A 230,686-nucleotide genomic window follows, 5' to 3' on the forward strand; every position below is an offset into this window, starting at 1 on the left:
GGTGTCCTCGGGATCGCTGGCTTTCCGCCAGGCAATGCAGGCCGTTACCAATATACTGGTTACCTGAACCAGGCTCCACGTGCGGTGTTTGGCAGCGATCAGCAATCATACCCCGGAGCAACACAAACAAGACTGGTATATGAAAATCTTAAATGGGAAGAAAAAAAGACTGCTAATATCGGCGTGGATATAGCACTTCTCGATAATACAATTGTTGCAACCGTCGAAGCGTTTCGTTCAAGGACCGACGATGTTTTGATAGAGCAACCGTTGCCCCGATATCTTGGAAACATCGGTGCAAATCCTATCGTCAATCTTGGAGAGATCGAAAACCGGGGCATCGAGGTTGAACTTGGGTACCGGCCAAGGGCTGCTGGTGACTGGCGATGGAACGTAAGTGCGAACGTTAGTTTTATAAGGAATGAAATTATTGAGTTAGGAAATCTTGGAATCGATCCGGAAACAGGTAATCCAAGAGAATATATTCAATCAGGCAATACGCGCTCCCAGGTGGGAAGATCAATAGGGGAATATTATGTTCTCCGAACCAACGGGCTGTTTCAAACACAAAAAGAAATTGATGATCACAAAGCCCAGGCTTCATATGCAAAGCCAGGCGACATCAGGTACCTGAACCTGGTAGATGGTGGAACAAATGACGACATCAATGATAAGGACCGCCAGTTTGCAGGCTCACCCTGGCCGAAAGTGACAACTGGTGTCCAATTTAATTTGTCGTATAAGTCTTTTGCTTTGAACGTCCAGTTGTATGGTGCCTTCGGTCATAAAATATACAACGATGTGATCAGGGACTTTGATGCGATGGGTTACAGCAATTATCGCAGCGGGCTTGAATACTGGACAGCTTCCAATCCAAACACAGGAACACCAAGACTGGGAGTATCTTACTCTACGGGTCAACCCGGCGATCCGCAGGTTGACAGGGGAGTTGTCTCCAATGCAAGAGCAAATTCCGACAGGTGGATAGAAGACGGTTCATACCTCAGGATAAGAAACCTTGAACTCGGTTATACTTTCCCGTCAGGTCTCTTAGGAAAAATACATGCAACAGAATCACGAATCTATATCAGCGGTCAGAATCTTTTGACAATAACGCGTTACCAGGGACTTGATCCCGATATTGTCGGCGCAAATGCTAATCTTGAACCGGGAGTTGACAATGGAAACTACCCCGCGTCAAGAGTGTTGACTATCGGTCTGACCATCGGTTTTTGATTTCTAATGCTTAAAAAAATTGTCATGCGAAAATATCTTTTTATCATAGCCGCAATAAGTTTATCGGCGTCATGTACGCGCAACTTTGACGAAACAAATCCTAACCAACCCACTATAGTTACCTTCTGGAAATCCGGCGATGATGCTATCAAAGGCCTCAATGCTGTTTATAGTATTTTTCACAGGGGCTACGCGGGTTATTCGAGAGCAATGTATTTTCATGGCATGTTGAAAGGCGACGAGGGTTTTGGTTCCGGTGGAGATGGCGGATTGAACACGCTGATGAGTTTTTCAATGAATGATAACAATTTTGGACTCACTGCTGATACCTGGAAGAATATGTATGAAGGTATCAACAGGGCTAACCAGGTAATTAGTTACGTACCTGCCATTCAAATGGATCCTGCGTTACAGGCAAGAATAATTGCTGAAGCAAAATTCCTGAGGGGATTGTTCTATTTTAATCTTACGCTTTATTTTGGCAGGCCACCGTTAATACTGGAAGTGTCCAATATCAGCCTTCAACCACCAAACGCAAGCCCTGAACAAGCCTGGGCACAGGTTGCAAAAGATTTTACTGAAGCCGCAGCGGTGCTGCCGGTCAGTTACGGTAGTACTGATCTTGGAAGGGCAACAAAAGGTGCCGCCTATGCGATGCTTGGCAAAACATACTTACAGCAAAAGCAATATCAACCAGCTGCTGATGCTTTCGCCTGGCTGGTTACGGGCCCTGGCGCATCAAATTATTCTTTGATGACCAACTACGCAGATAATTTTATCATCTCCAAAGAAAATAATCTTGAGTCTGTTTTTGAAATACAATTTGCGTTAAGGGACGATGAGAACAGCGATAATGACGCCGATGAAGCAGCCCGACCAAACCCCGGTGCGTCTATTGCAAAATTTTACGCTCCCGGCGGTGGCCCGGGATTCCAGGATGGTGCGGCAAGACGTTGGGTGATCGATACCTTCAACCTGGAAAAAACGGCTTTGGGTCAGCGTGATCCAAGAGTGGCGGCAACATTTCTTTTCGACTCAACCGATGTAAGGGGGCCGCAGTTTACACAGATCTATGGAGTATCTCATGCCAGCCGCTATGGTACGGGTGGTGACTCCAAAAAAGTCTGGTACAGGAAGCTGCTGAATGACCATTGGCGCGATTTCGAAAGTTTCAATTCGCCGAATAACTACCGGATGGTGAGATATGCAGATGTACTATTAATGTATGCAGAAGCGCTGAACGGACTTAATCAAACAGCTGCAGCCTATACTTATGTAGATCGTGTGCGTGTCAGGGCCGGTTTGCTGCCCCTGAGCGTGGTAAGACCCGGATTGAATCAACAGCAATTTCTGAATCAGTTAAAACATGAACGTATTACTGAGCTTTCAGGCGAAGGATGGAGATTTGCTGACCTCGCACGTTGGGGAGATCTCAGTCCTGCACTCGCAGTAAGAGATCCGGAATTCACTAACTTCCGGGTTGGAAAACATGAGTGGTACCCGATCCCGCAATCTGACATTGACCTGAATCCAAACCTGACCCAGAACCCGGGTTACTAAGGACAGTAATGACTTGAGAAGGGGTCTCACATTTTTTGATATAATCTGGCGATGACGATAGCTTATTTGCGTAAATACTTTTTACTGGGGCTACTGGTTTCGGCACTGGGATGCGACAAAGGTTCCGGTAGCGGTAATCCTTCTGTACCGCCGACCCCGGTACCGGTTAACACCTTTACTAATCCGTTGCTTGGTTCGGGTCCCGATCCCTGGGTGATCCGGAAAGGAGATTCATATTACTACACCCATACGCAAGGAAATAAGATTTCATTGTGGAAGACTTCAAGAATGTCGGATCTCAAAAACGCACCGGTCCAAACAGTGTGGTCCACACCTTCGGGCGCAGCAAATTCATTTAATGTCTGGGCACCAGAACTGCACTTTATTGAAAATAAATGGTACCTCTATTACACCGCAGGTGCTTCACAGGATTTGGCCACTCAACGGATATTTGTCCTTGAAAATCCGAGTGAAGATCCAAGAACGGGTACGTGGATCGATAAAGGAAAAATCTCTGATCCCGGCGCCGACTTCTTTGCCATTGATGGTACCATATTCACGCATAATAGTAAGCACTATCTTATCTGGAGTGGACAAGCCTCCCCAACCGACAGGAACCAGCGTTTATACGTCGCCGTTATGAGTGATCCGTGGACTCTTTCAGGCGGGCGCAAACTCATTTCATCACCAGAGTTGTCCTGGGAATTGAATGGTGCACCACCTGCTGTAAATGAAGCCCCGGAAATCCTGAAGGGTCCATCAGGCAGGATCTTTCTGATCTATTCTGCAAGCGGTTGCTGGACGGATGACTATGCACTCGGAATGCTTTCACTAAAAGAGGGGGGTGATCCACTAAATGCGTCGGACTGGACAAAATCACCCCAGCCCGTATTCATAAAAAACACCTCAAACGGAGCTTATGGACCTGGCCACAACAGTTTTTTCAAATCCGCTGACGGTAGTGAAGATTGGATCCTGTATCATGCTAATCCTGCAAGTGGACTGGGCTGCGCCGATATGAGAAATCCGCGCATGCAAAAATTTGCGTGGAAGGCTGATGGCACACCCGATTTTGGACAGCCGGCAAAGATTAATACAGCTATTACTAAACCTGCCGGAGAATAACTGCAACTTTGGAGAATAACCGCAACTTTGTGTACCAATAATTCAAACCAATGCGAACGATATCAACGTTTTTATGTAGCATGATCTCATCAGTTCTTTTCAGCCAGCAACTGGTAATGCGAGGTGATCATCCGGATCCATCTGTTGTAAAAATAGGTGATACTTACTGGGCCAGTGCCACAACCTCGAACTGGCTTCCCGCTTACCCGCTGTTATATTCAAAGGATCTGGTCAATTGGTCAGGCAAAGGTTATGCATTCACAGAAAAGCCTGATTGGGCCGATTTCTACTTTTGGGCCCCTGAAATTTCATATGATAACGGGAAGGTATACATCTATTATGCAGCACATAAAAAGAACGGCAATCTTTGCCTTAGCGTTGCCAGCGCTGATAAACCTGAAGGACCATATAAGGATCATGGTCCACTGATGTGTGAAGCCGCCGGATCAATTGATGCTTTCCCTATGCGGGATGAACAAGGGAAATTGTTTATGATCTGGAAAGAAGACGGAAACAGTGTAAAACAACCGACACCGATTTGGATCCAGGAAATGAACGAGGAAAGAACCGCATTGATTGGTGACAAGAAAGAATTATTCCGTAACTCATTGGATTGGGAGGGCAATCTTGTTGAAGGCGTTTCCATGATGAAAATCGGGGAATACTATTATGCTTTTTATGCGGCTGCAGGATGTTGCGGCGCAGGATGTAATTACCAGTCTGGTATTGCCCGGTCAAAGAATTTACAGGGGCCGTGGGAAAAATATGCAAAGAATCCTGTATTAAAAGATTCAGAAAAATGGAAATGTCCCGGTCACGGAACCCCGATTGAAAAAGATGGGAGGTTTTATTTTCTGTATCATGCGTACGACAAAGAATCCAACATATTCACCGGGAGGCAGGGTTTATTGCAGGAATTCAGATTGACAAATGATAAATGGATTGAATTTATTAGTTCAGATGAAACGATGTCCGGTATACCCCGGGCTCCATCTTTTTCGGACCCTTTCGACGAAAAAAAACTGAATGAGCGTTGGCAATGGAGCGTATTCCAGTCTCCGTCGGTCGTGTTGAGTGATGGCAATCTGAGTTTGAAGGCAGATAGTCAGTATCTCTCAGGATCCTACCTCGGTACAAAGGTGTTGAGTCGCGACTATGAAGCGGTGGCTGCTATTGATCCACGAACCACTGCTGCGGCTGGCATCGGAGCTATTGGCGATGATAAAAACACGATCAGTTTACTGAGTGATAAGGGCAAATTGAAAATTGTGATACAGCGCGAAGGCAAGGAAACACAATTACTGGCAACCACTTTGCCCCGCGCGAAAACTTTGCATTTAAAAATGTCCGTAAGAGATAACAGCAATTTTAGTTTCTCTTATAGTGTAAATGGTAAAAATTTCATCTTATTAAACAAAAAGCCTGTAGACGGCACTTACCTGCCTCCGTGGGACAGGGCCCTGAGGATTGGTCTGATCAGCAAGGGCAGCCCGGATAAAGTGGCAGTGTTCAGGGAATTCAGATTAGACAACAAGCCTGGTGCGAATTAGATACCAATTATGCTGACATCTGAAATACCTGCCCATTCTGATGACTCCACATGGACTTAAAAACATCACTATTGGAAAGTAACTGATCAAAACTACCCTGGTCAATTATCTTTCCCTTATCCATGATATAGATATAATCAAAGTTCTCGAGCAGGTGCAGGCGGTGAATTGAAGAGATAACGACTTTATCGCTGAAAGCTTTAAACAAGCGCTCGTAGATATGGTATTCCGTTTTAGGATCTATACTGCTTGTCGGTTCATCCAGCAAAATGATATTGCTGTCTTTCGCTGCTAAAACACCCCTCGCCAATGCGAGTCTCTGTTTTTGTCCACCTGAAAGGTTCACGCCTTTTTCGCGGATGTCAGTCATCAGTCCTTCCGGCATCTGGTTGATCACTTCATTTAAATGTGCGATCTCACAAACGCGTTTGATCTCTTCATCCTTACACGGCAGACCAAGTGTGATATTATACCTGATCGTATTTTCAAAGATCTCCGGCTCCTGTGGAAAGAGGGTAGTTGATTCATTAATTGAATCCATAAAAAATGGCAAACCGTCTATCATCACCGTTGCTTCCTGACCGGGATCATACAACCCCCGAAGGACTGACATCAGCGTACTTTTGCCGCTGCCACTTTCACCAATAAGCGCTATTTTCTGACCCTTCTTCAACTCAAGTTTTAATTTATGGAGACTTTGAGGTTTGAACTCTTCGGCATAAGCGGCCCTATGTGAAAAGCTCAGGTGATCTATTTGTATCGAAGACCAGGTGCCTGGCAGGGCGACGGGGTGATCGGGACGATGCTGCGTGGTATATGCGGCGGTGATCTCTTCCGCACCTTCCATATTGGTTTGATGCTGCAGCAACTGGCTATACTGGCTTGCCACATTCTGGAACACACTGGTAAACTGGTTAACATAGCCAAGTAAGGTTACCAGACCTGCAATATAAAATACACCACCAGGCGTCCAGTTCTGGTACACGTAGCCCAAAACTATTACGCAATAAATAAGTGTGATCATCATCTCAGCAGTAAACCATTTCCATTCATTGATCACTGCATTTTTCCGGAAAGGCCGCGCAACTTTTTTCAATTTATTAAGGAGTCCTTTCTCCATGCTATTCTCTAAACGAAGCGTGATTACTGAGCGAATGTTTGAGAGACTGTCGAACAGGTTAGAAGTAACCTTGTTCTCTTTAGCATTCACTTCCCGCAGCGACTTAATAAAAGGTTTATCAAACTTTGCGATGATCATCACGGTAATGATTCCGATTGCAATTGCTATTGATCCAAATAAAGGTGAAAAAATGATGATCGCAATAACCGAAAATACAAACTTTGTTAAGGTATGAATGTAAGTGAAACCTCCATCGAAAAAACCCCTTAGTGCTTCGTATGCCTTTTTGATCCGGCTAATGGTTTCACCGCTGTGATTATCCTGGTGCCATTTAACGGGAAGATGTAGGGTCTGATGATATTTTTCCCGCATGAAATTACGGCTCAACGAAAATGCAAGATTTCGTTCCATCACTCGTGCCGGTCCGTGAAAGCACCATTCAACAAATTTTAGCAAGAAATAACTGGCAACAAAAAACATGGTGTACTCCAACATCCTGGATGTATCTTTTTGGGCTTTGCCAACAAACCAGCCTAATAACAAAGGTCCGAGAGAGTAGATGGTGTTCGAAACAAGAAACATCACATAAATCAGGACAAACTTTCTGCGGTCTCTGGCCGCATACTTCCATGAAGATTTCAGGAGGGCGGAATAGGGGTTTTTCATTCTCCGGGGGTTTAGGATACTCAGCTCTAACGAAGCGTTTCTACTACTTATTTGAATACTTTAAATTATTCTGTAAAATTATAATCAGCTGAATTACGGTAATAATCGTCCTTTAAACAATTGCATAGATTTCGTAATTCTGCTCAGGGTTTTTATGTATTGGAGAAAATTTTGTGATAAAAAGTTTTCGCCCGGGGTGACAAGGAAAAGCCGCGATCAGGAAATCATTCGGGTGTCAGATAAAAATAGGTGTCACCGGAAAATAATTAAGATGTGACCAGAAAATAAATAAGGTATGATGAGGAAATCTCCTACAATATTTATGTTGGGATAGAAAGTATAAATGATAAATTGCAGTTGTCACCTGCTTCAATACTTCATCCAAATAAGCTATAAATATGAAAGGTCAATGGTCAAGGAGAAAATTTATCGCATCCGCAGTATCACTCACCGGTGCGACACTCGCATCGGGCTATGTATCAGGTTTTCCGGCTATAATCAGGAACCTTGGCAAACCAAATTCATTATTTAACGGGGTACAGGTTGGAGTAATAAGTTATTCATGGCGTAGCATGCCATCATCGGTTGAGCAAATCCTTAAATACTGTGTAGACTGTAATATCAGCGCAATCGAGCTGATGGGTAATGCTGTCGAAGAGTTTGCCGGTGCACCGGTGGGTCCAAAGTTTGTTCCCGGTCAGAAGCCGACACCCGAACAAGAAGCTGAGCGGGCGGCCCATGCTGCTTCCATGAAGGATTGGCGGGGTGCGGTGCCAATGAAGAAATTCGAACAGGTGCGTAAAATGTATAAAGATGCAGGCGTAGGTATTTACGCATACAAACCGTCTGCACTCGGCGTTAAAAACAGCGACCAGGAAATTGATTATGCATTAAGGGCGGCAAAAGCACTTGGATCTAACCAGGTTACTGTAGAGCTGCCTCGGAATGCGGAACAAACCAAAAGGCTTGGGGACATGGCCACGAGACACAAAATTTATGTGGGTTATCACGGTCACTTGCAACAGACCATTACGGCCTGGGACGAAGCGTTGGGCCAGTCAGCTTACAATGCCCTGAATTTCGACATGGGTCATTATGTTGCTGCCGGATTTGATCCGATTGACCTGATCACAAAAAAACACCGGAACATAGTGAGCATGCACGTAAAGGATCGTAAATCAAAAGAGAATGGCGGAGCGAATGTTTCATGGGGTGAAGGAGACACCCCGATAGTCCAGGCGCTTCAGCTGATGCGAAAAAACAAATATCGTTTTCCCGCAACCATCGAGCTGGAATACCCGATTCCGGAAGGTTCGGATGCGGTCAGGGAGACTGCCAAATGTGTGGAATTCGCCCGGAAAGCATTAGTGTAAACCCTGTAATTGTAGAATCCAAAATGATGATCCGTGTTGGCACAGTTTTTTATTATGTGTGGAACATCCAAAATCACCCATAATCTTTTCATTGTATGCCCGCGACTAAACTCCAGAAAACAAAGCCCAAGAAAGTATTGCTAGTAGAAGATGAAGCGGACATGTGTTTGCTTCTGAATATCATGCTTACCGGTGACGAAATGGAAGTGGACCATGTAAAGTCCATTACTGCTGCCCGGGAATATCTTGATGTGGAAAAGCCGGCCGTGGTCCTGTTAGACAACCGCTTGCCTGATGGACTGGGAATCGACTTCATTAGTACAATTAAGAAAACCCATCCCGAAACAAGAGTCATCATGATATCAGGCACGGATGGTGCCGCTAAAGACCTGGCGATTGAAAACGGGGCCGACGCCTTCCTGGTCAAACCCTTCACCCGCGTTCATTTGTATGAATCCGTAAAAAGTCAATTGCAGTAAAACACAAATAGAGCAAACAACATGTCCCGGCCTGATCCGGGACGTGTTGTTTTACGCTTTACCTGCTTCCCAGCCAGCAGACAGATTTTTTCTCCAATTATTATTACATCGTTAATAGTCCGGATCATACTTAGCTCTGATTGATGGACACTACCCGCTCTGAAGGATGGATACTACTGTTTTAGGATGTATATTTGCGTCCCATATTATTTTGTCATTTAATAAGACAGGATAACGATCAATATAAATTAATCCAACAGACAAACAGTATAAACTTCATGACAAATAATAACAAGCCGGTTAGAATACTCGTAGTAGGATGTGGTAACATGGGCGCTTCACACGCGACCGCATATGCAAACATCGAAGGTTTTGAAATTTGCGGACTCGTTTCTACCGGGAAAAGCAAACAAGTGTTAAATGATAAACTTGGAGGTGGATACGCGCTCTTTAGTGATTATGAAGAGGCTTTGTCATCTACCAAACCTGATGCAGTTTGTATTTCAACGTATCCAGATACGCATGAGTCATTCGCTATCACGGCCTTTAAAAACGGCTGTCATGTATTTATTGAAAAACCATTGGCAGATACTATTGAAGGAGCAGAGCGGGTGGCAAAAGCTGCAGCGGACGCTGGTAAGAAACTGGTGATCGGGTATATTCTCCGTTATCATCCCTCATGGATGCGGTTCATAGAACTTACACAACAAATGGGTAAGCCACTGGTAATGCGAATGAATCTTAACCAGCAATCTCATGGTAACATGTGGACCGTTCACAAGAACCTGATGAATAGTCTCAGCCCGATTGTCGACTGCGGCGTGCATTATATAGATGTTATGTGCCAGATGACAAGGTCTAAACCTGTAAAAGTTCATGCAATCGGTGCCAGGTTGTCCAACGAGATCCCTGAAAGCAATTACAATTATGGACAACTTCAATTAAAGTTTGAAGATGGATCTGTTGGCTGGTATGAAGCGGGATGGGGACCAATGGTTAGTGAGACGGCTTTTTTTGTGAAAGATGTTTTCGGGCCAAAAGGTTCCGTTTCTATCGTTGCTCAAAACGCTGGTGGCACAGGTAAGTCTGATAATGTCGAATCACATACAAAAACAGAATCCATCCGTGTTCATCATGCTGATATAGACGGTAGCCAGGAGTTTACCAAAAAAGATGAGTGGATAAATCTTCTTGACGAACCGGACCACCAGGAACTCTGTAACCGGGAGCAGGCTTTCTTTTTGAAAGCTATCCGGGAGGATCTGGATCTTACGGACTCAATCGAAGACGGGATCAACAGCCTGCGTATTGCTGTTGCCTGTGACGAATCTGTAAGAACAGGGGAGATAGTTACGCTGAAATAGCCACGCAACTGTTATAAAACCGCTCCAGCATTATTATCAGCTTGCTGAGTAGTTAGTGACATTGTCTTTGTTTACACCGTCGGAGTTAGCTTTTGTCTTTGTTAACCACTCGTCGTAACACAGGATGGTTCATCAGCCTGTGTTAATCCCGTTTTAGTAAAGTAATCTTTGTTAACCAGTATCTGTTAACCATTCCTTGTTGCACAGTGTTTGCTCACACAGTTTTTGTTCACACTTCTGTATTATTAGCACCCAGGTTAAAAAGCCGGTGCTCTGACATCCCGGCATCGAATTGGGTGATCGCGAAAAAGTTCGCAGCTGTTCAATCTAAAAATATATATTTGCCGCCAGTTATTGGTTTCCGTGTTTCGCGGAATTAAAAGGGAATCCGGTTCAAAACCGGAGCTGTTCCCGCAGCTGTAAGAAGCCAAATAGCGATCTCATCTACTGCCACTGTTGTCTCATCAGGAAACGGGAAGGCCGCCAGATCGCGCTTCAAGCCAGAAGACCTGCCATAACTATCATCAGTCACATGCTTTCGTGGAAAAGGCGGTGAGGATAAGCAGTTATTAATAATGTTCATTTTTTGTAAAAGAGGATTTTTTGTTGTATATCGCTATGCATGGGTATCATTAGTCGCTGTGATGAACTCAGTATTATGCTATATACCTGTTTCAGGAATTGCGCAGGATAAAGACTCAGCCGCAATTCTCCGTACCGTCACGGTGAGCGCAGCAGGCAAGCCACAGTTATTCAAATCAATCACCCCGGTCCAGGCTTTTGATAGAAAGCAGCTTGACAATATCAATGCTTACTCAATAGGAGATGCGGCACGCTATTTTTCCGGAGTGTTAATAAAGGACTATGGTGGTACCGGTGGCCTCAAGACAATTTCAGTAAGAAGCCTTGGAGCCGCACATACAGGTATCCTATATGATGGCATCCCTGTTTCGGACCTGCAGACAGGACAAATAGATCTCAGTCGCTTCTCAACAACTTTTGTTCAGTCTTTACAGCTGCACCAGGCTGGAATACAGGAAACTTTGGTTCCGGCAAGGGCGGCCGCGGCAGGAACAACCGTTGCCATCGAATCCAACACATATGACCTGGCAGGTGTTGGAACTGTTCGCTGGCAGACAGGCATAAAAGCAGGTTCATTTGAACACCTTCAGCCGTTCGCCGGTTTGTACCTTCCTTTGAACGACAAACTTGTCCTAAGCGGAAATGTGGAGGCTACTTATTCGACCGGCAATTACCCGGTCACGATTGAAAACGGGAATCTGTCATACAAATCAGAAAGAAACAACTCGATCGTGCGTGCCGTGCAATCCGAAGCGAATCTTACCTATGTTTTCAACGACAGTGCAAACTGGCAAACAAAGATCGGATCCTATGTTTCTGAACGGGGATTGCCGGGCCCTATCGTTTTCTTCAATGATCGCTCCGTTCAGCAATTATCTAACAGCGACCTATATGCGCAGACGAGATTCAGGACAAAAATACGGACGCGCACAAGCCTGGTTATTTCAGCAAAATATCAATACAACCGTACCAGGTACACCGATCCGGATTTTCCTAACAACCAGGGGGGACTTAGTCAGGACTACAGGCAACAGGAGATCTATCTTAGTGCGGCCGCCAGTCATAAAGCCGGGAACAAACTGGTTATTGCGGCATCATCAGATCTCGCATATACTTCACTAAAAGCCAACACTACCAATTACAGTTCGCCGGAGAGAATAGCGACCTGGAACAATTTGTCCTTAAATTATAACACCGGCGCGTGGCAGTTTAAGACATCGGTATTACACAACTATGTTGCTGATCACACAAACAATGGTGCTCCTTCCTTTCGTAATGAGTTTACTCCAACGATAGCTTTGAGTGTAAAGCCGGGTAACAATGGACCTTTACTTGTCAGGGGATTTTATAAGAAATTATTTCGAATGCCCACTTTTAATGACCTCTTTTATACCCTGATTGGTAACAGGTCACTGAAGCCCGAGTTCGCAGATCATTACAATATCGGTATAAGTTTTACCAAAGCCTATGATCGTGCTATAAAAAAATGGGGGGCAAGCCTTGATGCTTATCATCTGAAGGTGAAAGATAAAATCGTTGCCGTGCCAAACAGGAACCTGTTTGTGTGGACAATGCTCAACCTCGGTATTGTTGATATTAACGGCGTAGATCTGACGACGGAACTTGATGGGAAGCTTTCCCCTGAGATAAACTGGTTCACGAGAATAGCATATACCTGGCAGCGCGCATCAGACAAAACCGATGCCAACTCAACCACCTATAATAACAGGATCCCATATACTCCTAATCATTCAGGTTCAGCCCTGGTTTCATTTTCTTACCGTAAATGGACCGCCGGTCCCGGGCTGTTGTTTTCTGGCAAACGGTTTACACTGGGAGAAAATAATGCTTTCAACAAATTGGATGGATGGATCACCTGTGATGTTTTTGTGGCAAGGCAATTCAGGCTTTCAAAATCGCTGTTGACAGCTAAAGCTGAAATAAATAATATCAACAATGAACGGTATGACGTGGTGAGTTATTACCCGATGCCGGGAAGGTCTTACAAAATAATTTTAACTTTTAATAATTTATAACTCAAGATGAAAAAGTCAAGCGTTTTTTTAATGGCTGGTATGATTGCAATGTTCGCTGCTTCCTGTAGTAAAGATGATGTGGGTGGACAGGAGCAACCAAAGATCACAAAGGGCCTGTATGTACTTAACGAAGGATTATTCAGTCAGAACAACACCACTCTTACTTTTTACAATGCAGCTAATAATACGACCAGCACTGACGTATTTGCAACTGCTAATGGAAGTGGACTCGGCGATACCGGCAATGACCTGATTATTTATGGGGCAAAGATCTATATAGTAATGAACGGTTCAAGCTATGTACAGGTTTCAGAGGCTGCAACTGCAAAAAGCCTCCGGAAGATTGAACTGAAGACGACTTCAGGTGCCCCAAGATTGCCACGGTATGCACTCCCTTATAAAAACAAGGTGCTTGTTTCATCCTATGACGGTACCGTAGCGGTGATAGATACGAATTCACTGCAGGTTGAGAAATTCATAACGGTTGGTGCGAACCCGGAAATGATGGCCATTGCGGGTGATAGATTATTTGTGTCTAATTCGGGCGGTTTTAATCCAATTCCTGATTCAACTGTTTCAGTGGTTGATCTTACAACAATGACGGAAATCAGGAAGATAACAGTAGGTGTAAATCCTGGTGGAATTGCTGCAGATGAGGCTGGAAATGTTTATGTGGCCTGTACAGGCAACTATGGAAGCATCAAGCCCTCCCTGGTCAAATTTAATGCTGCCACCGGATCGATCATTAAAAAAGCCGATACAACGGTCGGAAAGATGCGTTTCTATGAAGGTCAGCTATTGGTTACCGGCGGGTATCTTGGGGTGAATACAGTAAGACTGTTGAATACAAATGATTTCAAACAGGCTTCTCCGAATTTTGTAACTGATGGTACTGCAATTGTGTCGCCTTACGGTCTCACCATCGACAACGCCACAGGTGAAGTGTTCGTGACTGACGCAAAAAACTATACCATCTCGGGTGAAGTGTTTTGCTTTGATAAGACCGGTAAGAAAAAATATTCCTTTTCAGTAAGTCCCGGTGTAAATCCTAATAGCGTAGGTATCTGGAAAGAATAGGAAATTGCAATGGTGTCACTGCGTCCGGATGTTAGGATTTTCGTAATAATATGATTTATCAAGAAAGGCAGACACGGAATCCTTGCTGCTGAAATCTAGCTCAATGATATCCTTGATGGCCTGTTTCTTATCTGTAGCCCGGTTGTAAAATGCCCGGCAGATCGTATAGCCCATAAAATAACCTAAATCCGGGTGGTCTGATTTTTCGCCATTGTACAGCCAGTTTGAAATCGATCTCCGCCACATTTCATTTCGAAAACGGAGTTTCAGGCTTGTTTCATTATTCTGGCCGTAAATCATATAATCGTTGAGGTTCTTTTGACGCGTAACCAACTCGGCAATGAAGTCAGCGGATCCTTCCTGGAGGCATTGGGCAAGCAGGGAGGATCCTTTCTTTTTTTGTTGCGTATGCACATACTCATGAATATTCAACCCGACAATATTCCCATTGATCTGGCTACTGAACACTGAGCGGAGCCAGTTACTGAGCTCCGAAGCATCAGTACCGGTGTCTGCGGCAGCCATCTCTGCGCCGATCAGCACCATATTATCTGTTGTTGTACCACCTGATTTCAGCCCGCCGATAGTAAAATAAATTCCTGCAGGTCTGATCGATGGATATAATAACCTGAAACGGTCGACACTTTTTTCAATCTGGTCGACCTGCGACTTAATCGCAAGCGTATTTTTCCGAACGCTCTTCCAGAATGCAGGATAGTCATTGATCAACCTGATATAATTTTCCGCTGAATAATTCCTCGCATTGATAAACGCTTTTAATCCTTCTGTGCCAACATCGATATATAAGGTCTGCATGAAGTTTATTTGCTTCCCGCGGTCGTCTGTTGAAATAACGCTATCGTATGCTTTCCAGAAATTATCAATGTCTGATGTATATACAACGTTTGTTTTTGCAGGCTGACCCCGTCCTGTATGCGGTAACAATGCCAATACGTGTCCGAAGGCCACAGCCAATATCAAAACAGGTTTATGTATCGTCTTGAGCATTCAGATTTTTATTTACTATTAAGATACGAACCTACTTCCCCGGAGGTTTTCTCAGCCTCGTTGAATGTAGCATTTTCACTTTCCAGGTATCATTCTCTTTGACCACCACTGCACTTTCCAGCCAGTTTATGTCCCTTTTCTGTCCGTTGAACTGAACATGTGCGGTGTTGTAATAAGCAATCCAGCCTGTGACACCGGTCAGTTGCTGGCTCAAAAAACGGAATTCATTTGTTCTTTTAAAATCCTGGTTTTTCATGGGTTTAATCGCCTTGACCAGTGAATCCATATTCCAAACCAGGCCATCTTCCAGGAGAAGAAAATCTTTTGTTACATTGGCTACGATCTTGGCTGAATCGATTTCTGCTATGCCATCAAATAATCGGACTACCGACTGTTGAGCACTCAGCGAATCTGCGCTGCCTTGGTTCTGGCAAAATGAGTCTGCCACGAACCCGGTCAGCAATGAAAAGATGAACAATATCTTCATTAGTACATATTTGTTTTATTTCCTGTAATAAGTTACGATGAAAATTATTAAAATCGGCAGGCTCTACCAACCTTATCCGAACCATCGATGTTTGAAAAAAAATAACCAGGCAGAGCCTGGCTATCATGATAAACATACATTTCCTATTTTGAATTTACTGCCTTACTTCCATGGATCCAGTACCACCTTAACGCAATCCTCGTCCTTATCTTTAAAAATCTTATAGGCATGGGCGATTTCCGAAAGTGGCAGACGGTGGGTAATGATATCTTCAAGCACTACCTGACCGCTTACAACATACTCCAGCAGTTTGTCAATGTGCTTATGTGCAGGCGCCTGGCCACCTCTTAACGTAATCCCTTTATCGAAAAACTGCCCTATAGGGAAATTATCATAGCTAGTCGGATAAACGCCGAGCACCGGTACTATGCCTCCACGTCTCACGGCACTCATACAGGCCTCAAGCACCTTTGGCGAGCCCTTCTCGAAATTGATCACTGCCTTTGCTTTGTCAAGAATAGTTCTTTCGGGCTCAAATCCAACTGCTTCCACACAAACATCTGCACCCCTGCCCTCAGTCATTGAACGAATTTCCTCAACCACATCCTTCGCATCGTCCTTCCACAATATTGTTTCACAACCCGCAGCGGCCTTTGCCTTTGCTAATCGGTATTCAAGCGTATCTACAATAATGACTCTTGCCGCTCCGCGTAGCCAGGCACTCTTTGCAGCCATAATCCCAACCGGGCCCGCACCGAAGATTGCCACTGTCTCTCCGCCCTTTACTTCGCCCCAATCAATGCCAGTATAACCTGTGGGAAAAATATCAGTCAAAAACAACACCTGTTCATCAGTCAGGTTATCAGGCACTATGCGCGGCCCATAATCTGCATAAGGAACACGCACATATTCTGCCTGGCCACCGTCGTAACCACCATACAGATCTGTATATCCAAACAAGGCGCCCCCTTTCTCTGTGAGCAAACCACCTTCAGGTCCATAATTTTCGGGATTGCTGTTTTCACAGTGTCCGGGCAAATGGTGATTACAAAAAAAGCAGGTGCCGCACGCTATCGGAAATGGGACCACTACACGATCACCCCTTTTCAGGTTCTTAACGGCTTTACCCGTTTCTTCAACAATGCCCATGAACTCATGCCCAAGGACCATTGGCCGGGGCTGGGGCAAACCTCCTGAATAAATGTGTAAATCAGAACCGCATATAGCCGTCGCCGTCACCTTCAATATGACATCGCGGTCTTCCTGTATGATGGGATCATCGACTGTATCATAAGTGACACTACGTGGTCCGTGAATCCGTGCTGCTTTCATGTAATTTTAATTTAAATCTGTAATAAGCCATTGCGATTACAAAGGTCATAAAACACATGCCAGTCGGATAGCCAAACTGTTAGTCAGCTGGCACGGAAACTTTCCCGTTGATTCGGCTAAGTCCCGTTTATAATAAGCAATAAAATACCCAGTTACCTGTTCCCGGTAAGAGGAGAGAGCTGCGCCGGCTCGTAATTCGCGCTTTGCAAGAATCAGTACATAGTTGCCATTAATCATAGTGAGTAATGACTGTCATCTGTTCTGGATGATTGGCTATCTGACTTTTAGTGATAACCGGTGATAACGGCCATTATTCCGACCTCAGGCTTTTGATCGGGTTCGCTACGGCTGCCCGTATTGCCTGGAAACTTATCGTAATTAATGCAATCAGGAAAGCAAGAATACCGGCAATAGCAAAAACTGTCCAGGTGATACTGCTACGATAAGAGAAGTCTTCCAGCCATTTATACATAAAGTACCAGGCAACCGGTGTTGCAATAAGGAATGATAATGCAACTAATTTTAAAAAGTCAAAAGACAGAAGATTAACTATGTTGGTTACTGAAGCTCCCATCACTTTTCTGATCCCGATCTCACGTGTTCGCTGGATGGTACTATAGGATGCAAGACCTAACAGACCAAGACAGGAAATGAACACGGCAAGTATAGCAAAGTTCACAAACAGCTTACCAAACCTCTCTTCGCTCCTGTATTGGTTATCAAAAAACTCGTCGAGGAAAAAATAACTGAAAGGGCGGTTTGGGATCAATGTTTTCCACTTGCTCTCTATGGCAGCTATGGTAGCTGGTAGATTAGCTGCGGGAACCTTCACGGAAAGGAGGTTAGCGCCATCCGGTTCAATACGCATAGTGAGCGGTTTTATCTCCTGTTGCAAAGAACGGAAATTGAAATTTTTCACAACTCCAATGATCTGGCCCTCGCGACCCCACTGCCTGAAACGACGCCCCACTGCCTCCTGCGGTGTTTTATAGCCAAACAGCTTTGCTGCAGCCTCATTGATCACCATGGCTTTGGTGGTGTCAGTACCAAACTCCTTCGAGAAGGAACGACCGGCAACCATCTTCATTTTATAATTCGGTACATAGTCATAGTCAACAAAATATAAATCCAGGTTCGCGATCTGAAGATCGCCTTTACTGTTTTCAATTTCAGAATAAGCACCGGGGTTCCCGCCGCCCGGAACGCTGGAAGACATTGCGGTACTTACAACGCCTGGTATGTCACGGACCGCAAGGTTAAATGCGAATTTAGCATCTTCGCCCTTTGTATCTATAACCAGTACCTGGTCCTTATTGAAACCAAGATCCTGTTTGCGCATATGGTCCATCTGGTTGTAAACGATGATGGTAGCAATGATAAGTGCTATCGAGATAGTAAACTGCGCCACAACTAAACCTTTGCGAAGGATTATGCCACGTGTGCTTGTGGAAAATTTGCCCTTCAACACAGTTATTGGTTTAAAAGAGGAGAGTACCCATGCAGGATAAAGTCCGGCCAGCAAACCGATCACCACTGATGCAACAAAAAGTGTAACTATGTCCGAAGGGTTACTGAATATACCCGGGCTGATTTCCTTTCCGGCCAGCGTATTAAACGCAGGTAACAGCAATGCGGCCAGTAAGACAGATACAAAAAACGCAATGATACAAAGCAAAACGGATTCGGCTATGAACTGCCGGGCTAATTGAAACTGTAAAGCACCCACAACCTTTCGTATCCCAACTTCTTTTGCACGTTCAACAGATCTGGCAGTAGTCAGATTAATAAAATTGATACAAGCGATGACCAATATAAAAATGGCAATGATAGAAAATACATAAACATTTGAAATGTTTCCACCCTTGGGACCGAAGCGGGTAGAGTACAGGTAGACTTCGCGTAGCGGCTCAAGCAACAACGTCGGATACATCTGGCTTTCTTTCATCTCCGAGCCGTTACGTTTCTCGAGGAAAGCCGGAAACTTCTTAACCAATGTCGCAGCATCAGTATTTGGTTTCAGCAATATATAAGTTGAAGAACCATAGTTTCCCCACTGGTCATCGAGGCCCGGATTGAACTTTTGAGTCAGGGTACTCATCGAAACAACCACATCCTCCTTTATCAGCGAGTTCTCCGGCATATCCTTCATAATTCCGGTTACTGTAACTGCCTGGGCACGACCGGTGATCAGCAGCGTTTTCCCCATGGGATCGGAATTGCCAAAATATTTCTTTGCGGCGGCTTCTGTAAGAACGATACTGAATGGTTCCTGCAACGCCTTTTGCCGGCTTCCTTTTACCAGTTCGAAGTCAAACACCTCAAAAAAAGCAGAGTCCGCAAACACCGCGTTGGGTTCTTCGAATTTGATATCGTCTTTCCTGATCAGCATATTGTCCGCTCCGGAAACCCGGACAGCCTGCTCAATTTCCGGAAAGTCTGCCCGCAAATGAGGTGCTACTGCCCAGGACGGACCGCTTGCATTAATCGTTTCAGATGGTGTCTTAATATCACTTACCATCCTGTAAATGCGCGCACTCCTGGAATGGAAAGCATCATAACTCAATTCAAACTTCACATATAAAAAAATGAGGAAACAAGCGGTCATTCCCACAGTAAGTCCCAGCACATTAATGGCTGAGAAAACCCGGTGGCGCCACAAATTTCTGAAGGCGATCTTAAAATAATTCTTGATCATATCGTGAGTTGGTTGTTATTGATTATATATCCGTCGGCTAAGTGTGATACTGATCATGATTTAAGCCAGTTTGACAAAACCTTGAAAACCAATATGTAAAAAAGATTTTTTCGTGGCAGAATGTACGAAACCGTACACTGGGCTGTCCGGAAAAAAGCAATTACGATCCTCTTAAGAGCGGGGATGCCATATGTATGTGCTGTGGCACACAGATATCAGCATCGAGATTTATGCAACAATGTTGCAATTAATAGAATCTTCGTATTATATTTGCATAGCAAATCCAATCCGGCCATCATTGCCGGTACAGGTCACCTTACATAATAGAAGAAAAAAATCGAAAATGGCAGTGCAAGAAGCAGATGTAGTAATCATCGGAGGAAGTTATGCGGGTTTGTCAGCGGCTATGGCGCTGGGCAGATCAATGAGGCATACAGTGATAGTGGATAGCGGGCAACCATGTAACAAGCAAACTCCGCGGGCTCATAATCTGCTGGGCCATGATGGCAGGAACCCGGCCGAGATTGCAGCGATCGGTAAACAGGAGGTGTTGAAATATCCCACTGTTCAATTCATGAATGATAACGTTGAAAGCGTGGAAAAAGATCATGATGAATTTGAACTGACTACCACAAAAGGATTGGTACTAAGGGCGAAAAAGCTGCTTTTTACATCAGGTATACATGATGTGATGCCGGAGATTCCAGGTTTCGAAGCATGCTGGGGTATCTCCGTATTACATTGTCCGTATTGCCATGGATATGAATTCAGGGGCCGCCCTACAGCGATCATTGCTTCAGGCAAGGCCGCGTTTGAAATCGCCGAACTTATCGAAAACTGGACAAACGACTTATTTGTGGCAACTGACGGGGACAGCGGTTTAGAACCAGATCAGGAACTGGCACTGTCCGAAAAAGGTATTATGGTTATCGAAACGAAGATCAGAGAGCTGAAGCATAATGATGGTTGGCTTGAAAGCATTCATTTTGAAGATGGCTCAAGTTTGCAGGTTCAGGCCGCATATGCAAGGCCATTTATGGAGCAACGTTGTAAATTGCCGGAAATGCTTGGCTGTGAATTTCATAAAATTCATATTAAGGTTAACGAATACCAACAGACTTCAGTTCCAGGGGTATTTGCAGCAGGTGATAATTGCTCGCCGCTTCGTTCACTTGCCAACGCAATCGCGGCAGGAGGGGTGGCCGGCGGGTGCATCAACAAAGAACTGATACACGAAAAGATTTTCAGCAACATAGCATTCGCCGGATGATGTATAACTTCCGTCGTGGTGCCTTAGGCTGTACGACGTCCCTGAACTAACGATACCTGCGATCCACAGTTGCTGCAATTCACAAGGTCGGGGATTCACCATTTCCGCGACTAATAAATTCAGCTGGTAGCTTTCTTCCGGAATCGCTGGCTGAAAAAATTGACATAAATGGTAATCAACACCACTAAAAGGAAACTGAGAGCTGTTGCATTAAGAATAAACGGTTCAGGAACATGTGCACCAAGTAAATTGTTGACGAGATAAGTAATAAATGAATCCGGTAAATTGCTTTCACCCAATTTCGTTTTAACGCTCCATTGCCAATCGGTGACAGGGCAGTATCCGAATCCATACCAGATGCCTGCTACAAGCCAGCAGAAACAGGTTATTGCAATCAACACCAGATGCCATTTTCTCGTCCTGGAAAATATCCATCCGGTGAGATTAAAGATGATAATAATAATATGCACAATGGTGTACATTACGTCAAGAAACATCAACATATATAAATATTTCTGTGGATTTGATCAAAGATAAGCAACAGCAACCTGGTCCCGGAGAGGGGAAGGGATTTGCAAAAAGTATCAATGCGTTTTTTTATAAACTCACCCATTGGGAAACCTGGCATTATCACTTGAAATATATCCCGCTTTATCCTGCCTGGATGTGGTATTGTTTAAGAGCCCGGTCGTTATGGTTTTTTACGCCATCAAATCCTACGCTTACCTTTGGTGGATTCGAGGGTGAAAGCAAACACGAAATGTATGAACAGCTTCCACCGGGTTCTTATCCGCGAAGCGTGTTAATTCACAAAGGCGAACCTGTTGACCAATTAATTAGAAAGATGCAGGAATCGGGACTATCTTTTCCCGTAGCCGTTAAGCCTGATGTGGGTATGATGGGATTTTTGTTTAGGAGAATTGAGTCAATGGAATCATTGAAAGCCTATCACCAAAAAATGCCGGTTGATTACATAATACAAACTCTTATTCATTACCCCGTTGAAGTGAGCGTCTTTTATTACCGGCTGCCCGGTAATGCGAAGGGAACAATTACGGGGTTCATCCGCAAAGAATATCTGCAGGTAACAGGTGACGGCAAATCCACCCTGGAAGAACTGATTGCGAACTATCCCAGGGTGAGGTTCCGGCAGGAAGAAATGCGCACCAAACATTCAGATAAGTTATCTGTAATAATCCCGGAAGGCGAAATATACTATTTGTCACTCGCGCTTAACCTGAGTCGTGGTGGAAAACTCGTTAGCCTGGAAAATGAGAAAGATGAAAAGTTACTGGGGGTTTTTGATAAGCTCAGTCATTATGCAGGTCATTTTTACTATGGACGATATGACATAAAATGTGCGTCTGTTAATGATCTCAAAGAGGGCAGGAATTTTTCAATACTTGAGTATAATGGGAGCGGGGCAGAGCCACATCATGTATATGGTAATGGCAACAATATCTTCCAGGCATACCGTATACTATTACATCACTGGAAAGTTCTTTACCGGATATCCAGTTACAATAATAAGAACGGACATCCCTACTGGTCTTTCAGGAGAGGCCTTATGTTTCTTAAAGAAGCAAAAAAACATTTCAGATTATTAAAGCAACTGGATAATGAAATGCCTGTGTTTCACTAACTATTTCTTATAGCATGCAAGCTGCACAACAATCATCTGACACGGTAACGGCTAAAGGATCGCCACGGGCGGCATTGCTGAATTTTATCAACAGTCAGTCATACCCATGTATAGCCGCGCGTTCTGCGGCCAAAAATCAAAACATTTCCATCTATGAGGCGTCTCATCTTGCCTGTCCTTTTGACGATAAACTCATCCTGCAGTTCCTGTATGATTTTGTAGATAACTATCGTAACAACCAGGATTTATTTACATCGGCAGCCATCATATTTCGTGGTCCGGAAACGATTTCCGAAAATGAATTCGAAAATCTTTTTTGGTCGAGGCTTCAGGCTTTGCATAATATGGATTGCCGGCTTTACAACTATGATCAACGTGTTGACAGCGACCCTTCGTCCGGGAATTTTAGTTTTAGTCTGAAAGAAGAAGCGTTTTTTATTATCGGACTGTATCCCGGAAGTTTGCGCCCTGCAAGGAACTTCAGCTATCCCGTAATTGTATTTAATCCACATCAGCAGTTTGAAAGATTACGGCAGGAAAAGCGGTTTGAAAAAATGAAAACGGTGATCCGCAAACGCGATCTTGATGCTACCGGTAGCATCAATCCAATGCTAAGTGATTTTGGTGAGCTTTCAGAGGCTTTTCAATATAGTGGCAAAATGTACGACGCCGCGTGGACCTGTCCCTTAAAAATCAATCATGAGTGAATTTAAAACTATTCCCCCCAGAACCGGAGTGGCCTTCATCCTTAGGAAAAATCAACTGCTTAAGATTACGGATATTGAGGGCGAACAGGTAGCGGACCTGATTTGTTTCAATCTGCACGATAAGCATGAATATCTCTCATCGGGCCGCACCATTGATTATGCGGAGACGATATTTTTGTCTAAGGGAGATCCTTTCTATTCAAACAGGAGTAATGTGATGTTTACAATGGTTGAAGACCAGGTCGGGCGACATGATTTCCTGCTGACACCCTGCAGTGCGGAGATGTTCAGGAAAATTTATGGACATACCGATCCGCATCGTGGATGTTTTGGCAATCTCTGCCACGTTCTCGAACCGTACGGTATCGGACCAGACCAGATCCCTGTTACATTTAATGTTTTTATGAATGTTTCTGTGGATGGTGAGACGGGGAAAATCGCAGTATTACCTCCTTTGAGCAAGGCAGGAGATTCTATGACTATCGTTGCGGAGATGGATCTCATTGTTGGCCTTACAGCCTGTTCCGCCGGAATGTCGAATAACTTCGCCTTTAAGCCAATTGGCTATGAAATAATTTAGTTACGTGAAATTTTGAATTTAATTAAGTGAAGTTCTTGAAAGTTATGAAGTGAAGTTCCTGAATGGTAACAAAGTGAAGTCTTTGAATGGTAACCAAGTGAAATCTTTGAATGTTAACGAAGTGAAATCCCTGAATGGTAACCAAGTGAAGTACCTGAATGTAATGAGCTGGATTCCTTGAATGTAATGAGCCCGAGTTCTTGCAACTCCGGATCAGTCAAGTTCTTTCATTTCTGATTTTCGCATAGGCATCGCGTCTATCAGGGCGAATAATTCATTGGTGTTAATCAACCGGTTCCATGTTGCTTTTACGCCACCATCTTTGCCAATCAAAAGCACATTGAATTTGCTACCCGCCTTAATATAATCGCGATATTTTTTATTGCAATCTCCTTCATCACAGATAGTGGTCTTCAGATGGCGCTCAACGAATCCGGCAGAATCTTTTGCAAACACTGATTGCTGCTTGCTGATCAGCTCTGTTTGATCTGCGGAAATGATTATTACTTCACGATAGTCCCTGAATTGCATATCGTTATTGATCAGATTGACCAGGCTTATAATAAGGAAATTCCAGACACTCATCAAAAACTAACAAACGATCTTAAAGATTGTTTGCCTTAACGCAAAATCCCGCGGCTAGGCTCGCGGGATTCATTTATTCCTGGAGTATGATTGTGTTCAATTTTGTTCAGGAATACGGGATTTGTTTGTTTTCAAATGTCTGGATTTCAACTAGGAATTTCCTTATCAGCATCGGTAGTTGGAATGCCGCAGGAGTTAGGTTTAAACAGATCTGACCTGGAATTTCACTTTGAATTACAAACAAGGATGTAGTTCGCAGCATTGTCGTACGAGTGTTGGTTGGTTGTTTCAGGACCTGCATTTGTGCAGGCTCTACAGGATCTGGATTGTCTGGCCTGGCTTTTTGGACGGAAATTGATCAACTTTTCAAACGGCTAGATTGGATTGGTTTGGTTTTTCTAAAGGATTCGGTTCAGGTTTTCTACAGGATCAGGATTGGTTTGGTTCTTCTAAAGGATTCGGTTCAGCTTTTCTACAGGATCAGGATTTGTTTGAATTGGTTCTTTTCCTGGATTCGGATCAGGTTTTCTACAGGATTTGGATTGGTTTGGTTTTTCAGAATGGTTGAATTCGGTTTTTCCAGGATTTGGATTTGTTTGGTTTTTGGTAGGATCTGGATTTTTTTTCTCGTATTGACCACACAAAGATGCAATCAATCAACCTTTCAAAAATCACGGGTAGTCATCCAAAATTGAATTATGAACAATGATCTTAGGCATTTTAATTGGATATACTTATTCCTCGTTTTACTACGATCCTGGAATCTAGTAAACTTACTAAGGTTTTAGAGCCTTGTAGGAAGCCTAGCAATGCAATTCAACGGTACAACACATGAGAGATCATATCGCGGGGCACAGGCTTTGATGACCGTATGGCAATAATCATCATTAAAAACTGAACAATGCAAACTACAAATACGCCAGGCTACGCGCTTATTACCGGGGCCACAAGTGGGATAGGATACGAAATTGCAAAGAGATTTGCCAAAGACGGGCACAACCTTGTCCTTGTGGCCCGCTCTAAAGATGGATTGCTGGAAACTGCGTCCATGCTTCATGAGCAATTTGCCGTTTCTGTCTATACCATATCCAAAGATCTTTTTGTGCCAGGGGCCGCAAAAGAAATTTATACAGAAACCAGTCAGCAAGGATTTGAGATCAGGTACCTCGTGAATGATGCCGGCCAGGGTCTGTGGGGGAAATTTTTAGAGACTGATCTTGACCGCGAGATTGACCTGGTTCACCTCAATATCATTGCGTTGATGAGCCTGACCAAATATTATCTGAAGGATATGGTCGAGAGAAAACAAGGACGAATTTTGCAGGTATCTTCTTCGTTAGCGAAGGCACCGACTCCATACATGAGCGTCTATGCCGCTTCTAAAGCCTTTGTTTTATCATTTTCGGAAGCCCTGATATCTGAGATAAAAGGCACCGATGTCACTATGACCGCATTACTACCCAATGCTACAGATACCGACTTTTTCCACAAAGCCGGGTCCGAACATACAGTTACCTATCGCGAAACCTCTCTTTACACCCCCGCAGAGGTCGCTGAAGCCGGCTACCAGGGGATGATGTTAGGTGAGGCAAAGGTGATACCAGGTATTAAAAACAAAGTCCAGGGGGCAATGTCAGCTATGATGTCAGATGAAGCAGTAGCTGAAATGATGAGCAAGCAAATGCAGCCTTCAGAAAAAGAAAAAGGAAAGGTCAGGATAAATCATGATGCCTCACAGCGGGAAAGACAACGAATAAATAAAGCTAACGGTGATTACGAAAGTCATAAGGATCATGTTCATGAAGATTCCCACGTGCATCATCCGGGTCGTTAACACAACCGCGAATTGATTGATAAGACAGTGGTCGTATAGCGGCTATAGCTAATAAAAAAACCTCATCGTTCGATGAGGCTTTTTTTTATCCCTGGAATTTTCTTTAATCAGATAATAGGGATAGCGGATCAATAGGTCAGTAGGGTACGGGTTTACGGGCCTTCATAGTTTGGATTGTTCTGGTATGTCAGGGATATTGGATTAGTTGGTTTGACAAATCAAAGATGCAATCAAAATTCCACTTGCAATAATCTTCAAACACTTCTCTTTAACAAATGAAGATTGCGTGTATAAATAATAAATGATTTTACTTACTCATGTGGTAATTCCATGAAGTTTATTAGTAATTATACCACACTATCTGCTACACAATCACGTGTTTAATTCGATTGCCCTTCAGATAATTTGACTTAAATTGAAAACATTACGAGTGATTATTATTCAGTTTTAATTCTTCAGCCTCATTAAATTTTCAACATGATTGCGAGTTTGCCTCCAGCTATGATCAGCAGGATTTCTAATACGGTAATTAAATATCTCACTGTATCTGCACTATTGCTCCAGCCTTTTTTCATTGCTGCGCAAGGCACGGCGGTATTACCGGATTGGGCTTTCGGTCCTTTCATAAGGCCGGCAAATGCAAACCCGGTGATCTCCCCCGACAGTGTATCCCGATTCTTTTGTCCCATGCGGAATGATTCAGTCGACTGGGAATCGAATGATACATTTAACCCGGCGGCGGTTATGAAAGATAAAAAGATTCATGTTTTGTATCGCGCGGAAGACAAGTCGGGAATAGGGATTGGTTTTCGGACTTCAAGAATCGGACTGGCGACCAGTTCAGACGGCATAAAGATGAACCGTCGCAAAGCACCGGTCATGTTTCCTGCAGAAGACTCGCAAAAGGAAGTTGAGTGGAGGGGGGGATGCGAAGATCCAAGGGTCGCGATGACGGAAGATGGGAGATATGTGATGTTGTATACTCAATGGAACAATAAGGTTCCAAGAATTGGAGTGGCAATATCAAAGGACCTGATCAGGTGGCAGAAGCATGGATCTATTTTCAAAACCGCGCACGGCGGAAGATTTTATGACATGGCTTCCAAATCTGCCTCTATAATCACCAAAATGGTTAAAGGGAAAGTCGTGATTGCGAAAATAGATGGGAAATACTGGATCTATTGGGGAGAACATGCGGTGCATGCCGCTACATCTACCGACCTGGTTAACTGGGAGCCACTGCTTGATGAAAACGGTGAATTGAAAAAACTGATCACGACACGTAAAGGATTTTTTGACAGCGATCTTACCGAGTGTGGTCCACCGGCGATTATGACAGATAATGGCATACTCCTGTTGTATAACGGCAAAAACAGAAGTGATGCAGACCGCGACTCGAACTATACGGCTAACTCTTATTGTGCAGGACAGGTAATGTTTGACCTTAAGGATCCCACCAGGGCGATTGGCCGGTTGGACAAACCTTTCTTCATACCTGAGGCACCTTTTGAAAAATCTGGTCAGTACCCGGCGGGGACCGTATTTGTTGAAGGATTGGTCTTTCACCAGAATAAGTGGTTCCTGTACTACGGCTGCGCTGACTCCAGGGTAGCCGTGGCAATATTTACCCCAACCCGCAAGTAAAATAAGACATAAGCCACATAGATAACGCTGTATCAACCAACTACATCCTTATCTTGTAACTTGCCCGACAAGTTTTTCGCTGGGATTTCCAGCCGGATTCACAGGGAGCGTAGCTGGTGGTCGTTGTGCCTGGGTCGGTTGGTTCCGCTGACCATCGTCATCCTCATCAGCATGAATCCCCTGCAAAACGCTTTCTTTTTTTGTTGGCCTGATAATCAACCTGAGGGTAGGATCATTGGTAACGAAAGACCAGAACCAGTTGTATGCAAGCTTTACTTTATTACGATAACCGGCGATTGGTATGATGTGGATGAAAAGCCAGATGATCCACGCAAAGAAGCCTGAGAAAAAACCTTTCCTCGGTAAATCCACGACAGCTTCAAATTTGGCAATGATCGCCATTGAGCCTTTGTCAAAGTAATTAAATGCTTCAAGTGGTTTTCCCAATCGCATCCGTTCAAGATTGTGTGCCAATAATTTACCCTGCTGAATAGCAACCTGTGCTACCTGGGGGTGGCCATTCGGAAAGTCCTTATCAGTGGTCTGATAACACTGATCACCGATAGCAAATACGCCATCGATGCCCACAACTTTATTGAATTCATCAACAATGATACGACGCCCCCTCCCTATACTGGTTGCAGGAATTCCGGGCGCTTCACGCGCGATAACGCCGGATGCCCAGATTAGCGTGTTGGAGCAAATCTTCTCACCAGTAGACAAAATCACCTCTCCATCCACATAATCCTTAACCGCAGTGTTTAACTTAATATGCACGCCGAGTTTTTCAAGGACGGTATAAGCCTCATGTTGCGACTTTTTACTCATTGGTCCGAGTAGCGCTTCGCCTGCGTCGATGAGATATATGGCTCCTTTTGGTGATGTTAATTCAGGGTAATCTTTTGCGAGGATGTTTTTACTCATCTCTGCTATCATTCCTGCAAGTTCCACTCCTGTAGGCCCTCCGCCGGCAATTACAATCACCCTGCGCTTTTGCCGCTCTTCTTCAATATTGGTGCGGATCAGGGTTTCCATGTTTAACAACAGGTGGTTCCTGATATTGAGCGCATCATCGATAGTCTTCATGGGCAATGAAGACTTCCTGACATTCTCCATCCCGAAATAATTGGTTTCGGTACCCATCGACAGGACCAGGTAATCATAAGTTAGCTGGCCGTTATCCGTTTCAATAGTTTTCGCCTGGTGGTTTATATTTAGCAAGGAGCCATAATAAAAGCGGAGATTTTCTTTATGCTGAAACATCTTCCGGAAAGGGTAGCTGATGTTGGAAGCTTCAATAAAAGATGTTGAGACCTGGTATAACAGCGGAGGAAAAAAGTTGTAATTGTTCCGGTCAACGAGTGTTACCTGGATTGATTTATAGCGGGCGAGTTTTTTCGCGAGATTCATCCCCGCAAACCCACCACCGATAATGATGACTTTCATAATTTCTGCTTTAATTCTATAATCTGTTCCGTAATAAGGAAGTCTTGGTCAGATCATTTGGCAGCAAAGTCGATTAGCAAAAATACGCCGAATTTGCCCCGGATTTATTTAATTAACCAGGCTTTGGCTGTATATGCAATAATTCGACCATGCTTTGTATCGAAAGCGCGCAAATTCAACCGGTTTAACCGCTAATTTCCAACTCTTCGGGTTCTTAACGTTAGTTCTCTTGGTGCGCCCGGTCAAAAAATTTCAGCGGTCAAAAATTCTACATTTCCGCTACTGACTCATGAGTTCTTACCTGTTACCAAACCTGATTGCGATATGAACTTAGTAAAAATTATTGCACGCAAATCAGGCCAGCTACTCACCGGGGAAGCCAACCACTAGATAGTCATTCTGACCGCGGTGGCACATGTATAATTTTGGATTGATATCAGGCAATCATTTATTTCTAATAGAAGAAGGCAAACGCCGTTTATGAAGACATTTAGAAAATCCGTTTTATTGTTTATCATCGCAGCCGTGATTGCTATTGTACTGCAGGCAAAGTTGAGACACAATCAAACTTCGAAAAATTCTTGCTTCCAACTGAACGGTGCCCACTGTTCGAAGAAGTTCTAACCCACGTGACCGGGGCCGAACCTTCAACACTCCCTTCGACCCGGAACCATCAATAGTCCTTGGTGACGGCAGAAGAGACCAAACAATCCATGCATATCAGCGTTTCACATTTCAAACAATCGTGGAATGCACATTCTAATTACCGGGGCAAACGGCTATATCGGTAAACGGATCATCGAGCCTTGCGTTAAAGCCGGTCATGACGTTTACTGCGCCGTTCGCAGCGCCAGACGTTTTCATTCCGAACTGATCACCCCGGCTATCCGCGTTGTTGAAGCTGACCTTGAAAAGCAGGACGATATAGTATTTCCCCCGGAAATTGAGGTTGCTTTTTACCTGGTACATTCGATGAGAGATGGGAAAGATTTCGATAAAACAGAGCTAAGTACGGCGGGTAATTTCTTAAAAGCAGTCAGCAAAACAAATTGCAGGCAGATTATTTACCTCAGTGGTATTGTAAACGAAGAGGACCTGTCCAAACATCTGAGTTCACGCCTTGCAGTTGAGAACTGTTTACGGGCTGGTCAGATTCCGGTTACAGTCCTGCGCGCTGGTATCATTGTAGGATCGGGCAGTTCATCTTTCGAGATCATCAGGGACCTGGTAGAGAAGCTTCCTTTTATGATAACCCCCAAATGGGTGAGTACCCGCTGCCAGCCAATAGGCATCCGCAACGTGATCGAATTTCTCACCCGGGTTATAGGTTATGAACCTGCATATAACAAAGATTTTGATATCGGGGGACCTGAGATCCTGACCTATAAGCAAATGCTTCTGCAGTTCGCAGAACTAAGGCAGTTGAAACGAAAGATTATCACAGTCCCCGTGATGACTCCACGGCTGTCGAGTTATTGGTTATACTTTGTAACCTCTACTTCGTATTCACTGGCGGTTAATCTTGTGGACAGTATGAAAGTGAACGTGATCTGCCGTCCCAACGATTTGCATGAAAAGCTGGGCATCACCTTACTAACCTATAAAAGCTCCGTAGCGCTTGCCTTTCAAAAAATTGAACAAAATGAAATTGTCAGCAGCTGGAAAAATTCGTTCAGCGCCTTTCATACTGATAATGATATGTTGTCCAAGATAGAAGTGCCGGCATTCGGCTGTTTTTCTGATAAGCAATCGCAGGAAATCGAAGCGGATGACCTGGACAGGGTATTTAATAATGTCTGGACAATAGGCGACAGGAACGGTTGGTACTATGGAAACTTACTATGGCGGACCAGGGGAATGATCGATAAATTTTTTGGCGGTGTCGGTCTTAGAAGGGGAAGAACCCATCCAACCAACACTTTTCCCGGTGATTCCGTGGACTTTTGGCGCGTTTTGATTGCTGACCGCAAGGAGCGTAGATTATTGTTATTTGCAGAAATGAAATTACCCGGAGAAGCATGGCTGGAGTTCAGCATATGTGAATCTGAAGGGAGGTACCTCCTTAAGCAGACTGCCACGTTCCGGCCTAAAGGTATTTCAGGACGACTATACTGGTATTCGATGTTACCTTTTCACCTTTTCCTTTTTAAAGGAATGATACGAAACATAGTGAAAGCAAATAAATCTCCAAATCAATTATCAGGAAAAGCTATCTGATACATATAAACATTTAGCGAGTCGTCATAAAATACCAGTTTTCAAAAAGAGCTGGCTTATTTCAGTAAAGAGCTGATGAGGAATTATACTTTTGTTAGGGCCCATCACACATGAAACAAACAACCCAGATAACCGTAGCATTGGTCGATGACCATAAGATCTTCCGGCAAGGCCTGATTGAGGTCCTCAATCATCTCGGTTATGCGGTTTCGATAGAAGCTTCAAATGGCAATGAACTCCTACAAAAACTCGAGGGCAATGTTTTGCCGGAGATATGTATACTTGATATCCATATGCCTGTAATGGATGGGTTTGAAACTACCCGCCAACTCAGGGCAAAATATCCCAACATAAAAATTCTCGCATTCAGCACAGATAACACCGATGTTAGTGTTTCCAAAGTTATTTCGTGCGGCGCTCATGGATTTCTCGAGAAAGGAGGAAGCCTTGAAGAAATCAGTGGTTCCCTGAATTCAATTTTAGAACTCCCCTCTAACTGATCAAATTTCAGCTGAATACTCGTGACAGCTTCTGCAGTTTGTCGCTCTTCACCTTTAGTCATAGCATAATAACCAATAAATTTGAGTTCGCATGGCTCAGTATCAAGTTCTGTATTGTTTAAGGAAGGGATCTCATAGAGATTAATCGCTTAAACAGATATGTTAAGGTTTTCTAAATACTATTTAGACGGTAAGGGTTATGAACAGATGGGGTGTCATCTTTGCAAACAAAAAAATATGCTTCTAAGGAGATTCGCCGCCCCGGCATTTCTGATCACCCTAATATTCTTCAGTTTTCGTGTTAATTCACAACAAGCAAAAATATTCGTAATAAGTGGCTATGTAAAAGATGAACAATCAGGTGAAGCGCTGATCAATGCAACAGTAAATATTCCCAGTGCAAACGTCAATGTTCAATCTAATGCTTATGGCTTTTATTCCGTTTCACTTCCCGGGGGTAATTATGAACTGGTAGCTAGTTATGCCGGATATGGTACACTTACAAAACAGGTAAACCTGGTTGCAAATGTGACGATAGATCTTATTCTTGACTCCAGGGCGGTGGAAATGCAGGAGGTGGTAATTACCGGGGAAAGGAAGTTGAAAAGAACCAATACTGTCGGCCTTGGAATTCAACAGCTGAGTGCGGCCCAGATCAAAAAGATTCCCGCATTCATGGGGGAGCCCGATATACTTAAAGCGTTATTGACGCTCCCTGGAATCACCTCTGTGGGGGAAGGCGCGGCAGGCTTCAATGTCAGGGGTGGAAATGTGGATGAGAATCTTATTATAATGGATGAAGCCCCGGTTTTTAATTCCTCGCACCTTTTGGGTTTTTTCTCCGTTTTCAATCCTGATGCAGTTAAAAATGTGACATTATATAAGGGCGCTTTCCCGGCAGAATTTGGAGGAAGGACTTCATCGGTTCTGGATATCAGGATGAAAGACGGTAACAATCAGAAACTTGCTGTCACCGGTGGTATTGGCAATATCTTCAGCCGGCTTGCCATCGAAGCACCTATTCAGAAAGATAAATCATCTTTTATCGTCGCAGGCCGGAGATCTTATATAGACGTTTTGGCCAAACCCTTCTTAAAGAAAGAGGACCGCGACAATACACTTTATTTTTATGATTTTACAGCAAAGGCAAATTACCAGATCAACGACAAAAATACTCTTTACCTGAGCGGATACCTTGGCAGGGATGTTTTTGGTGTTGGTGAAGAAGCAAGTTTTAAATGGGGTAATACAACGGGCACCTTAAGATGGAACCATTTGTTTCACCCCAAGCTGTTTTTGAATACCAGTGTTTATTATTCCAAATATGATTATAGCCTTGGCTTCAGCTCTTCAGAAGAAAATAAAGATGAGAGCTACAAATGGAAGTCAGATATCCAGACCTATGGTCTTAAACCTACGTTGACCTGGTTCGTCAATAACAAACACCAGCTTAAAACAGGATTCAGTCTCATTTATTATAACTTTTATCCGGGACAGGGTGTAAGCACAAGCAACGGATCAAAAAGCGACATCACGCTCAAAAACCGGTACGGGTCCGAAGCAGGTGCCTTTATTGAAGATACCTGGAAGGTTTCCTCTAAATGGAATATACAGGCCGGTGCTCGTGTGAGCCAGTATGCATATCTAGGGGGCACCACGGTGTATTATTTCCGCGACACAACGCCGAATGTCCGCAAGCCATTGGATAAGGAAGTGGACGTGAAAAGTAAAAAACCGGTTAATAACTGGACCTATCTCGAACCCCGGTTATCTGTCCGTTATACCATCCAGAAAAATACTTACGCGAAAGCTGCCTATGGCCGCAGCTCGCAGTATATTCATCTTCTCTCGAATACAGCATCACCAACCCCGGTAGATCTGTATTTCCCAAGTACCAACAACATCAGGCCGTCCGTTACTGATCAGTTTTCAGCCGGTGTAGTTACCATACCTGAGCGATTACCGCTGGAGTTTTCAGCCGAAGTGTTTTATAAGTCGATGCAAAATGTTCTGGACTATATCGACAATGCAAATCTGGAACTGAATGAGCTGGTGGAAGCGGACCTTCTTACAGGTAAGGGTAAAGCTTATGGGCTTGAACTTGAAGTCAAAAAAGAAACCGGCAAATGGCAGGGTTGGATAAATTATACTTTGTCAAAATCGTTGCGTCAGACTGATGGAATCAGCAAAAATGAATGGTACCTGAGCCGGTACGACCGCACGCATGTTGTAAATGTATCGGTGGTACATACGTTATCACCGCGCTGGGACATATCCGGTAGTTTCAACTATGGTACCGGTGCACCCGCCACTTTCCCTGATATCAGGCTTGACATCCAGGGGCAACCAATTCCATTCAACAGCACTTCCAAAAGAAACAATTTCCGCCTGCCTGCCTATCACAGGATGGACATATCTGCGACCTGGAAAGGAAAGCAAACAAAAAAACTAAAATCGGAATTGGTCTTTGGCTTATATAATGTTTATGGCCGCCAGAATGCGTACACAATATACTTCCAGCAAAACGAAGACAATCCTCAGGAAAAAGAAGCGGTTCGCTTATCCATCATCGGATCCATCATTCCTTCAATAACCTGGAACTTCAAATTTTAAATTTCGCTCAATGAAATACTTACTTTCCTCTTTTTCACTGTTAGTCACCCTCCTGGTCATGAGTTCCTGCGAAAAAGTAATCGAGCTTGATCTGCCTGAAGGGTCGAAACTGATCTACATGGACGCGTGGATCACAGACAAGCCCGGTGTACAAACAATCAAATTGCTCCAGGCAGTTAACTACCAGGACCAGTCGCAACCAGCTGCAATAAGTAATGCTGTAATCAGGCTTACGGACATTACTGCGGCAAAAACATACAATTTTACTTTTAGTAATGGCGCCTATACCTTCAATCCCGGTAACGGCCAATCCATCGGTGTCATCGGACATCAGTATAAACTGGTTGTTACACTAAACGGTGAAACTTTTGAGTCAACAGACTATATCACCAGAGTCACAACATTTGATTCTCTTTCATTGGAGTACAAGGAAGGGACGGATGACTTTGAAAAGCAGGGTTACTATGCAGAGTTTCACGCAAAAGATCTTCCTGGTGGAACCGATTATTACTGGATCCAGACCTACAGAAATGGTACAAGAAATACTTATCTGAATGATATGGTCAGTATAGACGGGTCATTTTATGAGGGAATCTCGGACGGTTATGAATTCATTCCTCCTTTTACGGAAGGCGTTACTTCCGGTGAAAATCCGTACCAGAAAGGTGATGAAGTAAAAGTTGTGATGCGATCGCTCAGCAAAAACTCGTACTCGTTCTGGGAACAGGCCATCAATCAACAACAAAACGGTGGGCTATTTTCAGAAGTATTGCAGAATGTACCTTCGAATATTATAAACACCAATAAGCAGTCAAAATCACAAATCTTTGGTTGGTTTGGTACCGTCGCAGAAACCTCGATCAGTCGCAAAGTCGAATAACAGAGCTGTTACGATCTCAGAGCTGTTACGAACAGCGGGGCTTTCCCGTGTAACAAAGCTGTTACGTGTAACAAAACTGTTGATTACTTATGAACCAGGTTTGGAAAAGTTATTCTCTTTCGGAATCCAAAGCAGTTTCATCAGTTTGCGGTGGCAATGAAGTGATTGGCCTTACAGCGAGTTCTATTGGTGTGGCCGCAATCAGTTGTTTCTTTATATAGGCCTGGCTCATTTGCTGGATGCGACGGCCCTGGGGAAGAAAACTTCCTTCAAGACTGCCAACCGCTTTGTTGAAATGATTGATAGTTCCGTTAAGACCCTTACCGATATTTACCATATGCTCCATAAGGATCGCACTTCTTTCATACAGTTCAACTGCGGCGTCACGAATGGATTCTATGTTTTCCATCGTTTTCAATTGATTCCAGCTGTATCCGATGCTTCTCAGGATGGTAATAAGCGTAGTTGGCGTAGCAACTATTATCCTGTTATTAAGGGCCTCTTCAATTAATTCCGGCCATTCCTGCAATGCGGCACCAAATGATGATTCTATTTGCATAAACAGTACCACGAAGTCAGGTGCATCCGGAAACTGGTCCCAGTAGGCTTTTGCGCTTAATTGCTTCAGGTGTATCCGTATGGCAGCGGCATGTTGCTGCAACAACCGTTTTTGCGATTCTCCATCATCAGTTTCAAAAATCTGGAGATAAGCACTCAGCGGCACTTTACTATCAACCACGACGCTCCGGTTGCCCGGCAAACGGATTATCATATCGGGCCGCAGTTTGCCGGCCTCGCTCTCTGTAGTAACCTGTTCCTGGAAATCACATTGATCCATCATACCAGCGAATTCAACCAGTCGTCTTAATGCGATCTCTCCATAACGGCCACGGGTATGGCTTGTTTTCAGTGCGGTCACCAGGTTCCTCGTTTCTTTGTCCAGGGTAGCTGTACTTAATTTCATCTGGTCCAGCAGGGTGCTTATATTACCGTAGGCTCCCTCTCGTTTGATCTCAAGGGTATTGATCTTTTCATCCATCCTGGTCAATGATTCTCCGAGTGGTTTGACAAGAATATCTATTGCCTGCTGACGTTTTTCGAGATCCGAATGTGCATGACTGATATGAGTTTTGAGTTCCGTTTTTGCCAGGTCCAGGAACGACTGATTATTTTTATCAAGCGCTGCTGCTGAGAGCGAATCAAACGATGTTTTTAAGGCATGTTGTGCTTCTGCTATGAATTGTTTTTGTTCGGTTATTGCTTTAAGTGATTCATTGTATTTGGCAGACAAACTGTGGTTTTGTCCCACAAGCTCCGTATTGGCGGCCTGTAAAACCTGGATGGTCCTTGAGAAATCTGTCTTTTCCCGGGCCGCTGCTTCGAGGTTCCTGCGCATTTCTTCAGTGCGCGCAGACAGATCGGCAATGTCTTTATGAAATTGCTGCTCCTTCACACGATACTCCTCCAGTTGTCCCTTCGTTCTGCTCTTTTCATTGTTAACAGCAATGTTTGCCAATAACAATTCATCGTACTTTGTTTTTACCGAGGTGTAGATTTCTCTCAACTGGTCCCTGTCATTAACGAGATTGTTTTTTACGATGATCTCTTTCTCCAGTGCCTCTCTCAACAAGGTTTCATTGATGAGTTGTTGCTCTAACCGTGATTCAAGCCTTGAAATTGTCTGAAGACCCAGCTGGCCGGATTGTCTTTGTTCTTCAAGCGACCTGTTACTGCTTTCAAGCTGCTGCTCCGTTCTGAGTAGTTGTTCTTCAACAGATGACCTGGAAGCATTCAAGAGATCAATCTTATTATGGAGCCTGTAGTTATTTATGATCAATCCAATGATGACTCCAACAATAACAACGATCGCGACAATAATAATGTATAATGACTGAGACATAAAAATCCTGCAACAATTTTCCGGAACCCGATAGTTCGCTGGTACAAAAAACCCACAAATATATTGTGGGTATGTTTTCTAATAAAGGAATTAATGTAAAAAATGATCAGGAACCTCTTTGGGAGCGGCCGGTAATCCTCGTGTTTTTCGCAGCGGCTTTGCTGTTTGTATTGCTTTTGCCTTTCGCACCGGGAAATCCAGGTTTGCCGGCATTCTGATTACCTTTCTTTTTGTCTTTGTCTTTGTTTGTATTGAGGATCGACATATGTAATGGATTTTGTTGCGTAAATATAATAAAAAATCTGGTTGGCTCAGGCCCACGGGGAATTCATTCCTTTATTCTCACATAATCTGGTCACTTTTAACAGTACTGAAATAAATGGAACTTCCCGCAGCGGTGGCAACATTACCCACATAGCCGGCCGCTACCATGAAACTACTGATCTTCCAGTTATCTGTTGACCCAATAGCTGACGCCTGCACTATGTTAGTTCCATCGAGACATCGTACTGCCGGCAGATCATCACTTATACCTTTACCCGTAGCCTTGAGCAATGATTCTTTCCTGCTCCATAACATGTAAAAAGTAAAGAGGGGAGACGATGACGCTGAAATACTGGACATCTCATCTTCATTACAGGCAAACTTCGCAACTTCCGGGTAGTTGAAATCCGGATCGATGTACTCAAGATCCGCTCCAACAGGTGAATCAGAAATAGCAATCAGGATATATTCACCTGCATGGGCGAGATTGAATTCAACTGTTGCTATTGCAGGTTCAGCAAGAAAAGGCTTTTTATTCGTTCCAATTGCAAATACAAGTGTTGATGGATGCACCGATAGCTTCCGGGCAAGCAACAGTCGTAAAACTGCACGGCTGATTACAAAACGGTCACGATCTTTTTGATAATTGTAACGTTCTGCCTTTGCAGTTTCTTCATCACATAAGAGCATATCATACTGACCAAGGTTAACCAGGTGGTCATTAATGGATATCCTGTATAGCCGAACTGCCTGCGAATCATCAGTTGATTTATCATCCCAGGTTATACCGGGATAATATGCACAGGCAACATTTACCGTATCCATTGTTCCCATAAGCTCCATGGTTCAAATGTTTTCAGACGTTCTTATCCGGCGGATTGTTCAGTCCTGTTACACAGCTTCCATCATGCGCTTACGATAAAATACAGGTATTTCCCGGATCTGCTTCTGCATCGCATTGTCAAGGCAAAACTGCAGCTTTCTTGCAAGTTCGTCAACATTTGGTGGAAGGAAAATTTTATTATGCTCTCCGGGAACCTCATGAATACGCACTCCGCCCTTTGCATACGGTTTCCAGCCGAGGTACAAGTGATCATCCTGGTAGTAAGTCCGTTCAGTCGCCCGGAAAAGATCTATCGTACCATCATATTCCTGCATCAGGTATTTTGATTTCGCCCTCAGATTTGTTTCCTCGATCTTGTATTTATAATAAAACAGGTCTTTTTCTTTTCCTTCGATCCATCCTTTCAGACGCCTGTAAGGCTTATGCAGCCTGGTTTTCAGTTCTTGCTGTTCATAACGTAATTTCCCATACGGATTCTTAATTAGTGCAACCATATCATAGGCCACACGCATAACGGCTATCCGTGTGCGTTGAAATGCTGCCATCGGCCTTGAGTGTTTTGCATTAGCCGCGTCGGCATAGGTATCAAAAATGATCAGTGCCTTGACGTCTTTGTTCATGGCCTTAAGCTGCCGGCCCATTTCAAATGCCACGAGTCCGCCAAAGGAATATCCGGCAAGAGCATAAGGACCGTCCGGATTGTTTTCCAGGATTTCTTTGATATAATTAGATGCAAGCTCCTCGATGGTCTCAACTATCGGTGCATTACCATCGAGTCCCCTTGCCTGCAAGCCATAGATTGGCTGGTCCGGATGAAGATGCTCTATGGTGCGGTTGAAGATTGGAACGGTGCCCCTGGCACCGTGCACGATATATAACGGCATCTTATTCCCCCCTTTTTTCATCGATACGAGGCTTTCAAATTGTTTAGCGGGCTGCCTGATTTCCAATCTTGAGGCGAGGGATGAAATAGTGGGACACTCAAACAGCACGGAAACCGGTAGTTGGATCCCTGTTTCTTTTTCAAGCATAGACATCATCCTGATCGCAATCAGCGAATGACCACCAAGCTCGAAAAAATCATCGTTTCGTCCGGGGTTGTTCATTCCAAGGATTTTTGACCAGATGACTGTTAGTATCGATTCGAACCGGCTCAACGGACCTTGATTTTCCGCAGATGATTCTTTTGCAACCGCTGGTCTTGGTAAAGCTTTGCGATCCACCTTTCCATTAGGTGTCAATGGCAGCTCGTCCATGATCACGAAATCATTCGGGCACATATAAGATGGCAGGAAGTCTTTGACGGTTTGTTTCCATTGACCAATCAGGTGGTTGAGATCCTCCCTGACTGGTTTTACAGGCACAACATAAGCAACGAGCTTTTTGTTTCCCGGTTGATCCTCTCTTGAGACAACAACAGATTTTGTAACACTGGCATGGCGGGACAAACAATATTCAATTTCTCCCGGCTCAATCCGGTAACCACGAATTTTTATTTGTTGATCAATACGGCCAAGACATTGAATATCGCCGCCGGCAAGATACTTTCCAAGGTCGCCGGTACGATACATGATTCCCTGCTTATCGGTTGTAAAAGGATCAGGGAGGAATCTGTCCGCGGTTAATTCAGGTTGATTATGATATCCCGCCCCGACACCGTCACCGGCGATATAAATTTCGCCAGCTTCGTTTTCATCGACAGGTGTTCCATCTGCGGCCAGTATATAAAACCTGGTGTTTGCGATGGGTTTACCAATCGTAATAACGGTGTCGGCTTCCGTGATCCGTTTAGCGGAACTCCAGATTGTTGTTTCTGTAGGTCCATAAAGATTGTATAGGGATTTGCACCTTTCTAACAGTTCACGGGAAAGATCAGCAGGAAGACTTTCACCGCCGCAACAGATTGTTGAGATAGCGTCCGTTTTTTTCCAGCCCGCTTCAAGAAGCATCTGCCATGTTGCCGGCGTAGCCTGCATGAGGGTTGGTTTTGTAGTGCGAATCTTTTCTAAAAGAGCAAACCCATCCTTAACGAGTTCGGAACCTGCAATGTCTACACATGCCCCTGACACCAATGGGAGATAAAACTCCATCCCTGAAATGTCAAAACATACAGTGGTAATAGCAAGGATGCGGTCGGAAGTTTTTATTCCCAGGATTTGCCGGAAACTCAGCAGCATATTCACCAGGTTATAATGCATGATCCTCACACCTTTCGGTTTACCGGTAGATCCAGATGTGTATAGTATATAAGCCAGGTTGCCGGAATTGATGACTGCGGGTGATTGCGCGCCGGAAAATACAGGAACATTTTTCATGAGGTCCTCTATTAACATTTCTCGCCGGGAGAACTCATTGCTGCCTGCATATTTTTGTGACGTGAGCAACAAACTTGCGGACGAATCGCCCAACATATAGCTGATCCTGTCCTTTGGATATTCGGGATCAATCGGAACATAAGCTGCACCTGTTTTCATGATGGCGAGCATTGCGATAATAATCAGCGGGGATCTTTCCAACATCAACCCTATAACGTCTCCATCCTTTGCACCCGCTGCAATCAGCTGAACAGCAAAATTGTCTGATAGTGTACGCACCTGTTCATAGGTATACGATGAAGCGTTAAAAGTAATAGCTGTTGAGTGAGGGTTAGTGACAGTTTGGTGGTTTACAAGATCCATCAATGTAGCCTGCCTCGGATATTCGGTCGTGGTGCTATTTCCCGGGTACACGAAGCGCTTGTTTAATGCAAAGCCGGAGGAGAGATCCCCGATCTTCAACATCGGCCTGGCAACTACTGACCGCAGAATGGCTTCATACTTCGTCATGAACTTCCTGATGGTCGCCTGAGTGAAGAGCGAGCTGTTATAAGACCATTGTAATATCACGCCATCCCGGGTGGTGACAGTATTTACAAAGATCTCAAAGGTTTCGAAAGAACGTGGATTATTTACTACCGTATGCTGCAAGCCATGGAATGAAACGCCCTTGTTGAGACTCCTGTCAAAATTAAAAACTACCGGCACAATAGGTACCCGTGAATTATCCCGTGTCAGCGGTAGTTTTCTGATCAGGCTGCCAAACGTAAATTGCTGATGATCGTAAGCATCCAGGATGGACTTCTTCCGGGATTCCAGGTAATCATGAAATTTGATCTCATTCACCGGAAAACTTCTGAGTGGAAGGAGATTTGCGCAGTGACCCAACAAGTTTTCATTGCCGGTAGCCGACTGGCCGGAAGCAGGCATTCCTACCGTGATATCATCAAGGCCCGTGACCTGGTGCAATAATATTTCAAAACCGGCAAGCATGGTCACCACGAGACTGCAACCCGATTGGGCGCCAAGCTTTTTGAGGTCGTCAATCAATCCTTTATCCAGCGTATAATCATCCCGATGGCTTTTGAAGTTCCGCAGAGCCGGCCTTTCAAAATCTATTGGGAGATCCAATGTTGGAGGGAGGGGGAGAAACTGATCGACCCAGTACTTAACAGTGGAGGCATGTCCGGCAGTAAGCGATTGATTCAATTCGGCAACTGCATACTGGGAAAAGGCGGGAGCTGCAGGCAACAGCGGTATCTCATTTTTCACATATGCACTATACAATTTGCCGAGGTCATTTAAAATAACTCCCATTGACCAGCCATCACAAACGATATGATGTGCCGTCAGGCGAAGTTGATGCATCTCCCCGCTTAACTTAAAAAGTGCGGGCCGGAATAATGGTCCCTGGCTCAAAACAAATGAGGTATTTGCTTCACGAATACCAAAAGCCGCCAGGTGGGCGACCTGCTGGTCCTTATGGAGGTGGGAAATATCTTCGTAAAAAAGATTGATAGGATAATCTTTATAAATGAACATATGCTGCCCGTCCGCACTAAAACTTGCTCGCAATGACTCATGCCTTAAAACAAGCTGCTTCAATGCTGTTGCAACAGAGAAGCGGTTACAGGTACCAGCCAGGTCAATGGTTATCGATTCATTGTAAGAACGGCTGGCATCTTCTCCACTCATAATACAGGAGATCCAGATCTCTTTCTGAGGTTCGGTGGTGGGAACAGTGTAAAGTATTTCCGGTCCCTCGAAAGGATTATGATTGACAGGTATTGCTTCAAATATATTTTTTTCCATTGGGGGTACTTTATTTTTTCACGATTTGCAGGTAGCCGCCTGCTTTAGCAGGGTTCGAAATAAACCAGGCCGGGTTTCCATTACTATCCTTGCCAGGTTTTGCTCCGGGTACCGGTGGCTCATTGTTTATCCGGTATTGTTCAGTGATAATTTCTGAAGAATGTAAAAGTGGAACGTCCGTTGCTTTATGTTTATGCGGCAGGTTTATATCTGTACCCTGAACCACCGTATGATCGTCCCTGTTTTGGCTATGTTTTAAAAAAGATTCAACGGGCTGGAATTTCTCCTGGTTGGCCTGGAGGTCAGCGACTTGCCTGGTCAGCAATTGCAGATGCTGTAGTATTTCGTTTAATACGGGCTGGTCTGAAACCTGCAATGACACATTGCCAGGCGAAGACAAAGGTTGAACTACGCGGTGAGCGGCATATGACGAATCATGCGCAGATTTATTGTCCCCTGTTAAGCTGACTGCAGTTACCGGGTCTGCTGGCATCCTGTCGTCATAGTATTTCGCAAGTTTTTCTATGGTGTTGCACTCTTCATTTAACTGGCGGAAGGACACCTGTACCGGAAAACGCTTTTTTAAGGTCAGGGCTACCTGCGTCAGTAATAAGGAATCAAGGCCTGCTTCGATGAAACCGGCAGTTGCAGGGATATCTTTCATATCAAAGCCGGAAGCATCCTGGAGTATAGTCCTGATAGTATCAACAAATGCAGATTTCCTGCTATTTACAATTGGAGTTTTCGATGTTTCCTGTACCACCAGGGGTTTGGAAGGTTTTGGAACTTTTACACCGTTTACCCAGCATAACTTTTTATCGAAGGCATAGGAAGGAAGATCCAGGCGGCTGGCATTTGTTTTATTGGTAAGCTTCGAAAAATCCATTGAGATTCCGTTAACCCAAAGCTGGCCCACTGCGTGTAAGAGCTCGGCATAGGCATGATGTCCACCTGCTTCGGGCTGCTGGCTGGCAATGGCCAGCACCGGCCTGTCGCCAGCCTGTTGCTTAACCATAGTGGTGGTAACATTCCTGGGGCCAACTTCAAGAAATGCGGTTGAAGGACCGGATAATAACTCCTCCACTGCATCTGCAAAGCGAACCGTCGAAACGAGGTGATTGGACCAGTATGCGGGATCAATTGCTTCAGCATCTGATAACAGCTTACCCGTAACCGTTGAGTAAATTGGAATAAGTGGTTTGTTGATTTTTAAACCACTTACCAGCTTTTCAAAAGGTACCTGTACAGGTTTCATCATGTGGGAATGAAAGGCATGACTGGTAACAAGTTTCTTGTTGCCTATGTTGGCTGCGTTGAGTGAATCCGCAAATAACTGTATTTCATCACTGGTGCCGGCTACAACTGTCATCTTCCTGCTGTTGATGGCGGCCACCGACAATCCGGAAGGTAGAAGAGAACCAACCTGATCAACGTTTGCAAACACAGATAACATAGCGCCTCCGGGTAATTCCGCCATCAGACGCCCTCTTGCTTCAATCAGCATAATCGCATCTCCAAGAGTAAAAATGCCAGACAAATGAGCCGCCACGAATTCCCCAATACTATGGCCGATCATGGCAGCTGGCCTGATGCCCCAGCTCATCCAAAGTTTTGCAAGGGCAAATTCGAAGATAAACATCACTGGTTGTGTGTACCTGGTATTGTTGATGAGGTCCGGCGGATCAGTCTCATCAAATATAACCCTGCGGATATCTTCAGACATGTATTCGTACAGCAGGTATGCGCATTCGTCTACAGCTTCCCTGAATACTGCTTCATGATGATAAAGATCTTTACCCATGTTCAGGAACTGGGATCCCTGGCCCGGAAACACAAATGCGATACGTTCAATATGATTTTTGTTGACACTTTTTTCAGCAGGTAAAGCCGGAGACTGAAGTTTGCTGATCGCCGTGGCAACGTTGCCTGCCACCACGAACCGACGCTGGTTAAACTGCTGGCGGGTAGATCTGAGGCTATAAGCCAGGTCCTGGAGAGAGATTTGAGTTTTTTGCACGAGGAAGTCGCTCAGCCTGGCCGCATAGGCATCCAAGCTGTCGACGGTCTTCGCAGAAAGCTGTAACAACTGGGCAGGCTTAATGTCCGAAGATTGAAATTCAGTCTGCTCCGCTGATTCAACAAGGATATGAACGTTTGTACCGCCAACGCCAAACGAGCTAACCCCCGCAATTCTCTTTTCGGTTGCCCATGTACGTAAGAGTGTATTCACATAAAACGGACTATTCTGAAAATCGATCTGTGGATTCGGTGAGCTGAAATTGATAGAGGCAGGTATCTGTTTATTATAGATAGCAAGAACAGTTTTGATAAAACCCGCGACACCAGCGGCGGCAGTGAGATGACCCATATTACTTTTGACGGAACCGATAGCACAATACTGTGGTTTATCCTGGCGGCCAAATGCGATTTTCAGGCCTTCGATCTCAATTGGATCGCCCAGGGGAGTGGCAGTACCATGTGCTTCGATATAACCTATCTGAGATGCATCTACCGACGCTTCTTCTATTGCCTGTTTTATGGCAGCTGCCTGTCCTGCAGCACTTGGGGCCGTAAAACTGCTTTTTGCGGAACCGTCATTGTTTACACCAATTCCTTTTACAACAGCATAAACGGAATCCCCGTCAGCAATAGCCTCCTCAAGATTTTTTAACAACACCACACCGGCTCCGTCACTGAACACTGTACCACCGGCCATAGCATCAAAGGGCCTGCAGTGACCATCGCGGCTCAGCATGGCACCTTCTTCGTAAAGATGCCCGCTTTTTAATGGAACAGTTACAGCAACACCTCCGGCAATTGCCAGATCACATCTTCCACTTCTGATGTTTTCCACAGCCTGGCTGATGGCGAGCAGTGATGTAGAACAACCGGTATTCATACTCACGGCTGGCCCTTTTAAATCTAATTGAAAAGCGGTACGCGTGGCGAGATAGTCTTTTTCATTAGCTGTCATTACCTGGAACGAACCAACCTGTTCTACCAGGTCGGGGTTCGGATAAACGTTGTTAATATAGTAAGTGTTATTTCCCGATCCTGCAAATACCCCGATGGTGCCTTTATAATGTACGGGCAGGTATCCCGTTTTCTCCAGTAGTTCCCAGGAAATCTCCATGAACAATCGCTGCTGTGGATCCATCAGGGAGGCTATCTTTGGATTCAGACCAAAAAAAGGAGCATCAAACTTGTCAACATCAGTAAGTATACCTCTTGCTTTTACATAGGCAGCATTATTTCTTAGCTCTCCGGGCACAGATCCGTCAAGTTCTTCCGCGGTGAAAAAACTGGTTGTTTCCTTTCCCGCCACCAGGTTTGCCCAGAATTCTTCAACATTTGCAGCACCCGGGAAACGGCCCGCAAGGCCGATTACCGCTATATCTTGTGTAGACGCTTTCTTTTTTACAAACTCCTGGAACGTTGAATGTTCTCCATGGTCAAGGAAATCCGCAAGCGCTCTTATAGTGGGGTATGCGTAAAGTTTAGTCACTGGCAGCTCGAGGCCGTATTTCTCTCTCAGTTCAACAATTGTTTTGACGGCCAGCAGCGAATTGCCACCCAGTTCAAAAAAATTATCATCGCAGCCTGTACGATCCAGCTCTAACAGTGATGCCCAAACGTGGGCAATTTTTTTCTCAGTGTCGTTTGACGGGGCCACATATTTTGTGTCAAGGTCAGGTCGTTTAATGTCCAGATCAGGCAACGCTTTTTTGTCAATCTTGCCACTGGTTGTTTTCGGGAAATGTTCAACCAGCATGATAGCAGATGGCACCATATATTGCGGCAACCCTTGTTCAAGAAAGGTACGTACCGCATTCAGATCAATGGATGGTTTGACTGGTTTCAGGTATGCAAGCAGCCGTTTCTGTCCGGACTTGTTCTCACGGGCAACAACAACCGCTTGTTCAACATCCGGATATGTATTGAGAAAGACTTCTATCTCTCCGGGCTCAACACGATGTCCCCGGATCTTGACCTGGTCATCTTTTCTCCCCAGAAATTCTATGTTTCCGTCTGGCAGATAACGGGCAAGGTCACCCGATAAGTACACCCGCCTCAAGCCCGAATCAGGATGTTGCCATTCAATGAATTTTTCCTGTGTCAGTTTGGGTTGATTCAGATAACCTTCAGCCAGGCATACACCGGAAATAATTAACTCCCCGGTCTCGCCGTAACGTACAAGCTTTTTATTTTCATCGATCACAAATATGCTTGTATTGCTGATCGGGCTTCCAATGCCAGGCAGCGCCGGCCAGGTCATCGCATCACCATCAAGCACCAGTTGGGTAACAACATGTGCTTCAGTCGGTCCGTATTGATTAAAAAGCTTACATCCGGGTATCGCTGAAAAGAGTCTTATCAATTGAGGGGTAATTTTCAGTTGTTCCCCGGCAGTCATCACTTCCCGCAGGCAGGCGGGAAAACGTTTATTTGTCCCGGCAGATTCAGCAAGCTGCTGGAGCGCAACAAAAGGAAGGAAGATCCTGTGAATAGATTCGTCCTTAATCAAAGACAACAAGCGGAATGGATCAAGCCGTATGTCATCCTCCACAAGCACCAGCGTACCGCCGGTGGTAAGTGTTGAAAATATTTCCTGGAAAGAAACGTCAAAACTTAGCGGGGCGAATTGCAGGGTATTTGTGCCAGGCCCGGCTGTTGAAGCCTTAGCCTGCCATTGCAGGAGATTTACAAGTGGCCCGTGACCCATACTTACGCCCTTAGGTTTCCCGGTTGATCCTGATGTAAATAGTATGTAGGCAAGTGAAGTTATCTGCGAACTTGCAGTTTCCCCGCTTATGAAGCCGGCAGGAAGGGAGACATCCATCGCTGAAATAACTTTCAGACTTGTTTGTTGGAACCGGTCGACGTCAACCGTGGTTACCAGGCAGCTTTTTATGCCCGACTCCGATATGATCATAGAAAGCCTTTCCGGAGGGTAAGCAGGATCGAGTGGGAGATAAGCCCTTCCGGATCTCAGGATGGCAATCAGCCCAACTATTGTGTCTATAGAACGCGTTGTACTGGTCCCGATTATCTTTTCGCCGGCACACCTGGAATTGATCAGGGATGCCAGCCGGCCCGCTCTTTCATCGAGTTGTTGATAAGTAAGTTGTTCAGTACCGAAGCGGATTGCAATACCTGAAGATTGCCCGGCTATCGGGGTAGTCAACAGATTGTGTACCAGGTTAGAAGAACCGGCCAGGGCATTTGAAGGGGTCATTAGGGTACATTAAAGGGTTAAGCTAGCCCTGATTAAACTGAAATGAACTGGCTTTCCGTGTGAACGATTATGAATTCAGCCTTCGATGAAGGAATTCAGAGACATAATGATTTTGACCTGGGAAAGGAAAGTGACGGCCATATCAGTTAATCAGAGGACTTAGACGGGCCAAAATACCTTTAATTATTAATAAGTGCAATAGGGTAAACATTCCCGTATGCAATTTTCACCTGTTTATTAATTCACAAGGGCATTACCTTAATCATTTCACGTAAGTGTATTACTTAGTGTATTATTATTATTATGTTAGTGTATTATTATTATTATTATGTTATGCCTGGAGCATTTGTAGTTGATGCAAGTGGGTATTTTGAAATACAATCGCATTAAGTACTGATTATGAACACACCCTGAGCAGCGGTTTGCGACCTGACCCTTTAAATGTTTTTGCCCTTTTATTTCATTATCTCGGAAATATTATTACTTTTGAGCCTGATTTTAAATCATCTATACTACCTGTCCATCCTCTGGAAAACCCTGAAACTACACAACTACAAAAGCAATGAGTCGGTCGCACCAACATCCTATGCAATTACAGCTTACCTGACATCCTTTCGACTACCTCCTGGCGTTTCATTACTTGTTGTATGTCCTGATCGTAGAAACTGATATATCCGATATAGCAAGTTCAGGCATCATGTTATGCGTTGGTAAATGAACAACCGTAGATAAACTATATGCATATTAACTAGAAACCTATGAAAGTATAGTGGTTGTGGAAGATCTGAACAGATGATTAATTAATGAGTACCAATCAAAAATAAAATAAATAGGATAAGCACCTTATGGAACAAAAAGTTATCGGCGTTATTGGCCTTGGATATGTCGGATTGCCTTTGGCAATTGAGTTTTCAAAAAAATATCCTGTTATAGGATTTGATATCAATCAAAGAAGAGTCGCCGCTTTACTCTCAGGAAATGACTATACGCTCGAAGTCAGTAATGAAGATCTTAAATCGGTCCTGCGTACTTCCTCCCAAAAAGGTAACGGTATTTTGATCACCAGTGATCTCGAAGAATTACAATCTGCTAATATTTACATAATTACCGTACCCACCCCGGTTGACAAATATAACCGTCCCGATCTTACACCATTATATAAGGCCAGCGATACCGTCGGCAAGGTGTTGAAAAGAGGAGATATAGTTATATATGAGTCAACAGTTTACCCCGGTGTAACCGAAGACGAATGTGTTCCTGTACTTGAGAAAGTGTCCGGGCTGGTATTCAACACGGATTTTTATGTCGGATACTCCCCGGAAAGGATTAATCCGGGAGATAAAGAACATACCGTTACCAAGATCAAAAAAGTCACATCAGGCTCAACTCCTGAGTCCGCCAGGGAAATAAATGAATTATATGGCAGCATTATTGTAGCCGGTACGCATCTCGCCCCGTCTATTAAGGTAGCAGAAGCGGCTAAAGTTATTGAGAATGCGCAACGCGACATCAACATTGCCTTTATTAATGAACTTGCAAAGATATTTAACCACCTGGATATTGATACATCTGAAGTGCTGGCAGCAGCAGGAACGAAATGGAATTTTCTCAACTTTAAACCTGGTCTTGTAGGCGGTCACTGCATCGGGGTTGATCCTTATTATCTTGCGCAGAAAGCAATGGAAGTTGGATATCATCCTGAAATAATACTGGCGGGACGCAGACTTAACGACGGCATGGGTTCATACATAGCGGAAAACGTTGTGAAGCTGATGATCAGGAAAGGAATAGCAGTGGCAAACAGCAGGGCTCTTGTTCTTGGCATTGCATTCAAAGAAAATTGCCCGGATGTAAGAAACACAAAAGTGATCGACATCATTGACCAGCTGAAAAAGTACCAGGTGAATATAGATGTTTATGACCCCTGGGCAGATGCAGCCGAAGTGGAACACGAATATGGGATCAGTATGCTTAAATCTTTACCGGAAGACAAGACTTACGACACGGTGATCCTCGCGGTAGCACACCGGGAGTTCAGCTACCCGATGGTTAAAAAACTTTGCGGCGAATCATGTGTGCTTTTCGATGTTAAGGGTCTTCTTGATAAAAACCTGACCGACGCACGATTGTGATATCTGAAATACTGTAATATATAAATATGTACGAACAAAAATTTCATAACGGCGACATTTCAGAATCTTCGTTCCTGGTAACAGGGGGTGCCGGGTTTATTGGTTCGAATATCGTCGAATACCTGTTAAAGAATAATGCGGGAAAAGTTCGTGTGCTCGACAATTTCAGTACCGGCAGTCAGGAAAACATCCACCCTTTCCTGGACAACCCGGCTTTCGAATTGATAGAGGGTGATATCCGCGAACTGGAAACCTGCCGCAGGGCGGTCGAAGGAATTGACTACGTGTCCCACCAGGCAGCGCTCGGATCTGTGCCCAGGTCAATAAACGATCCCATCACAAGTAATGAAGTAAATGTGAGTGGCTTCCTTAATCTGTTGGTTTCCGCCCGGGATGTAAAGGTTAAAAAGATGGTTTATGCAGCCAGCAGCAGTACTTATGGTGATCATCCCGGTTTGCCGAAGTTCGAAGACAAAATAGGTAACCCGTTGTCGCCTTATGCTGTTACAAAATTCGTAAATGAATTGTACGCGAATGTTTTTTCGTCGACATACGATTTTCATGCGTTGGGACTCCGGTATTTTAATGTGTTCGGACCAAGGCAGAATCCAAAAGGCCCGTATGCTGCGGTAATACCATTGTTTATTGAGTCGGCACTGAAAGGTGAAGCCCCGTTTATTAACGGTGATGGCGAAACGAGCCGGGATTTCACATTTGTTGAAAATGCCGTTCAGGCCAACATTAAGGGTTTACTGGCAGAAGGCATCAATAAACATGAAGTAATAAATATTGCGTTTGGTGAACGAACCACACTTAATGAACTGTGGAATGAGATCAAAGTTTTGGCTGGCATAAGTCTGGTGCCGGTGTACCGGGAAAACCGGAAAGGAGATGTAAAACACAGCCTTGCGAATATTGACAAAGCCGCCGGCCTGATAGGCTATCACCCGGGGGTATCTGTAAAAAGGGGTTTAAGCCTTGCATTTGATTGGTATCGCCAGAATTTGATGGCGATTAGTAGATAAAAAAAATAATATTATTTTTGGCTAACCCTTAAAAACAAAAGCTGTATATGAAGATTCGTTTCCTGGCGGGTTTATCCCGAATTTCATTGACCATCCTGGTTATGGCTCTGTGTCTTACATCCTGTACAACTGCAAAAAAGCTGCGCTATTTCCAGGATCTCCCCGATAGTGATGTCGTGGATCTTCCGCCGGCGCCGCAAGAAGAACGTGCGATTGAATATGGTGATCAGCTTGATATTACATTTAGTGGGAAGGATCCTGAAGCAGCATTATTTTTTACAAGAAAGGGTGTGCAACCTACTTTAGGTGAACCTGGTCAGATAGTTGATCCCCAGGGCTTCATCGAATTTCCGATGTTAGGTAAAATAAAAGTTTACGGGTTAACTGCCCGTCAGTTAAAGAACAAACTGACAGAGCTTGCTTCCCCGTATATGAAGGAAGCAATGGTGGATGTCAGGTTCATTACTTTTCGCATTTCGGTGCTCGGGGAAGTGAGATCACCGGGAACCTTTATTTTGCCTCAGCAAAGAACATCAATACTTGATGGACTTGCTGCAGCGGGAGACCTTCCTATCACGGCTAAACGTTACGACATCCAGTTGTACCGCCAGAATAACGGTAAAAGAAGTATGACAAAGATTGATTTGCGTAAAAAAGACGTTTTGCTTGATAAGGAAACTTTCCAGTTGCAACATGGAGATGTACTGATTGTACCTCCACGTTCAAATACGGTTATTCAACAGGAGACAGTGCTGTTTAGCACATTACTCGGCCTTACGTTAAGTGTTGTTAGCCTGGTGCTGATAATACAGGACGGAAACAACTAAAACTTAAAAACGAAAAACATGGATCAGTCATTCATTGACGAAAAAGAATCCGGGGGTGGTTTTGATATCAAGACATACTTTTCCAAATTAGGAAAAAACTTTTATTGGTTCATCATAGCCCTGTTGGTTTTTGGTGCTGGCGCTGTGATGTATCTTAAATATACCCTGCCGTTGTATAAGTTGTCTACCTATGTATTGATCAAAAAACCGACGGATGCCAAGAACCTTATTGGAGGAACTCCTTTTGCCGGAGGTGGATCAGAAAGCGGTTCAACCGGGTTAAACATCAGTAGTGAAATATTCAAGTTAAAATCCGGGGCTATACTAGGGGAGGCAATCGACTCCTTAAACCTTCAGGTGTCAATTACCTCCAATGAACGGGTTAAAGGCCAACCAGTCAGCCTGGATTCAGTACCTTTTACGGTAACTGCAAAAATGGCTGACCCTAATGCCGACGGGTTCGTATATACAGCGACTTTTAATAATGACTCGTATAAATTATCAACTGAAACTTCAGGGATTACTGGTCGATATGATGTTCCACTCAAGGTAGGAGATGATACCATTATAATTTCGAAAAAAAGCGGGTTTAAAAGTGGGATGGAATACGATCTCCAGTTAGTGGGACGGGATAATATTATCGGGAAATATATGGATAGGATTGAGGTCGCACCTGTTCCAAAGGGTGGACCGGATATGTTAGAAGTCTCAGTTACAGACGAATTTACATCAAGAGCTGAAAAACTGATTAACGTACTCGTTTACCGCTATGATCTGGCAAACCTCGACTATAAAAATAAGGCTCTTCGTGTTGAGATGACTTTTCTTCAGAAACAGTTGGATGAAGTAACGGCGGAATTAAATCAGCAGGAGAGCATTGTCAGCGACTTTAAATCCACAAACCAGGTAAATGATGTTTCTGCATCGGCAACAGAGCTGCTTGGTGATATGAAGGTTATTGACAAGCAAAAGAGTGAGAATGAGCTCAAGTTGAATATGCTTTCAATGATGGAATCGAATGTGAAAGCCGGAACCAATAATGACGAGATAATCAGCACCACCGGCCTCCAGGACCCGGTATTAAATGATCTCATTACAAAATACAACGCGGCCATTATCCAAAAGAAGGACATCTTGGAAAAGGGGACGGCGCTTGACCCACGACTTGAAACGATTAATCAGACGTTGACAGACTATCGGGCCAATATCTTAAAAGGCAGTAGTAACTTAAGGCAGGAGTTGAGAGCCAATGAATCTTTTCTGGCGAATCAGGAGCGGGCCACCACCTCCCGGTTCCGTACCCTTCCCGGCAAAGAAAAAAGCTATGTCCAGGTCAACCGTGTACTCAACCTCAAACAGGCAGTTTATATGTTTCTAATGGAGAGAAAGTCTGAAAAAGAAATCGAACTTGCTTCAGCAGAGATCGCCGAGTCCCGGATCATTGATTCCAGAATGAATAAAAGCAGCCGTGAACCGGATCCTATGCTTATCTATCAAATCGCATTGGGATGTGGAATACTGATACCGGCAATCATTATTTTTCTTATAACGATTCTTAATAAAAAAGTTGAAACCAGGAAAGACATAGAGGCAGCGACAAAAATTAACATTGCCGGCGAAATCGAATATGTAAGAGGTGAATCGGAGATGGTAATGCTTGCTGAGGCTGTAACCCCGGCCGCAGAGCAGTTCAGAACACTTAGAACAAACATATCATACCTCAGTCAGGATAAGGTTGCAAAAGTTCTTCTCGTCACATCCTCAATAAGCCAGGAAGGCAAAAGTTACGTTAGTCTGAATTTAGCAAACAGCTATGCTATCAGAAACCAGCGGGTAGTGCTCCTCGAGTTTGACCTTCGTAGCCCTGGATTATCGGAGAAACTGAATGTTTCTGAAACAGAAGGGCTTGCTAATTTTCTTGCAGGCGAAGTTGACGTGACAGATATCGTAAGACCAACTGCAGAATATCCCAATCTTCATTTTATCAGTGCAGGTTTCCCCTTGCCTTCAAATCCCGGCGAAATAATTCTCGGTAACAGGATGAAGATTCTTTTCGAATACCTAAAGTCAAATTTCGACATTATTGTTATTGACACGCCACCGGTAGGGCTGGTTTCAGATGCACTGACACTTGGAAAATGGGCCGACATTTCCTTTTTTGTGGTCCGTCACCGATACTCTCTCCGCAACTCGCTGAAATTGGTCAATAAATTGAATGAAGAAAAAAGATTACCCTCTTTGTCTATTATCATCAACGGGATAAAAGGAAAATCTTTCAGCAGGGGGAGTCAGTACGGTGGCTACGGATACGGTGCCGCCTACGGAAAGAACAAAAATAAAAGAAAAAGATTGGGAGCTGGCGCTTAAATGCCAGTGGTTAAGGAACTAATTTAAGTAAAAAAAAGCAATGGATCTTACATATAAAAATTCGTTTTGGGGCTATTTCAGTTTTTATTATCGCATCGTCGGAAGCCGGTTCTTTGTTTACCTTGGCCTTAGCATCATCATCAGCCTAATGGACGGATTGGGACTCGCAATGTTTATTCCGCTGTTGCAATCAGTTTCAAATGAAGATTCGGCGGGTAAAGATGGCGCACTGGGACAGCTTCATGACTTTATCAGGCTTATGGAGGGAATGGGTTTAACAATGAACCTGACCACGGTACTTATGATTCTGATATCATTGTTTGTCCTTAAAGGAATTTTCAAGTACATACAACTAAATTATTATGCTTCCATCCGTCAGTTTTTTATTAAGAAAGTAAGGTACAAAATGGTATCGGATCTTGAACATTTGGCTTATGGAGCCTTTATCAAGCATGACGCTGGAAAAATACAGAATACTTTAACCGGGGAAGTAGCGAGGTTATTTAACACTATGACGCTGTATTTTACTGCCGCTCAGTTGTTCGTGATGCTGGTTACTTACATAGGGCTCGCTTTTATGGCAAATTACCAGTTCGCATTGCTGGTTGTTCTTGGGGCCGCGCTTTCAAATTCGATCTATCGAAAAATTTTCGCGATCACCAAAAAGGCCTCCGCTGATTTGTCTGAAAAGGGCAGCGACTTTAACGGGTTCCTGGTTCAATCTATTCACTATTTTAAGTACCTTAAATCCACCAATACCTTCTCTCAATATTCCAGCAAACTGCTGCGGGTGATCGACGAGACTGAAAATCTCAACAAAAAAATGGGTAATCTTAAGGCAATCGCCCTGAGTATTAAGGAGCCAATAATCATTACAATCGTCGTAACGGTGATAATGATCCAGGTAAGCTGGATGGGAACAAACCTGACTACAATACTCGCCAGCCTTTTATTTTTCTACCGGGCACTGACCTTTCTTGTTTCGTTGCAAAACGATTGGCATGGTTTTGTAGAGAACAGTGGTGGGATGGAAGCAGTCAGCAAACTCAGTGCAGAGTTCACGGAGTTCAGAGAACCTACAGGTAACCGTATTTTCCACAGACTTGAAAAAGAAGTGTTATTCAGAAATGTTGAATTTCGCTATGACAATAAAGTCGCTCTCGACAATATAACAGTGAGTGTACCAGCGAAGCAAACGATTGCTTTTATCGGAGAAAGTGGATCAGGAAAAACAACGCTTGCCAACATGGTTGCTGCGTTGTATAAGCCTCAATTGGGTGATATTTTAATCGATGACATCCCACTAAAGGAATATGATCTGGCAAGCTACAGGAATAAAATTGGATATATATCCCAGGAGTCAGTCATTTTTAATGATGACATTTTTAATAACATTACGTTTTGGGCGCCCAGGACTCCGGAAAATATGAAAAAATTCATCGAGGTTACTAGGATGGCATCCCTGTTTGACTTCATCGATACACTTCCGGAAAAGGAACTTACGAAATTAGGGGACAATGGAATGTTGATTTCAGGTGGACAGAAGCAACGTATTTCGATTGCGCGGGAACTTTACAAAAACTCAGAAATATTAATCTTTGATGAAGCAACTTCGGCATTGGATTCTGAGACAGAAATGATCATACAACAAAACATTGAGCAACTTCATGGTAGTTATACGATGATTGTTATCGCCCATCGGTTGTCAACTATAAAAAATGCAGACCTCATTTATTTATTGGAGGATGGAAAGATTTTGGCGTCAGGCACATTTGATGAAATGATATCCAAGTCGACCAGATTTAAAAAAATGGTCATGCTACAGGCCGTTTAGAATAATCGACAAATATGTACCGAGAACCGAATTCTAAAATCGTTATTAGATGATTTCAATCATAACACCCACATATAACCGGGCGCTCCTAGTTCAAACAACCATTAAAAGTATACAGGCTCAAACCTTTAAAGATTGGGAACTAATAATTGTTGACGATGGTTCAACTGATAACACTGAGGAGGCAATCCAGCATTTTTTGGAAGATTCGCGCATACGATACGTAAAGAAATCAAACTCCGGACAGGCTGCAAGCCTCAACGTCGGTGTTCAATATGCAAAATACGATTTTATCACCTTTTTGGATAGTGATGACGAAGCCTATCCAGAATGGCTGCAAACGGTAACGAGAGAGATGAATAACGAAACCGGCATCGCCTGTTCTTGTGCAATCAGAAAGTTCATAGATGGGTCCCGGGTTGAAGAAGGGTTAGGCATGTTCAATTTATTCGGTGAAAAAATGATGCTTAAATTCACCTGCGGTTCTTTATTCATCAGGAAAAGCCTCTTTCATGCAATCGGAGGTTATGATGTTGAACTCCGCGCAAATATCCAGACTGATCTGGGATACCGCCTTATAGATGAGATCCGCAAAACTGACTACAAAATCGTTACCGTTCGCAAATTCCTTATACAAATCAACATTCATGCAGGCGAACGGATCCGTACAAACTGGCAGCGGAAAAGTGATGGTGGCGCTCAATTTCTAAAAAAACATTTTGCTTTTTTGCAAACACATGATCCCAAAGAAATTTCAAACATCTGCGCTACTATCGCATTTTCAAATTATAAAATGAATGATAGAAAAAAGTCCATGGAATATCTGCTGAAAGCCATTAAACATAATCCGACAAGAATCCTCAATTACCTGCGGATCGTGAAATACCGGTTTATGTAATCACTCATTTCAAACACCCTTTATGAATAACACTGTTTGTGCCGTCATGGTCACATATAACAGGCTGGAAATTCTCAAATCCACGCTTTCCCATGCTCTCGACCAGGAATATCCGCCTACTAATATTATTATTGTTGATAATTGCAGTACGGATGGCACTAAAGAATATCTTCAGACCTTACTCATCGATCAGCGAATAAAAACAATTCACCTGGATACGAACATGGGTGCAGGGTATGCAATTTCCCAAGGGATGAAACTTGGATTGAAGTTGAAAGACTTCGATTATTTCTGGGTTCTTGATGATGATTCCTATTACAAGCCAAATGTCCTGAAAGACCTGGTAACCCATATTAGTAAATCAGATTTCGGACTGGTAGGGTTAAGTGGTTCTAACATTCGTTTCGGAACCAAAAGAAAAGTGATCACATCCCAACCCCTGACTGAAGTTGATTATGCCCTGGTTGATGGCGCAATTATCCGTGGTGATGTAGTCAGAAAAATTGGAACAACCTGTGAGCGTTTTTTCATGATGTGTGATGATGACGAATACATCATCCGTCTCAAAAAACATGGTTATAAAATTGGCTTGCTTGACCTGGGGCCTGTAAACCGTTTACATCTTGGTGGTCAGGGTTCCTTTACGAAAGCAACTTTATGGCGGGGGTATTATTCATCCCGTAACCAAATGCTTATTTTGAAGGAATATTTTTCTTTGAAACGTTTACTCGAATATACTTTTCTACAATCAAAGTTATTAATCGGCGCGGCTGTTTTTGCACCGGATCGCTTTCAACGTGTTAAGTTAAGACTTACCGGCATCTGGCATGGGGTAAGAGGAGTTGAAGGTAAAACCCTTGATCCGAAATCCCTGACATTTCAAAGCAAAAATTCCAACTAAGCGCGTCATTATGAACTATCCCGAAGGGACGAAGAAGATCCTTTTTGTAATCGATACCCTCCAGCTTGGCGGCGCTGAACAAAGCCTTTTGGCTAACAGCAGCCGATTTGTTAAGACTGAATCCGTCATTTGCCATCTCTATCCGGGCGAAGCATTAAAACCACGGTTTCAAGAATGCGGCTTGAAGGTTTATTCCTTAAACATCCGGCAGAAATACGGATTTATCCAGGCTTACCAGCGATTAAAAAAAATTGTGAGTGAAGAAAAGCCGGATCTGATTATTGCCTATTTAACCCGGTCTGAGATCGTAGCAAGGCTGGTAGCAAGGTCTTCCCGTGTACCGGTAATAGGCACTTTTGTAAACGACCTTTACACTGCATCTTATAACCAGCATTTAAGCTGGAAGGCCCGCAAACTGGTGAATGTATTTAAAGCCATTAATCGCTATACCAGCAAATACTGTGTGGGCTTTGTGGCAAATTCAAAGGCAATAAAAGACGCAAACGCTGTTCATCTTGCCATTAAACCGGACAAAATAGAGGTCATTAACAGGGGTCGGGACAGCTTCAAAATTAAACGAAGGCCTGCAGGAAATATTCCTCTGAACAGAACTATCAATTTTGTAAACGTCAGCCGTTTGTTTACCGTAAAGGGCCATCGGCAGCTGATCCAGGGGTTTGGCAAATTTCTAAGTCAGCATCCGGATGCAACCCTGACAATCGTCGGGGACGGGCCCCTGAAAGAAGAGTTGACCAGGTTAATTTCAACAGAGAAATTAGAAAAGAAGGTAATGTTGTTGGGAGCCAGGAAAGACGTACCGGAGATATTGGCAGACTATGATTGTTTCGTGTTTCCATCCATCATGGAAGGCTTTAGCGGAGCCCTCGTGGAGGCTTTATTTGCGGAATTGCCAATCCTTACCACCAATATTCCACAGAACCAGGAGATAGTTACGCATTTGCAAACAGGCTATGAGTTCGGGACTGAATCAGCGGATGAAATTTTTAAAGCAATGACCTGGTATAAAAATAATCTTCAAACAGCACATGAACTTGCTGCTAACGGTTATATCTATGCGAAAACTAACTTCGAGCTTAGTGATATTGTGAAACAGTTCGAAGATTACCTTCATCGTAAAATGGGAGTACGACCGTGAAAATCCTTCACCTTGTACAGAAACCGCAATTAAGAGGAGCAGAGATGTTTGCTTCCCAGTTGGCCACACACTTGAATCAGAGCGGACATGAAGCAATACTTGTGTTTGTATTTCCGGGCGAGGCGCCACTACCCTTTAATGGAAAAAAATTCTACCTTGGTGGTAATAATAAGAAACGTTTTGTTGACAAAACTGCATGGAAAAGGCTGGCGGAAATTATCACACAGGAAAAACCGGATCTGATACAAGCAAATGCCGGGGATACCCTGAAGTATGCAGTCTCTTCAAAATTACTATACAGATGGAAACCACCGATTGTCTTCAGAAATGCAAGTACCATCAGTCTTTACATCAAATCTGTTACAGCTAAAGTGTTCAACGGTTTCTTCTTTCGTTATACTGACCTGGTGGCATCAGTAAGTAAAACCTCCGCGAAAGATTTTTCGGAAACTTTCCCAAACTTTTCGAAACCCATCGTCACCATACCCATAGGAATCGAGGAACCGGATCTTTTTGAAATCCAAAAGCCGGCGAGGTTGCCAGGACAGCCTATTCGTATCATTCATGTCGGGGGTTTTAGTTTTGAAAAAAATCATCGGGGGCTGATCAGCATTTTCGAAAAAATCATAAAAGCCGGGCATCATGCGACCCTTGAATTGGTGGGCAACGGTATCCTTAAGGATGAAATAGAAAACCTGGTGAGGCAGAAGGAGCTGAATGAAAAAGTGATTTTTCACGGTTTCCGTAAAGATGCCATGCAACTGATAAAACAGGCAGATCTGCTGGTATTACCTAGCATTATTGAAGGTTTACCTGGTGTGATATTGGAAGCATTTTACTGCAAGACGCCCGTAGTAGCATATAATGTAGGAGGAATCGGGGAAATCCTGATCGCCGGGGAGACCGGATGTCCTGTGCAAAGTGGCGATGAAAACGCTTTTGTTGCGGCGGTAGTGAAAACTGTCAATAATCCGTCAGAACTGATGATTGAAAATGCTTACCGCCTGGTAAAATCTGAATATCTCAATACGGCAATCGCGGAAAAATTCGTTAGTGCATACCGGAATCTGGTAAATAACTGATAACAAGAAGTTTTTGAGCTCAATAAATGGAAAAAAGAGAAACGATACATATCCTGCATATCATCAAATCACTCGGCAGGGGCGGGGCGGAAACCTTATTGCCCGAGACCCTGGCCAAACATGATCAGTCAAAATACAAGTTTCATTATATTTATTTTATTCCCTGGAAAGATCAGATGGTTAGTGCTATCAGGGAGGCAGGCGGAGTCGTTACCTGTTATTCCGCGAAAAACAACCTCGCTATTATGGCGAAAATTCCATCAATTTTGTCATATGTTAAGGCGAACGGCATCAGGTTGATTCATTGTCATCTTCCCTGGGCCGGGATATCCGGCAGAATAGTAGGGAAGCTGGCTGGTGTGCCTGTCGTTTATACAGAACATAATTTATGGGAGCGCTACCACAAACTTACCTACCATTTAAACAAAATTACTTACTCAAGCCAGGAAAGAGTCATCGCCGTTTCTGCAGAGGTAGCTAATTCGATAAAAAGCCATCATAAAAACAGCAAGCCAATTGTTCAGGTAGTCTTAAACGGCATTAACACCGTAAAATTTTCTGATTCTTACCATGTTGGCCCCGATATCCGCAGACAATTCAAAATACCGGAAAATACCATCCTGATAGGCATAACCTGTGTGTTCCGCGCCCAGAAAAGATTAACTACGTGGCTGGAAATCGCTCACCGGATTCACGAAAAATTCCCGGAGGTGAGGTTCATCATTATCGGGGATGGGGTGTTAAAGGATGAAATTTTTGCAAAAGCTGCAGAATTGCAAACATCAGGATATGTTCATTTTGCAGGTTTGCAGACGGAAATCAGACCATATCTCCGGGCAATGGATATATTTATGATGAGTTCTGAATTTGAGGGATTACCCATAGCTTTATTAGAGGCTATGAGCATGGAAGTGATGCCGGCGTGTACTGAAGCGGGTGGGATCAGCGAATTGGTTAAAGATGGATTAAATGGGGTAGTGGTACCCGTTGCTGATCCAATGATGCTTGCAGAAAAACTCGAACCGTTTATCCGGGACCGGTTTAAGATTCGTGCTATGGGGGAAGCTGCCAGGAAAACAGTGATCAACAATTTCAGCATGGAAAAGATGGTTGGCGAACTTGAAGCGATTTATCTTGAAACAATAAAATAGGTCAGGTGATAGGAGCTATAATTTTAATCCTTGTGTTGTTTGGTATAACCTTGCCATTATTGAACTCGTTCAGGGTTGGTAAACCATGGTTTGATATAAACCTGATGAAGGGGTTATATTGGTACCACATTTTCTTTGCACTGGTTTATTATATTATGGTGATGGACTCCCGGTCTGACTCCGTAGGTTACTTCCAAAGATCCTTGTATTATCATTATGACTGGCTCGGCATTTATACTACGGGAACTCAATTTATTGATTTCATAGCCTACCCATTTGTCAAACACCTGGGTTTTAGCTATGAAATGATGATGGTGTTGTTTACATATATGGGATACTGGGGCTTTGTTTATTTTTATGTGTTCTTTAAGGAAAATATTACATATCCGCACCGATTACTACCAAATATATCCCTGGGTGGAAGAAAGAATGGCATTGACATGATCACTCTTTTTATCTTCCTGCCCAATATGCACTATTGGACTGCATCACTGGGTAAAGGTGCGATCATTTTCTGGGGGCTGGCGATGACGATGTACGGACTAAGCAAACTGAGCCACCGGAAAATGGCTTTGTTACTTGGAATGGTAATTGTTTATCATGTGCGGCCGCATGTATTTCTATTCATGCTGGTCGGTATTCTTGTGGGAATGTTTACAGGCAGGCAAAAGGTGCCTGCATATCAAAAGGCAATAGTTTTTGTCGGTTCAGCGATTACGCTTGCCATAATGTATAATACCATTATCGCATTTGTGGGACTGGACACCGAAAACCTGGTTGAAAGTTTTGACAAGTTTTCTACTACCCGCTCAGGTGAACTTGCAAAATCCAACACAGGAGTCGACATTTCAAATTATCCGGTGATATTAAAACTTTTTACATTCTGGTTCAGGCCACTTTTTTTTGATGCTCCCGGAGCGGCCGGACTGGTCGTATCATTTGAAAATGTTGTTTATATAATGTTGGCGGCAAATCTTTTCAAACCCGGTTTTTTTGGTTTTATTAAAAAAAGTTCAGCACTCGTAAAGACCTGTGCTGTAGCGTTTCTGGCAACGTCATTTGCTATGTCCGCTACTCTTTCAAATATGGGAATAATCATCAGACAAAAAAGCATGGTGATGTACTTTTTTCTGTTTATTATCATCGCCTTCCTTGACTATAAGCAAAACAAAGTTATGGCCAGGAGAAAGAAAAATATGAATGACCAGAAGTTGGAGGAAGAAGAATCTGAACGCCAATACCAGGCAGGGATAAATGGTTTATAACATGAACGGAATTTTTACAATAAGTCTTGATTTTGAGCTCCACTGGGGTGTATTCGATAAAAGGAACAGAGACGAAAGAAAACGCTGTTACGAAAATACCCTGCGGCTGATTCCAGATATGCTGGAACTTTTTGATAAACATGGAGTACATGTAACCTGGGCGTCCGTGGGATCTCTTTTTGCAAAAGATCAGCAGGAATGGCAGGAATTGAAACCTGCCAAGGAACCTGAGTATGAAAACAATGTTTATTCAGCGTATCGGTATGTACGTGAAAACGGGCTTGCCCCAAGTTACAATTGGGCACATTTTGCGCCGGAAATGATTGAGAAAATCTTATCATATCCAGGTCAGGAATTGGGCACTCATACATTCAGTCATTATTATTGTCTGGAAAAATTGCATGGTGAAGATGCATTTGATGCCGATTTACGATCGGTACAACTTGCCGCATCAAAGTTCAATACTACTACTGTGTCTCTTGTATTTCCAAGAAACCAGTTTAACCCTGATCATTTAAAAGTCTGTTACCAAAATGGTATCAGAACCATCAGGTCAAATCCTGAAGATTGGTTCTGGCGCCCGGTACCGGACAAAGGAGGTAACCTCGTCCGGAAAATCTTCCGTACCGGCGACGCTTATTTGCCAATGGCTTCTAAAAGAACATCTTTTTCAATCAGCTCAATAAAAGTTGTAGATGGGGAACCGATCCAGGTGCCGGCGAGCAGGTTCTTAAGACCATGGCATCCACGGTATAAGCTTGCAAACAGACTTGTGCTTGGCAGGTTGATGGGCGAAATGAAAACCGCAGCAACAAAAAAAGAGTGCTATCATCTGTGGTGGCATCCGGAAAACTTCGGTGACTACCCGGAAGAAAATCTGGCGAACCTTAAACAGGTATTGAGTTTTTATAGTGAATGCAAACAAAAATATGGAATGGCCAGCTGGAATATGGGCGAATATGCCAGCTATTTCGAGAAAAAGATTGGAATTAATAGAAGCTAAAAATTGTCTTTAAAACAATTCAAGATCTCCCATGCTATATGACCAGTTGTCAATGTTAAGTAGTTTATCAAATTCTCCGGTAGCGGTGAGATTCCGTAATGTGATGGTCGGGCCGGCATTACGAATGGGGATCGGACCCAAGCCAGGAAGGTAATCTCTATATGCAAGCAACTGCCGACCGGAAATTGTTAACAAATTTGCAGAAGTTTCCCTGGCCACCCGTTTTAGTTTGAAAGAAATGTCTGTTTTAATACCCGGTTCTTTGTTAAACAAATAAAAATCTGTTAGTCTTAGCTCAGAAAAACGGCTATGCTCTTTGATACGATAAATCAGGATATAGTTTTTATCATCAGTAATAAAACTATACGGAAACAATGGGTTGCGGGCATAACGCCATTGCATATACGAAGCTGACCATGGGGTATGAAGGCCGCTGATTTTCACAACCTGGAGATTAGTTAAGTTTTTCAATACCCTGTTCCACTCAACTTCGGTGTTATTGACTCTGACGGCAATTTTGTTTTTCAGCAGTAGCCTCGCTGCAGTTCTCAGGGGACTAAGCACTTTTATTTTCAATGGCATTTTGCCCTGCACTTTCCAATCCATCTTCAGGTAACCGGGCAGACTCTGACTGTTGGGCGTATTGAAAACAAAGCTGATATTTTCTTTGCGGCAGCGCTCCAGTTGATCAAGTGTGAGTTTCTTAAAGATCCCTTTCCCCTGGTGTGCGGGATGTGTGGCAGTATCTACGGCGCGGATGCTGCTAAAACTTTTATCATCCCATTGCCATTTCCATTGCATAAATGCACGAAGACCTATCAATTCTTCGTTCTCTTCTGCAAGAAGTACGTAGGAATTTCCAAACGGATTTTCTTCGTGTTTCCAGGCCCATAAGGCTTCTGATTTTGGTATCGTAGATTCACCAAGTGATTTTCGTAGCAATTCTATAATTGCAGGTTTATCTTTGGAGGTAGCAGGTCGGATGTGCATCAAATATTTTTTTTGAAAATAATACTTAAATCCAATTATCCCTCTAAAACAAAAAAAATTAAACAATGAAGATATTAGTCACCGGCGCGGCCGGCTTTATTGGATTTCATCTCGTGAAAAAATTGGTATCAGAAGGATATGAGGTTATCGGTCTGGACAATATCAATGACTATTACGACGTAAATCTGAAGTATGGCCGGTTGAATGAATTGGGAATTTCCAGGGAAAGTCTGGTACTCAACGAACTCACACCTAGCAGATCTATGCAAGCATTTTCATTTATGCTTGGGCATCTTGAAGATGATGAGAATATTGAAGGCCTTTTTGCGAGGCAGAAATTCGATATGGTTTGTCATCTCGCCGCGCAGGCAGGCGTTCGTTACAGCATCGAAAAGCCGCTGAAATATATTCACAGTAACGTGATCGGTTTCACAAACATTCTCGAGGCCTCGAAAAATCACTCAGTCAAACACCTGGTATATGCAAGCAGCTCCAGCGTTTATGGATTAAATGCAGAAATTCCTTTCAGGGTTGACCAGCATACTGATCACCCCGTATCGTTATATGCGGCCACAAAAAAGAGCAATGAACTAATGGCTCATGTGTACAGTCATCTATATAATTTACCGGTAACCGGCTTACGTTTCTTTACGGTTTACGGTGCCTGGGGCAGGCCAGATATGGCTTATTTTTCGTTCACTAACAATATACTTGAAGGCAAACCGATTCGTGTGTTCAATGGTGGCGAGATGCGGAGGGATTTTACCTATATAGATGATATCATTAACGGTATCGTCAGGGTTATTCCATCACCTGCCCGGCCTTCTACGGAATGGAACGACCACCAGCCCGACCCCTCGAGGTCAAGAACACCTTTCCGTATTTACAACATAGGCAACAACAAACCAGTCAACCTGCTGGACTTTATCGAAACGCTGGAAGAACAACTTGGCGTGAAAGCCAACAAGGTGATGACAGAGATGCAGCCCGGTGATGTGACTGTCACCTATGCTGACGTTTCTGAAATGATCAATGATTTCGACTACAGTCCGTCGACCCCTATCAGCGATGGAATCCGTGAGTTTATAAAGTGGTTCCGTGAATATTATAAAGTGCAGCCGGCTGCTATAGCGAAATAATTAAGAATGTCGACCCAGCACAAAATTATCAGGATCACTACAGTGCCTATCTCATTGAAGGTTTTGCTCAAAAAACAATTGCGGTTTATGAGTGCCTATTTCGAGGTTATTGGTGTTTCATCACCTGGAAAAACACTCGGGGAGGTTTCTGAACAGGAAGGCATCCGCACGGTGGGGGTAAATATGACGCGGGCCATTACACCAGTGCAGGACCTTAAAGCGATCTGGAAGCTTTATCGTTTATTTAAAAAAGAAAAACCGGCGATAGTTCATACGCATACCCCAAAAGCAGGACTATTGGGGATGTTGGCAGGGCGCCTTGCAGGTGTTCCAGTTCGCCTCCATACGGTGGCAGGTCTTCCCTTGGTGGAAGCCACAGGAAAAAAGAGGTTGTTACTTGAAAACGTTGAAAAGCTTACTTATGGGGCAGCCACGAAAGTGTATCCAAACTCAAGAAATCTCGCCAACTTCATCCTGAAACGCAAATTCTGTTCACCCGCCAAGATCAAGGTACTCGGCAACGGGAGCAGCAATGGTATTGATACTTCATTCTTTAGCAGGACGCCGGCACTTGATCAAACGGCAGCAGACCTGAAGCAGGCGTTGGGAATAGTAAGTACAGATTTTGTGTTTGTTTTCATCGGAAGGCTTGTGAGGGATAAAGGCATTGAAGAACTTGTTGAAGCTTTCAAAAAGCTGAAAGATAAATTTCCTGCGGTGAAATTATTGCTGGTCGGGCCTTTTGAACCCGAGCTGGACCCGATCTCGGAACAAATAACGGCTGCCATTTCACAAGACAATCGTATCACACTAGTAGGATTTCAGCAGGATGTGCGGCCGTATTACCTGGTGAGCAATGTGCTCGCTTTCCCATCTTACCGGGAAGGATTTCCTAATGTGCCCATGCAGGCAGGGTGCTTTGATCTGCCAAGCATTGTTACAGACATAAACGGATGCAATGAGATCATTGTTGAAGGCGAAAACGGGTTGATAATCTCCCCGAAAAGTGTTGAGCAGTTGGTCACTGCAATGACGAAATTACTGGAAGATACCGCATTGTACGCCCATATGAAATCAAAAGCAAGGGAAATGATTGTTAGCCGGTACGAACAGAAATACCTTTGGAACTTAATATTAAAGGAATACGAGGAACAAATACACCATGCAGTTTTATCGTGATTTTCTAAAAAGATTGCTTGATCTGGTAGTCAGCTTCGTGGCTTTATGCCTGTTATTTCCGCTTATCCTGGCAGTGGCTATTTTCCTGTTTATTGCTAACCAGGGAAAGCCATTCTTTTTCCAGCGCAGGCCAGGGAAAAACGGCCGGATCTTCATGCTGGTAAAATTCAAAACAATGAATGATCGCCGGGATGCTGACGGGAACCTTTTACCGGATGAAAAAAGACTGACCGCCATAGGTAAGTTCATCCGCAAGACTTCGCTCGATGAAATACCCCAGCTTATCAACGTGGTCAAAGGAGATATGAGTCTTGTAGGGCCGAGACCATTACTGGTGGAATACCTGCCGTTGTACTCACCGTTCCAGCATCGCCGGCATGAAGTGAGACCTGGCATAACCGGCTGGGCACAGGTAAACGGAAGAAACGCCATCAGCTGGGAGAAAAAATTCGAGCTCGACGTATGGTATGCCGATCATCTGAGTCCATCACTCGATGCCAGGATTCTCTGGCTCACCATAAAAAAAGTTTTTAAAACAGAGGGCATCAGCCAGGACGGCCATGCGACAATGCCTCATTTCAAAGGCAGTAAATCATGAACATATTAATTACTTCAGCCGGACAGCGGGTTTCTCTTGTGAGGGCTTTTCAAAAACAGCTAAAATCCGTGTTTCCCGATGGCAAAGTGTTTACAACCGATATGCAGCCGCAGCTGAGTGCTGCGTGTAATGTTTCCGACGGTTACTTCCAGGTAAAAAGGGTCACCGATCCCGGGTATATCCCGGAGCTCAAAACGTGTTGTGTTGAAAATGGAATCACGATGGTGGTACCCACCATCGATACCGAACTATTGGTACTTTCGTCTCATAAAGCCGACTTTTTTGCTGCCGGAATTCATTTAATCGTTTGCGACGAAGTATTCACTGCCAAATGCCGGGACAAAAGACGGATCAATAACTTTTTCACTGATTCAGGTATTGAGATTCCGAGGTCCATTGACAAAAACGCGCCGGAGTTTCCCCTTTTTATCAAGCCTTTTGACGGAAGCCTGAGCGCAGACACTTACCTGGTCAGGTCAAAAGATCAGCTCACCGCCGAACTCCTTCGCAATCCCAGGTTCATGTTTATGGAATATATGGACAAGGAGCACTATGACGAGTTCACCGTAGATATGTATTATGACCGGAAAAATCAGCTGAAATGTATAGTTCCCCGGAAAAGGATGCTCGTCAGGGCAGGGGAGATCAACAAGGGACTAACCTGCAAAAATGTGATCGTCCCGTACCTGAAACACAAACTGGCTTTTATTGAGGGTGCTATCGGTTGCCTCACACTACAGCTGTTTCTCCATAAAACGAACGAAAGAATAGTTGCCATCGAGATCAACCCGCGCTTCGGCGGTGGTTACCCTCTGAGCTACCAGGCAGGGGCAAACTATCCTTTATGGCTCATTAACGAATACTTTTTACACCAGGACATAAGCTATACCGATGGCTGGGAAGATCAGCTGCTCATGCTCCGGTATGACGATGAAGTTATCATTCATGGATATAAAAATTAACGCACGCACTTTTTTTGTTTTTGACCTTGATGATACGCTTTACCAGGAAATAGACTTTCTGAGTTCAGCTTATAAACACATTGCATCGGCCATTGAGCCTTCTATAAATTCGTATATCTATGAAGAGATGTTGGCGCGTTATCATCGTAACGAAAACGTTTTCGCATGGATAATTGACCAATACAAAGAGCAACTGGGTGAACTCAATCTTGCATGGTTGATCAGTACCTACCGGGAACATATACCCGAAATCAGGCTCAGCCTTGAAACGGCCGCCTTTATTCGCGAGGTTCGCTCACGAAAAATACCCACTGGCCTTATAACCGATGGCAGGAGCGTAACCCAGAGGAATAAGTTAAAAGCATTGGGAATCGAAGATTTATTTTCTGAGATCATTATCTCGGAAGAATTCGGATCAGAAAAACCTGATGAACGCAATTATCTTCATTTCGTGTTGAAATACCCTGACAGCGAATTTTATTATTTTGGTGATAATACAAGCAAAGATTTTATTACTCCTGCACGACTGGGATGGACCACGATCTGCGTAAAAGATAGTGGAAAAAATATCCACAAACAGCGTTTTGATGGCATAGAAATTCCCCAGTTTGTTGTCGCAGGTTTCGGTGATCTAACCCTGACCGATGAACGTAATTAAGCGTTTCCATGTAAATTATTAAATTGTGTAGAATTCTTGGTTTACAGCAGTTTATATTGAAATCATGGTTAGTGGGTAATTTATGAAGAGGTATGGAGGTAGTATTACCTGAATTAATTTTTTTTGGAGATTATACTTTGCGGATTCAATAATTCTTTAGATATTGTGCTTCCAATTATAATCTTTCAAATCCCTTCCATTTTCCTTAGAGATGCCTACCGTCGTCAAATAGCTTTTCTTAATCAAAAACGGTTTACCCTATAAAATGAATTCAAAAATTTGGCTTTCCTCTCCTCATATGGGAGGGCAGGAACTAAACTATATTAATGAGGCATTCGAATCGAACTGGATTGCTCCACTCGGTCCCAATGTGGACGGTTTCGAGCAGGATTTGAAGGAGTTTCTTGGTAATAAAATTCAGGTTGCAGCGCTTAGTTCAGGAACTGCAGCAATACATCTTGCATTAGTGATCCTGGGGGTGAAGCACGGAGATGAAGTGATTTGCCAGTCTATGACTTTTTCTGCATCAGCCAATCCAATCGTTTATCAGGGTGCAACCCCGGTTTTTGTGGATAGTGAAGAACAAACCTGGAACATTTCCCCGGAGTATCTTGAAACCTCGATCAGCGACCGAATTCAAAAAACAGGAAAGTTACCTAAAGCAATCTTAGTGGTTCATTTGTACGGGATGCCTGCACAAATGGATAAGATAATGTCTGTAGCCAGGAAATTTAATATCCCGGTGATAGAAGACGCTGCAGAGGCGCTGGGTTCAACGTTTAATGGTCAACCACTGGGAACATTTGGGGATATAGGGATACTTTCTTTCAATGGAAATAAGATCATCACCACGTCGGGTGGCGGTGCACTTGTATCAGCAAACGGAGAGTATGTAAAGAAGGCGAGGTTCCTTGCAACACAGGCCCAGGATCCAGCCCCGCATTACCAGCATTCGCAGATAGGGTACAACTACCGGATGAGTAATATTTGTGCTGGAATTGGTCGGGGACAAATGGAGGTGCTGAGGGACCGGATCAACAAGAGAAGGAGTAATTTTGAGTTCTATAAGTCAAATCTTGCTTCTCTTGCCGACGATATTACTTGTGTGGGAGTACCGGATGAAAACTATTTTTCAAACCATTGGCTCAGTATAATTAAAATTCATTCTGACAGATTTTCACGCGAGGATATTCGGTTAGCCCTCGTGAAAGAAAATATCGACAGCCGGCCCCCCTGGAAACCGATGCATTTACAACCCGTTTTCGAATCTGCCCCGTATTACGGAGACAAGGTTAGTGAAACGCTTTTTGAAACAGGTCTTTGTCTGCCGTCCGGATCAAATCTCACGAATGATGAATTAAATCGTGTATTGTCAGTAATACAAGATGTGAGTTCACGAGCTGGCCGGATAATTGATAGAAGGCAACTAGTCTAGTATTTGTAATACTATTTATCCAACATCCTCCCGTAATTCCTACATAATCTCTTTTCCTAAAAAGTCCACCAGAAGCCACACATCCTATAAAAATCCATGGCCGATATCCTTTTTCATTATCTAAACCCTTGTTAGAGGCCATGAAAAAGTTACTTTTAAATGCTACAGTATTACCCAGGTGGGTTATATTACTGGTCGATCTTGTTATCAGCGGTTCTTCGTTTGCGTTATCCTACTTCGTGGTGAAGCAATTTGACTTTCCGGCTATCCTTAGAGGACACTTTTTCTTCTATACAGGCTTGTATTGCCTTATATCCGGAATTGTATTCTATCTCATGCGTGTGCATACGGGCCTGATCCGTTATTCGAACATTAAGGACATGCTTCGGATATTTCTCTCAGTGTTCGTAACAAGCCTGGTCTATCCGATTGCTGTTCAGTTCATAATGGTGAATAACCTCAATATTGCTTCGCTTAGAATCAGTACGGTATTATTTATCAACTTCTTCATTGCCTCGACCCTTCTTGTAATGTTAAGGACCAGTGTTAAGGAACTTTATAACTATGTAAAGAGAAACACTACGCCAGACAAGGAAAACATCCTCATCTATGGTTCAGATAACAACTCCATACTGTTAAAACAGGCGATGGAGTCAGGAAATACGAACAAGTTTGTAATAGTAGGTTTTCTTGAGGCCAATAATCGCAAGATCAACACCTATATTCAGCAAAAGAAAGTGTATCACCTGCGAGAGCTGGCCTCTTTGAAAGAGAAGAAAAATATTGCCAAGCTTATTCTGATGAATGAGCAATTAACCAGCATTGATAAAAAACTGGTAATTGAAAAGTGTCTACAGTTAGGCATTAAGGTTCTTACCGTTCCGCCATCAGATCAGTGGACCTCTGGCAAGCTGAGCTCAAACCAGATCCAGGCACTTAAAATTGAGGATCTTCTTCAAAGGGAGCCTATCATTATCAATAACAGCATCGTTTCAAATGACCTCCAGGGCAAGCGAATCCTGGTTACCGGGGCAGCGGGCTCAATCGGCTCCGAAATAGTGAGACAAGTACTTTCCTACAACCCGGAGATGGTCATCTTATGCGATCAGGCTGAGTCTGATTTGCACGAAATGCAGCTTGAAGTTGAAGAAAAATTCCCAGGCATTAAGATCCGGGTCTTTATTGGGAATATTCGTGAGAATAAGAGAATGGAGATCATGTTTAACACTTATCGTCCACAAGTTGTATTTCACGCTGCGGCTTATAAACACGTTCCGATGATGGAACACCATCCTTCGGAGGCTATCCTGACTAACGTGATGGGGACCAAAAATCTTGCAGATCTTGCTGTCACATACAAAGCACAAAAATTCGTAATGATCTCCACAGACAAGGCGGTCAATCCAACGAACATCATGGGCACATCCAAGAGGCTCGCTGAAATGTATGTTCAATCTATGAGTGGGAGATCAAATGATAGTGAGTTACAAAATATCGACTATATTTCGAATACAAAATTTATTACGACAAGGTTTGGAAATGTTCTTGGCTCAAACGGGTCTGTGATACCGAGGTTTCGTGAGCAGATCCAAAAAGGTGGACCAGTTACCGTCACTGATCCCGAGATTACCCGTTTCTTCATGACCATTCCTGAGGCAGTGCAACTTGTTCTTGAGGCGGGCACAATGGGAGCCGGTGGGGAAATATTTATTTTCGATATGGGCAAACCTGTCCGTATCGTTGATCTCGCAAAAAAGATGATTCGCCTCGCGGGCCTTACACCGGATGAGGATATCAGGATCGTATATACGGGCCTGCGTCCGGGGGAGAAGTTATACGAAGAACTGCTGAATAAAGAAGAAAAGACCTTGCCTACTCATCATGAAAAGATCAAGATTGCCCGGGTAATCCCATGCTCAAGGCAAACCAGGAATGAGATTGAGAATTTAATTGATATGTGTACTGAGGATGATAATAACGATGAACTTGTCCGAAAAATGAAAAGACTTGTGCCTGAATTCAAAAGTAAGAACTCAAAGTATGAGCTGCTGGACACGAACAATAATGTTTATTCAGTCTACTCCGACATGGCTTCAAATGCCATATAGTTTATCAGTAATCTCCATATTAGAAATACGGTTACGTGTACGCTATCTTTCAATATTTTGTTCCCGATGTCACTTTCATAAAATAAGGTCCGTCAGCGAAATAGTTACGCTTGTATATCCTGGCGGACCATGCTTTTTGTAAATCGCACCCCACTACCTTAATTGCAGGATTTTATCAATTATCCTTAAATCAGGCAGGATTATTGGTATGTCCTGTTCACAAATTTTAAACTTCCACCAATAACAGGATGAATCCGATAGAATGTGAAATTGAGTTTTTCCCAAACTTCCACCTAATGCAGCTATACGCTGGTTTTTTTGAGTTAGAACGTAAAGGCATCATAAAGTTAAAACTGAAACTCCTTAAGCAAAATCAGCATGCATATTCCCTTATTAATGTGCTCGTCAACAATAAGTATAGGGTGATCTATGATACACTGGATGGTCTCACATGGATCCACGGTGACGAGCAGGCCAACCTGGCATATTTTAAAAAAACTTACGAAGTTGACTTCTACTTTAAGAGGAGTTTCAATAGCCTTTTGCATGAACACAGGCCGAAAGATTGTAAAGTCTTTCCTTTGGGACTCAATTACAATGTACAACCGAAGAAAAATCTTCTCCTATATAGTGGCTCACTGAAAAATAAGGTGAAATATGTTTTGAAGACAAACAAGCTTCTAAAACAAATTTCAGCAAAGAGATTTTACTATGAGGAGGATTTTGAATTTCTTCCCATTAAACCGAAAACAAACAATATTTTATTTCTGACCAGACTTTGGGATCCCAACGAGGCCAAATCCGAACGTTCAAAAGAATTCAGAATAAGAATAAATAAAACCCGGGTTGAATGTATTGAACGATGTCGTGACACTTATGGAGTTGATTTTACCGGCGGGTTGTATCGTGAAAAATTTGCATTGAAAAATTTCCCTGATCTCATCATGGATGATGCATTGACGAATAAATCTGGCTTTCTCAAGGCTGTAAAAGACCACGCTATTTGCATAGCAACTACGGGCCTTCATAAGTCCATTGGCTGGAAAATGGCAGAATATGTTGCAGCTTCCCGGGCAATTGTTTCCGAGCCGCTGAATTTTGACTTACCAGGGCAATTCTCCATAGACGAAAACTATTGTCAGTTTGACACTGCTGACCAACTGATTGAACAAATCGACAAATTGCGGGGCAGTCAGTCAGAGATGTTAAAGCTAATGATCAACAACTTCCATTATTACAATAATTTTGTGAAACCAGAGAGGTTGATATTGAATTCGCTGATAACTGTTCTTAATAATAGTTGAAAAGCCCGGGACTTTATATGAGCGGGTAATATAAAGTTCTGAGGGATAGTTCCTAATGGTTAAAATTATGGCGAAATCCGTGATTAGCCTTTGATTTTTTCATATGTTTTGCTATCTTGCTCTTTAAACCGAGGGTGATCGTAAAACACACTGAAAACGACTCAACGTGGCTTTTTCAGTAAGCATTATTCCTCTTTAACATGCAAATCCATTTACTGGATTTGCGTACATACAATCAAAGGTCCAAGTCCGTCTGGCCTGCATACATAACACTAGCTTCTGATTATTTTCACTACTATTCAAATCCATTCTATCCGAGTATGAAGAACAAGTTTCCGTCATTTTTAAGTGACGATCTAAAACCGCGGATAGCTGAGTTGGGTAACACTTTAATAGTCATTTGTTATCACTGCAAGCAGAACCCACATCTTCAGACATTAAAAGGAGATGTGTTAAAATCGGAATAGAATGAGTAGAAAAATTAATCTTTTTTGTTTTCCTTTTGCCGGAGGCAATAAATACTCATACCAGAAATTTATTGAAAATGCTCCATCCTTGTTGAATATCATTCCGCTTGAATATCCCGGAAGAGGAGCAAGGATAATGGAACCATTAATGTCTAGTATTCAAGATCTCGCAAACGATCTTTATGACCAGGTGTGGCCACTTGCAAAACGGGGTGATTATGCTATATATGGTCATAGCATGGGCGGGCTGCTTGGATACCTTGTAGCAAGAAGCATGGTAAGAAATAATCACCCGCCTCCTTTGCATATGTTTATTACTGGTAGTTCCGCGCCCGCGTCTTCCAGCCGTACATCTAAAAACAGACATTTACTTCCAACACCACAGTTCATACAGGAATTGAAACAACTGGACGGCATTTCGGATGAAATACTGAATAACACTGAGCTGTTGGCTTTTATTGAACCAATATTGAGAGCGGACTTTAAAAGCTGTGAAACCTATCAATATGGCAATTATACTCCGTTGAGTATCCCATTTACCGTCATCACCGGAACTCAGGAGGATCTCGAGCCGGAGGAGATCCAATTATGGCAAAACGAGACATCCTGTCCGGTAGAATTTAAAACTATCCCCGGAAAACATTTTTTTATATTAAAACACCCCCGGTTAATCGTTGATCTGATCGCAAAAAAATTATCTCTTTATAATAAAGCTTATCAAAATGAATGACAAAAAATTATATCTGAAACCAAATGTTGTACTGGAGCCTCTTGTTGATAACTGGTATGCCTGGAGTCATCTGGTATCCCCAGGCAGTGCAGCCATGAACATTGTGGGACGGCATTTGAGCATAATTGAGTCATACCTGGCTTCGCCGTCAATTCATGCGGAAGCGGTGCGGAATCCAAAAATGAAAGGAGGACCATTCATGGACTTCGGAGGAGGTCGGGTGGAGGAAGTGAAAGCACTTCAGCAACAGACTTTTCAAAAGCAGGACCGTATCATTCAATTCGCTAAAGCAATTAAGGATTTGGATAAACTCCTGGCAACGGAAGCAAAAGGGTTTGGTTTGGAAGCTGTTTATGAAAAAGTGCCGGATATCCTGAAAGGCTATGTGGAATTGTATTATGACAGACAAAATAATCCAGGATTCAGATTTTTTGAATCGCTGTTGTATAACAGCGAATACTACAAAAAAGACATGCAGAGTATAGCCATGTGGATTACCAATAATGATGAACGTCCATTTTGTTTAAGCACACCTCGTTTATCCGAACCCGATGTACTGGCTTTAGACATTCCATTTGATCACCCCGGAATTGATGAACTCGCTAAAATGAAAAGGGTACCCCAAACCCTCGGATTTATTAAAGCGATGCTTGGAATATCGGAATCCCAGTCAACTCTGTTCGAGACTTTTTTCACGGAGACTCCGCCGCCACCATATCAGAAATATACAGGAGATAAAATAAGGATGCGCTATTTTGGACACGCCTGTATTCTTATTGAAACCAAAGATATCAGTATTCTAGTTGACCCACTGATCAGTTATTACGGCTACCATTCTGATGTTCAGCATTTTTCTGACGTTGATCTTCCGGATTCACTTGACTACGTCTTAATTACGCATAATCACCAGGATCATATCCTCTTTGAAACGCTTTTGCCATTAAGACATAAAATTAAAAACCTGATTGTACCCCGCACTAACAGTGGGAAGCTCGAGGATCCGGACTTAAAGTTAATGTTCAATAATGTCGGTTTCAACAACGTTATATCCGTAGATGAAATGGAAACGATTCGTTTTGAAGATGCAACGATCACTGGCCTTCCATTCATGGGTGAACACAGCGATCTGAATATTCTTACCAAAGCTTGCTATTTCGTTCAGATCGGTGATTTCAAGTTAATTTTTCTGGCAGATTCGCGGATCAGCGAGGCCCAATTATACAAACATATTCACAAGCAAATAGGAAATGTGGACGTGTTGTTCATCGGAATGGAGTGTGACGGAGCACCTTTGACATGGTTGTACGGTCCCCTGCTCACTAAAAAATTGCCGAGAGATATGGACGGAAGCAGAAGGTTGGCTGGTTCAGACTGTGGAAAAGGTTTATCTCTTGTTGACATCTTTAAACCAAAGGAGCTGTACGTATATGCCATGGGTCAGGAGCCCTGGTTGGAATTTATAAGCAGCATTAAATACACCGATGAATCCAATCCGATTGTTCAGTCGAACAAGCTTGTAAATATCTGTCGGGACAGAGGAATGATTGCGGAGCGATTATTTGGTGAAAAAGAGATCTTATATACAAAACAAGCTATGGGTTCTGCCGTTATGCAGTAACAAAATCGTGCGTTTTAGAGTTGTCAGTTTAACCTATCCTTTCTCAATGAAATATTCGAAACAACCCTTACATCCCGCCCAGTGGGAAGTGTTTACTGATCAACTCATAAATCCCGACAGTCCGCACTATAACGTGGGTGGTTATATAAGATTAGAAGGTGAGTTGAATTTAGATTGCTTTCAGCTTGCGGTGCAGCTTGGGCCAACGCATTTCGACGTATTCAAAATGCGTTTCGATACAAATTTATCTGAACCCTGCTGTTACCTCCAGGAAGATTTCGAATCCATGGAAATGGATTTGCTTGATCTTAGTCAAATGGCAGATCCTGAGGCAGAGGGTTACCGGTGGATGCAGGAGGAATTTAATACGCCCTTTGTGATAGCAAGGGACAACCTGCTTTTTAAACAGACGCTGATAAAAATATCTGCCGGGGAGCACTGGTATTTTGCTAAATATCATCACCTGATCATTGACGGATATGGGTTTATTGTCTGGACGCAATATTTAGCACAAAAGTATCAATCACTACTACTTTCAAACGAAACCCAAATCAGTTATCCCCGGTATGCTGAGGAGGCAATAAAAGCGATTGAATATACCAGGTCGCAGGCTTACGAGGCAGAGGCCGTGTACTGGAAGGAGAAGATCACGGGGAAACCTGGAAAAATTCTTCAAAAACAATATTTAGTTGGTAATAGTACAGTCAAAGCAAGTTCAACCTATGTACTGAGTCTTGATCAATCCCAGAACGATCTTTTAAAGGATATCCAGGTAACAACAAAAACCGGGCTGCAACAACTGACGATAGCCGCACTTTTGATTTACCTGGGAAAGTCGTTAGGGGAAAAAGATTTTACATTTGGCGTGCCGATTCATAAACGTGGATCCCGGCAGCTACGCAATACGCTTGGGATGTTTGCTGGAATGATTCTATTCAGGGGTTCGTATCAGCAGGACGCGACATTGATGGAGTTCATTAAAGAGGTGACCCAGATTCAGAAAAAAGACTATAGGCATCAACATTACCTGATCGGAGACCTCAGCAGACATCTGAAAATTGATTCTACTGAGGGATACTTGTTTGAAATAAGTATCAATTACGAATTGTTCAACTTCGCTGTAAACTTCGGTGACCGTATTGATGCCAAAGTCCTCCATCTTTCAACGGAACACGAACCGATTCCACTTCAATTGTGCTGGCAGGATTATGGCCCTCAACAGCCGTTGGCACTACACTGTCATTATCGCCATGATTATTTTACCGGTGAAGAGGTGAAATTATTCGCTGAGCGCATTATCGGCATTCTGCAACAATTTCCCGAAGCACTCGGGAAAAAACTTTACGAGATCGATATCCTTCCTGAACGGGAAAAATTGTTGATCAGGGAATTCAACGGGATGCATGCCGCCAGTGTACCGGATAAAAGTATTATAGACTTATTTCAGGACCAGGTAAACCTGGCACCGGCAAAACTGGCATTGGTATTTGAGGGGATTGAGCTGACATTTGATGATCTTAACCGGCGCTCAAATCAACTTGCACACTACCTGCGTTCCCGTGGAATTAAGGAGGACGTACTGGTGCCGGTGTGTATTGAGCGCTCTATCGAAATGATTGTTGCAATAATTGGTATTTTAAAAGCTGGTGGTGCCTATGTGCCAGTGGATCCTTCTTACCCAGGCGATCGCATAAACTACCTGCTGCAAGATACCCGGAGCACCATAGTCATTAGCAGCAGAACCAGCAAACACAAACTTCCTGTAAACAATAATATCGAAATTATTGAATTGGGTGGTGATTCTTCCTTACTGGATACTCAGAGCGTGGCAAATCTGCACGTGCCTGTTAAGGAAGAGCAACTGGCTTATGTTATTTACACTTCCGGCTCAACCGGCAACCCAAAGGGAGTGATGATTGAGCACCGGACACTCAAAAATTATCTACTGAATAGTAAGACGAAATATGTAAACGAACGATCAATATATTCAGGAACCTTTATCCACCTGGCCTTCACTTTTGATGCATCCGTAACTGGTATCTTTCAGCCGTTATTGTTTGGAAAGTCAATAGTTATCTCATCTAAAGAGGGTGCAGATATTTTCACTGATCCCAATTTCCGGAAGTTTGCACCATATGACTTCATTAAATTGACGCCTTCGCATCTTTTATTACTGGAAGCCGCAACAATAGATTTTGAAGGGAACGCAATTGCGGAGAAACTTGTAGTGGGAGGTGAGGCACTGCATTTTAGTCATTGCGAATTTCTGAGTAAACGAAAGGCCGGGGTGGAGGTCATTAATGAATATGGGCCAACCGAAGCTACCGTTGGGTGCAGTACTTATAATTTCAGTCCCTCGGAAAAATTTGATAACAATAGCCACGGCATATCTATCGGTAAGCCTATCGATAATGTGCAGATGTATATTCTGAATGAGCATCTTGAAAGCTTGCCGGTTGGTACACCGGGTGAGATTTATATCGGTGGCAATGGGTTAGCAAGAGGTTATTTAAACCGGCCCGACCTGACTGCAGAAAAATTCATTTCGAATAGTTTTGATAAGATGAGTGGAGCCCGACTATACAAAACAGGGGATTTAGGCAGATGGGGCAGCGATGGTAACATCGAATATATGGGGAGATTGGATGACCAGGTAAAAATCCGGGGTTTCAGGGTTGAATTAGGCGAAATCGAAACTGTACTTGAACAATGTGATCTTGTTCGCCAGGCGGTGGTGATAGCAAAAAATGATAAGCAGTTTAACAAAGAAGTCGTAGCTTATATAGTGAGCGAGGAAGCTTTTAACCAGCAAGCGGTAAAGACATTTCTAAGGGAAAGATTACCTGAGTATATGATCCCGTCGGTATGGGTCGAGATGAACGACTTTCCACTAACCTTAAATGGCAAAATAGATAAGAAAGGGTTACCTGACCCGAACTTTAACCGTTCACAGAATAACGAATACACTGCACCCCGCAACGAACTTGAAACAACTTTAGCCAGTATCTGGCAAGAAATCCTGGGTGTTGAAAAAGTTGGAATCTATGATAATTTTTTTGAGTTGGGAGGGCACAGCCTGCGTGCAATGCAGCTGATTTCCAGGCTGCATAAACTTTTGAACGTTAAAACCACCATCTCGAAAGTTCTTTCTAATCCTACCATCAGCGAACTTGCTCAGACACTTGGGCCTGATTTGATGGAAAATTATAAAGAGATACCAAGATTGGAGGAGCAGGACCACTACGAATTAGCGCATACGCAAAGACGTATCTGGGTAGTCAGCTATTTCCAGAACGGATCCACCATGTACAATGTTCCCGGCGCTTATTCCATAAATGGTCAGCTTGAAGTTAATGCGTTTAAGAAGGCCGTTGATATCGTTATCCAAAGGCATGAGATTCTGAGAACAGTATTTATACAGATAGAAGATGAGCCCAGGCAAAAAGTTTTAACCCACCGGGAACTTCCGTTTCGTATTGGGGAAGTTGAAATGATAAGTGAAAAAGATAGCATGGCAGTGATACAAAAATGGCTGGATGATGATTTCAGTAAACCATTTGATCTATCCAACGGGCCATTGCTCAGGATGACTCTATTTAACACAGAACCCGGCCGGTATATTCTTGGATTCAATATTCATCACATAATCAGCGATGGATGGTCAAAGGGGATTTTGATTAAAGAAATTCTACATTGCTATCATAAACTCGTCAACAATTTGCCTGTTAATTTGCCTCCGCTTCCCATCCAATACAGGGACTACGCGGCATGGCACGCTAATTCTTTTGCTCCTCAGAAGGACTATTGGGTTTCTGTCTATGGTACAAATATTCCAGTATTAAATTTTCCTGTTGACTTTGAGCGCCCGAAAATATTATCGTTCGATGGAGCAATCGTACAACTTCGGGTAAAAGAAGATTTAACGGCTGGTTTACGAAAATTAGCGGTTGACCACGGCACTACTTTAAACAACTTAATGTTTGCGCTATACGGCATCCTCCTGGCAAAACACACAAGGCAGGATGATGTAGTAATAGGTTCTTTGGTTTCAGGTCGCAATCATGCTGATCTTGAAAACCTGGTTGGACTGTTTATTAATTTTCTTCCAATTCGTCTTTTCCCACGAAGCGGATATAGCTTAAGTGAATATTTAAAAAACAGTTACGAGTCGCTGGGCGAGGCCTATAATAACCAGGATTATCCTTTCGACCTGATGGTCGATAACCTTCTGAAGAAAAGAGATTTTTCCCGGAATCCTTTTTTTGATACCATGGTTAACTTTCATTCAGAAAATAACCGTGATGAAAACAAAATAGCCTCCGGTGATAATTCGCTGGAGCTGGTACCACTGGATTTATCCAGAAAAAACTTTTTTCAATCAGTTCTTGATTTCAAGTTGGATGTGGAATTAAATCAGGCTTCTCTTGTTTTGAATCTCAGCTACAATGCAGGGTTATTTACAAAAGCAAGAATGGAATCTTTCCTTAATGATTATCTTGATATTCTTTCTACAGCAGTTGTTGATCAGGATATTCAAATTAATGACCTTCTCAGTGTTCCTTTATCCAGTCAACCGGTGTCAGTTCCTGAACAAGCAGTTGCGCCTTCAACTGAGGTTGGAATGTCGGTGATTATCTGCTCTTCATTTGTTGCTGAACCGCTGCAGGAATATATCGATTACTGGTCCGAAGAGCTGGGGATAAAACTACAGTTAGCCTTTACACCATACAATCAGGTTTTTCAGCAATTACTTGATCCCCTTAGTGATTTGCGGAACAATGCAGGTTTAAACATACTTTTTGTGAGGGTAGAGGATTGGTTACATGACCATAAAAATAAGTCTGAGCAGGAGCAAATTGAAATAGTCCGCCGGACCTGTCAGGAATTCCTCAGAGCACTTGAACAGGCACAGGAAAGCAATGTAACCCCATATCTTATCGCTGTTGTTCCCCTGCAACCAGCCCATTCATTTTCAAAAGATGTTGCGAATGCTGTAAATGAGACAATATTAGAACTGGAAGCTTCCTTCAGGCAATTAGCCCGTATTTATTTAATCGATTTTAATAAAGTTTGTGCCCTTTATGAGGTAGAAGAAATATTTGATCCGAAATCTGATGAACTTGGTCATATTCCATTTACCCAGGAATTGTATGCTGCCCTTGGGACGTTTATTATGAGAAAAATCAGGGCTTACAAGGGTCCCGCATACAAAGTAATTGCACTCGACTGCGACAATACACTTTGGAAAGGGGTCTGTGGAGAAGTTGGTGCACTTAATGTAATCATTGATGAAAACTTCACTGACCTTCAGCAGTTCATTCTTCAGAAGTATAACGAAGGGTTCTTGATTGCTCTCTGCAGCAAAAATAATGAGCAGGACGTCTGGGAAGTTTTTGACAATCACCCGGGCATGAAATTAAAGCGGGAGCATATTGCTGCCTTCCAGGTTAACTGGAACCCAAAACCAACGAATCTTGCGGCGATTGCCAACGAACTGAACCTAGGTCTTAACAGTCTGATCTTTATTGATGACAGTGAGTTTGAAATTGAACAGACAACCCTGGGATGCCCCGATGTTCTATCGCTTCAGCTTCCCCAGGAAGAACCAGGGAGCTTTTTGAGTTTTCTCAATCATATCTGGGCACTTGATCATTTCCAGATAACAGACGAGGATACTAAAAGGAACAGCATGTATAGGGCTGAAAAGCAGAGAAAAGAAGAGCAGGTTAAATTTGTGTCGATTGATGAATTCCTCGAGTCGTTAAATATCAAGGTAGAGATCCGGGCCTTAGAAGAGAGAGATCTGGACAGGGCGGTTCAGCTTACGTTGCGAACAAATCAATTTAATTTAAATGGAATTCGAAAGACGCCGGAGGAAATAGTGGGACTATTGCGCCGGAAGGATACCTTAAACTGGATTATCCAGATAAAAGATCGTTTTGGTGATTATGGCACTGCGGGCCTTTTGCTGGCAACTAAGTCTCAAAACGGCCTCATTGTCGAAACCTTCCTGCTTAGTTGCCGGGTACTGGGACGAAAAGTGGAACAAACTATCATTAATGAGTTAAGATCTTATTGCTTAGCTAATGGGATCTTGAGCGTTTCGGCACGCTATGAACAGACTTCGAAAAACAAGCCAATAACAGATTTTTTGATGAGTTCAGATTGGGAAGCCGATCCAAAAACCAACATTTATAATCTTAGACTTAAAGTGTCTCAATCAAAACGGTTGCTGAATGAAACACAATCCTCTTAATAAGGGCCAGGGGGCCAAGACAGGTAAGGACATCTTGAACTTGTTCAAGTCAAAAGAAAAAAAATCTTTTGACTTGAATGGTAATGCTCCCAAAGATGAAATTGAAAAACAATTGTTTTCAATCTGGAGTAGTTTATTGGGTCATGAGAATTTTGGAGTCAACGATGATTTTTTTCAAATAGGTGGAAACAGCATCAAAGCTGTTCAACTGGTTTCGAGGGTCGCAAAACAGTTTTCAATCAACATTCAGTTAACAGATGTTTTTTTACGAAGTACGATTGCTCAGCTGGGCCTGCTGATTAATGAAGGTCAAAAGCCTGGCCCCCAGGCTTCAATGCAAATACTGCCGTCAACTGACAAATCTGTTTATATTCCACTATCCTTTAACCAGGAACGTTTGTGGTTTATCGATCATCTTGAAGGATCTCTTCAATATCACGTTCCTGCTGTGTTGCACATCAAAGGTACCTTAAATAAGGACGCTTTAGCGCAGAGCCTTAAACATGTTATTGAACGCCATCAGGTGCTCAGGACAGTTATTCTGCAGGAAGACGGGAAGCCTTACCAGTCAGTTAAAGAAGCAACTGGCTGGCAATTATTTACCGAAGATGGCACCAGGTTTCTTCAGAACCCGCAGGGGCTAGAAGAATATATAACCGATCTAATCGAACAACCGTTTAACCTGGAAGTTGACTACATGATGCGTGCTTCGCTGATTGAATCTGGTCACAATGACTATATTCTGGTAATAACGCTCCATCATATAGCTTCTGATGGCTGGTCAACATCTATCCTGGTTAGAGAAGTGACCGAATTTTACAGTGGAATTATAGCGGGACAACCTTCGAAGTTTGAACCTTTGCCACTTCAATATGCCGACTATGCTGTATGGCAACAAAATTACCTGCAAGGTGATGTGCTGGAAAAAAAACTAAGTTATTGGCAGACCAGGTTAAAAGGGGCAACAGCATTACAATTACCTACAGACTTTCCCCGACCTCCCATCAGGAGTAACCGGGGTGCCAGAGCCAGTTTCGTTATAAATAATGAACTGACCGAACAATTGCGGAATCTTGGACAGCAGGCCGGCGCCACATTGTTTATGACGCTGATGACTGCATTCAAAACATTGCTGCAGCGATATAGTAGCCAGGAAGATATTTGTGTGGGGAGCCCGGTGGCAAACCGCCCCCAGTTGGAAACAGAAGGGCTGATAGGTTTTTTTGTCAACACAATAACACTGCGAAACCAGGTAAATGCCAATACTTCATTCTATGATCTGTTGAAGCAGGTAAAAGTAAGTACCCTGGAAGCTTATGAATACCAGGATGTGCCGTTTGGGAAAGTAGTAGAAAGCGTAGTAAAGGAGCGGGACCTAAGCCGGACACCATTATTCCAGGTATTATTTGTTTTACAAAACAATACTGAGTTACCAGACCTGCGTTTGGGAGAAACGGTGCTGACTGTAAAAAAACACGGGCCGCAAACCACCCAATTTGATATATCTCTGGATCTCACAGAAACTTCTTCTGGTTTGCAAGGGTTCATAGAATACGCTACTGATCTTTACAATGATGCGACTATCGTCCGGATGGTGAAACATTTTGAAACGCTGCTCAATTCAATAGTCAAAGATCCCAATGAAAAAATTGGCAGGTTAGGCATATTAACGGAAGAAGAACAGCATCAATTGTTGGAAGAATTCAATAACACAACACAGGTTTTTCCATCAGGAAGAACTCTAATAAGCCTGTTTGAAACGCAGGCAGCGAAGACACCGGGGGCGCTGGCCTTCATTTTTGGTGATGAACAAATAAGTTACGGGCAACTTGATCAAAAGTCTAACCAGTTGGCTCATTACTTAAGAAGCAAGGGTGTAAAGGAAGAAGTTTTAGTACCTATCTGCATGGAGCGCGGTTTAAACATGATCGTTGGCATGTTGGCGATATTAAAAGCGGGAGGTGCCTATGTTCCCATCGATCTGGAATATCCTTTAGAACGCATCAGCTATATGGTGACAGACTCCCAGGCCAAAATAGTGATTACAAGCCCGGAAAGCCGTTCAAAAATCCCAACATCTATAAATGCAGACATTTTAGAAATAGACGATGATCATGAGGAGATTGGCAGGCAATCAACAGTAGCTCTGAACAGCCCCATTCAACCCAACCATCTTGCATATGTGATCTACACTTCCGGATCCACGGGACAACCTAAAGGTGTGATGATAGAGCACAAAAATGTCTACGAGTTTTTATGCTGGTCTATGCAGGAATTCAGCGACAGCCAGTTTGATATACTCTACGCAACCACTTCGATATGTTTTGACTTATCAGTATTTGAAATCTTTTTTCCATTATGCGTTGGCAAACCAGTGAGATTACTTGTTAACGGACTTCAGATCGGTACCTATCTTCATATCGACAAATCAGTATTTGTTAATACTGTGCCTGTTGTTATTGAGAATCTAATTAAAGAGGGGACGCCGCTGGGAAACATCACTCAGTTAAATCTTGCCGGAGAACCCATTTCTCAATTTGTACAACAGCGCCTTGATGTGAAGACCAGAGAAGTAAGAAATTTATATGGCCCTACTGAGGATACTGTTTATAGTATGGTTTTTCGTCTAAAACAAGGAGAACCTGTATTGATCGGAAAGCCGATCAGCAACACCTGTATTTACATTTTAAACGACAGTCAGCAGCTACAGCCAGTTGGTATAACCGGAGAAATCTGTATCGCCGGAGCCGGAATTTCCAGGGGATACCTGCACCGACCGGAATTGACTGACAGCAGATTTGTGTTAAACCCTTTCAGCAAAACTACCGGGTCCCGGATGTACAAAACAGGTGACCTGGGCAGGGTACTGCCCACGGGAGATATCGAATATCTTGGCCGGCTTGATAACCAGGTAAAGATCCGCGGATACAGAATTGAATTGGGAGAAATAGAGACTATACTTCAGCAAAGCAGCCTGGTAAGCCAGGCTGCCGTTCTCGCGAAATCCGATAGCAATGGCATCAAACATCTGGTGGGATACATAGTTCCCAACAACGGGTTTGATAAAGATGCTATCATGATGCATTTAAAGTCCCGGATGCCTGAATATATGGTACCCGCCATATGGGTAGAATTGCAGGAATTACCCCTTACTCCCAATGGTAAAATTGATAGAAAGTCCCTTCCTGAGCCTCGCACGACGGAGTTTTTAAACCGAAATTTCGTGGCTCCGCGGAATGAGATTGAAGATAAACTGTCAACTATATGGCAGCAATTACTGGGAAAAGAAAAAGTTAGTGTTTATGAGAATTTCTTTGAACTAGGCGGACATTCTTTACTGGCCATGAGGGTGGTATCGGCTATACGGAAACAACTAAATGTTGAACTTAACATAAAAGATCTGTTTACCGATAGCAGTATTGCACAGTTATCCACCCGGGTTGAACAGAATGTCCGGGCTTTGCAAACTGGCATCCGAAGGACTGAGCCCCGGCCTGATTTTATCCCCCTGTCATACAGCCAGGAAAGAGTATGGTTAATCGACCAGTTGGAAGGAAGTGAGCAGTACCACTTACCTGCCGTTATGGGCATAAACGGAAATCTTCATATACAGGCATTAGGCAACGCTTTTAAAAAAGTGGTAGAACGTCATGAAGTACTTCGTACAAGTTTTTTAGAAAGAGACGGGCAGGTTTACCAATCAATCCGTGACGTGTGGGATTGGCAACTCGAAGTCATTGATCTTTTAAGCCCGCGAGAACACCCGGAAAGTTTGGAACAATTAATTCATGACCTTGTTTCCCGGCCATTCGATCTTTCGAAAGATTATCCAATACGGGCTTCTTTGATAAGAGCTGTCGATGGCGGATACAAGCTTGTTGTGGTCATGCATCATATTGCATCAGATGGATGGTCTGTTTCCATACTTGTTCATGAGATCCTCGGGTTTTATCGTGATTTAATTTCAGGTAATCAAAGCACTCTGCAACCGCTAAGCATTCAATATTCCGACTATGCCATTTGGCAACGCAGTCCAACGCATGGTGAGATATTGAACAATAAGTTGCCTTACTGGATCAAAAAGCTGGATGGTGTTTTGCCTTTGCAATTACCCGTTGATTATCCAAGACCTTTAGTAAGAAGTAAACATGGAGCTGAATTAACTTTTCATATCGAAAAAGAACTTTCGCTGAAGATTCTGGATCTTGGCCAACAACAGGATGCTACGCTGTTTATGACCTTGCTGGCTGCACTAAAAGTTCTTTTATATAATTATAGTGGTCAGGAGGATATTTGCGTTGGCAGCCCTATAGCAAATCGGCCACAAACAGAAGTAGAAGGATTGATTGGCTTCTTTTTAAACACACTCGCATTAAGAAGTGATGTTCATGCTGGTTTATCCTTTGCAGATTTGTTACAACAGATTAAAGGTACAACCCTGGAGGCCTATGGGCATAGTGAAGTACCATTTGAAAAAGTGGTAGATGCCGTAGTTAAGGAAAGAGACCTGGGCAGAACTCCCTTATTCCAGGTCATGTTTATTTTAGAAAATAATCCCGTGGTGCAGAAACCACAAATATCAGACCTGGACTTTATAACTGAGGATTTCTCATATGATACCTCAAAGTTCGATATTACCTTTTCGATCGCTCAAAGTGCTACAGGCTTACAAGGATCTGTGAGGTATGCTACAGATTTGTATAATGAAGCTACCATTAGCAGAATGATCGGTCACTTCTGCGTGCTCCTAAATTCCATATCGGAAGCTCCGGATAAGCGAATTGCTGAACTGGAGATGTTGACTCCATCTGAACGTCAACAACTGGTCAGTGGGTTTAATGACCTGGTGGTCGATTATCCAAAAGATAAAACGATTGTTGACCTGTTTGAGTCTTACGCTGCTTTAACACCTTCAGCTACTGCTGTTGTGTTTAATGGCGTTGAGATGAGCTATAAAAATCTGGATGAAAAGGCCAATCAACTCGCTCATTATTTAAGAAGTAAGGGGGTGAGGGAAGATAGGCTTGTACCAATTTTTGTAGAGCGGAGTGTGGAAATGATTGTTGGTATTATAGGAATCATGAAAGCAGGAGGAGCTTATGTGCCCATAGAAACCGATTTCCCGGCAGAGAGAATAAATTATATGCTCCAGGATTGCGGAGCTGAGGTAATAGTAACTACGATGGCAGGTAGTCTCAAATTACCCCCGGCACCTGGTGTGGAAATTGTCCGGATCGATGATGGGTCATCGCTCATCAGCCAACAGCCCGTTCAGAAGCCGGAAACGTCCCTTCAACCTTCCCACCTGGCATATGTAATTTATACCTCCGGTTCTACCGGCAAGCCAAAAGGGGTGATGATTGAACATCGGAGTCTGGTTGATTATGTGTTTGGTTTGAAGCAGCAAATCTCTATAGATGAGTGCAGGTCATTTGCACTTGTATCAACCATAGCAACTGATCTCGGAAATACAGTAGTTTACAGCGCTCTCGTTTTTGGTGGTGAACTTCATCTGTTCTCGAAAGAAATGGTAAGTGATGTGGAAAATCTTCACAAATACTTTGGCAAACACTCAATAGATTGTTTAAAAATCGTTCCCTCCCATTGGAGAGCGCTGAGCAACGACGACCAGCCTCTATTCCCTAACCGGTTACTAATATTCGGAGGTGAGGCACTGCAATCAAATATGATTGCTGACATCTTAAAGTCCGGCACCACCTGCCAGGTTGTTAATCACTATGGCCCGACAGAAACTACGATTGGCAAGCTGATGCATGTTGTAAATGCAAACAATCGTTATGGCTCCACTATTCCAATAGGTAAACCATTCTCCAATTCACAGGTGTATGTACTAAATAAAGGACTATCACTATGTCCAATAGGTGTAGCGGGTCAATTGTACATCACCGGTGATGGTGTGGCAAGAGGCTACTTCAACAAACCTGATTTAACAAAAGAAAAATTCATAGAAAACCCGTTTCGGAAAGCTGGAATGTCCCTGATGTATGGAACGGGTGACCTTGTCAGGTATCTACCCGATGGCAACATTGAATTCATTGGCAGGGTAGATGATCAGTTAAAGATTCGTGGGTATCGCATTGAACTGGGAGAAATTGAAAGCGCGTTACAACAATGCGCGCTGGTAAGTGAAGGAGTGGTGCTGGCCCGTGCAGATAGCTTAGGTAATAAACGGCTGTTTGGCTATGTTGTACCATCAGGAAATTTTGACAGCGAAGCGATAATGGCATATTTGAAAGACAAATTGCCTGATTATATGCTGCCTTCCGCATTGATAGAATTGGAAAGTTTACCGTTAACGGCAAATGGTAAGGTAGACCGTAAGGCATTACCTGTGTTGGATATAAAAGAGATCGGGAAGGAAGGATTTGTTGTGCCGGGAAGTGAAGTGGAAAAACAGCTGGCATCGGTCTGGCAGGAGTTACTCGGTATCGAACGGGTAGGCCTCCAGGATAATTTTTTTGAATTGGGAGGCGACTCCATTCTTACCATACAGGCCGCAAGCCGGATAAAGCGTATGGGATATGAGGTATATGCGAAGGATATTTTTATACATCAGTCAATCGGAAAGCTCTCGAAAGTTATCCAACAAAGATTAGTGGAACAAAGCAACGCTGAGCAAGGCATTTTAACAGGTGTCAGTGGCTTATTGCCTATTCAAAAACAATATCTGGAAGATAATTCTTCGGACCTGAACTATTATAATCAAAGCATCTTATTAGCAATAAACAGGGCAATATCGTCAGAAGAATTATCTCATGCCGTTGATAGACTATTAGAGAGTCATGATGCACTGAGATTCAAATATTTTAAATTAAACCGGCAGTGGCAACAGGAATATGGATCCGCAAAAGCCAATGTGTATACAGAGGATTTAAGCAAAGTTGAAAAGGGAGATTATCAAATTCTTATTCCTGAAATCGCAAATAAGTACCAGCAGAGTTTAGACATTGCGACGGGCGAATTGATCAGGGTTGTATATATTAAAATGCCTGATTCAGAAATGAAAAACAGGCTTTTTATTGTTATCCACCACCTTGCCATTGACGGGGTATCCTGGAGAATTTTGCTTGGCGACCTGGAGGAAATGTTCAACGAGTTAAAAAACGGCCTTGAACGGGGCTCAAGGAAAAAGAGTGGTTCGTACCGTCAATGGTATCATGCATTGGAGCAATACATGAAATCAGAGAGACTGCTTTCGCAACTCCCTTTCTGGCAGAACATAGCAAAAAGCTACCAGGAGTTAGTTACGGACAAAGGATATGCCCAGGGGGTGACAGTTAGAGAGATCTCACAGTACAGCGAGAAGCTCAGTGCCGAACATACACGATTATTGTTGCATGAAGTTCCAAGAGTTTATCATACAGTTATAAATGACTTTTTGCTTTGCGCTCTCAGTCTAACCTTAGCCAAATGGTCTGGAAGGGAATCCATCACTATTGGATTGGAAGGTCACGGCAGGGAGGATATTGGACTTAGTGTAGACACTGATCGGACCGTCGGATGGTTTACCACCATCTATCCGGTCTTATTGGAAGTGAGTTCTAATAGCGGACCTGACGACTGGATAAAATCCGTCAAAGAGCAACTTCGCCAGATCCCCGATAAAGGAATTGGATTTGGCATACTTAAGCATATTGTTAAAGACGAGAGCTTACAAGGTAAAGATCCCTGGGACATAAAATTTAATTACCTGGGCCAATATGACAATCTGCAAAAAGAAAGTCAATGGCTTGAAAGTGCAAACGAACCTACGGGACAGGGTAGAAGCCTAAGTCATAACATTAATGAAAAGTTTGTCATAAACTGCCATGTTAAAGACAGCGAACTGGTGGTTAATTGGAATTACAGCACTAAACATTTTGATGAAAAAACTATTCTGACACTTTCAACCGATTATATTTCGACACTGATCGAACTAATCAACCACTGTATGACCCGGCAGCAATCGGGCGAAGCCATGTTTACGCCATCTGACTACGGACTTGGTTCAGATATTAGTTATAAGGAACTCGATCGCTTCCTGCACGGAAAAGATGAAAGTGATGGCAATAGTGTTATGAGTTTTTAAAAGAGATTTCATTATGGAGATTAAAGAATTTATAGAGAGTTTGAAGAAAAGAAACTTTTCATTGGAAAGAGAAAATGATACCCTTATTCTGAAAAGTGAAAAAAACGTTGGACAAGACGAAATACAAGCTATAAAAAAGAATGAGTTCGTCATAAATTACATTAAAGAAAACAAGAAGAGACTGATCGAATTCTTGTCTTCATCGACTGAGTTTTATCCTGATAAAAAGTCAAAAGACATTTCTTCTATTTATCGACTGAGCCCGTTGCAGGAAGGAATGATGTTTCACAGCCTTTATAATCGGGGATCAGGAGTATATATTGAACAATTCAGCTGCGACATTATCGGACTTGAATTGGACGTTATGCGTAAAAGCTGGAGCCATTTATTAAAATGGCATAGCATTCTTCGTAGCTCATTTTATTACGCAGAATTTAATGTGCCAGTGCAATGTGTACATAACGAAGCTTCATTACCAATACAAGAGATAGACTACCGACATTTGGATAGCACAGAACAAGAGGAAAAAATAAAGGCTCACCAGATATCTGACAGTCAGAAAGAATTTGACTTCAAAGTTGCGCCCTTGATGCGTATTGCGTTGTTTCGGTTAAGTGACAATAAACACCGGATGCTCTGGACCTATCACCATATTTTAGTTGACGGTTGGTCTATGCCCATCTTAATGGAAGAATTTTTGACAACCTACGATTCGCTCGCACATGGTAATGAGCCGAAAATCAGAGATGAAGATCGGTATGAAGAATACATCCGTTATATAGAACGCACTGACAAACAAGCTCAGGAAGCTTACTGGCAACATTATATGCACGGGGTACAAAACAGTACCCAGCTACCATTTATTAATCAAAAGCATGAAAGAAACAGGGCGGAGGGGGCTTTTCAGTCCCTGTCACTGAGATTAGATACGAATTTAACTTCGAAAGCCGAAAGATATGTTCAGAAATTTCGCCTGACGCTCAATACTCTGATGCAGGGTGTTTGGTCTTATCTGTTAAGTCGTTATACCGGCAATCCAACTGTTGTGTATGGCGTGGTTGTATCTGGTCGACCTGACGACCTACATGATATACATAACCGTGTTGGACTTTATATCAATACCCTACCGACGCGTATTAGGATAACAGATCAACAAACAATAGCTGAATGGTTGCAGGAAATTCAGTCTGAGCAAGTTTCTTCCCGGCAGTATGAACATACATCATTACAAGACATCCAGCGCATTATAGGAATTCCGGGTGATTTTTTTGATAGTTTATTGGTTTTCGAAAATTACCCCGTGAGTAAGCTCTTAACTAACAGCCAATGGACGCTCGAGGTCGGAAATATATCTATTAAAGATCAAACAAACTATCCTTTAAACCTTATTATCTCAACTGCGGAAGAGATAGACATCAGATTTCTTTACAACATTGATGTACTCCCGGAGGCGAACGTCAGAAGAATACGTGAACACTTCGAGTATGTATTTATGCAGATAGTTGATAGTGCCGAGGAAAGCGTCGTCAAAAATATTAAACTGCTTACATCGTTTGAGGAGGAACAACTTTTGTTAAAGTTTAATAACACCGTTGTAACCTATCCTGCTGAAAAGACCGTTCTCGATTTGTTTAGGGAACAAGTGGCAAAGAATCCTCAGGCAGCAGCCGTCAGATTTGAAGAGGAACAATTAACATACCTCCAGCTGAATGAAAAATCAAACCAGTTGGCTCACTATCTTCGAGCTAAGGGAGTGAAGGAAGAAACGCTTGTACCCATCTGCCTTGACCGGTCTTTAGATATGATAGTAGGCATCCTGGGAATCTTAAAAGCTGGTGGTGCCTATGTCCCTGTGGATCCGGAATATCCCAGGGAAAGGATCAAATATATGCTCGAAGACACTGGCGCTGCCCTGATACTTACCAATAAACAAAGTCTTCCCAAAATTCCTGGAAAAGATCTTGAGATCATTGATTTGGAAAGTAGATGGTTGGAGATAGATAAACAGCCAACAAGCGATCCCCAGATTAATCTGTCTTCACATAATCTGGCCTACGTAATTTACACATCGGGTTCCACGGGCAGGCCAAAGGGGGTATTGAACCAACACAGTGGTTTATTTAACCGCTTGTGTTGGGCTCAGGATTTTTTTAGTTTAACGAGCCAGGATTCGGTGCTACAAAAAACCACTTTCTGTTTTGACGTTTCAGTCTGGGAGTTGATTTGGCCTTTATTGGCAGGCGCGAGATTGGTGCTTGCTAAACCTGGTGGTCATTTAGACATTGGGTACCTGAAGTCTGTCATTGAAACACAACAAATCACTATGGTGCACTTTGTGCCTTCAATGCTAAGTATTTTCTTGTCTGAAATTAAACCTGGTGATTGTCAAAACCTTAAAAAAGTGTTGTGCAGCGGGGAAGCTCTGAAATCCTCCCAGGTAGTGATGTTTAATAAGATGCTTCCATCCACGGAATTACATAACTTATATGGGCCAACGGAGGCAGCAATAGATGTTACTTATTGGAGCCCATCTCAGGATCATCAGGAGTCTGATCTGGTGCCCATTGGCCGACCACTGGCAAACACCTCTATATATATACTTGACATGGAGGATAGATTAGTTCCATTGGGTTGTATAGGTGAAATTAATATTGGAGGTATCCAGGTTGCACGTGGCTATCTAAATAGAGAGGAGCTGTCTGCCCAGAAATTTGTAAAGGATGTTTTCAAAGAAGGGTCAGGTGATAAAATGTACAGAACCGGTGATCTCGGCCGTTGGTTGCCAGATGGAAATATCGAATACCTGGGCAGAATTGATGACCAGATTAAAATACGGGGTTTTCGTGTTGAGTTAGAAGAGATAGAAGCTGGTATCATCTCTCAACCAGGAGCGGGTAATGCGAAAATTATAGTAACAGGTGATGAGTCTTTAGTAGGAAAATCGCTGAATGCCTACATCGAAATAAACAAAGATAGATTACCATTGCTGAGCAATTATTTGCAGATCATAAGGAACAATCAGGCGAAGACGTCCGATCTTAAAATACTACCCAATGGACTACCGATTTTAGTCTCCAACTTTAATGAGGTGAATTTCCTGTATGAAGAGATTTTCAGGAATCTTTGTTATCTGCAAAATGGAATTTCGTTAAATGAGAACAGTTGTGTGATTGACATCGGGGCAAACGTCGGATTCTTTTCGGTCTTTCTAAACATCCTAAGTGAAAATATAACGGTTTATTCCTTCGAGCCTATCCCGGAGATCTATGATCAACTGGTTGCCAACCGAAATTTATATAAAGTTAACGGAAAGGCCTTTCCGCTAGCTCTTTTAGATAAAGAACAGGAACTGGAATTTGAGTATTACCCTGGCATGTCCATTTTATCAGGCATAGGGAACGATAGACATCTGGTTATGGATGTAGTACGCCGGTATATTGAAAAATCGAATTCAGATGATTTAGTGTCACAGGAAATTGATGCTTTGCTGGAAACAAAGTTGGTAAGTAAAAAAGTAACCTGCCAATCAAAGACATTGTCACAAATCATTTCCGAAGAAAATCTACAAAGAATTGATCTCGTAAAAATAGATGTTGAAAATTCCGAACACCTGGTTATAGCCGGAATTTCAGATACCGATTGGGATAAGATAGACAGTGTAATAATCGAAGTTCATGACGTTGACCGTCGTTTGGAATCGCTCACAAATGTTTTAACTTCAAAAGGTTTCGAATTGCATGTTGAAAAACAATCGATTCTTTCGGTAGGTGATATCTTATATAATATCTATGCCTTGAAGCCTGGTTTGAAAAAAGCTCTCACTTCTCTGGGCGATAATGAAAAGATCAGGAGTAATGGGTGGAAGCAACCCGGACAATTTGTCAACGCTATCAAAGAACATCTTCAGACCAATCTGCCTGAATATATGGTTCCATCAACTTTTACTTTGATGGATCACTTTCCGATAAACCAGAATGGAAAGCTGGATAAAAATAAATTTCCTGCTCCCAGCGTCGATGCCCTGCGTAATACTGAATATACAGGCCCACGCAATGACGTCGAGACCAAGCTAGTGGATATCTGGAAAGAGCTCTTAAAAAAGGAACAAATAGGAATCGGGGATGACTTCTTTGAACTTGGTGGACATTCGCTGCTGGCAATGAAAATGGTTTCATATATCGAACGAAGATTATTGTTATCGATACCAATAAAGCTCTTATTTCAGCTAAGAACTATTAATGATCTTGGGAAGTATATAGCCACGCAACAAAAGGGATTAAACGAGGACCAGACTTCCTCTGATTTCGAATTGATAGATGTTTAAAATATCAACCTTACACCGAACAGTATGGAACAATCACTAACGAAGATTATCGACTTAATATACCTGGCAAAACAGAACGGTATTGACTTTGTCGTGACCGGGGAAAGGCTTCAGCTTAAAGTTGCTGAAAACAAAAAGATTGATAAGACCCTGATTGATCAGATAAAAGATAACAAACAGGCAATTATAGACTTCCTCAATAACAAAGATTGGGCAACAACAAGCGTTGAGAATAACCACAATAAGATAAACAAATTCGACCGGGAAAGCGTCGGGCAGATCCCCCTTTCATTCAGCCAGGAAAGTATTTGGTTCGTTGACCAGTTAGAGGGAAGCGTTCAATATAATCTACCCACAGTAATACGACTAAAGGGAATTTTAAACCGGCAGGCACTGGAAGATGCAATGAGGACTATTGTGAGCCGGCATGAGGTACTGAGAACAGTCTTCCACGAAGAACACGGCAAGCCCTATCAGATCATTAAGCACGGTGATGACTGGGAACTGTCATTTCTCCATGGTATAAGCTACCACGAAGATGAAGAGGGGCTGAAAAACTACATTCAGGAATTGATTACTGAACCTTTCGATCTCTCAAGGGATTACATGGTGCGTGCAACCTTGATTAAGCTGAATGAGATGGACCATTTGCTGGTCGTGACTATGCACCACATTGCATCAGACGCCTGGTCTGTTCCCATTATGACCAGAGAATTGATGGAACTTTATGGCGCATATTCCCTTGGCCAGCCTTCAGCATTGGCACCTTTAGCAATTCAATATGCCGACTATGCTGCCTGGCAACGCAGCTATCTTACGCCTGAGGTCCTCGGGTCTAAGATAAACTACTGGAAAAAGAAACTTGAAAATGTTTTGCCTCTGCAATTGCCGACAGATTTTAGCAGACCCGTTCTCAGGAACATACGCGGAGCATCAATAGAATTTCAGATTAACAAAGAGGTGTCGGAAGGCATACAGAAATTGTCCCAGAAGCAGGGCGCTTCCTTATATATGACCTTGCTTGCGGCTTTCAAGGTGTTATTACACAAATACAGCACCCAGGAAGATATTTGTGTAGGTACGTCAATTGCCAATCGAAGCCAACTGGAAGTTCAGGAACTGGTCGGTTTTTTTGTAAACACTCTCGCCCTGCGCAGTGAAGTAACCGGGGTGAAATCCTTTATCGAATTTTTACAACAGGTAAAAAACACGATGATGGAAGCCTATGAAAACCAGGAGGTTCCTTTTGAGCAAGTTGTGCATACTGTAGTGAAAGAAAGGGATGCCAGCCGCAGCCCCCTATTCCAGGTTATGTTGGTCCTCATCAACACTCCAAAGAATCAACAGCTAAAGTTAGGAGAACTTGAAATTAGCCTGGAAGAAATTGAATCGAAACTATCAAAATTTGATATAACTGTCTTCATTTCCGAAAGCGAAGATGGATTAAAAGGTTTGGTCAGGTATGCTTCAGATTTATATACTGAGCCAACAATCCGGAGAATGATGGCTCACTTCCAGAATCTTCTTGCCACTATAATACAAGAACCCACTGAAAGGATCGGAAACATCTCGCTACTGACGGATCAGGAAGAAAAAGAATATTTACAGGAATTCAATGCCAGTAAAGTAGAGTATTCAAAGCAGAGCACTATTGTCGATTTATTTGAGGAACAGGCAGCCCGGACTCCCGATTCAACTGCGGTTGTTTTTGAAGAGCATTCCCTGTCATATAAGGCGCTGAATGAACGAGCCAACCAGTTAGCTCATTATTTGAGAACCAGGGGTATCAAAGAGGACTCCTTTGTGCCGTTATGCATAGAACGTTCACATCACATGTTAGTTGGCATCCTGGGCATTTTAAAAGCAGGTGCCGCTTATGTGCCTATTGAACCGGATTTCCCCGAAGACAGGAAATTATTCGTGCTTAATGATACAGGTGCAGCCCTGGTGGTAAGCAGCTCGGAAAGTGCTTATTATTTGCCTTCGTTATCTGACCTTGAAGTGATTGAAATCGATGATTACTTTTCTGGAGTAAGGCAGCAGCCCGTAACCAATCCGCAAACGGATTTAAAACCCCATAACCTCGCGTATCTTATATACACCTCAGGGTCAACGGGCAGACCTAAGGGCGTGATGATAGAACATAGAAGTCTGGTTGATTATGTAGCCGGTCTAAACCAGGCGATACAGATCAATGAATGCAAATCTTACGCGCTGGTTTCCTCTATTGCAACGGATCTCGGAAATACCGTGATTTTTCCTTCACTCATCTTTGGCGGTGAGTTACACATATTTTCAAAGAATTCGGTCAGCAACATAGAAGAACTTCACCGGTATTTTGAAGATCACAAAATAGATTGCCTGAAAATAGTTCCATCTCATTGGAAAGCATTAACAATGCAGGATACATTATTACTTCCTGCACGCATTCTTGTTTTCGGAGGAGAAGCGTTGTCCTCAGACGTAATTGAAAAGATTAAAAAGTCCGGATCCGGTTGTAAGGTGGTCAATCACTATGGCCCAACCGAGACGACGATAGGTAAGTTATTACACGTCGTAGACTTTGGACGCAGATATAGTAAAACAATACCAATCGGAAAACCATTTTCAAACAGCAAAGCATATATACTTTCTGTTGATGGGAGATTGTGTCCTCCGGGCGTACCAGGCGAACTGCATATTGCAGGGGACGGCGTAGCGCGGGGATATTTAAACAACAATGAACTGACGTCAGAAAAGTTCATAAGAAACCCGTTTGGCAATAACCATACACTGCTGATGTACCGGACGGGAGATCTTGTACGGTATCTGGCCGATGGCAACATCGAGTTCATTGGCAGAGTAGACGACCAGGTAAAGATCCGCGGTTACAGGGTGGAGCTTGGAGAGATTGAGAACAGGCTCTTGCAGGGGGGCATAGTTAATCAGGCGGTAGTTCTTGCTAAAGATGATAAGGATGGTAATAAACGTTTGGTAGGTTATGTTACGGGTGGCGGGGATTTTGACAAAGATGAGATGTTGTCAGATTTAAAGGAGAAACTTCCGGAATATATGATTCCAGCCATATGGGTGGTGATGGAAAGTTTCCCGATGCTTCCCAATGGGAAAATTGATAGAAAGTCCCTGCCAGATCCTGAATTGTCTGAACAATCCGGTGGTCAGCACGTTGCGCCCAGGAACGAAACGGAGGAGCGACTATCGGTTCTCTGGAAAGATGTACTTGAAGTTGAAGAGCTGGGTGTACACGATGATTTTTTTGAGCGCGGGGGACATTCACTTCTCGCAGTACGACTCATATCAATGATCCGCAGGGAATTCCAGGTCGAGATGCCGATCGGTCATATTTTTGATTTCCCGACTGTCGCAACCCTTGCCAGCCAGATAGCAGTACCCTCAGAAGCACAAGTGTTACCTTCTATCAAACCTTCCACAAAAAGGCCTGAACAGATCCCGTTATCGTTTAGCCAGGAACGTTTGTGGTTTATTGATCAGATGGAAGGCAGTGTACAGTATCATGTACCGGCCGTCCTTCGCTTGAAAGGCAAACTCAATCTGGAAGCGTTGTCTTATTCGCTCGAAACGATTGTGAGTCGTCATGAAGTATTGCGGACTGTGATCATTCAACATGAGGGGCAACCTTATCAACAGATTAAAGAAGACAACGAATGGAAGCTGGAAATTGTAGACGGGTCAATATATAAAAATAATGCAGCGGCTTTAGATCTGTATTTGCAAAAAATAACCGAAGCTCCTTTTGATTTATCGAAGGATTCGATGATAAGAGCTGCTATCATTACTTTAGATGAGAACGACAACGTTCTGGTAGTTACCTTACACCACATCGCTTCAGATGGATGGTCCAGGTCAGTATTTGTTTCAGAATTGGTAGAATTATACGAATCACGTAATCAAAATAAACCACATCAGCTGCCGGCCTTAACTATTCAGTATGCTGACTATGCAATCTGGCAACGCAATTATCTTGTTGGTGAAGTGTTCGATAAAAAGCTTGGGTATTGGAAACAAAAACTTGCTGACGTACCACCTCTACAGTTGCCAACTGACTATAGAAGGCCGGCAATTCAAAGTACACGTGGTGCAGCACTGGTGACTGCTATTGACGTATCTATGTCAAACCAGCTTCGGGATTTAAGTCACAGACAAGGTACCACCCTGTTCATGACGCTTCTTGCAGCCTTCAAAGTCTTATTATACCGGTATAGCGGCCAGAATGATATCTGCGTAGGCACGCCGATTGCAGGGAGACTTCAGCCTGAGTTGGAAAAACTCATAGGCTTTTTTGTTAATACCCTGGCATTGCGGACTGAATTAAACGCCGGGCATTCCTTCAATGAATTATTACAACAAATAAAAACAAAAACGCTTGAAGCATATGCAAACCAGGAGATTCCTTTCGAGAAAATAGTGGATGCTGTTGTTTCGGAACGTGATCTTAGCCGGAATCCATTGTTCCAGGTGATGTTTGTTTTGCGCAATACTCCGGAAATACCTGAGCTCAAATTAGGAGACGTTAAGCTCGCTAATGAAAATCGTGAGCATAAAACGGCACTTTTCGATCTTACCTTCTTCGCCACAGAAACACCAGAGGGTATCCGGTTGTCTATAGAATATTGCACCGATCTGTTTAATCCGGAAACGATTAAACGGATGATCAATCATTTCCAGACATTACTTAAGGGAATTGTCGCATCCCCGGAAACTAAGATCAGCGACCTGGAAATGATCAATGCACAAGAAAAAGAACAACTTTTATCCGACTTTAATAACACATCTAAAACTTATCCGGGCAATAAAACGGTTATTGATTTGTTCGAGGAACAAGTCTTGTGCACACCGGATACTGTTGCTGTGGTTTTTGAAAAGGAGGAGATTACCTATAAAGAACTAAACAGGCGGGCGAACCAATTTGCGCACTACCTGATTGGTTTGGGCGTTAAGGCGGAGTCCCTGGTGCCGTTATGTATTGAAAGGTCCTCCAACATGATTGTGTCGATGCTGGGGATCTTAAAAGCCGGAGGAGCATATGTTCCTGTGGACCCTGAATATCCCGATGAGCGAATCAAATACATGTTGAAAGATTCAGCGGGCAGTTTTGTAGTAAGTAGCAGCATTGTAAGATCAAAAATAAAAATTTCCGCGGAAGTTCATATCGTTGAGGTGGATACTGAACAACCGGTAATTGACCTTCAGCCCTCAGACAATCCGAATATTGAAATTAACCCACGAAACCTTGCTTATGTAATCTACACGTCTGGCTCAACTGGTCAGCCCAAAGGAGTAATGATCGAGCATGGAAATATGTTTTCCTTCATATCATGGTGTAAGGATGAATTTTTGTCCAGTCAATTTGACATCGTGTATGCCGGCACTTCAATGTGTTTCGATTTATCAATATTCGAGATATTTTACCCGTTGAGTATTGGCAAGCGGTTACGCATAATCGAAAACGGACTGTACATTGGAAATTACCTGGCTGACGAAAAGAATGTGATGACCAATAGTGTCCCTACTGTTATTCAACATCTATTAAAGGAAGGAACAGATCTTACCAACATCAGCGTAATGAACATGGCTGGAGAGCCGATTCCCGAGTCGGTGCAGTCAAAGCTTGATGCGGACAGGATGGAGATCCGGAATTTATACGGCCCCACAGAAGATACCACATATAGCACGGTGTTTCGTTTGCAAAACCATTCACCAATTTTGATAGGAAAGCCCATTAGTAACACCCAGATTTATATCCTGACCGGTGAACTTGAGCTGGTTCCTGTTGGAGTAGCTGGCGAAATATGTATTGCAGGCGCGGGACTGGCAAGGGGATATCATAATCGTCCGGAACTAACGGCGGCCAGGTTTGTTGCAAATCCATTTGATGCCAAGCGAGACTCGCGGCTTTACAGAACCGGTGATCTGGGAAGATGGTTACCAGATGGATCGATAGAATATATGGGTAGACTCGACAACCAGGTAAAAATCCGGGGCTACCGGATTGAGTTGGGAGAAATAGAGACAATACTCAATCAGAGTGCGATGGTAAGTGAGGCTGTAGTACTTGCGAGGACTGAAAAAGAAGGATCAAAACAGCTTGCAGGATATATTGTGCCAAACTGGAAATCCGTAAAAGAAAAAGAAAAAGAATTGTATTATCGGCAAGTTGCCAATTGGAAAGAACTGTATGAAACAGAGTACGAAAAAACTGAAGAAGACGAAAACATAGATCCGGAGTTTAACATAATAGGGTGGAACAACAGTTTCGACGCGCTACCCATCCCTGCAGAACAAATGAAAGATTGGCTGTATGATATTATCAACCTGATATTATCCGGAAATCCAAAATCGGTTTTGGAAATCGGCTCAGGCACAGGCTTAATCTATTACCAGTTAGCAGGAAAAGTTAACAAATATATTGGTTCCGACTTTTCTAAGTCTGCAGTCAATCAGATCAGAAACAGAATCAGCGAAGGCCTGCGTGATTACGGGCCGACTGAGCTGCATGTTTCTGCTGCTCATGAGATCGCGGTCAATGAAAACGAAAACATTGATACGATAGTCATAAACTCAGTGGTTCAGTATTTTCCAGGCGATGATTACCTCACCGATGTCGTTAAAAAATGCATACTGGTATTAAAAGGTCAAGGCAGAATTATTATCGGTGACGTTCGCGATAAACGGCTCCTGAAATTATTCAAAAGCCGGTTGATCCTGTCTAAGTTGCAGGATACGGTGAATGTCAGAGAATTTCAGTGGTCGGTAGATCAGGAGGTTCTTAAAGAAGAGGAGCTATGTTTTTCTCCGGATTATTTCCGGGACCTCCAGGCAGTGTTTCCCCAGATCACGCATGTTGAAATACAGTGGAAGAATAGTTCCTTCATTAACGAATTAACACTATACCGTTACAATGTAGTGCTTCATGTAGGCATAACAAAAGACACAGTCAACCCTGATTGGCTAAACTGGAACGAGGTCGCAGATCAGCAAATACCTGGGAAACTTGAGTTGGGCGAACCCATTATTACCATCGCCAACGTTCCCAATCCCCGGCTATGGCAAGAGCGGATGCTGGACCAGGCTTTATCGAATCAATCTGAAAATACAGTTGGTAATCTCACAGCGGCTATCCGTCACCAAGATCAAACCAGCGAAAGGGTAAAACAGCTATTTCAGGCTGCCGATGCCAGAGGTTATAAGTATCGCCTTTTAGTGAATGGAGATCCTTTGAAAACGGATGTAGTATTTGAGCTTGAGCCTTCCCGAAGTATCTTTAAGCAAATCGCGAACGGGGGTTCGAACAACTTCAATGGATTATATACTAATGTACCATTGATGACCACCATTAGTTCATTATTACAAAGTGAAATCAGGGCCGAACTTCAACAAAGATTGCCTGACTATATGATACCAACGGCATTTATTATGTTGGATCATCTCCCGCTAACAACGAATGGCAAAGTAGACAGGAAATTTTTGAGTGAGAGGGAAGATAACTCTCTTCTCAATAAATTAGATTATGCCCCTCCGGAAACCGAAGTTGAAAAATCGCTCGCGCTCATCTGGCAACAGCTGCTGGGAGTTGAGAGGGTGGGCCTTAACGATGATTTCTTTGACCTGGGAGGTCATTCATTACTGGCAACCAGAGCAGTTTCGGCCGTACGAAAAAAACTAAATGTTGAGCTTGCGATTAAAGATCTGTTTAACCATCCTACGATAGGGGGTTTAGCAAAACAGGTTGAGAAACAAAACCGGGGTGAGTTGTTGCCGGAAATTCTCGTTGGAAAGAGACCTGTACAAATTCCGTTATCGTTCAGCCAGGAACGCCTATGGTTCATTGATCAACTTGAAGGCAGTTTGCCCTACCATATCCCTACAGTCTTAAGGTTGAATGGAAGGTTGAATGAAAAGGCCCTGCACTATGCCTTGCAGACTATTGTCAAACGTCATGAGGTTCTCCGCACCGTCTTCATGGAGAATGATGGAAAAGTTTTTCAACAGATCAGAGATTACAAAGAATGGGAGTTGCGGGTTACCGACGGAACGCGTTATCAAAATGACAGCCAGCAATTGCACCAGCTGATAGAAAACCTGATTAAACATCCTTTTGAACTGGCCAGGGATTACATGATTCGTGCGGACCTCGTTGTTCTCGCTCCGGAAGAATATATTTTGGTAGTTACTGTTCATCATATTGCCTCGGATGGTTGGTCCGTATCGATCATAGTTAAAGAGCTGGTGGAATTGTATGCCTCATTTAGTGAACATCGGGAGCCACTATTGCCCGAGGTTCCCGTCCAGTTTGCGGATTATGCTTTGTGGCAAAGAAGTTATTTGCAGGGAGACGTAATGGATAGGAAAGTTCAATATTGGAAACGGCAGTTATCCGACACTACACCACTCCAGTTACCCACAGATTATCCAAGACCAGCTGTCCAAAGTAACCGGGGTTCCATAATAAAGTTTAATATCAATGCAACGCTTAGCAAACAATTGCAAAGGTTAAGCAAAGAACAGGGTACAACATTATATATGACCCTGCTTACCTGCTTCAAAGTGTTGTTACACAGATATAGCAACCAGCGGGATATTTGCGTTGGAACTCCTATAGCAAACCGGATACAGAAAGAGGTTGAAGAACTTATTGGATTTTTTGTTAACACACTTGCTATCCGCACTGACGTGGAAGGAGAAACATCCTTTAACGCACTTCTGCAAAAGGTCAAACTCATCACGCTGGAAGCATATGCAAATCAGGAAGTGCCGTTTGAGAAAGTGGTAGAAGTTGTAGTTAAAGAAAGAGATTTGAGCAGAAGTCCCCTTTTCCAGGTCATGTTTGTATTGCAGAACACGCCGGAAGTTGAAAAATTAAAACTCGGCGACGTTGAATTAGCGCATGAGCGCTTTGGCCAGGACACCTCAAAGTTTGACCTGATCTTCTTTATGAACGAGACTCCCGGGGGTCTGCAGGGTTCTATAGAATATGCAACGGACCTGTTTACTGAGCAAACGATAACCCGGATGGCCGGCCACTTTAAACAGTTGCTCTCTGCCGCGATTTCTTCGCCGGAACAAGAGATAGATAACTTATCCATGCTAACGCCTGATGAGGAGAAGCAACTGACTTTTGATTTCAACAACACGAAAACACCATTTCCATCGCACTTAAGTATCATTGATATTTTTGAAGCGCAAGTGACTAAATCACCTGAAGCCAATGCAGTAATCTTTGGAAAAGAGGCATTAACCTACGCTCAATTAAATGAAAGAGCCAATCAGCTCGCAAATTATCTAAAGGCAAAAGGTGTAACCGCAGGTGCCATGGTACCTATTTGTATCGAAAGAAGCCTTAACTTGATAGTAGGCGTATTGGGCATTGTAAAGGCCGGTGCAGCTTATGTTCCGATCGATCCCGAATACCCCGAAGAAAGAATAGGTTTTATGCTTTCCGATACGAATGCAGCGGTGATTGTGAGCAGCGCCATTAGCCGATCAAAGATCACTTCCAAAGCAGAGATTGAGATCATAGAGCTGGACACACAGATGCCAGACATCAGTGCTCAATCAAAAAACAATCCCGATATTGATCTTAATCCTAATGGCCTGATTTATATAATCTATACCTCAGGTTCTACCGGAAGACCTAAAGGGGTTAAAATGGGTAGGGATGGAATGGTGAATTTATTGACCTGGCAGGAAAAACAATTCACTAATCACCACAGGCAGGTACTCCAATTTGCCAGTTTAAATTTCGATGTGAGCTTCCAGGAAATCTTTTCGACACTTTGTTTTGGAAGCACCCTCCACATTATCAGCGAAGATGATCGGCGTGATATGCCGAAGATGGCTGAGATATTATCTCACAACCAAATTACTCACCTGTTCATTCCCTTTATAGTCTTTAAAAATCTGGCCGAATACCTACTTTCCCAATCGCAAATATCTTTTTCGCTGGAGCAAATTATAGTGGCAGGAGAACAACTAAAGGTAACAGCAGATATCCGCGATTTTGTAAAGAAATTCGATCTGAGCCTGGTCAACCAGTATGGTCCGACCGAAGCTCATGTGGTCAGTAGCCATAATGTCGACGAGTATTCGATATCAACTGCTTTACCCCCTATCGGCAAACCAATTGATAATACAGCCCTATATGTTCTGAATAATAAAAAGGCACTTCAACCCATTGGTGTTGCAGGGGAACTATATATTGGCGGTGTGCAGGTAGCACAGGGATATTTAAATCGCCCTGACCTTACAGCTGAAAAATTTATCGACGATAAATTTAGTAAGGAGAAGGGTGCCACACTTTATAGGACAGGTGATTTGGCACGATGGCTGTCTGATGGGAATATAGAATACCTTGGCAGAATTGATGACCAGGTCAAAATCCGGGGTTACCGCATAGAACTAGGTGAAATTGAGAGTTGCCTTCAACAGGTAACGGGTGTCCGCCAGGGGGTCGTCTTGGCCCGCGAAGACAAAAGCGGTAGTAAAAGCCTTGTTGCATATGTAGTTCCTGAAGGGACTTTTAATAAAGAATCAATCGTCAATGAACTGAAAAATAACCTGCCGGAATATATGGTGCCTTCAATGTGGGTGGAATTAGAAAGCCTGCCGGTTACCACAAACGGAAAGATTGACCGAAGAGCTCTGCCAAATCCGGCGAGGCAAGCACTATCGATGAACGAATATGTCGCCCCGGTTAGTTATGTTGAAAAGGCACTGGCAAATATTTGGCAGGAGTTGCTGGGTGTTGAAAAAATCGGAGTAAACGATAATTTCTTCGAACTTGGGGGCCATTCATTATTAGCGGTAAGGGTTATTTCGGCCATTCGGAAGCAGATGGATGTAGAAGTGTCTATAAAAGATCTGTTCCAACTAAACACCATTAAAGAGTTAAGCAAATATGTAGAGCTCCAAACTGGTTCAGACAACGAAGAAGAAGCGTCCACGGAGTATGATGTTTTTAATATTTAACCAGTAATAAGTTTCAATTTAATGGTATCACATTTAACACAGGCCATCCACTTACTATACCAGGCAAAACAGGTTGGTATAAAAATCTCTCTTACTGACGACCAGCTGCAGATTAAACTCCCGCGTAATGGCGTTATTGACAAGAGTTTGCTCGACGATTTGAAGAATAACAGGCAGTTGCTCAATGACTTCTTTAAGGAACATAAGAAACCAGACATAGTAAACGATCCAATTGTTCGTCAGCCCAGGTTGCCATTAGAACCGATGCGTTTGTCTTTTAGCCAGGAGCGCCTGTGGTTTATCGACCAGATGGAGGGAAGTGTGCAGTATCATCTTCCAGCAGTGCTAAGACTCAAGGGGAACCTTGACAAAAGCGCGTTGGAAAAATCGTTGGGTAAGATTGTTGAACGACATGAGAGCCTCAGAACAGTTTTTTTAGAAAAGGAGGGTGTGGCTTACCAGTCTTTCAAAAAGCCGGAAGATTGGAAGGTTAATTTTATCATCGGACTTGCTTACCCGCCCGAGTCTGAAGATCTGAAAGGTATTATCGGGGAGTTGATCCGCAAACCATTTAATCTTGCAATGGACTACATGCTACGGGCAGATCTGATCAGCCTCGGTGCAGAAGATCATATGCTCGTCGTTGTAGTGCATCATATTGCCTCAGATGGATGGTCAATATCTATTCTGGTAAAAGAGGTCGTTGAATTATATTCTGCATTTGTCGAAGCCAGGCCAACAACGTTAGTTAACCCTGAAATACAGTATGCTGATTATGCAAACTGGCAGAGGAGTTATTTGCAAGGGGAAGTATTGGAAAAAAAATTGAACTACTGGAAAACAAAATTAAACGGTGTTACAGCATTGCAGTTACCCACGGATTATCCACGTCCGCCTGTTTGGCGTGCACATGGTGGCTCAAAAGCATTTAGCCTTGAGCCTGAATTATCAGAGCAACTGAAGGCTTTAAGTCAACACCAGGGTACCACCCTTTTTATGACCCTGCTTTCGGCGTTGAATGTCTTATTATTCCGCTATACCCACCAGCAGGATATTTGCGTGGGAACGCCGATCGCCAATCGCACGCGGAAAGAAGTCGAAGAGTTGATCGGCTTTTTCGTCAATACTCTCGCCTTACGTTCGGAACTAAACGGGGATACTCTTTTTACAGAACTATTGCAACAAGTAAGAGCCACGACCCTGGAAGCCTATAATCACCAGGATGTGCCGTTCGAAAAAGTAGTAGAGGTGGTAGTAAAAGAACGCGATCGTAGCCGGAGCCCTCTTTTCCAGGCAATGCTGGTTCTTATGAACACCCCGGAAATACAGAAGCTGGCGCTGAGAGACGTAGACCTGATTGCCGAAAAGTTTACACAGGAGAATGCAAAATTTGATCTATCGTTTTATATACACGAAACCGCCGGCGGTCTTAGAGGATCTGTTGAGTATGCTACTGACCTGTTCAGCGAGCAAACAATTGTGCGGATAATTACCCATTTCAGGAGATTACTGTTGTCCATTGTACAGGAGCCGACGCAAAAGATAGCTCAGTTGGCAATGCTCACCAATGAGGAACAAAACGAGTTGCTGGTCGGTTTTAACAACACTGATGCAGCCTATCGAAAGGACCAGAGTATTGTCGGCCTCTTCGAAGAGCAGGTTTCAAAAACACCTGAGTCGGTTGCAGTGCTATTTGGAGAGGTGACGATAACTTATAAAGAACTCAACGAAAAGGCGAATCAATTCGCTCACTATCTTAGAGGCAAGGGTATAGGAAAGGAAACCCTTGTCCCTGTTTGTATTGAACGCGGGCTGGATATGATTATCTGTATACTGGGAATATTAAAATCCGGTGCGGCATATGTGCCAATTGATCCCCAATATCCCGAGGAGCGTATACACTTCATACTCGACGATACGGCTTCAAAAATTATCATAACAAACTCTTTGAGCAGCCTAAAACTCAGAAAAGAACTGGAGGTGATTGAGATAGAAAATCACTGGGCACTCATTAAGGCGGAGCCAACCCAAAACCTTCAAACCGAGATTGCACCATCACAGCTTGCCTATATCATTTACACGTCCGGTTCAACAGGGAAACCAAAAGGTGTCATGATTGAACACAGGAATACTTACTCATTTATTTGTTGGAGCCGGGAAGAGTTTTCCGATAGCCCGATAAATATTATCTATGCCACCACCTCGATTTGCTTTGACCTGAGTGTCTTTGAAATATTCTACCCTTTGAGCGTAGGTAAGCAGGTACGAATGTTAGAAAGCGGATTGGCAATTAGTAAATACCTGTTACACGATAAATTTGTACTGTTAAACACTGTGCCGGTCGTAGTCGAACATTTGCTGAGAGAAGGCGTTAATCTACAAAATGTCAGCGCCATCAATATGGCAGGGGAACCAATATCAGCGTATGTTCTTTCAACGCTTGACAGAGAAAAAATAGAGGTGCGTAACTTGTATGGTCCAACCGAGGACACTACTTACACTACGGTCTTTCGTCTTAAACCAGGAATGCCGGCCTTAATAGGCAGACCAATCACCAACACAAAGATTTACATAGTAAGTCCGGATAAGCGTTTAGTACCTATAGGCGTCACCGGGGAAATTTGCATCGGTGGGGAAGGGGTCGCGAGAGGTTATCTGAATCGTCCTCAACTAACTGATGAAAAATTTATCTCTAATCCTTTCGGCAACAACGATTCACGCCTGTACACGACTGGTGATCTAGGCAGGTGGTTACCTGGTGGAGATATTGAATATTTGGGCAGGATTGACAATCAGGTAAAAATTCGTGGGTATAGAATCGAACTGGGAGAAATTGAACAGGTACTGCAGCAACATGAAATGGTAATGCAGGCCGTAGTGCTGGCCCGGGCGGATGAAAATAATATGAAACGCCTGGTGGGCTTCATAGTGCCAAAGACAACTTTTGACAAGCACTTAATCCATGCGTATTTGAAGAAAAGGCTGCCTGATTATATGATTCCTATGCTTTGGGTCGAATTAACAGCTTTACCTCTTACATCTAGTGGTAAAATCGACAGGAATGCCCTTCATGACCCTAAAGATGACTCCGCCGGTAGTGAATTGGCTGCTCCCCGCACTGACACTGAGAAAAAAATGCTGGCAATATGGCAAAACTTGCTTGGAAAAAATGATATTGGGATATATGACAATTTTTTTGAAATTGGTGGACATTCTCTTTTAGCCATACGTGTGATTTCAGCTATTCGGAAAGAATTACAAGTTGAATTGTTACTAGCAGACATTTTTCATTTTACAACGATCAGTGATATAACCAAGTATATTGAAATCCAGACAAATCGATACGATGAAGAAAAAGCAACTTCTGAATATGATTTGCTGAATTTGTAGATATCGAATACAGGAATTGGATAAGCATGGAAACACAAACAACAAGAGCAATTGATCTATTGTACCTGGCTAAACAGCATGGTATGGATATTCTATTGAACGGAGAGCAGCTTCAGGTGAAACTTCCAAAAAATGGCAATGTTGATAAGAATTTGCTGGAAGATTTGAAAAATAATAAACAGTTAATAATTGATTTTTTAAAGGAACACCGGAGAAAAAATCAGGATAGCAACCCAATAGTTCACCAGGAAAGGTTACCGGGGCAACCGATTCCCTTGTCGTTCAGTCAGGAGCGATTGTGGTTCATAGACCAGATGGAAGGAAGTGTGCAATACCATATCCCAACCGTATTAAGACTTAAGGGTAAACTCAACACGCACGCGCTGGAAAATGCGTTGTATAAAATTATTGAGCGTCATGAGGCCCTGAGGGCTGTATTCATGGAGGATGATGGTTTCGCTTACCAGTCTTTCAAAAATAGCGCAGACTGGAAGTTAGGTATGATTAATGGATCCGGTTACCAACCGGATTCCCCGGATCTACAGAATTTTGTCCAGTCGTTGATCAGGAGACCTTTCGATTTGTCGAAAGATTTTATGTTGCGGGCAGATCTGATAAATCTTGGCTATGAAGATCACCTGCTGGTTGTCGTACTGCATCATATAGCCTCTGATGGCTGGTCAATATCAATACTGGTAAATGAGGTTATTGAATTATATTCTGCAATTCAAGAAGGCCGGCCATCGAAGTTACATGATCTCGAAATACAGTATGCTGATTACGCAACCTGGCAAAGAGGTTATTTGCAGGGGGATGTATTAGAAAAGAAATTGAATTACTGGAAAACGAAGTTACAAGGCGTAACTGCCTTACAGCTGCCTACGGATTATCAGCGTCCACCCGTTTGGAGCGCCCGTGGTGCTACTAAAGGGTTTAGTATTGACAATGAATTGTCAGCACAACTCCAGGCATTAAGCCAGCAGCAGGGTACCACAATTTTTATGACCCTGCTCGCCGCCTTCAATGTATTATTGTATCGTTACAGCGGTCAACAGGATATTTGCGTAGGAACACCGATTGCCAATCGTACTCAAAAGGAAGTGGAAGAATTGATCGGATTTTTCGTCAATACCCTGGCCTTGCGTTCAGAAGTTAATGGTGATATCACCTTCACAGAATTCCTGCAACAAGTGAGAACCACCACCATGGAAGCTTACAATTACCAGGATGTGCCATTCGAAAAAGTGGTAGAAGTTGTGGTTAAGGAAAGGGACCTGAGCCGCAGTCCACTTTTCCAGGCTATGTTGGTCCTGCTCAATACACCACAGGTACATAAGCTTACTCTGGGAGATGTGCAACTGACGGCAGAGAAGTTTATCCAGGAAAGTTCAAAATTCGATATTACAATTTACCTGCACGAAACGCCAGGTGGGTTGACTGGTTCCATTGAGTATGCAACAGACTTGTTCAGCGAGGACACGATTGTCCGGATGGTGGCTCATTACAAAAGGTTACTGGGATCAGTTGTACAGGCACCCACGCAGAAAATAGCGGGGCTGGTTATGCTCACAGAAGAGGAACAGAATGAATTGCTTCAGGATTTCAATAATACCGGCGCAAATTATCCAACAAACAAAACTATCATTGATGTTTTTGAAGCGCAGGTTTCCAAAACGCCTGATTCGGTTGCGGTAATATTTGAAACATCACAACTGACATACAAAGCACTCAGTGAAAAATCGAACCAACTGGCGCATTACCTACAAAAAAAAGGAGTAAAGAGGGGGGACCTGATCCCTGTTTGTATTGACCGGGGACTGGATATGATTGTGAGCATCCTGGGTATTCTAAAAGCCGGCGCTGCTTATATTCCTATTGACCCAGAATATCCGGAGGAAAGAATCAGCTATATGTTGCAGGACTCCGGGGCGTTAACTGTTGTCAGCAGTAAATCAGCGACATTAAAGCTTAACAATTCAGCCAATTTTTCTATTATTGACCCAGACGGACACTGGCCATTAATTTCGCAGGAGGCTACACATAACCCCCAAACCATGGGTCAGTCACAAGATCTCGCTTACGTAATCTATACTTCCGGATCAACCGGTAAACCAAAAGGAGTGATGATTGAGCATAGAAGCCTGATTAACTTCCTCACGAGCATGCAGAAGCGATTACAGCTGGATTCAAATTCAGTCCTGTTATCCGTTACCACATATAGCTTTGACATATGTTACCTCGAATTTTTTCTTCCGTTAATTTCCGGGGCTAATTTGGTGATTTTGCCCAGGGAAAAAACCATGGATGGAATTAAACTTGCCCAAAGTATAGCTGATAACCGTGTAACCCATATGCAGGGAACTCCCTCAACCTGGCAGCTGTTGATTGATTCGGGCTGGCAAAACGAGGCGGCATTGACTATGTTGGTCGGAGGAGAGCCAGTTAAGGAAGGTTTGAAAAATCAATTGGCCGGAATGGGTATTGTGTTCAATGTGTATGGCCCAACTGAGACAACTATCTGGTCAACGATAATGAAACTGGAGGTTTCCCAAAAAGTGATGATTGGTAAACCTCTTGATAATACTACAGTATATATTGTGGGTGCAGATGGACAATTATGCCCGATCAACGTACCCGGCGAGATTTATATCGGGGGAGATGGGTTAGCCAGAGGTTATTTAAATCGCCCTGAGCTCACGGCTGAAAAGTTTGTTCCTCATCCGTGGAGTAAGAAATCAGGTGCCAGACTGTACAAAACCGGAGATTTAGGTCGATGGCTGAAGGACGGTAATCTGGAATGCCTTGGGAGATTGGATTACCAGGTGAAGATCAGGGGGTACAGAATTGAACTGGGCGAAATTGAAGCTACTCTCAATCAACATAACGACATCGCACAGGCAGTGGTAACCGTTCACGAAACTGCTGCAGACAAAATATTAATTGCATACCTGGTGCTGAAAAGCAGTAACCATGAGGGTGAGCCTGGGAAAGCTGAAGAACATAGTTTATTTATTCAGAATGTGAGAGGATATTTAACAAAGCTGATCCCAGCTTATATGATACCAAATAAATTTTATATATTAACATCGATTCCCCTGACTGCGAACGGCAAGATTGACAAAAAAGCGCTTCCGGTGGCAGACCAGGATTATTCAGACCATACATATATAGCTCCCAGGAATCATGTTGAGGAAACATTAGCCGCGATCTGGCAAGATTTGCTCCATATAGAAAGAATAGGTGTCAATGATAATTTTTTCGAACTGGGCGGACACTCACTGCTAGCAACCCGTATTGTTTCAGCCATAAGAAAAAAATTACAGGTGGAAGTGAATATTAAGGATTTGTTTAAGTATCCTAACATAAATGATCTGAGTGAATTTATCGAATGGGAGTTTAATCTGACCGGTGATTTCGACAGCACTTCATTTGATGAAGTAAAAATATAACACGCAAACAACATGGATAATATCGTTCATATATTACAATCTGCGAGGCGATGTGGAGTATTCATTTCAGTTGATAATGATCAGCTTTCATTAAAATACCAAAAAGGGCAGACTATTACTCCGGAGCTACTGGCCCAAATCAAGGAAAATAAGATTGCAATCATAAATTTTCTGAGTGATAAGAAAAAGAGTGAACGAAATTCTACTGGAATTTTGACAGAAATTCCCCATGTTTCAAGAGATAGTGCATCCAGGCCTCCACTTTCTTTCAGCCAGGAACGACTCTGGTTTATAGACAAACTCGAAGGAAGTATTCAGTACCATATGCCTACCGTGTTGCGCCTCAAAGGTGAAGTAAATATCGAGGCGCTGGAGAAGTCGCTGCAATCAATTATTGAAAGGCATGAGGTACTTCGAACAGTTTTCCTGGAGGGCACTCATGCTTATCAATCAGTGAAAAATTCAGCGGCATGGCAAATGACATTTGTAGACAGCAAGCCGGAATTCCGGGATCCTGCAACATTACAAAGGGTGGTTGAGGAATTTATCCGTGAACCTTTTGATCTTTCGGCAGATTATATGCTTCGGGCTCATTTGTTGAGAATAAGTGAGGACGAATATGTGTTGGTTGTGACCATTCATCACATAGCATCCGATGGCTGGTCACTATCCATCATCGTTAAAGAAGTTGTGGAACTATACGCCGCTTATGTTGAAGGCCGTGATCCTGCTCTTGCTTCTCTTGAAATACAATATATCGATTATGCATCATGGCAGCGTAATCATCTCCAGGATGAGGTGTTGAGCAGGAAGCTGGACTATTGGAAGCTAAAACTGGCAGAAACAGAGGTCTTACAGCTACCATGTGATTATCAGAGGCCCGCTGTCTGGAGTACCAGTGGCGCTACTAAAACGTTAACTTTTGACAAATCATTGTCTGCACGAATCAGGAGCTTGTGTGGACAGCAAGGTACCACTTTGTACATGACGCTTCTTGCAAGTTTCAACGTATTGCTTCACAAATATAGTGGCCAGGCCGATATCTGTGTCGGAAGCCCTATAGCTAACCGGACACGCAAAGAAGTGGAAGACCTTATTGGCTTCTTTGTCAACACTCTTGTTCTCCGAAGCAATATAAATGGTGAAACTCCTTTTTCTGAATTTTTGCAACACGTAAAGCAAAACACACTGGAGGCATACGAGTACCAGGATGTGCCATTCGAGAAAGTTGTAGAAGCAGTAGTCAAAGAAAGAGATCTTAGTACCAACCCGCTTTTTCAGGTAATGTTTTCATTGCAGAATACGCCGGAAGTTTCAAAGTTGCGTTTAGGTAAGGATGTTGAGCTTTCTGGTGTTGACTTCGTAATTTCTACAACGCTCTTTGATCTTTTCTTCAATATTACTGAAACCAATGATAGTTTGCGTTGCTCTGTTCAATATTCAACTCAGTTATTCAAAGAGGAGACCATCATTAGAATGATGAATCATTTTGAACAATTGTTATACTCCATTGTCAGTAACCCGGATCAGACTATTGGCGGGCTTTCTATGCTCACGAAAAGTGAGCAACACCAGCTGCTTGTCGATTTTACCGATACGTCAAGACCCTATCAGGTCAATCATTCTGTAATCCAAAGATTCGAACATCAGGTTGAAGCCACGCCAAATTCGATAGCCCTGGTTTTCGAAAGCCAGCAATTAAGTTACAGACAACTTAATGAGAGAGCCAATCAGTTGGCCCATTACCTCAAAGAGGCGGGAGTAACCCAGGAAACATTTGTTCCGATATGCATTGAACGTGGAATGCATATGATTATTGGGATCCTGGGAGTATTAAAAGCCGGAGGGGTACATGTTCCGGTTGACCCTGAATATCCCCGGGAAAGGATCACGCATATGTTTGCAGATACCCGCGCGTCGATAGTTCTGACAAGTACCAAAAGCAGGCATAAACTCCCTGCTACGGGGGATTTAAAAGTAGTAGAAATAGATACTGAATCGCAAACAATAGGTCTCCATTCTATAACAAATTTGCCTATACAACAGACACCAAACCACTTAGCTTACATTATCTACACTTCCGGGTCTACAGGTACACCGAAGGGCGTGATGGTAGAACACGGCGGACTGGTCAATCTGTTATGTAGTATGAGCAGCGATTTGTCGTTTACTTCACGTTCCAGTATCCTGTCAGTAACTACTTTTAGTTTCGACATATTCTACCTGGAGTTATTTATGCCTTTGATAAATGGGGGTAAAATATTTCTTGTTTCACGCGAGGTAGCTATGGATGGCTATAAGCTATCCGAAAGTATTTCTCACTACAGACCTACGCATTTGCAGGGCACACCGTCTACATTCCAGTTATTGCTTGAAAGTGAATGGAACAACGCGGAATCCGTGGTTATGATTATGGGTGGGGAAGCGGTGAAAGAAACATTGAAAGATAAATTAACAAGTATTGGCAAAGTGTTTAATGGTTATGGTCCAACAGAAACAACTATTTATTCTTCGTTGAAGGAGCTAACTCAAAATGAAAAGGTTTCGATTGGAAAACCTATTGCAAACACAAAAATTTATATTCTCAATGATCAACTCCAATTGTGCCCTCCTCAAATTGCGGGCGAAATATACATAGGCGGCCACGGGGTGGCCCGGGGTTACCTAAACCTTCCTGAATTAACAGCTGAAAAATTTATCGACGCTGCTTTTAATAATGAATCCGGTCAGAAAATTTACAAAACAGGTGATGTAGGCAAATGGTTACCCGATGGCAACATCGCTTACCTCCGGAGAAAGGATGACCAGGTAAAAATAAGAGGCTATAGAATTGAGTTAGGAGAAATTGAAACAACTGTACTAAAAACTGGCTTAGTTAACCAGGCAGTAGTGCTGGTAAAAGATAACGGCGATACCGGCAAAAGCCTCGTGGGTTATTATGTTCCACAATGGAAACCAATAGAATCGAAAGAAACCGGATTGTATGAAAGCCAGGTTAAAAGCTGGCAGGAGATCTATGAAACCGAATACGCTCTGAATCCTTCCGGTAACAATGAGGAGTTCGATACTGACATCTGGATGGACAGCTTTACCGGGGAGCAGATTCCTGTTGACCAAATGCGCGAATGGTTAGCAGATATTGTACAGGTTATAATGTCCCAAAAGCCGGCGAACCTGCTTGAAATTGGCTGTGGAAAGGGACTTATTTATTTTCAACTTGCAGGAAAGCTCAAAAAATATATTGGCACGGATTTTTCACCGGCAAGTATTTCGCATATTCGCAGAACCATAAATAAAGTAACAACCAAGGGTGGGGTAACTGAATTAAGGGTTTGTGCTGCCCATGAAATTATACAATCTGTCCCAGAACAGGTCGACACAGTGCTTTTGAATTCAATTGTTCAATACTTTCCGGGGCAAGGATATTTGACTGACGTTATCCGGAAATCACTGAGTCTTTTGGGAAGTAAGGGTCGAATCATTATAGGCGATGTAAGAGACCTGCGCTTGTTGGAATTATTTAAAGGGCGAATGCATTTACAAAAATTACATGGCACCGTTTCCATACAGGAATTCAAATGGGCGCTGGATGATGAGGTTTTGAATGAAAAAGAACTTTGCCTTTCACCGGAATATTTTTATGGACTTAAGGTGCTGTTTCCTGAAATTTCTCATGTTGAAATTAAATGGAAACAGGGCTCTTATGTCAATGAGTTGAGCTTATACCGTTATGATGTAATCATTGATGTTGGTGGCACCTCAGAATGCCTCAGGGCAAAATGGTTGCCCTGGGGTCAGATCTCTGATGTGCAGGATGTGTATACTCAACTGGAACAGGGTGTGGATCGTTTAGCGTTCCAATCCATCCCAAATCACAGGTTGTGGAAAGAAAAATTATTGGACGTGGCTTTAAGCGACAAAAGATTAACGACAGTGGGAGACCTTGTCAAAGTTTTGGCTACGGAGGATATAGAAACCGCTCAAATCAATAAACTTCTGAATCACGCGAAAACGAAAGGTTATCACTGTAAGTTTCTGGTCAATGATAATCCTTTGTTGATGGACCTGCTGATTGAGTCAATTCCTTATCAGGGATTTGTCGATCAGCCGGGTAAGGAGTCTGCCTATTCTACGCGTGGCCTGAAAGCAAACTTTCCACTGTTTAGTCAAATTAGTGTTCTCTTGCAAAAAGATCTCAAAAGTGCATTGCAACAACGACTCCCGGAGTATATGGTGCCAACTGAATTGATTCCGGTAAACCGCATACCACTAACAGCAAATGGCAAGATAGATCGTAAATTCCTGAGTACCAGAGACAATAGGGTATCCGTCAGCACCCTTAATTATGAACCGGCAAGTAATCCTCTGGAGGAATCTCTTGTAAAAATCTGGCAAGAATTACTCGGGGGAGCTCGTGTAGGTATACACGATAATTTCTTTGATATTGGCGGGCACTCATTGCTTGCGATGCGACTTATCGCAGCCATCCGCCGGGAGTTAGCCGTGGAGATTCCATTAAGTCACATTTTTGACTCGACTATTAAAACGCTCGCCGATGAAATAGATACAATTAAGTTCAGACAAAATCTGCATCTATATACCCCTGAGAGTGAAAAGGACAATGCTTTGCGGCTTACCGAAGTTTCCACTGTAGCGCAGAAACTGGAAACGGAAACCATCGAATGGGTTGATGGCAAAGGCAATTATTTAATTCCTATCAAGAAAAATGGAAATAAAATTCCGTTTATTGGGGTGATCAGTTTTAAGGCTTACCGGTTACTCGCCAATGTAATGCCTGATGATCAACCCATGTATTATCTACCACCCACACAATCGGCGTCGGTTGACGAGATAGCCTCACATTATGTTAAAGAACTTAAATTATTGCAGCCGAAAGGGCCATATTATATTAGTGGTTTTTGTGCCGCTGGTGCAATCGCATATGAGATGGCACACCAGTTAGAAGCTCAGGGAGATGATGTATCAGCGCTGATATTATTCGAATTTTATTCACCATGGGCAACGCTTTCTACCAGCTCCCTTCAGTATAAGCAGCGTCGATTGTCATATTATAGTCGTCGTCTCCGATCCCTGGGCAAACTTGGAAGGCCTCGTAAGGAGTTATTCCGAATGGTCGTTAGAAAAGCTGCGAAAACGGTTCAAAAACTCTTTTCTAAGCGTCCACCTTCCAGATTCATGGTTAGTCCCGACTATCATAAATATAAATATCGTCCGTATTCAGGACGGGTTATCTTATTTCAGGCTGGCACCCCGCCGTTAGAATATAAGGAAGCTGAACTGATGGGTTGGGCCAATCATTTCACAGGTGAAGTAAAACATATTACAATTGAGGGGGGACATCTGGGTATTTTAAGGCAACCGGCGGTTCAGAAGGTGGCTGAAAAACTAAGCGAAATTCTGAGCGAAAGCAATCATCTCAAAGTGATTGTTCCCGAAGGCAAATTAACCGTTTAACTGTGGCTACAGGCTACCCATCTTAAAAAATTTTCGTAACAAAATTCAATGAAACATATTCCTAAGGTATCTGTGTTGATTCCGACTTATAATTATGGTTATTGCCTTGATGTGGCGGTACAAAGTGTAATGGATCAGGGCATGTCTGATTTTGAATTAATCGTTATTGATGATCATTCATCAGATAACACTGACGAAGTGATGGAGAAATATCTGTCAGATCCACGTATTACCTATGTAAGAAACGAACAAAACCTGGGGCTGGTAGGTAACTGGAATAAGTGCCTTTCTTATGCAAAGGGTGAATACATCAAATTTTTATGCGCCGATGATTATTTCAGGAGTGATCTGCTTTGTAAAATGGTGAATGTAATGGAACAGCATCCAGGTGTTTCATTAGTGGTCTGTAACAAACAAATGTTTGGCAAATCTTCAGCGGCCGTAAAATTGCCCTTAACATATCTCCATAGCGGCCGCGAAATAATACACAATACCTTATCAACGTACGGCTGGTTGGGTGAACCTACCTGCATTATGTTCAGGCGTTCAAACATGAGTGTTGGTGTTTTCAGATGTGATGTTACCTGGCTACCAGATTGGGAAATGTGGCTGCGCCAGCTTAACGTCGGGGACGCCTATTTCATCCCAGAACCACTCGCCTTTGTTCGGAATCATGAACAGCAGGTGACCAAGACCGTTATGAAGAAATTCATTAATTACTTTGAAGAGTATCATATGTGCCGGGACATCCGGGATAGGAGGGGATATGATATTGACACGTCCGGTATTGACATGAATAAAATTGTTAAAGCGCGTGCTCAAAAAGTTGGTAAGGCAATGTATAAGCTAATACCCAAAGTATATATGCCCGAAGAGCGGAAGATTTTTCTTAAGGCTTTAAAGATCGCCTGGCACGAACAAGTAATCCTTTCGTCGCTCGGACAAATGTTTAAAAAGGGCACCGGTAAAACGATGCTCACAATTGAAGAAACCCGGTCGTCATAAAATAGCGATTCAACAATGCCCAAAGTCTCGGTTCTTATTCCAACTTATAATTATGGCCATTTCATAGGCGAAGCCATCGCAAGTGCACTTACTCAAACCTATAGCGATTTTGAATTGATAATCGTTGATGATAATTCGACCGACAATACCGATCAGGTGGTGGCTGGGTACTTAACAGATCCCCGGATTACATATTTTAAGAATCCCAAAAACCTCGGCCTCGCAGGAAATTTCAACCAGGCATTGAAATACTCAAATGGCCAGTATATAAAGTTCTTATTGGCTGACGATCTTTTTCATCCAACACTTCTGGAAAAGATGGTTCCCTTAATGGAACGGTATCCCAATGTTTCGCTCATTACTTCAAAACGGGAAATGTTTGGTCTCCGCGTAGAAAGCAGTAATTTACCTTTGCTCCATATGCAGGAGGGCAAAAAGGTTATTTATGCCTCTATCAGAGAAAATGCAGGAAATTGGATAGGGGAGCCGACAACAGTTATGTTCCGGAAGTCAGCTCTTTCCGTTGGCAATTTTAATACGGACTACATTTGCCTTGTTGACTGGGATTTGTGGCTGCGCATACTCACAGTAGGCGATTGTTATATTATTCCGGAAACCTTATCTTACTTCCGGGTTCATGATAAACAAGCCTCAAAATTGATCATGAAGAACTATCAATATACATTTGAGGAATACGCTTTTTATAAAGCCATAAAATCTGATAATGTACTTCAACTGGATTTATCCAGATTAGAGATCGATGAAATGATTAAAAAGAGGGCGACGTTTTGTGCAAAGGTAATGTACAAATCGGCAGCAGGCATTTTCCGGAAAAAGTCAAGGAAAAATTTTTTAAAGGCACTGAAAATCGCAAGTTCGGAGAAAGTCCTACTATCACCAATTCTTCAAATGCTCCTTCTCAAAAATTAGTTTCATTCCATTTCATACTTCCGGGAAAACTTCTTAATTTGCTTGATACATGTAGGTGTTAACACCTACATCAGTACGATATCCTTTAAATATACCATCGGGTTCCCCTAACCATAACACAGAAAGGCCGATTGACATTGCGAAGGTCGTTTATGTCCGTTACTCCCAGGTGTGTAAGTTAGAGCGAATAATAAAATATACGCCTAGACTTATCTAAATATGAAAAAATTTCTAACGATTTCTATCGACGTGGAACCAGACTGTTCACGTGACTGGACTTACAGCAATCCTCTAACTTTCCGCGGTGTTCATGAAGGAATTGGGAAAATCCTTCACCCGCTTTTCCAGCGTCACAAAATCAAACCGACCTACCTGATGAACAACGTCGTGATGGAAGATCCGGATTCTGTAACCCTGATGAAGAGTCTGAAGGGAGAACTGGAAATTGGGACTCATCTGCATCCTGAATTTATTGAACCCCAAAAACAATTTTTTGACTATGCTGGCAAGACAGCCAGACGGAATTGTTGTTTCTATTCACCGGAAATTGAAACCGCAAAATTGGCAAACATTTCGCGGCTGTTCGAAAGCCGCTTTGGTTACAGCCCTACATCCTTTCGGGCAGGAAGGTTTTCCGCCGGTCCTAATACTGTTAAGTCTTTATTGGATTTAGGTTATAAAGTAGATACAAGTGTCACTCCGCATATCAATTGGTGTGACCCGACACGTGAATACCCGGTTGATTTTACTGGCGCGTTAGAACAGCCTTATTTTATTGAAGGAGGTACTATCCTGTGCGAATCAGATAAAAAGCAGGGATTGTTACAAGTTCCGGTAACTATAGGTATGTTAAGAAAAAGTCGGCTTCAACACCTGGCAACTTCCGGGATAGGTGTTTTCCGCAAAGCACAGCGGAATAAACGTTGTTGGCTAAGGCCCGCTTACTCCCGCTTTGCAGATATGAAGGAGCTGGTAACCCAATATAGTCACAACTACGGGGATCGGGAGGTCATTGTATTTAATATGATGTTCCATAACATCGAAGTGATTCCAGGTCTAAGCCCCTACACCTTGACAAAAAGAGACTGTGACAAGTATATCAACACGCTTGAACTTTTCTTCGATTATTGTAATGTTCAAAACATAAGGAGTGTAGGTCTTACTGACATTCATTCGATACTCACTGAAAAAGCAGTTGTCAAAATGGAGACTGTCAACACAGTGGAAAGAGTTACTATGTAACTAATGATAATTAATATCGGAGTTTTTAGTTTATAATAACATTTGAAAACAAATCATACACCTGGTAATCTCAATGGCTATCTATTGAACCGGAAAGCAACCAAAAATAATTGAAAGAACCGGTGATAATATTACAATCCATGACCGGTTACTTTATCCCTGTGTAGTGATTCAAACTGCCCGGTGAAAGCTTCCGCTGGAAAACAGGAGAACATATCTGTTATCTTTATGGCCCGCAAAACGGTGGCCATTAAAGAGCTGAGCGGCAACAAAATCCATTTTCCCGCATTGTTACAAATGTTTATCTAAGACAACTCCTTGCGCTGTGCCGCGCTTTTATTTCCGACGTGGTCTTTTGGTCACCGGTACTTCTGCATCTCCCAGCAACGGTGTAATTGGCCGGATTTTTCGGCATGGATCAACCTCACTCTACAACGGTTACGCAAAAAAGTAAGTACGATTTATTTACGAGGTATTGGTTGTAACGAGAAACAGCTATAACGCCGTAGAATATATCTTATTGTAGGGAGTCAAAGATTTATTTACCTCGTCAGTCAACGGCCATCTGATTTGCGTTTGTTCGGACCCGAAAGTTACCTGAAAATACTAATGCTTTAACACCCTCAGGGGATCATTGTCAATAGTTAATGCTCCTTGCCACGCTCAGGTAATTTCAAATACTAATACTCACTGGTTCTAAAAACATAATAAAAAAAAACTAAGAGTTTCTCCTGTAATATGCAACAGATCAGCATTTCAGATACGAACTTATGTTAAATATCGTTTGGCATAATGAAAGTAAGATGGCAGCATAAATATCGGACTCAACTACTTGAAAAGTTAATCAGGTGTTGAGATAACAGTCGGGGGAGTATTTCTTTTTCAGAATCTGAATATAAGGTCTAAGTATATAACAAAGAGGAACACACGATTATTTAAAGAATTTATGATCAAGATCAATAAAAAATGAAAAACGTTCGTTAAATTTTATTTGGGCATTAAAATTGTTTCATCAACACAAATTGAAAAACTTGCAACCATCTAACTAACAAAATAAAAATCTAGTACTCTAAAATTCCAATTTACTATGAATCACTCTACTCGGAGAAAATTTCTTCGCAATTCCTCAATTGCGGCGACAGGGCTAGTTCTTGCCACACCATCAGGAGCAAAAATCGCAACAAACAGAAGAAAGGCAATTGCATGTGCACCAGGAAGTATTACTCAGCTTTTTGGGACAATTGCCAGTGTTAAATCTGGCAGTTGGTCGGACCCGTTAACCTGGGGTGGACGTATTCCCGGAGAAGGGGATACCCCGGTAATCTCTGCAGGGCACGCCGTAGTACACGATCAGGCTAGTTCAACTGTAAGTGGTGTGAATGTTAACAGCGGCGGAACGCTTCTGTTTGATGCCAACAAATCAACTTCGTTACTTTCATCACGGAACATTGTTATTTATGGAAGGTTAGTGATGAGACCTTCATCTCCATCAGTCGAGCAGTTTATCCAGTTTATTAATGTAAATGAAAATGGCTTCATCGGTAGTGGTCACGATATAATCGAGGGCGATGTTGGTTTGTGGGTTATGGGTGCAGGCCAGCTGGACATTTCAGGTGCAAGGAAGAAATCATGGACAAGAGTTACCGGTTCTGTGAACAGGGGGGCTACGAGTTTCACTGTTCAGGATGCCAGCGGATGGAATACAGGCGATACCATCTTTATTGTACCAACCGATAAGCCTGAAGCAAACACAAACAATTGGGATGATCGTCTTCAGACTTCAGTTGATTCATTTGGTGTTAAGTTTGAACGGAGAAAAATCACGGGTATCAGTGGTAACACCATTCAACTGGATCAGGCGCTTAGTTACGATCACCTTGCAGTAAGTACTGATTCAGGTAAAACCTGGACGGCTGAGGTAGGAAATATCACCAGGAACGTGCGTATAGAGGGCACCGAGAGAGGAAGGTCACATATCTTCATCCGGTCAAGTATGCCACAAAGTATTTATTATATGGCTGGCCGCTTTCTCGGCGCCAGGCAAGGTTCCGGAAGAACTTCACTGGTATCGGGAAGATATGGTCTGCACTTTCACCATTGCGGAGACGGATCCACGGGTTCAATGGTAGACGGATGTTCTCTTTCTGACATCGGTAATCGTGCTTATGTACCTCACATGTCACATGGAATTACAATGGCTAATTGCATTGCTTTTACAGTGATGGAAGCATCATTCTGGTGGGACTTCCAGGAACTCAGTCATGAAATTGTGTGGGATGGCAACCTTACTGCCTATGTCAAATGGAACGGTCAGGAAAATGGCTCACGTGGAATGGAAATGAATATGGGTGATGGCAACGTTGCTAAAAACAATGTTGTTGTATTTGCACATTGTGGCGATGAGCATAATCAGGGAGCATATGTATGGAATGCGGATAGTGAGGGTGTCTGGATATTTGAGAATAATCTCTCTCATAGTAATCGCAGTGGTTTGTTTGTGTGGCAAAATACCGGTAACAATCACACGATAGTAAACCAGGAAAGTTATAATGATCACCTTGGTGTTTTCCATGGTGCTTATATCAATTCATATACTTATACCGGTGGTTATTTCCATAATTCACTGGTACGTGTAAAAGCGACTTCAGGTAATAACAGTGGCGTTCGCTTTGAAAAAGTGACATTCGACGGGGCCGGCAAAAGGCCATATGTTGTTGAAGTGTTCCCTTCGCCCGTTGGATCAGGTGACGATTTTAATACGTTCAGGGAATGTACATACAAAGGATATACTGATGTTGCGGTGATGATGAACACTTTTTCATTGCCCGGTGAAAAAGCAAATAAAAATATAGGACTTATCCAGTGCACGTTTACCGGCAGACAAACCGGATTTCTCAGTAGCTCTGTCTATGAATCAAAGATCTTTGTTCAACCATCTGCCGGCGAACCTTCATTGGTAAGCCAGGCAGGTATTAACAGGGTAGCCAAATTTGCACCTTCCATCTATGGTACGGGCCGCGGTCTGAAAGGCGAATATTTCAATGGTTCGAACTTCGAGAACCTGGCTTTTACCAGGATTGACAGCATGATAATGTTCGGCCAATGGACCTACGATAAAGCGGCATCTCCAACGCAGGTACATCGGCGGATTACAAGCGGCAACTATTCCATGCGTTGGACAGGCCAGGTGGAAGCCCAGTTTTCTGAAACATATACATTTAAGACAAGGGGAAGCGGCGGCTTCCGGTTGTGGGTCAATGGTCAGCAGATTATCGATAGCTGGATTGACCGTGCAGACAATGCGGATATCGTGGCCAGCAAGCCGATTGCACTCCAGGCCGGGCAAAGATATAGCGTTAAGCTTGAGCACATGAACCTTGGTGGAGCAAGGTCATGTCATTTCTATTGGGAGTGTCCGGGATTAGGCAAGATGGTTCATGTTCCTCAAAGCCAGATGTATACAGATGCTACGGTTGTTGCCCGGCCGCCTGTTCAAAACCAGGTACCGGTTGCAAATGCAGGAGAAGATATCATTCTTACCCTGCCTGTAAACAGTACTACCCTTAATGGCACAAAATCGAGCGATCCGGACGGGCAGATCAGTTCTTACAACTGGTCAAAAGTAAATGGACCGGCTAAGGCTACTATAGTAAGTTCTAACCAGGCACAAACTGAACTTAAGGATCTTGAAGAAGGTGTTTATGTTTTCAGATTGCGGGTTACTGATGATAAGGGTGCGGTACATGAAGACGATGTGCAGATTAGCGTGAAAGCAGGCAATCAGTCGCCCGTTGCTAATGCAGGACCGGACATCAATATCATTTTGCCGGTGAGCAGTACTAAGCTCGATGGCAGTCAGTCAAAAGATCCTGAGGGAAAAATCACAAAATACACCTGGACAAAAACCAGCGGGCCTGCAAATTTTACACTGGCCAAACCAAATGAAGCAGCATGCGATGTTACAAATCTTGCGGCAGGTACGTATAATTTTAAATTAACTGTCACCGACGAAAAGGGATCAGAACATGCTGATGAGGTTATTGTGAATGTAAAAGCTGCAGGAAACCAGTCACCGGTTGCCAACGCAGGACCAGACATCACGCTCACTCTTCCGGTGAATAGTACAACGCTTTCGGGAACGGCCTCAAAAGATGCAGATGGCTCCATAGCTTCGTACAAATGGACCAAGGTTAGTGGACCAGCATCTGCTACAATTGTAAACAGTACCGGCTCATCTACTGAACTAAAAGATCTTTCGCAGGGAGTCTATGTTTTCCGTTTGCAGGTTATAGATAATATCGGCGCTGCCCATGAAGATGAAGTGGTAGTAAATGTAAATGCAGCGACTCCAGGTAACCAATCACCTGTTGCAAATGCCGGCGATGACGTTACAATAACTCTTCCTGTTAACAGCATTACCCTCGACGGGCGTGCATCAAAGGATCCTGATGGCACCATCACAGCATACAAATGGCTGATGGTTAATGGACCTGCTGAGTACACTTTCTCAAATCAAAACAATTCTTTCACTGCTGTTAATAACCTGGTTGCAGGCACCTATACTTTCAGACTAATGGTGACTGATGATAAGGGCGCAATTCACAACGATGACGTACAGGTTGTGGTCAAAAATGCAGCAACTTCAGGAAACCAGGCCCAAATTGCAAATGCAGGACCGGACATCTACATCACCTTACCAACAAACAGAACAGTATTGGATGGTAGTGCATCACAAAACAGCGACGGAAGTATCACCGCTTATCGCTGGACCAAGGTGAGCGGACCAGCCATTTTTAATATCACGAGGAACAATGTTGTCACAACTAAACTGGAAGATCTCCGCGAAGGAGTTTATGTTTTCAGACTTTCGGTTACTGATGACAGAGGTGCTGTGCATACTGATGATGTAACGGTAACTGTTAGCAAAGCAGGTGCACCTTCAGCAACAAACCAGCCGCCGGTGGCGAGAGCCGGCCAGGATGTTGTGATAAATCTTCCCGTCAATAAAGTGGTTGTAGACGGAAGTGCCTCAAGCGACGCAGATGGTTTTATTGCAAACTACAGATGGAGCCGGGTTTCCGGACCATCTCAATACACCATTGCGCGCTCCGACAACGCCGTAACTGAAATCAACGGACTAGTTCAGGGCATTTATGTTTTTAGATTAACGGTAACCGATGACAAGGCCCTTACAAACGCTGATGACATCACAATAACTGTGCTGCCGGCATCTCAGCAGCCCGCGGAGCCTCAGCAGCCACAACAGCCGTCAACCGGCTTAACTGCAAATGCAGGATCAGACATCGTAGTCACGTTGCCAAAAAATGAGACTGTATTGTTGGGTAGCGCTACCGGTGGCGTGATAGTCTCTTACAAATGGACAAAAGTTTCAGGCCCTGCCGTGTACAACATCTTTTCAAATACAGCACCTTCAACTATCATTCAGGATTTGAGGGCAGGAACCTACGTATTCAGGCTCACGGTGAGGGACGACCAGGGAAAAACTGCTTTTGATGATGTCACTATTACCGTTGGATATTCATTGGCCAGAATCGAGCAGCCAACTACGCTTAATGCTACAGTATGGCCGAACCCATCAAGCAGTATGTTTAATTTAAACCTGTTAAGTGGTTCAGAAGATCCAATCACACTGAAGATTCATAATCAGTGGGGACAGGTAGTAAAAGTTATTAACGGAGCAAGGAACAATTCAACTATGATGGTAGGGGAGGGTCTTAGCAAGGGCCAGTACTTCCTCATCGTTGAACAAGGCACACAGAAAAAAATCATCAAAATCATTAAATTGTAACATTCAAAGTTTATGAAGCAAAAGGTCGTCTCAAAAGTATGAGGCGACCTTTTTATTTTCTTGAGTATCAAAAGTTGATATTTCAATAATCAAAATAAAACAACGATCATTATCGTATGGGTTATCTTGAGGTGCAGCCTCAAGAATCTGAAGATCTTATTTTTACAATCCCTGTTTTGCACCGGCATTGCGGATTAGTTTAAACCGCGTAATAGGATACCAGTCTGTCAGAAAATATATACCAGCCGCAAGACTCTAAAGGCATTTGTACAAAATACCATGGATGTGGCTGATCCAGGCTGTTAGAAACAACGCATCTATCATGCTTCGGCACATTATCGATGCATAAAACTCAGATATGTCGTTTTTACTATCCATAACTCTGCAACGATGGTTTGATAACATTTCCTAAATTTAAATCATCAACCTGTTTTTGATCAATTATGCTCCAATGAGGATATATCATGTAATTATATTGTTTATAGGCATTTCTTTTATCTCTTGCAGACCGGCGACGATGGATTCGGGATGGTTTTATGACAACTATGACAAGAAGGAGTTATACATTCCCATGCGTGACGGGGTCAGACTTTTTACGTCGATTTTGAAGCCGAAAGATGTCTCCCGAAAACACCCGGTTCTCCTTATACGAACTCCTTATTCCTGCGCTCCTTATGGAGAAGACAAACGTCCCGAGTACTGGAAAACTTATTTCCGGCATTATCTTAAGGAAGGCTACATCATTATACGGCAAGACGTCAGAGGTCGTTGGATGAGTGAAGGTGATTTTGTAGATATAAGACCATTCAACGCTGATAAAAGAACGAATAAGGACATAGACGAAGCCAGTGATACTTATGACTCCATCGATTGGATTGTCAGGAATGTAGAATCTAACAATGGTAATGTAGGGGTAATGGGCATATCATATCCTGGCTTTTACAGCGTTATGGCGGCTTTAAGCGGACATCCGGCACTGAAGGCTGTGAGCCCTCAGGCACCGGTTACGGAATGGTTCCTCGGTGATGATTTCCATCATAATGGTGCTTTCTTCCAGATGGAAGGTTTCAGGTCTGGCAAAACTTTTGGCCAGCCACGTCATGCACCCACTACTATCGGGCCCGCAGCCTATAATCTTCCGACACCGGATGCGTATGATTTTTTTCTGAAGACAGGGCCGGTAAAAAATCTTACTGCAATTATGGGCGACAGCATCAAACTCTGGAATGATCTGATAAACCATCCTAATTATGATACCTTTTGGAGAAAAAGAAATCCCCTGAACCATTTGACGAACATAAAACCTTCAATGCTTATCGTCGGAGGTTTATTTGATGCAGAAGATGGTTATGGCGCGTGGAACCTGTACAAGGCAATTGAAACATCGAGTCCTTCAACAGAAAATCGTCTTGTGATGGGTCCCTGGTATCATGGACAATGGGCCTCCAGCACCAGTAAATCAGATCTGTGGAATGCCCTGTTTGGGCAGAACACTCCTGAATGGTACCAGGAACATATAGAAATTCCATTCTTTAATCACCATTTAAAAGGCCAAAAAACGGATACAAACTTTGCTGAAGCCACCATTTTTTTTACAGGTGAAAATAAGTGGCGGAAACTTGCCCGGTGGCCAATGCCAGAGAAGAAAGATGTGCCGATATACCTGAGCCAGGAAAAGAAGCTTTCCCTGGACAAACCAACAATAAACAACGCTTTTAGTGAATACATCAGTGACCCTGCTAAACCGGTACCCTACTATGAAAAGATAGGCCGAAACGTCACACGTGAGTATATGATCGCGGATCAGCGTTTTGCGGCGCGCAGGCCAGATGTGCTTGTTTTTGAAACGGACGCTCTTAGTGAGGATATGACCCTGGCCGGACCGGTTATTGCAGACCTGTTTGCAAGCATTAGTACCACAGATGCGGACTTTATAGTTAAAGTGATTGATGTTTTCCCCGACAGCTTCAGGATAAAAGAGCCAGTCGCCAGTGCTGCAATGAATGATATGGTAGTGGGTGGTTACCAGATGCTTCTGCGGGCAGAGGTGATGCGTGGAAAATTCCGGAATAGCTATGAGCAACCTTCACCATTTTTGCCGCACAAGGTGGAAAGAATAAAATTTGCTCTGCCGGATATAGCCCATAGCTTCAAAAAAGGACATAGATTAATGATTCAAATTCAAAGCAGCTGGTTTCCACTGGTTGACCGCAACCCTCAAAAGTTTGTTGATATCTATCATGCACTAGAAAGCGACTTTCAGAAAGCCACTATACGCATCTTTCGTGATGCTGAACACCCGAGCAACATCGTATTGCCCATTATTCCAAAAATGGGACATCAAAGAAATGAAAATTGATGACCTGCTTTTATGGGTCACTGATTAAGTTTCCCGGAAGTCATTAATCATTTTAAAATTTCCTTACTACTTCCCCCAGGCCACGTCAGCCATCGGGACATTCCCGTCTTTTTTCTCCTGTATGACTGGCCATTAATAACACAATTCTATTTGTGCAACCACCTTGTGAGAATCTGCACCCCGAAATTTTTGGTTAATCTAAATCATCCTTATATTACAGCCATGCGATTGATTTTTTTTATACTTACGGCATTGCTTACCTGCCTGTTAGTTTTTATCCTTAACAGAAGCTGGAGATCCATACCTGCACTGGGAAGATTTGTTAGCCCCCAGCACGGGTTTTGGAAAAATGCCGAGCGGGCCGATCTCGATCCAACCGAGAGATTCAACCTGGAAGGGTTGGATGGGCCTTCGACTGTTTATTTTGATGAACGGCTGGTTCCACATGTAATTGCAGGGACGGAGAGTGACGTATATTTTATACAGGGATACCTTCATGCAAGGTTTCGGTTATGGCAGATGGAAATGCAAACCTTTGCAGCTGCCGGCAGGACCAGCGAAGTAGTAGGGGTCCGCGCCCTGAAATTCGATAAGCAACAACGCCGTATGGGTATGGTGTTTGCGGCGCAAAACATGTTGCTTGAAGCTGAAAAAGATCCGATAACGAAGAAAGCTTTCGACCGATATACGGCAGGTGTAAACTTTTACATTGACAACCTGTCGGCCCGCGAACTGCCACTTGAATATAAACTGCTGGGATACCGACCTGAAAAATGGAACAATCTTAAAGTGGCGCTTTTCGTAAAACAGATGGCAAAAACCTTAGCATCCAACGAAGACGATCTTGCATTAAGCTATGCGAAAAATTACTTCAACGATGCGCAGCTTAAAATACTGTTTCCGCAAACTGCAGATTCACTTGAACCCATCATTCCACCAAACACCATTTTCGCGCCTGCGTCAATTACGCCATCGAAACCATCCGATATTGACTCAGCGTACATAAACAACAATCATATTATTCCACTTAAGGAGATAGATAAACCAAACCCGGCGAATGGAAGTAATAACTGGACTGTGAGCGGCAGCCGGACAAAAAGTGGTAAGCCTATTCTGGCCAATGATCCACACCTCGACCTTACACTCCCTTCAGTCTGGTTCGAGATGCAACTGTCTACGCCCGGGGCAAATGTTTACGGGGCGTCTTTCCCTGGCTGCCCTGGCATTATTGTGGGATTTAATGATTATATCGCCTGGGGGGTTACTAACGCTGGCAGGGACGTACGGGATTACTTTGAAATTCAATTTAAAGACAGCACAAAAAGCCATTATTGGTTCGACAATGCCTGGAAAAAAGTCGACAGCCTCCATATTGAGGCCTTCCATGTGAAAGGAAGCAAAGTTATCTATGATACGGTTGCTTACATTGATCAGGGGCCTGTGATGTTTGACGAAGATTTTGAAGCGGGTGTGAGCCCAGGCCGGGCATACGCGGTGCGGTGGACCGCCCATGATCCCAGCAACGAAATGCTGGCCATACGGATGCTGAATTATGCGCGTAACTATCAGGACTATCTTAACGCAATCAGACACTTTCTGACTCCTGCTCAGAATTTCGCTTTTGCATCAGTAGATGGAGATATTGCGATATGGCAACAGGGAAGATTTCCCGCCCGTTGGGACCAGCAAGGAGTTTACGTCCTTCCGTATGTTGATAAGCGTTATACCTGGCAAGGGTACATCCCTCAAGAGGAAAATCCACATATTTTGAATCCCGCAAGAGGTTATGTCAGCAGTGCAAACCAGCAATCAGTAACACCAGATTACCCTTATTTCATCCCTGGTAACTTTGATCTATACCGCGGAATCCGGATAAACCGGAAACTGGCAGGCATGGAAGCCGTTACGCCTCAGGATATGATGAATCTTCAGAATGATAACTTCAATTCATTTGCCGCGACAGCGGTTCCCTTGTTTCTGAAACATCTGGATACCGCAGACTTAAACGAAGTGGAAAAGAGATTTTTTGATTCAATAGCAACCTGGAATTACTACAATGAGGCGGAATTGATTGTGCCAACACTCTTCAAACTCTGGTACGATAGCCTTGAAACGTTTGTTTGGAATGACCAGTTGAAACCCTTGAATGACATTGGGCTACGTCCGAAGGAAGAAACGCTTGTTGAAGCATTACTCCGGGATAGCAATTTCACCTATATCGACAATGTCAACACTCCCAACCGGGAAACTATCTCGGATGCTATAACCGCAGCATTCAGGGTTGCGGTGGTAAGACTATCAACACTAAAAGAAAAAAAAGGTCAAACCTGGGGTGCGTATAAAAATACAACCGTTTACCATCTCCTGGGACGAGCAATGCTACCTTTTGCGCGGACAGGACTGCCAGTCGGAGGCGGGACACATGTTGTAAATGCAATGCAGCATAGTCATGGTCCAAGTTGGAAAATGGTTGTTGAAATGACCACCCCAAAGCAGGCATGGGTAATATACCCGGGAGGTCAATCCGGTAACCCTGGGAGCAAATACTACGATAATTTTATCAACGATTATGCTGCCGGCAAATATTACAAAGCATGGATTATGCAGGCTGCTGATAAAGATGATCCACGAATATTATCAAGATATTTCTTCGAGCATAAATAAGAGCTTGAATTTCTGTGGACACTGTTTTTTATTCAAACTAATTCAATTTTATGCGATTCATTCTGTCAGTTCTGATAATTTTAATTCTCAATTATGTTCTTGGATTGTTTTTACCCTGGTGGATCATTGCCATTGTAGGTTTTCTATCCGGTTACCTGATTGTACAAGCAACAGTAAAGTCAGTGTTGTCAGGTCTCATTGCAGGATTTGTACTTTGGTCGGTACTTGCGTTGTTTATTGACATAGCAAACGAGCAAGTATTATCAAAAAAAATAGCTGGTTTGTTCAGGTTACCACAACCCTGGCTCATGATTATTGTGACCGGTTTTATAGGTGGATTGGTTACAGGAATGGGTGCTCTTACAGGATCCTTACTAAGGTCCTTCACTCAACGGCCAAAATCAATATAAACCCTTGATATTATTTTCCGGCGAGCGCTGCTTCCGATAAAACATATTTACCGTGTCGTATTTATTTCCCGACAGGCTGCCGATCACATTAATTAGTTGAATTTTCGTTTTATGATTGCAACGGCTCTTAATGTTATAATATCAGAATATGAAGGAAGACGTGCCTTCAAACCTATGTGCAAAATCTGACGCATATTTGATAACTTTTATTTACTTATTTTTGGCCAACAATCAGGTTCCACTATGCCGGAGTTAATAATAGATTTGAAACATGCAAATATTTACCAGGGACAGAACCTGGTGCTGCAGGATGTGAATTTCCAGGTGATGAAGGGTGAATTTGTTTACCTGGTTGGAAAAACCGGCACAGGAAAATCCAGCCTGCTTAAAACTTTGTACGGTGATCTTGAGCTGAAAGAGGGTGAAGGAAAAGTAGTGGGCTTCGACCTGAGAACAATGGATTGGAAAAAAGTACCATATCTCAGGCGTAATCTTGGCGTGGTATTCCAGGACTTCCAGCTACTGACGGACAGAAATGTGAACGATAACCTGAAGTTTGTGTTAAGAGCAACCGGGTGGAAGGATGAGAAACTGATGGACGAAAAGATCGTTGATGTTCTTGATAAAGTGGGGCTGAAATCAAAAGGTTTTAAAATGCCTTTTGAAATGAGTGGGGGAGAGCAACAAAGAATTGATGTTGCGCGCGCACTGCTCAATTCTCCAAAACTAATCCTGGCAGACGAGCCCACCGGCAATCTTGACCCGGAAACCTCAGACGAGATTATGCAGTTGTTATTTCATATCTCACGCGATTACGGAACAGCTATCGTGATGGCAACACATGATTACATTGTCATCAATAAATTTCCTGCGAGGATGATCAGGACGGAAAGAGGAAAGATTTCGGATAATGCTACAATTTCAATGGACTAATACCTACCAGATCCACCGGATCAGCCGTTCTGCATTTTTTTGATTATTGAAGACATCCTGCAATAAATGGCTTCGCAAAATAGTTTCGTCCTCTGTGAAAGGACGATGATACAGTTGCGTTACAATACTTTTGAAGCCACTTGCATTTCCTGCAACATGGCAGGCGGATTCGAAACCCGTTCCCTTAACGGTTGCATCATTGACGACAGCATGCCGCCCGTTATAAAGGACGTTCAATAATTTTAGCTTTACACCCGTGTCATTCATTGAAGGCAGGATATTAATCTGCGCCTTGCTGATCAGGTCACCCATCTCCTGATCGTCCGGATTTGCAACCACACAGATATTTGACTTCGTTTTTACGCTGCGAACGAAATTATCTGAAGGGTCCTTACCGGCTATTACAAACGGAATATTGAGATCGTTGAATACATGATCGGATAACCAACGGGCCGCCTTTTCATTTTCCGGCACAGATAAATTACCGTGATACAGGCAGAAGCAACCAATCCCTTCCTGTGACTTAATTTCATTATAGCCTATAAAAGCTGGCATACTTGCAATGTTCTTCACACCAAATTCCTTTTTATATACATCTTTATCTGCATCGGAAATAGCCAGGATCAGGGATACTTTTTTCGCAATACAAGCCTCATATTTTTTTAAGAGTAAGCTTTCGGCAAGGAAATATAATTTTTTCAGAGAAGTGGGAGATGAGCGGAACAAATGATGGTAATAAACAAATTCTACATTGAGAAGCCTTAATATGATTTTCCGATCCGATAAATTTGAGAATCTTTCATCATGCAGGAAATGAGTACAATGGATACCCTCTATAAGAATAGGATAATTGTCTTTGAGCAGATTCTCAACAAGTTCATCACTGTTCCTGGAACTAACGATATAGGGTAGGTTATACGAAAGCCCTTTGTGTCCCGTTTGCCGCGGATAATAATCAACCTTTTCACAGTACTGCCCGAGTATTGGTTGAGGCCCGCGCTTATTTACAAAACAGTGAAGATGAATCCTGATGCCCGCTTCCTTTAAAAATTTCAGTTTGTAAAAAATATCAAAGACGCCGCCGTAATCGACCGGATACGGCACGTCAAGGGAAACTATATGTAGATGTTTATCCAATGCTTATTTAAGTTTACTATAAAACAGAACGAGCTTTTTTTCTTCGTATTGCCAATTCAATTGTTGTCTTACAACCAGGGAGTTTTCCTGCAGTCTTTTATATAAGGAATCATCATTAAGCAGTTTGTTAATTGCTGCAGCAATGGTGTCCGGCAAGATATTATCTATGAGAACAGCGAAAGGGAGGGGATTGTTTAAATCATGATAAACGGGGTAGTCCACACATATCTGGGGTATGCCTGCGTGGAGATAATCGAAAAACCTGTTTGCCAGTGAATAATAGTTGCTGAGAGACTCCTTTTCGAACAGCGTTATGCCGATCCAGGCATTTACGGTATAACTCCTCAACTGAGCCGGTTCTATTCTACCTTTGAAGATTACTTTTTGTTCAAGACCGTGTTCAACAACGAGTGCTTTTGCCTGGGTGATAAAGTTCCCGTCGCCGCAAATAAACAAACGTGCATTTACCTGCTTCATAGCGGGAATGAGGGTTTCGAAGCACCTTCCTTCGTTAACCGCACCCTGGTAGAGTATATATCGTTCCGGCTTTTCCGGTATTTCCAGCGCCTCGAGTGATGAAATGTTACGAATGACCTGGTATTGCATCCCGTACATGATCCTGAACTGGTTGGCGATGGCTTCGTTAACGGTATAACCATCAGGAAAATGCGGCACCATCTTTTTCTCAAGCCATTTCCAGGCCCGGTAGATGTGGGGTCTTTCCACGATTTCCTTCATTTCGCAGAACAATTCATGCGCGTCGTAAACCCTTCTTATTTTCCTGAGCTTAGAAACCAGGTAACAAGGCAGGATGGTATCCAGGTCAATGGCACATACCAGGTCCATTTTTGCAAACAGCAGGAAAAAGAAAAGCCGGATATTAAATTCCGCATAAAACAGCTTTCCTTTTTGAAACAAACAGGGAAGACGCTTTTGTCTGAACGCCCTGGACGACAAAGGCCTGGAACCCTCCATGGTCCGGCCCACCAGTAAAACATTGTACCCCGCACGCGAGAGAGAGCCGCAGATCCGGATCATTCGTTGATCGTAGGTCAGATCATTGGTAACCGCAAAAACAAGGTTTTTCATACAACGGGGAGCTTTCTTCTGAGACAAATTCTAACTTACTGAACCATAACCCGTAAAAATATGTTTTTCCGGGTATCAAATTCCCAAAAAAGACGCGAAATAACGCTGGTTAATGGACAAATTGGCCACACAATAGATCAACAATTGATAAATTTCCGTACCTTCGCCGGCAATTTATAGATGAATTAATTTGGATGTTTCTAAAAAAAATTTGAGATGCCGTATTTAACAAACGAAAAAGTTTCGGGTATTTTTTCACAATTTGGTGGTAAAGCCACTAACACAGGGTCTATCGAAGGCCAGATAGCGCTCCTTACCGAGCGTATCAACAGTATTTCTGATCATTTGCGTAAAAATCAAAAGGATTTTTCTACTCAGCGCGGGTTGATGAAATTGGTCGGACAGCGTAAAAGGCTTTTGAACTATCTGAGCAAAAATAACCTTCAGGGTTATCGCCAGCTGATTGAAAAACTTGGAATTAGAAAATAATTATTCGTCATTACGATAGTGATTATATAACACCATTCCCAACTGAATGCTCAGTTGGGAATCGTTGTTTTGTTTAACTCCGGGTTTTATTTCGAAATTTGTTTTTTCACTGGATTTCCGGCCTTCATCATTCCCACCTTCGCCTGATCGCCGGTAATTTTAAACGTAATTGAATTTATGCTTTCCCAACCAATCAGTTCGAGTTTCGATATAGGAGGTGGCAAAATCGTCACCATCGAGACCGGCAAATTAGCCCGTCAGGCAGATGGTGCTGTAACTGTCCGCCAGGGCAATTGTATTTTATTAGCAACAGTAGTTGCCAACCAGGAGCCAAGAGAGGGCCAGGATTTCTTTCCCCTTTCTGTTGATTACCAGGAAAAATTCGCGGCTGCGGGTCGTATTCCAGGATCTTTTTTTAAGAGAGAAGCCAGGCTCAACGACTATGAAATTCTGACCAGCCGTTTAATTGACCGTGCCCTTAGACCTCTATTTCCAGAGGATTATTTATGTGATGTACAGGTACTTATATCGCTTATCTCAAGTGATATTGAAGTTATGCCTGATGCTCTCGCCTGCCTTGCAGCTTCCGCCGCACTTGCCGTCAGTGACATTCCAATCAAAGAAATTATTAGTGAAGTCAGGATAGCCCGGGTTGACGGTCAGATGATCGTAAACCCAAGCCGGACAGAACTGGAAAAAGCTGATATGGAGTTCATTATAGCCGCTACAGAGAAAAATCTGATGATGGTTGAAGGTGAAGCGAAAGAATGCTCCGAAGAGGACCTTATTAAAGCACTTGAATTGGCCCATGATGCAATCCGGATTCAGATCAAAGCCCAGGAAGAACTTAGGACTAAAAAAGGTGTAACTACAAAACGTGAGTATACCAAACCCGTTCAAAATGACGAATTACTTGAAAAAGTTAACGCCTTTGCAAAGGATAAAGTCTACGAGATAGCAAAGTCCGGGAGTAGCAAACATGCGCGCACAGAAGCTTTTGCAACGTTCAGGAAAGAAATGATGGAAACCCTTCTTGGTGAAGAGGCAACTGAAGTTGATAAGAAACTTTTGAAAAAATACTATGAAGATCTCAAATGGGAGATAGTCAGGAATATGATCGTGGATGACAATGTGCGTCTTGATGGACGCAGGTTGGATGAAGTTCGTCCCCTGGCGATGGAAATTGATGCATTACCAACGCCGCATGGTTCGGCTTTATTTACAAGGGGTGAAACCCAATCACTTACAACGGTAACTTTCGGGACACCATTAGATGAAATACTTGTTGAAAGTGCAGCAAAATCCGTAGACTCTAAGTTTTTTCTCCATTATAATTTTCCTCCGTTCAGTACAGGAGAAGTCAAGATGATGCGCGGTCAGAGTCGCCGTGAGGTAGGACATGGTGCACTTGCGATGCGCTCCCTGAAGCAAATGATGCCGGGTTCTGATTATCCATATACAGTACGTGTAGTCAGTGACATCCTTGAATCAAACGGATCTTCTTCGATGGCCACTGTTTGTGCGGGATCACTTGCATTAATGGATGCCGGTGTTCCTTTGCCGAAGCATGTAAGCGGAGTTGCCATGGGTCTCATTACCAGGAACAGCGATGGCAAATATGCGATCCTGACAGATATACTTGGAGATGAAGATCACCTGGGAGATATGGACTTTAAAGTCACGGGAACCCGTGATGGTATCTGTGGTGTGCAGATGGATATTAAAGTAGACGGTCTTAGCATGGATACCATGAGACAGGCACTTGCCCAGGCACGTGGCGGACGTCTCCAGATCCTTGATGCCATGTATGAGTGTTTACCTGCCGCCCGCACTGAGGTTAAGCCACATGCGCCCAGAATGGAGAAACTGTTTATCGATAAAGAATTTATTGGTGCGGTTATCGGACCCCAGGGTAAGATCATCCAGGAAATTCAGCGTGAGACAGGAACTACCATCAACCTTGAAGAGGTTGGTAATTTTGGAGAGGTCAGCATATTCAGTCCTGCCAAAGAGGGCCTGCAAAAAGCTGTCGCCTGGATCAAGGGTATCGTTGCCATGCCTGAAGTAGGAGAAACTTATGAAGCAAAAGTTAAGTCAGTAATGCCTTATGGTGCTTTCGTTGAGTTTATTCCTGGCAAACAGGGTCTGCTTCATATAAGCGAAGTGAGCTGGAAAAGATTGGAGACGATGGAAGGAGTGTTGAAGGAAGGGGATACCATTAAAGTAAAACTTATCGGGGTTGACAACAAAACCGGCAAGTTCAAGCTTAGCAGAAAGGTACTGATGCCAAAACCTGAGCAAAGAGAAAGTTAATCAACAGACTCGTTTATATTGAAAATGGCGGCCGGCTTTGGTCGCCATTTTTATTTTCAGCTATCCTGCAAGGTTGGGCCGCTGAATCAAAGCAAGGCAGACAAAAGCCGGCAGCAGGACTCTAACATCTTTCTTGACCGGGGCCGTTTTTGCCATTGTTCCAGGTTCAGCTGAACGCTGTTTCTCATATCGTTCATGAACGCCTCTTTGAGCTCACTATGAATCTCATGATCAAATACCACGGCGTTCACCTCAAAATTCAGATCGAAGCTCCTGATATCCATATTGGCTGTTCCAACCATTGAAAGGGAATGATCCGCTATGACAATTTTAGAATGATTGAATCCTTTTTTGTACAGGTATATTTTTACACCCGCTTCAAGCAGTTCTTCATAATAAGACATGGCTGCGGCATTCACCATCTTTGAATCTGAAATGCCCGGAACAAGCAGCCTGACATCCACCTTCCCCAATGCTGCTTTCTTGAGTGCGTTCAGGATACTTTCGTTGGGAATAAAATATGGTGTGGATATATAGACATACTCCCGCGAATTGTTGATAGCGGCAAAATAGCTAAGCATAATACTCGCGCGGTCAGAATCTGGTCCGCTGTAGGCAACCTGTACCAGTTGTGTTCCATTACCGTTGTACTCAGGAAAATAGCCGCCGGCAAGATCAACTTCTTCATCACAACAAAAGTTCCAGTTCAGGAGAAACAGGTATTGAAATAACTTGACCGAATCTCCTTCAATCCGGAGATGCGTATCGCGCCAGTATATATGACCCGGCTTTTGGATGCTGTTGTCGTATTTGTCTGCAATGTTAATACCCCCGGTGAAAGCAATCACCCCATCTACGATGATTATCTTCCGATGATCGCGATAGTTGTTCCGGTTTGCCAGTAAATGAAAATAAACCTTGTAAAACGGGAATGCCTGGACCCCGGCCTCAGCCAGCTCATTCAGATAACCCTTTCCGAGATCGCTTCCGAAATCATCATACATTATACGAACCTCCACACCTTCCCGCCTCTTCCTGATCAACAGGTCTTTTATAATATTCGCGAGGCGCCCCTCTTCAAAAATGTAGTACTCAATATGGATATGATGTTTTGCATTGGCAATTGCCTCAAAAACTTCAGGAAATTTTTCTTCCCCGTTATGTAAGACCTTCACTTTATTGTTGACAGAGATGGGTAGCTTGCTATCGTTGACGAGCAGCCGAACAAGCTGGGCGTTTCCTTTAATTGTTCCCATGTGACTGGCAAGTACTTCCTCAGACAGGCGGACCATGTAATTTCCGAATCGCTCTGAATTCTGTTGATCGGTCAGCCATTTCTTTTTATAGATTTTTTTCTTACGGTAGTTTTCACCGAAAATGAAATATACCATAACGCCAATGTAAGGAAGCGCAAAAAACATAAGGAGGTAAGCCAGCGTTTTTGAAGGACTGCGGTTTTCAGAGATGACGAGCAATGCCATAAAAATGCTGAGCAGATAGCCTGCGACCAGAATGATAGTAGTCAGATTAAGTATAAACCACGAAGAGGCCAGAAAATGATGAAGCAGGTACATACGAAATGAAGATACATTTTAGAATATTATCTTCGTCACTACACAGACAAAAATGGATTCATTTATAAAACTTTCGCTGATCACGCGCAATGCTGCAGAAAAGGATCTTCTTATAGGTATCATGAGCGAAGCAGGATTCGATGGATTCGAAGAAGAACAACATACACTGCACGCTTATATTTCTGCTGACATTTATGATGAGATGGCCGTGAACAACCTGTTGCGGCCGCATGGGATTTTATTTTCAACTGAGTTGTTGCCGGTAAAAAACTGGAACGATGAATGGGAGAAAAACTTTCAGCCGGTGCCGGTGGATGACTTTTGTTGTATCCGGGCATCCTTCCATCCCGCCCAGCCTGGGGTGAAACACGACATAATCATAACACCCAGGATGAGTTTCGGAACCGGGCACCATGCGACCACATACCTGATGATCCAGCAAATGGAAAGCATTTTTTTTGGAAAAAAGACGGTGTTGGATTTTGGAACAGGCACGGGTGTACTCGCGATTCTTGCCGAAAAGCTGGGTGCAGATGATATACTTGCCATCGATAATGATCCCTGGAGCATTGAAAATGCGGGTGAAAATATCGTTGAAAACAACTGCTCAAAAATCAGGATTGAACTTTCGGGAATCATCGCCACGGCTAATCAGTTCGATGTTATCCTGGCTAATATCAACAGAAATGTATTGTTGGACCAGATGCATAGTTTGTCGCAACATTTAAGGCCGGACGGCGTTCTCTTAATGAGTGGATTGCTAAGCGGGGACCGGTTTAAAATTGAAAGCGCGGCAAACGATTCCCTATTGGTGATAACCGGCGAGAAAGAAATGAATGGCTGGATCGTTTTAAGGCTAATACGCACTGATAATCAACAATTTTAATAGAAGGGTAAGCGATATTTTTGTATTTTCGTTATCCAACTTTAACTAATACTATTCAATGAAAGAAATTTTACTCATTGTAATAGCATACCTGATTGGCTCAATTCCAACCGCAGTATGGGTAAGTAAACTGTTTTTTGGCATTGACATCCGTGAGTATGGCAGCGGCAATTCAGGAGCTACAAATACATTCAGGGTCTTAGGCTCCAGGTGGGGCGTATTTGTAATGTTAATGGATGTTCTTAAAGGGGTAGCTGCTACCAGCCTTTATATACTCCTTCCTTATTATTTAACAAGCGAATGGGATCGTACCAACTTCATGGTCGGTTTAGGTCTCGCAGCGGTGCTGGGGCATATTTTCCCCATATGGGCTGACTTCAGAGGGGGTAAGGGCGTTGCAACATTATTTGGGATGATCCTCGCCATTCAACCCCTGGTTGCTGTTTGCTGTGTCGGGGTTTTCCTTCTTGTTTTATATCTCACGCGGTTTGTTTCATTGAGCTCGATCCTGGCAAGTATCGCATTTGCCGTCTTTATCTTGTTTGTGTTCAACGAAAAGGAAACGCTCTACCGCGGATTTGCCATAGCAGTCACACTGCTGGTGGTTCTCACCCACCAAAAAAACATCGGTCGTCTGCTGAAAGGCAGCGAAAGCAAGGTTCCCATTCTTAAACATCGGGACAGGAAAAAGGAGAGGAGAAGAGCATCAGATTCCATCTGAATCGGGATTGGCTGACTAACACTATACCCTGCGTCCGGGGCCGCAGGTATTGAATTTTAACGTCTTATTGCAACTGCTTTAGTATAATTTAGGCGTTTAGTGAGCCTGTTGGCTTTTTGCTTGGTACACTTTTTTTAAGCATTGACGAAAGATTAATTCAAATTATGAAGAAAGGTATTTCAAAAATATTGATCGCAGTTACTACAGCTTTGGTGTTCACATCGTGCGCAGAGAACGCAATCACGGGACGCAAACAGCTCGCGCTTCTTTCAGATGCGGATCTTACGAACATGGCGAAACAGGAATATCAGACATTTCTTTCCCAGAACAAGGTAGTCAGCGCAAGCGCGTCAAAGGATGCCGAGATGGTGAAAAGGATAGGCCAGCGCCTTACAAACGCTATTACGAAATATTACTCTGAAAAGGGCCTCTCCAAAGAACTGGAAGGATATGCATGGGAATATAACCTGGTAGATTCCAAGGAAGCAAATGCCTGGTGTATGCCCGGCGGTAAAATCGTGGTTTACACCGGATTATTGCCAATCACACAGAACGAGGCGGCACTCGCGGTTGTTATGGGTCATGAAATTGCGCATGCCCTCGCTAAACATGGTAATGAGCGTATGAGCCAGACTATGGTGGCGCAGGGCCTTGAAATAGTCGGTGGGGTTGTGACTTCCGGTAACTCGCAGGTTAGTAATATTTTTAATAATGTATATGGTCCGGCTGCGCAGGTTGGTGTTTTACTTCCCAATTCAAGGAAACAGGAGCTGGAAGCTGATCGTTACGGACTAATCTTCTCAGCTCTTTCCGGCTATAACCCACAGGAAGCAATTGCTTTGTGGCAGAGAATGGCCCAGGCAGCAGGTGATTCCAAACCACCTGAGTTCTTAAGCACTCACCCTGCGGAATCCACGAGGATACAGAAACTTCAGCAAATGATGCCGGAGGCTCTGAAATATTATAAGCCAATGAACTAGGGTAGCACCTTAGATTAGAATTGATATTGCTCAATTAATCTGTTGTTTTACTGATATATTCTTTGCTAAAACGTTTTTTTTAAGGCAAAAGTTTTAACTACGACCGGGATTGCATACCTTTGCACTCCCGTTTGTATTTAAACCTAAGCTTTACTTAAAACTTCTTTTGCATGACTCAAAATTTGTTAGAGAAGCTTCAGCTTCAGGAAGAGAAAAATGTTTTGATCCAGGGACTGCCATCATCAATTGAAAAGCAGTTTGTTAAATTATCTTTCGCCAAGAGCATCACCCCACTTTTAAAGAGCCGGAAAATTGATTTCGCACTGATTTTTGCAGTGAACGAAAATCAGTTGAGTTCTATTTTGAAAGAGGTGATTCCATGCTTGCAGGCGGCAGGAAAATTCTGGATAGCATACCCGAAAAGCTCTTCTAAAATTGTGACCGATTTAAACAGATCCTGTAGTTGGAACTGTGTAATGAATGCCGGTTTTGAAGGTGCGGCTGAGATAGCCCTGGATCATGTGTGGACAGCAATGCGTTTCGACAGGTGTGAACCTGTGAAGCCTGCGGTAGTTAAAGCTAAAAGGAGAGTAGCAGCACTGGCTGACTGATTGTTTCAAACTTATTGGTTAAAAAAGATGGGGTCCGGTTAAACGGCCTTACATCACGAACGAAAAAAGCGCAAATTACTTTGCGCTTTTTCGTTTTATATGGGGAGGCTTAATGGCTTGTTCCGCTATGTGCAGGATGACCGGATCAGATAATCCGGACGATTTTTACCATAGTGGTTTCACCTGGTAGTAATCCAGGATTTTGGTTCTCAATACATAATCATATTTTGAAATAATCAGGTTAACATTAGCCCTGTCCAGGAAATTCTTCGACGTAAGATATTCGACCGAGTTGATGGCTCCCGCATTGAACTTTACCTCCGCGGCCCGGAATGATTCGCGGAAAGCAGCAACCTGCTTCGAAGTGGCATCATAACGCTGACGTGCTGCCGTCATATTGAAATAAGCCTGTTCAATAGCTTGTCTTAGCCGAACACGGGTATTCTCTTCAATGATCTCGAAATTTTTCCGGTCCAGCTTCGCAGTTGCCACCCGGTTCCTGGCCGTCAACCCGTTTAAAATCGGAATCCTGAGTCCGACTCCGACCCCGGTGCCATAGTTGTTTTTGAATTGATCCCAGTAACCGATCCTGTCAGACGCAAAATTATCACGTCTTACCAATACCGGTTGGTTGGTGCCTTTTACAAAGCCGACCGAATCATTGGTATAACTCAAAAATGTTTGTGTGCTGGCTGAACTGGAGTAATTGGTTGAAAAGTTGCCATAGAGGCTCAGGACAGGATACATGTCTCCCCTGGCAACACTTACTGCCTTGTCTGCACTTTTTGTTCGGAGCACTGCAGCTCTTACTAAAGCAAGTTCAACAATGGCCTTATCATATATCGACTGGATATCTCCCTCATATTGCACCGGTAGTTGGTCGGCCGTTAGCCTTTCAACCTGGAGCGCCCTTGAATAAGGCACATTCATCAGCTGGGCCATGCGCAGCTTGTTGCTTTCAAGAACGTTGCGGGTATTCACAGCGGTTAGTTCGTCGCTCGCCAACTGACCACGGAGATCATATAAAAGATTTGGAGCGATGGCGCCTTCCTCGTTCATAATTTCCAGCCTGGCAACCTGTTGCCTTGTTACATCTGCCTGGGTGATCGCCTGGGTGAGCTGGTCTTCATTGTTTAGGATCTGCAGATACGTCAGAATGATATCCAAGGTAAGATTATCCTTCATTTGCTGGTATTCCAGCTTGGCCGCCTCGTACGCGTAATTATTAAGTTTAATGTTATTCTGGATCAACAGACCGTTGAACAGAATGATGCCGCCATTAAGATTATAACTTGCATTGGTCAATGACTGATCAACATAGGAGTTGGTGAATGGATCGATGCTCCGTCCCTGGTTGATCCCGTGATTGATGTCAGCATTAAGATCAGGCAACATATTGGTTCGTGCCTGGCGAAGATTTACCCGCTGCCTTTCCATGGCTATGTTGCTTTGCTGAACCTCAAGATTGTTTTTGATGGCGATCTCAACAGCCTGTTGTAAAGTGAGTTTCTGACCAGGAATAGAATCCTGTCCGAATGAAATGAATCCTGATATAATGAGACATAACAGCCCCATCATTTTACGCGTAACCATAATGATATTCTTTAATTGTTTTAGTTTCCCTGGCTCCTGTTCTCACTATTTTATTGTTCAATTCTTCCATCGAGAAGATTGACGATCCTGGAGCCATAGGTTGCATTTTTTTCTGAATGGGTTACCTGTATGATTGTTACTCCATCCTTATTCAATTCCGTAAAAAGGTCCATGATTTCCTCGCCCTGCTTCGAATTAAGGTTCCCTGTTGGTTCATCTGCAAGCAATAAGGCCGGTTTTGCAACAAGTGCCCTTGCGATACCCACGAGCTGCTGCTGCCCACCTGAAAGTTGGGTAGGAAATAAATCCTTCTTCCCTACGATCTGGAAGCGGTCAAGTACATCCGCAACAATCGCTTTTCGTTCACTGCCCTTGATGTTCTGATAGATAAGCGGAGTTTCGATGTTTTCGTAAACGGTCAATTCATCTATAAGATGATAAGCCTGGAACACAAAACCAATATGTTGTTTGTATAAAGCAGAACGTGCCTTCTCCTTCAGGCTTGTCACATTGTTGTCCATAAATGTGTATGTGCCTTCAGACGCATCATCCAGCATTCCGATAACATTCAGCAATGTTGATTTACCGGAGCCCGAGGGGCCCATGATAGAAACGAATTCGCCTTGTTTGATGGTCAGGTTAATGTCTTTCAATAAAAAAACCCTGTTGCCTGCTACGTTGATCCATTTGGAAATATGTTCTAGTGAAATCATGCTGATTGGTTAAGTAAACTTTAGAATTTTATGAAATCGAATTATTCGGAACGTAGGCTATCTACGGGATTTGCGGCTGCTGATCTGATTGTTTTTATACTCAGAATTAAAAAAGCAATGATAATAAGAATCGAAGCGCCGGCAAGAAATATCCAGGGATTCAAAGGTGCCCGGAAAGGGAAATCTGCCAGCCACTTGTGACAAGCCCACCATGCGACCGGTACTGCAATAAGACACGCGATTATGACCAGCTTAAGGAACTCCCTGGACAACAGGTTAACCATCTGGGTTATGCTTGCACCGAGCACTTTACGGATACCAATTTCCTTCTGACGCTGGTTAGCTGTATAGATTACAAGGCCCAGTAAACCAAGACAACTTATAAAAACTGAAAGTGCAGTGGACCAGTTTAATAACTTTCCCAGCTGTTGTTCCCTGATGTAAAAATCTTTGATGCTCTGATCAAAAAAAGTATAGGTGAAGTCAGCATCCGGATAGATCCCTTTGAATTTTTTTTCTATCCCGGAGATTGTTTGCTTTTGGTTTGCGGTTGCTGTTAGCGCTGGTCTTAGCTTAATCTGCACATATCGCGCGACCCTCGGTATTGCCCTGAGGGCCATTGGACGAATCTCGGATTTTGACGAAGAGAGATTGAAATTTTTCATTACACCGGCAACCATGATCTGATCCTTATCTTTTTGTTTTCCAAAACGCGCACCTACTGCGTCAGCAGGATTGGGATAGCCCATTTCTTTGGCGAGGCTCTCGTTGATCAGAAAAGCCGAAGTACTGTCTGATGCGGTCAGGTTGCGTCCAGCGAGCAGTTTGATACCGAATAGCCTGATAAAGCCGGAATCAGCATTCCTGATCTCTACATTAAGCTCAGTTTCCTTGCCTTCCCTGGTGAATTTGTAGGTGCTTGACATGGAACCGCTGATGGCTGGCTTATCACCGGTACTTATCATCTCAATTCCGGGTACAGATTTCAATTCATTATAAAATAAACTGATCTTATTGTCCGGCCGGTAATAATCAAAGGGAACAGGAACAGTGATAATATTTTCTTTCGTGAAACCCATATCCATATTGATTGAATAATGGATTTGTCTTCCTACAACTATAGTTGCAATAATAAAAAACTGTGCAATTATAAATTGCGATACGGTCAGTGCCTTACGAAGCCATGCCGTTCTTGATTGCCCGGTGTTTGCGTAAGCCTGGTTTTTCAGGACCAACACTGGCTTGAATCTGGAAAGAACCAGCGCGGGATAAAAACCTGCAAGTAAAGTAACAACAAGAACAAGTACCGGGACAAAAACAGCAATCTTGCCTAAAGACGAATTATCGAATGACAAACCTTCAGGTGTGAAGTCTTTGAAGATGTTCAATAGCAGTGGAGTCAACAGAACCGCGGCTAGTGCCGCTATAACCGTTAGCAAAAAAGTTTCACTCAGAAACTGGCGGATAAGTTGTTTTCTTGTACTACCGATTGTTTTCCGTATACCTATCTCCTTTGCACGACGTGCTGCCTGTGCTGTGGAAAGATTGATAAAATTTATACAACCCAACAGCAGGAGAAACCCGGCCAGGATCATCAGCCCGTTCAATGTTGATCTGTCAGCCGGCCCACCATACTGTTGGTTGAAGTGGACGTCGGCCAAAGGCTGCATAATAAACCTGGTAAAGTTCTTTTTTGGATCAACTCCGGGTTCTGGTTTTTTATACTTAACCAGCAAAGCCTGCAACTGCTTTTGAACAGACATCGCAGCGGTACCGGGTGCAAGCTTAACATAAAGCTCGTTACTGGATGAAACCGATCCCCATTCTTCAGGATCAGTGGGATCAAAATAATTGGTTAAACCCGCGGATTTGATAGTAGGAAGAGAAATAAATTCCTGGTGATCGAGGTCAGTTTGATTTTTATTGTCAGCCATTACCCCGGTCACCCGCACGGGTATGGTATCATTATAATACAGAATAGAACCAGGTACCTGGCTTATCGGAATGGCAGGAAAATACAGACGGGCACGTGATTCAGATATTATACCGACGTTTGGCTCCTGGTTCATTCCGCGCACGGTACCAGCAAGAAGTTTTCTTTCGAAAATGGAGAAGAAATCTTCATCCACAAATCCGATGCGGGTTTGCTTTTTGAAGGTGATTTTTTTTGCATTTCCAGCCCGCTCTACTGAAACCTGCGGTTCGAAAAGGATTCCAAGTACCGCCGTCGATGCTTTGAGTCCTGTCACTTCATTTTTGATCGCCGTGGTAAGCGGGGATGGTACTCCGGAGTTTTTAAAATCAGTTTCAGCAAACCGAAGATGGGTGACCACCCTGTAGAGCCGGTCATTATCCTGGTAATGTTTATCAAATCCTAGCTGATACTGAACAATCAGGTAAATAACCAGTGCTGCGCTTAAACCGACAGATAACCCCAGGATATTGAGCGAAGAGAGAAACTTATTCCTCGTTATGTTTCGGAAGGCAACCTTGAAGTAATTTCTGAGCATCCGCTGAATTGATTTGTGCCCTATCTTATAAACAATGATATGCCAGTTTGTAAGTCAATGATCTTCATTTGGTTAAGTCTCAAATCAATACGAATCAGTTCGTTTTCGATACAAAAACTGTCCGATAATGAACACACCTGAAATGGTGAGGATAACTGCAAAACGTTACGGTCCAGTGGTGATCGGGAAACAGGAAAAAGCACGGCTTCTCAATCCGCTTTTAAATTCTTTATAGGGTTTGTCAGCGCTACCTTCATTGCCTGGATGCTCACCGTCAGGAGGGCTATAAGCAGGGAAAGGGAGCCTGCTACCACGAAGATCCACCAGCTAAGGCTGACCCTGTAATTGAAGTTCTGCAGCCAGTCTGACATTACCAGCCACGCCAGAGGTGCCGCGATCAGGAACGCTATAAATGCAAGTTTGACAAAATCCCTGGACAACATGGAGGCCAGCTGGATCAGCGATGCGCCGAGCACCTTACGAATCCCGATTTCTTTTATACGCTGCTGTGCGGCATAAGAAGATAAACCAAACAAACCCAGGCAGGCCAGCAGAACCGCCATGCCCGCAAATACGTTAAGGATTTGACCCATCTTCATCTCTGAATTGTACATTTTGTTGAAGTCTTCATCAAGAAAATGGTACTCGAATGGACGATGAGGAACCAGTTCTTTCCAGGTTGCCCCTATAGCCGCGATGGTTTGAGGGATATCCTTACCGTCAAGCTTTATCATCATGACATTAAACCAGGAGCCAGGGAACAGCACAAGTGGCTTTATGGTAGTGTGCAGAGATTCGAAATGAAAGTCTTTTATTACACCCTTTACAAACCCGGGCCGGTCATCACCGAGGGACATTTTTTTTCCGATTGCCTCTCCGGGAGTCCAGCCAAGTGCTGCAGCGGCTGATTCATTAATGATGAACTGATAAACATTCTTTGACCCATCCTCGTTTGCTATATCCTTCATGTCCTGCAAATTGTAGTCGGAGCCGGCGACTAACTGCAAGCCCGTGGTCTTTATAAAGTCCGGGTCGACGGGATTAGCTGTTACACCCATTTCTTTTGCACCGGGCATCATATTATTTTTCATGGAGTAACCACCCTGGATATAGTTTGGAGTGTTATAAGCCGTTGCTACCTGTTTTACATGGCCATTCTTTTTGAATTCAATTTTCAGCAGGTCGATTGCTTTCACAATTTTCCCGTCAGTGGGAAGTACCAGTACCTGGTCGCGGTCATAACCAAGCTTTTTATTCCGGATAAAGTTTAGCTGATGTTGAATCGTAAATGTTGCGATGATGAGAAATACAGAAATGACAAACTGGAAAACAGTGAGTGATTTCCTTAACCAGAGTCCTGAGTTTGTATTTTTGAATGCACCTTTCAACACTTTAACGGGATGGAAGCCTGAAAGTATCAGTGCGGGATAACTTCCGGCAAGTAAACTTATGATGGTTATGATGAGCAGACCAGTCAACAAAACAGCGGGATCAACAACATGAGATGTGGTGAGATTTTTATCCGCGAGGCTGTTGAACCAGGGCAAAACCAGTATCGCGGTTGCAATGGAGAGCAGTAATGCAATGAATGATACAAGCACTGACTCGCCGATAAATTGCCAGAATATCTGCTTCCTGATTGCTCCTACAACTTTTCGTATACCTACTTCTCTGGCTCTTTCCATTGACCTGGCGGTGCTAAGATTAATATAGGTAAAACATGCGATGGCCAGTATCAATAAAGCAATACCTGCCATCACGTAGATATATACGATATTGTTGTTTGGTTCAAACCCATCGTGGGGCGAATGAAGGTGCACTTTTGTATAAGGCTCGAGGTAGAAGTTTAACGATACAGTTGGTTCGTTTGCGAATTCCTTTTTCATAAAAGGCGGAATCTTCCGGGAAAGCGATTCAAATGAAGAAGGATCCTTCAATAACAGATATGTCGTAAAGTTGGCATTCCACCATGTTTCCTCCTGGGCAGGGCCAAGAGATGAAAAGGAGGCAACCATATCAAACTTCAGCTGTGAATTGGTCGGACAGTTTTCCATCACACCGGTCACCAGGTAGTCAGTAGCGTCTGAACCGGTTTTTAGTATTTTCCCAACAGGACTTTCGTTCCCAAAATACTTTTCTGCGGCATCCTTAGTGAGCACTACGGTCTTGGGCGCATTCAGCACCTGGCCTGGCAGCCCTTTCAAGAGCCTGAATGAAAAAACATCAAAAAAAGTGGAATCAGCAAACAGAAACCGCTTTTCATCAAAAAGTTTATCTCCATATTTTACAACTCTTGCAGTTCGGGTCATTCTGACTCCGGATACTACTTCCGGAAACTGTCTTTTAAATTCCGGAAACACCTTTGTGCTCGTGAAAGTTCCCGCCTTACCATCACTACCAATCTTATACTCCATAATAACGCGCGCAATACGATCGCCATTCACCTGGAACCTGTCGTAGCTAAGTTCATGTTTTATGTATAGCGCTATGAGCAAACAACAACTCAGACCTATGGTCAATCCTGTGATGTTGATGGCAGAAGACACTTTATTTTTTCTTATACTTCTCCAGGCAATTTTCAGGTAGTTCTTAAACATATAGTTGGTGTACACTTTAAGCATTGGTTAACTGATCTGAGACGAAGTTTTAGGAGCCAATGTTACATCAGAACGAGAATATCCCTGGCGATTTTGTCGTGCTAATCTGCTTTAAGACTATTAACCGGGTTTGCAGTAGCTGCCTTTATTGCCTGGTAGCTGATAGTTATGATGGCAACCGAAAGGGCAAGCAAACCTGAGGCAATAAAGACCCACAAGCCGATATTGATCCGTGTATTATAATCCTTTAGCCATTCATTCATCAGCAGCCAGGCAACCGGTGATGCAATCAGGATAGCAATACAGACGAGTTTTACGAAATCACCCGAGATCAGGGAGACAATACTTTGCACCGATGCCCCGAGCACCTTACGTATTCCAATTTCTCGTGTACGTTTCGAAATAGTTGCGGCAGTCAATCCCAGGATTCCCAGGCAGGTGATGAAAAATGTCAATGCGGAAAAAATGCTGATTATTTGCCCGAACCTAAGGTCCGACCTGTATTGCCGGTCGATCAGTTCATCCAGGAAAAAATATTGAAATGAATTCTCCGGGAAGGTACTTTTCCATATGCTTTGTATACCTGCTATGGTTTGTTCAATATTTTTGGTATTTATCTTGAGAGAATAGTAACTATCGTTGGCTTGAGAATAAGTATGAATGATAGGAAGCATTGCATTCTTTACGGACCCTTGTTTATAATCCATAATCACTCCGACTACCGTTGAAAATTTTACACCCCTTCCGCCATAGGTGATCTTTCCCCCGATTGCCTGTTCCGGGGATGCATAGCCGAGTAGGCGGGAAGCCTCCATGTTCAGTAATACCTCGTTCCGCTGATTTCCCGCTCTGAAATTGCGCCCGGCCGCAAGTTTTATCTGCATGGACGGAATAAAATTTTCATCAATATCATAATTGCAGTAGTTGAGACCTGATTCAAGATTAGTTCCCAATTGTACGATACCGGTCGTGGTATTGAGCTGATTAATATTTTCGCCAGGCACGGCACCGCTTGATGAAACCATGCTGACGGCTCCAATATGCAGAAGCCGGGTTTTGAAATTTTGTACTTTCTGCATATGTACTGAGTCAGGCTCCGAATTCATAGGACCTTTGAGAACGAGCAATTCACTTGCATTCATTCCCTTATCCTGGTTTCGCATAAAGGTTACCTGCCTGTACACAACCACCGAAGCAATTAAAACAACAATGGAGACAGTAAACTGGCCGACAACTAATCCTTTCCTCATCCAGGTGCCGGTGACGGACTGGGTGAAACTCCGGCGGATAACGGCAGTGGGTTTAATAGAAGAAAGCACAAATGCGGGATACAGCCCACTTAACAATGCGTTTACCAGGAACAGAGTGGAAAAAGCCCACCAGAACGATGATTCAAGAAATATATGTTGCCTGAAGCTCCTGCCGGTTAACGTTAGATAATAGGGATAAGCGATTTCAATCAGCAGAAGAGCAAAAAGGAAAGCCAGTATGTTGACGATAAATGTTTCGCCCAGATACTGTTGTATCAATGATGATTTTGATGATCCCAGGAGTTTCCTCATACCTGCCGCTTTCGCCCGGTCGGAAGCATTTGCTGTAACAAGATTTACATAATTTATACAGCCTATGACTACAATCAGCATTGCTACAACAGTCAAAAAATTTACCGTCTTTATATCGCCATTAATATCTGGTTCGAAGGCACGGTTTGAAAACAAATGGATATCACTTATACCCTGGGCAACGAGGTTCTCGTGTTTGAGTCGCGCCTTAGCAAACAATCCCAGTTTGTTGTTCAGGCTTTGAAGATCCGTTTCTTTTTTCAGTAACAGGTAAGTGAAGTTGTTATTGCCTTGCCAGGTGGATGTGTCACCCCCGATTGTCGGAACAGAGTTGAAAGAAACCAACAAGTCAAAACGAAGGTGAGTATTTAACGGGACATCCTCCAACACACCCGTAATCACCATGGGATGGGTATTCACTTTGATCACTTTACCTATAGCTTTTTCATTCCCGAATAAACGCTTTGCCATTGTTGCGCTGACTACGGCCTGCATCGGCGCGGACAATGCGGTCCTGGCATCTCCCTCAATCAGCTGGTAATCGAACACAGAAAAGATGCTTGGATCTGTCGCATACAATTTCTCAAGGGCGAACACCTGGTTTGTTTCCTTCACCTCAACCGGACTGTAGTCCTGTAACCTGACAAAATCAACCACCTCAGGAAATTCTTTCTTCAGCGCCGGACCAAGGGGTGGATATGTTTCACAATCAGTACCGATGATCTCGGGACCGTTATACAGGTCGATAGTCAATCGTGCAATGCGGTCAGCTTTGCTATGAAAACTTTCATAGCTTCTTTCAAACCTGATATAATGCAGCAGCAACAAAAAAGCAGCAGCCGCTATTCCAAGACCGCAGACATTGATAAATGTGTTGCCCTTTGAAAACTTCAGGCTCCTGAAGGCATGCAATAAATTTCGTTGTAACATAAGTGCCTTTGATTTGATACCCTGGAAAAAATTTTCATTTTGTGCAATGACCTTACTCTGCTTTCAGTTTCGTCGCCGGGTTAGCGTAGGCCGCCCTGGCGATATTGAGCCAGACGATGCTCATTGTGAGCAGTATCACTATGATACCGACTACACCGAATATCCAACCTTGCACTGTTACGCGGTAAGAATAATTTTGTAGCCAGTTATTCATTGCCCACCAGGTTAACGGGACTGCTATTAAAAATGCAACCATCACCAGTTTTATGAACTCCTTTGCAATCAGCATGAGCAATTGCTGGACGGAGGCGCCGAGGATTTTCCGGACGCAGATCTCACGGAGCCTTCTTTCTATTGTGTAGGAAGCCAGACCCGCCATTCCCAGGCAACAAATGAAGATAGCAAGTCCTGCGAACAGATTAGTGAGTTTACCTATCAGTTCCTCAGTAACAAACTTCCTGTTGAATTCAGCATCAACAAAACGATACTCAAATGGTGAACCCGGATTGTATTTTGTCAGCACTTTTTCTATAGTGCCGATTGCCTTCTGCGGAGCAGTATTTTGATTCAACCGTATGGTGATGGTACCGCGCGAACTCTGGCGATACATGATTATCATCGGGTCTACCGGTTGATAAGGAGAAGTCATAACCACGTTTTCGGTTACCCCGCGCACAACGAAATTGCGGTCACCGTAACGCATGATAGCACCTATTGGATTTTTCAGGCCCATTGTCTTGACGGCTGCTGCGTTCAGCAGCATCGAAGATGTGTCAGCGGGCGTGTTCCCAAAATCGCGTCCTTCAATGATCCGGATACCCATCGTCTTTGTAAAGTCCTGTGAAACTCCCATCGATGAAACGATCATCTGGCCTTCCGGCTTGCCTTCGTAATCGGGTGCCGGCGTATAATTATAGATCTCGGTAATAGGCGAAGAAGTTTGTGTGAGCGAGTATACATCACCTGACTGCATCAGTTCGTTCCGGATTGCCTGGATATTGCGGCTAATGTCGGGGGTGGAGGGAAGCATGAGCAGGTTATCATTTTTATAACCCAGGTCGCGGTTTTTGACGTGTTGGATCTGCTGGTAAATAATTAAAGTGGATGAGATCAACAGTATTGAGATTACAAATTGAGCCACAACCAGTAATCGCCTGGGTGTTGCAGCCGCTTTACCAGGCAGAAAAGTTCCTTTCAAAACAGTGACCGGGTTGAATGATGAGAGATAGACAGCCGGGTAACTACCGGCTACCAACCCGGTGAAAACAACGATACCACCCGAGAGCAGCCAGAACTGCCAGTTGGAAACGGGCAATTCAAGTTGCCTTCCGATCAGGACATTAAACACCGGTAAAAGCAAATACACCGCAATGATTGATATGATCAAGGCAATGATTGCGAGGATCACTGACTCACAAAAAAACTGTAACATCAGCTGCGATTTTCCTGAACCCAATGTCTTCCTGATTCCGACTTCACGCGCACGTTTTTCAGAGCGGGCCGTAGACAGATTCATGAAGTTTATGCATCCGATCAATAGGATCACAAAAGCGATGATCGAGAACATCTTTACATAAGTGATCATTCCGCCCGTATTCTTTCCGTCCTTGAAATCACTATACAGCCTCCACTTTTCCATCGGATGCAAAAAATATGATGAATTGTTATTGTCGCTATGTTTAGCCACGATATTGTTGACCGCTTTTTCAAGAACACCAGCTTCCTGTACACCATTTGTCTGCACATAGACGTTATTATACGAATTGACCCAATCCTGCATTGAGGCAGCTTCGAAATTGTACGGACTAATGAAGTCAAAAATAACAGACGAGTTACCAGGCACATCTTCAATCACTGCGGCAATCTTGACATCACGGCTATTATCAATCCTGACTATTTTATTGATGACATCTTCTGAATTAAACAAAGCAAGTGCAGTGCTCCTTGTTACTACCAGGCCATCGGGTATGGCCAGGGCAGTTTCCGGATCTCCTTTCAACACTTTTTGAGGAAACACCTTAAAATAATGCTTGCTGACGCGGTACCCTGACTTTTTAAGCTTTTTGTCGCCATTGGCAAGAATACGATCTTCACTGTAGGATGTGAAGGTTGCATATTTTACCTGGGGAAGTTCTTGTTCAAGGGCGTCAGCAAGAGGTAGAATGATAGAGTTGTCTGTATATATGTTGCCATTGAAATTACGGTTCGCGTATAACTGGTATGTAGAACTATAGTTCTTATAATGTTTGTTCCATGAAAGTTCGCTCTGAACCCAGAGAAGGATCAGCAGTGTAGCGGTAATGCCAATAGTAAGGCTAACGAGGTTGGTAAGGGCAAAACTTTTGTTTCTAACGAGATTGCGCCATGCTGTTTTAAAATAATTCCTGAACATACGTTAAGAGAGTTATGAGTTATGAATTATGAGTGATGAGTGGAGCCCACTGAAATCACCGCTTATTCAGCTTTAAGACTTTTTACCGGGTTTGTCCACGCTGCCTTGATTGCCTGGAAAGACACCGTCAGCAACGCAATGACAAGAGATGCAACTCCGGCAAGGGCAAAGATGAACCAGTTGATTTCAATACGGAAAGCAAATCCCTCCAGCCACCTGGTCAAGGCAAACCAGGCTAATGGCCATGCAATAATATTTGCAAGTACAACCAGCTTTACGAAGTCAACTGAAAGCAGGCTGACCATACTCTGAACAGAAGCCCCAAGCACTTTCCGTATGCCGATTTCCTTTATCCTTTTCTCTGCTGAAAAAGAGGCGAGACCAAATAAACCAAGGCAGCTGATAAGTATTGCAAGCCCGGCAAGGATTCCCACAACTTCACTTACCTGCTTGTCGGATTTATATAATTCATTAAAATGTTCATCGAGGAATTTATAATCGATAGGATAGTCAGGTACAACTTGTTTCCAGATTGCTTTTACCTGCTCTATCGCTGCCTTTGTATCCGTTCCTTTCAGTCGAACCGACATTTCAGAATAACCCCAGTCTTTCTGGGTAAGCAGGCAAAGCGTTTCAACCTTATGATGCAGGGAATTAAAATTGAAATTCTTTGTTATCCCGATGATGGAGCCGGTTGAATCCATTCCTCCAAAGCCAAATCTTTTACCAATGAGCGACTCAAGTTTTCCATTCTTATCATCCCGCAATAGTTCCCTCGCCAGGTTCTCGTTGATGATATAGGCCTTCGCATTGTCCGTCTGATAATCCCTGGAGAAATTGCGGCCGGCGATCAATTCAATTTTATAGAGGGTGAGGAAATCAGGGTCGACAACATTCTGTGATACGGCCAGCTCTTTGGCACCATTGGGGCCATGATATACCACGCCCGTTTGATGGAGGTTATTGCCGAGTCTCTGTTGCGATGCTGAAACAGCAACGACTGCTGTTGATCCCAGCAAAGACTCTTTGATCGTATTGTATTTTGGAAAGGTTTTATTATTTAGTTGAAGAAGCATAACGTGTTCACGGTTGAATCCGGGATCTTTATCCTGCATAAACCGAAGTTGTTTCACCGCAAAACTGGTTGCAATGATTAGAAACACCGAACCGGTAAATTGTGTAACAACAAGCGCATTACGAAAAAAACTTTTTGATTTCCCGGATACAATTGATCCCTTTAGTACACGGGCAGGTTGGAAAGATGAAAGATAAAGAGAGGGATAAAGACCAGCTATTACGCCTGTCAATATCGTCCCTCCGAAAAGTATTCCGAAAAGGGATGGATCAGTGAACAACGGAAACTCCAGTTGCCTCTCACTTAAATTTCTTACGTAAGGTAAAGCGAGGACCACCATCAGGATGGCAAGCAGCAGGGAAAAGATGCAGATCAATACGGATTCGCTGATAAACTGAAAGCCAAGCTGTATTCTGAGCGCACCTATTGATTTTCTGACTCCAACCTCCCTTGCCCTGTTTGCCGATTTAGCCGTTGCAAGATTCATGAAATTTATACAGGCAATAAGCAGGACTATTATGGCGATCACAGAAAATATCCTGGTATAACGTTTATCAAATTTTTGGAAGTTATGGTAGTCATGGGTGATATCGACAGAGTTTGCATGAATGTCCTTTAATGGTTGTAAAAACAGTTCATAAAAATTCCGGCTCTCTTCATTCATGTATTTTTTTAGTATTGCAGGGAACTTCTTTTCAAGATTACTGATATTCGTGTTCGGGGCAAGCTCAAAATAGGTGATGAGCCAGTTACCGCCCCAGTTGGTCATGAGCTCGGGCCTCGCAACAGTGCTGAACGAAAACACTCCATCGAATTGCAGATGCGATGGTTTCGGAATATCCTCGAGTATACCGGTAACCTTGAATATAATGGTATCACCATCGAACCGTGTGACTGTTTTCCCTATGGGATCAGTATTCCCGAACAAACGTGCAGCAGAAGTTTCGGTTAACACAATGCTGTTCGGTTTTTCCAGCACCGACCTGCGGTTGCCTAACAGCAATTTGAAATCGAACATCTGGAGGAAGTTCGAGTCTGCGCACAGAATTTTTGGAAAGATGATCTTTTTATCTTCAAAGGTCAGATCCATATTGTTCCTGGCATTTAACCTGGTAAAATCCAATATCTCAGGATATTCCTTTTTCATTACCGGCGCCATCGGATACATGGATAACGCAACTTTCTGGGGTGCTACCATACCGGGAAACTTCTGAACCTCATCCAGGCGGTATATATTTTTTGTGTGGAACCTGTCAAAGCTTGTCTCATAGTGCACAAAAAGCATGATGACGATGCAGGCCGCCATTCCTGTCGCCAGTCCGAGTATATTAAGAGAAGAAAAAAAGGAATTTTTCCAAAGGTTCCGCCATGCGGTTTTAATATAATTCCTGATCATATTCTACTATTTTTAAACGACGCAATTTTATGTCGGCCATGTTGTAATGCCAGGTGCCAGTTAGTTAAATCAATAACACTTGCCAAATTCACCGGCTTATTCAGCCTTCAGGCTTTTAACCGGGTTTGCGAGTGCAGAGCGGATGGCTTGTATACTAAGAGTTATCAGTGCAATTAAAAGCGCAGTTCCACCTGCAATTAAAAATACTGTCCAGTTAATCTTTACCTGGTACGCGAAATCCTGTAACCAGTATCTCATGGCCACCCAGGCAATGGGAGTCGCTATAACGAATGCGATGGCTACGAGCTTCAACAGGTCAACAGACAGAAGTTTAACGATGCCCGCTACACTTGCGCCCAATACTTTCCGGATACCGATTTCTTTAGATTTCTGGATGGCGGTGAAAGTAACCAGTCCAAACAAACCCAGGCAGGCAATAGAGATTGCGAGTACAGTCAGAATAAGTAATAATGTGCCTTGCTTTTGCTCACTCTTATACTGCGCATTGAAGTTTTCGCTAAGAAACCGGAATTCGGGATTGGCTGAAGGATCGAATTGTTGATACGTTTTCTTAAGAAAGGCAAGGGCAGCAGGAATATTTTTAGCGCTCACTCTTACATAAAGATTGTCCTTCATCACTTCTGCCTGGGGCATTTGTAATATCAGTGGTTCCAGCTTGTGCTGAAGGGAATAAATATGAAAATCCTTTACAACGCCAACAACAATTGATTCCCCCAGCTTACCCTCATTATTCACCGGATACCTCACTCTTTTGCCGATAGGTTGTTTCCAACCCAGTTCTTTAACCAGCGTTTCATTCACAAGTATGCTTGAAGCCTGGTCTCCCTTCCTTTGTTCAGAGTAGTTTCTCCCGGCAACCAATTCTATTTCAAGTGTCTTAAGATAATCGCCGTCAACCATGAAGTTTTGTGTCTTCCGTGTTGAGCTGGAAAAACTTCCTGCTTCACCAGGCGTCTTAGATTCTTCCTCGAAATATATTCCATTTGACCCTATATTATTATTTCCGATCGGGTTGCTTGCTGCCGAAACTGATTCAACCAGCGGGCTTCGTAAAAACGCTTCTTTCAATGAAGCTGTTTTTTCTCTCAGTTCATCATTGTCTATATGGAATGTCAATACCTGGTCCTTGTTTAAACCAAGGTTTTTATTTTGAATATAATTAAGCTGCTGGTAAACAATATATGATCCAGCAATCATCATGATGGTGATAACGAATTGGAAAGTAACCAGTGCTTTGCGGAATAAGGTGGTGCCCGTTCTAGAACCTATCTGACCTTTCAGAGAGGGGATCATCATGAAGCCAGACATAAAAAATGCCGGGTAAATGCCGCTTATCAATCCGGCTGCAACTGTGAAGGAAAACAAAGTCAGCAGTGTAACCGCCATGCCAAACCGCCAGATTGAAAGTTCTTTTCCGGACAATTGATTGAATAATGGCATAACCAGTTGCGCAATCAATACTGCCAGGGTACCCGCAAAAAGACAAATGAGGACAGACTCTGCCAGGAACATAATAACAAGCTGCCTTTTACCAGATCCTATTACTTTCCTGACACCGATTTCCTTAACACGATAGGAGGCCCTTGCTGTTGAAAGATTCATGTAGTTAATGGATGCAATCACAAGTACCAGCAGTCCAATGATCGAGAAGACATAAACATACTGCATGTTGCCATTGGTTGCCAGTTCGTATTCAAGGTTAGAATGAAGATGAATTGATGACAAGGGTTGAAGTTCCATCCGGTAATCTATACCCTTACCCATCGAAGGTTCCAGGTGTTTACTGAAGAAGGCAGGTAATTTTGATTCGAGATTCTTTACCTCGGCGCCTTTTTTAAGCAGGATGTAGGTATAGAGTTCAAATGCCTGCCAGTCTGCCGTATATCCCGCGGGCAGTGATCTTAAGCCCCGGAACCTGAAATGTGAATTGGCAGGCAGATCTTCTATTACTGCACTGACCGTATTCGGGAACTTGTTTTCGAAGTATATCGTTTTTCCCAACGCAGTGCCCGCATCGCCAAACAGGGTTTCAGCAAGTGAGCGGGTTATAACAATTGTTTGCGGTGCTGAAAGAGCATTTGTTGGACTGCCTGCAATAAACTGATAAGTGAACACCGAGAATATGCTGTTGTCAGTGAACATTATATCATGTGCCTGTATAGACTTATCACCAACAGTAATGATACCGCCCCCTTCAGCGTTAATTCGCACTGCTTCTTCCACCTCAGGATATTCCGCTTTCAGTGTCGGGGCAAAAGGTGCCGAGGTGGGAGCGAGGTGGAAACCACTTTCCTTCCAGCTGGCGTGATGTACAACACGGTAGATACGATCCCCCTTTTTGTGATACCGGTCAAAACTCAGCTCATCGCCTATATACAAAGCGATCAGCCAGAAAGCTGTCAATCCGATAGAAAGCCCGGCAATATTTATGATCGAAAACACTGGCTGCTTGCGAATGTTTCTCCATGCGATGGTAAAATAACTTTTGAGCATTACAAAGCATTTAAATGTTACAGAATCCACAAGCCAGGTACCTCACCTTACTCGGTACGTAAACTATTTACCGGGTTGGCTGCTGCCACTTTAATCGTCTGCACAGTGATGGTGATCAGGGCTATCAGTATAATCAGCAATGCCGGAACTATGAACAGCCAGGCACTGACGGGCATTTTAAAAGCATAGTCCTGCAACCATTGACCAAGCAGGTAATAGGTGACAGGGATTGCGATCATTAGGGCAATAAGTATCGGTTTTACAAAGTCTTTTGTTAACAACAAAAGGATGTTGAAGCGATTGGCTCCTGACACTTTCCTGATACCAACCTCCTTTGTTCTCTGGGTGGTGATGAATGATGCAAGACCAAATAGCCCCATACATGACACTATGATGGCAAGGACTGCAAAAAGTCCGAATGTTTGTCCGAAACGGTTGTCATCCTTGTATTGAGCTGCATAATGATCGTTCAGGAAAAAATATTCAAACGGATTCCCGGGAAAAAAATTTGCCCACTTTTGTTTTGAATTGTCCACTATACTGTTCCACTGCTTATTACCCGGATCGATCTGCACAGAATAGTAATTCCTTGCATCCGGTATCAAGCGGAATATATGAGCATCGTATGCTTCGCGGAGTGACTCCTGGTGATGATTTGAAACGACTCCGATTATAGTGTACTGATCACCCCAGAAATCAATCCTTTTGTTGATGGCCTCTTCCGGCTTATTGAAGCCGAGCAGCTTAATCGCCGACTCATTAAACAAAACAGCGTTAGGATCAGTTTTATATTGCATCGAGAAGTTCCGGCCTTTCAGAATTTTCAACCCATAAGCGTCAAGGAAATCATAGTCTATTCCAATTACGCGATACTGATTTGTCTTTGATCCATCACCGCCCACGAGTCCTATTCCGCCAGCGTTCCACCCGACCTTATTACCGGGCACTTCGGTAGAGGCGGTTACCTTAGTGACCCCCGGAATACGGAGCATCTCATTTTTGAAGGCATTGATCTTTTCAGAGTAGAGCGAATCAGTCACATTGGGGCCGCGCAAAACCAATGTCTGATTGATATTCACACCGAGTTCCTGCTGCTGCATAAATTTCAACTGGCTATATACACTGAACGTCCCCACTACCAGTGCCACTGAAGCGGCAAACTGGAGTACCACAAGGCTGTGCCGGAGAATCGCGCCATGTTTACTTTTCATGAGACGGCCTTTCAACACTGCAATAGGTTTGAAAGAAGATAGTACAAAAGCAGGGTAGAGGCCCGACAAAAAGGTTCCGATCAGGAATAGGCCGGCTAAGGCAAACCAGAAATTCCGGTCCAGGAAATCATTGAAGCTGAAATCTCTGCCGGTAAGATTATTAAAAAGCGGTAAGGTTGCGAAAACAATAAGCATAGCCAGGAAAACGGCAAAAAGATTTACCAGCAGTGATTCCATCAGGAACTGGCCAATCAGCTGACTTCTATAAGAACCCATCACCTTTCTTACTCCAACTTCCCGGGCACGCTCAACAGCCCTGGCGGTCGAAAGGTTTATATAATTGATCCAGGCAATAACAATGATAAACAGCGAAATGATAAGCAGGAAACTCACGGATTTAGCATTGCCATTCGGCTCAGCTTCCATCATATAATGACTGGTCAGATGGATGTCTTTTAATGGTTGAAGATTATACTCAAGCCCGGTATTACCAGCCTTCATTTCCGCGCCGAAACGTTGCTGAACAAGCGAATTGATTTTTGATTCAACCTTCGCGGCATCGGCCCCCCGTTTTAAAAGGATATAAGTATACCAGCCATCCCAGTCAAAGGTGGTTTCTACGTCATTATTACCATTATTATTGTTCGCCCGAACCAACTTCACAAAAGTTGGCATTGACAGCAAGAGCTCAAATTTCAGGTGCGTATTCTCCGGCATATCTGCCATGACACCGGTGATCTTGTAGTTCTCCTGTTTATTCCGGGAAAGAACTTTTCCCATCGGATCTTCGTTACCAAAATATTTCCTGGCGCAGGAAACGGTAATCACCGCAGTATTCGGTTCTGTAAGTGCACCTTTTATCTTCCCGCTGACAATAGGATATGAAAAAATATTAAGGAAATCCTCATTGGCATAATAGGCGCGGGTTTGACGGAACTCTACATTGTTGTAAGACATCACTGCCGTACCGGCTGACCTGAACCAGGCGTATGATTCTATCTCAGGTAAGGCCTGCCTGAAAGTTTTACCTGCCCCGGCTGCACCGGCTGCCCATTGTGTCGACAACTTACCTTCATTGAACCTGTCTTGCTGCAGGCGGAAAATGCGCTCGCCTTTTGAATGGAAGTTGTCGAAACTTCGTTCAAACCGCACATAGTGAAGTATCAACAAACACGCAGCGATGCCGAGTGATAAACCAAACACATTTATGAAAGAAAAGCCTTTGTGCTTGAGAATGTTTCTCCATGCAGTCTTAAGATAACTTTTTATCATAAAAAGAGTATTAAGTGCTTTTTATTCGGATCTGATGCTTTTGACAGGATTGGCAAGAGCCGCCCGTATAGCTTTGTAACCAACCGTTATCCATGCGATAATTAAGGATATGATTATTGCAAGGATAAACACACCTGCACCGATTGGTATTTTGAACTCGAAGTTGTTGAGCCAGTCACTCATCACATACCAGGCAATGGGTGCAGCAATGGCGAACGCGATCGTGATCAGGATCGTAAACTCCCGGGAGAACAGGTACACAATGTTGCCCACCGATGCGCCCAATACTTTTCGAATACCAACCTCCTTGGTTTTCTGAACTGCAAGAAAAGAAACAAGCCCATATAACCCGAGGCAGGAAATGAATATAGCAAGCCCCGCAAAAATCTTATACAGGCCGCTCAGTTGATTTTCCTGTTGGTAGAAATTATCGATGCTTTCGTCCATGAAGAGATTGGTGTTTGCGTATTCAGGAAAAAATTCATCCCATTTTCCAAGTACTGCAGTTTTTGCTTTCAACATATCGGCCGAGTGTAATTTAATGGCAGTAACCGTATAGAAATTACTGAGGCTGCTGATCATTAGCGGTTTTACAGTCTCACGGAGAGAATTTGTTTTAAAGTCTTTGACGACTCCGACTACCGGCAACCATGCATTGCGGCCGATCCGGATATTTTTTCCAATAGCTTCATTGGGAGATTTTAGCCCTAATTGTGTCAGGAGTGTTTCATTGACCACTGCCTCGTGCATGGTATCACTCCTTGCGAAGCCGCGGCCGGCAACAAGCTGGAGACCGAAGGTTTTGAAATAATCCTCATCGGCAAATTTAAGGTACAGGTTAAAGTCCTCGTCAGGCTTCATATCAAAAGCGAAATTGGTAGAGGAGTTATTGTCAGACGAGGGTACGTCGCTGGTAAAGGAAACCGCCTTTACACCGGGAACCTGGAGCACTGCAGATTTAAATGCGGACTGGCGTGCAAGCAATGCACTGTCGGCATTGCTGTTAATGACAAGTACCGCATCCTTATTAAACCCAATATCCGCATTCTTGACGAAGTTCATCTGGCTGACGGCTATGATCGTGCCGATGGTCAATACCTGGGAGATACCAAACTGCAACACAACCAACGCTCTTCTGAGGGATATGCCCCCCGCCATCGATGAAGTCATTTTGTTTTTCAGGACCTGTGCGGGACTGAACCCTGAAAGGATCAGCGAAGGATAAACTCCTGATAAAAATGTAACAGCGATAAGTACTACCAAAAGAAATAGGGCTGAAGATCTATCAAATAGACTCAATGGTTCATTAATAGAAACAAAGTTTTTCACATAGGGTAAAACAATGTATGCAAGAGCCAGAGAGATAGTGATGGATATACAAACGATCAGACCGGTTTCTCCCATCATCTGCCTGAAAAGCTGGCCGCGGCTGCTTCCCAAAACCTTTCTTACCCCCACCTCCCGTGACCGTCCAACAGCCTGCGCGGTGGAAAGATTCACAAAATTGATGGAAGCCATTATGATGATAAGGACACCAATAAAAGATAAGATATTTAAAGTGGATCTTGAAATGACGTGATCGCCGAGGTTTTCAAACCTGGTATCAAAATGAATTTCCCGCAGTGGCTGAACCATGTTCTTCCTTACCTCCCGCCGTGATGATACAGGGTAATGCGATTTGCTATATGTTTCGAGTTGTTTGTTGAATGATGATTCAGTTACCCCGGCCGGCAGAAGTGTATAGATCTGGAAGTTGCTGGTGATATGCCCCCATTGATCTGAATAGCCATTGGGACCTTTGATGTTTTTATAGGTCTCAAACGAACCAATCAGTTGCAAAGGAAAATCTGAATTAACCGGAGGCGTCTCAATGATACCAGCTACAGTTACAGGCGTTGCATTATCAATCAATAATGATTTGCCCAGGGCTTCTTTCCAGTTGCCAAAATATTTTTCAGCTTTGGCCTTTGTGAGCACGGCTACATTCGGTTCATTGAGAATCTGCGGCTGACCTTCAAGCCACTTATAACTGAAGATCTCAAAAAAACGGGCATCAGTATAAATCAGGCCATTTTCTTCGATGTATTTAGGATTGGCAACCGCTGCCGGAGATTTGTCTTTCAGAACAGTGACCTGGCTACCAAAGCTTGAATACAAGGCTCCGAATTTGATAGTGGGAAAACTTGCCCTCAGTGCGTCGAGGTTTGGATAGGGGTTACCTATTGTATATTGCAATTCACCACCTTTAGGTTTGTCAACGGTAACTACGCGGTAAATGTTATTATATTCCTTTTGAAATGTATCATAGCTGTATTCATACCTGATGACCAGGAACAATAATAAACTGGCAGCGATTCCTATCGATAAACCAGCGATATTAATAGCCGAATAGCCTTTATATCTTATGATATTCCGGACGGCGACTTTCAGATAATTTCTGATCATGATTTTTGATATGATGTTTACTACTCGCTCCTGAGGCTTTTCACCGGGTTGGAAAGTGCTGCCTTTATCGCTTGCATGGAAATAGTAAGGATTGCAATCAACGCCGCAATAATACCAGCCAGCAAGAATATCCACCATGCGATCTGAACACGGTAAGCAAAATCCTGCAACCAGGAATACATCGCAAACCAGGCAATTGGGAATGCTATCAAGGCAGCAACACCAACAAGTTTCAGGAAATCTTTAGACAACAACTGGACTATACTGTTGACACTCGCGCCAAGCACTTTGCGCACACCGATTTCTTTCATGCGTTGGGTAATAGCGAAAGCTGACAGACCAAACAAACCCAGGCAGGCAATGAAGATTGCAATTCCCGAAAACACAGCGAATATGGATCCCTGTTTTAATTCTGAGTCATACAAACGCTGAAATCTTTCGTCCAGGAAGCTGTATTGAAACGGTACCTCGGGAAGGAATTTTTTATGGGTCTTTTCGAGATGACTGATCGCTGCAGGAATATTTTTTCCAGTGATGCGGATCGAGATATCGCCATAAGCATTACCGGTGGACCGGTCAGTAAACAATACCAGGGGAACGATTTTCTGATGCATGGATTCGAAATGAAAATCACCCATGATGCCGATCACCGGGCCGGCATCTCCGCCATAACTCATCGTTTTGCCAACCAGGTCGGCAGGTTGCTGGTAGCCCAGGTTTCTTGCAGCTGTTTCGTTCAGGATATAGGCGCTGGTATCGGTGCCGAAGTCTTTTGAAAAATTTCTGCCCGCGATCATTTTTATTTTGTATGTCGGGATGAACTGATCATCGGCCATAACATATTTGAGATCGGTATTCGAGGGAGTAATTGAGTCTCCCTTTATCATCCCCGCACCCTGTGAATCCAGTAAGCGGCCGGTAGGGACACGCGAGGAGCGGCCGGCAGCCGCAATTCCGGGATACTGTAATAACTCCTGCCGGAAGCTTTCATAATTTGGTGTGATCGCGGTATTATGATCGATCGTAACAATATGTTGCCTGTCGTACCCCAGGTTCGTTTGCTGCATATAATGCAATTGCTGGAATACGATTGCGGTACTTATGATGAGGATAATCGAAATCGCAAATTGTAATACGACCAGCACCTGCCGGAAGGAGACGTTGCCCGAGCCGACTTTCAGGAAACCTTTCAGCGTTTTGACAGGCTGGAATGACGACATAAAAAAAGCTGGATATAATCCGGACAACAATCCAACCAATACCGGGATAATTAAGATCGGTATCAGAATGTTCCATTGCAACAGGGAGTTGAAACTTAATTCCAGACCTGATAATTTGTTCATCAGCGGAAAACAGATCGCCGTTAATACGAAAGAAATGACCAAAGCAATCAATGTAATCAGCACTGATTCTGTAAGAAACTGTGTTACCAGTTCAGTTTTTGTTGCTCCGCTGACTTTACGTATTCCTATTTCCCTGGCCCGCAATACCGACCTCGCAGTGGCGAGGTTCATGTAATTGATACAGGCTATCAACAGGATAAATAAGGCAATGGCAGAGAAGATATAGACCCTTTTTATGTCGCCATTTGGTTCAGCTTCATCATCCATATGCGAAAAAAGGTGGATGTCTGTCAGCTTTTGAAGATTGATCGTTGTATATAACGACGGTTTGCCACCACCATAGTGGCCGGCCATATGTTTGTCAAGAAAAGCAGGGAACTTTTTTTCCAGACTTTTTGCCGGATACTTTTCCGGCAGCATAATATAAGTCATGAAAGCATTATTCCCCCAGTTTGTTCTTAACCGTTCCTCTCCATAAATATCAGGGCTCTTCAAGGTATTGAATGAAACAAGGACCCGCGGGTGAAAATGACTGTTTAACGGGAGTTCCTTATAAACCCCGGTGACCTTCAGATTGAATTGATTGTACAACCTGATCACCTGGTTGACGGGATCCTGTTTTCCGAAATATTTTTCAGCAATTTCTTCAGATAACATAAATGTGCCCGGTTCATTCAGAGCCGTCTTTGAATCACCTTTCACAACTTTTACGTTGAAAAAGTCAAAGAAGTTCTCGTCCGCTGCATAAACCTGGGTTTCATTGAAATTTTTGTCCCCATACTTCATGGCAGGGCTTCCAATGTTGAGCACCCGGGTCATTTTTTGAATGTCCGGGTATTCATTTACCAGTAAGGGACCAAAAGGAGGAGCGACACTTGCAAGCTGGAGCGATATTACTCCTTTATCAGAATGAAACTTCCGGGAAACACGGTAGATATCCTTTGCTCTCGGATTTGACCGGTCATAACTTATCTCGTTGAGGATATATCCCACAATCAGCAAACAACACGTAAATCCTATTGCCAGTCCCGACACATTTATAAATGAAATGAATTTGTACTTTAGCAAGCTTCGGTACGCGATCTTCAGATAATTATAAAGCATGGGAGTGATATTAGGGCAAACCTTGTGGAAGTCCTTTACTTAGCGGCCCGGTGAAAAAAGAAAAACTTCGGATCAGACCATAATATTCTCAGTTACTGCCTGGCCATCCAACATCCGGATGATACGGTGGCTGTAACGGGAGTCATGTTCGCTGTGTGTAACCATGATAATAGTTGTACCCTGTTCATTCAGATCTGTAAGCAGGGTCATCACTTCATTACCATTTGAAGAATCGAGGTTACCTGTAGGCTCATCGGCAAGAATCAGTTTGGGTTTGTTTACAACCGCCCGGGCAACGGCCACACGCTGTTGCTGACCACCAGATAACTGCTGAGGATAGTGATTTCTACGATGCATGATCTGCATTTTATCCAGCACCTCTTCTACGCGTTGTTTACGTTCCGCACCTTTCACCCCAAGATAGATCAGCGGAAGTTCAACATTTTCATACACGGTCAGCTCATCAATCAAATTGAAGCTCTGGAATACAAAACCGATATTCCTTTTGCGGAGGTCGGCTCTTTTTCTTTCGTTGAATTTCGCAACTTCAATGCCGTTGAACAGAAAGCTACCACCATCCGGATCATCAAGTAATCCTACGATATTGAGAAGGGTTGACTTACCGCAACCTGAAGGTCCCATAACTGCTACGAATTCGCCTTCTTTCACCTCGAATGTGAGTTTGTTAAGGGCAACCGTTTCTACTTCCTCGGTACGGTAGTATTTTTCTAGTTCTGTGATTTTGATCATTTTACTTGATTTAGGTGATTTACTTTCGGTGAATAAAATGTTATACGTTTTAACGCTTGTTGGTGTTACGCTATCTGAAATTAAAGCTGGATGCTTATGAGTTCAAGAGGAAACACTTCCAATCCATGCCCCGCCTTCCTGGCTGATCTTACCGCCGTTTCAGGATCGCATGATTTTGACAACTCCGTTTTTAGGAAAGCAGCATCCGCCTTAGCACAGGTATTGGTGTAAGATGGCAACACGCTGATACAGGTTACCAGGGTGAGGGTGAAAAAGAATTTTTTAAGCATAAAACAAATATTATAAGGTGAATAAGGTTGATCTGATATTTTCAACCCGGCCGGCGGTAGTTATTGGTTTAAAAAACCGTCGGCAGTGGCTATATTATTCTTTTTTAAGAATTAATTCCTGCATCGTTCCATAGTTTTCGTAACTGGAAGTCACTACTTTGTCCCCTGGTTTCAATCCTTCCATTACTTCATAATATTCTGTACTCTGGCGGTTCAGCTGTATGTCAACCCGATAAGCTGATTTGCCATCCTCGCTCACTTTATATATCCAGTTACCACCGGTTTGCTGGTAGAAGCCGCCTTTTGGTAACATGATTGCCTCTGTTTCATCACTCAAAGCAAGCAGGATCTGTAAGGTCTGTCCCCGTCTTACACCCTTGGGAATCTCACCAAGGAATTCCATATCAACCTGGAACCGCCCGTTGGTCACCTGGGTATACACTTTTTTGATCTCCAGTTCATAATTTTTGCCGGCGAACGTGAACTTGCCGCGTAGCCCGGTCACGATATTTGAGAGATAGTGTTCATCGATATCTGCACGCACTTTGAAACCACTCAGAACGTCAATCTGTCCCAGTCGCTCTCCTTTATTTTTTGACTGACCGATTTCAGCGTCCAGTGAAGTAAGCTGACCATCTACAGGTGCACGAACCACCAGGTCACCAACTTTCTGCTGCATCAGGGCGAGGGCGTTTTTCATACGGTCATAAGACTGGGCTGTCTGATTGAGTTGCTGCCTGTTGGAAACCGAATCTTTATTCAGAATCTGAACGGTCAGATCTTTTCTCAGGACCTGGTATTCATACAGATTCTTGGAAGAATTATATTCCTGTGAGCCGATCGCTTTCTGCTCATAAAGCGTCTTATTCAGTTTATATACCCGTTCTGCTTCCTTCAATGCGTTATCCACATCAGCCATCTGGTTCAGTTTGGTGATGGTGTTTTGCTCAGCGGCATTTTTTTGGATCTGCATCTGGGTGAGTACGTTGAAAACACTGGTTTCCTGGTTTGACAAAGTAAGCTCAAGATCAGTGTTGGACAGCTTCATGATCGGTTCGCCTTTCTTCATCAAAGCTCCGTCGTCTACATATCTTTCTTCCACACGTCCACCTTCAATTGCATCAAGATAGATCGTTGTTATAGGGAGCACGATACCATTCACCGGTATCGTAACCTGGAAAGGACCTTTTTTTACTTCACTGATGGTTATCCTCTCAGTGTCAACATTCAGGCGGCTTTTTCCGGAAGTGAAATATACACTCGATGCAATAAGCGCAACCAGGGCCACGATCCCGCCTATCGTTAATATACGTTTTGTAGTCCAGGTCTTTTTTGCAATTACTCTATCCACTTTGTAAAACTTTAGATTAACTTTTTTAAAAAGTGACCGGCTTTCCGATAGAGGCCGGCCACCAAAACAATCACATAAGATTAAATCACCAGTACTATCATAAGAAACAATATGCCAGAAACAGACCCGATTGAAACACAAGGGCTTAGAGTGCATATCCCTACGAATCTGTTCGTTAGCGGTACATCCGGTGTTCGGTTTTGATACAGTAGCTTTGGGACACAATGATTGCATAAAAAATTAATTGCCATGGCGTTGTATTTATGGTATAATTGTAGATCTGAATGTTGCATCCATTGCAATAAATATTTTTCAAGACTATGTCACTAAAAAATTCAAGCGTCCTGGTGATCGATGACGATCCAGATGTTCTTACGGCTGTCCGGCTGCTTTTGAAAACGGAAGTAAAGGAAGTTGTCACAGAAAAGAACCCGGAAAACCTGAGATGGCTGTTATCAAAACAGAAATTTGACCTCATCCTGCTGGACATGAATTTCAACAGTTCAATAAACACAGGCAACGAAGGTCTTTTCTGGCTCAAAAAAATCCATGGTGAGTACCGGTCGGAAGCTGCAGTAATTATGATTACTGCATACGGGGATATTGACCTGGCAGTAAGATGCCTGAAAGAAGGCGCCGCGGATTTTGTGGTAAAGCCGTGGCATAACGAAAAACTGATCGGCATCATAAAAGATGCGCTGAAACGTAAGGGCGGAAAACTCAGCTCGCAACCATCTTTTAGTGCCGACTCCATTATTGGTAAGGAGCTGATGGGAGAATCCGAGGTTATGGCTGAGATTTTCTATAAAATAGAGAAGATCGCTCCCACGGATGCGAACATACTCATCCTTGGCGAAAACGGCACGGGTAAGGACATGATCGCAAAAGCGATACATCAGCAGTCATTGCGGGCGGCAAAACCATTTGTAAAAGTCGATGTCGGCGCGCTAACAGAATCACTTTTTGAGTCCGAACTATTTGGACACAAAAAGGGTGCGTTTACTGATGCCCGTGAGGATCGTATGGGCCGTTTTGAGGCGGCTGCCGGTGGAACACTGTTCCTGGATGAAATCGGGAACATCTCCCTCCATCAACAGGCGAAATTGTTGAGTGTGCTCCAGAACCGCCAGGTGACCAGGCTCGGAACGAACGATTCCATCCCCATTGACATCAGGCTGATCTGTGCCACCAATGTGCCCCTGAGTGAGCTGGCGAATGAAAACAGGTTCCGGAAAGACCTGATCTACCGTATCAATACAGTTGAGATCATGTTACCGCCCTTACATAAGAGGGGAGATGATATCATCCTGCTCGCGAAACATTTCAGCAAACTGTATTCTAACAAATACCTTAAACCCGGTTTGCAGTTTGATGAAAGGGCACTGGATAAATTGATGCATTATCATTATCCGGGAAATATCAGGGAGCTGCAGTATACGATCGAACGCGCTGTTATCATGTCAGACGGCGACGTGTTGCAGTCAAAGGATCTTATTTTTTCACCGATCGAATCACCACGCGTTGTTGAGTCAGAACCCACTGAATTCAAATTGAGTTCAATTGAGAAAAACACTATCATGAAGGTGATCGAAAAACACAATGGAAACATCAGCAAAGCCGCGAAGGAACTGGGGTTGACAAGAACTGCCTTATATCGGCGGTTGAGTAAATATGATATTTGATTTTACGTCGTAACTCAATTTTTTACATGGCTTTAAAGAATTTCGAGTGGCGCATTCTCGTCAGGGTGCTCCTTTTACTTTTCACACTTACTATTGCTTCTTATATTCTTGTAAAAGGGATGATGGGTAAGGGTTGGTTTATTTATCTCACTATTTTATTGCCCATAATCGCATACCAGGTGGTGGAATTTTACCGGTTTCAGCGCAAGGCACATACAGAACTTGATCAGTTCGTTGAATCGGTTCACTATCGTGATTTCTCAAGGTATTTTGACGTTAAACATGCACCGGTTGACCTGCAGCCATTGCGCCAGGGTTTTAATGAGATCAATTCTACGTTTAAGGATATCAGTAAGGAACGAGAAACGCAGTATCAATATCTTCAAAAGATTCTGGAGTTGATTGATACAGGAATCCTGATGTACGCAGAAGACAATGGGGAAGTGCTCTGGATGAATGAGTCACTTAAAAAAATGATTCATCTTCCTTATCTCAAAACAATTCATTCTTTAACAAAAAGGGATGAAGAACTATATAAACAGATCCTTGCACTTAAACCGGGTGAATCAAAGATTGGAACTGCGCACCTGGACAGGGCTGCGTTCAAAATTCTCTTATCGGGAACTGCTTTTCAAACCGACGGGAGAATTTTTAAACTGATTGCCTTCCAGAATGTGAATGAGGCCCTCGATGAAACAGAATCCAAAGCCTGGCAGAAGCTCCTCAGTGTAATGACACATGAGATCATGAACTCAATTGCACCGATATCTTCGCTTGCTGAAACGTTGAAACGCCGGGTACAGCAATCTGTAAAATCACTGAATAATGAGAGTGGTGCACTCGATGACCTGGAATTGGGCATTACAACTATCCAGAGAAGAAGCGAGGGTCTTCTGAAATTTGCCGAGACTTACCGCAACCTTAATAAGATCACGCAGCCCAACCTCAAAAAGATATATGTCCGCGATCTTTTCGAGAACCTTCATCACCTGATGGAGCCAACGCTGGAACAAAAGGATATTGAAATGGAAATCATTCTTAAAGATCCTGACCTGGTACTCGAAGCGGATACGAATCTTGTGGAGCAGGTGTTAATCAACCTGGTTGTGAATGCGATCGAAGCCGTTAAGGACACGGCTAACGGCCGGATCGTATTATCAGGTTATATTGCTTCCACTCGTAAAACGGTGATCAAAGTTTCCGACAACGGGCTGGGAATGAGTGAAGAAGTAATGGACAAGATCTTTATTCCCTTCTTCAGTACAAAAAAGACGGGTTCAGGTATAGGCTTAAGTTTGTGCAAGCAGATCATGATGCTTCATCATGGGAACATAAATGTGCAGTCTGTGGAGGGAGAGGGTACGGTCTTTATGCTATCATTTTAAAATCATTGTACCTAACCCTGATCACTTACCGGCAGCTTGAGTTTTTTCGCAAGCCAGCTTGATCGGACGGGGATGATCCAGTTGTTGATCAGCTCCGCTTTCGTCTGCACAAGATTATTGAAGTATAGGGTATCTCCCGTAATGAACGATTTTTCCACTGCATAATTCAACTGCGACATCGGAAGAACCTGTATAGATTCCTTTACTATAAAAGCCAGGGATTGCCTGTCGAATAATGACACCTTGAAAGTCTGTTCAATATCTTTCATCAGTCTTACAGAACTGTCGGTGCTGCATCCACTCACCCCCGTGGCAGACTCGTCAGCCATGAGTATGATAAACTGTCCGAAAAAGAGGTTTGCATAACCTTTGACTGGTGTACCATGTGATTTCCAGTTACTGGCGAATGCCTCAAGGATTTCTTCCAGTTGCAATGCTTCACCGAGAGAAAAAAGGCGGCTGCTTTGGTAAATCCATACCCGGGAATCAGGACTAAAATCCGGTGGTAATAACGGCACGTATTCAAGATTCATCATTCTGCAAAATTAAGCAATCTCCTGCGTTTCTGTAGCGGGTTTAATGTTAACATTCGCCGGAAAGTATTGTCAGGGAAAGTCTATAACGCTAAAAACACCTGTAAGATAAAATGAGTTCACTGCGAAAAATTAAACCATCGAAGCAGCTATGAGCTCTGCAATATCCAGCACCTGCACACTTTCTTCTTTTTCGTTGTTTTTTACACCGTCAGTAAGCATGGTATTACAAAAGGGGCAGGCGGCGGCTATGACCGCGGCACCGGTATCGATGGCTTCCCTTGTTCTTTCGAAATTTACTCTCGTGTCGCCTTTTTCTTCTTCTTTAAACATTTGGGCTCCACCTGCGCCACAACACAGGCCCTTGCTCCGGCACCTTTTCATTTCCACCAACTCGCCGTCCAGGGCTTCCAGCACTTTTCGCGGGGCTTCATAAATATCATTGGCACGTCCAAGATAGCAGCTGTCGTGATAGGTTATTTTCCGGCCCTTAAAAGCACCACCTTCTTTAATCCGGATCTTTCCCGCATCAAGCAATTCCTGTAAAAAAGTAGTGTGATGAATAACATCATAAGAACCACCGAGGACCGGGTATTCATTTTTTATGATATTGAAACAATGCGGGCAGGCCGTCACTATTTTCTTTATACCGTAGTTATTAAGTACCTGGATGTTCTGATATGCCATCATCTGGAACATAAACTCATTGCCTGCACGGCGTACGGGGTCGCCCGTACATAATTCCTCTTTGCCCAATACCGCGTAGCTGACACCGATTTTTTCAAGGATAGTCACAAAGGCACGGGTTATTTTTTGTGCACGTTGATCAAAGCTGCCTGCACATCCTACCCAGAAAAGAACTTCCGGCGATTTCCCTTCTGCAAATAATTCTGCCATTACTGGTACCTGCATCCTCTTGTTTTTTGTAAATCTAATATAAATGGAGTGAAGATAGAAGTCATCACTTTGTATATTCATTGATATCGCGGAACTTACGAGCCAAATGATTATTCCATGCTTCGTATGCTCCTGAGCTTTTCCCTGGTATTTGCATTACTTAACGTTTATCCACAGGCGCAGATACCAGTCCCGGGAGAGTCTAAAATTGAGTTTAAGATCCGCAACTTCGGTTTTTCGGTTACCGGGAGGTTCAGTGGACTTGAGGGTAAGATTTTTTTTGATCCGGCATCCCCCGCAAATTCCTCAGTGAATGTTTCAGTAGATGCAAATACGATAGACACCGATAATAATACACGCGATAATCATCTCCGGAAAGATGACTATTTTGATGTCGCGAATTACCCCCGCATTCGGTTCGTTTCTTCCGGTATTATACCCGGAAAAAAGAGCGGGGAATATGTAATAAACGGAAAACTGACCATCAAAAAAGTCACTAAAGACATTTCGTTCCCTTTTACCGCAAAGACCTTATCTGCCGGTTACCGGCTGAAAGGGGAGTTCAGGATTAACCGGCGCGATTTTGGTGTTGGCGGGGGCAGCACTGTATCGGATAATCTGCTGGTATGCCTTGAAGTAGTCACCAGGAAAGTCTAACATGTTGAAAAACAGTTATAACAAATCGGTTAAGGGTAGACGGTTAATTAGAAAATAACATTATTTTGCACAACAAAATTTTTCAATGCAATTACAACAAGCTGTAAATAATGTGTTTGTACAGCTGGCCGAGACTTTGAACCGCCTGTCTCAACAGGAGTATGTTCAACCGTGCAGTACATTATTTAAAAATACTATTGGACAACACGTTCGCCACATCATAGAACTTTTCCAGTGCCTGGAGAACGGTTATGATGGGGGAACCGTGAATTACGAAAAGAGGAAAAGGGATACCGTAATAGAAAATGATAAGGAATTTGCGACTAATTTATTGACTGAAGTGTTTCAAAACATTCACAAAGCTGATAAAGAACTGATACTGGAGGCGACTTATGACGACCTCGGGGATGAGCCCATACGGATCCAGACAAATTTTTATCGTGAGATTGCGTACAATCTCGAGCATACTATTCATCATATGGCGCTGATCCGAGTGGGGATCAGCGAGGTATCGGATATTAGTTTACCCGCGGAATTCGGGGTAGCTTCTTCCACAGTAAAGCACCGAAACCAATGTGCACAGTAACATTTCTTCCTACCAGAAAGGGCGTTTATATCACTTCTAACCGGGACGAAAAGAATGTCCGGGCATCGGCGCTGTATCCGGAAGCCTATGAATTTTCGACTGGTAAACTCATCTTCCCAAAGGATGCTGATGCCGGGGGAACCTGGATTGCTGCTCATGAAAATGGCAATGCCATCGTACTTCTGAATGGCGGTGTGGTAAAGCATATATCCATGCCACCTTACCGAAAGAGCCGCGGCTTAATTGTCCTTGACCTTATTAACCATTCCGAGCCTTTCCAGGCCTTTAAAGGGCTGGATCTGGAAAACATAGAACCATTTACGGCGATTATCTGGGAACACCGTTCTTTGTATGAATGTCGCTGGGATGGCAATCAGAAATTCACAAAACAACCGGATGCTGCTCAACCCCATATCTGGTCATCAGTTACGCTTTATACCCCTGCTGTTATCATGAAACGAGAGCAATGGTTCGCAGAGTGGCTCAGAAGAAATCAGGCTCCATCCCAGGATGACATTTTGAACTTCCACCAATTCACGGGTGATGGGGATACCAATAATGATCTGCTTATGAACAGGGATGGTGAAACCTTTACGGTGAGCATCACTTCAATCAGCCTTGAGAAATACAAGGCCCGGGTAAGTTATCTTGATTTGAAACAAAATCAACGAACTGATGCTGAATTTGCACTTCAGAAAAACCTTGTGAGTGTGAAATGACGAACCGAAGAGGATTTTTTCATCGTCCGTTTTTTATCAGGCTGTTTAATTGGGAGTACTGGAGCTTCAATACCGTTTACCTGCTGATTTACCCGATCTGGATTTACCTGTGCCTGAGGGCAAGATCTTTTTTCTTCTTTGCAGCTTCGAATCCTTCCATTCAGAATGGCGGCTTCCTGAATGAATCTAAAGAAGATATTTATGCGATCATGCCCGATTACCTTCATCCCAAAACCATATTTTTCAAATTGCCGGTTTTGCCGGAACATGTACTTAATGCCTTAAAAAACGGCGACCTGAGGTTCCCGCTGATTGGCAAACCAGATAGTGGTGGCCGGGGAAGGGGGGTAAAGAGACTGATGGATGAAGACGACGTCCGTGCATATGTAAAAAGTGCAATCATGAATTTTCATATCCAGGAATATGTTGCATATAAAAATGAAGTAGGCATTTTTTATTATCGGTACCCGGGAGAAGCGAAGGGTAGAATTTCAGGCATAGTAAGAAAAAAGTTTCTCACCGTAAAGGGTGATGGGGAACATACGATACGCGAATTGCTGACAAACGACAAGCGCGGAATCATGTATGTGGATGCCATGAAAAGAATGCATGGATCTGCTCTCGAGCAGATACTTGCGCCGGGTGAAGAAAAAGTTGTTTCGCCTTACGGTAATCATGCCCGTGGATCATTGTTCCTTGATGAATCCTACCTGGTGGATGAAGAACTTACTGAAAGTATTGATCGCATTTGCCGGCAGGTCAAAGACTTCTATTATGGACGACTTGATATAAGATTCAATAGCTGGGAAGAACTGAAAAAGGGAGAAGCGCTCAGCATTATTGAAGTGAATGGAGCAGGGTCAGAACCGACGCATATGTATGATCCGCGTCACAGTATTTTTTTTGCATGGAAGGAGATTGTCCGTCACTGGTTTATCTTGTGGCGGATAAGCCGGATGAATCACAGGGCAGGTCATCCATATCTTACTTTGAAGGATGGTATTGCTATGTTCAGGGAAGACAAAGCACATTCCCGGAAGCTGGCGGAAATGCCTGAATAAATGCGGTATTATTATGAATACAGCGAACAACCAACCAACGGGTATTGTATTGGCCCGAATTGCGCTGACGGGGTTATTCATTAGTTTTCTTGGAACGTTACCACTTGGCACGCTTAACATAGCGGCTATGCAGATTTCTGTTACGGACGGAATTGTGCCTGCGATATATTTTGTGCTCGGTGCCATGGTTGTTGAAATAATATATGTCCGGGTTTCACTGGTGGCGATGCAGTGGGTAAGAAAACATGAAAGACTATTTACCTGGCTGGAATGGCTCAGCCTGGCTATGATCGTCGCACTTGCTGTCACTACTTTCATGGCTGCAGCTAACCCGGGCGGCACAGGTAAGAATGTAATTCTGTCAAACACCATGCATCGTTTCTGGCTGGGTGTATCAATGAGTGCCATCAATCCCGTACAAATTCCATTCTGGTTCGGATGGAGTACCGTACTTGTTACAAAAGGAATCCTATTACCCCGTACAAGCCATTACAATTTCTATATTATCGGAATTGGGATCGGCACCCTGATTGGGAATGCCGTATTTATTTTTGGGGGCCGGCTTATAGTTGATGAATTAAATGCCAACCAGAATGTAATGAACTGGATAATCGGTTCGGTGTTTACGTTGACTGCGATAATCCTTTTTATCAAAATGATCAGGAGGAAAAAACAGCCAGTGAAAATTGTATCCGAAAAATCAGAAAAAACCATCGAGGAAATTAACCATATTCATTAATATATTCTTTATGACTGAAAAAGAACTCCTGATGGGGGAAATCAAAAGAGAAGCGGCTAATACAAGGAAAATGCTGGAAAGGCTGGAAGATGTCCATCTCCCCTGGAAACCCCATGAAAAATCATACAGCACCGTTAAGCTTGCGCAACATATATCCAATATACCGGTCTGGATATCGCTGATCATTGAAACCGATGGGCTGAACCTGGCTAATCCGATCCCAAGGCTTGAACCCCTGGGAAGTGCTGCGGCCCTGCTGGCTTTTTTTGATGAGCGCCTGGCAACCTGCCTCAACGCACTCGAACGATGCCCGGATTCAGAACTGGACAAAACCTGGGCGCTTACGCAAGGTGATAAAACCATCATTAAAGCGCCAAGGAAAATCGTGATGCGTTATTTTGCGCTTAATCACATCGTCCATCACCGTGGACAACTATCACTTTATCTGCGTTTGCAAAACATCCCGGTACCAGGTATGTATGGTCCAAGTGCAGATGAAAAGGAGCTTAACAGATAACTAGATTGCACAAGTTTGAAGTTGATCCGCAAAGCAGGTTCAGCTTCTCAATTCTTCGGTCCATTTATCCCGCTCCTCAGGACTAAATTTCCATGGAGCAAAATTGTTTTCTACGTTTCCAAACATTGCGTTCCACTCCTGGGGTGCATTGCTTTCTTCCATTATGAGGGACCTGCGCATTTCGATGATGATTTCAAGAGGGCTGATGCTGACGGGACATTCTTCGACGCAGGCAGAGCAGGTCGTACAAGCCCTTAATTCTTCCGCTGTGATATAATTGTGCAGAAGCGTTTTGCCATCATCCTTGAATTCACCGTTGAGACGAATGTTTTCACCTATTTCGGTTATCCGGTCACGTGTGTCCATCATTATTTTCCGGGGAGATAATTTTTTGCCAGTTTTTGTGGCGGGACAGGCAGCACTGCACCTGCCGCATTCGGTACAGCTGTATGCGTCGAGGAGGTTTCTCCAGCTTAGGTCCATGGCATCTTTGGCGCCAAACTTCTCTGGCGGGGCTGCATCGGTCGGAGCGAGTTCAGGCTGCATTGCATATAAAACCTCGTTCTGAATGGAAGGCATATTTTTGATGATACCCTTTGGCAGTAGTCTCGTGTAGTATGCATTGGGAAAAGCCAGCAGAATATGCAGATGTTTTGAATAGGGCAGATAATTTAAGAATGCAAAGATCCCGACAATGTGCAACCACCAGGCAGTTCTTTCTATACCGGCAAGGGTTGCACTGTCCATGTTTTGAAACATTGGATGTAATAGCTTCGATATCATGAAACTTCCGGTGTTGTGCCCGGCATATTGGCCATAGCCCCTTTCCTGTAATAATGTGTCCGTTGCATTCATGGTCAGAAAGAGGGCCATCAGTACAATTTCTGTTATCAGGATATAGTTTGCATCAGATCTGGGCCAGCCATCAAGGTCACGACTGATAAAGCGGCGCAACTTAAGCACGTTTCTCCTGATCAGGAAAATGATACAAAAAAGGACTACACCGAATGCAAGTATTTCGAAAGCGTTGATGAGCATCGGGTAAACACTTCCCAGCACAGGCGCAAACAGACGGTGGGTTCCAAAAATACCATCGAGTACTATTTCAAGCACTTCAATGTTGATTATTACGAAACCGGCATATAACACAAGGTGCATCACCGCCACCAGGGGATTCCGGAACATCTTTTTCTGACCTAAGGCAATAAGCAGCATGTTTTTCCATCTTACGCCTTTATTATCCGAGTAATCCTCATCCCGACCCAGCAATATATTTTTCCTGATCTGCATAGCATTTCTTGAGAAAAGCCAGATAGCTATTGCAGATATCAGTACAAAGAGGATTTGTTGTATATAATTCATACGCGACCAATTGAGGTGTAATATAATAATTTCCGTCCTGAGCTCCCATTGGTCTAAAATTATTAGAATTTAAAAAAATTAATGAATCTTGCGGGAATAATTTAGATACATACAATTTCAAATGAAATCGACATTCCTTCGCTTAATCCCTTTCATTTTTCTTTTTTCATGCGAACCACAACCAAAACCAACTGCTGAATCAGCTGGAGCATTGCCCCTGAAAGGCACCTGGAAGTTGTTTAGCGGAACGCTGATCGAAAAAGGTGACACCGTAACGACAGACTTTACTAAAAACACTTCTTTTATCAAGATCATCAATGACACTCATTTTGCATTCCTGCAGCATGATCTGGCAAAAGGAAAGGATTCAACGGCTTCTTTTTCTTCCGGTGGCGGGAAGTACACCCTGAAAGATAGCGTGTACACAGAATTCCTCGAATATTGTACAGCCAGGGAGTGGGAGGGCCACGATTTTAAATTCAATATTCAAATCTCAAATGACACACTTATTCAGCGGGGAGTGGAAATCGTTGAAAGTGCCGGGATAAACAGGGTAAACATCGAAAAATACACAAGAGTGAAATAATATGTTTGTTAGTTTTACAAAAAATTGAAATGGCTGATAAGAAGTATATTCTCGATGAGGCAACAACAGGCAGGAAACTAAAAAGAATGGCTTATGAGATCCTGGAAAATAATATCGATGAAACCGAAATTATACTGGCCGGCATTGAAGAAAATGGTGTCGTGATCGCAAAGGAGATTCAGAAGATGCTTGCTGAGATCTCGGGATACAAAACACATCTTATCAGCATCGCCCTTAATAAAAGAAATCCCACAGAAATACGGCTCAGTGAGAACCTGGACTTTGATAATAAAGTCATCATCATAGTTGATGATGTCGCAAACAGCGGAAAAACGCTGCTATATGCATTAAAACCGTTTCTTGAATATCACCCCCGTAAAATACAGATCCTCGTACTTGTAGAAAGAACCCATAAGGCCTTTTCGATAAAACCGGATTATGTTGGTATCTCCCTGTCCACAACCATTCAGGAGCACATCTTCGTTGAAGTTCAGCGTGAGAAAGTAACAGGGGCATGGATGGAGTAATAGCTGTATAACAGCGATGGAGTAATAGCTGTAAAACAGCGATAATGATAGCTGTAAAACAGCGATGGTGGTAACTTTAAAACAGGGATGGAGTGATAGCTTCAAAACAGCGATATAGTGATAGCTTTAAAACAGCAGTGCATGGAACTTCAGTTTTCCGGTCGTATTGTATTCAATGGCAGGTGCCGGAATTTTTACCATATTCAGGACAAAGAAAACGGACCTGAAGAACTTACTTCTGGTTTTAATTTTTGTAAGGTCAATATCGGGAGACAGGTAAAATCTCCGGACCCTTGGTATATCAGTTCTGTCAATATAATTCCCATCTTCATCTGTCCACACGTTTGAATTTGCACCATACAGGCCATCGGAACTATAGCCAAAAGAAAGGTTCAGCCATGCTGGCATCCTCGAACTGCCTGACAGAGACTTCAGATTAGCGCTAAGCCAGTAACGCTGGCTGTTATAATCTTTTAAAAGTTGTTCCGCTAAAGAAGTACCAAACAGCTGATCCCGGCGGGGTTTCAGATCATCCGGGTAATTATATGGATTGTAGCCAAACTTAATTTGAAATATCTGTTCTTTTAATAACAGTTGCTGCGCCACAAAGCCGCCGGCACCAATCAGGTTCGCTTCCATATCTCCGATACTAAATCCCCACTCGGCTGAAAAGCCGTCGAGGATCTCAATAATACTTTGAAACGCAAAAGCGCTGGATCCACCGAGCCAGGCACTTTGCCTGTCCGTCATCCCTGCCCATTTCCATGATGCCGCCGAATGCCGGCTCAGCTGGTACGTGGTCCACACATGACCCGCCTTATCCATTTGGTGCCACTCCATTCTGTCATCAAATAAGTGGAACGGGGATTTTGGATAGTCCTTGTACCAGGCATGATTCAATGCAATGAAAGTACCTGCCCAGATTGCCGCATGGCTACCGGCGACTATCCATAACCGTGATTTGTTTTCCGGAAGATGAAGTGGAGTCGAACGCGCGGATGAAGGCGCGGTCGTTAAGAATTTACCGGCCGTAGAGCGCGTATCTGCAGGATCTGACAAGGTATATGCAAATACGCTTGTACCAGGACTTCCTGAGCCTTTCTGTAATCGGGGAAGCGAAGAAGCCGGTTCCTGGGCAACAAGGCCAACGCACAGAAACAAAAAGACAAAAAGGTGCCCAGCAAACTTCAGGGTCGCAGCAAACTTACTGTATGGCATCACAGCGGCATCTACGTAATTATTTACCTTCAGGATCTTACAAAATGATCGGAGTCTCAACACACAGTCGATTGAAAATATTTCGCCCCAAAATACAACTATCTGCGTTTGGAATCGAATTTGTTAGTCTTACCAATCTTCCCGAAATTGGTTGCCCGTTACATTACAAAGTACAATCAACTATAAATCATGGATACAGCTATCAAAGAAAGAGTTAATGCCTGGCTGAATGGTACCTTCGACCAGACTACCAAAGATGAGATTTTGAGACTTCAAAAGGAAAATCCTACGGAAGTTGTTGATTCTTTTTACAGAAATCTCGAATTCGGTACAGGGGGCCTTCGTGGCATAATGGGCGTTGGTACCAATCGTATGAATAAGTTTACGGTTGGTATGTCAACCCAGGGATACGCCAACTACCTGAACCAGACATATCCTGGTGGTACAGTAAGGGTAGCCATCGCTCACGATTCCCGGAATAACGGCCGTATGTTCGCCGAAATTGTGGCTAATGTAATGGCAGCAAACGGCATTAAGGTCTTTCTTTTCGAATCGTTAAGACCAACCCCGGAACTTTCGTTTGCTATACGACATCTTGGTTGCCAGGGCGGCGTGGTTTGCACAGCTTCTCACAATCCAAAAGAATATAATGGTTACAAAGCGTATTGGAATGACGGTGGCCAGTTGGTTCCCCCGCATGACAAAAACGTTATCAAGGAAGTTGATAAGATCACTTCGATAGACGATGTAAAATGGGATGGTGGTGCTGCCAACATCCAGATCATCGGGAAAGAAGTTGACGACGCTTATATCAAAATGGTTAAGGAGTTGTCTGTCTATCCTGATGTAATAAAAAAACAACATGACCTCAAAATAGTCTACACACCGATTCATGGTACAGGTATAAAACTGGTGCCTTCGGTATTGAAGGAATTCGGATTCACCAACGTTACCATTGTACAGGAACAGGCTGAACCTGATGGAAACTTTCCGACTGTTGTTTCGCCTAACCCTGAAGAGCCGGATGCCATGAGCATTGGCCTCAACAAAGCAAGGGAGATCGATGCAGATATCCTGCTGGGAACAGATCCGGATGCTGACAGGGTTGGTATCGCGATCAAAAACAACAAGGGTGAATGGATATTAATGAATGGAAACCAGACAGCAGTACTGGCGTTCAATTACATGATTGAGGCAAGGAAAGCGAAGGGAATTTCACAATCTAATGACATGGTGGTGAAAACAATTGTCACTACCGACATGATTGATGAGTTTAGCAGGGCCAATGGCATCAAATGTTATAATGTATTGACAGGTTTCAAGTGGATCGCGGAACTCATCCGTGAAAAAGAAGGCAGTGAAAACTATGTAGTCGGGGGAGAAGAAAGTTATGGCCTGATGATAGGAGACAAGTTGAGGGACAAGGATGCTGTTTCAGCAGTTGCGATTCTGTGTGAGATGGCAGCTTATGAAAAAAACCAGGGAAAGTTATTATACGATAAGCTGATCGATCTGTATGTTGAATACGGGTTTTATAAAGAGCACCTGATATCCATCACTAAGAAAGGAATGAATGGTCAGCAGGAGATCGCGGAAATGATGGAGAACTTCCGGAGCAAACCTCCCAAAGAAATGAACGGCTCGCCGGTTGTGCAATTGCTGGATTATGAATTGAGCAAGGGTAAAAATCTGCAGACAGGAGAGGAATGGAACATCAATCTGCCGACGTCAAACGTATTGCAGTTTATTCTTGAGGATGGTAGTAAAATTTCGGCCCGCCCTTCCGGTACTGAGCCAAAAATTAAGTTCTATTTCAGCGTGAACAGCAAGCTGAATTCCAAAGCTGATTATGACGCGGTGAATGAGACACTGGACAAAAGAATCAAAGGATTACAGGCCTACTTTAATTAGTGATCGGTGGGGTAGTTTGCAATCCGTGTTTACCATCAATAAGTGATAATCAGGTATATGATGAGTTATGAATTAATCTTTGATTTCTTCATAACTCATCACTTTTTTAAGTTCATTCAATACTTTAGTCAATTACCTGTTCCGTGATCTTGCCTGTCTGTTTGTTTTTCAGGATCAATTTTTTTGCGCCGTAGTGCGTTACTTCTTCTTTTACCAGGTAGTGGTCCTGGTCATATTCAACAAGGTTGCTTGCTTTTTGAACATTTTCCTGTCCTCTCCAGATCTCGAGTTTTACCGGTTCCCACAATTTTGATTTGGCAGATTTGTAGGCAGCATCGAGCACGGCGTTTACTACATAACCATCATAAAAAGTTTCTTTGGGTGGGCGTCCTTCTTCGATGGCATCAAACATATCCATAAACATATGGTTGTAACCGAGTTCATTAAGTTCATCACCTACCGGGAACAGCCAACCGCTGTTGCTTTCCGCCTTTTCAGCAACATAGTCGGCGCCTTTGCCGGTGGTAAACATCTCAAAACCGGTTCTCAGGAAGTTGTTGATCCAGATCGTTCCTTCAGTACCCATCACTTCGTCCCGAAGATCCAAACCACCTCTGAAGGTCCAGCTTACTTCAAATTGAGCTATGGCACCATTCTCATATTTGATTAACGCTATTGCATGGTCTTCGGCATCGATGGGTTTTACCTGGGTGTCGGCCCAGCACATTACTTCGACCGGCCTGATGTCTTTCCCAATGTAACTACGGGTAATCTCAACGCAGTGGCAACCAAGATCCAGGATACAGCCGCCGCCTGCCAATTCGATGTTCCAGAACCAATCGCTGTGCGGCCCGGGATGAGTTTCGCGGGATTTTGCCCAGAGAATCCTACCCAACGCTCCGTTTTTTACACTCTCATGAGCCTTGAGAAATTTTGGCGAATAAACGAGGTCTTCGAGATAACCGTTGAATATGCCGGCCTCTTCCACGGCCAGCAACATGCGTTTTGCTTCTTCTGCATTCCGGCCAAGTGGTTTTGTAGTGATCACCGCCTTTTTGTGTTTACAGCATAGCATCACCGCTTCTTCGTGCAGGTGATTTGGCAATGCGATACAAACAACATCCACCTCAGGATGAGCAATCGACTCCTCCATATTGATGGTTACATGCCCGACCTTATAATCGTCAGCGAACTTTTTTGCGCTTTCTTCTCTGCGGGAATAAATGCTTACAATTTTATCCTTGGCCCTGTAGCCCTGGATAGAGTCAGCATAAAACCGGCCAATAAAACCGGAGCCGAGCATTGATAATTTTCTCATCTCATTTTATGTTTAATTAATAAGTCATCATTTGTGATCTATCTGCCGGATGTCTCTTTTTTCCTTGAACAGCAATACGAAATACAAAAAGACGCCAACGGCAATAAACGCGGGCACCATCCATATGCCGAGCCAGTTGTGTCCTTCTCCAACGGCATAATGATCTACTACAAAACCGGAGAAATATGTACCGATAAACATCCCCAGCCCGTAGGTCGCAAATGTGAACAGCCCCTGGGCAGCGCTCTTGATATTTGCAGAAGCCTTCTTTTCTGTGTACATATACCCGGTTACAAAAAAGAAATCGTAACAAATTCCATGAAGCAGGATACCGGCATAAAGCATCCACTCTCTACCCCCGGTGTCACCATAGCCAAAGGCAAGATACCGGAGAATCCACGCGGTCATACCGAGAAGCAGCATATTTTTCACACCGATCCTGTTAAACAGGAATGGAATCGCAAGAATAAAAATGCCTTCTGAGATCTGTCCCAAAATCATCTTGCCACCTGCATTTTCCATCCCCACTTCGTTCAAAAACTTATTGGCAAACCCGTAATAAAATGAAAGTGGAATACAGACAAGAATAGCAGCGATAAAAAAGATAAGATACGGCCTGTTGGTAAACAGCACAAAGGCTTCGGTTCCCAGTGACTTTGCCGCAGAAGCTTCCGTTGATTTGCCTTTTGGTGGTGTGTTTGGTAAAATAAAACTAAGCAGGCCGAGAAGCGCAGAAGCACCGGCAGCCATCAGGAAAGTATTGTTTGATTTATCAAGGCCATATTTACCGATGAAGAGACCCGCTACGATCCAACCCACAGTGCCGAATACTCTTATCCATGGAAATTGTTTTCCCGGATCGTTCATCTGCCCGAAGGCAATACTGTTTGAAAGCGCGATAGTGGGAGTATACATCAGCGCGTAAAAAAGTATGATCCAGTAAAAGCTGGTATTGTTTGTAATAGTTGAAGCATAAAACAAAAGCACTGCACCAGCCAGGTGAAGTAATCCCATAATTTTCTGAGCGGCAAAAAAACGATCTGCAACCATTCCCATAAAAAAAGGAGATATCATTGTAGCTATAGCGAAAGAGCTATAGGCAGCTCCGATCTGAACCCCGCTGGACTGGAGATTTTCACCCATATATGTTCCCATCGTTACATACCATGCGCCCCAGATAAAATATTCGAGGAACATCATCAGGCCCAGTAATACACCAGTGTTTGTCTTCATACTAATTAGTACAGTTTAAGTTAGTTTTGAATATATGAACGCATGATTTAATGAAGGCGAAAATTTACGAACAAATTTTCATTATCGGGGATGCAATGATTATCAGGGATAAAAACTGAATTTCATTTATATTGAAGCTGGGCAAAACAATCAAATGAACGACACATTTCAATACGGTATAGAAACGCTGACCATCGAAAAAGTAACGGGCCTGTGTAATGGTTCAATCCGCGGCATCCTGAGCGATGAAGCTGTGAGAAACATTCTTAAGAGCCAGCTTTATGTAAATTACATTGTTGAGACCAACCAGACCGTTTATGGCATCAACACTGGTTTTGGCATACTGGCCAATGAACGCATTTCTGCCGAGGACACGCGTTTGTTGCAACACAAGATCCTTCAAAGTCATAGTGTCGGCGTGGGTAAACCAGTTGATCCGGAGATAGCAAAGCTAATGCTGATCACCAAGGTTCATGCACTTGCCCGCGGGTTCTCCGGGGTGAAACTGGAAACGCTGGAACGTATACTGTGGCACGTCGATAATAATATCATACCGGTTGTTCCGGAAAAAGGTTCAGTCGGAGCTTCGGGTGACCTTGCACCGCTTGCTCATCTTTTCCTGCCCCTGATCGGGCTTGGGGAATGTGTTGAATACGATCCTTTATCCCGGGTCGCATCACCGCCTAAACAATCTAAATCTGTACTCGATACAAATGACCTGTTGCCTTTGCAACTGGGACCAAAAGAAGGACTCGCACTGATCAACGGCACGCAGTTCATTCTCGCTTTTGCGATCAAGGGCGTGCAACGTATGCTCAATTGCCTGGAAGCAGCCGATATCATCGGTTCAATGAGCCTGGAGGCCTTATCCGGCACCAAAGCTCCGTTTGATGAACGACTGCACGCCCTGAGACCTTATAAGGGAACCATACAGGTGGCCAGGCGCCTGAGGAACCTGCTCTCAGGCTCGGAGATCATGCAGAGCCATATTGATTGCGGCAGGGTGCAGGACCCTTATTCATTACGTTGTATCCCGCAGGTGCATGGCGCATCCCGGAACGCCTGGGCTCACCTCAGAGAACTGACAGAAACAGAACTGAACTCAGTTACTGACAATCCGATCATCTTTGATGAAAACAATACCATCAGCGGTGGCAACTTTCACGGGCAGCCTTTAGCCCTCCCCCTGGATTATGCCTGTTTTGCGGCTGCAGAGATCGGCAATATAAGCGACAGAAGATGTTACCTGTTGCTCGAAGGCAAATGGGGCCTTCCAATGTTGCTGATGAGAAAAGTGGGACTCAACAGTGGATTCATGATACCCCAGTACACAACCGCAGCCCTGGTGACAGAAAATAAAACCCTGTGTTTTCCGGCAAGTGCAGACAGCATACCGACTTCGCTTGGACAGGAGGACCACGTGAGCATGGGCAGCATCAGTGGCCGGAAACTTAACCAGGTGCTGGACAACCTGGAATATATACTGGCTATCGAACTACTCACATCCTGCCAGGCCATAGAATTCAGGAGACCCCTTAAGAGCAGCCTCCTGCTTGAAGCTGCGCATGACCATGTACGTCAGTCCGTCAGTTTTGCGGAAGAAGACAGGGTTTTCTCAGATGATATCAATAAGATAACTGCCATGATCAGTGATTTTTCGTTTGTAAATCACGTGAACAGGGTAGCATCCATTAACAATATAATGCTGGATTGATGCAGACAAAATATGACCCGGTAAAATACCGGACACCTACCGGAACCACTCTCAACTGCAAGGGATGGATACAAGAAGCAGCATTGAGAATGTTGTTAAACAACCTTGATCCCGCGGTGGCAGAGCGGCCCGACGACCTGATCGTTTATGGAGGCCGCGGCAAGGCAGCAAGAAATTTCGAATCATTGGATCTTATCATCAGCTCACTTAAGAAACTGGAAAATGATGAGTCGCTCCTGATTCAAAGCGGCAAGCCCGTGGCCATTATGAAAACACATGAGAACAGTCCAAGGATCCTGATCAGCAATTCGCAGCTGGTACCTAACTGGGCAAACTGGAAACATTTTGATGAGCTTGAGAAAAAAGGGCTGATGATGTATGGGCAAATGACTGCAGGCTCATGGATCTATATTGGCTCGCAGGGGATTGTACAGGGCACTTATGAGACGTATGCGGCGATTGCAGACAAACATTTTAATGGAAGCCTGAAAGGGACCCTGCATGTTACCGCAGGACTCGGAGGAATGGGTGGCGCGCAACCCCTGGCCATTACTATGAATGGCGGGGTGGCGCTGATTGCAGAGGTTGAAAAGTGGCGGATCGAAAAACGATTACAGACGAGGTATTGTGACTTATTGATCGAAGACATCGACGAAGCCATTGACAAAGCAGTCGAATCTAAAAACAACAACCAACCTTTGTCTATCGGGGTTCTGTGTAATGCGGTTAATTTGCTGGAAAGACTTATTGAAAGAGAAATCGTTCCGGATACCTGCACTGACCAGACTTCCGCCCATGATCCGCTTATCGGGTACTGGCCTCACGGCATTAACCTCGAAGATGCAAGAGCGCTGAGATCATCTGACCCGGAAAAATATCTCGAAATGGCTTACCGGTCAATGTACCGGCATGTTGAACTGATCCTCGCGCTTCAGGAAGCCGGCTCGGTTTGTTTTGACTATGGTAACAATATTCGGGCAAGGGCCGCAGAAAAAGGGCTGAAAGATGCATTCGGTTTTCCGGGGTTTGTGCCCGCTTATATCAGGCCCCTGTTTTGTGAAGGCAAAGGCCCCTTCCGGTGGGCGGCGCTAAGCGGGGACCCGGCAGATATAGCAGTAACAGATGATGTTATCAGGAGTTTGTTTCCCAATAACCGGTCATTGATCCGCTGGCTTGACCTGGCAAGAGAAAAGATCGCTTTCCAGGGCCTTCCTGCAAGGATTTGCTGGCTGGGACAAGGTGAACGGGAAAAAGCCGGCCTGGCCTTTAATGACCTTGTAAAAAGTGGAAAGGTAAAAGCGCCCATTGTAATTGGCCGGGATCACCTTGACACCGGATCGGTGGCCTCACCCAACCGTGAAACCGAATCAATGCTGGACGGCAGTGATGCCGTCGCCGACTGGCCAATTCTCAATGCGATGGTAAGCATTGCAGGAGGGGCAAGCTGGGTCAGTTTGCACCATGGCGGCGGTGTTGGCATGGGCTATAGCATCCATGCAGGGATGGTGATTGTGGCTGATGGAACAGAAGAAGCAGCGCACCGGCTAAGCCGGGTGTTAAGAAACGATCCCGGGATCGGTGTAGTCAGGCACGCAGATGCCGGTTACGAAGAAGCAAAAGCAACCGCAGAAAAGTATTCACTGGGCTTATAGTGCTTAAGAAACACTAGTCGTGCGGCCATGCACGGCTTCGATAAACAGGATGCCGGGTAATGGCCAGATTACTCTACTTATTTTTCGCACCTTCATTAAGAGAGCGGGAATCATTAAGTGTTATGCTTTCAGATTTTTTCCGCAACCTCATATTCAGGAGTTCGACCAACAGCGAGAACGCGATCATTGTATAGATATAGCTTTTACTGATTTCCTGGTGAAATCCTTCGGCAACAAGCATGATACCTATAGCAATAAGGAACGAAAGCGCCAGCATCTGGAGCGTAGGGTTTTTATTGATGAAACGGCTGATTGCGCCACTGAAAGCGATCATAATACCAATAGAAATTACTACGGCGATAATCATAATAAAGACCTCATCCACCAGGCCAATGGCGGTTAATATGGAGTCAAAAGAAAAAACCGCATCGATCAGCACGATCTGTACAACCACACTGGCGAAGCCCGTATACACCGGCTTGGCGCCTTCCACCTGAAGCGGTTTTTCCAGTTTATGATGTATTTCGAGTGTACTTTTTGCGATCAGGAATATACCACCGGCCATGAGAATAAGGTCCTTCCACGAGATGCCAATGGGTTCACCATCTACTTTTATAAAGGGAATTGTGAACAATGGTGCGGTAAGACGCATAATCCAGGTTATAGCAAGTAACAGGAGAATCCTGAATGCCATAGCCAGCAAAAGACCCATTGTCCTCGCCCTTTTTTGCTGATCCGGACGGAGTTTATCTGAGATTATTGAGATGAAGATGATATTGTCAACACCTAATACTATTTCAAGGAAAGTCAGTGTCAGCAGGCTGACCCATATCGAGGGGTCCGAAAAATCTGGTATCTCCATCCTAATTTTATTTAACTGATTGAAACATAAAAACTATGCCATTTCAAGTAAAAAGTATGGCGCTTGTCGTAACCGGAAACGCTGCGACAAAAAACCGTGATTTACTTAAAGAGTGGCAAAGATATTAAAACGGGTACTGTAAATTCAGTTGAAGTATGTTTGTAACAAAAAATACACGTTCAGAAAAATCTGTCAATGAAAGCGGCAACTGTACAGGAGATCAAGCATGAACTTATTCATCTGCCAACTGCCCGGCTAACTGAAATCTGTTTACGTCTTGCAAAATTCAAAAAAGAGAATAAAGAGTTATTAACCTACCTGTTATTTGAAGCAGGTGATGAAAGCGGTTATATCCAATCGGTGAAAATGGAGATAGACGATATGTTCAACGAGATCAATCATTCCAATATCTACTATACCAAGAAGACGCTCCGGAAAATATTAAGGGTGACAAACAAACACATTCGTTATATATCCGGGAAAACTGCGGAAGTCGAACTTTTGATATATTTTCTTCATAAGATAAAGCAGCAAAAGATCCCGCTTCACAAAAGCGTCTTACTGTCAAATATTTTCGCCGGCCAGCAAAAAAAAGTTGAGAAACTGATCACAGGGCTTCATGAAGACCTGCAGCATGATTATCTTCAGGAGATAGAACTGCTCCGGTAATGGCAACCACCATCCTGACAAATATCAAATCAATAATTAATTGCAGAACAGAAACAAAACTTCTGCGTGGGGCAGGACTTTCTGACCTGCCGTGTATGGATGACGCCTATCTTATTATTGAAGACAGCGAAATAGCTGCTTTCGGTCAGATGAAGGATCTGAAATATGCTGACCGTTCGCAGGTAACTGATCTGCAAGGCCGGCTCGTTCTTCCATCCTGGTGCGATAGTCATACTCACCTGGTTTTCGCTGGCAGTCGTGAAAACGAGTTTGTCGATAAAATCAATGGACTCACTTATGCTGAGATTGCCGCCAGGGGCGGAGGTATTCTAAATTCAGCAAGGGTGCTTAACGATACGAGTGAACAAGCCTTGTACGAATCTGCGCGAACGCGACTCAGGGAAATCGCAAAACTGGGAACGGGGGCTGTTGAAATAAAAAGCGGTTATGGCTTAACGGTAGGAGGCGAGTTGAAAATGCTCAGGGTAATTAAAAGATTGAGGCAGGAAAGCAACCTGCTTATCAAGGCTACTTTCTTGGGAGCACACACTTATCCACCCGCATACAAAAACGATCATCAGGCCTATATCGATCTGATCATTAATGAAATGCTTCCTGCGATAGCGGCGGAGAAACTTGCCGACTATATAGATGTTTTCTGTGAAACCGGTTTTTTCTCGCCCCTGGAGACTGAACAGGTTTGCCGGGCGGGAATGGCCCTTGGTCTGAAACCGAAAATACATGCTAACCAACTGAATCTGTCCGGCGGTGTTGAGACCGGCATAAAACTCGGGGCACTGTCAGTTGATCACCTGGAAACGATGAATGATAAGCTGATCCGAGACCTTGCCGCTTCTTCAACCATCGGCACACTGCTTCCGGGAGCTGCATTTTTTCTTGGGATGCGGGTAACCACAGCCAGGCAAATGATAGATGCCGGTTGCGCCATTGCACTTGCTTCCGACTATAACCCCGGCTCCAGCCCCAGCGGAAACATGAACCTTATCCTGGCCCTGGCCTGTATCCAGATGAAGTTGCTGCCTGCTGAAGCCATCAATGCCGCCACCATCAACGGCGCATTCGCGATGGAGGTAGAAAAACTGGCCGGATCCATCACTCCGGGTAAAAGGGCCAATCTCATCATTACAAAGCGGGTTCCATCGGTAAATTATCTTCCTTATGCTTTTGGATCAAACCTGGTGCACCAGGTGATCCTTGCAGGAAAACCATTAGATGAGTAAGATTTCCGTGGCCGATGTTCAGGAATAAGTTTTAAATTAACGATCGAAAGGTTGACATTACCGCACCAAATAAAAATTCGCATGATACATTTCAAGTTTTACAAAAAGCAGGATGTATTATATCACACAAAGATCAGGAGGTTTGAAACGAAGTTGGGTGAAGAGGTTCATTGTACTGACGGTGCCGGCACCCTGGAGAAGACGATCAGTGATTCCAGTTGCAAGTATGTGGTTTTTGGAATTCCGGAGGATATTGGAGTCCGTGCAAATGAAGGTACCGGCGGTACCGATTCCATCTGGTCCCCTTTCCTGTCGGCCTTTCTAAACATCCAGAGCAATGATTTTTTATCGGGCGATAATATCCTGGTTATTGGCCATTTTGATTTCGGGGATATCAAGTACCTCATCGAACAAAACGCACATGGTTACGAAGAAAAGCTGGACGCTTACCGACACGCAGTGCATGTGATTGATGAAGAGGTAGAAACCCTGGTTAAAGTAATAACTTCTCATAATAAGATTCCTATTGCCATTGGCGGGGGACATAACAATGCATATCCACTTATAAAGGGCGCAGCGAAAGGTTTATATAAATCAGGCCTGATCCCACTGGCCCAGATAAACTCCGTGAACCTGGATGCCCATGCTGATTTCAGGCCGATCGAAGGAAGGCACAGTGGTAATGGATTCCGGTACGCGGAAGAAGACGGATTTCTTGAAAAGTATTGTGTAATAGGTTTACACGAGAATTATCTTCCTCAGAATGTCTGGCTCGATATCGCAAATAATCCTTTCATGGACTTCATTACCTACGAAGACATCTACGTGCGTGAAAAAAGAAATTTTATCCAGGCGGTTGCCCATGCCACCACTTATATGGAAGATAATTTTACTGGCATCGAAGTAGATCTCGACTGCATAGAAGGCGTATTATCAAGTGCTGAAACACCCAGTGGGATATCAGTGCGTGACGCACGGCAGTATGTAACTTTTACCGCCAGCAACCTGAAAGTGGCATATCTGCATATTTGCGAAGGAGCTGTACAACTCATTGATGGAAGGAAATGTGAGACAACCGGTAAACTGATCACCTACCTCGTAACCGATTTCATCAAAAGCCGTGAAGCATTGGCAGAGTCAGAAAGAAATGCCAAGGCTGATCACCGACTGCACGTGCTTTGACTGGTCGCTGTACGTTGCGCTGATTTCCAGGGGACCGAGAGCGAAGTTATAACCCATAGACAATGCATGGCCGGATAAAAATGCCGGTCTTTGCAACACATTATCCTTACTGATAAAATTATTGATCAGGCCGTTCGAACGAGCAATGATGAATAAATTATTGAACAACTGGTAACGATAACCAAATTGAATAGCAGCAACACTTGGAGTATAAATCGCGGCTTCATCAAGTCCTGCAAATGTTATCTGGTTCCTGAAGAGGCTATACATTCCACCAATGATGAAATCATTTAATACACTCTGGTTATAACCGAAGTTGATTCCACCCTGGAAATTGGTGAAAAACGTGGAGCGGCGACTAAGCGTAACATAACCCTCGATGTTCAACTTTGCCTGTTGAAAATTAGAATAGCTGATCCCGAATGAATCAAGATTACCCACGGGAACGCCTTCTGAAAAAAATGTTACATCTGGCGACTGGTTATACACAAATCCGAATTCACCGTCAATTTTCAAGCCCCGTCTTGGATAGACAGATCGGTCAAGCGTGTTCACGCCAAGATAACCATAGGTGGTCAGAAATTCATTTTTGCCATCGAGTTCAAAACTTGACGGAATAGACGGATCATAATGTATCCATTCATATCTTGTACCGGCACCCAATGTATATTTCCTGCTTTTTGAATATTGCATTTTTGCGTCTCCCTTGAACAGGTGCATCTTGTACAAACCATCACGTTTGTAATTCTGGTAAGTGTTCAGGTCAAAACGCTCATACTGTGTTCCCAATATCAGTGCAACATTTTTTCCCCGGCCGAGGTACTGAAGATGTTCTGCCCTGGTACGGAATGTTTCGCCAAGATTAACCGTAACAAGGCTCCTGGAATGCGGCAAAAAGAAATTCCTGCTCGTAAGATTAAGTAATAAGCCAATCCCGGTGAACTGGGTATAATGAATGCCTACCTTGGCAAAAGTTCTCGGGTTTTCAACCACATCAACAATTATTTTCACGGAGCCGTCGGGAAGAGATTCCAGGCGGTACACAATCCGACTGTAATACCTTGTCCCGAACACCCTGCGGATCATGTTTGACACCCGGGCAGTAGTGTAAAACTTGTTCTCATAAAACCCCATCATGTGTTGGAAGAAATCCTTGGTTGTTTTATTAAGACCGTTGACTTCTATTTCTGAAATTCTGAGTGAGTCGATAACGGGCAGTCGTCTTTTTGCAACAACAGGAGATCCATAAATCTGGTTAAGACTATCAGCCAGGCGTTTCAATGCCGGATACATCTTCCTGCCTTCTTCGAGCCCGATCTGGAGGAGTTCGTCGGACCGGCTGAAACTTCCGGCATTATAGTTTTCAATAGGGTGGGTGATATAAAGGTCGGTCGCCTCGACTTCTTTCTTGTTATCCTCAGATTCCTTAAAAAACGCGATCTGCATCAGGACCTGGATCGCATTCGTCACCTTTTCTTTTGGCAACAATCCAAGTGCAACATTCGACCCAATTACATAATCTGCGCCCATTTCACGTACATCACGAACAGGGAAGTTGCGTACAACGCCGCCATCCACAAGTTTGCGCCCATTGTGCTCCACCGCGGTAAAAACTGAAGGTATCGCCATGCTTGAACGGATAGCGGTGACAATCTCACCACTGTCAAGAATAACCGTTTCACCGGTTGCAATATCAGCAGCGATACATTTGAAGGGAATGGAGAAATCTGAAAAGTTTTTGATATTGTATACAGGAAAGAATAACTCGGAAAACTTCAGCCATAATTCTTCGCCTTCCAGTACCCCGCTGGGCAAACGGAACCCGTGATTCACCCATGGCAGTTCAAGGGCATATTTCCCATACTCAGCCTTTTCCTCAATAATCAACGCTTTGAGGGATCCCTGGTTGGAAAGCAGGATATCCCAATCGATCTTCCTGGCCAGTTTTTCAATGGAATCCGCGGAATACCCGATAGCATACAGACCACCGATTATACTACCCATGCTGGTACCTGTAATAAAATCGACTTTCAGACCGGCGCTGTCGATGGCTTTAAGAATGCCGATATGTGCCAGTCCCTTTGCGCCACCACCGCTCAAGGCTACACCGATCTTTGGCCGTACACGGATGTCCTGGCCATTCACCGGGAACGCCCCAAGCGTAATAAGCAGGAACATCAATATGTATTGCAGCCTCATCCTGGTAAGTGACAAAGTTTTCAGATTAGTAACGATTAATAAACGGGAGCCTGGAAGAAGTCTGAATAGTTGTCACGCCAGTCATTAACTTCCCAGTTCGGTTTCCAGCTCCATTATCTTTTCAAAAGCTTTTTCATAATCCTTATTCAATAATTCTATCTCCTGTGACGCTTTTTTATATCCGGATTCTGCTGCCACGAACTTGTTGCGGTCTGCATATACTTCGGGTGAGGCAAGGTCTGCTTCAAATTTTGATTTCAGCTTATTCAACTCTCCAAGTTTCTCTTCCAGTTGTTGGAAGATTTTCTGTTGACGCTGCAGTTCTTTTTTGGCATCCTTATTTATCGGAGCCTGGGGTTGGGCTATTGGTTTGGCGGGAGCAACCGGTACATCGGTTTCCTTTTTTGCAGCTACATCCTGGCGGGGTTGTTTGCGGGAATCGTTATCGTCCTTTTTTTTTGATTCACTTTTTACGGAAGCCTGCTGAGCCTTTTTCATCCTTTCCTTCCACTCAACCCACTCTTCGTACCCCCCGTCAAATTCTTTTATCTGCTGGTCAACGATCTCCCAGATCTTGTTGGCGGTTTTTGAAACAAAATAACGATCATGGCTTACCAGGATAATGCTTCCCTGGTATTTGTTCAGCGCACCGATCAACAGATCACAAGAGTGCATGTCAAGGTGATTCGTCGGCTCATCGAGCATCAGGAAATTGGCTTTACTGACTATTGTTTTTGCGAGGGCAACACGTGCCTTTTCACCACCGCTTAGAACCTTGATCTTTTTCTCTACATCATCACCGCTGAAAAGAAAACACCCAAGCAGGGTTCTTAGTTCCTGGTCCGTGCGCTGGCTGCCACATTCCTTCATTTCTTCAATAACCGTATTGTTTACATTAAGGGCTTCCAGCTGGTGCTGAGCATAGAAACTTTCTTCAACGTTATGGCCCCATTTACGTTCGCCATTATAACTTTCCACGCCCGCTATGATGCGCAGCATAGTTGATTTTCCTTTTCCGTTTGCACCAATCAATGCAATCTTATCACCCCGGTCGATATAAGCTGAGGCATCTTTGATTATGACATTATCTCCAAAAGATTTATTGATGTGTTTGAGTTCGCACAACACTTTACCCGGTACCTTATCCACCTGGAAATTGATCCTGAGATCCGGCCTTTCTATCTGAACATCTTCGATGCGGTCAATCTTATCGAGCCGCTTCATGGCACTCTGGGCAGCGGCAGCCTTAGAGGCTTTCGCCCGGAACCTTTCAATAAATCGTTCCTGTTGCTTTATATAATCCTGCTGGTTTTCGAATGCGCGTTGCTGAAGCTCGACCCTCATTTCCTTTTCTGCCTCATAATATTCATAATTGCCACTATAGATATGCAACTCTCTTTGATATACTTCAACGATCTTGGTGACCATGCGGTTCAGGAAATACTTATCGTGACTTACGATCACCACGGAACCCTGGTAGTGTAACAGGTACTTCTCCAGCCATTCGATTGATGGCAGATCAAGGTGGTTCGTCGGCTCATCGAGTAACAAAAGGTCGGGTCCCTGCAGAATCATCTTGGCAAGAAGTACGCGCATTCTCCATCCCCCGCTAAACTCCCGGAAAGGCCGCTTAAGGTCGGCATTTGGAAAACCCAGGCCTTGTAGCACCTCTTCTGTTTTATGATGAATATTATAGCCGTCAAGTGTCTCCATTTCATGGAGCTTATCGGTGTATTGTATTAATAATTCTTCTTCTTCCGGCTTGCCTGCACTTTGTTCCAACTGCTTGCCAATTACATCAATCTCATGTTCAAGTTTGAGTACCTTTTCAAACGCCCCCAGCGCCACTTCGAAAATGGAGTCTCCCGTATCAAAGCTCAATAGATCCTGGTGCAGATACCCGATCGAAGTGTTTTTGCTCCTTTCAACAGTACCGGCAGAAGGAGAGTATTGGCCCACGAGTAATTTCAGTAAAGTTGATTTTCCGGTTCCGTTGAAACCAATCAATCCAATTCTTTCATTTGGCTGGATATGCCAGGTAGCGTTCTCAATTAAAACACGGGCCCCAAATTCAAAAGTCACATTAGTTAATCCTGCGAGCATAAAACAAATTAGCAATTATAAAATGTACAAAATAGTGAATAAGACCGGCAGCTTCCAGCGCTTCGCCCACATTCAACATACAGAATTTGCAAAAATACTGATAAACACCTAAGCGGCATGAATTTAAACCGCAATCCACTAACTTTACGAAAATCACAGGGTAAATGAAAAAAGTCGCCTTAATCATTGTTGTTCTTGTTATTGCAGCCTTTGTAACGTATCTGATCATGGGACGGAAATCCGATGAGCCCAGGGTAGAAAAGCCGAAGCCGCTGAGCCTTGGTCAGAAGTCAGGCGCTTTCAACGATTCGTTCAATGAACTGATGACTGCTTATTTCTCGGTGAAAGATGCCCTGGTTGAAAGCGACACTGTTAAGGCCAACGCCGCGGCAGCGAATCTTGCCCGGGCTGCTGAAACCCTGAAAACAGATGAGATCACCGGTGACTCTACCGGTGTGATCAAAGAAACTGCTAAAAGCTTTGCGGGAACCATTACCGGTTCGGCGCTGGGTTTGCGCGGGGAACAGAATATTGACAATAAGAGGAAGGAATTTGAAATGATTTCGGATGCATTATGGAGCCTCACCCGGACCGTAAAATATGAAGGACAAAAAGTTTATTACCAGTTCTGCCCGATGGCCTTTGATAATAAAGGCGCTTATTGGTTGAGCAATGATCCGAATATCCGGAATCCATATTTCGGCGAGAAAATGTTAACCTGTGGCAGCACCCAGGATTCTCTTGAATATAAAAATTAAACAGTAGCAAACTTTCGTTGCTGCCTGACTGTTAGCCTGAATTGAATCATTTTCAATATTGTTCATGCGAATAGTTACTAGCCGGCTGTCAGTAGATGAACCAAATGAAAAATTCTTCGTAAGTGCTGGTGTGAGCCGGTTGTTGATTATCATCATTTCATTTGTATACTGCCTGTTTCAATGCCCGTTGGTAACCGCCCAGGCGGCGCCTGTCAACGGTGAGCCCAGCCGCCCGGCCATCCCGACGATTACAAGTTCCCGGATATCCCTGAAAAAATACACGCTGAGCGGTTATGTACGTGATTCATTGTCAGCGGAATCAATGGCGGGAGCGTCCATAATTATTAATGGAGGTGGCAAAGGCGTCAACAGTAATAGTTACGGGTTTTATTCAATTACGCTTGAAGAAGGTAAATACCAGATCACCGTTTCTTTCGCGGGTTACCAGTCTAAAGTAATCGAAGCAGATTTAAATCAGAACCTTCAATACAACTTCCAGCTATTGCCCCAGGGTTACCTGGAAGAGGTTGTCGTATCCTCCCGGAAAAGAGATGCAAACGTTAAAAGCTCACAGATGGGAAGGATTGATCTTTCCATCAACCAGATAAAATCTGTTCCTGTTTTAATGGGAGAGACAGACATTCTCAAGACACTGCAGTTATTGCCGGGTGTAAGGAACGCAGGCGAGGGTAATACCGGGCTGTATGTGAGAGGTGGCGGACCAGACCAGAATCTTATCCTGCTGGATGATGCGATTGTATACAATACAGGCCACCTGTTTGGTTTCTTTTCAATATTTAATGCGGACGCCATAAAAAACACTACCCTGATCAAAGGTGGAATGCCACCACAGTATGGAGGCAGGCTTTCATCTGTGCTTGACGTTGCCATGAAAGAAGGAAATATGAAAAAGATGGAGGTGGATGGCGGACTTGGCCTCATAGCCTCAAGGATATCGGTCCAGGGACCCATTCTTAAAGACAAAGCTTCTTTTATTGTATCGGCAAGACGCACCTATATTGATGTATTGACAAAACCATTCATCCCCAAATCGAACCCGGCTCACGGGTCCGGTTATTATTTCTATGATCTGAATACGAAAGTGAATTATAAGTTTTCAGATCGTGACCGGCTTTATCTGAGTGGTTATTTCGGCCGGGATGTGTTTGATTTCAGGAATTCCGAACGTGGATTTAAAGCAGACATTCCCTGGGGAAATGCAACGGGAACGCTGAGATGGAACCATGTATTCAACCGGAAGCTTTTCGCAAACACCACGGCGGTTTATAACAGTTATAACTTTTCATTCGGGGCGGCACAAAATGATTTTGAAATAAAGCTATCCTCAGGAATCAGGGATGTTGGTGTAAAACTCGATTTTGACTATTACCCTGCACCACAACATAAATTGAAGTTCGGGGGTATTGCCACCTACCACACATTTATTCCCAACGTGTTGAGTGGGCGACAGGGCGAAACCGTTTTTGAGCCTGATAACGTAAATAAAAAGTATGCACTGGAAACAGGAATCTATATCCAGGATGATTGGGAGATAAGTGACAAGCTGCAGCTTAATGCTGGCCTGCGGTACAGTACCTTTAGCCAGCTTGGTCCACATACTATATATGAAAAAGATGCAGATGGCAACAGGCTCGATAGTGTTGTTTTTAACAGCGGGGTAGTGAAAACATATGGCGGACCAGAACCGAGGCTTTCCCTAAGGTACGCGATAGATGAAGAAACATCCGTAAAGGCAGCAGTTTCGCGCAATCTCCAGTATATACATCTTGTCAGCAATGCCGGTTCTACTTTGCCAACTGACCTCTGGGTCCCCAGCACTTACCGGGTTCAGCCACAGAAAAGCTGGCTCTATGCGGTTGGTGTATTCAAGAATTTCAACAACCATCTTTTTGAAACTTCACTTGAAGTCTATTACAAAAACATGGAGAACCAGATTGAATACGGAGAAGGCTATACCCCATCTTTAAATGATCCGGAGGAAGAGTTTGTATTCGGTCGCGGATGGAGTTACGGGTCTGAACTTTTTATCAATAAGTCCAGGGGTCAGCTCACCGGTTGGATCGGCTATACATTATCATGGACCAGGCGAAAATTTCCTGACTTAAATGGTGGCGAAACCTACTATGCAAAGTTCGACAGGCGGCATGATCTGTCAGTGGTCGGAATGTATGAGTTCAACAAGAAATGGAAATTTTCCGCTGTGTTTGTTTACGGTACAGGCAATGCCACAACGTTGCCGGAACGATTCTATCTTGTCAGCGGGGTATTAACGCAGGAGTACAGCAAACTCAACCAGTATCGATTGCCCGCTTATCACCGGCTTGATTTCTCGGCGACCCTGACGCCACAAAACCGGCAGAATAAAAAACTGAAAACTAGTTGGGTGTTTAGTATTTACAATGTCTACAGCCGGTTCAACCCATATTTCATTTATTTCGATCAGACAGGCACCGCCACCTCAGGAGATCTGAAAGTAGAGGCGTTAAAGGTTTCCCTTTTTCCCATCATTCCGGCCGTTACCTGGAATTTTAAATTTTAGACTGCCGGACCTGCAATATGAAGCACCGTTGCAATAAAACGTTTCAGCTGAAACTTTTCTGCTTGTATCTTCCCAGCTTAGCCAAAAAACTTATTGCATGAGAAAAATTTGTATCTCCCTTTCATTGCTTGCATTGAATGTCATCGCGACTGGTCAGGAAAAAATTGACCAGGACATGATGCAGAAAATACGGGCTGAAGGCCTGAATAATTCGAAAGTCATGGACATTGTGTTCCAGCTCACGGATGTAAACGGACCGAGGCTCATGAATTCACCCGGTTACCTGAAGGCCGCCAACTATGCTAAGACAGCTTTATCCGGCTTTGGCCTGGAGAATGCAAAGCTGGAGTCCTGGGGTGAATGGGGCAAAGGCTGGGAGCTTCAGAAATCTTATATAGCCATGACGGCACCTTATTATCGGCCACTTATTGCATTGCCAAAAACGTGGACAGCAAGTACCAACGGTCTCCAAACCGCGGACCTGGTGTTGCTCACCGCAAAAAACCAGGAAGAGTTGAAAGCCTTCGAAGGCAAACTAAAGGGGAAGATCATCATTCTTCCCAGGACCGATACGTTGATACCTACTTATTCGGCTGACGCTTCACGTTACACCACCGAACAACTGCAAAAAATGGCAGACTATGATCCCAAAGCTGTACCAGCAAGGGCACCCGGCACTTTTCGCCAGGTCCAGGGTGGTGGATCTGCAATCAACCTGGCAACACTCAAAGAAATGGCCGTTAAGGAAGGCGCCGTAGCAATCATCAGCACAACTCCCCGCGGCCGCGACGGTACTTTATTTGTCCAGGGTGGAGGCGCTTATTCAGCTTCAGCCCAGGCAAACTTCCTTGACATCGTTGTTGCCTTTGAAGAATACATGAGCTTATACAGGCTGGCGGCAGCGAACGTACCGGTGAAACTGGAACTGGATGTGAAATCAAGATTTACTGCCGCTGATACGAAGGGTTATAACGTCATAGCAGAGATCAAGGGTACTGATAAAGATTTGAAAGACGAGATCGTAATGCTTGGTGGTCACCTTGATTCATGGCATGCTTCACATGGCGCAACAGACAATGCAGCGGGTTGCGCAGTAATGATGGAAGCTGTCAGAATTCTGAAAGCCCTCGGAGTTAAACCTCGCAGAACAATCCGGATTGCGCTTTGGGGCGGAGAGGAGCAAGGTCTGCATGGTTCCCGCAATTATGTCAAAAATCATTTTACGGATACTACAGTTGTTCCCCGCCGTTTCAATAAAGAGGGCGACAAGGTTTCCGGATATTTTAACCTGGATAATGGAACAGGCAAGATCAGGGGAATATATACACAGGGCAATGCAGGGGTTAAGGATATTTTCAAACAGTGGTTAAGCCCTTTCAATGATCTGGGTGCAACAACCGTAACCCTGCAAAATACCGGCGGCACAGATCACCAGGCCTTCGATGCAGTGTTTATCCCGGGATTCCAGTTTATTCAGGACCCGATTGAATACGGCACAAGAACACATCATACAAACATGGATGGATATGATCATTTGCAGGCCGATGATCTGAAGCAGGCTGCCACGATCATTGCTGCATTTGTATACAACACAGCGCAGCGGGATGAAAAGCTGCCAAGGAAACCTTTGCCATGATATGCGATGATTGGGAAGTATGAGTGACCCTGTTCTAATATCCTATAAATCATATTCAATTCTTGTTTATCTGGTCACCAACCGATAATTTTGCCCAACTTAAATTTTAGAATCAATGGCAAGACAAATTGCATACCGGGAAGCACTACGTGAAGCGATGAGCGAAGAAATGAGGAGAGATGATCGTGTGTTTCTTATGGGAGAAGAAGTTGCCGAATACAACGGTGCTTACAAGGTTAGCCAGGGTATGCTGGACGAGTTTGGTCCGAAAAGAGTTATTGATACACCTATTTCGGAGTTGGGTTTTACCGGTATTGCGGTTGGTGCAGCTCAGAATGGCCTTCGCCCGATTGTTGAATACATGACCTGGAACTTTGCAGTTCTTGCCTTAGATCAAATATTAAATACCGCTTCTAAGATGTTGGCAATGAGCGGCGGACAGGTTGGATGTCCAATCGTTTTCCGCGGTCCGAACGGTTCGGCAGGCCAGTTGGGTGCACAGCATTCCACTGCGTTTGAAAGCTATTATGCAAACATACCCGGACTAAAAGTTATATCGGTTTCAAACCCGTATGACGCTAAGGGCTTGTTGAAAGCCGCTATCCGTGATGACGATCCTGTTATTTTCATGGAGGCGGAACTTATGTATGGAGAAAAAGGAGAGGTTCCCGATGGTGAGTACATTATTCCTATCGGCAAGGCAGACATAAAACGCCCCGGTTCGGATGTCACCATTGTTTCATTCAACAAAATGATGAAGGTAGCCCTCGGAGCTGCCGTAGAACTGGAAAAAGAAGGGATCAGCGCAGAAGTGATTGATCTCCGGACCATCCGTCCGCTGGACTGGATGACCATCCTGGAAAGCGTTAAAAAAACAAACAGGTTAGTAATAGTTGAAGAGCAGTGGCCTTTCGCCTCCATTTCTTCGGAGATTACTTACCAGATACAAAAAGAGGGATTCGATTACCTGGATGCTCCGATCCGTAGGATCACTGCTGCAGATGCGCCTTTGCACTATGCTCCAAACCTGGTGGCTCTTGCGCTTCCGGATGTTGCACGTACGGTAAGACTGGTGAAAGATGTAATGTATCAGAAGAAGTAATCTTTAGCAGGTTGTTGAACACCTGTCAGCCTAATAACATATCAGCCAGTCTCATAATGTTTCTACAATCCCGGGATTACTCCCGGGATTATTTTTTGATACGTGTATAGGCAAAAAAAAGCCGGAAGCAAAAGCATCCGGCCGTTAATGTTCTTATCGCAACTATTCAAATATTTTCACTGCATTAACAAACACCATCAGGACTCCGTAAACGAGGCCAAGGGTAAGTCCCCCTAAAAGTGCTAGCTTAACAATAGTTCTACTGACAACAGGAGTTGCTTCGATGTGTAGTTCTGTTTTCATAGGTGATACTTTTTTAGGTGTTGGATAATTGTTTTTACATGGATACAGATCTAAATTAATCCAGATTAGCCAAAAGTGCAAGCCCGGTAGGGAAAATCTGACCTCTTTTTTCCCCAGATACATGTTTTTTGGCATTAGGTACCTGATTATCATTTAATTCCGGAATCAGCTTTGAATTCTGGATAAGATAGATTACCACTCCATGAGCTGGTCCGTTGTGAAGGTCCATTCCGGTGTCACGATGGGCATCAGAGAGTTGTCTGCCACGTACCAGGGTGAAACTGAATTCCCGGAGGGATTCTTCAGGACGTGAATGGATTGTGCCGGCATGTAACTTTGGGCAACCATGTAGATCTTTCTTCCTGAACGGTTCATCGCGACATCCATCACGATCACTGCGTGCCCGGGAAATCCTCCCTTGATCAAAATATCTCCCGGCTTGATTTGTTCAAAGTCCTTTACCTTTTTCAGCTGGCGGGAAAGGGAGGCCGTGCCACAATAACTGTAAACCCTTTCGAGATATCTCTCAAAACCTAAAGAACTTCCGGTGGCGTTGTACAAGTACTTCCTGCCTGCATTATCGATAAAACATATTTCATTGTCCCTGCCGGCATCGAGCAGGTACTCCGCCCTCAGTCTCATAATCGCGTCAGCACACTGTTGCAGGTCCTTTTTTCCGACAGGCTTCTCCAACACGGCGAACTGGGCTTGCTGGTTAGGCTTCCTGGTTCCGTCATACAGATAGACCACATTATCCTTTCTCAACCTGATCTTCCTCAGCCAACTCCCAAAAGATGCGGGAGCTATATCTATCCTCGAATAACCGTCGGGAAGCGGAATATCACCGACATGCTCAAATAAAGTATTATTTTGCGGCGGCAAATCCGAAACGCTTTTTTGTTGCGAGTGGGTCAATCCTTCAAGAAAAAAAGACAAAAGAACCGTGAGTATCATGGGAATTTGCATAAAATCGGTTTAGGTTCTGTTAATACTGTTACCTGGACTGTGATGATACTTCGTAATTAATCCACGCAAAAGACTGTTAAAATTATATGTCGAATATTCTGATCATAGATGATGAAAAAGCAATCCGGAAAACCCTGACGGAAATTTTATCTTACGAAGGATATAAAATTGAAGAAGCCGGTGATGGCGACGAAGGTCTAAAGAAGTTCCGGGATAAGGCCTACGACGTGGTGCTTTGTGACATCAAAATGCCCAAACTCGATGGCCTTGAATTTCTTGATAAGGCGCGGGAAGTTAACCCCGACATCCCGGTGATCATGATTTCCGGTCACGGCACGATTGAAACTGCTGTTGAAGCCGTAAAGAAAGGTGCTTACGATTATATCTCAAAACCGCCTGATCTGAACCGCCTCCTGATAACCATCCGCAACGCGATGGACAAAACCAACCTGGTGGCGGAAGCAAAAGTGTTGAAGAGGAAAGTGAGCAAGGTGGAGGAAATGATAGGCGAATCAAGTCCGATCACGAAGATTAAAGACACGATTGATAAGGTGGGACCCACTGAGGCAAGGATCCTGGTTACAGGTGAAAACGGGGTGGGTAAAGAATTAGTGGCAAGATGGGTTCATGAAAAAAGTAACCGGGCGACCGGGCCGCTTATTGAAGTGAATTGTGCCGCTATTCCCAGCGAGCTGATCGAAAGCGAATTATTTGGTCACGAAAAAGGATCGTTTACTTCCGCTGTTAAACAAAGAATTGGCAAATTTGAACAAGCACATGGAGGCACACTGTTCCTCGATGAGATAGGTGATATGAGTTTGAGTGCGCAGGCGAAAGTGTTGCGTGCGCTCCAGGAAGGTAAGATAACAAGGGTAGGTGGTGATAAGGATATCAGCGTAGACGTTCGTGTAATTGCTGCAACTAATAAGGACCTGTTAAAGGAGGTTGACGAGAAAAATTTTCGCCTGGATCTTTACCATCGTCTGAGTGTTATCATCATTCATGTACCATCACTGAATGACCGTCGGGATGACATCCCTTTGCTTGTCGATAAGTTTCTGACTGATATCTGTACCGATTATGGCATTGCTAAAAAAGGAATTGACAAGGATGCAATTGACACACTGAAACAACATAACTGGACTGGGAATATCCGCGAACTGAGGAACGTTGTTGAGAGGCTGATCATACTCTCAGGCAAGACGATTACGGCAGACGATGTACGCTCTTATGTACTGCCTAATCATGGATCATAATAACCGCAATTGGCTTCAAGATAATATGACGGGCAAATACTGAGCTGATGAAATCCGATCTGGATAACCCGGCATGTAATAATTGCGGATAACCATCGTTAACATTGCGGTCAGACAATAATATATCAGATGAAGGAACAGCACGGGAGAAGTTATTTGTGAAAAACAACACCGAATATATTTATTGCCTCAGCGGGCTGGGGGCAGATCAGCGCATCTTTAAAAATGTTACTATCCCCCACGCAGATCTTGTACACCTGGACTGGATGCTGCCGCAGGAAAAATCTGAAGCGCTGGAAGCTTATGCAAAAAGGCTGGCAATAAATATAAAACACGAATTACCTGTTCTGATGGGTGTTTCGTTTGGGGGAATGATGGCGATCGAGATTGCGAAACTTATTCCTGTGAAGGCGGTAATACTGATCTCTTCTGTGAAATCAAGTCATGAATTACCTTACTGGATGAAGCTTTTTGGAAAATGTAAGGCAGAATATCTGTTGCCCTCCGTGCAGTTGAAATCAATAAGGCCACTCAGCGCAATCAAACCGATCCAAAATTATTTCCTGGGAGCGAGTAGTCGTGAAGCGATAGAGATTGCCAATGAGTTCACAGACAATGTTGATCCGCGTTATCTCAAGTGGTCGGTGCATAATATCTTCAATTGGAAAAACCAATGGAGTCCCGCCCAAACCTTTCATATTCATGGCGACAATGACAAACTGTTTCCGATTAGCAAAGTGAAGCCTACCCATGTCATCAAAAACGGGGGGCACTTTATGGTGATGAGTCATTGTGATGAGATCAATAAGATCGTTACGGAGATCTGTTCGGGGCTTAATAACTAGCCGGTTTCAATCAACTATTTTCACTTACAGATTCAACATCAGCCCCGCGATGTACAAATGCAGTTAACTCACTGACAGTTTGCAACAAGGTGACATTCGGCGGCCGGACGTTCACTTTGCAGACATGAGCGCCACCAAAAAAGATGTTCTTGTCGGGGAGCTGGGCGGAGAGCTCTGTAACAAATTTGTCGATGTTACAGTTGACCAGGTTTGTAATCAGGTAAAAATACAATTCGGTCACAGGCTGTTTTGAACAGTAATGAATCACAACTTCGGTGTCTGTGTTTATTCCAAGATAGATAACCGGAACTTTATTTTTTTTCAACAGGTACCACATGAAAAGAAGTGGTATTTCATGAAATTCATTTTTGGGTGCAAAGATGAGTACTTTCCGGGGGCTTTGGGGATCAGGTGTGTCCAGTTTGTTTATCGCAACTATCATCTGGTTTTTAATAAAGGAACTGGCAAAATGCTCATGAGCGGGAATAACGCGTCCGGTAAGCCACAGCATTCCGATCTTGTTCAGGAGTGGAAAAATGACCTTCAGAACCAGTTCTTCATAACCGAGCGCAGACTCAGCAGTCCGCAAAATATTATCAAATCTTTCCTGGTCAAAATCGATGGACGCTTCCATCAGCCAGTTAATGAAAATGTCATGATTGTCCTTTTCATATTTGACATCAACGGCCAGATCATGAATCTCTTTTTCAGACAAACAGGCAATGCGTGAAATCTTATAACCCTTGTTATACAGGTATGCGATCCTGAGGATATATTTCAGATCATCGTTATCATAAAAGCGATGGTTACCCGCTTTACGCTTAGGCGACATCAGATTGAAACGCTGCTCCCAAATCCTGAGGGTATGAGCCTTAATGCCGCTTAGATTCTCGATATCACGAATAGAAAAATGGTTCATATCCTCTGTAACAATTTGAAAGATATTACAACTAACAAGTTTAGCGGAATATTGTTTTTTGCAAATACACCGTTAATACATGGTTTGTTTGCCCGTATTTATGGTATTTTTGCCCGAATTTTAAAACCCTGAGAATGAGTTTTTCCGATCTTTCTGTTCTTGTTCTGATCTCCATTTTACTAGTTCTGTTACCTGCTCCCGGTTTGGCGGCAATGTTCAAAAAAGCCGGAATTCCCTCCTGGAAAGCCTGGGTTCCTTTTTTAAATACCTGGGAAATGCATAAAGCTACCGGGCTTCGTAAACATTGGTATTTCTGGCAATTTATACCCGTGGTCGGCTGGTTCATCACACTCTGGATATTTGTAGAATGGGTTAAGGTGTTTGGCAAATTCAGACTCTGGGAACATGCAGCTACTGTCTTTGTACCATTTCTATATTTTCCCTATGTAGGATACAATAAAGATGACCGTTTTCTAGGCCGGGAGGTCGTGAAAAAACATCAGAAATCTGTAGCCCGTGAATGGATCGATGCCGCAGTATTTGCCATTGTTGCGGCTACACTTATCCGGACTTTCATCTTTGAGGCATACGTTATTCCAACAGGCTCCATGGAGAAAACGTTATTGATCAACGACTTTCTCTTCGTAAGCAAACTCACTTATGGGCCCAGGATTCCGAATACACCGCTCGCTGTACCTTTTGTACATCATACCCTGCCACCGATGAATACAAAATCGTACACCGAAATAGTAAAGATTCCATACACCCGCTGGTTTAAAAAACCGGTTGACAGGAATGATGTGGTAGTCTTCAATTTTCCTGCCGGTGATACTTTGACAAAAGAATTTGATTCGAAGTTTCCTTATTATGATATGGTCAGGGCCTATGGCCGGGACAAGGTCTGGGAAGACTACACCGTCTCAACAAGACCCGTTGATAAAAGAGAAAATTACATCAAAAGATGTGTTGCTATAGCCGGCGACACACTTGAGATCAGGGAGGGTATACTGTATGTCAACGGCCAGGCAGCCTTTGTTTCTCCCACGCAGTCCACCTATTACCTGGTAGAAACAAATAATGTAAGACTGGATGAAGATGTATTAAGAGAAGCCGGGGTTCATCTGAACCAGGATGATGAATCGCCTGATTTTGTAAATCGCCAGGGATATTCTTACATGATCAACCTTACAAATCCCGAAGTGGATATCGTAAAAAAGATCGCCGGCGTCACAAGCGTAAAAAGAGATATCATCAATAATTACGGAGATACCTACCCGAACGATACTACTTATTTCAATTGGTCCATCGACAATTTCGGAAGACTGTGGGTGCCAAAAAAAGGATCGACCATACAGCTTACCCCACCGAATATTGCGCTATACAGACGTGTGATCAAGGTGTATGAAAACAATGAATGGGAAGAAAGGGATGGAAAAGTTTACATCAACGGTGCTGTGGCTGACAAATACACTTTCAAGATGGATTATTTCTGGATGATGGGAGATAACCGCCATAAATCGCAGGACAGTCGTTTCTGGGGCTTCGTTCCGGAGGATCATATAGTCGGAGGTGCATGGCTGATCTGGATGAGTTGGGACAAAGGCCCGAGATGGAACAGGATCTTCCATAGAATTCATTAAAACTGATAGCAAACGGCCGGATCATTTCTCCGGCCGTTTTGTTTAATGGTTTATTTTTAAGTATTCTCAAATTGTATCGCGAATGAAAAAAACCCAACATATCCTGGATTTTGAAGAATATGACTCTACGAAAGAGTTGAATGCGAGTGACGCGGAACTTTTAGCCGAAGCAAGAACTGCTACCGCCCATGCCTATGCGCCATATTCTAATTTCAGGGTCGGGGCCGCAGCCTTGCTTAAAAACGGCATAATAGTAAGAGGTTCAAACCAGGAAAATGCATCATATCCTGTCGGCATTTGTGCTGAAAGGGCCTTACTGGCTGCCGTTGCAACGCAGCACCATGGTGTTGCGGTTTCGGCCATTGCCATCAGTTATAATAATGTAGGCGGAGATAGTGATCATCCGATCGCTCCCTGCGGTATGTGCCGTCAAAGCCTTGCCGAGTTTGAGTCGCGCATGAACCAGCCGATCAGGCTGATCCTTGGAGGAATGGAAGGCAAAGTGTTCGTATTGCCAGAAGCCGGCGCACTACTCCCACTTGCATTTGACAAAACCGAACTCAGCAAAAAAACCTAGGACGGCTTTAGTTGTAAAAATGCCTTGCCCATACAGGTGATAAGATCCGAAGCAATGAGAGCTTCTTTACCCGTTTCTCCTGCAGCGATATCTCCGGCCAGGCCATGCAGATAAACGCCCAGAACGGCAGCGTCTTCCGGCTTGTATTTTTGAGCAAGTAAACCGGTGATAATACCGGTGAGTGTATCACCAGTGCCGCCGGTGGCCATCCCCGAATTTCCGGTTGTATTAAAATAATTTTGTTCAGGGGTAGCTATTAATGTAAAATGTCCCTTAAGAACTATGATAATATTGAGCTCTCTGGCCATCCTTGAGGCAGTATCCATTCGTTCAAAATCATTATCAGTTTTTCCAAATAGCCGTTCAAACTCTTTTGGATGTGGAGTAAGTATGGAACCTGGAGGCAGCTGCGCTAACAAGGCATGGTTAGCAGAAATGAGATTGAGTGCGTCCGCATCGATCACCAGTGGAAGGGGATAATTATTAATCAAATTATGAAGTAGTAATGAGGTTTCTGCCTCCTGTCCGAGGCCTGGCCCGATACCAATACATGCGTAACGTTCGGTCGGATTTGCCAACCGGGTATTATAACGTTCGCCCTCATCCGTTTCGGTCATTGCCTCCGGGCAGGAGGTTTGCATTATCTCGAAACCACAGCCAGGTACATGCACTGTGCACAGCCCGACACCTGATCTTAAGCATGCATTGGTAGCCAGGATGGCTGCACCCATTTTCCCATAACTGCCCGCAATGATCAAAGCATGGCCAAAGCTTCCTTTATGACTGAAATCGTTTCTTGATTTGTATATACGCTGAATAAGTGATCGATCCACGAGGTGATTATTGCTCCGCTTCTCAAGAAGGAATCCGGGGTGCAGTCCAATGTCAAGGGAAAGTATCTGCCCGCATGCTTCCTCGTTTTCAGGCATCAGGAAAGCAAGCTTATATTGCTGAAAGGTGAGTGTGTGTTGTGCAACAATATGAACATAATTTTTCGAACTCTGATCTGCCGAGAGGCCACTGGGAATATCGATGGAAATAACTTTACAACCGGATCTGTTGATGTGTTTGATTATGGATGCATTAAGGTCCCTGGGTTCGCGGTTCAGACCAGACCCAAAAATTGCATCAATAATTATATCGTCTTTCGGAACGGGATACATACCTTCTTCCGTCGAAATAAACCGTATTACTGCATTGGTTGTGTGAAGAGCAGCAAGGTTCTGTTGAAAATCATCAGTTCCCTTGTGACCGAATTCCAGGATGTAAACCACCACCGTCTGGCCGTTAATAGAAAGCATTCGTGCGATAGCAAGCCCATCGCCTCCATTATTACCCTTCCCACAAAATATGGTAAAACTGCTTTTATTGTAACCCTTTGCCATCAGCCACCTGAAGCATGCTCCGGCTGCTCGTTCCATTAGATCGAGGGAACTGATAGGTTCATTCTTTATCGTATACTCATCCCATTGGTGAATCTGCGAAGCGGAAAAGATTTGCATAACAGATCTGCTTATGAATTTGTCATTGGAGCAAAAAACAAAAACAAATCTATTGATTATAACAATCCGGCAACAAAAATTTGCTAGGGTGCAGGATCGACGCAGCCAGCTTATACAAGGGTACTTACATCATTATGACGCACGACAATTGCATCGTCACTTTCCCATGGTGATCCCAGGATACTTATTGCATTACTCAGGGCAATTGACTCATGCTATCTCCGGGTAATAGCATCATTCTTTGCCGAGTCATCGTGGAAGTAATTGCCAAAAATATCTGCCATGTCCTTGGTCTTGTAGATCATTTTGGAATCGTTATTACAGAAAGCGATGATAGCGACATTTTCATCAATTAAGCGATAAAATGCTGCCCGGTTACCATGCCACCAGCCATTGTGGTAAATTACCTTTTTGCCGTTTTTGAGAAGTAGCATTCTCCACCCCAGACCGTAATTATGTGTTCCTGGTTTTTCGAAACTATAAGGAGAATACGCAGAGTCGAGCAGCAATTTGTTCACAAATTTGCCGGAGTTTAGTGCCTGGTCAAACTTGAGCATATCGCGTGCTGTACTATAAATATTTTTGTCGCCGTAAACGAGGTCAAGGAAATCGAACGCATATTGTCTGCCGTTGTGAAAATAGGAGGGAAGAGAGCGGGCACTGTCAGCAGTAGTATAAGCATAAGTATCCTTCATACCCAGTGGCTGAAAAAGGTTTACATGGAGATATTGACCGTAAGTTTGGCCACTCACTTTTTCGATGAGCAGGGCAAGCAATGCATAATTGGTATTTGAATAACTAAACCTGCGGTCAGCGGCACCAATGTCAATATCCTGGTGACGGGCTACGATAAAGTCAAATACGTCCTGGTTTGTAATCGTTCTCTTTTTATCCCAGCCGAGTTTTTCCATATAATGGACATAATTCGGCAGTCCGCTGCGATGATTCAACAGGCTTTTAACAGTAACACCGGGCAGGGGAAACTGGGGCAGATAGACGGAAAGAGGATCAGATACCTTTATTTTACCCTCGTCCACCAGCTTCAGCACCGCCATAGCTGTGATCGTTTTGGACACAGATGCCAGGTGAAAGGGTGTGGTAGGGGTGATCGAATCTTTATGGGAACGCGGATTGCGGAATCCGCTGTACATTTCGTAAATGATCTCTCCGTTTTTGGCAACGAGAAGGCTGCCATTCAAACGGCCATTACCAAACAGTTTTTGCGCAAATTCTTTACTGGCATTTGAGTATCTCCTGAATTCTTCAGGCGACAGAGACGAGGTGTTGTGAGCGATAGCGACACCAGTTGGGGCGCTTTCACTGATCCGGGATTTATTTTCTTCCTGGCCACAGGCAGCCAGTATTACCAAAATAGGTATACACTTCAACAAGTTTTTCAAAAGGACCGTTTTATGGTGGTTAGTAATTACATCAAAATTAAAGCCTACATCCTTGTTTTACCAGGAGATTGGCCCTAAAAATGAATTTTTAAAAAGTTTTCTTCCAAATGCTAATGATAACTGACTAGTGTTTAACAAAAGCCGTTATGGTAATTGCTAAAAATCTCCCTAATAGCAAGCTTCGATCCAATCTGTTTTTCCATTCCGGTTTTTAGATCCATATTTGCAAATACCATCAGAAAACCTAACGCAAAAACAGACCAGGGCAATATGAACGACAAAAAAAATACCAGTTATCCCAAAGAAAAAATTAATATACTTTTTCTTGAAAATATCAGCGATACAGCAGTAAAACAGTTAAAAGATGCAGGTTATAGCTCAGTTCGCAAGCTAAACGGTGCTCTTTCGGAAGAACAGCTCATAAAAGAGGTCAAAGATGTGCATTTGTTGGGGATAAGATCCAAAACCCAGATTACTGCCAATGTCTTGAAGGCTGCAAACAAATTACAGGCTATCGGCTGTTTCTGTATCGGGGTGAACCAGGTGGACCTGAAAGCTGCCACAAAACTTGGGGTAACGGTCTTCAATGCACCATATTCCAATACCCGGTCCGTTGCTGAGCTGGTAATAGGACTTTCTATTATGCTGATCCGGCGCATTCCTGACAAAAACAAAGCTGCGCACGACGGAATCTGGATGAAGGACGCAAAGGGAAGTTATGAACTAAGAGGTAAAACGCTGGGAATCATTGGTTACGGAAATATTGGCTCCCAGGCTAGTGTGCTGGCTGAAGCGCTTGGAATGAAGGTGATTTTTTATGATATAGTTACCAGGCTCCCGCTTGGAAACGCCGAACCAAAAAAATCATTGAAAGAAGTGCTGGCTGAAGCCGATATTGTCACACTGCATGTTCCGGATACTCCGTCAACCAAAAATCTGATCAATAAGTCCACGCTGAAACACTTCAAGAAAGGCTCGATCCTTATTAATTACGCCAGGGGAGAGGTAGTGGATCTTGAGGCTTTGAGAAAAGCATTGCTCGAGGGGCAGTTGTCAGGTGCCGCGATCGATGTTTTTCCATGGGAACCTGAGAAAAACGGTGATCGTTTTCAAACTCCCCTGCAGGATCTGCCGAATGTGATATTAACACCACATATCGGAGGTTCTACAGAAGAGGCTCAACAAAACATCGGTCAGGATGTTAGCAACAAATTATACGAGTATCTTGAGATGGGCATCACGATCGGTTCGCATTCCGTTCCGCCACTGAGTATGCCAAGGCAGGAAGGTGCTCACCGGATTCTTCACATTCATAGAAACGTACCTGGTGTTTTATCAGAAATAAATACCCAGCTATCTAAAAATAATATTAATATACTTGCCCAGTACCTTAAGACAAATGATGAAATAGGTTATGTGGTACTTGACCTGGATAATCAGCTTTCAACAGAAGCGTTAGAATTGTTAAAGAAGGTAAAGGAGACGATTAAGGTCAGGCTATTGTATTAAAAGGGAACGTCTAAACGTGGGTTTATGTCACAGGAAATGATTACCTCCCTGCAGGAGGCGCTTAATGTTTCACCGGATAATATTCCATTGCGATTGCATTTGGCAGAAATACTACTGACTGAAAAAATGTATTCAGATGCCGCCCGTGAATTCAGGGAAGTGCTGAGTCGCAATTATGGAAATCTCAAGGCGAGCCATGGTTTGGCCGAGGCATATTTTCATCTCCAAAAATATTCCGCTGCGATTGTTATTTATGAAGAATTAGGCAACAGCCTCCAGATGAATTCGATGATACATTATATTAAATGCCTGGTCAGGGAGCACTCCATTGAACCGGCGCAGGAATTGTATCAGCGCGTGTTGGTATTGAATCCGGGATTCCGTGATGAGGAAATTGATTCAGCGCTCCGTATGCCTGGTGGCAATAATCTTCCGGAGGATTTCGAATTCAATGATGAAGACGAGTTTGGGGACGACAGCAAATATTTCCTCGAAAAGCCTTCAATAAATTTTTCAGATGTCGGTGGAATGAAACGGGTGAAGGACGAAATCGCCCTGAAAATCATTCAACCCTTAAAGAACCCGGATCTTTATAAAGCATTCGGCAAAAAAACCGGCGGTGGTATCCTGTTATACGGTCCCCCCGGCTGCGGAAAAACATTTATCGCAAAAGCAACAGCAGGCGAGATCAATGCAAAATTCATAAGTATCGGCTTACATGATATCCTCGACATGTGGATTGGTAACAGTGAAAAAAATCTCCACGAAATTTTTAACGTTGCCCGCCGTAACACGCCCTGCGTATTATTCTTCGATGAGGTTGATGCCATTGGTGCAAGTCGCAACGATCTTCGTCAATCAGCAATGCGCCACGTGATCAACCAGTTTCTTGCAGAACTTGATGGTGTGAATTCGGACAATGAAGGCATTCTGATACTCGCGGCCACTAATGCACCCTGGAGCGTGGATGCAGCGTTCAGGCGGCCGGGTCGCTTCGACCGTATCATTTTTGTGGAACCTCCTGACGAAAATGCAAGGATAGATATTATCAATACAATGCTCAGGGAAAAACCTGTGGCCGATGTTGATACAAAAAAGATAGCCCGCGAAACCGATCAATATTCCGGGGCTGATCTTAAAGCCCTGATAGATCTGGCCATTGAGGATAAACTGGAAGCTTCTATGGCAAGTGGAAAACTGGAACCGATTACCACGAAAGATCTGCTCAAAGCGGTAAAGTCTCATAAAGCCAGCACACTCGAATGGCTGGCCTCCGCAAGGAACTATGCGCTCTATGCAAACGAATCAGGTTTGTATGATGAAATCCTGAAGTATCTGAAGATTAAAAAGTAAGATTTAGGAAGATGGAGGATATCAACCCAAACATACAGCGCGCGCACATTCTGCTGGAACAGGGAAGACCGAAGGATGCTGAAAAGCAGCTCACCGAAGCCTTACAATCTGATCCGGATAACCATTATGTACTTTCACTGCTGGCAAAGTGTAAACTGGATCTGAGAGACTTTGATGGTGCGACAAGTTTGATTGAATCAGCCATTAGGCAGGCGCCAAATGAGGATTATTATTTTTACCTGTATGCATTTACCAATTATCAGCAGGATAAAAATGGCAATGCACTCATTCACCTGCAAAAAGCGTGTGCGCTTAATCCTTATGCTTCGGCATATTTCGGACTTTGGGCGATGATCCTTATTGAGGAGAAACAATTCGAGGCCGCGCTCATGAAAGCTGATGAAGGCCTGGCCCTCGACCCTGAAGAACTGACGTGTCTTAACGCGAGAGCAACTGCATTAAATAAGCTTAAGCGTACGGACGATGCAGTGGCCACTATGCACAATGCGCTGAAACAGGATCCCACCAACGAATTTACACATACGACAGTAGGATGGAACTATCTTGAGAAGGGCAAACACAGGCAGGCCGTTGATCATTTTAAAGAGGCACTACGGCTTAATCCAACCCTGGAGTCTGCGCGAAGTGGACTCAAAGAAGCACTTAAATCCAAAGTTGCGCCATACAGGTGGTTGTTGAAATATAATTTCTGGATAACGAATAAAAGTAAAAACGCAAGATGGATAGTTCCCATTTCCATTTTTGTGGCTGTAAGGATCTTTGCCGGCGCTTCCTCAACGGGCAGTGGAAACTGGAAGATGGTTGGAGGTATTGTGCTGGGACTTTATCTGCTACTGGTCATAACCAGCTGGGTGATCAATCCATTGGCTAACTTCTTCCTGCTGTTTGACAGGGATGGCAAATATGCTGTATCAGCTAACGAAAAATGGAATGCACTTTCTTTCACAGGTGCAATAGTGCTCGGATTAATGGTGGTCATCGCATCTATATTGATGACGTCTCAAAACGATCAGAGTAATGGTATGCTGGCAGCAGGGCTTATACTTATGTCAGTGGCTATTCCCCTTGGGCATATGAGATATCCGTGGAAGATCAGGGGATCAAACTTTCTGCAATGGTATTCTATGTCGCTTGTAATAACAGGCTTTGTCACTGCGATCTTCTGTGTCTTCAGTAACGAAACCCTGCCTTCCTTTGCTGCAATTTACCTCTTGGGTTTTGCAGCATATATGTGGGTCCATGCTTTTTCAACACGTTAACTGCGAAGATTGACGATGCAGGTGTATGGTTTTTCAACACGCTAAACGCAAAGATTGACGATGCAGGTGTATGTTTTTTCAACACGTTAAACGCGGAGCTTGGCAATGCAGGTGCATGGTTTTTCAACACGTTAATTCCAGGGCATAAAACAATTGCGCAAAGAATTTGTTTTAACAGCACAAGATGATAAAGAAGTCTAAGTTCCTGACTGCAGAATGGCGCAAACTCATTATGGCGAATTATGCAGTTGATGCATCCGTTCTTCAAAAATTTCTTCCTTTCAAAACCGTATTGGATTCGTTTGAAGGAAAACATTATGTGAGTCTTGTGGGCTTTATGTTTCAAAACACAAGAATGCTAAACCTGAGCATTCCTTTTCACACGGATTTTCCTGAGATAAACCTCCGTTTTTATGTCAAATTCAAGGATGGTGACACATGGAAAAGAGGAGTGGTATTTCTAAAAGAGATTGTACCGAAGCCGGCTATCAGCTTTGTTGCAAACCTCATTTACAAAGAAAACTATGTTAGTCTCCCGGTAAGGCACAGTGAAGAGTTTAATGAAGACAAGCTAAAAGTAAGTTACGAATGGAAATTTCGCAACCAGTGGCACAAGCTCGCGGTAAACACTTCATCATTACCCGTCGCACTTGTACCCGGATCGCAGGAAGAATTTATCACCGAACACTTCTGGGGATATGCAAAAATCAATGGCCAGTCTACCGGTGAGTATGAAGTTGAACATCCAAGATGGGAAATCTATCCGGTAACTGATTACAACATCAGGTGCAATTTCAAGGAATTATACGGAGCCCAATTTGCAGGACTCGACGCCATGGAGCCGGAATCTGTTTTTCTTGCAGAAGGTTCAAAGATCAGTGTCTATAAAAAAAGGCTCATCACTGAAACGGGTTAAGTCGCGGTAACTCACGGGGTAGTTGAGAGAACGAATAATATTATTGAGCCCCGTCTTCGTGAGCATCGTCAGATTGTTTGGATAGCTAAATTTTTTTTAGCTTTTTAAGGATCTTTGCTGCCCGGCTTTTGAACGCCGGTGACTCAGTTTCCATGCCGGATTCAATTACAGTTTTCAATTCGTCCCTGATATCGGGATAGCGTTCCCTTAAATGATCTAAAATAGTCAGTGCATTCGCTTTTACAGCAGGAGGTTCGCTGTTCGAGGTGATTATCTGGAAACATATATTCATCATTGTGCCATGCTGGGAAGGCGGAACAGGCACATGCTGAAAGATCCTCAGCGAGTTTCGCTTTACTCCGCTGTCGACATTTTTACCAGCAAGATTCGTAATTATATCTTTTGCATGGGGCTTAAGAAGATCCGGCCTGATAGTGCATACTTCGCTGGCGATCCAGGCTGCTCTTTGTGCAACCCTTTTGTCCTTGCTGAAGAGGTAAGAGATCAATTCGGCAAACAATTGTTTATTGGCACCAATCAATGCAATAACTGTTGAAGTATTATCTCTTGAATGTCTTTCCAGGATCAAATGTTTAAGCCCTGTTTCTCCCATAGTATTTACGTTTAAGAGGTACAATGACAACCCGGTTTGTGGCAATGCCAGCTAAGCGTTATCAAGAGGAAAAATTATACATCAGTACTTAATTACTATTCGTTTTTTAACTTCACAACTTTGAAAGTTTACAAATTAAAACAAAAAAACAAGTTGATCCATAGAGTAGTACTGTTGTTAATCGCTGTGAGCGGTCTGGCTTCCTGTCACTCAAAAAAAAGCGCCATTGTTTTTCAGACAGATTTCGGTTTAAAAGACGGCGCCGTGAGTGAAATGAAAGCCATTGCTTATGGCATAGACCCGGACCTTGCATTGCATGATCTCACACATGAGATACCAGTATTTAATACCTGGGAAGCTGCTTATCGTTTGCTACAGACCGCTGTTTACTGGCCTGCAGGAACTGTTTTCGTTTCTGTTGTCGACCCGGGCGTAGGAACAAACCGACGATCTGTGGTAATGCGAAGCAGGACCGGGCATTATTTTGTAACTCCGGATAACGGAACCCTGCAGTTTGTAGCGGGTGCGCTTGGCATTGATGAGGTGAGGGAAATTGACGAACAAAAAAACCGGCGAACTAATTCTTCTCATTCCTATACATTCCATGGGAGAGATGTTTATGCTTATACCGGGGCCAGGCTTGCCGCTGGCGTGATATCTTTTGAAGAAGTGGGCAGGCGCTTACCCGATTCCGTTGTGAGCTTCCCGTTTCAACAGCCATTGTTCCGGGGCGACAGCTTAGTCGGAAATATTCCGGTGCTGGACATTCAGTTTGGGAATATATGGACAAATATCCCTGACTCGATCTTTAAAAAACTAAATATTAAGACCGGGGAACATATTATGGTTACCATTCTGAAAGATACAAGTATAGTGTACCGGGGGCATGTTCCATTTGTGAACACTTTCGGTGAAGTACCCCATGGCACTGCGCTTGCATATATGAACAGCCTGATGAATTTTTCGCTGGCAATAAATGAAGGAAGTTTTGCGGATTCACTCAAGGTTTCAAGCGGACCCGAATGGAATGTGCATATTTCCAGAACTCCGAAAATCAATACTTTTGCGCCACGTCAATAACGCCTCGTTCATAAAACTTCTGAAGCATGCCTGTCTTTAATGATTCATTCAGTATACCGGTTTCACTTCCCGGCAAATCAACTTTACCACTAAACGGTCTCAAAATTCTTGCCGGCGACATTGGCGGAACAAAAACAAATCTTGCGCTCTTTCATGCCACACGCAATAAGCTGGAACTTCTTAATGAAACAAGATTTGCCTCTCCCGATTATAATTCCGTCGGATTAATGATCCGGGATTTCCTTACAGCCACAGGTGAGGGACTACCGGACAGAATCTGCCTGGCGGTAGCCGGACCGGTGATAGATGGCAAAGCAGAACTCACTAATCTCAACTGGGTACTGGACAGTGATGTGTTGATGAAATCCTTTCTTGTTGAAAGCGTGTCAATGATTAACGACCTGGAAGCGGTGGCATATGGGCTATCCAACCTGGGTTCTGAAGAACTGATGGTCGTAAGGGAAGGAAATCCACTTGCTCGTGGAAACATGGCCATTATCGCCCCTGGAACAGGTTTGGGCGAGGCAGGTCTCTTCTGGGATGGAAAGTATTATCATCCCTTTCCGACAGAAGGGGGTCACTGCGACTTTTCTCCAAGAACCGAAGAGGACTTTCAACTCACCAGGTTCCTGCAAAAGGAATATGGTATCGTGAGTTGGGAAAAAGTCGGATCGGGCCCTGCGATATATGACATTTATAGATTTCTTGACCAGGGCCGAAATGGTTCTTCGCCTTCATGGCTCGTAGAAAGTTTGAAATCTGAAGATCCTTCAGCGATCATCAGCACAGCCGCGGAGGATGAGAAGGATCCGATATGCGAGCAAACCATGGAATTGTTTGTACGTTACCTGGCCAGGGAGTCGTCAAACCTGGTACTTAAGATGAAAGCAACAGGTGGGCTTTTTCTTGGGGGAGGTATCCCTCCGAAAATAAGTTCGCTATTGGCAAGATATAATTTCTTTGAACATTTCATGGACTGCGACCGTATGCATCACCTGTTAGAAGAAGTGCCAATTTACCTGATTCGTGACGACAAGACCGGTTTAAATGGCGCAGCTGCATATGGTGCTTATGGTATTCACTGATTCATTTGTTTAAGAAAATACCCGCCTCCAACGAACTATCATTCACCAGCATCGTTAATTAAACGCTAAAGCAGGAGTTTTTTTCCTGTAAGTGTACCCAACGCCTGTCGCGTGGCACTGTTTTATTACTGTTTAATGATATTATAATTTTTCATTGACTAGTTATTAGTCTTCCGTGGCGACCTTTGCCCGTTATATCAAATTTTATGACAAAGTGTGTACCTCTTCTTTTTTTACTGTTGAGTTTCGGTTGGATGGCAACTGCCCAGGACGAAACCATGGGGGGAACTTCCTCATCACGGGCGAATCCTAATGGCGGCAGGTTTATTGGAAAAATAGTTGATGGAAAAACAAACAAGGGCATAGAAGCTGCTTCAGTCCAGTTATTTGTAAAAAGCTCCGGGGCATTGGCCGGCGGAATGCTCACCAAACCCAATGGTGATTTCAGCCTGGAAAACCTCCCGGCCCGTGATACTTTTCGGTTAGTCATAACCGCTATAGGATACAAAGAACTTGAGCTTCCCGTTTTCCTGGCCGTGATTCCCGATAAACCACTGATGAAGGATCTTGGCAATATTAAAGTTGAACAGGAAGCGCAGTATCTCGGAGCCGTTACCGTTACAGCGCAAAAGCCTGCGCTTACCATGGGCATCGACAGGAAAGTATTCAATGCAGATAGGGCAATTACTGCCGCTGGTGGCACAGCCATAGACATTATGAAAAACATTCCCTCAGTCAGCGTTGATGTTGATGGCAATGTGCAACTCAGAAATGCATCTCCGCAGATCTTCGTTGATGGGCGTCCTACAATCCTTACGCTTGACCAGATACCTGCAGACAACATTGACAGGGTTGAATTGATCACTAACCCATCTGCTAAATTTGACGCTGCAAGCAGTGGTGGAATTATCAACGTAGTGTTGAAGAAAAACAAAAGGTTAGGACTGAATGGAAGTGCTTCTATTGGAGCAGGGTCACCTGACATTCTCAATGGCAATCTTACGCTCAATCTACGGGAAGGGAAGTTTAACTTTTTTGCCAGTGGAAACTATAATCAGTCGGGGGGACAGGCAAAAGGGGAAACCTTCAGGGAAAATAAAAGACAGGGAGTAACCCAGGATTACTTCATTCAAAACTCGGTGAATGAAAGAGAAAGAAAATTCAGGTCAGTAAGGTTTGGGCTCGATTATTTCCTGGATAACAGGAACACCATCACGGTTACGCAGAATTTTGTGCGGGGAAGTTTCAAATCATATGAAGTTCAACAGCAGGAGTATCTCGATGTTAACCAGCAGCCAATAAGATATGGTGACCGGAATGCCGCCGGTAATGCACAGTTTGACAGGAGCAATACGCAGCTGATCTACAAACATAATTTTGCGAAGGAAGGCAAAGAGCTGAGTGCTGATATAAGTTACAACACCGGTAAAAACAATGACAATTCAGCTATAGTAAATAACTACTACAACATAGACGGCTCAGTCAACAAAGATCCGAACAGGGTTGAGAACTATGGAAATAATAACAATAATCAGCTGACTATTCAGGTGGATTACATAAACCCTGTTTCTGAAAAAGCAAAATGGGAGCTCGGGCTAAGGTCATATCTGAATGATTATAAAAGTATATTCAATGCTTATTCAGTGGCAGGTTCAGGGACCGAAACAAAACTACCACTGAGCAATCATTATGACTATCGTGAGAACGTGAATGCAGCATATGCGACGTTTTCAGGAGGAGTCAAAACATTGAAGTATCAGCTTGGCCTGAGAACAGAATTCTCAAAGTTTGATGGAGAGCTGGTGGACAGTTCGCAAAAATTCGGATACCAGTATCCAAAGACTATCAAAAACATCTGGGATGCCTTATTTCCAAGTATCTTCCTCACAAAGGAACTTAGCGAAGGCCATGAACTGCAGGTTAACTATTCACGACGCATAAGGCGACCAAACTTCTGGCAATTGAATCCCTTCGTGGATATCAGCGATCCGGTAAATCTGAGACAGGGTAATCCAGCTCTCAGACCAGAATTTGTGAATTCTTTCGAGATCAATTACAATCACACTTATAATAGTGGAAGCTTTCTGGCGGTGTTGTACTATAGGAACAATCCTGCTGATATTACCCAATACAGCGATACCATAAGCTCGGAGCAGTTTGAGAAACTAAATAATGCGGCTGTTGATCCTAACGCCATCCTGAATACCTTTGTAAACGCCCAGAGCAACAACCGCGTCGGTGTGGAATTTACACTGCAACAAAAAATCGGGGACAATTTTGATTTTACACCAACCATTAATGCGCAATACCGGACAGTTAAAGCAGTAATTAACAACCTTGATCTCAGCAATGATGGTTACAACTGGGAAGCCAAATTAATTGCTAATTACCGGGTTCCGGCGGAGAGGACGTCAGTATTTAATAAACTAAGCTTCCAGGTTACCGGGGAATACGAATCTCCTGAGGTAATACCACAAGGAAGACAAAAAGAACAATATAGCGTTGACTTTGCACTCCGGAAAGAGTTCCTGAAAAATAGCAAAGCGGCCTTAACTTTCAGTATCAATGATGTTTTTAATACCCGGCGGTTCGGAACTATCTATGACACCGAACAATTCTACCAGGATTCATATCGCAGGTGGAACGTCAGGAGTTTCCGGCTGACTTTTACATACAAATTTGGAAGCTCTGAATTTTCATTGTTTCCAAAAAGGAATAATGAGAGACGTGACGACGAAAACAATACACCGCCGCCCGATAATGGTTAATTTCATTGCCGCGGGATCTAAGGGACGATTTGAACTGGAATACTATGACAAACAGCAGCAATTCTATTATGGATGCCATCAGTATGAATCTTGCGATCCGGAACAGGCGATCCGTTTTTGTTAGCCAGTTTTATAATGACCGTAAAATACCCGATGAAATAATCATAGAAATCCTGCAGAATGCCAATTCTGCACCGACACACAAACTGACTGAACCGTGGAGGTTTACGGTTTTCTCCGGTAGAGGCCTGGAATCGCTTGCCCTAAAACAAGCATCGATATATAAGGACCATTCGGGGGATAAGTTTAAGGAAAATAAGTATAATAATCTGCTAAGTACGCCCGCGTTATGCTCTCATGTAATAGCCATTGGGTGTAAAAGAAGCGTGGGTGTTGTTCCGGAACTCGAAGAGATCGCAGCCGTTAGCTGCGCCGTTCAGAATATTTATCTCAGTCTTGATGCCTATGGTATTGGTGGTTATTGGAGCACTGGTGGCATTACTTTCATGAAGGCAGCAAACGAACTTATGGGCCTGGGACCTGATGATATTTTCATGGGATTTTTTTACCTGGGGTATGTACAGGTACCGTCTGTACACCGGTCACCGTCATCGCTGGATGAGAAAGTGCATTGGGTCAGGGAATGAATTTAAAATCATCATCGCGCTCCCGCCGTGCAACTCCACTTTCTTATAATATATATTATGTTAAATAGATAATTTTCGGATAAGTCCGAAGTCCATTCAACTTCTTCATCATTGATTCGACCATTTTCCTCATCATTGATTCGACCATTACCTCCTTTGGGTATTTAGGCTCGGTCTGCAACTACCCGATTCACTTCTTTCAATTGCCTTAATAACAAAGGGCCGCGATTGCGGCCCTTGTTGAGAAATATTCGTTTTCCTATTCCAGTTAATAACTGGCCAGGGTTTTTAGTGTTTTTTATCAACGTCATTAAACTTGGCGGTATATTCTGTTACCTTATCGCCCTGTTGTTTTTGCTCATAAATGGTGATGGTCAGATCATAAGCGTCCTTGAGAATATTCTTTTCATCCAGCTTAAGTTTTCCCTGTGAACCCAGAATCTGGTCAACCTTTGCAAAGTAAGTAAGCGCCTCGTCGAATTTCTTATTCATTTCGACCCGGAGTTCTTCTTTTTTCTTCAGTTCGTCTGGTTTAAGTTTGGCACCTCCCTGTGGACGGATCGCTTTATTTTTGTTGTTGATATCAACGCCCTGATTGTAAAGAATCTGGCCCATTAGCATTTGTGAGTTTGCATAGTCGGCTTTTTTCTCAATACTTTTTGCTATTTGCTCCCTTGCGCGCTCAATAAGTTCGGCTGAGTTGGCCGGGCGTTTGGTGCTGTCCTGGTTATATCCTGCCTGGTACAATTCTACACCGTAGTTGAAATAAAACAGATGATTATCCGGGTTCTCTTTGATAACCTGCTCGTATTTGGTGAAAAGTTCATCTTTAGTTCCTTTTTCCCTGGCCATGTCAAGTTCGAAACCGGACCAGAAAGTTTCCTGAGGATAAACTTCCCGTCCTAGTGTAGCAAATTTTGTAGCGTTCGCCATATCGTTTTTCTGACGGTAGTGATCAGCCAGCCATTTGTAAATCTCTACGAAACCTTCTGCCTTGGCCTTGCTTTCTGCAATCTTTCCATAATAGATAGCTGCTGTATCAGGTTTGTTTGCTTTTTCCGCGGATATACCTGCATACAAAGTGGTAGTTGTGTCTAATTTAATCGGAATCATGTTGTTTTTGGACATGATATCAAAAACTTCCAGGCTTTTCTGAAAATTTGTTAAAGCGTCGTTGAAGTTCCCTGCATTATAAAAAGATGCACCATCTTTTGAATATCCCGAGTAAATATCTACCAGCGGCTTGTTGCCATCCATTGTCAGCAAGGTGTTTCTCTTGGTAGAATCCTTCGGAGCTTCGAGTTCCATGTATTTTTTAACCGCATCAAAAGCTACGACCCTTGCATCAGGAACAGTGGCCTTCATACTTGAGTCTGCATTAATGGCCAGGTAGATCTTACTTTTTGTATACCAGGCTTCAGAGTTAGTCTTATTTTTTTCGACTGCAAGGAAATTGTCAATTTCCGTTTTTGCTTCAGCCAGTTTTTTCTTTTCCAAAGATGTTTTGGCTTTGTCCAGCTTCTGTGCGAACACACCAGCAACTGAAGCAACAAGCATTACAGTCAGCAATATTCTTTTCATTTTTTCCGTGTTTATTTAATTAAAATTATCGTTAGGCAATCGGTTGATCCTTATCTTCTCCAGATGAGGCGGAGCTGTCATCGGTTGTATCGTCTTCATCTTCCGCGGAAAATTCATCATTTTCCGTGAGATCATCTTCCGGATTTTCCTCTTCCGGGAGGCTGTCAGTTCCGGTCAATTCTTCCGGAGAAACAGCTGAACCAGACAGGGTTTCTAATCCGTTTACTTCATCTAAAGTTGTTATTCCATCTACTACAATTTCTGCGCCCGTCACTTCCAGTTCGTCCAGATTAGTAATAGCAGCAATTTCATCGCCATCGTCAACCCGGATCAGTTTAACACCCTGGGTTGCACGGCCCTGCTCACTAATGCCATGGACCGGCATACGGATGGTTACCCCGCTTCTGCAAGTGATCATAAGGTCTTCTCTTTCTGTAACATCGAGGATTCCAACAAGTCCGCCACTCCTGGAGGTAACATTTATGGTTTTTACTCCTTTACCTCCCCGGTTTGTGATCCGGTATTCATCTATCTGCGTCTTTTTTCCAAAACCTTTTTCGCTGACTACCAATACGGTCCGGCTCTTATCTTCACGACTGACACATATCATGCCAATCACTTCATCATCCTTGTCATCTACCTCAATTCCTGCGACTCCGATGGCTCCCCGGCCGGTCGGCCTGACTTTTTCCTCGGGGAATCGGATTGCGCGACCACTTTTTACGGCCATCATTATTTCGCAATTTCCATTGGTCAACTTTGCTTCCAGTAATTCATCTCCTTCTAATATCGTAATTGCGTTGACACCGGTTTGCCTTGGCCTGCTGAAATCTGCCAGGGCTGTCTTTTTGATAATACCTTTTTTGGTACACAAAACGATATTGTGCCCCGCCACAAAATCCTTATCCTGCAAGTCTTTTACGTCGATTATGGCTCTGACCTTATCGTCCGGCGGAATCTGTATAAGGTTCTGAATCGCCCGGCCCTTACTGGTTTTGTCGCCTTCCGGGATCTGGTAAACATTCAGCCAGTAGCATCTGCCGTTCTCTGTAAAAAACAACATTGAATGATGGGTCGAGGCGACAAAGAGGTGCTCGATATAATCTTCATCCCTTGTTTTTCCGCCGATCTGTCCCCTTCCGCCGCGCCGTTGAGCACGGTATTCAGTTGCTGATGTTCTTTTGATATATCCGAGATGTGAAATGGTTATGACAACATCTTCTTCTTTGATGAGATCTTTGATCTGCATTTCATCATCCAGGAAAGTAATTTCTGTTTTTCTTGCATCACCGAACTTGTCCTTGATTTCCTGCAGTTCTCTTTTTATCAGGTCGAATCTGAGGGTCTCATTGCCAAGCAGTTCCTGCAGGTGACTGATGACCTTCATCAACTCATCAAACTCCTGTTTGATCTTATCTCTTTCCATACCGGTGAGACGTTGCAACCGTAATTCGAGAATGGCCTTTGCCTGTATCTCATCGAGGCCCCAACCGGCATTTATCAGTGCTTCCCTGGCGATATCAGGCGTTGCAGATGCCCTGATCAGTGAAATAACTTCATCAAGGTGATCCAGCGCAATAAGATAACCCTGGAGGATATGCGCTTTTTTCTGTGCTTCCCTTAATTCAAACTGGGCGCGGCGGATCACTACTTCATGACGGAAATCAATGAACTCGGAGATCATTTCTTTGATGTTAAGGGTCCGCGGACGGTCCTTTACAATAGCCACGTTATTGATTCCGTATGAGGTCTGTAACTCAGTAAACTTAAATAACTGGTTTATGATTACGTTGGCGATGGCGTCCCTTTTCAGATCTATAACAACCCGGGTTCCTTCTTTCTGATTTGACTCATTATTGACATGTGCTATTCCCTCGATGATCTTTTCATTTACAAGTTGACCGATCTTATCACAGAGTGCGTCACGGTTAACCAGGTAGGGAACATCAGTGATGATGATCTGCTCGCGTCCGCTTGCCTTGGTTTCTACATGCATTTTACCGCGAAGGACCACCCGGCCACGTCCTGTATGCATTCCGGCTTTGATACCTTCCATGCCATAAATTACCCCACCCGTAGGAAAATCCGGTCCTTTGATAAACTGCATCATCTCATCGATGCTGATCTCACGGTTATCAATAAACGCAACGCAGCCATCAATTACTTCACTAAGATTATGAGGCATAATGTTCGTGGCCATACCAACGGCAATACCGCTTGAACCGTTAACCAACAGGTTTGGTATCCGTGTTGGCAATACTTTAGGCTCTTCGAGGGAATCGTCAAAGTTGGTTTGGAAATCAACGGTTTCCTTATCGATGTCCATCAGCATGGATTCGGCGATCCGTTCGAGTCTCACCTCGGTATAACGCATTGCCGCAGGGCCGTCTCCATCCTGGCTTCCGAAATTACCCTGACCGTCTATCAGCGTATATCGCATGCTCCATTCCTGGGCCATACGTACAATAGAATCATAAACCGATTTATCACCATGCGGGTGATATTTACCCAATACTTCACCGACAATACGGGCAGACTTTTTATGCGGCCGGCCGAACCCCATGCCGAGTTCATTCATGGCGTGAAGTATACGGCGGTGAACTGGCTTGAGGCCATCCCTGACATCAGGAAGCGCCCGGCCCACGATTACCGACATTGAATAATCAATATAGGCGGTTTTCATCTGCTCCTCGATATTGACCGGAACTATCCGGTTGATATCGTTTGTTTCATTGGGGGTAATGTTATTTTCTTCCATGCTTACTTTTAAGGCTGAACTAAGTTTGAGAAATTAAAAATTAATGGAAATTGGTAACCGGGCAAAGGCTCGCAAATTTACCAAATCCGGGCCTCATAACCT

The 230,686-nt window shown here is 43.6% G+C and carries 142 protein-coding genes and 1 riboswitch (1 of these 143 only partly in view); of the genes, 94 read left to right on the forward strand and 48 right to left on the reverse strand.

The window, feature by feature from the left end:
- From ACX0G7_RS00385 to ACX0G7_RS00400, 4 genes are all read left to right on the forward strand, one after another.
- Positions 1-1,236, forward strand: the 3' portion of a protein-coding gene (locus ACX0G7_RS00385) for a SusC/RagA family TonB-linked outer membrane protein (RefSeq protein ID WP_458921413.1). It extends 1,875 nt beyond the left edge of the window; the window shows 1,236 of its 3,111 coding nt (coding positions 1,876-3,111); its start codon lies beyond the left edge, outside the window; its stop codon occupies positions 1,234-1,236.
- Positions 1,237-1,260: 24 nt separating this feature from the next.
- Positions 1,261-2,796: a RagB/SusD family nutrient uptake outer membrane protein gene (locus tag ACX0G7_RS00390; protein ID WP_458921414.1), complete on the forward strand. Its 1,536-nt coding sequence runs from the start codon at positions 1,261-1,263 to the stop codon at positions 2,794-2,796.
- A gap of 51 nt (positions 2,797-2,847) precedes the next feature.
- Positions 2,848-3,921 carry a glycoside hydrolase family 43 protein gene (locus ACX0G7_RS00395; RefSeq protein ID WP_458921415.1) on the forward strand — a complete coding sequence of 358 codons (1,074 nt, stop codon included), beginning with the start codon at positions 2,848-2,850 and terminating at the stop codon, positions 3,919-3,921.
- Positions 3,922-4,001: 80 nt separating this feature from the next.
- Positions 4,002-5,471, forward strand: a complete 1,470-nt coding sequence (locus ACX0G7_RS00400; RefSeq protein ID WP_458921416.1) for a family 43 glycosylhydrolase — start codon at positions 4,002-4,004, stop codon at positions 5,469-5,471.
- 7 nt (positions 5,472-5,478) lie between these two features.
- Here the strand turns inward: ACX0G7_RS00400 and ACX0G7_RS00405 are convergent, their stop codons facing one another.
- Positions 5,479-7,257 carry an ABC transporter ATP-binding protein gene (locus ACX0G7_RS00405; RefSeq protein WP_458921417.1) on the reverse strand — a complete coding sequence of 593 codons (1,779 nt, stop codon included), beginning with the start codon at positions 7,255-7,257 and terminating at the stop codon, positions 5,479-5,481.
- A 398-nt stretch (positions 7,258-7,655) separates the two neighbouring features.
- On the opposite strand from ACX0G7_RS00405, the gene ACX0G7_RS00410 reads away from it, so the two are divergent.
- From ACX0G7_RS00410 to ACX0G7_RS00430, 5 genes are all read left to right on the forward strand, one after another.
- Positions 7,656-8,630 (forward strand): sugar phosphate isomerase/epimerase family protein, encoded by a 975-nt coding sequence (locus tag ACX0G7_RS00410; RefSeq protein WP_458921418.1) that lies wholly within the window; start codon positions 7,656-7,658, stop codon positions 8,628-8,630.
- Positions 8,631-8,725: 95 nt separating this feature from the next.
- Positions 8,726-9,109, forward strand: coding sequence for a response regulator (locus ACX0G7_RS00415; RefSeq protein ID WP_458921419.1), 384 nt, complete (start codon positions 8,726-8,728; stop codon positions 9,107-9,109).
- 278 nt (positions 9,110-9,387) lie between these two features.
- The gene (locus tag ACX0G7_RS00420; RefSeq protein ID WP_458921420.1) at positions 9,388-10,473 is read left to right on the forward strand and encodes a Gfo/Idh/MocA family protein; all 1,086 of its coding nucleotides are present in this window, start codon (positions 9,388-9,390) and stop codon (positions 10,471-10,473) included.
- A 338-nt stretch (positions 10,474-10,811) separates the two neighbouring features.
- A riboswitch (cobalamin riboswitch) is annotated at positions 10,812-11,003 on the forward strand.
- 114 nt (positions 11,004-11,117) lie between these two features.
- Positions 11,118-13,091, forward strand: a complete 1,974-nt coding sequence (locus ACX0G7_RS00425; protein WP_458921421.1) for a TonB-dependent receptor plug domain-containing protein — start codon at positions 11,118-11,120, stop codon at positions 13,089-13,091.
- Between the two features lie 6 nt (positions 13,092-13,097).
- On the forward strand, positions 13,098-14,168 hold the full coding sequence (locus ACX0G7_RS00430; RefSeq protein ID WP_458921422.1) for a YncE family protein: 1,071 nt from the start codon (positions 13,098-13,100) through the stop codon (positions 14,166-14,168).
- A 15-nt stretch (positions 14,169-14,183) separates the two neighbouring features.
- On the opposite strand, the gene ACX0G7_RS00435 is transcribed toward ACX0G7_RS00430, so the two are convergent.
- The 4 genes from ACX0G7_RS00435 to ACX0G7_RS00450 all read right to left on the reverse strand — a co-directional run bounded on the left by ACX0G7_RS00435 (position 14,184) and on the right by ACX0G7_RS00450 (position 19,690).
- Positions 14,184-15,176, reverse strand: a complete 993-nt coding sequence (locus tag ACX0G7_RS00435) for a gliding motility protein GldB-related protein (RefSeq protein WP_458921423.1) — start codon at positions 15,174-15,176, stop codon at positions 14,184-14,186.
- Between the two features lie 31 nt (positions 15,177-15,207).
- Positions 15,208-15,663 (reverse strand): nuclear transport factor 2 family protein, encoded by a 456-nt coding sequence (locus ACX0G7_RS00440; protein ID WP_458921424.1) that lies wholly within the window; start codon positions 15,661-15,663, stop codon positions 15,208-15,210.
- A gap of 162 nt (positions 15,664-15,825) precedes the next feature.
- Complete coding sequence (locus ACX0G7_RS00445; RefSeq protein WP_458921425.1) at positions 15,826-16,995, reverse strand: zinc-dependent alcohol dehydrogenase; 1,170 nt, start codon at positions 16,993-16,995, stop codon at positions 15,826-15,828.
- Between the two features lie 310 nt (positions 16,996-17,305).
- Entirely contained in the window at positions 17,306-19,690 is a 2,385-nt protein-coding gene (locus tag ACX0G7_RS00450) for an ABC transporter permease (protein WP_458921426.1), read from the reverse strand.
- A gap of 343 nt (positions 19,691-20,033) precedes the next feature.
- Here ACX0G7_RS00450 and ACX0G7_RS00455 point away from each other — a divergent pair, with 343 nt between their 5' ends.
- Positions 20,034-20,960, forward strand: coding sequence for an NAD(P)/FAD-dependent oxidoreductase (locus ACX0G7_RS00455; protein WP_458921427.1), 927 nt, complete (start codon positions 20,034-20,036; stop codon positions 20,958-20,960).
- Between the two features lie 119 nt (positions 20,961-21,079).
- Here the strand turns inward: ACX0G7_RS00455 and ACX0G7_RS00460 are convergent, their stop codons facing one another.
- Positions 21,080-21,463, reverse strand: coding sequence for a DUF2784 domain-containing protein (locus ACX0G7_RS00460; protein ID WP_458921428.1), 384 nt, complete (start codon positions 21,461-21,463; stop codon positions 21,080-21,082).
- A 14-nt stretch (positions 21,464-21,477) separates the two neighbouring features.
- Here ACX0G7_RS00460 and ACX0G7_RS00465 point away from each other — a divergent pair, with 14 nt between their 5' ends.
- From ACX0G7_RS00465 to ACX0G7_RS00475, 3 genes are read left to right on the forward strand one after another with little or no spacing between them, the layout of a single operon-like run.
- Positions 21,478-22,602 carry a hypothetical protein gene (locus ACX0G7_RS00465; protein WP_458921429.1) on the forward strand — a complete coding sequence of 375 codons (1,125 nt, stop codon included), beginning with the start codon at positions 21,478-21,480 and terminating at the stop codon, positions 22,600-22,602.
- Positions 22,603-22,616: 14 nt separating this feature from the next.
- Positions 22,617-23,309, forward strand: a complete 693-nt coding sequence (gene gntA, locus ACX0G7_RS00470) for a guanitoxin biosynthesis heme-dependent pre-guanitoxin N-hydroxylase GntA (protein ID WP_458921430.1) — start codon at positions 22,617-22,619, stop codon at positions 23,307-23,309.
- Complete coding sequence (locus ACX0G7_RS00475; protein WP_458921431.1) at positions 23,302-23,889, forward strand: DUF1989 domain-containing protein; 588 nt, start codon at positions 23,302-23,304, stop codon at positions 23,887-23,889. Before gntA ends, ACX0G7_RS00475 begins: the two co-directional genes overlap by 8 nt.
- Positions 23,890-24,102: 213 nt before the next feature.
- On the opposite strand, the gene ACX0G7_RS00480 is transcribed toward ACX0G7_RS00475, so the two are convergent.
- Positions 24,103-24,474 (reverse strand): DUF4174 domain-containing protein, encoded by a 372-nt coding sequence (locus tag ACX0G7_RS00480; protein WP_458921432.1) that lies wholly within the window; start codon positions 24,472-24,474, stop codon positions 24,103-24,105.
- Positions 24,475-25,375: 901 nt separating this feature from the next.
- On the opposite strand from ACX0G7_RS00480, the gene ACX0G7_RS00485 reads away from it, so the two are divergent.
- Entirely contained in the window at positions 25,376-26,308 is a 933-nt protein-coding gene (locus tag ACX0G7_RS00485) for an SDR family NAD(P)-dependent oxidoreductase (RefSeq protein WP_458921433.1), read from the forward strand.
- A 477-nt stretch (positions 26,309-26,785) separates the two neighbouring features.
- A complete protein-coding gene (locus ACX0G7_RS00490; protein WP_458921434.1) occupies positions 26,786-27,952 on the forward strand; it encodes a glycoside hydrolase family 130 protein in 1,167 nt (388 codons plus the stop codon).
- A 48-nt stretch (positions 27,953-28,000) separates the two neighbouring features.
- On the opposite strand, the gene ACX0G7_RS00495 is transcribed toward ACX0G7_RS00490, so the two are convergent.
- Positions 28,001-29,398: an NAD(P)/FAD-dependent oxidoreductase gene (locus tag ACX0G7_RS00495; RefSeq protein ID WP_458921435.1), complete on the reverse strand. Its 1,398-nt coding sequence runs from the start codon at positions 29,396-29,398 to the stop codon at positions 28,001-28,003.
- 750 nt (positions 29,399-30,148) lie between these two features.
- Here ACX0G7_RS00495 and ACX0G7_RS00500 point away from each other — a divergent pair.
- The 4 genes from ACX0G7_RS00500 (at position 30,149) to ACX0G7_RS00515 (ending at position 35,608) form a co-directional block, all read left to right on the forward strand.
- A complete protein-coding gene (locus ACX0G7_RS00500) occupies positions 30,149-31,615 on the forward strand; it encodes an SDR family oxidoreductase (RefSeq protein ID WP_458921436.1) in 1,467 nt (488 codons plus the stop codon).
- A 110-nt stretch (positions 31,616-31,725) separates the two neighbouring features.
- Complete coding sequence (locus tag ACX0G7_RS00505; protein WP_458921437.1) at positions 31,726-32,115, forward strand: response regulator; 390 nt, start codon at positions 31,726-31,728, stop codon at positions 32,113-32,115.
- Positions 32,116-32,352: 237 nt separating this feature from the next.
- On the forward strand, positions 32,353-34,728 hold the full coding sequence (locus ACX0G7_RS00510) for a TonB-dependent receptor (RefSeq protein WP_458921438.1): 2,376 nt from the start codon (positions 32,353-32,355) through the stop codon (positions 34,726-34,728).
- 10 nt (positions 34,729-34,738) lie between these two features.
- Positions 34,739-35,608 (forward strand): DUF4249 domain-containing protein, encoded by an 870-nt coding sequence (locus ACX0G7_RS00515; RefSeq protein ID WP_458921439.1) that lies wholly within the window; start codon positions 34,739-34,741, stop codon positions 35,606-35,608.
- Between the two features lie 109 nt (positions 35,609-35,717).
- Here ACX0G7_RS00515 and ACX0G7_RS00520 read toward each other — a convergent pair whose 3' ends face one another.
- The 5 genes from ACX0G7_RS00520 to ACX0G7_RS00540 form a co-directional block, all read right to left on the reverse strand.
- Positions 35,718-37,508, reverse strand: a complete 1,791-nt coding sequence (locus ACX0G7_RS00520) for a DNA recombination protein RmuC (protein ID WP_458921440.1) — start codon at positions 37,506-37,508, stop codon at positions 35,718-35,720.
- A gap of 106 nt (positions 37,509-37,614) precedes the next feature.
- Positions 37,615-37,773, reverse strand: a complete 159-nt coding sequence (locus ACX0G7_RS00525; protein ID WP_458921441.1) for a hypothetical protein — start codon at positions 37,771-37,773, stop codon at positions 37,615-37,617.
- Positions 37,774-37,850: 77 nt separating this feature from the next.
- Positions 37,851-38,615 (reverse strand): 4'-phosphopantetheinyl transferase family protein, encoded by a 765-nt coding sequence (locus ACX0G7_RS00530; RefSeq protein ID WP_458921442.1) that lies wholly within the window; start codon positions 38,613-38,615, stop codon positions 37,851-37,853.
- Between the two features lie 48 nt (positions 38,616-38,663).
- Positions 38,664-42,743 carry a non-ribosomal peptide synthetase gene (locus tag ACX0G7_RS00535; protein WP_458921443.1) on the reverse strand — a complete coding sequence of 1,360 codons (4,080 nt, stop codon included), beginning with the start codon at positions 42,741-42,743 and terminating at the stop codon, positions 38,664-38,666.
- A gap of 10 nt (positions 42,744-42,753) precedes the next feature.
- Positions 42,754-47,979 (reverse strand): amino acid adenylation domain-containing protein, encoded by a 5,226-nt coding sequence (locus tag ACX0G7_RS00540; RefSeq protein ID WP_458921444.1) that lies wholly within the window; start codon positions 47,977-47,979, stop codon positions 42,754-42,756.
- A gap of 845 nt (positions 47,980-48,824) precedes the next feature.
- Between ACX0G7_RS00540 and ACX0G7_RS00545 the strand changes: the two genes are divergently transcribed.
- Genes ACX0G7_RS00545 through ACX0G7_RS00600 form a run of 12 tightly spaced genes read left to right on the forward strand, consistent with a single transcriptional unit; the run spans position 48,825 to position 63,620 of the window.
- Positions 48,825-50,111, forward strand: a complete 1,287-nt coding sequence (locus ACX0G7_RS00545; RefSeq protein WP_458921445.1) for a nucleotide sugar dehydrogenase — start codon at positions 48,825-48,827, stop codon at positions 50,109-50,111.
- 26 nt (positions 50,112-50,137) lie between these two features.
- A complete protein-coding gene (locus ACX0G7_RS00550) occupies positions 50,138-51,136 on the forward strand; it encodes an SDR family oxidoreductase (RefSeq protein WP_458921446.1) in 999 nt (332 codons plus the stop codon).
- 47 nt (positions 51,137-51,183) lie between these two features.
- Positions 51,184-51,963: a polysaccharide biosynthesis/export family protein gene (locus ACX0G7_RS00555; protein ID WP_458921447.1), complete on the forward strand. Its 780-nt coding sequence runs from the start codon at positions 51,184-51,186 to the stop codon at positions 51,961-51,963.
- Between the two features lie 18 nt (positions 51,964-51,981).
- Positions 51,982-54,330: a GumC family protein gene (locus tag ACX0G7_RS00560; protein ID WP_458921448.1), complete on the forward strand. Its 2,349-nt coding sequence runs from the start codon at positions 51,982-51,984 to the stop codon at positions 54,328-54,330.
- A gap of 40 nt (positions 54,331-54,370) precedes the next feature.
- Positions 54,371-56,164, forward strand: coding sequence for an ABC transporter ATP-binding protein (locus ACX0G7_RS00565; protein WP_458921449.1), 1,794 nt, complete (start codon positions 54,371-54,373; stop codon positions 56,162-56,164).
- A 49-nt stretch (positions 56,165-56,213) separates the two neighbouring features.
- Entirely contained in the window at positions 56,214-57,062 is an 849-nt protein-coding gene (locus ACX0G7_RS00570; RefSeq protein WP_458921450.1) for a glycosyltransferase family 2 protein, read from the forward strand.
- A gap of 22 nt (positions 57,063-57,084) precedes the next feature.
- On the forward strand, positions 57,085-57,963 hold the full coding sequence (locus ACX0G7_RS00575) for a glycosyltransferase (protein ID WP_458921451.1): 879 nt from the start codon (positions 57,085-57,087) through the stop codon (positions 57,961-57,963).
- 10 nt (positions 57,964-57,973) lie between these two features.
- Positions 57,974-59,119 (forward strand): glycosyltransferase, encoded by a 1,146-nt coding sequence (locus tag ACX0G7_RS00580; protein ID WP_458921452.1) that lies wholly within the window; start codon positions 57,974-57,976, stop codon positions 59,117-59,119.
- Positions 59,116-60,201 carry a glycosyltransferase gene (locus ACX0G7_RS00585; RefSeq protein ID WP_458921453.1) on the forward strand — a complete coding sequence of 362 codons (1,086 nt, stop codon included), beginning with the start codon at positions 59,116-59,118 and terminating at the stop codon, positions 60,199-60,201. Before ACX0G7_RS00580 ends, ACX0G7_RS00585 begins: the two co-directional genes overlap by 4 nt.
- A 26-nt stretch (positions 60,202-60,227) precedes the next feature.
- Positions 60,228-61,352 (forward strand): glycosyltransferase, encoded by a 1,125-nt coding sequence (locus ACX0G7_RS00590; protein WP_458921454.1) that lies wholly within the window; start codon positions 60,228-60,230, stop codon positions 61,350-61,352.
- Positions 61,353-61,357: 5 nt separating this feature from the next.
- Positions 61,358-62,617: a hypothetical protein gene (locus tag ACX0G7_RS00595; protein WP_458921455.1), complete on the forward strand. Its 1,260-nt coding sequence runs from the start codon at positions 61,358-61,360 to the stop codon at positions 62,615-62,617.
- A gap of 1 nt (position 62,618) precedes the next feature.
- Positions 62,619-63,620 carry a polysaccharide deacetylase family protein gene (locus ACX0G7_RS00600; protein WP_458921456.1) on the forward strand — a complete coding sequence of 334 codons (1,002 nt, stop codon included), beginning with the start codon at positions 62,619-62,621 and terminating at the stop codon, positions 63,618-63,620.
- Between the two features lie 9 nt (positions 63,621-63,629).
- Here the strand turns inward: ACX0G7_RS00600 and ACX0G7_RS00605 are convergent, their stop codons facing one another.
- Positions 63,630-64,610 (reverse strand): GNAT family N-acetyltransferase, encoded by a 981-nt coding sequence (locus ACX0G7_RS00605; protein WP_458921457.1) that lies wholly within the window; start codon positions 64,608-64,610, stop codon positions 63,630-63,632.
- A 65-nt stretch (positions 64,611-64,675) separates the two neighbouring features.
- Between ACX0G7_RS00605 and ACX0G7_RS00610 the strand changes: the two genes are divergently transcribed.
- The 25 genes from ACX0G7_RS00610 (at position 64,676) to ACX0G7_RS00730 (ending at position 134,129) form a co-directional block, all read left to right on the forward strand.
- Complete coding sequence (locus ACX0G7_RS00610) at positions 64,676-65,749, forward strand: NAD-dependent epimerase (RefSeq protein WP_458921458.1); 1,074 nt, start codon at positions 64,676-64,678, stop codon at positions 65,747-65,749.
- Positions 65,750-65,755: 6 nt separating this feature from the next.
- Positions 65,756-66,928 (forward strand): glycosyltransferase family 4 protein, encoded by a 1,173-nt coding sequence (locus ACX0G7_RS00615; RefSeq protein WP_458921459.1) that lies wholly within the window; start codon positions 65,756-65,758, stop codon positions 66,926-66,928.
- Positions 66,912-67,526: a sugar transferase gene (locus tag ACX0G7_RS00620; RefSeq protein ID WP_458921460.1), complete on the forward strand. Its 615-nt coding sequence runs from the start codon at positions 66,912-66,914 to the stop codon at positions 67,524-67,526. Before ACX0G7_RS00615 ends, ACX0G7_RS00620 begins: the two co-directional genes overlap by 17 nt.
- The gene (locus ACX0G7_RS00625; protein WP_458921461.1) at positions 67,523-68,488 is read left to right on the forward strand and encodes an ATP-grasp domain-containing protein; all 966 of its coding nucleotides are present in this window, start codon (positions 67,523-67,525) and stop codon (positions 68,486-68,488) included. Before ACX0G7_RS00620 ends, ACX0G7_RS00625 begins: the two co-directional genes overlap by 4 nt.
- On the forward strand, positions 68,472-69,146 hold the full coding sequence (locus tag ACX0G7_RS00630; RefSeq protein ID WP_458921462.1) for an HAD family hydrolase: 675 nt from the start codon (positions 68,472-68,474) through the stop codon (positions 69,144-69,146). Before ACX0G7_RS00625 ends, ACX0G7_RS00630 begins: the two co-directional genes overlap by 17 nt.
- Positions 69,147-69,411: 265 nt before the next feature.
- Positions 69,412-70,581 carry a DegT/DnrJ/EryC1/StrS family aminotransferase gene (locus ACX0G7_RS00635; RefSeq protein WP_458921463.1) on the forward strand — a complete coding sequence of 390 codons (1,170 nt, stop codon included), beginning with the start codon at positions 69,412-69,414 and terminating at the stop codon, positions 70,579-70,581.
- 140 nt (positions 70,582-70,721) lie between these two features.
- Positions 70,722-72,689 (forward strand): polysaccharide biosynthesis protein, encoded by a 1,968-nt coding sequence (locus ACX0G7_RS00640; RefSeq protein ID WP_458921464.1) that lies wholly within the window; start codon positions 70,722-70,724, stop codon positions 72,687-72,689.
- A gap of 296 nt (positions 72,690-72,985) precedes the next feature.
- Entirely contained in the window at positions 72,986-73,993 is a 1,008-nt protein-coding gene (locus ACX0G7_RS00645) for a hypothetical protein (protein WP_458921465.1), read from the forward strand.
- 468 nt (positions 73,994-74,461) lie between these two features.
- Positions 74,462-75,190 carry a thioesterase II family protein gene (locus ACX0G7_RS00650; protein ID WP_458921466.1) on the forward strand — a complete coding sequence of 243 codons (729 nt, stop codon included), beginning with the start codon at positions 74,462-74,464 and terminating at the stop codon, positions 75,188-75,190.
- Entirely contained in the window at positions 75,183-76,808 is a 1,626-nt protein-coding gene (locus tag ACX0G7_RS00655) for an MBL fold metallo-hydrolase (protein WP_458921467.1), read from the forward strand. The genes ACX0G7_RS00650 and ACX0G7_RS00655 overlap by 8 nt, the downstream gene beginning before the upstream one ends.
- A gap of 46 nt (positions 76,809-76,854) precedes the next feature.
- Complete coding sequence (locus ACX0G7_RS00660; protein WP_458921468.1) at positions 76,855-83,064, forward strand: amino acid adenylation domain-containing protein; 6,210 nt, start codon at positions 76,855-76,857, stop codon at positions 83,062-83,064.
- Positions 83,045-91,153 (forward strand): amino acid adenylation domain-containing protein, encoded by an 8,109-nt coding sequence (locus ACX0G7_RS00665; RefSeq protein ID WP_458921469.1) that lies wholly within the window; start codon positions 83,045-83,047, stop codon positions 91,151-91,153. The genes ACX0G7_RS00660 and ACX0G7_RS00665 overlap by 20 nt, the downstream gene beginning before the upstream one ends.
- A gap of 13 nt (positions 91,154-91,166) precedes the next feature.
- Entirely contained in the window at positions 91,167-95,477 is a 4,311-nt protein-coding gene (locus ACX0G7_RS00670) for an amino acid adenylation domain-containing protein (RefSeq protein ID WP_458921470.1), read from the forward strand.
- Between the two features lie 24 nt (positions 95,478-95,501).
- Complete coding sequence (locus ACX0G7_RS00675; RefSeq protein ID WP_458921471.1) at positions 95,502-106,463, forward strand: amino acid adenylation domain-containing protein; 10,962 nt, start codon at positions 95,502-95,504, stop codon at positions 106,461-106,463.
- A 21-nt stretch (positions 106,464-106,484) separates the two neighbouring features.
- On the forward strand, positions 106,485-109,853 hold the full coding sequence (locus ACX0G7_RS00680) for a non-ribosomal peptide synthetase (RefSeq protein WP_458921472.1): 3,369 nt from the start codon (positions 106,485-106,487) through the stop codon (positions 109,851-109,853).
- A gap of 26 nt (positions 109,854-109,879) precedes the next feature.
- Positions 109,880-113,302: a non-ribosomal peptide synthetase gene (locus ACX0G7_RS00685; RefSeq protein ID WP_458921473.1), complete on the forward strand. Its 3,423-nt coding sequence runs from the start codon at positions 109,880-109,882 to the stop codon at positions 113,300-113,302.
- Positions 113,303-113,314: 12 nt separating this feature from the next.
- Positions 113,315-118,777 (forward strand): amino acid adenylation domain-containing protein, encoded by a 5,463-nt coding sequence (locus tag ACX0G7_RS00690; RefSeq protein WP_458921474.1) that lies wholly within the window; start codon positions 113,315-113,317, stop codon positions 118,775-118,777.
- A 48-nt stretch (positions 118,778-118,825) separates the two neighbouring features.
- Positions 118,826-119,782, forward strand: a complete 957-nt coding sequence (locus ACX0G7_RS00695) for a glycosyltransferase family 2 protein (RefSeq protein WP_458921475.1) — start codon at positions 118,826-118,828, stop codon at positions 119,780-119,782.
- A gap of 15 nt (positions 119,783-119,797) precedes the next feature.
- Complete coding sequence (locus tag ACX0G7_RS00700; protein WP_458921476.1) at positions 119,798-120,712, forward strand: glycosyltransferase family 2 protein; 915 nt, start codon at positions 119,798-119,800, stop codon at positions 120,710-120,712.
- 219 nt (positions 120,713-120,931) lie between these two features.
- On the forward strand, positions 120,932-121,954 hold the full coding sequence (locus tag ACX0G7_RS00705; RefSeq protein WP_458921477.1) for a polysaccharide deacetylase family protein: 1,023 nt from the start codon (positions 120,932-120,934) through the stop codon (positions 121,952-121,954).
- Between the two features lie 1,087 nt (positions 121,955-123,041).
- Positions 123,042-127,763: a PKD domain-containing protein gene (locus ACX0G7_RS00710; RefSeq protein ID WP_458921478.1), complete on the forward strand. Its 4,722-nt coding sequence runs from the start codon at positions 123,042-123,044 to the stop codon at positions 127,761-127,763.
- A 451-nt stretch (positions 127,764-128,214) separates the two neighbouring features.
- A complete protein-coding gene (locus tag ACX0G7_RS00715) occupies positions 128,215-130,122 on the forward strand; it encodes a CocE/NonD family hydrolase (protein WP_458921479.1) in 1,908 nt (635 codons plus the stop codon).
- Between the two features lie 222 nt (positions 130,123-130,344).
- Positions 130,345-132,786, forward strand: coding sequence for a penicillin acylase family protein (locus ACX0G7_RS00720; RefSeq protein ID WP_458921480.1), 2,442 nt, complete (start codon positions 130,345-130,347; stop codon positions 132,784-132,786).
- Between the two features lie 50 nt (positions 132,787-132,836).
- Positions 132,837-133,196 (forward strand): hypothetical protein, encoded by a 360-nt coding sequence (locus tag ACX0G7_RS00725; RefSeq protein WP_458921481.1) that lies wholly within the window; start codon positions 132,837-132,839, stop codon positions 133,194-133,196.
- 243 nt (positions 133,197-133,439) lie between these two features.
- On the forward strand, positions 133,440-134,129 hold the full coding sequence (locus tag ACX0G7_RS00730; protein WP_458921482.1) for a cell division ATP-binding protein FtsE: 690 nt from the start codon (positions 133,440-133,442) through the stop codon (positions 134,127-134,129).
- A gap of 3 nt (positions 134,130-134,132) precedes the next feature.
- Here the strand turns inward: ACX0G7_RS00730 and ACX0G7_RS00735 are convergent, their stop codons facing one another.
- Both ACX0G7_RS00735 and ACX0G7_RS00740 read right to left on the reverse strand, forming a co-directional pair.
- On the reverse strand, positions 134,133-135,266 hold the full coding sequence (locus tag ACX0G7_RS00735) for a mannosyltransferase (protein ID WP_458921483.1): 1,134 nt from the start codon (positions 135,264-135,266) through the stop codon (positions 134,133-134,135).
- A gap of 3 nt (positions 135,267-135,269) precedes the next feature.
- The gene (locus ACX0G7_RS00740; RefSeq protein ID WP_458921484.1) at positions 135,270-136,355 is read right to left on the reverse strand and encodes a glycosyltransferase; all 1,086 of its coding nucleotides are present in this window, start codon (positions 136,353-136,355) and stop codon (positions 135,270-135,272) included.
- 216 nt (positions 136,356-136,571) lie between these two features.
- Between ACX0G7_RS00740 and rpsO the strand changes: the two genes are divergently transcribed.
- Positions 136,572-136,844, forward strand: coding sequence for a 30S ribosomal protein S15 (rpsO, locus tag ACX0G7_RS00745; RefSeq protein ID WP_458921485.1), 273 nt, complete (start codon positions 136,572-136,574; stop codon positions 136,842-136,844).
- A gap of 177 nt (positions 136,845-137,021) precedes the next feature.
- Complete coding sequence (gene pnp / locus ACX0G7_RS00750; protein WP_458921486.1) at positions 137,022-139,157, forward strand: polyribonucleotide nucleotidyltransferase; 2,136 nt, start codon at positions 137,022-137,024, stop codon at positions 139,155-139,157.
- Positions 139,158-139,243: 86 nt separating this feature from the next.
- Here pnp and cls read toward each other — a convergent pair whose 3' ends face one another.
- On the reverse strand, positions 139,244-140,731 hold the full coding sequence (gene cls / locus ACX0G7_RS00755; RefSeq protein WP_458921487.1) for a cardiolipin synthase: 1,488 nt from the start codon (positions 140,729-140,731) through the stop codon (positions 139,244-139,246).
- Positions 140,732-140,783: 52 nt separating this feature from the next.
- On the opposite strand from cls, the gene prmA reads away from it, so the two are divergent.
- From prmA to ACX0G7_RS00775, 4 genes are all read left to right on the forward strand, one after another.
- The gene (gene prmA / locus ACX0G7_RS00760; RefSeq protein WP_458921488.1) at positions 140,784-141,617 is read left to right on the forward strand and encodes a 50S ribosomal protein L11 methyltransferase; all 834 of its coding nucleotides are present in this window, start codon (positions 140,784-140,786) and stop codon (positions 141,615-141,617) included.
- 58 nt (positions 141,618-141,675) lie between these two features.
- Entirely contained in the window at positions 141,676-142,338 is a 663-nt protein-coding gene (gene plsY / locus ACX0G7_RS00765) for a glycerol-3-phosphate 1-O-acyltransferase PlsY (RefSeq protein ID WP_458921489.1), read from the forward strand.
- A gap of 164 nt (positions 142,339-142,502) precedes the next feature.
- Positions 142,503-143,318: a M48 family metallopeptidase gene (locus ACX0G7_RS00770; RefSeq protein ID WP_458921490.1), complete on the forward strand. Its 816-nt coding sequence runs from the start codon at positions 142,503-142,505 to the stop codon at positions 143,316-143,318.
- A gap of 170 nt (positions 143,319-143,488) precedes the next feature.
- A complete protein-coding gene (locus ACX0G7_RS00775) occupies positions 143,489-143,929 on the forward strand; it encodes a hypothetical protein (protein WP_458921491.1) in 441 nt (146 codons plus the stop codon).
- Positions 143,930-144,094: 165 nt separating this feature from the next.
- On the opposite strand, the gene ACX0G7_RS00780 is transcribed toward ACX0G7_RS00775, so the two are convergent.
- From ACX0G7_RS00780 to ACX0G7_RS00845, 14 genes are all read right to left on the reverse strand, one after another.
- Complete coding sequence (locus tag ACX0G7_RS00780) at positions 144,095-145,522, reverse strand: TolC family protein (RefSeq protein WP_458921492.1); 1,428 nt, start codon at positions 145,520-145,522, stop codon at positions 144,095-144,097.
- A 50-nt stretch (positions 145,523-145,572) separates the two neighbouring features.
- On the reverse strand, positions 145,573-146,235 hold the full coding sequence (locus tag ACX0G7_RS00785; RefSeq protein WP_458921493.1) for an ABC transporter ATP-binding protein: 663 nt from the start codon (positions 146,233-146,235) through the stop codon (positions 145,573-145,575).
- A gap of 41 nt (positions 146,236-146,276) precedes the next feature.
- Positions 146,277-148,745, reverse strand: a complete 2,469-nt coding sequence (locus tag ACX0G7_RS00790; RefSeq protein WP_458921494.1) for an ABC transporter permease — start codon at positions 148,743-148,745, stop codon at positions 146,277-146,279.
- 209 nt (positions 148,746-148,954) lie between these two features.
- Entirely contained in the window at positions 148,955-151,366 is a 2,412-nt protein-coding gene (locus ACX0G7_RS00795) for an ABC transporter permease (protein ID WP_458921495.1), read from the reverse strand.
- Positions 151,367-151,443: 77 nt separating this feature from the next.
- Positions 151,444-153,834, reverse strand: a complete 2,391-nt coding sequence (locus ACX0G7_RS00800; protein ID WP_458921496.1) for an ABC transporter permease — start codon at positions 153,832-153,834, stop codon at positions 151,444-151,446.
- A 52-nt stretch (positions 153,835-153,886) separates the two neighbouring features.
- Positions 153,887-156,226, reverse strand: coding sequence for an ABC transporter permease (locus ACX0G7_RS00805; RefSeq protein WP_458921497.1), 2,340 nt, complete (start codon positions 156,224-156,226; stop codon positions 153,887-153,889).
- A 62-nt stretch (positions 156,227-156,288) separates the two neighbouring features.
- Complete coding sequence (locus tag ACX0G7_RS00810; RefSeq protein ID WP_458921498.1) at positions 156,289-158,697, reverse strand: ABC transporter permease; 2,409 nt, start codon at positions 158,695-158,697, stop codon at positions 156,289-156,291.
- 96 nt (positions 158,698-158,793) lie between these two features.
- Positions 158,794-161,211, reverse strand: a complete 2,418-nt coding sequence (locus ACX0G7_RS00815; RefSeq protein ID WP_458921499.1) for an ABC transporter permease — start codon at positions 161,209-161,211, stop codon at positions 158,794-158,796.
- Between the two features lie 47 nt (positions 161,212-161,258).
- Positions 161,259-163,694, reverse strand: coding sequence for an ABC transporter permease (locus ACX0G7_RS00820; RefSeq protein WP_458921500.1), 2,436 nt, complete (start codon positions 163,692-163,694; stop codon positions 161,259-161,261).
- A gap of 21 nt (positions 163,695-163,715) precedes the next feature.
- Positions 163,716-166,139: an ABC transporter permease gene (locus ACX0G7_RS00825; protein WP_458921501.1), complete on the reverse strand. Its 2,424-nt coding sequence runs from the start codon at positions 166,137-166,139 to the stop codon at positions 163,716-163,718.
- Positions 166,140-166,159: 20 nt separating this feature from the next.
- Complete coding sequence (locus ACX0G7_RS00830; protein ID WP_458921502.1) at positions 166,160-168,586, reverse strand: ABC transporter permease; 2,427 nt, start codon at positions 168,584-168,586, stop codon at positions 166,160-166,162.
- A gap of 72 nt (positions 168,587-168,658) precedes the next feature.
- Positions 168,659-169,336: an ABC transporter ATP-binding protein gene (locus tag ACX0G7_RS00835; protein ID WP_458921503.1), complete on the reverse strand. Its 678-nt coding sequence runs from the start codon at positions 169,334-169,336 to the stop codon at positions 168,659-168,661.
- Between the two features lie 80 nt (positions 169,337-169,416).
- A complete protein-coding gene (locus ACX0G7_RS00840) occupies positions 169,417-169,626 on the reverse strand; it encodes a hypothetical protein (protein ID WP_458921504.1) in 210 nt (69 codons plus the stop codon).
- A gap of 94 nt (positions 169,627-169,720) precedes the next feature.
- Positions 169,721-170,977 (reverse strand): efflux RND transporter periplasmic adaptor subunit, encoded by a 1,257-nt coding sequence (locus ACX0G7_RS00845; RefSeq protein WP_458921505.1) that lies wholly within the window; start codon positions 170,975-170,977, stop codon positions 169,721-169,723.
- Between the two features lie 320 nt (positions 170,978-171,297).
- Between ACX0G7_RS00845 and ACX0G7_RS00850 the strand changes: the two genes are divergently transcribed.
- Both ACX0G7_RS00850 and ACX0G7_RS00855 read left to right on the forward strand, forming a co-directional pair.
- Positions 171,298-172,659 (forward strand): sigma-54-dependent transcriptional regulator, encoded by a 1,362-nt coding sequence (locus ACX0G7_RS00850; protein WP_458921506.1) that lies wholly within the window; start codon positions 171,298-171,300, stop codon positions 172,657-172,659.
- A gap of 26 nt (positions 172,660-172,685) precedes the next feature.
- Positions 172,686-174,044, forward strand: a complete 1,359-nt coding sequence (locus ACX0G7_RS00855) for a sensor histidine kinase (protein WP_458921507.1) — start codon at positions 172,686-172,688, stop codon at positions 174,042-174,044.
- Between the two features lie 11 nt (positions 174,045-174,055).
- On the opposite strand, the gene ACX0G7_RS00860 is transcribed toward ACX0G7_RS00855, so the two are convergent.
- Entirely contained in the window at positions 174,056-174,580 is a 525-nt protein-coding gene (locus ACX0G7_RS00860; protein ID WP_458921508.1) for a hypothetical protein, read from the reverse strand.
- 129 nt (positions 174,581-174,709) lie between these two features.
- Positions 174,710-175,489, reverse strand: coding sequence for a (Fe-S)-binding protein (locus tag ACX0G7_RS00865; RefSeq protein WP_458921509.1), 780 nt, complete (start codon positions 175,487-175,489; stop codon positions 174,710-174,712).
- 102 nt (positions 175,490-175,591) lie between these two features.
- Between ACX0G7_RS00865 and ACX0G7_RS00870 the strand changes: the two genes are divergently transcribed.
- The 6 genes from ACX0G7_RS00870 to ACX0G7_RS00895 all read left to right on the forward strand — a co-directional run bounded on the left by ACX0G7_RS00870 (position 175,592) and on the right by ACX0G7_RS00895 (position 179,753).
- Positions 175,592-176,131 (forward strand): YceI family protein, encoded by a 540-nt coding sequence (locus ACX0G7_RS00870; protein WP_458921510.1) that lies wholly within the window; start codon positions 175,592-175,594, stop codon positions 176,129-176,131.
- An 85-nt stretch (positions 176,132-176,216) separates the two neighbouring features.
- Positions 176,217-176,717 (forward strand): hypothetical protein, encoded by a 501-nt coding sequence (locus ACX0G7_RS00875; protein ID WP_458921511.1) that lies wholly within the window; start codon positions 176,217-176,219, stop codon positions 176,715-176,717.
- Positions 176,705-177,436, forward strand: coding sequence for an NRDE family protein (locus ACX0G7_RS00880; RefSeq protein WP_458921512.1), 732 nt, complete (start codon positions 176,705-176,707; stop codon positions 177,434-177,436). Before ACX0G7_RS00875 ends, ACX0G7_RS00880 begins: the two co-directional genes overlap by 13 nt.
- Positions 177,433-178,497, forward strand: a complete 1,065-nt coding sequence (locus tag ACX0G7_RS00885; protein WP_458921513.1) for an ATP-grasp domain-containing protein — start codon at positions 177,433-177,435, stop codon at positions 178,495-178,497. The genes ACX0G7_RS00880 and ACX0G7_RS00885 overlap by 4 nt, the downstream gene beginning before the upstream one ends.
- Before the next feature lie 13 nt (positions 178,498-178,510).
- A complete protein-coding gene (locus ACX0G7_RS00890) occupies positions 178,511-179,236 on the forward strand; it encodes a LysE family translocator (protein WP_458921514.1) in 726 nt (241 codons plus the stop codon).
- A 10-nt stretch (positions 179,237-179,246) separates the two neighbouring features.
- Complete coding sequence (locus ACX0G7_RS00895; RefSeq protein ID WP_458921515.1) at positions 179,247-179,753, forward strand: DinB family protein; 507 nt, start codon at positions 179,247-179,249, stop codon at positions 179,751-179,753.
- Between the two features lie 39 nt (positions 179,754-179,792).
- On the opposite strand, the gene ACX0G7_RS00900 is transcribed toward ACX0G7_RS00895, so the two are convergent.
- A complete protein-coding gene (locus ACX0G7_RS00900; RefSeq protein WP_458921516.1) occupies positions 179,793-181,115 on the reverse strand; it encodes a 4Fe-4S dicluster domain-containing protein in 1,323 nt (440 codons plus the stop codon).
- A 121-nt stretch (positions 181,116-181,236) separates the two neighbouring features.
- Between ACX0G7_RS00900 and ACX0G7_RS00905 the strand changes: the two genes are divergently transcribed.
- Both ACX0G7_RS00905 and ACX0G7_RS00910 read left to right on the forward strand, forming a co-directional pair.
- On the forward strand, positions 181,237-181,701 hold the full coding sequence (locus tag ACX0G7_RS00905; RefSeq protein WP_458921517.1) for a hypothetical protein: 465 nt from the start codon (positions 181,237-181,239) through the stop codon (positions 181,699-181,701).
- A 29-nt stretch (positions 181,702-181,730) separates the two neighbouring features.
- Positions 181,731-182,228 (forward strand): phosphoribosyltransferase family protein, encoded by a 498-nt coding sequence (locus ACX0G7_RS00910; RefSeq protein WP_458921518.1) that lies wholly within the window; start codon positions 181,731-181,733, stop codon positions 182,226-182,228.
- 126 nt (positions 182,229-182,354) lie between these two features.
- On the opposite strand, the gene ACX0G7_RS00915 is transcribed toward ACX0G7_RS00910, so the two are convergent.
- Positions 182,355-183,509, reverse strand: coding sequence for a DUF2279 domain-containing protein (locus ACX0G7_RS00915; RefSeq protein ID WP_458921519.1), 1,155 nt, complete (start codon positions 183,507-183,509; stop codon positions 182,355-182,357).
- Between the two features lie 126 nt (positions 183,510-183,635).
- On the opposite strand from ACX0G7_RS00915, the gene ACX0G7_RS00920 reads away from it, so the two are divergent.
- Positions 183,636-185,357, forward strand: a complete 1,722-nt coding sequence (locus tag ACX0G7_RS00920) for a phospho-sugar mutase (RefSeq protein ID WP_458921520.1) — start codon at positions 183,636-183,638, stop codon at positions 185,355-185,357.
- Between the two features lie 124 nt (positions 185,358-185,481).
- On the opposite strand, the gene ACX0G7_RS00925 is transcribed toward ACX0G7_RS00920, so the two are convergent.
- Positions 185,482-186,675, reverse strand: coding sequence for a Gfo/Idh/MocA family protein (locus tag ACX0G7_RS00925; protein WP_458921521.1), 1,194 nt, complete (start codon positions 186,673-186,675; stop codon positions 185,482-185,484).
- Positions 186,676-186,702: 27 nt separating this feature from the next.
- Positions 186,703-187,908, reverse strand: a complete 1,206-nt coding sequence (locus ACX0G7_RS00930) for a nucleoside permease (RefSeq protein WP_458921522.1) — start codon at positions 187,906-187,908, stop codon at positions 186,703-186,705.
- A 154-nt stretch (positions 187,909-188,062) separates the two neighbouring features.
- Here ACX0G7_RS00930 and hutH point away from each other — a divergent pair, with 154 nt between their 5' ends.
- Positions 188,063-189,622: a histidine ammonia-lyase gene (gene hutH / locus ACX0G7_RS00935; RefSeq protein ID WP_458921523.1), complete on the forward strand. Its 1,560-nt coding sequence runs from the start codon at positions 188,063-188,065 to the stop codon at positions 189,620-189,622.
- Positions 189,622-191,274: a urocanate hydratase gene (gene hutU, locus ACX0G7_RS00940; RefSeq protein WP_458921524.1), complete on the forward strand. Its 1,653-nt coding sequence runs from the start codon at positions 189,622-189,624 to the stop codon at positions 191,272-191,274. Before hutH ends, hutU begins: the two co-directional genes overlap by 1 nt.
- A 73-nt stretch (positions 191,275-191,347) precedes the next feature.
- Here hutU and ACX0G7_RS00945 read toward each other — a convergent pair whose 3' ends face one another.
- Entirely contained in the window at positions 191,348-192,136 is a 789-nt protein-coding gene (locus tag ACX0G7_RS00945) for a TerC family protein (protein WP_458921525.1), read from the reverse strand.
- Positions 192,137-192,331: 195 nt separating this feature from the next.
- Between ACX0G7_RS00945 and ACX0G7_RS00950 the strand changes: the two genes are divergently transcribed.
- From ACX0G7_RS00950 to ACX0G7_RS00960, 3 genes are all read left to right on the forward strand, one after another.
- Positions 192,332-192,805: a hypothetical protein gene (locus ACX0G7_RS00950; protein WP_458921526.1), complete on the forward strand. Its 474-nt coding sequence runs from the start codon at positions 192,332-192,334 to the stop codon at positions 192,803-192,805.
- Between the two features lie 95 nt (positions 192,806-192,900).
- Positions 192,901-194,046: an imidazolonepropionase gene (gene hutI, locus ACX0G7_RS00955; RefSeq protein ID WP_458921527.1), complete on the forward strand. Its 1,146-nt coding sequence runs from the start codon at positions 192,901-192,903 to the stop codon at positions 194,044-194,046.
- Positions 194,047-194,127: 81 nt separating this feature from the next.
- Positions 194,128-195,228, forward strand: a complete 1,101-nt coding sequence (locus ACX0G7_RS00960; RefSeq protein WP_458921528.1) for a formimidoylglutamase — start codon at positions 194,128-194,130, stop codon at positions 195,226-195,228.
- Here the strand turns inward: ACX0G7_RS00960 and ACX0G7_RS00965 are convergent.
- On the reverse strand, positions 195,184-197,442 hold the full coding sequence (locus ACX0G7_RS00965) for a patatin-like phospholipase family protein (RefSeq protein WP_458921529.1): 2,259 nt from the start codon (positions 197,440-197,442) through the stop codon (positions 195,184-195,186). The two genes, ACX0G7_RS00960 and ACX0G7_RS00965, sit on opposite strands and share 45 nt — an antisense overlap.
- 69 nt (positions 197,443-197,511) lie before the next feature.
- Positions 197,512-199,530, reverse strand: a complete 2,019-nt coding sequence (gene abc-f, locus ACX0G7_RS00970) for a ribosomal protection-like ABC-F family protein (RefSeq protein ID WP_458921530.1) — start codon at positions 199,528-199,530, stop codon at positions 197,512-197,514.
- Positions 199,531-199,694: 164 nt separating this feature from the next.
- Between abc-f and ACX0G7_RS00975 the strand changes: the two genes are divergently transcribed.
- From ACX0G7_RS00975 to ACX0G7_RS00990, 4 genes are all read left to right on the forward strand, one after another.
- Positions 199,695-200,288, forward strand: coding sequence for a DUF3347 domain-containing protein (locus ACX0G7_RS00975; RefSeq protein ID WP_458921531.1), 594 nt, complete (start codon positions 199,695-199,697; stop codon positions 200,286-200,288).
- Positions 200,289-200,352: 64 nt separating this feature from the next.
- The gene (locus ACX0G7_RS00980) at positions 200,353-202,848 is read left to right on the forward strand and encodes a TonB-dependent receptor (RefSeq protein WP_458921532.1); all 2,496 of its coding nucleotides are present in this window, start codon (positions 200,353-200,355) and stop codon (positions 202,846-202,848) included.
- A 97-nt stretch (positions 202,849-202,945) separates the two neighbouring features.
- Positions 202,946-204,484: a M20/M25/M40 family metallo-hydrolase gene (locus tag ACX0G7_RS00985; protein ID WP_458921533.1), complete on the forward strand. Its 1,539-nt coding sequence runs from the start codon at positions 202,946-202,948 to the stop codon at positions 204,482-204,484.
- A 115-nt stretch (positions 204,485-204,599) separates the two neighbouring features.
- Positions 204,600-205,586, forward strand: coding sequence for a pyruvate dehydrogenase complex E1 component subunit beta (locus tag ACX0G7_RS00990; RefSeq protein ID WP_458921534.1), 987 nt, complete (start codon positions 204,600-204,602; stop codon positions 205,584-205,586).
- 162 nt (positions 205,587-205,748) lie between these two features.
- Here the strand turns inward: ACX0G7_RS00990 and ACX0G7_RS00995 are convergent, their stop codons facing one another.
- Positions 205,749-206,024 carry a hypothetical protein gene (locus ACX0G7_RS00995; protein WP_458921535.1) on the reverse strand — a complete coding sequence of 92 codons (276 nt, stop codon included), beginning with the start codon at positions 206,022-206,024 and terminating at the stop codon, positions 205,749-205,751.
- A gap of 57 nt (positions 206,025-206,081) precedes the next feature.
- Positions 206,082-206,855 carry a DUF4846 domain-containing protein gene (locus tag ACX0G7_RS01000; RefSeq protein ID WP_458921536.1) on the reverse strand — a complete coding sequence of 258 codons (774 nt, stop codon included), beginning with the start codon at positions 206,853-206,855 and terminating at the stop codon, positions 206,082-206,084.
- Between the two features lie 86 nt (positions 206,856-206,941).
- Here ACX0G7_RS01000 and ACX0G7_RS01005 point away from each other — a divergent pair, with 86 nt between their 5' ends.
- Positions 206,942-208,111 carry a sigma-54-dependent transcriptional regulator gene (locus ACX0G7_RS01005; RefSeq protein WP_458921537.1) on the forward strand — a complete coding sequence of 390 codons (1,170 nt, stop codon included), beginning with the start codon at positions 206,942-206,944 and terminating at the stop codon, positions 208,109-208,111.
- Positions 208,112-208,215: 104 nt separating this feature from the next.
- Entirely contained in the window at positions 208,216-208,956 is a 741-nt protein-coding gene (locus ACX0G7_RS01010; RefSeq protein ID WP_458921538.1) for an alpha/beta fold hydrolase, read from the forward strand.
- Positions 208,957-208,966: 10 nt separating this feature from the next.
- Here the strand turns inward: ACX0G7_RS01010 and ACX0G7_RS01015 are convergent, their stop codons facing one another.
- The gene (locus tag ACX0G7_RS01015) at positions 208,967-209,875 is read right to left on the reverse strand and encodes a MerR family transcriptional regulator (protein WP_458921539.1); all 909 of its coding nucleotides are present in this window, start codon (positions 209,873-209,875) and stop codon (positions 208,967-208,969) included.
- Between the two features lie 134 nt (positions 209,876-210,009).
- On the opposite strand from ACX0G7_RS01015, the gene lepB reads away from it, so the two are divergent.
- Both lepB and ACX0G7_RS01025 read left to right on the forward strand, forming a co-directional pair.
- Positions 210,010-211,515 (forward strand): signal peptidase I, encoded by a 1,506-nt coding sequence (gene lepB, locus ACX0G7_RS01020; RefSeq protein WP_458921540.1) that lies wholly within the window; start codon positions 210,010-210,012, stop codon positions 211,513-211,515.
- 82 nt (positions 211,516-211,597) lie between these two features.
- On the forward strand, positions 211,598-212,092 hold the full coding sequence (locus tag ACX0G7_RS01025) for a cytidine deaminase (protein ID WP_458921541.1): 495 nt from the start codon (positions 211,598-211,600) through the stop codon (positions 212,090-212,092).
- Here the strand turns inward: ACX0G7_RS01025 and ACX0G7_RS01030 are convergent.
- Positions 212,089-213,594 carry an NAD(P)H-hydrate dehydratase gene (locus tag ACX0G7_RS01030; RefSeq protein WP_458921542.1) on the reverse strand — a complete coding sequence of 502 codons (1,506 nt, stop codon included), beginning with the start codon at positions 213,592-213,594 and terminating at the stop codon, positions 212,089-212,091. The two genes, ACX0G7_RS01025 and ACX0G7_RS01030, sit on opposite strands and share 4 nt — an antisense overlap.
- 215 nt (positions 213,595-213,809) lie before the next feature.
- Positions 213,810-214,994: a serine hydrolase domain-containing protein gene (locus ACX0G7_RS01035; protein WP_458921543.1), complete on the reverse strand. Its 1,185-nt coding sequence runs from the start codon at positions 214,992-214,994 to the stop codon at positions 213,810-213,812.
- Between the two features lie 270 nt (positions 214,995-215,264).
- Here ACX0G7_RS01035 and serA point away from each other — a divergent pair, with 270 nt between their 5' ends.
- The 4 genes from serA (at position 215,265) to ACX0G7_RS01055 (ending at position 220,052) form a co-directional block, all read left to right on the forward strand.
- The gene (gene serA, locus ACX0G7_RS01040) at positions 215,265-216,503 is read left to right on the forward strand and encodes a phosphoglycerate dehydrogenase (RefSeq protein ID WP_458921544.1); all 1,239 of its coding nucleotides are present in this window, start codon (positions 215,265-215,267) and stop codon (positions 216,501-216,503) included.
- Positions 216,504-216,527: 24 nt separating this feature from the next.
- Positions 216,528-217,856 carry an ATP-binding protein gene (locus ACX0G7_RS01045; RefSeq protein ID WP_458921545.1) on the forward strand — a complete coding sequence of 443 codons (1,329 nt, stop codon included), beginning with the start codon at positions 216,528-216,530 and terminating at the stop codon, positions 217,854-217,856.
- An 11-nt stretch (positions 217,857-217,867) separates the two neighbouring features.
- Positions 217,868-219,136 (forward strand): tetratricopeptide repeat protein, encoded by a 1,269-nt coding sequence (locus tag ACX0G7_RS01050; protein ID WP_458921546.1) that lies wholly within the window; start codon positions 217,868-217,870, stop codon positions 219,134-219,136.
- A 184-nt stretch (positions 219,137-219,320) separates the two neighbouring features.
- A complete protein-coding gene (locus tag ACX0G7_RS01055; protein WP_458921547.1) occupies positions 219,321-220,052 on the forward strand; it encodes a YqjF family protein in 732 nt (243 codons plus the stop codon).
- An 85-nt stretch (positions 220,053-220,137) separates the two neighbouring features.
- On the opposite strand, the gene ACX0G7_RS01060 is transcribed toward ACX0G7_RS01055, so the two are convergent.
- The gene (locus tag ACX0G7_RS01060) at positions 220,138-220,665 is read right to left on the reverse strand and encodes a hypothetical protein (protein ID WP_458921548.1); all 528 of its coding nucleotides are present in this window, start codon (positions 220,663-220,665) and stop codon (positions 220,138-220,140) included.
- A 120-nt stretch (positions 220,666-220,785) separates the two neighbouring features.
- Between ACX0G7_RS01060 and ACX0G7_RS01065 the strand changes: the two genes are divergently transcribed.
- From ACX0G7_RS01065 to ACX0G7_RS01080, 4 genes are all read left to right on the forward strand, one after another.
- A complete protein-coding gene (locus ACX0G7_RS01065; RefSeq protein WP_458921549.1) occupies positions 220,786-221,745 on the forward strand; it encodes an SAM hydrolase/SAM-dependent halogenase family protein in 960 nt (319 codons plus the stop codon).
- A gap of 26 nt (positions 221,746-221,771) precedes the next feature.
- Entirely contained in the window at positions 221,772-222,830 is a 1,059-nt protein-coding gene (glk, locus tag ACX0G7_RS01070; protein WP_458921550.1) for a glucokinase, read from the forward strand.
- A 206-nt stretch (positions 222,831-223,036) separates the two neighbouring features.
- Complete coding sequence (locus ACX0G7_RS01075) at positions 223,037-225,598, forward strand: TonB-dependent receptor (protein ID WP_458921551.1); 2,562 nt, start codon at positions 223,037-223,039, stop codon at positions 225,596-225,598.
- A gap of 44 nt (positions 225,599-225,642) precedes the next feature.
- The gene (locus tag ACX0G7_RS01080) at positions 225,643-226,245 is read left to right on the forward strand and encodes a nitroreductase family protein (protein WP_458921552.1); all 603 of its coding nucleotides are present in this window, start codon (positions 225,643-225,645) and stop codon (positions 226,243-226,245) included.
- A gap of 288 nt (positions 226,246-226,533) precedes the next feature.
- On the opposite strand, the gene ACX0G7_RS01085 is transcribed toward ACX0G7_RS01080, so the two are convergent.
- Positions 226,534-227,826 (reverse strand): hypothetical protein, encoded by a 1,293-nt coding sequence (locus ACX0G7_RS01085; protein ID WP_458921553.1) that lies wholly within the window; start codon positions 227,824-227,826, stop codon positions 226,534-226,536.
- 31 nt (positions 227,827-227,857) lie between these two features.
- Entirely contained in the window at positions 227,858-230,584 is a 2,727-nt protein-coding gene (gyrA, locus tag ACX0G7_RS01090) for a DNA gyrase subunit A (protein ID WP_458921554.1), read from the reverse strand.
- Positions 230,585-230,686 lie beyond the last annotated feature (102 nt).

Source organism: Flavitalea antarctica, assembly GCF_054461535.1.

What these genes read in the sequence shown, in the direction of transcription:
- ACX0G7_RS00485 (WP_458921433.1), top strand. Translation starts at nt 25,376, where the DNA reads ATGCAAACTACAAATACGCCAGGCTACGCGCTTATTACCGGGGCCACA.
- ACX0G7_RS00685 (WP_458921473.1), top strand. Translation starts at nt 109,880, where the DNA reads ATGGAAACACAAACAACAAGAGCAATTGATCTATTGTACCTGGCTAAA.
- ACX0G7_RS00920 (WP_458921520.1), top strand. Translation starts at nt 183,636, where the DNA reads ATGGATACAGCTATCAAAGAAAGAGTTAATGCCTGGCTGAATGGTACC.
- ACX0G7_RS01025 (WP_458921541.1), top strand. Translation starts at nt 211,598, where the DNA reads ATGAAAAAAACCCAACATATCCTGGATTTTGAAGAATATGACTCTACG.
- ACX0G7_RS00675 (WP_458921471.1), top strand. Translation starts at nt 95,502, where the DNA reads ATGGAACAATCACTAACGAAGATTATCGACTTAATATACCTGGCAAAA.
- ACX0G7_RS00795 (WP_458921495.1), bottom strand. Translation starts at nt 151,366, where the DNA reads ATGCTTAAAGTGTACACCAACTATATGTTTAAGAACTACCTGAAAATT.
- ACX0G7_RS00645 (WP_458921465.1), top strand. Translation starts at nt 72,986, where the DNA reads ATGCAGCTATACGCTGGTTTTTTTGAGTTAGAACGTAAAGGCATCATA.
- ACX0G7_RS00790 (WP_458921494.1), bottom strand. Translation starts at nt 148,745, where the DNA reads ATGCTCAGAAATTACTTCAAGGTTGCCTTCCGAAACATAACGAGGAAT.
- ACX0G7_RS00730 (WP_458921482.1), top strand. Translation starts at nt 133,440, where the DNA reads ATGCCGGAGTTAATAATAGATTTGAAACATGCAAATATTTACCAGGGA.
- ACX0G7_RS00715 (WP_458921479.1), top strand. Translation starts at nt 128,215, where the DNA reads ATGAGGATATATCATGTAATTATATTGTTTATAGGCATTTCTTTTATC.
- plsY (WP_458921489.1), top strand. Translation starts at nt 141,676, where the DNA reads ATGAAAGAAATTTTACTCATTGTAATAGCATACCTGATTGGCTCAATT.
- ACX0G7_RS00525 (WP_458921441.1), bottom strand. Translation starts at nt 37,773, where the DNA reads ATGTCGATCCTCAATACAAACAAAGACAAAGACAAAAAGAAAGGTAAT.
- ACX0G7_RS00950 (WP_458921526.1), top strand. Translation starts at nt 192,332, where the DNA reads ATGAAAGCGGCAACTGTACAGGAGATCAAGCATGAACTTATTCATCTG.
- ACX0G7_RS00395 (WP_458921415.1), top strand. Translation starts at nt 2,848, where the DNA reads ATGACGATAGCTTATTTGCGTAAATACTTTTTACTGGGGCTACTGGTT.
- ACX0G7_RS00710 (WP_458921478.1), top strand. Translation starts at nt 123,042, where the DNA reads ATGAATCACTCTACTCGGAGAAAATTTCTTCGCAATTCCTCAATTGCG.
- ACX0G7_RS01015 (WP_458921539.1), bottom strand. Translation starts at nt 209,875, where the DNA reads ATGAACCATTTTTCTATTCGTGATATCGAGAATCTAAGCGGCATTAAG.
- ACX0G7_RS00775 (WP_458921491.1), top strand. Translation starts at nt 143,489, where the DNA reads ATGACTCAAAATTTGTTAGAGAAGCTTCAGCTTCAGGAAGAGAAAAAT.
- ACX0G7_RS00535 (WP_458921443.1), bottom strand. Translation starts at nt 42,743, where the DNA reads ATGGAAAAAAATATATTTGAAGCAATACCTGTCAATCATAATCCTTTC.
- ACX0G7_RS00400 (WP_458921416.1), top strand. Translation starts at nt 4,002, where the DNA reads ATGATCTCATCAGTTCTTTTCAGCCAGCAACTGGTAATGCGAGGTGAT.
- ACX0G7_RS00825 (WP_458921501.1), bottom strand. Translation starts at nt 166,139, where the DNA reads ATGATCAGAAATTATCTGAAAGTCGCCGTCCGGAATATCATAAGATAT.
- ACX0G7_RS00445 (WP_458921425.1), bottom strand. Translation starts at nt 16,995, where the DNA reads ATGAAAGCAGCACGGATTCACGGACCACGTAGTGTCACTTATGATACA.
- ACX0G7_RS00810 (WP_458921498.1), bottom strand. Translation starts at nt 158,697, where the DNA reads ATGATCAGGAATTATATTAAAACCGCATGGCGGAACCTTTGGAAAAAT.
- ACX0G7_RS00620 (WP_458921460.1), top strand. Translation starts at nt 66,912, where the DNA reads ATGCAGTTTTATCGTGATTTTCTAAAAAGATTGCTTGATCTGGTAGTC.
- ACX0G7_RS00890 (WP_458921514.1), top strand. Translation starts at nt 178,511, where the DNA reads ATGAATACAGCGAACAACCAACCAACGGGTATTGTATTGGCCCGAATT.
- ACX0G7_RS00910 (WP_458921518.1), top strand. Translation starts at nt 181,731, where the DNA reads ATGGCTGATAAGAAGTATATTCTCGATGAGGCAACAACAGGCAGGAAA.
- ACX0G7_RS00460 (WP_458921428.1), bottom strand. Translation starts at nt 21,463, where the DNA reads ATGTTGATGTTTCTTGACGTAATGTACACCATTGTGCATATTATTATT.
- ACX0G7_RS00545 (WP_458921445.1), top strand. Translation starts at nt 48,825, where the DNA reads ATGGAACAAAAAGTTATCGGCGTTATTGGCCTTGGATATGTCGGATTG.
- serA (WP_458921544.1), top strand. Translation starts at nt 215,265, where the DNA reads ATGAACGACAAAAAAAATACCAGTTATCCCAAAGAAAAAATTAATATA.
- ACX0G7_RS00720 (WP_458921480.1), top strand. Translation starts at nt 130,345, where the DNA reads ATGCGATTGATTTTTTTTATACTTACGGCATTGCTTACCTGCCTGTTA.
- glk (WP_458921550.1), top strand. Translation starts at nt 221,772, where the DNA reads ATGCCTGTCTTTAATGATTCATTCAGTATACCGGTTTCACTTCCCGGC.
- ACX0G7_RS01080 (WP_458921552.1), top strand. Translation starts at nt 225,643, where the DNA reads ATGACAAACAGCAGCAATTCTATTATGGATGCCATCAGTATGAATCTT.
- ACX0G7_RS00490 (WP_458921434.1), top strand. Translation starts at nt 26,786, where the DNA reads ATGATTGCGAGTTTGCCTCCAGCTATGATCAGCAGGATTTCTAATACG.
- ACX0G7_RS00870 (WP_458921510.1), top strand. Translation starts at nt 175,592, where the DNA reads ATGCTTCGTATGCTCCTGAGCTTTTCCCTGGTATTTGCATTACTTAAC.
- ACX0G7_RS00530 (WP_458921442.1), bottom strand. Translation starts at nt 38,615, where the DNA reads ATGGAGCTTATGGGAACAATGGATACGGTAAATGTTGCCTGTGCATAT.
- ACX0G7_RS00860 (WP_458921508.1), bottom strand. Translation starts at nt 174,580, where the DNA reads ATGATGAATCTTGAATACGTGCCGTTATTACCACCGGATTTTAGTCCT.
- ACX0G7_RS00495 (WP_458921435.1), bottom strand. Translation starts at nt 29,398, where the DNA reads ATGAAAGTCATCATTATCGGTGGTGGGTTTGCGGGGATGAATCTCGCG.
- ACX0G7_RS00660 (WP_458921468.1), top strand. Translation starts at nt 76,855, where the DNA reads ATGAAATATTCGAAACAACCCTTACATCCCGCCCAGTGGGAAGTGTTT.
- prmA (WP_458921488.1), top strand. Translation starts at nt 140,784, where the DNA reads ATGGATTCATTTATAAAACTTTCGCTGATCACGCGCAATGCTGCAGAA.
- ACX0G7_RS00410 (WP_458921418.1), top strand. Translation starts at nt 7,656, where the DNA reads ATGAAAGGTCAATGGTCAAGGAGAAAATTTATCGCATCCGCAGTATCA.
- ACX0G7_RS00960 (WP_458921528.1), top strand. Translation starts at nt 194,128, where the DNA reads ATGATACATTTCAAGTTTTACAAAAAGCAGGATGTATTATATCACACA.
- ACX0G7_RS00895 (WP_458921515.1), top strand. Translation starts at nt 179,247, where the DNA reads ATGACTGAAAAAGAACTCCTGATGGGGGAAATCAAAAGAGAAGCGGCT.
- ACX0G7_RS00930 (WP_458921522.1), bottom strand. Translation starts at nt 187,908, where the DNA reads ATGAAGACAAACACTGGTGTATTACTGGGCCTGATGATGTTCCTCGAA.
- ACX0G7_RS00570 (WP_458921450.1), top strand. Translation starts at nt 56,214, where the DNA reads ATGATTTCAATCATAACACCCACATATAACCGGGCGCTCCTAGTTCAA.
- ACX0G7_RS00855 (WP_458921507.1), top strand. Translation starts at nt 172,686, where the DNA reads ATGGCTTTAAAGAATTTCGAGTGGCGCATTCTCGTCAGGGTGCTCCTT.
- ACX0G7_RS00440 (WP_458921424.1), bottom strand. Translation starts at nt 15,663, where the DNA reads ATGAAGATATTGTTCATCTTTTCATTGCTGACCGGGTTCGTGGCAGAC.
- ACX0G7_RS00800 (WP_458921496.1), bottom strand. Translation starts at nt 153,834, where the DNA reads ATGTTACAACGAAATTTATTGCATGCCTTCAGGAGCCTGAAGTTTTCA.
- hutI (WP_458921527.1), top strand. Translation starts at nt 192,901, where the DNA reads ATGGATGACGCCTATCTTATTATTGAAGACAGCGAAATAGCTGCTTTC.
- ACX0G7_RS00880 (WP_458921512.1), top strand. Translation starts at nt 176,705, where the DNA reads ATGTGCACAGTAACATTTCTTCCTACCAGAAAGGGCGTTTATATCACT.
- ACX0G7_RS00980 (WP_458921532.1), top strand. Translation starts at nt 200,353, where the DNA reads ATGCGAATAGTTACTAGCCGGCTGTCAGTAGATGAACCAAATGAAAAA.
- ACX0G7_RS00945 (WP_458921525.1), bottom strand. Translation starts at nt 192,136, where the DNA reads ATGGAGATACCAGATTTTTCGGACCCCTCGATATGGGTCAGCCTGCTG.
- ACX0G7_RS00520 (WP_458921440.1), bottom strand. Translation starts at nt 37,508, where the DNA reads ATGTCTCAGTCATTATACATTATTATTGTCGCGATCGTTGTTATTGTT.
- ACX0G7_RS00650 (WP_458921466.1), top strand. Translation starts at nt 74,462, where the DNA reads ATGAGTAGAAAAATTAATCTTTTTTGTTTTCCTTTTGCCGGAGGCAAT.
- ACX0G7_RS00635 (WP_458921463.1), top strand. Translation starts at nt 69,412, where the DNA reads ATGAATTCAAAAATTTGGCTTTCCTCTCCTCATATGGGAGGGCAGGAA.
- ACX0G7_RS00605 (WP_458921457.1), bottom strand. Translation starts at nt 64,610, where the DNA reads ATGCACATCCGACCTGCTACCTCCAAAGATAAACCTGCAATTATAGAA.
- ACX0G7_RS00630 (WP_458921462.1), top strand. Translation starts at nt 68,472, where the DNA reads ATGGATATAAAAATTAACGCACGCACTTTTTTTGTTTTTGACCTTGAT.
- ACX0G7_RS00480 (WP_458921432.1), bottom strand. Translation starts at nt 24,474, where the DNA reads ATGAGTGTCTGGAATTTCCTTATTATAAGCCTGGTCAATCTGATCAAT.
- ACX0G7_RS00420 (WP_458921420.1), top strand. Translation starts at nt 9,388, where the DNA reads ATGACAAATAATAACAAGCCGGTTAGAATACTCGTAGTAGGATGTGGT.
- ACX0G7_RS01060 (WP_458921548.1), bottom strand. Translation starts at nt 220,665, where the DNA reads ATGGGAGAAACAGGGCTTAAACATTTGATCCTGGAAAGACATTCAAGA.
- ACX0G7_RS00670 (WP_458921470.1), top strand. Translation starts at nt 91,167, where the DNA reads ATGGAGATTAAAGAATTTATAGAGAGTTTGAAGAAAAGAAACTTTTCA.
- gntA (WP_458921430.1), top strand. Translation starts at nt 22,617, where the DNA reads ATGCAAGCTGCACAACAATCATCTGACACGGTAACGGCTAAAGGATCG.
- abc-f (WP_458921530.1), bottom strand. Translation starts at nt 199,530, where the DNA reads ATGCTCGCAGGATTAACTAATGTGACTTTTGAATTTGGGGCCCGTGTT.
- ACX0G7_RS01075 (WP_458921551.1), top strand. Translation starts at nt 223,037, where the DNA reads ATGACAAAGTGTGTACCTCTTCTTTTTTTACTGTTGAGTTTCGGTTGG.
- ACX0G7_RS00540 (WP_458921444.1), bottom strand. Translation starts at nt 47,979, where the DNA reads ATGACCCCTTCAAATGCCCTGGCCGGTTCTTCTAACCTGGTACACAAT.
- ACX0G7_RS01005 (WP_458921537.1), top strand. Translation starts at nt 206,942, where the DNA reads ATGTCGAATATTCTGATCATAGATGATGAAAAAGCAATCCGGAAAACC.
- ACX0G7_RS00430 (WP_458921422.1), top strand. Translation starts at nt 13,098, where the DNA reads ATGAAAAAGTCAAGCGTTTTTTTAATGGCTGGTATGATTGCAATGTTC.
- ACX0G7_RS00425 (WP_458921421.1), top strand. Translation starts at nt 11,118, where the DNA reads ATGAACTCAGTATTATGCTATATACCTGTTTCAGGAATTGCGCAGGAT.
- ACX0G7_RS00815 (WP_458921499.1), bottom strand. Translation starts at nt 161,211, where the DNA reads ATGCTCAAAAGTTATTTTACCATCGCATGGAGAAACATTCGCAAGCAG.
- ACX0G7_RS00925 (WP_458921521.1), bottom strand. Translation starts at nt 186,675, where the DNA reads ATGAGAAAATTATCAATGCTCGGCTCCGGTTTTATTGGCCGGTTTTAT.
- ACX0G7_RS00985 (WP_458921533.1), top strand. Translation starts at nt 202,946, where the DNA reads ATGAGAAAAATTTGTATCTCCCTTTCATTGCTTGCATTGAATGTCATC.
- ACX0G7_RS00875 (WP_458921511.1), top strand. Translation starts at nt 176,217, where the DNA reads ATGCAATTACAACAAGCTGTAAATAATGTGTTTGTACAGCTGGCCGAG.
- ACX0G7_RS00655 (WP_458921467.1), top strand. Translation starts at nt 75,183, where the DNA reads ATGAATGACAAAAAATTATATCTGAAACCAAATGTTGTACTGGAGCCT.
- ACX0G7_RS00990 (WP_458921534.1), top strand. Translation starts at nt 204,600, where the DNA reads ATGGCAAGACAAATTGCATACCGGGAAGCACTACGTGAAGCGATGAGC.
- ACX0G7_RS00690 (WP_458921474.1), top strand. Translation starts at nt 113,315, where the DNA reads ATGGATAATATCGTTCATATATTACAATCTGCGAGGCGATGTGGAGTA.
- ACX0G7_RS00600 (WP_458921456.1), top strand. Translation starts at nt 62,619, where the DNA reads ATGAACGGAATTTTTACAATAAGTCTTGATTTTGAGCTCCACTGGGGT.
- ACX0G7_RS00835 (WP_458921503.1), bottom strand. Translation starts at nt 169,336, where the DNA reads ATGATCAAAATCACAGAACTAGAAAAATACTACCGTACCGAGGAAGTA.
- ACX0G7_RS00450 (WP_458921426.1), bottom strand. Translation starts at nt 19,690, where the DNA reads ATGATCAAGAATTATTTTAAGATCGCCTTCAGAAATTTGTGGCGCCAC.
- ACX0G7_RS00840 (WP_458921504.1), bottom strand. Translation starts at nt 169,626, where the DNA reads ATGCTTAAAAAATTCTTTTTCACCCTCACCCTGGTAACCTGTATCAGC.
- ACX0G7_RS00610 (WP_458921458.1), top strand. Translation starts at nt 64,676, where the DNA reads ATGAAGATATTAGTCACCGGCGCGGCCGGCTTTATTGGATTTCATCTC.
- ACX0G7_RS00700 (WP_458921476.1), top strand. Translation starts at nt 119,798, where the DNA reads ATGCCCAAAGTCTCGGTTCTTATTCCAACTTATAATTATGGCCATTTC.
- ACX0G7_RS00975 (WP_458921531.1), top strand. Translation starts at nt 199,695, where the DNA reads ATGAAAAAAGTCGCCTTAATCATTGTTGTTCTTGTTATTGCAGCCTTT.
- ACX0G7_RS00590 (WP_458921454.1), top strand. Translation starts at nt 60,228, where the DNA reads ATGGAAAAAAGAGAAACGATACATATCCTGCATATCATCAAATCACTC.
- ACX0G7_RS01050 (WP_458921546.1), top strand. Translation starts at nt 217,868, where the DNA reads ATGGAGGATATCAACCCAAACATACAGCGCGCGCACATTCTGCTGGAA.
- ACX0G7_RS01055 (WP_458921547.1), top strand. Translation starts at nt 219,321, where the DNA reads ATGATAAAGAAGTCTAAGTTCCTGACTGCAGAATGGCGCAAACTCATT.
- ACX0G7_RS00565 (WP_458921449.1), top strand. Translation starts at nt 54,371, where the DNA reads ATGGATCTTACATATAAAAATTCGTTTTGGGGCTATTTCAGTTTTTAT.
- ACX0G7_RS00500 (WP_458921436.1), top strand. Translation starts at nt 30,149, where the DNA reads ATGCACATTCTAATTACCGGGGCAAACGGCTATATCGGTAAACGGATC.
- ACX0G7_RS00865 (WP_458921509.1), bottom strand. Translation starts at nt 175,489, where the DNA reads ATGCAGGTACCAGTAATGGCAGAATTATTTGCAGAAGGGAAATCGCCG.
- ACX0G7_RS00575 (WP_458921451.1), top strand. Translation starts at nt 57,085, where the DNA reads ATGAATAACACTGTTTGTGCCGTCATGGTCACATATAACAGGCTGGAA.
- ACX0G7_RS00415 (WP_458921419.1), top strand. Translation starts at nt 8,726, where the DNA reads ATGCCCGCGACTAAACTCCAGAAAACAAAGCCCAAGAAAGTATTGCTA.
- ACX0G7_RS01000 (WP_458921536.1), bottom strand. Translation starts at nt 206,855, where the DNA reads ATGCAAATTCCCATGATACTCACGGTTCTTTTGTCTTTTTTTCTTGAA.
- ACX0G7_RS00805 (WP_458921497.1), bottom strand. Translation starts at nt 156,226, where the DNA reads ATGTTCAGGAATTATTTTAAAACAGCATGGCGCAATCTCGTTAGAAAC.
- ACX0G7_RS00580 (WP_458921452.1), top strand. Translation starts at nt 57,974, where the DNA reads ATGAACTATCCCGAAGGGACGAAGAAGATCCTTTTTGTAATCGATACC.
- ACX0G7_RS00515 (WP_458921439.1), top strand. Translation starts at nt 34,739, where the DNA reads ATGAAATACTTACTTTCCTCTTTTTCACTGTTAGTCACCCTCCTGGTC.
- ACX0G7_RS00475 (WP_458921431.1), top strand. Translation starts at nt 23,302, where the DNA reads ATGAGTGAATTTAAAACTATTCCCCCCAGAACCGGAGTGGCCTTCATC.
- ACX0G7_RS01085 (WP_458921553.1), bottom strand. Translation starts at nt 227,826, where the DNA reads ATGAAAAGAATATTGCTGACTGTAATGCTTGTTGCTTCAGTTGCTGGT.
- ACX0G7_RS00780 (WP_458921492.1), bottom strand. Translation starts at nt 145,522, where the DNA reads ATGGTTACGCGTAAAATGATGGGGCTGTTATGTCTCATTATATCAGGA.
- pnp (WP_458921486.1), top strand. Translation starts at nt 137,022, where the DNA reads ATGCTTTCCCAACCAATCAGTTCGAGTTTCGATATAGGAGGTGGCAAA.
- ACX0G7_RS00900 (WP_458921516.1), bottom strand. Translation starts at nt 181,115, where the DNA reads ATGAATTATATACAACAAATCCTCTTTGTACTGATATCTGCAATAGCT.
- ACX0G7_RS00705 (WP_458921477.1), top strand. Translation starts at nt 120,932, where the DNA reads ATGAAAAAATTTCTAACGATTTCTATCGACGTGGAACCAGACTGTTCA.
- ACX0G7_RS00740 (WP_458921484.1), bottom strand. Translation starts at nt 136,355, where the DNA reads ATGAAAAACCTTGTTTTTGCGGTTACCAATGATCTGACCTACGATCAA.
- rpsO (WP_458921485.1), top strand. Translation starts at nt 136,572, where the DNA reads ATGCCGTATTTAACAAACGAAAAAGTTTCGGGTATTTTTTCACAATTT.
- ACX0G7_RS00665 (WP_458921469.1), top strand. Translation starts at nt 83,045, where the DNA reads ATGAAACACAATCCTCTTAATAAGGGCCAGGGGGCCAAGACAGGTAAG.
- ACX0G7_RS00550 (WP_458921446.1), top strand. Translation starts at nt 50,138, where the DNA reads ATGTACGAACAAAAATTTCATAACGGCGACATTTCAGAATCTTCGTTC.
- ACX0G7_RS00820 (WP_458921500.1), bottom strand. Translation starts at nt 163,694, where the DNA reads ATGATAAAAAGTTATCTTAAGACTGCATGGAGAAACATTCTCAAGCAC.
- ACX0G7_RS00785 (WP_458921493.1), bottom strand. Translation starts at nt 146,235, where the DNA reads ATGATTTCACTAGAACATATTTCCAAATGGATCAACGTAGCAGGCAAC.
- ACX0G7_RS00435 (WP_458921423.1), bottom strand. Translation starts at nt 15,176, where the DNA reads ATGCTCAAGACGATACATAAACCTGTTTTGATATTGGCTGTGGCCTTC.
- hutU (WP_458921524.1), top strand. Translation starts at nt 189,622, where the DNA reads ATGCAGACAAAATATGACCCGGTAAAATACCGGACACCTACCGGAACC.
- ACX0G7_RS00640 (WP_458921464.1), top strand. Translation starts at nt 70,722, where the DNA reads ATGAAAAAGTTACTTTTAAATGCTACAGTATTACCCAGGTGGGTTATA.
- cls (WP_458921487.1), bottom strand. Translation starts at nt 140,731, where the DNA reads ATGTACCTGCTTCATCATTTTCTGGCCTCTTCGTGGTTTATACTTAAT.
- hutH (WP_458921523.1), top strand. Translation starts at nt 188,063, where the DNA reads ATGAACGACACATTTCAATACGGTATAGAAACGCTGACCATCGAAAAA.
- ACX0G7_RS00770 (WP_458921490.1), top strand. Translation starts at nt 142,503, where the DNA reads ATGAAGAAAGGTATTTCAAAAATATTGATCGCAGTTACTACAGCTTTG.
- ACX0G7_RS00505 (WP_458921437.1), top strand. Translation starts at nt 31,726, where the DNA reads ATGAAACAAACAACCCAGATAACCGTAGCATTGGTCGATGACCATAAG.
- ACX0G7_RS00625 (WP_458921461.1), top strand. Translation starts at nt 67,523, where the DNA reads ATGAACATATTAATTACTTCAGCCGGACAGCGGGTTTCTCTTGTGAGG.
- ACX0G7_RS00850 (WP_458921506.1), top strand. Translation starts at nt 171,298, where the DNA reads ATGTCACTAAAAAATTCAAGCGTCCTGGTGATCGATGACGATCCAGAT.
- ACX0G7_RS01045 (WP_458921545.1), top strand. Translation starts at nt 216,528, where the DNA reads ATGTCACAGGAAATGATTACCTCCCTGCAGGAGGCGCTTAATGTTTCA.
- ACX0G7_RS00905 (WP_458921517.1), top strand. Translation starts at nt 181,237, where the DNA reads ATGAAATCGACATTCCTTCGCTTAATCCCTTTCATTTTTCTTTTTTCA.
- gyrA (WP_458921554.1), bottom strand. Translation starts at nt 230,584, where the DNA reads ATGGAAGAAAATAACATTACCCCCAATGAAACAAACGATATCAACCGG.
- ACX0G7_RS00885 (WP_458921513.1), top strand. Translation starts at nt 177,433, where the DNA reads ATGACGAACCGAAGAGGATTTTTTCATCGTCCGTTTTTTATCAGGCTG.
- ACX0G7_RS00830 (WP_458921502.1), bottom strand. Translation starts at nt 168,586, where the DNA reads ATGCTTTATAATTATCTGAAGATCGCGTACCGAAGCTTGCTAAAGTAC.
- ACX0G7_RS00455 (WP_458921427.1), top strand. Translation starts at nt 20,034, where the DNA reads ATGGCAGTGCAAGAAGCAGATGTAGTAATCATCGGAGGAAGTTATGCG.
- ACX0G7_RS01030 (WP_458921542.1), bottom strand. Translation starts at nt 213,594, where the DNA reads ATGCAAATCTTTTCCGCTTCGCAGATTCACCAATGGGATGAGTATACG.
- lepB (WP_458921540.1), top strand. Translation starts at nt 210,010, where the DNA reads ATGAGTTTTTCCGATCTTTCTGTTCTTGTTCTGATCTCCATTTTACTA.
- ACX0G7_RS00405 (WP_458921417.1), bottom strand. Translation starts at nt 7,257, where the DNA reads ATGAAAAACCCCTATTCCGCCCTCCTGAAATCTTCATGGAAGTATGCG.
- ACX0G7_RS00510 (WP_458921438.1), top strand. Translation starts at nt 32,353, where the DNA reads ATGCTTCTAAGGAGATTCGCCGCCCCGGCATTTCTGATCACCCTAATA.
- ACX0G7_RS00995 (WP_458921535.1), bottom strand. Translation starts at nt 206,024, where the DNA reads ATGCCAAAAAACATGTATCTGGGGAAAAAAGAGGTCAGATTTTCCCTA.
- ACX0G7_RS00615 (WP_458921459.1), top strand. Translation starts at nt 65,756, where the DNA reads ATGTCGACCCAGCACAAAATTATCAGGATCACTACAGTGCCTATCTCA.
- ACX0G7_RS00390 (WP_458921414.1), top strand. Translation starts at nt 1,261, where the DNA reads ATGCGAAAATATCTTTTTATCATAGCCGCAATAAGTTTATCGGCGTCA.
- ACX0G7_RS00695 (WP_458921475.1), top strand. Translation starts at nt 118,826, where the DNA reads ATGAAACATATTCCTAAGGTATCTGTGTTGATTCCGACTTATAATTAT.
- ACX0G7_RS00560 (WP_458921448.1), top strand. Translation starts at nt 51,982, where the DNA reads ATGGATCAGTCATTCATTGACGAAAAAGAATCCGGGGGTGGTTTTGAT.
- ACX0G7_RS00555 (WP_458921447.1), top strand. Translation starts at nt 51,184, where the DNA reads ATGAAGATTCGTTTCCTGGCGGGTTTATCCCGAATTTCATTGACCATC.
- ACX0G7_RS00680 (WP_458921472.1), top strand. Translation starts at nt 106,485, where the DNA reads ATGGTATCACATTTAACACAGGCCATCCACTTACTATACCAGGCAAAA.
- ACX0G7_RS00725 (WP_458921481.1), top strand. Translation starts at nt 132,837, where the DNA reads ATGCGATTCATTCTGTCAGTTCTGATAATTTTAATTCTCAATTATGTT.